Source organism: Mesorhizobium opportunistum WSM2075 (assembly GCF_000176035.2).
Taxonomy (GTDB): domain Bacteria; phylum Pseudomonadota; class Alphaproteobacteria; order Rhizobiales; family Rhizobiaceae; genus Mesorhizobium; species Mesorhizobium opportunistum.
In genome coordinates this window covers 3383747-3606128 of the sequence record NC_015675.1, presented here as the reverse complement: position 1 = coordinate 3606128, position 222382 = coordinate 3383747, and the positions used below count along the sequence as shown (strand labels likewise).

224 protein-coding genes, 1 tRNA gene, 3 pseudogenes and 1 riboswitch (1 of these 229 only partly in view) are annotated in these 222382 nt (G+C 63.7%); of the genes and pseudogenes, 84 read left to right on the top strand and 144 right to left on the bottom strand.

What is annotated here, in order from left to right:
• Window positions 1-221: 221 nt before the first annotated feature.
• The 3 genes from tam to MESOP_RS17300 all read right to left on the bottom strand — a co-directional run bounded on the left by tam (window position 222) and on the right by MESOP_RS17300 (window position 3918).
• Entirely contained in the window at window positions 222-992 is a 771-nt protein-coding gene (gene tam, locus MESOP_RS17310) for a trans-aconitate 2-methyltransferase (protein ID WP_013894630.1), read from the bottom strand.
• A 47-nt stretch (window positions 993-1039) separates the two neighbouring features.
• A complete protein-coding gene (gene ettA / locus MESOP_RS17305) occupies window positions 1040-2689 on the bottom strand; it encodes an energy-dependent translational throttle protein EttA (protein WP_013894629.1) in 1650 nt (549 codons plus the stop codon).
• Window positions 2690-2910: 221 nt separating this feature from the next.
• Window positions 2911-3918, bottom strand: a complete 1008-nt coding sequence (locus MESOP_RS17300) for a ribonuclease T2 family protein (RefSeq protein ID WP_013894628.1) — start codon at window positions 3916-3918, stop codon at window positions 2911-2913.
• Window positions 3919-4105: 187 nt separating this feature from the next.
• Here MESOP_RS17300 and MESOP_RS17295 point away from each other — a divergent pair, with 187 nt between their 5' ends.
• The 3 genes from MESOP_RS17295 to MESOP_RS17285 all read left to right on the top strand — a co-directional run bounded on the left by MESOP_RS17295 (window position 4106) and on the right by MESOP_RS17285 (window position 7942).
• Window positions 4106-5038: an alpha/beta fold hydrolase gene (locus MESOP_RS17295; RefSeq protein ID WP_013894627.1), complete on the top strand. Its 933-nt coding sequence runs from the start codon at window positions 4106-4108 to the stop codon at window positions 5036-5038.
• 82 nt (window positions 5039-5120) lie between these two features.
• The gene (locus tag MESOP_RS17290) at window positions 5121-6296 is read left to right on the top strand and encodes a CaiB/BaiF CoA transferase family protein (RefSeq protein WP_013894626.1); all 1176 of its coding nucleotides are present in this window, start codon (window positions 5121-5123) and stop codon (window positions 6294-6296) included.
• Window positions 6293-7942, top strand: a complete 1650-nt coding sequence (locus MESOP_RS17285) for a thiamine pyrophosphate-binding protein (RefSeq protein ID WP_013894625.1) — start codon at window positions 6293-6295, stop codon at window positions 7940-7942. Before MESOP_RS17290 ends, MESOP_RS17285 begins: the two co-directional genes overlap by 4 nt.
• 35 nt (window positions 7943-7977) lie before the next feature.
• On the opposite strand, the gene MESOP_RS17280 is transcribed toward MESOP_RS17285, so the two are convergent.
• The 5 genes from MESOP_RS17280 to MESOP_RS17255 form a co-directional block, all read right to left on the bottom strand.
• Window positions 7978-8418: a CHRD domain-containing protein gene (locus MESOP_RS17280; protein ID WP_013894624.1), complete on the bottom strand. Its 441-nt coding sequence runs from the start codon at window positions 8416-8418 to the stop codon at window positions 7978-7980.
• A 175-nt stretch (window positions 8419-8593) separates the two neighbouring features.
• Window positions 8594-9565 carry an ABC transporter substrate-binding protein gene (locus MESOP_RS17275; protein ID WP_013894623.1) on the bottom strand — a complete coding sequence of 324 codons (972 nt, stop codon included), beginning with the start codon at window positions 9563-9565 and terminating at the stop codon, window positions 8594-8596.
• 40 nt (window positions 9566-9605) lie between these two features.
• Window positions 9606-10760: an ABC transporter permease gene (locus MESOP_RS17270; RefSeq protein WP_013894622.1), complete on the bottom strand. Its 1155-nt coding sequence runs from the start codon at window positions 10758-10760 to the stop codon at window positions 9606-9608.
• A complete protein-coding gene (locus MESOP_RS17265; protein ID WP_013894621.1) occupies window positions 10757-11635 on the bottom strand; it encodes an ABC transporter permease in 879 nt (292 codons plus the stop codon). Before MESOP_RS17265 ends, MESOP_RS17270 begins: the two co-directional genes overlap by 4 nt.
• 325 nt (window positions 11636-11960) lie before the next feature.
• Complete coding sequence (locus tag MESOP_RS17255) at window positions 11961-12752, bottom strand: ABC transporter ATP-binding protein (protein ID WP_013894619.1); 792 nt, start codon at window positions 12750-12752, stop codon at window positions 11961-11963.
• Window positions 12753-12882: 130 nt separating this feature from the next.
• Here MESOP_RS17255 and MESOP_RS17250 point away from each other — a divergent pair, with 130 nt between their 5' ends.
• Entirely contained in the window at window positions 12883-13287 is a 405-nt protein-coding gene (locus tag MESOP_RS17250) for a cupin domain-containing protein (protein ID WP_013894618.1), read from the top strand.
• Window positions 13288-13304: 17 nt separating this feature from the next.
• Here MESOP_RS17250 and MESOP_RS17245 read toward each other — a convergent pair whose 3' ends face one another.
• The 6 genes from MESOP_RS17245 to aptA form a co-directional block, all read right to left on the bottom strand.
• On the bottom strand, window positions 13305-13682 hold the full coding sequence (locus MESOP_RS17245) for a hypothetical protein (RefSeq protein WP_013894617.1): 378 nt from the start codon (window positions 13680-13682) through the stop codon (window positions 13305-13307).
• A 23-nt stretch (window positions 13683-13705) separates the two neighbouring features.
• Window positions 13706-14077, bottom strand: a complete 372-nt coding sequence (locus MESOP_RS17240) for a hypothetical protein (protein ID WP_013894616.1) — start codon at window positions 14075-14077, stop codon at window positions 13706-13708.
• 2 nt (window positions 14078-14079) lie between these two features.
• Window positions 14080-15531 (bottom strand): dihydropyrimidinase, encoded by a 1452-nt coding sequence (hydA, locus tag MESOP_RS17235; RefSeq protein ID WP_013894615.1) that lies wholly within the window; start codon window positions 15529-15531, stop codon window positions 14080-14082.
• A gap of 66 nt (window positions 15532-15597) precedes the next feature.
• Window positions 15598-16848, bottom strand: a complete 1251-nt coding sequence (locus MESOP_RS17230) for a Zn-dependent hydrolase (protein WP_013894614.1) — start codon at window positions 16846-16848, stop codon at window positions 15598-15600.
• Between the two features lie 3 nt (window positions 16849-16851).
• Window positions 16852-17298: an endonuclease domain-containing protein gene (locus MESOP_RS17225; protein WP_013894613.1), complete on the bottom strand. Its 447-nt coding sequence runs from the start codon at window positions 17296-17298 to the stop codon at window positions 16852-16854.
• A 112-nt stretch (window positions 17299-17410) separates the two neighbouring features.
• Window positions 17411-18739 (bottom strand): omega-aminotransferase AptA, encoded by a 1329-nt coding sequence (gene aptA, locus MESOP_RS17220; RefSeq protein WP_013894612.1) that lies wholly within the window; start codon window positions 18737-18739, stop codon window positions 17411-17413.
• 227 nt (window positions 18740-18966) lie between these two features.
• Here aptA and MESOP_RS17215 point away from each other — a divergent pair, with 227 nt between their 5' ends.
• The gene (locus MESOP_RS17215) at window positions 18967-19602 is read left to right on the top strand and encodes a TetR family transcriptional regulator C-terminal domain-containing protein (protein WP_013894611.1); all 636 of its coding nucleotides are present in this window, start codon (window positions 18967-18969) and stop codon (window positions 19600-19602) included.
• Between the two features lie 21 nt (window positions 19603-19623).
• On the opposite strand, the gene MESOP_RS17210 is transcribed toward MESOP_RS17215, so the two are convergent.
• Window positions 19624-20496 carry a helix-turn-helix transcriptional regulator gene (locus MESOP_RS17210; protein WP_013894610.1) on the bottom strand — a complete coding sequence of 291 codons (873 nt, stop codon included), beginning with the start codon at window positions 20494-20496 and terminating at the stop codon, window positions 19624-19626.
• A 118-nt stretch (window positions 20497-20614) separates the two neighbouring features.
• On the opposite strand from MESOP_RS17210, the gene MESOP_RS17205 reads away from it, so the two are divergent.
• Window positions 20615-21454: an SDR family oxidoreductase gene (locus tag MESOP_RS17205; protein ID WP_041164767.1), complete on the top strand. Its 840-nt coding sequence runs from the start codon at window positions 20615-20617 to the stop codon at window positions 21452-21454.
• Window positions 21451-22173: an SDR family oxidoreductase gene (locus tag MESOP_RS17200; protein WP_013894608.1), complete on the top strand. Its 723-nt coding sequence runs from the start codon at window positions 21451-21453 to the stop codon at window positions 22171-22173. Before MESOP_RS17205 ends, MESOP_RS17200 begins: the two co-directional genes overlap by 4 nt.
• 9 nt (window positions 22174-22182) lie before the next feature.
• Here MESOP_RS17200 and MESOP_RS17195 read toward each other — a convergent pair whose 3' ends face one another.
• The 7 genes from MESOP_RS17195 to MESOP_RS17165 all read right to left on the bottom strand — a co-directional run bounded on the left by MESOP_RS17195 (window position 22183) and on the right by MESOP_RS17165 (window position 28482).
• Window positions 22183-22560, bottom strand: coding sequence for a DoxX family protein (locus MESOP_RS17195; protein ID WP_013894607.1), 378 nt, complete (start codon window positions 22558-22560; stop codon window positions 22183-22185).
• 68 nt (window positions 22561-22628) lie between these two features.
• On the bottom strand, window positions 22629-23087 hold the full coding sequence (locus tag MESOP_RS17190; protein ID WP_013894606.1) for a carboxymuconolactone decarboxylase family protein: 459 nt from the start codon (window positions 23085-23087) through the stop codon (window positions 22629-22631).
• A gap of 28 nt (window positions 23088-23115) precedes the next feature.
• On the bottom strand, window positions 23116-23634 hold the full coding sequence (locus MESOP_RS17185; RefSeq protein WP_013894605.1) for an RrF2 family transcriptional regulator: 519 nt from the start codon (window positions 23632-23634) through the stop codon (window positions 23116-23118).
• A gap of 458 nt (window positions 23635-24092) precedes the next feature.
• Entirely contained in the window at window positions 24093-25406 is a 1314-nt protein-coding gene (preA, locus tag MESOP_RS17180; protein ID WP_013894604.1) for an NAD-dependent dihydropyrimidine dehydrogenase subunit PreA, read from the bottom strand.
• A gap of 12 nt (window positions 25407-25418) precedes the next feature.
• Complete coding sequence (locus MESOP_RS17175; RefSeq protein WP_013894603.1) at window positions 25419-26261, bottom strand: class I SAM-dependent methyltransferase; 843 nt, start codon at window positions 26259-26261, stop codon at window positions 25419-25421.
• A 5-nt stretch (window positions 26262-26266) separates the two neighbouring features.
• Window positions 26267-27622 (bottom strand): NAD(P)-dependent oxidoreductase, encoded by a 1356-nt coding sequence (locus MESOP_RS17170; protein WP_013894602.1) that lies wholly within the window; start codon window positions 27620-27622, stop codon window positions 26267-26269.
• Between the two features lie 116 nt (window positions 27623-27738).
• Complete coding sequence (locus MESOP_RS17165) at window positions 27739-28482, bottom strand: gamma-glutamylcyclotransferase (protein ID WP_013894601.1); 744 nt, start codon at window positions 28480-28482, stop codon at window positions 27739-27741.
• 170 nt (window positions 28483-28652) lie between these two features.
• Here MESOP_RS17165 and MESOP_RS17160 point away from each other — a divergent pair, with 170 nt between their 5' ends.
• The gene (locus tag MESOP_RS17160) at window positions 28653-29429 is read left to right on the top strand and encodes a VOC family protein (RefSeq protein ID WP_013894600.1); all 777 of its coding nucleotides are present in this window, start codon (window positions 28653-28655) and stop codon (window positions 29427-29429) included.
• Window positions 29430-29551: 122 nt separating this feature from the next.
• Here the strand turns inward: MESOP_RS17160 and MESOP_RS17155 are convergent, their stop codons facing one another.
• Entirely contained in the window at window positions 29552-30040 is a 489-nt protein-coding gene (locus MESOP_RS17155) for a hypothetical protein (protein WP_013894599.1), read from the bottom strand.
• Between the two features lie 199 nt (window positions 30041-30239).
• On the opposite strand from MESOP_RS17155, the gene MESOP_RS17150 reads away from it, so the two are divergent.
• Window positions 30240-30632, top strand: a complete 393-nt coding sequence (locus tag MESOP_RS17150; protein ID WP_013894598.1) for a DoxX family protein — start codon at window positions 30240-30242, stop codon at window positions 30630-30632.
• 21 nt (window positions 30633-30653) lie between these two features.
• On the opposite strand, the gene MESOP_RS17145 is transcribed toward MESOP_RS17150, so the two are convergent.
• Together MESOP_RS17145 and MESOP_RS17140 are read right to left on the bottom strand one after the other, a co-directional pair.
• Window positions 30654-33080: a GcvT family protein gene (locus tag MESOP_RS17145; RefSeq protein ID WP_013894597.1), complete on the bottom strand. Its 2427-nt coding sequence runs from the start codon at window positions 33078-33080 to the stop codon at window positions 30654-30656.
• Between the two features lie 93 nt (window positions 33081-33173).
• Complete coding sequence (locus MESOP_RS17140) at window positions 33174-34712, bottom strand: trimethylamine methyltransferase family protein (protein ID WP_013894596.1); 1539 nt, start codon at window positions 34710-34712, stop codon at window positions 33174-33176.
• Between the two features lie 216 nt (window positions 34713-34928).
• On the opposite strand from MESOP_RS17140, the gene MESOP_RS17135 reads away from it, so the two are divergent.
• Window positions 34929-35519 carry a transglycosylase SLT domain-containing protein gene (locus tag MESOP_RS17135; RefSeq protein WP_013894595.1) on the top strand — a complete coding sequence of 197 codons (591 nt, stop codon included), beginning with the start codon at window positions 34929-34931 and terminating at the stop codon, window positions 35517-35519.
• Window positions 35520-35605: 86 nt separating this feature from the next.
• Here the strand turns inward: MESOP_RS17135 and MESOP_RS17130 are convergent, their stop codons facing one another.
• The 7 genes from MESOP_RS17130 to MESOP_RS17100 form a co-directional block, all read right to left on the bottom strand.
• Complete coding sequence (locus MESOP_RS17130) at window positions 35606-35869, bottom strand: ribbon-helix-helix domain-containing protein (RefSeq protein ID WP_013894594.1); 264 nt, start codon at window positions 35867-35869, stop codon at window positions 35606-35608.
• Between the two features lie 140 nt (window positions 35870-36009).
• The gene (locus tag MESOP_RS17125; RefSeq protein ID WP_013894593.1) at window positions 36010-38214 is read right to left on the bottom strand and encodes a dipeptide ABC transporter ATP-binding protein; all 2205 of its coding nucleotides are present in this window, start codon (window positions 38212-38214) and stop codon (window positions 36010-36012) included.
• 50 nt (window positions 38215-38264) lie between these two features.
• A complete protein-coding gene (locus tag MESOP_RS17120; RefSeq protein ID WP_013894592.1) occupies window positions 38265-39422 on the bottom strand; it encodes an ABC transporter permease in 1158 nt (385 codons plus the stop codon).
• Between the two features lie 11 nt (window positions 39423-39433).
• Window positions 39434-40468 (bottom strand): ABC transporter permease, encoded by a 1035-nt coding sequence (locus MESOP_RS17115; protein WP_013894591.1) that lies wholly within the window; start codon window positions 40466-40468, stop codon window positions 39434-39436.
• 150 nt (window positions 40469-40618) lie between these two features.
• Window positions 40619-42277 (bottom strand): ABC transporter substrate-binding protein, encoded by a 1659-nt coding sequence (locus MESOP_RS17110; RefSeq protein ID WP_013894590.1) that lies wholly within the window; start codon window positions 42275-42277, stop codon window positions 40619-40621.
• 253 nt (window positions 42278-42530) lie between these two features.
• Complete coding sequence (locus MESOP_RS17105) at window positions 42531-48587, bottom strand: translocation/assembly module TamB domain-containing protein (protein WP_013894589.1); 6057 nt, start codon at window positions 48585-48587, stop codon at window positions 42531-42533.
• A gap of 2 nt (window positions 48588-48589) precedes the next feature.
• Entirely contained in the window at window positions 48590-50518 is a 1929-nt protein-coding gene (locus tag MESOP_RS17100; RefSeq protein ID WP_013894588.1) for an autotransporter assembly complex protein TamA, read from the bottom strand.
• A gap of 280 nt (window positions 50519-50798) precedes the next feature.
• Between MESOP_RS17100 and MESOP_RS17095 the strand changes: the two genes are divergently transcribed.
• From MESOP_RS17095 to MESOP_RS17065, 7 genes are all read left to right on the top strand, one after another.
• Complete coding sequence (locus MESOP_RS17095) at window positions 50799-56279, top strand: alpha-2-macroglobulin family protein (RefSeq protein WP_013894587.1); 5481 nt, start codon at window positions 50799-50801, stop codon at window positions 56277-56279.
• Between the two features lie 165 nt (window positions 56280-56444).
• Entirely contained in the window at window positions 56445-58550 is a 2106-nt protein-coding gene (gene pbpC, locus MESOP_RS17090; protein ID WP_041164765.1) for a penicillin-binding protein 1C, read from the top strand.
• A gap of 268 nt (window positions 58551-58818) precedes the next feature.
• The gene (locus MESOP_RS17085) at window positions 58819-59517 is read left to right on the top strand and encodes a M15 family metallopeptidase (RefSeq protein WP_013894585.1); all 699 of its coding nucleotides are present in this window, start codon (window positions 58819-58821) and stop codon (window positions 59515-59517) included.
• 222 nt (window positions 59518-59739) lie between these two features.
• Window positions 59740-60768, top strand: coding sequence for a sulfate ABC transporter substrate-binding protein (locus MESOP_RS17080; RefSeq protein WP_013894584.1), 1029 nt, complete (start codon window positions 59740-59742; stop codon window positions 60766-60768).
• An 81-nt stretch (window positions 60769-60849) separates the two neighbouring features.
• Window positions 60850-61701, top strand: a complete 852-nt coding sequence (gene cysT, locus MESOP_RS17075; RefSeq protein ID WP_013894583.1) for a sulfate ABC transporter permease subunit CysT — start codon at window positions 60850-60852, stop codon at window positions 61699-61701.
• On the top strand, window positions 61694-62578 hold the full coding sequence (gene cysW, locus MESOP_RS17070; RefSeq protein ID WP_013893320.1) for a sulfate ABC transporter permease subunit CysW: 885 nt from the start codon (window positions 61694-61696) through the stop codon (window positions 62576-62578). Before cysT ends, cysW begins: the two co-directional genes overlap by 8 nt.
• Window positions 62579-62590: 12 nt before the next feature.
• Entirely contained in the window at window positions 62591-63631 is a 1041-nt protein-coding gene (locus MESOP_RS17065) for a sulfate/molybdate ABC transporter ATP-binding protein (protein ID WP_013894582.1), read from the top strand.
• A gap of 9 nt (window positions 63632-63640) precedes the next feature.
• Here the strand turns inward: MESOP_RS17065 and MESOP_RS36770 are convergent, their stop codons facing one another.
• A complete protein-coding gene (locus MESOP_RS36770) occupies window positions 63641-64063 on the bottom strand; it encodes an antitoxin (protein ID WP_425339690.1) in 423 nt (140 codons plus the stop codon).
• 54 nt (window positions 64064-64117) lie between these two features.
• On the opposite strand from MESOP_RS36770, the gene MESOP_RS17055 reads away from it, so the two are divergent.
• From MESOP_RS17055 to MESOP_RS17045, 3 genes are all read left to right on the top strand, one after another.
• On the top strand, window positions 64118-65104 hold the full coding sequence (locus MESOP_RS17055) for a sulfate ABC transporter substrate-binding protein (RefSeq protein ID WP_013894580.1): 987 nt from the start codon (window positions 64118-64120) through the stop codon (window positions 65102-65104).
• Between the two features lie 254 nt (window positions 65105-65358).
• On the top strand, window positions 65359-65808 hold the full coding sequence (locus tag MESOP_RS17050; RefSeq protein WP_006202816.1) for an RrF2 family transcriptional regulator: 450 nt from the start codon (window positions 65359-65361) through the stop codon (window positions 65806-65808).
• A gap of 87 nt (window positions 65809-65895) precedes the next feature.
• Window positions 65896-67026 (top strand): hypothetical protein, encoded by a 1131-nt coding sequence (locus MESOP_RS17045; RefSeq protein ID WP_013894579.1) that lies wholly within the window; start codon window positions 65896-65898, stop codon window positions 67024-67026.
• Here the strand turns inward: MESOP_RS17045 and MESOP_RS17040 are convergent.
• The 7 genes from MESOP_RS17040 to MESOP_RS17010 all read right to left on the bottom strand — a co-directional run bounded on the left by MESOP_RS17040 (window position 67021) and on the right by MESOP_RS17010 (window position 75010).
• Complete coding sequence (locus tag MESOP_RS17040) at window positions 67021-67569, bottom strand: gluconokinase (RefSeq protein ID WP_013894578.1); 549 nt, start codon at window positions 67567-67569, stop codon at window positions 67021-67023. The genes MESOP_RS17045 and MESOP_RS17040 overlap by 6 nt on opposite strands.
• A 2-nt stretch (window positions 67570-67571) precedes the next feature.
• Window positions 67572-68558: an ABC transporter permease gene (locus MESOP_RS17035; protein WP_013894577.1), complete on the bottom strand. Its 987-nt coding sequence runs from the start codon at window positions 68556-68558 to the stop codon at window positions 67572-67574.
• Window positions 68555-69535, bottom strand: coding sequence for an ABC transporter permease (locus MESOP_RS17030; protein WP_013894576.1), 981 nt, complete (start codon window positions 69533-69535; stop codon window positions 68555-68557). Before MESOP_RS17030 ends, MESOP_RS17035 begins: the two co-directional genes overlap by 4 nt.
• Window positions 69532-71079, bottom strand: coding sequence for a sugar ABC transporter ATP-binding protein (locus MESOP_RS17025; RefSeq protein WP_013894575.1), 1548 nt, complete (start codon window positions 71077-71079; stop codon window positions 69532-69534). The genes MESOP_RS17030 and MESOP_RS17025 overlap by 4 nt, the downstream gene beginning before the upstream one ends.
• Before the next feature lie 80 nt (window positions 71080-71159).
• The gene (locus MESOP_RS17020) at window positions 71160-72287 is read right to left on the bottom strand and encodes a sugar ABC transporter substrate-binding protein (protein ID WP_013894574.1); all 1128 of its coding nucleotides are present in this window, start codon (window positions 72285-72287) and stop codon (window positions 71160-71162) included.
• A 302-nt stretch (window positions 72288-72589) separates the two neighbouring features.
• On the bottom strand, window positions 72590-73624 hold the full coding sequence (gene gntR / locus MESOP_RS17015) for an HTH-type transcriptional regulator GntR (RefSeq protein ID WP_013894573.1): 1035 nt from the start codon (window positions 73622-73624) through the stop codon (window positions 72590-72592).
• A gap of 156 nt (window positions 73625-73780) precedes the next feature.
• Entirely contained in the window at window positions 73781-75010 is a 1230-nt protein-coding gene (locus tag MESOP_RS17010) for an MFS transporter (protein WP_013894572.1), read from the bottom strand.
• A 179-nt stretch (window positions 75011-75189) separates the two neighbouring features.
• Between MESOP_RS17010 and MESOP_RS17005 the strand changes: the two genes are divergently transcribed.
• Window positions 75190-75480 (top strand): DUF3175 domain-containing protein, encoded by a 291-nt coding sequence (locus MESOP_RS17005; RefSeq protein ID WP_023768265.1) that lies wholly within the window; start codon window positions 75190-75192, stop codon window positions 75478-75480.
• 9 nt (window positions 75481-75489) lie between these two features.
• Here the strand turns inward: MESOP_RS17005 and MESOP_RS17000 are convergent, their stop codons facing one another.
• Together MESOP_RS17000 and MESOP_RS16995 are read right to left on the bottom strand one after the other, a co-directional pair.
• Window positions 75490-76266: a FadR/GntR family transcriptional regulator gene (locus tag MESOP_RS17000; RefSeq protein WP_013894570.1), complete on the bottom strand. Its 777-nt coding sequence runs from the start codon at window positions 76264-76266 to the stop codon at window positions 75490-75492.
• Between the two features lie 154 nt (window positions 76267-76420).
• Complete coding sequence (locus tag MESOP_RS16995; protein WP_013894569.1) at window positions 76421-77317, bottom strand: NAD-dependent epimerase/dehydratase family protein; 897 nt, start codon at window positions 77315-77317, stop codon at window positions 76421-76423.
• Between the two features lie 119 nt (window positions 77318-77436).
• On the opposite strand from MESOP_RS16995, the gene MESOP_RS16990 reads away from it, so the two are divergent.
• Window positions 77437-78375: an NAD(P)-dependent oxidoreductase gene (locus MESOP_RS16990; RefSeq protein WP_013894568.1), complete on the top strand. Its 939-nt coding sequence runs from the start codon at window positions 77437-77439 to the stop codon at window positions 78373-78375.
• A gap of 84 nt (window positions 78376-78459) precedes the next feature.
• On the opposite strand, the gene MESOP_RS16985 is transcribed toward MESOP_RS16990, so the two are convergent.
• Both MESOP_RS16985 and MESOP_RS16980 read right to left on the bottom strand, forming a co-directional pair.
• Window positions 78460-79239: a FadR/GntR family transcriptional regulator gene (locus MESOP_RS16985; RefSeq protein WP_013894567.1), complete on the bottom strand. Its 780-nt coding sequence runs from the start codon at window positions 79237-79239 to the stop codon at window positions 78460-78462.
• A gap of 181 nt (window positions 79240-79420) precedes the next feature.
• The gene (locus MESOP_RS16980) at window positions 79421-80410 is read right to left on the bottom strand and encodes a sugar-binding protein (RefSeq protein WP_013894566.1); all 990 of its coding nucleotides are present in this window, start codon (window positions 80408-80410) and stop codon (window positions 79421-79423) included.
• Between the two features lie 459 nt (window positions 80411-80869).
• Between MESOP_RS16980 and MESOP_RS16975 the strand changes: the two genes are divergently transcribed.
• The 11 genes from MESOP_RS16975 to MESOP_RS16925 all read left to right on the top strand — a co-directional run bounded on the left by MESOP_RS16975 (window position 80870) and on the right by MESOP_RS16925 (window position 91241).
• A complete protein-coding gene (locus MESOP_RS16975; protein WP_013894565.1) occupies window positions 80870-81613 on the top strand; it encodes an ATP-binding cassette domain-containing protein in 744 nt (247 codons plus the stop codon).
• Between the two features lie 55 nt (window positions 81614-81668).
• On the top strand, window positions 81669-82667 hold the full coding sequence (locus MESOP_RS16970; protein ID WP_013894564.1) for an ABC transporter permease: 999 nt from the start codon (window positions 81669-81671) through the stop codon (window positions 82665-82667).
• A gap of 225 nt (window positions 82668-82892) precedes the next feature.
• Entirely contained in the window at window positions 82893-83720 is an 828-nt protein-coding gene (locus MESOP_RS16965; protein WP_013894563.1) for a helix-turn-helix domain-containing protein, read from the top strand.
• Window positions 83721-83834: 114 nt separating this feature from the next.
• Window positions 83835-84278, top strand: a complete 444-nt coding sequence (locus tag MESOP_RS16960) for an SRPBCC family protein (RefSeq protein WP_013894562.1) — start codon at window positions 83835-83837, stop codon at window positions 84276-84278.
• Between the two features lie 11 nt (window positions 84279-84289).
• Entirely contained in the window at window positions 84290-85084 is a 795-nt protein-coding gene (locus tag MESOP_RS16955) for an FAD binding domain-containing protein (protein ID WP_013894561.1), read from the top strand.
• A gap of 59 nt (window positions 85085-85143) precedes the next feature.
• Window positions 85144-85626 (top strand): (2Fe-2S)-binding protein, encoded by a 483-nt coding sequence (locus MESOP_RS16950; RefSeq protein ID WP_013894560.1) that lies wholly within the window; start codon window positions 85144-85146, stop codon window positions 85624-85626.
• Window positions 85627-85753: 127 nt separating this feature from the next.
• On the top strand, window positions 85754-87121 hold the full coding sequence (locus MESOP_RS36575; RefSeq protein ID WP_013894559.1) for a xanthine dehydrogenase family protein molybdopterin-binding subunit: 1368 nt from the start codon (window positions 85754-85756) through the stop codon (window positions 87119-87121).
• A gap of 1 nt (window position 87122) precedes the next feature.
• Complete coding sequence (locus MESOP_RS36570) at window positions 87123-88127, top strand: xanthine dehydrogenase family protein molybdopterin-binding subunit (RefSeq protein WP_013894558.1); 1005 nt, start codon at window positions 87123-87125, stop codon at window positions 88125-88127.
• A gap of 8 nt (window positions 88128-88135) precedes the next feature.
• Window positions 88136-89017 (top strand): AAA family ATPase, encoded by an 882-nt coding sequence (locus tag MESOP_RS16935; RefSeq protein WP_013894557.1) that lies wholly within the window; start codon window positions 88136-88138, stop codon window positions 89015-89017.
• A 200-nt stretch (window positions 89018-89217) separates the two neighbouring features.
• The gene (locus MESOP_RS16930) at window positions 89218-90354 is read left to right on the top strand and encodes a vWA domain-containing protein (RefSeq protein ID WP_013894556.1); all 1137 of its coding nucleotides are present in this window, start codon (window positions 89218-89220) and stop codon (window positions 90352-90354) included.
• The gene (locus MESOP_RS16925) at window positions 90354-91241 is read left to right on the top strand and encodes an amidohydrolase family protein (RefSeq protein WP_013894555.1); all 888 of its coding nucleotides are present in this window, start codon (window positions 90354-90356) and stop codon (window positions 91239-91241) included. The genes MESOP_RS16930 and MESOP_RS16925 overlap by 1 nt, the downstream gene beginning before the upstream one ends.
• Window positions 91242-91255: 14 nt before the next feature.
• Here the strand turns inward: MESOP_RS16925 and MESOP_RS16920 are convergent, their stop codons facing one another.
• From MESOP_RS16920 to MESOP_RS16890, 7 genes and pseudogenes are all read right to left on the bottom strand, one after another.
• Window positions 91256-91663 (bottom strand): carboxymuconolactone decarboxylase family protein, encoded by a 408-nt coding sequence (locus tag MESOP_RS16920; RefSeq protein ID WP_013894554.1) that lies wholly within the window; start codon window positions 91661-91663, stop codon window positions 91256-91258.
• Between the two features lie 372 nt (window positions 91664-92035).
• Entirely contained in the window at window positions 92036-93532 is a 1497-nt protein-coding gene (locus MESOP_RS16915) for a sugar ABC transporter ATP-binding protein (protein WP_013894553.1), read from the bottom strand.
• Window positions 93532-94581 (bottom strand): NHL repeat-containing protein, encoded by a 1050-nt coding sequence (locus MESOP_RS16910; RefSeq protein ID WP_013894552.1) that lies wholly within the window; start codon window positions 94579-94581, stop codon window positions 93532-93534. The genes MESOP_RS16915 and MESOP_RS16910 overlap by 1 nt, the downstream gene beginning before the upstream one ends.
• Window positions 94578-96701: an ABC transporter permease gene (locus MESOP_RS16905; RefSeq protein WP_013894551.1), complete on the bottom strand. Its 2124-nt coding sequence runs from the start codon at window positions 96699-96701 to the stop codon at window positions 94578-94580. The genes MESOP_RS16910 and MESOP_RS16905 overlap by 4 nt, the downstream gene beginning before the upstream one ends.
• Window positions 96702-96776: 75 nt before the next feature.
• Window positions 96777-97802: a sugar ABC transporter substrate-binding protein gene (locus MESOP_RS16900; RefSeq protein ID WP_013894550.1), complete on the bottom strand. Its 1026-nt coding sequence runs from the start codon at window positions 97800-97802 to the stop codon at window positions 96777-96779.
• Between the two features lie 60 nt (window positions 97803-97862).
• Window positions 97863-98849 carry an ABC transporter permease gene (locus MESOP_RS16895; protein ID WP_013894549.1) on the bottom strand — a complete coding sequence of 329 codons (987 nt, stop codon included), beginning with the start codon at window positions 98847-98849 and terminating at the stop codon, window positions 97863-97865.
• Between the two features lie 271 nt (window positions 98850-99120).
• Window positions 99121-100546: pseudogene (locus MESOP_RS16890) on the bottom strand (DHA2 family efflux MFS transporter permease subunit).
• Between the two features lie 121 nt (window positions 100547-100667).
• Between MESOP_RS16890 and MESOP_RS16885 the strand changes: the two are divergent.
• A complete protein-coding gene (locus MESOP_RS16885) occupies window positions 100668-101669 on the top strand; it encodes an ornithine cyclodeaminase family protein (RefSeq protein WP_013894547.1) in 1002 nt (333 codons plus the stop codon).
• Window positions 101666-103177 carry an HAL/PAL/TAL family ammonia-lyase gene (locus tag MESOP_RS16880; RefSeq protein WP_013894546.1) on the top strand — a complete coding sequence of 504 codons (1512 nt, stop codon included), beginning with the start codon at window positions 101666-101668 and terminating at the stop codon, window positions 103175-103177. Before MESOP_RS16885 ends, MESOP_RS16880 begins: the two co-directional genes overlap by 4 nt.
• On the opposite strand, the gene MESOP_RS16875 is transcribed toward MESOP_RS16880, so the two are convergent.
• From MESOP_RS16875 to MESOP_RS16810, 14 genes are all read right to left on the bottom strand, one after another.
• A complete protein-coding gene (locus MESOP_RS16875) occupies window positions 103142-103942 on the bottom strand; it encodes a 3-methyl-2-oxobutanoate hydroxymethyltransferase (protein ID WP_013894545.1) in 801 nt (266 codons plus the stop codon). The two genes, MESOP_RS16880 and MESOP_RS16875, sit on opposite strands and share 36 nt — an antisense overlap.
• A 30-nt stretch (window positions 103943-103972) precedes the next feature.
• Window positions 103973-104284 (bottom strand): MocE family 2Fe-2S type ferredoxin, encoded by a 312-nt coding sequence (locus MESOP_RS16870; RefSeq protein WP_013894544.1) that lies wholly within the window; start codon window positions 104282-104284, stop codon window positions 103973-103975.
• A 14-nt stretch (window positions 104285-104298) separates the two neighbouring features.
• On the bottom strand, window positions 104299-105381 hold the full coding sequence (locus MESOP_RS16865) for a fatty acid desaturase family protein (RefSeq protein ID WP_013894543.1): 1083 nt from the start codon (window positions 105379-105381) through the stop codon (window positions 104299-104301).
• Window positions 105382-105430: 49 nt separating this feature from the next.
• Window positions 105431-106606 carry an aldose 1-epimerase family protein gene (locus MESOP_RS16860; protein WP_013894542.1) on the bottom strand — a complete coding sequence of 392 codons (1176 nt, stop codon included), beginning with the start codon at window positions 106604-106606 and terminating at the stop codon, window positions 105431-105433.
• Window positions 106607-106616: 10 nt separating this feature from the next.
• The gene (locus tag MESOP_RS16855; RefSeq protein WP_167313598.1) at window positions 106617-107399 is read right to left on the bottom strand and encodes an ATP-binding cassette domain-containing protein; all 783 of its coding nucleotides are present in this window, start codon (window positions 107397-107399) and stop codon (window positions 106617-106619) included.
• Window positions 107396-108400 carry an ABC transporter permease gene (locus MESOP_RS16850; RefSeq protein WP_049802373.1) on the bottom strand — a complete coding sequence of 335 codons (1005 nt, stop codon included), beginning with the start codon at window positions 108398-108400 and terminating at the stop codon, window positions 107396-107398. Before MESOP_RS16850 ends, MESOP_RS16855 begins: the two co-directional genes overlap by 4 nt.
• Before the next feature lie 59 nt (window positions 108401-108459).
• A complete protein-coding gene (locus MESOP_RS16845) occupies window positions 108460-109404 on the bottom strand; it encodes a sugar ABC transporter substrate-binding protein (protein WP_013894539.1) in 945 nt (314 codons plus the stop codon).
• A 56-nt stretch (window positions 109405-109460) separates the two neighbouring features.
• Window positions 109461-110375, bottom strand: a complete 915-nt coding sequence (locus MESOP_RS16840) for a sugar phosphate isomerase/epimerase family protein (protein WP_013894538.1) — start codon at window positions 110373-110375, stop codon at window positions 109461-109463.
• Between the two features lie 55 nt (window positions 110376-110430).
• Window positions 110431-111516, bottom strand: coding sequence for a Gfo/Idh/MocA family protein (locus tag MESOP_RS16835; protein WP_013894537.1), 1086 nt, complete (start codon window positions 111514-111516; stop codon window positions 110431-110433).
• A gap of 35 nt (window positions 111517-111551) precedes the next feature.
• Window positions 111552-112613 carry an ABC transporter ATP-binding protein gene (locus tag MESOP_RS16830; protein WP_013894536.1) on the bottom strand — a complete coding sequence of 354 codons (1062 nt, stop codon included), beginning with the start codon at window positions 112611-112613 and terminating at the stop codon, window positions 111552-111554.
• A gap of 3 nt (window positions 112614-112616) precedes the next feature.
• Window positions 112617-113708: an ABC transporter ATP-binding protein gene (locus MESOP_RS16825; protein WP_013894535.1), complete on the bottom strand. Its 1092-nt coding sequence runs from the start codon at window positions 113706-113708 to the stop codon at window positions 112617-112619.
• Complete coding sequence (locus tag MESOP_RS16820) at window positions 113705-114664, bottom strand: carbohydrate ABC transporter permease (RefSeq protein WP_041164168.1); 960 nt, start codon at window positions 114662-114664, stop codon at window positions 113705-113707. Before MESOP_RS16820 ends, MESOP_RS16825 begins: the two co-directional genes overlap by 4 nt.
• Window positions 114661-115521 (bottom strand): carbohydrate ABC transporter permease, encoded by an 861-nt coding sequence (locus MESOP_RS16815; protein ID WP_013894533.1) that lies wholly within the window; start codon window positions 115519-115521, stop codon window positions 114661-114663. Before MESOP_RS16815 ends, MESOP_RS16820 begins: the two co-directional genes overlap by 4 nt.
• An 81-nt stretch (window positions 115522-115602) precedes the next feature.
• Window positions 115603-117216 (bottom strand): extracellular solute-binding protein, encoded by a 1614-nt coding sequence (locus tag MESOP_RS16810; protein WP_013894532.1) that lies wholly within the window; start codon window positions 117214-117216, stop codon window positions 115603-115605.
• 357 nt (window positions 117217-117573) lie between these two features.
• Here MESOP_RS16810 and MESOP_RS16805 point away from each other — a divergent pair, with 357 nt between their 5' ends.
• On the top strand, window positions 117574-118602 hold the full coding sequence (locus MESOP_RS16805; RefSeq protein ID WP_013894531.1) for a LacI family DNA-binding transcriptional regulator: 1029 nt from the start codon (window positions 117574-117576) through the stop codon (window positions 118600-118602).
• Here the strand turns inward: MESOP_RS16805 and MESOP_RS16800 are convergent.
• The 11 genes from MESOP_RS16800 to MESOP_RS16755 all read right to left on the bottom strand — a co-directional run bounded on the left by MESOP_RS16800 (window position 118577) and on the right by MESOP_RS16755 (window position 128789).
• The gene (locus MESOP_RS16800; protein ID WP_013894530.1) at window positions 118577-119050 is read right to left on the bottom strand and encodes an aconitase X swivel domain-containing protein; all 474 of its coding nucleotides are present in this window, start codon (window positions 119048-119050) and stop codon (window positions 118577-118579) included. The two genes, MESOP_RS16805 and MESOP_RS16800, sit on opposite strands and share 26 nt — an antisense overlap.
• The gene (locus MESOP_RS16795) at window positions 119047-120297 is read right to left on the bottom strand and encodes an aconitase X (RefSeq protein ID WP_013894529.1); all 1251 of its coding nucleotides are present in this window, start codon (window positions 120295-120297) and stop codon (window positions 119047-119049) included. The genes MESOP_RS16800 and MESOP_RS16795 overlap by 4 nt, the downstream gene beginning before the upstream one ends.
• A 238-nt stretch (window positions 120298-120535) precedes the next feature.
• Window positions 120536-121600: an ABC transporter ATP-binding protein gene (locus MESOP_RS16790; protein ID WP_013894528.1), complete on the bottom strand. Its 1065-nt coding sequence runs from the start codon at window positions 121598-121600 to the stop codon at window positions 120536-120538.
• Entirely contained in the window at window positions 121600-122388 is a 789-nt protein-coding gene (locus MESOP_RS16785; RefSeq protein ID WP_041164756.1) for an ABC transporter permease, read from the bottom strand. Before MESOP_RS16785 ends, MESOP_RS16790 begins: the two co-directional genes overlap by 1 nt.
• A 2-nt stretch (window positions 122389-122390) precedes the next feature.
• The gene (locus MESOP_RS16780; protein WP_041164755.1) at window positions 122391-123251 is read right to left on the bottom strand and encodes an ABC transporter permease; all 861 of its coding nucleotides are present in this window, start codon (window positions 123249-123251) and stop codon (window positions 122391-122393) included.
• Between the two features lie 68 nt (window positions 123252-123319).
• Complete coding sequence (locus MESOP_RS16775; protein WP_013894525.1) at window positions 123320-124381, bottom strand: ABC transporter substrate-binding protein; 1062 nt, start codon at window positions 124379-124381, stop codon at window positions 123320-123322.
• 48 nt (window positions 124382-124429) lie between these two features.
• Window positions 124430-125407 (bottom strand): PfkB family carbohydrate kinase, encoded by a 978-nt coding sequence (locus MESOP_RS16770; protein WP_013894524.1) that lies wholly within the window; start codon window positions 125405-125407, stop codon window positions 124430-124432.
• Window positions 125404-126453 (bottom strand): ADP-ribosylglycohydrolase family protein, encoded by a 1050-nt coding sequence (locus tag MESOP_RS16765; RefSeq protein ID WP_013894523.1) that lies wholly within the window; start codon window positions 126451-126453, stop codon window positions 125404-125406. The genes MESOP_RS16770 and MESOP_RS16765 overlap by 4 nt, the downstream gene beginning before the upstream one ends.
• Window positions 126454-126456: 3 nt before the next feature.
• A complete protein-coding gene (locus MESOP_RS16760) occupies window positions 126457-127182 on the bottom strand; it encodes a GntR family transcriptional regulator (RefSeq protein WP_013894522.1) in 726 nt (241 codons plus the stop codon).
• A gap of 393 nt (window positions 127183-127575) precedes the next feature.
• A complete protein-coding gene (locus tag MESOP_RS33745; protein WP_013894521.1) occupies window positions 127576-127740 on the bottom strand; it encodes a DUF3309 family protein in 165 nt (54 codons plus the stop codon).
• 353 nt (window positions 127741-128093) lie between these two features.
• Window positions 128094-128789 (bottom strand): methyltransferase family protein, encoded by a 696-nt coding sequence (locus MESOP_RS16755; RefSeq protein WP_013894520.1) that lies wholly within the window; start codon window positions 128787-128789, stop codon window positions 128094-128096.
• A gap of 224 nt (window positions 128790-129013) precedes the next feature.
• Between MESOP_RS16755 and MESOP_RS16750 the strand changes: the two genes are divergently transcribed.
• Window positions 129014-133132: a tetratricopeptide repeat protein gene (locus tag MESOP_RS16750; protein WP_013894519.1), complete on the top strand. Its 4119-nt coding sequence runs from the start codon at window positions 129014-129016 to the stop codon at window positions 133130-133132.
• Between the two features lie 45 nt (window positions 133133-133177).
• Entirely contained in the window at window positions 133178-133933 is a 756-nt protein-coding gene (locus MESOP_RS16745) for a hypothetical protein (protein WP_245264897.1), read from the top strand.
• Between the two features lie 63 nt (window positions 133934-133996).
• Here MESOP_RS16745 and MESOP_RS35670 read toward each other — a convergent pair whose 3' ends face one another.
• From MESOP_RS35670 to MESOP_RS16725, 4 genes and pseudogenes are all read right to left on the bottom strand, one after another.
• The gene (locus tag MESOP_RS35670) at window positions 133997-135013 is read right to left on the bottom strand and encodes an ABC transporter substrate-binding protein (RefSeq protein WP_041164751.1); all 1017 of its coding nucleotides are present in this window, start codon (window positions 135011-135013) and stop codon (window positions 133997-133999) included.
• A 6-nt stretch (window positions 135014-135019) separates the two neighbouring features.
• A pseudogene (locus MESOP_RS35665) lies at window positions 135020-135772 on the bottom strand (ABC transporter ATP-binding protein); the annotation flags it as partial.
• Window positions 135769-136617, bottom strand: coding sequence for an ABC transporter permease (locus MESOP_RS16730; RefSeq protein ID WP_425339689.1), 849 nt, complete (start codon window positions 136615-136617; stop codon window positions 135769-135771). The gene MESOP_RS16730 and the pseudogene MESOP_RS35665, both read right to left, overlap by 4 nt.
• 13 nt (window positions 136618-136630) lie before the next feature.
• Window positions 136631-137239, bottom strand: a complete 609-nt coding sequence (locus MESOP_RS16725; RefSeq protein ID WP_013894515.1) for a YkoF family thiamine/hydroxymethylpyrimidine-binding protein — start codon at window positions 137237-137239, stop codon at window positions 136631-136633.
• Window positions 137230-137343: riboswitch (TPP riboswitch) on the bottom strand. Its footprint overlaps the gene before it by 10 nt.
• Window positions 137344-137527: 184 nt before the next feature.
• Here MESOP_RS16725 and MESOP_RS16720 point away from each other — a divergent pair.
• Complete coding sequence (locus MESOP_RS16720) at window positions 137528-137842, top strand: hypothetical protein (RefSeq protein WP_013894514.1); 315 nt, start codon at window positions 137528-137530, stop codon at window positions 137840-137842.
• A 69-nt stretch (window positions 137843-137911) separates the two neighbouring features.
• Here the strand turns inward: MESOP_RS16720 and msrA are convergent, their stop codons facing one another.
• The 3 genes from msrA to MESOP_RS16710 are packed head-to-tail and all read right to left on the bottom strand — an operon-like array spanning window position 137912 to window position 140048.
• A complete protein-coding gene (msrA, locus tag MESOP_RS16715; protein ID WP_013894513.1) occupies window positions 137912-138430 on the bottom strand; it encodes a peptide-methionine (S)-S-oxide reductase MsrA in 519 nt (172 codons plus the stop codon).
• A 22-nt stretch (window positions 138431-138452) separates the two neighbouring features.
• Window positions 138453-138578 carry a hypothetical protein gene (locus tag MESOP_RS36565; RefSeq protein WP_263497206.1) on the bottom strand — a complete coding sequence of 42 codons (126 nt, stop codon included), beginning with the start codon at window positions 138576-138578 and terminating at the stop codon, window positions 138453-138455.
• Between the two features lie 42 nt (window positions 138579-138620).
• Window positions 138621-140048 carry a glycosyltransferase family 39 protein gene (locus tag MESOP_RS16710; protein ID WP_224731485.1) on the bottom strand — a complete coding sequence of 476 codons (1428 nt, stop codon included), beginning with the start codon at window positions 140046-140048 and terminating at the stop codon, window positions 138621-138623.
• A gap of 311 nt (window positions 140049-140359) precedes the next feature.
• On the opposite strand from MESOP_RS16710, the gene MESOP_RS16705 reads away from it, so the two are divergent.
• Window positions 140360-141067 (top strand): hypothetical protein, encoded by a 708-nt coding sequence (locus MESOP_RS16705; protein ID WP_013894511.1) that lies wholly within the window; start codon window positions 140360-140362, stop codon window positions 141065-141067.
• Window positions 141068-141174: 107 nt separating this feature from the next.
• On the opposite strand, the gene MESOP_RS16700 is transcribed toward MESOP_RS16705, so the two are convergent.
• The 7 genes from MESOP_RS16700 to MESOP_RS16680 form a co-directional block, all read right to left on the bottom strand.
• A complete protein-coding gene (locus MESOP_RS16700; protein ID WP_013894510.1) occupies window positions 141175-141645 on the bottom strand; it encodes a GNAT family N-acetyltransferase in 471 nt (156 codons plus the stop codon).
• Between the two features lie 174 nt (window positions 141646-141819).
• On the bottom strand, window positions 141820-142137 hold the full coding sequence (locus MESOP_RS16695; RefSeq protein ID WP_041164749.1) for a hypothetical protein: 318 nt from the start codon (window positions 142135-142137) through the stop codon (window positions 141820-141822).
• Window positions 142138-142240: 103 nt separating this feature from the next.
• Complete coding sequence (locus tag MESOP_RS16690; protein WP_013894508.1) at window positions 142241-142435, bottom strand: hypothetical protein; 195 nt, start codon at window positions 142433-142435, stop codon at window positions 142241-142243.
• On the bottom strand, window positions 142420-142659 hold the full coding sequence (locus MESOP_RS16685; RefSeq protein ID WP_013894507.1) for a hypothetical protein: 240 nt from the start codon (window positions 142657-142659) through the stop codon (window positions 142420-142422). Before MESOP_RS16685 ends, MESOP_RS16690 begins: the two co-directional genes overlap by 16 nt.
• Window positions 142656-142778 (bottom strand): hypothetical protein, encoded by a 123-nt coding sequence (locus tag MESOP_RS36560; RefSeq protein WP_013894506.1) that lies wholly within the window; start codon window positions 142776-142778, stop codon window positions 142656-142658. Before MESOP_RS36560 ends, MESOP_RS16685 begins: the two co-directional genes overlap by 4 nt.
• A gap of 1 nt (window position 142779) precedes the next feature.
• Window positions 142780-142947, bottom strand: coding sequence for a hypothetical protein (locus tag MESOP_RS35660; RefSeq protein ID WP_013894505.1), 168 nt, complete (start codon window positions 142945-142947; stop codon window positions 142780-142782).
• A gap of 2 nt (window positions 142948-142949) precedes the next feature.
• Entirely contained in the window at window positions 142950-143660 is a 711-nt protein-coding gene (locus MESOP_RS16680; protein WP_013894504.1) for a glycoside hydrolase family 108 protein, read from the bottom strand.
• Between the two features lie 65 nt (window positions 143661-143725).
• Between MESOP_RS16680 and MESOP_RS35120 the strand changes: the two genes are divergently transcribed.
• A complete protein-coding gene (locus MESOP_RS35120; RefSeq protein ID WP_150111206.1) occupies window positions 143726-143926 on the top strand; it encodes a hypothetical protein in 201 nt (66 codons plus the stop codon).
• 203 nt (window positions 143927-144129) lie between these two features.
• A complete protein-coding gene (locus tag MESOP_RS16675; protein ID WP_167313560.1) occupies window positions 144130-144903 on the top strand; it encodes a glycosyltransferase family 25 protein in 774 nt (257 codons plus the stop codon).
• Window positions 144904-144954: 51 nt separating this feature from the next.
• On the opposite strand, the gene MESOP_RS16670 is transcribed toward MESOP_RS16675, so the two are convergent.
• The 9 genes from MESOP_RS16670 to MESOP_RS16635 form a co-directional block, all read right to left on the bottom strand.
• Window positions 144955-145191 carry a hypothetical protein gene (locus MESOP_RS16670; RefSeq protein ID WP_013894501.1) on the bottom strand — a complete coding sequence of 79 codons (237 nt, stop codon included), beginning with the start codon at window positions 145189-145191 and terminating at the stop codon, window positions 144955-144957.
• The gene (locus MESOP_RS35655; RefSeq protein ID WP_167313559.1) at window positions 145191-147002 is read right to left on the bottom strand and encodes a phage tail protein; all 1812 of its coding nucleotides are present in this window, start codon (window positions 147000-147002) and stop codon (window positions 145191-145193) included. Before MESOP_RS35655 ends, MESOP_RS16670 begins: the two co-directional genes overlap by 1 nt.
• Entirely contained in the window at window positions 146912-147307 is a 396-nt protein-coding gene (locus MESOP_RS16660; protein WP_041164165.1) for a terminase large subunit domain-containing protein, read from the bottom strand. The genes MESOP_RS35655 and MESOP_RS16660 overlap by 91 nt, the downstream gene beginning before the upstream one ends.
• Before the next feature lie 270 nt (window positions 147308-147577).
• Window positions 147578-148150: a hypothetical protein gene (locus tag MESOP_RS35115; protein ID WP_013894499.1), complete on the bottom strand. Its 573-nt coding sequence runs from the start codon at window positions 148148-148150 to the stop codon at window positions 147578-147580.
• Complete coding sequence (locus MESOP_RS35110) at window positions 148140-148721, bottom strand: hypothetical protein (protein WP_013894498.1); 582 nt, start codon at window positions 148719-148721, stop codon at window positions 148140-148142. The genes MESOP_RS35115 and MESOP_RS35110 overlap by 11 nt, the downstream gene beginning before the upstream one ends.
• Window positions 148721-149539, bottom strand: a complete 819-nt coding sequence (locus tag MESOP_RS16650) for a hypothetical protein (RefSeq protein WP_013894497.1) — start codon at window positions 149537-149539, stop codon at window positions 148721-148723. The genes MESOP_RS35110 and MESOP_RS16650 overlap by 1 nt, the downstream gene beginning before the upstream one ends.
• 200 nt (window positions 149540-149739) lie before the next feature.
• Window positions 149740-150504, bottom strand: coding sequence for a terminase large subunit domain-containing protein (locus MESOP_RS16645; protein WP_013894496.1), 765 nt, complete (start codon window positions 150502-150504; stop codon window positions 149740-149742).
• Window positions 150392-150787 carry a hypothetical protein gene (locus MESOP_RS16640; protein WP_041164162.1) on the bottom strand — a complete coding sequence of 132 codons (396 nt, stop codon included), beginning with the start codon at window positions 150785-150787 and terminating at the stop codon, window positions 150392-150394. The genes MESOP_RS16645 and MESOP_RS16640 overlap by 113 nt, the downstream gene beginning before the upstream one ends.
• Window positions 150780-151190: a hypothetical protein gene (locus tag MESOP_RS16635; RefSeq protein ID WP_013894495.1), complete on the bottom strand. Its 411-nt coding sequence runs from the start codon at window positions 151188-151190 to the stop codon at window positions 150780-150782. The genes MESOP_RS16640 and MESOP_RS16635 overlap by 8 nt, the downstream gene beginning before the upstream one ends.
• A gap of 540 nt (window positions 151191-151730) precedes the next feature.
• On the opposite strand from MESOP_RS16635, the gene MESOP_RS16630 reads away from it, so the two are divergent.
• The 3 genes from MESOP_RS16630 (at window position 151731) to MESOP_RS16620 (ending at window position 153621) form a co-directional block, all read left to right on the top strand.
• Window positions 151731-152546, top strand: a complete 816-nt coding sequence (locus tag MESOP_RS16630; protein ID WP_013894494.1) for a class I SAM-dependent methyltransferase — start codon at window positions 151731-151733, stop codon at window positions 152544-152546.
• 431 nt (window positions 152547-152977) lie between these two features.
• The gene (locus MESOP_RS16625; protein ID WP_013894493.1) at window positions 152978-153232 is read left to right on the top strand and encodes a hypothetical protein; all 255 of its coding nucleotides are present in this window, start codon (window positions 152978-152980) and stop codon (window positions 153230-153232) included.
• Window positions 153233-153315: 83 nt separating this feature from the next.
• Complete coding sequence (locus tag MESOP_RS16620; protein ID WP_013894492.1) at window positions 153316-153621, top strand: hypothetical protein; 306 nt, start codon at window positions 153316-153318, stop codon at window positions 153619-153621.
• Window positions 153622-153645: 24 nt separating this feature from the next.
• Here MESOP_RS16620 and MESOP_RS16615 read toward each other — a convergent pair whose 3' ends face one another.
• Entirely contained in the window at window positions 153646-154074 is a 429-nt protein-coding gene (locus MESOP_RS16615) for a DoxX family protein (protein WP_013894491.1), read from the bottom strand.
• A 745-nt stretch (window positions 154075-154819) separates the two neighbouring features.
• Here MESOP_RS16615 and MESOP_RS16610 point away from each other — a divergent pair.
• The 3 genes from MESOP_RS16610 to MESOP_RS16600 all read left to right on the top strand — a co-directional run bounded on the left by MESOP_RS16610 (window position 154820) and on the right by MESOP_RS16600 (window position 155854).
• Window positions 154820-154999, top strand: coding sequence for a DUF3606 domain-containing protein (locus tag MESOP_RS16610; RefSeq protein WP_013894490.1), 180 nt, complete (start codon window positions 154820-154822; stop codon window positions 154997-154999).
• 82 nt (window positions 155000-155081) lie between these two features.
• Window positions 155082-155525, top strand: a complete 444-nt coding sequence (locus MESOP_RS16605) for a GFA family protein (protein ID WP_013894489.1) — start codon at window positions 155082-155084, stop codon at window positions 155523-155525.
• 92 nt (window positions 155526-155617) lie between these two features.
• A complete protein-coding gene (locus MESOP_RS16600; RefSeq protein ID WP_013894488.1) occupies window positions 155618-155854 on the top strand; it encodes a DUF982 domain-containing protein in 237 nt (78 codons plus the stop codon).
• 119 nt (window positions 155855-155973) lie between these two features.
• Here the strand turns inward: MESOP_RS16600 and MESOP_RS36555 are convergent, their stop codons facing one another.
• Together MESOP_RS36555 and MESOP_RS16595 are read right to left on the bottom strand one after the other, a co-directional pair.
• On the bottom strand, window positions 155974-156108 hold the full coding sequence (locus MESOP_RS36555; RefSeq protein WP_013894487.1) for a hypothetical protein: 135 nt from the start codon (window positions 156106-156108) through the stop codon (window positions 155974-155976).
• An 88-nt stretch (window positions 156109-156196) separates the two neighbouring features.
• Window positions 156197-156490, bottom strand: coding sequence for a hypothetical protein (locus MESOP_RS16595; RefSeq protein WP_013894486.1), 294 nt, complete (start codon window positions 156488-156490; stop codon window positions 156197-156199).
• A 150-nt stretch (window positions 156491-156640) separates the two neighbouring features.
• Between MESOP_RS16595 and MESOP_RS16590 the strand changes: the two genes are divergently transcribed.
• The 5 genes from MESOP_RS16590 (at window position 156641) to MESOP_RS16570 (ending at window position 159054) form a co-directional block, all read left to right on the top strand.
• Window positions 156641-157528, top strand: coding sequence for an alpha/beta fold hydrolase (locus MESOP_RS16590; protein WP_013894485.1), 888 nt, complete (start codon window positions 156641-156643; stop codon window positions 157526-157528).
• Window positions 157529-157985: 457 nt separating this feature from the next.
• The gene (locus tag MESOP_RS16585) at window positions 157986-158276 is read left to right on the top strand and encodes a hypothetical protein (RefSeq protein WP_013894484.1); all 291 of its coding nucleotides are present in this window, start codon (window positions 157986-157988) and stop codon (window positions 158274-158276) included.
• A 36-nt stretch (window positions 158277-158312) separates the two neighbouring features.
• Window positions 158313-158386: transfer RNA gene (locus tag MESOP_RS16580), tRNA-Gln, on the top strand.
• 99 nt (window positions 158387-158485) lie between these two features.
• Window positions 158486-158692 (top strand): hypothetical protein, encoded by a 207-nt coding sequence (locus MESOP_RS16575; RefSeq protein WP_013894483.1) that lies wholly within the window; start codon window positions 158486-158488, stop codon window positions 158690-158692.
• Between the two features lie 116 nt (window positions 158693-158808).
• Window positions 158809-159054, top strand: a complete 246-nt coding sequence (locus MESOP_RS16570) for a DUF982 domain-containing protein (protein WP_013894482.1) — start codon at window positions 158809-158811, stop codon at window positions 159052-159054.
• A 20-nt stretch (window positions 159055-159074) separates the two neighbouring features.
• Here the strand turns inward: MESOP_RS16570 and MESOP_RS16565 are convergent, their stop codons facing one another.
• The 5 genes from MESOP_RS16565 to MESOP_RS36205 form a co-directional block, all read right to left on the bottom strand.
• Entirely contained in the window at window positions 159075-160148 is a 1074-nt protein-coding gene (locus MESOP_RS16565) for a sensor histidine kinase (RefSeq protein ID WP_013894481.1), read from the bottom strand.
• 86 nt (window positions 160149-160234) lie between these two features.
• The gene (locus MESOP_RS16560; protein ID WP_013894480.1) at window positions 160235-160477 is read right to left on the bottom strand and encodes a hypothetical protein; all 243 of its coding nucleotides are present in this window, start codon (window positions 160475-160477) and stop codon (window positions 160235-160237) included.
• A 312-nt stretch (window positions 160478-160789) separates the two neighbouring features.
• On the bottom strand, window positions 160790-161026 hold the full coding sequence (locus tag MESOP_RS35650) for a hypothetical protein (protein WP_167313558.1): 237 nt from the start codon (window positions 161024-161026) through the stop codon (window positions 160790-160792).
• Window positions 161027-161084: 58 nt separating this feature from the next.
• Window positions 161085-161324 (bottom strand): N-acetyltransferase, encoded by a 240-nt coding sequence (locus MESOP_RS36210; RefSeq protein ID WP_245265130.1) that lies wholly within the window; start codon window positions 161322-161324, stop codon window positions 161085-161087.
• Between the two features lie 35 nt (window positions 161325-161359).
• Complete coding sequence (locus tag MESOP_RS36205; RefSeq protein WP_013894477.1) at window positions 161360-161584, bottom strand: hypothetical protein; 225 nt, start codon at window positions 161582-161584, stop codon at window positions 161360-161362.
• A 263-nt stretch (window positions 161585-161847) separates the two neighbouring features.
• Between MESOP_RS36205 and MESOP_RS35105 the strand changes: the two genes are divergently transcribed.
• Entirely contained in the window at window positions 161848-163947 is a 2100-nt protein-coding gene (locus MESOP_RS35105) for a hypothetical protein (RefSeq protein WP_013894476.1), read from the top strand.
• 262 nt (window positions 163948-164209) lie between these two features.
• Here the strand turns inward: MESOP_RS35105 and MESOP_RS16540 are convergent, their stop codons facing one another.
• The 6 genes from MESOP_RS16540 to MESOP_RS16515 all read right to left on the bottom strand — a co-directional run bounded on the left by MESOP_RS16540 (window position 164210) and on the right by MESOP_RS16515 (window position 169110).
• On the bottom strand, window positions 164210-165316 hold the full coding sequence (locus tag MESOP_RS16540; RefSeq protein ID WP_013894475.1) for a D-alanine--D-alanine ligase family protein: 1107 nt from the start codon (window positions 165314-165316) through the stop codon (window positions 164210-164212).
• Window positions 165317-165333: 17 nt separating this feature from the next.
• The gene (locus tag MESOP_RS16535) at window positions 165334-165951 is read right to left on the bottom strand and encodes a C39 family peptidase (protein WP_013894474.1); all 618 of its coding nucleotides are present in this window, start codon (window positions 165949-165951) and stop codon (window positions 165334-165336) included.
• A gap of 101 nt (window positions 165952-166052) precedes the next feature.
• On the bottom strand, window positions 166053-166568 hold the full coding sequence (locus MESOP_RS16530; RefSeq protein WP_013894473.1) for a hypothetical protein: 516 nt from the start codon (window positions 166566-166568) through the stop codon (window positions 166053-166055).
• 217 nt (window positions 166569-166785) lie between these two features.
• Window positions 166786-167214 (bottom strand): VOC family protein, encoded by a 429-nt coding sequence (locus tag MESOP_RS16525; RefSeq protein WP_013894472.1) that lies wholly within the window; start codon window positions 167212-167214, stop codon window positions 166786-166788.
• A gap of 70 nt (window positions 167215-167284) precedes the next feature.
• Window positions 167285-168484, bottom strand: coding sequence for an aminotransferase-like domain-containing protein (locus MESOP_RS16520; protein WP_041164159.1), 1200 nt, complete (start codon window positions 168482-168484; stop codon window positions 167285-167287).
• Window positions 168485-168615: 131 nt separating this feature from the next.
• On the bottom strand, window positions 168616-169110 hold the full coding sequence (locus MESOP_RS16515; RefSeq protein WP_245265111.1) for a hypothetical protein: 495 nt from the start codon (window positions 169108-169110) through the stop codon (window positions 168616-168618).
• A gap of 146 nt (window positions 169111-169256) precedes the next feature.
• Between MESOP_RS16515 and MESOP_RS16510 the strand changes: the two genes are divergently transcribed.
• Window positions 169257-169823, top strand: a complete 567-nt coding sequence (locus tag MESOP_RS16510) for a DUF922 domain-containing Zn-dependent protease (RefSeq protein ID WP_049802371.1) — start codon at window positions 169257-169259, stop codon at window positions 169821-169823.
• A 12-nt stretch (window positions 169824-169835) separates the two neighbouring features.
• On the opposite strand, the gene MESOP_RS16505 is transcribed toward MESOP_RS16510, so the two are convergent.
• Window positions 169836-170369: an RBBP9/YdeN family alpha/beta hydrolase gene (locus MESOP_RS16505; RefSeq protein ID WP_013894468.1), complete on the bottom strand. Its 534-nt coding sequence runs from the start codon at window positions 170367-170369 to the stop codon at window positions 169836-169838.
• A gap of 108 nt (window positions 170370-170477) precedes the next feature.
• Between MESOP_RS16505 and MESOP_RS16500 the strand changes: the two genes are divergently transcribed.
• Window positions 170478-170957 (top strand): Lrp/AsnC family transcriptional regulator, encoded by a 480-nt coding sequence (locus MESOP_RS16500; RefSeq protein WP_013894467.1) that lies wholly within the window; start codon window positions 170478-170480, stop codon window positions 170955-170957.
• A gap of 33 nt (window positions 170958-170990) precedes the next feature.
• Here the strand turns inward: MESOP_RS16500 and add are convergent, their stop codons facing one another.
• The 3 genes from add to MESOP_RS16485 form a co-directional block, all read right to left on the bottom strand.
• Window positions 170991-171983 carry an adenosine deaminase gene (gene add, locus MESOP_RS16495; protein ID WP_013894466.1) on the bottom strand — a complete coding sequence of 331 codons (993 nt, stop codon included), beginning with the start codon at window positions 171981-171983 and terminating at the stop codon, window positions 170991-170993.
• 123 nt (window positions 171984-172106) lie between these two features.
• Window positions 172107-173165 carry a Gfo/Idh/MocA family protein gene (locus tag MESOP_RS16490; protein WP_013894465.1) on the bottom strand — a complete coding sequence of 353 codons (1059 nt, stop codon included), beginning with the start codon at window positions 173163-173165 and terminating at the stop codon, window positions 172107-172109.
• A gap of 150 nt (window positions 173166-173315) precedes the next feature.
• Window positions 173316-173933, bottom strand: coding sequence for a helix-turn-helix domain-containing protein (locus MESOP_RS16485; RefSeq protein ID WP_013894464.1), 618 nt, complete (start codon window positions 173931-173933; stop codon window positions 173316-173318).
• Between the two features lie 136 nt (window positions 173934-174069).
• On the opposite strand from MESOP_RS16485, the gene MESOP_RS16480 reads away from it, so the two are divergent.
• From MESOP_RS16480 to MESOP_RS16470, 3 genes are all read left to right on the top strand, one after another.
• Window positions 174070-175203 carry an NAD(P)/FAD-dependent oxidoreductase gene (locus MESOP_RS16480; protein ID WP_013894463.1) on the top strand — a complete coding sequence of 378 codons (1134 nt, stop codon included), beginning with the start codon at window positions 174070-174072 and terminating at the stop codon, window positions 175201-175203.
• A 42-nt stretch (window positions 175204-175245) separates the two neighbouring features.
• Window positions 175246-176862, top strand: a complete 1617-nt coding sequence (locus MESOP_RS16475) for an ABC transporter substrate-binding protein (RefSeq protein ID WP_013894462.1) — start codon at window positions 175246-175248, stop codon at window positions 176860-176862.
• Window positions 176863-177041: 179 nt separating this feature from the next.
• A complete protein-coding gene (locus MESOP_RS16470) occupies window positions 177042-178142 on the top strand; it encodes a serine hydrolase domain-containing protein (RefSeq protein WP_013894461.1) in 1101 nt (366 codons plus the stop codon).
• 2 nt (window positions 178143-178144) lie between these two features.
• Here MESOP_RS16470 and MESOP_RS16465 read toward each other — a convergent pair whose 3' ends face one another.
• The gene (locus MESOP_RS16465) at window positions 178145-178873 is read right to left on the bottom strand and encodes a 3-keto-5-aminohexanoate cleavage protein (RefSeq protein WP_013894460.1); all 729 of its coding nucleotides are present in this window, start codon (window positions 178871-178873) and stop codon (window positions 178145-178147) included.
• 203 nt (window positions 178874-179076) lie between these two features.
• On the opposite strand from MESOP_RS16465, the gene MESOP_RS33720 reads away from it, so the two are divergent.
• Window positions 179077-179271, top strand: a complete 195-nt coding sequence (locus tag MESOP_RS33720) for a hypothetical protein (RefSeq protein ID WP_167313557.1) — start codon at window positions 179077-179079, stop codon at window positions 179269-179271.
• Between the two features lie 130 nt (window positions 179272-179401).
• Here MESOP_RS33720 and MESOP_RS16460 read toward each other — a convergent pair whose 3' ends face one another.
• Entirely contained in the window at window positions 179402-181495 is a 2094-nt protein-coding gene (locus MESOP_RS16460; protein ID WP_013894458.1) for an EAL domain-containing protein, read from the bottom strand.
• Window positions 181496-181724: 229 nt separating this feature from the next.
• On the opposite strand from MESOP_RS16460, the gene MESOP_RS16455 reads away from it, so the two are divergent.
• Window positions 181725-182174 carry an ester cyclase gene (locus tag MESOP_RS16455; RefSeq protein WP_013894457.1) on the top strand — a complete coding sequence of 150 codons (450 nt, stop codon included), beginning with the start codon at window positions 181725-181727 and terminating at the stop codon, window positions 182172-182174.
• A 92-nt stretch (window positions 182175-182266) separates the two neighbouring features.
• On the opposite strand, the gene MESOP_RS16450 is transcribed toward MESOP_RS16455, so the two are convergent.
• Both MESOP_RS16450 and MESOP_RS16445 read right to left on the bottom strand, forming a co-directional pair.
• Window positions 182267-182803: a hypothetical protein gene (locus MESOP_RS16450; protein ID WP_174324777.1), complete on the bottom strand. Its 537-nt coding sequence runs from the start codon at window positions 182801-182803 to the stop codon at window positions 182267-182269.
• Window positions 182804-182918: 115 nt separating this feature from the next.
• A complete protein-coding gene (locus MESOP_RS16445) occupies window positions 182919-183245 on the bottom strand; it encodes a DUF1330 domain-containing protein (protein ID WP_013894455.1) in 327 nt (108 codons plus the stop codon).
• A gap of 178 nt (window positions 183246-183423) precedes the next feature.
• Between MESOP_RS16445 and MESOP_RS16440 the strand changes: the two genes are divergently transcribed.
• Complete coding sequence (locus MESOP_RS16440) at window positions 183424-184116, top strand: winged helix-turn-helix transcriptional regulator (RefSeq protein WP_013894454.1); 693 nt, start codon at window positions 183424-183426, stop codon at window positions 184114-184116.
• Window positions 184117-184173: 57 nt separating this feature from the next.
• On the opposite strand, the gene MESOP_RS16435 is transcribed toward MESOP_RS16440, so the two are convergent.
• Window positions 184174-184395, bottom strand: a complete 222-nt coding sequence (locus MESOP_RS16435) for a helix-turn-helix domain-containing protein (protein ID WP_013894453.1) — start codon at window positions 184393-184395, stop codon at window positions 184174-184176.
• A gap of 153 nt (window positions 184396-184548) precedes the next feature.
• Between MESOP_RS16435 and ada the strand changes: the two genes are divergently transcribed.
• The 4 genes from ada to MESOP_RS16415 all read left to right on the top strand — a co-directional run bounded on the left by ada (window position 184549) and on the right by MESOP_RS16415 (window position 187515).
• Window positions 184549-185673: a bifunctional DNA-binding transcriptional regulator/O6-methylguanine-DNA methyltransferase Ada gene (gene ada / locus MESOP_RS16430; protein ID WP_041164740.1), complete on the top strand. Its 1125-nt coding sequence runs from the start codon at window positions 184549-184551 to the stop codon at window positions 185671-185673.
• An 11-nt stretch (window positions 185674-185684) separates the two neighbouring features.
• Window positions 185685-185909, top strand: a complete 225-nt coding sequence (locus MESOP_RS16425) for a hypothetical protein (protein WP_013894451.1) — start codon at window positions 185685-185687, stop codon at window positions 185907-185909.
• A gap of 308 nt (window positions 185910-186217) precedes the next feature.
• A complete protein-coding gene (locus tag MESOP_RS16420) occupies window positions 186218-186775 on the top strand; it encodes a methylated-DNA--[protein]-cysteine S-methyltransferase (RefSeq protein ID WP_013894450.1) in 558 nt (185 codons plus the stop codon).
• Window positions 186772-187515 (top strand): 2OG-Fe(II) oxygenase, encoded by a 744-nt coding sequence (locus MESOP_RS16415; RefSeq protein ID WP_013894449.1) that lies wholly within the window; start codon window positions 186772-186774, stop codon window positions 187513-187515. Before MESOP_RS16420 ends, MESOP_RS16415 begins: the two co-directional genes overlap by 4 nt.
• On the opposite strand, the gene MESOP_RS16410 is transcribed toward MESOP_RS16415, so the two are convergent.
• From MESOP_RS16410 to MESOP_RS16385, 6 genes are all read right to left on the bottom strand, one after another.
• The gene (locus MESOP_RS16410; protein WP_245265110.1) at window positions 187500-188414 is read right to left on the bottom strand and encodes a sigma-70 family RNA polymerase sigma factor; all 915 of its coding nucleotides are present in this window, start codon (window positions 188412-188414) and stop codon (window positions 187500-187502) included. The genes MESOP_RS16415 and MESOP_RS16410 overlap by 16 nt on opposite strands.
• Window positions 188415-188452: 38 nt before the next feature.
• Window positions 188453-188983 (bottom strand): dihydrofolate reductase family protein, encoded by a 531-nt coding sequence (locus MESOP_RS16405; RefSeq protein WP_013894447.1) that lies wholly within the window; start codon window positions 188981-188983, stop codon window positions 188453-188455.
• Between the two features lie 2 nt (window positions 188984-188985).
• Window positions 188986-189927, bottom strand: coding sequence for an alpha/beta hydrolase (locus MESOP_RS16400; RefSeq protein ID WP_013894446.1), 942 nt, complete (start codon window positions 189925-189927; stop codon window positions 188986-188988).
• Window positions 189928-190034: 107 nt separating this feature from the next.
• On the bottom strand, window positions 190035-190916 hold the full coding sequence (locus tag MESOP_RS16395; RefSeq protein ID WP_013894445.1) for an SDR family oxidoreductase: 882 nt from the start codon (window positions 190914-190916) through the stop codon (window positions 190035-190037).
• 111 nt (window positions 190917-191027) lie between these two features.
• Window positions 191028-191615, bottom strand: coding sequence for a dihydrofolate reductase family protein (locus tag MESOP_RS16390; RefSeq protein WP_013894444.1), 588 nt, complete (start codon window positions 191613-191615; stop codon window positions 191028-191030).
• Between the two features lie 37 nt (window positions 191616-191652).
• On the bottom strand, window positions 191653-192528 hold the full coding sequence (locus tag MESOP_RS16385; protein ID WP_013894443.1) for an NmrA family NAD(P)-binding protein: 876 nt from the start codon (window positions 192526-192528) through the stop codon (window positions 191653-191655).
• Window positions 192529-192645: 117 nt separating this feature from the next.
• Here MESOP_RS16385 and MESOP_RS16380 point away from each other — a divergent pair, with 117 nt between their 5' ends.
• Window positions 192646-193062, top strand: a complete 417-nt coding sequence (locus tag MESOP_RS16380) for a winged helix-turn-helix transcriptional regulator (RefSeq protein ID WP_013894442.1) — start codon at window positions 192646-192648, stop codon at window positions 193060-193062.
• A gap of 148 nt (window positions 193063-193210) precedes the next feature.
• Window positions 193211-194458 (top strand): DNA polymerase IV, encoded by a 1248-nt coding sequence (gene dinB / locus MESOP_RS16375; RefSeq protein ID WP_013894441.1) that lies wholly within the window; start codon window positions 193211-193213, stop codon window positions 194456-194458.
• Here the strand turns inward: dinB and MESOP_RS32995 are convergent.
• Window positions 194430-194792 (bottom strand): excalibur calcium-binding domain-containing protein, encoded by a 363-nt coding sequence (locus MESOP_RS32995; protein WP_013894440.1) that lies wholly within the window; start codon window positions 194790-194792, stop codon window positions 194430-194432. The genes dinB and MESOP_RS32995 overlap by 29 nt on opposite strands.
• 117 nt (window positions 194793-194909) lie before the next feature.
• The gene (locus tag MESOP_RS16365) at window positions 194910-195443 is read right to left on the bottom strand and encodes a sterol desaturase family protein (protein WP_013894439.1); all 534 of its coding nucleotides are present in this window, start codon (window positions 195441-195443) and stop codon (window positions 194910-194912) included.
• Window positions 195444-195625: 182 nt separating this feature from the next.
• Here MESOP_RS16365 and MESOP_RS16360 point away from each other — a divergent pair, with 182 nt between their 5' ends.
• Window positions 195626-196096: an NUDIX hydrolase gene (locus MESOP_RS16360; RefSeq protein WP_041164736.1), complete on the top strand. Its 471-nt coding sequence runs from the start codon at window positions 195626-195628 to the stop codon at window positions 196094-196096.
• A 29-nt stretch (window positions 196097-196125) separates the two neighbouring features.
• Here the strand turns inward: MESOP_RS16360 and MESOP_RS16355 are convergent, their stop codons facing one another.
• Window positions 196126-197313 (bottom strand): Gfo/Idh/MocA family protein, encoded by a 1188-nt coding sequence (locus MESOP_RS16355; RefSeq protein ID WP_013894437.1) that lies wholly within the window; start codon window positions 197311-197313, stop codon window positions 196126-196128.
• Window positions 197314-197653: 340 nt separating this feature from the next.
• On the opposite strand from MESOP_RS16355, the gene MESOP_RS16350 reads away from it, so the two are divergent.
• The 8 genes from MESOP_RS16350 to MESOP_RS16315 all read left to right on the top strand — a co-directional run bounded on the left by MESOP_RS16350 (window position 197654) and on the right by MESOP_RS16315 (window position 206932).
• Window positions 197654-198541 (top strand): MurR/RpiR family transcriptional regulator, encoded by an 888-nt coding sequence (locus MESOP_RS16350; RefSeq protein WP_013894436.1) that lies wholly within the window; start codon window positions 197654-197656, stop codon window positions 198539-198541.
• 78 nt (window positions 198542-198619) lie between these two features.
• The gene (locus tag MESOP_RS16345) at window positions 198620-199402 is read left to right on the top strand and encodes an SDR family oxidoreductase (RefSeq protein ID WP_013894435.1); all 783 of its coding nucleotides are present in this window, start codon (window positions 198620-198622) and stop codon (window positions 199400-199402) included.
• Window positions 199399-200934: a mannitol dehydrogenase family protein gene (locus tag MESOP_RS16340; protein ID WP_013894434.1), complete on the top strand. Its 1536-nt coding sequence runs from the start codon at window positions 199399-199401 to the stop codon at window positions 200932-200934. The genes MESOP_RS16345 and MESOP_RS16340 overlap by 4 nt, the downstream gene beginning before the upstream one ends.
• Before the next feature lie 14 nt (window positions 200935-200948).
• Window positions 200949-201863 (top strand): sugar phosphate isomerase/epimerase family protein, encoded by a 915-nt coding sequence (locus tag MESOP_RS16335; RefSeq protein ID WP_013894433.1) that lies wholly within the window; start codon window positions 200949-200951, stop codon window positions 201861-201863.
• An 88-nt stretch (window positions 201864-201951) separates the two neighbouring features.
• A complete protein-coding gene (locus MESOP_RS16330) occupies window positions 201952-202986 on the top strand; it encodes an ABC transporter substrate-binding protein (RefSeq protein WP_013894432.1) in 1035 nt (344 codons plus the stop codon).
• A gap of 229 nt (window positions 202987-203215) precedes the next feature.
• The gene (locus tag MESOP_RS16325) at window positions 203216-204766 is read left to right on the top strand and encodes a sugar ABC transporter ATP-binding protein (protein WP_013894431.1); all 1551 of its coding nucleotides are present in this window, start codon (window positions 203216-203218) and stop codon (window positions 204764-204766) included.
• The gene (locus tag MESOP_RS16320; RefSeq protein ID WP_013894430.1) at window positions 204763-205734 is read left to right on the top strand and encodes an ABC transporter permease; all 972 of its coding nucleotides are present in this window, start codon (window positions 204763-204765) and stop codon (window positions 205732-205734) included. The genes MESOP_RS16325 and MESOP_RS16320 overlap by 4 nt, the downstream gene beginning before the upstream one ends.
• Window positions 205735-205951: 217 nt before the next feature.
• Window positions 205952-206932: an ABC transporter permease gene (locus MESOP_RS16315; protein ID WP_041164157.1), complete on the top strand. Its 981-nt coding sequence runs from the start codon at window positions 205952-205954 to the stop codon at window positions 206930-206932.
• A gap of 32 nt (window positions 206933-206964) precedes the next feature.
• Here the strand turns inward: MESOP_RS16315 and MESOP_RS16310 are convergent, their stop codons facing one another.
• The 5 genes from MESOP_RS16310 to MESOP_RS16290 all read right to left on the bottom strand — a co-directional run bounded on the left by MESOP_RS16310 (window position 206965) and on the right by MESOP_RS16290 (window position 210741).
• Complete coding sequence (locus MESOP_RS16310; protein WP_013894428.1) at window positions 206965-207567, bottom strand: cupin domain-containing protein; 603 nt, start codon at window positions 207565-207567, stop codon at window positions 206965-206967.
• 118 nt (window positions 207568-207685) lie between these two features.
• Entirely contained in the window at window positions 207686-208198 is a 513-nt protein-coding gene (locus tag MESOP_RS36200) for a DUF982 domain-containing protein (protein ID WP_245265109.1), read from the bottom strand.
• A gap of 255 nt (window positions 208199-208453) precedes the next feature.
• Window positions 208454-208669 (bottom strand): hypothetical protein, encoded by a 216-nt coding sequence (locus MESOP_RS16300; protein ID WP_013894426.1) that lies wholly within the window; start codon window positions 208667-208669, stop codon window positions 208454-208456.
• A 68-nt stretch (window positions 208670-208737) separates the two neighbouring features.
• Window positions 208738-210369, bottom strand: coding sequence for a chaperonin GroEL (gene groL / locus MESOP_RS16295; RefSeq protein WP_013894425.1), 1632 nt, complete (start codon window positions 210367-210369; stop codon window positions 208738-208740).
• Between the two features lie 57 nt (window positions 210370-210426).
• Entirely contained in the window at window positions 210427-210741 is a 315-nt protein-coding gene (locus tag MESOP_RS16290) for a co-chaperone GroES (protein WP_023768249.1), read from the bottom strand.
• 328 nt (window positions 210742-211069) lie between these two features.
• Here MESOP_RS16290 and MESOP_RS35645 point away from each other — a divergent pair, with 328 nt between their 5' ends.
• Window positions 211070-211225 carry a hypothetical protein gene (locus MESOP_RS35645; protein WP_013894423.1) on the top strand — a complete coding sequence of 52 codons (156 nt, stop codon included), beginning with the start codon at window positions 211070-211072 and terminating at the stop codon, window positions 211223-211225.
• A 16-nt stretch (window positions 211226-211241) separates the two neighbouring features.
• On the top strand, window positions 211242-211520 hold the full coding sequence (locus MESOP_RS16285) for an usg protein (protein WP_013894422.1): 279 nt from the start codon (window positions 211242-211244) through the stop codon (window positions 211518-211520).
• A 25-nt stretch (window positions 211521-211545) separates the two neighbouring features.
• Here the strand turns inward: MESOP_RS16285 and MESOP_RS16280 are convergent, their stop codons facing one another.
• A complete protein-coding gene (locus MESOP_RS16280; protein WP_013894421.1) occupies window positions 211546-213048 on the bottom strand; it encodes a helicase HerA domain-containing protein in 1503 nt (500 codons plus the stop codon).
• 278 nt (window positions 213049-213326) lie between these two features.
• Complete coding sequence (locus MESOP_RS16275) at window positions 213327-213983, bottom strand: glutathione S-transferase family protein (RefSeq protein ID WP_041164731.1); 657 nt, start codon at window positions 213981-213983, stop codon at window positions 213327-213329.
• A 171-nt stretch (window positions 213984-214154) separates the two neighbouring features.
• Between MESOP_RS16275 and MESOP_RS16270 the strand changes: the two genes are divergently transcribed.
• Both MESOP_RS16270 and MESOP_RS36195 read left to right on the top strand, forming a co-directional pair.
• Entirely contained in the window at window positions 214155-214463 is a 309-nt protein-coding gene (locus MESOP_RS16270; RefSeq protein ID WP_013894419.1) for a hypothetical protein, read from the top strand.
• An 82-nt stretch (window positions 214464-214545) separates the two neighbouring features.
• A pseudogene (locus MESOP_RS36195) lies at window positions 214546-214665 on the top strand (DUF559 domain-containing protein); the annotation flags it as partial.
• Window positions 214666-214768: 103 nt separating this feature from the next.
• Here MESOP_RS36195 and MESOP_RS16265 read toward each other — a convergent pair.
• The 3 genes from MESOP_RS16265 to MESOP_RS16255 all read right to left on the bottom strand — a co-directional run bounded on the left by MESOP_RS16265 (window position 214769) and on the right by MESOP_RS16255 (window position 217630).
• On the bottom strand, window positions 214769-215599 hold the full coding sequence (locus MESOP_RS16265; protein ID WP_013894418.1) for an aldo/keto reductase: 831 nt from the start codon (window positions 215597-215599) through the stop codon (window positions 214769-214771).
• 144 nt (window positions 215600-215743) lie between these two features.
• Window positions 215744-216376: a Vgb family protein gene (locus tag MESOP_RS16260; protein WP_041164729.1), complete on the bottom strand. Its 633-nt coding sequence runs from the start codon at window positions 216374-216376 to the stop codon at window positions 215744-215746.
• Between the two features lie 33 nt (window positions 216377-216409).
• Window positions 216410-217630 (bottom strand): helix-turn-helix domain-containing protein, encoded by a 1221-nt coding sequence (locus tag MESOP_RS16255; protein WP_013894416.1) that lies wholly within the window; start codon window positions 217628-217630, stop codon window positions 216410-216412.
• 382 nt (window positions 217631-218012) lie between these two features.
• Between MESOP_RS16255 and MESOP_RS16250 the strand changes: the two genes are divergently transcribed.
• The 3 genes from MESOP_RS16250 (at window position 218013) to MESOP_RS33705 (ending at window position 219370) form a co-directional block, all read left to right on the top strand.
• Window positions 218013-218765 carry a DUF899 domain-containing protein gene (locus MESOP_RS16250; protein ID WP_013894415.1) on the top strand — a complete coding sequence of 251 codons (753 nt, stop codon included), beginning with the start codon at window positions 218013-218015 and terminating at the stop codon, window positions 218763-218765.
• Window positions 218766-218856: 91 nt separating this feature from the next.
• Complete coding sequence (locus MESOP_RS16245; protein ID WP_013894414.1) at window positions 218857-219144, top strand: hypothetical protein; 288 nt, start codon at window positions 218857-218859, stop codon at window positions 219142-219144.
• A 52-nt stretch (window positions 219145-219196) separates the two neighbouring features.
• Window positions 219197-219370, top strand: coding sequence for a hypothetical protein (locus MESOP_RS33705; RefSeq protein ID WP_013894413.1), 174 nt, complete (start codon window positions 219197-219199; stop codon window positions 219368-219370).
• A gap of 11 nt (window positions 219371-219381) precedes the next feature.
• Here the strand turns inward: MESOP_RS33705 and MESOP_RS16240 are convergent, their stop codons facing one another.
• From MESOP_RS16240 to MESOP_RS16230, 3 genes are all read right to left on the bottom strand, one after another.
• Window positions 219382-220380: a bestrophin family protein gene (locus MESOP_RS16240; RefSeq protein WP_013894412.1), complete on the bottom strand. Its 999-nt coding sequence runs from the start codon at window positions 220378-220380 to the stop codon at window positions 219382-219384.
• 128 nt (window positions 220381-220508) lie between these two features.
• Complete coding sequence (locus tag MESOP_RS16235; RefSeq protein WP_013894411.1) at window positions 220509-221666, bottom strand: substrate-binding domain-containing protein; 1158 nt, start codon at window positions 221664-221666, stop codon at window positions 220509-220511.
• A gap of 77 nt (window positions 221667-221743) precedes the next feature.
• Window positions 221744-222382, bottom strand: partial view of an ABC transporter permease gene (locus MESOP_RS16230; protein ID WP_013894410.1) — the 3' portion only. 363 nt of this gene lie beyond the right edge of the window; 639 of the gene's 1002 nt are visible here — the last part of the coding sequence; the start codon falls outside the window, past its right edge; it ends in the stop codon at window positions 221744-221746.

Genomic DNA, 222382 nt, shown 5'->3' with positions numbered 1-222382 from the left:
TTTTGATCCAACGCGTTGAATTGCGCATGGCGGCGAAACCGGGTCAATCGGCTGCGACTGAAGTGGGTAATTCTTTCCCAGGGCGTGTCGAGATTCAGGTCAGGCCGAGCCGAAAATGGTGGTTTCCGAGAACCGGAGCGGAGCGTACTTTTCGTACGCGAGCACCGGAAGCGCAGGAAGCCGCCGTTTGCAGGCCGGCATCACCTGAATATCAACACGCCCTAGCCGGCCCGCTTGGCGACGATGAATATACGCGGGAAGCGCAGCAGCACTTTGCCGTTCGCGGTCTTTGGATAGGCCTTGGCGATCTTGGCCGTGTAACTGTCGAGGAACACCTTGCGCTCGTCCGCCTCAAGTGGATCGAGGAACGGCTTCAGCCCGGTCGACTTCACCCATTCGACGATCGCCTCGGCATCGGCCAGCGGATGGTTGTAGACGGTATGCCAGATATCGAGCCGATCGGAGTGCGGCGATAAAAGGTCGTAATAGAACGACACCGGCGGCAGTGGCGCACGCGCCGCGTTTTCTATCTTTGCCGCAAAACGCACTTCAGCGGCTGTTTCCCGCATCAGCCGATGTGATTCCTCGGCCATATTGTCGGGCATCTGCACAGCCAGCGCGCCGCCGGGCGCCAGAAAGCCCATCAGTCTTTGGAACACCGCCGGATGCGTCGGCAGCCACTGGAACACCGCATTGGCGAAGATGACGTTGACCGGCTCGGCCGGCTTCCATGTCGCGGCATCGGCCAGATCGAAGGTCACGTTGGGCACGCGCGCCCTCGCCTTTTCGATCATGTCGGGAGAGGTGTCGAAGCCGCGCACCTCGGCATCCGGCCAGCGCTCGACCAGCAATTCGGTCGAGTTGCCCGGCCCGCAGCCGATATCGATGATCCGGCGTGGGAAATCGACCGGCACTTGCGCAACCAGATCCCGCGCGGGCCGCGTGCGCTCATCCTCGAATTTCAGATATTGGGCGGCGGACCAGTCAGCCATTCGAGCTCCTCATGTCGTGCTGAGAAATCGCCGCCCCTACGATCCCCTTACCGCGTCAGCCTCTTATACGTCATACGGTGTGGGTTGACGGCTTCGGGGCCGAGCCGGCGGATCTTGTCCTGCTCGTAATCCTCGAAATTGCCCTCGAACCATTCGACATGGCTGTCGCCCTCGAAGGCGAGGATGTGCGTCGCCAGACGGTCCAGGAACATGCGATCGTGCGAGATGATGACCGCGCAGCCGCCGAAATTTTCCAGCGCGTCTTCGAGCGCCGCCAGCGTTTCCGTATCGAGATCGTTGGTCGGTTCGTCGAGCAGCAGCACATTGCCGCCTGTTTTCAGCATCTTGGCCAGGTGCACGCGGTTGCGCTGGCCGCCGGAGAGGTTGCCGACCTTCTGCTGCTGGTCGCCGCCACGGAAGTTGAACGACGCGCAATAGGCGCGGGTGTTGGCCTCGAACTTGCCGAGCTTGACCACTTCGGCGCCACCCGAAATTTCTTCCCAGACGGTCTTCGACGGATCGAGAGCGTCGCGGCTCTGGTCGACATAGCCGAGCTTGACCGTCTCGCCGACGCGGATCGTGCCGGCATCGGGCTTTTCCTGGCCGGTGATCATGCGGAACAGGGTCGTCTTGCCGGCGCCGTTCGGGCCGATGACACCGACGATGCCGCCTGGCGGCAGCTTGAATTCCAGTCCGTCGATCAGCAGCGTGTCGCCAAAGCCCTTGGACAGGCCGTCGACCTCGATCACCACATTGCCGAGCCGCTCACCGTGCGGGATGACGATCTGGGTATCGCTCGGTCGCCGCTTGTCGGCTGCATCCAACAGGTCCTGGAAGGCCTGGATACGCGCCTTGGACTTGGTCTGGCGGGCCTTCGGGCTCGACTGGATCCACTCGCGCTCGCGGCCGATGGCGCGCTGGCGGGCGTCGTCCTCGCGGCCTTCCTGCTTGAGGCGCTTGGCCTTGGCTTCGAGATATTTGGTGTAATTGCCCTCATAGGGAATGCCGCGGCCGCGATCGAGTTCGAGGATCCAGCCGGTGACATTGTCGAGGAAGTAGCGATCGTGGGTGATGATCATCACGGCGCCCGGATAGGCGCGCAGATGCTTTTCCAGCCACGCCGTGGTTTCGGCGTCGAGATGGTTGGTCGGTTCGTCGAGCAGCAGAAGGTCGGGCTGGCGCAGCAGCAACTGGCAGAGCGCGACGCGGCGGCGCTCGCCGCCCGAAAGCTTGGTGACTTCCGAATCCTTGGGCGGGCAGCCCAGCGCTTCCATGGCCATCTCGACCTGCTGTTCGAGATCCCACAGGTTCAGCCGGTCCATCTCGTCCTGGAGCTTGGCCGACTCGTCGGCCGTCTCGTCGGAATAGTTCATCATCAATTCGTTGTAGCGTTCGATGATGGCGGTCTTGGCGGCGACGCCTTCCATGATGTTCTCGAACACCGTCTTCTTCGGGTCGAGCGCCGGCTCCTGCGCCAGGTAACCGACGGTGGCGCCTTCGGCGAGCCACGCCTCGCCGCTCCACTCCTTGTCGATGCCGGCCATGATCTTGAGGATCGTCGACTTGCCGGCGCCGTTGGGGCCCAGAATGCCGATCTTGGCGTCGGGATAGAAGGACAGATGGACATTCTCGAGCACCTTCTTGGTGCCGTAGGCCTTGTTGAGGCCGGCCATGTGATAGATGAACTGGCGTGCCACGCGCGCTTTCCCTGAAAATTGACTGGCCCAGAAAAACTGACTGGATTTGTCGAATTGAATGGAGGTTGGCCGCTATGTAGGCGATGCGGCGGCGAACGGCAATCGCTTTTGCCAGATCAAGCCGGCAACACGGACAATGTGTGCCGGCCGTTAAGTCTTCCACCGGTCGTCGGCGTGCGGAAATCTCCGGTTAACCCTTCCACTGGCGCGGCGACAGCCCGTCACTGGAACCCGATCGCGTCGACGGTGCCGGTCGGGCAACCGGCCTTGTTGGTCGGCACCGAGGCCAGCAGCAAATCCTTGAGCGAGCTGTTCGGGCCGATCGGGCCGGCAAGGCCGAGCGTCAGTTCGCCGATCAGCCGCCTGCCGCTCGACGGATCGATGACGCAGGAGACGCGCACGCGGTCCCCCGCCCCAGCGCCGAACGCGGTGTCGAAAGCGCCGCGGATCTGGTCCGCCGTCAGCTTGCCGCCGATGCTCTTGGCGAAGAGATCACGCACCGGAGAGCCGTTCACCTGTCGCATCAGGCCGAGCGCGTCGGAAAAATACTCCTGCTGGGTCTTGCCGTAGCAGGTGCCGTGCTTGATCCATTCATGCCGCTCGAGCTGGGAAGCCGTGCCCGGCATGACCTTGTTGAGCTCCGCGCGCGTGCCCGCGTCCAGATTGACAGGCGGAAGATCCTTCCAGTGACCGGGATTGTCATTGGCCTTGTCGCTCGCCGGCACCTGGCAATAGAAATTGCCGTTGGGCTGCGGCCACAGGCCGTGCAGGGTGAAATTGGTGGCGTCGAATTCGCTCGGGCTCTGCGCCCTGCATTCGGTCTTGTTCGACTTGGTCTCGCAAAACGCCGGCTGCCAGCTCAAAGCGAAGACATATTCGGGCTTTCCGGAAGCGGCAGGCTTGCCTTGCCCGCCCGGTGCTGCCGGCGTTGTTGCGGCACTGCTGCCCGAGAGGTGACCGCAGGAAACCTTCACCCACCGGCGCTCCGGATCGGCGCCCGGCACCTGGATGAGGTAGTGCGTTGGCGTGTCCTTGTTGCCGGCAAGCAACTGGTAGCTCTTTCCGGCATCGGTCGACACGTTGCCGGGGTTCTTGCCGTTCTTGATGGCCTGTGTCGCCGGACAGGAGGCATCGGCGACGAAGGTGCCGCTCATCTTGACGTCGGCACGCGCGGCACCAGTCAGTGATGCCGCCAGCAAGGCCAATCCGAAAACGACACCAATGCGCATGAGAAATCCCCGGCTGAAGAAGTGGGCGACAGACTGAAGCTGTCTCCATGTCAGAATTGCGATATTTTGCTGGCCAAACGCAAGAAACATCGTCGTGTGAAAGCAGGCAAGGCGGATTGACGCAAAACCGGCACCGGCGCAAACAAGGTGCTGTAACAGACAGGACACGGGTGGGGACCGGGCGGCCATGCCATTCAGCCAGCAGCGCTTGGTTCGTTCGCCGACCGGCGCCGACCTCAATCTCCTGGTCAGGCACGCCGACGGCCCGCCAAGGGCAGTCATCCACATCAACCACGGGCTGGCCGAGCATGCCGCGCGCTATGCCCGTTTCGCCGACTTCCTCGCCGAGCGTGGTTTCCACATCTATGTCCACGACCATCGTGGCCATGGCGCGACCAAGGCGCCCGATGCGCCGCTCGGCAAATTCGCAGACAAGAACGGACCGTCCAAGGTGATCGCCGATGTCGACGCCATCCACGATCTCATCGCCAGCGAATGCCCAAACCTTCCGGTCATCCTCTTCGGTCACTCGATGGGCGCGTCCGTGGCGCTGAACTACCTTTTGGCCCATTCGCCCCGCGTCCATGCCGCCGCGATCTGGAACGGCAATTTTTCACAAGGGCTGCTTGGGCAGGCAGCACTCGGCATCCTCGCATGGGAACGGATGCGGCTGGGCTCCGACGTCCCGTCGCGCCTGCTGCCGAAACTCACCTTCCGGGCCTGGGGCAAGGCGGTGCCCAACCACCGGACGCTGTTCGACTGGCTGTCGCGTGACGAGGCCGAGGTGGCCAAATACATCGCCGATCCGCTGTGTGGCTGGGACGCCTCTATCTCGATGTGGCGCGATGTGGTCTCGATGGCGCTGAATGGCGGCAAGGACGCCGGCTTTGCCGGTATCCGGCGCGACCTGCCCGTCGCCATTGTCGGCGGCGAGAAGGACTCGGCTTCCGACTATGGCAAGGGCATCACCAATCTCGCCAACCGCATGCGCAAGATGGACTTTTCGAATCTCGTTTCAAAGGTTTACGCCGACACCCGCCATGAAAGCCTGAACGAGGTCAACCGCGACATCATCATGGACGACTTCGCCGCCTGGGCCGACGGCGTGCTGAAGGGTTGAAAGGGTTTGGCCCATCGCAAGGGCCGTGACAGCGGCACAAGGTGTTGATAGAGGCTGCGGTTCCGACCAATTCTGGTGATTTATGGCCGAACCACCCCTGAAAGGCGTCCGCGTCGTCGAACTCGCCCGCATCCTTGCCGGGCCCTGGGCCGGGCAGCTGCTTGCCGATCTCGGCGCCGATGTCATCAAGGTCGAAAGCCCCGATGGCGGCGACGACACCCGCAAATGGGGACCGCCCTTCGTCATGAGCCATGACGGCGAAAACCTGTCGGCTGCCTATTACCATTCCTGCAATCGCGGCAAGCGTTCGATCGCCGTCGACTTCTCGACACCGGAAGGTGCCGAGACAGTGCGCCGGCTGGTCGCCACCTCTGACGTGCTGATCGAGAACTTCAAGGTCGGCGGGCTCAGGAAATACGGGCTCGACTATGACAGCCTGCGCAAGACAAACCCGCGCCTCGTCTATTGCTCGATCACCGGCTTTGGCCAGGATGGGCCCTATGCGCCACGCGCCGGCTACGACTTCATCATTCAGGCCATGGCCGGCATGATGTCGATCACCGGTGAGGCCGGCCGCGAACCGCAAAAGGCCGGCGTCGCCATCTCCGATATCTTCACCGGCCTTTATTCCGTCATCGCCATCCAGGCAGCCCTGCGCCATGCTGAGCAAACCGGCGAAGGCCAGCACATCGACATGGCGCTGTTCGACACCCAGATCTCGGCGCTCGGCAACCAGAACCTCAACTATCTCGTCTCCGGCAAGTCGCCGGTGCAGATGGGCAACGCGCATATGAACATCGCCCCCTACGAGGTGGTGCCGGTCCGGGACGGCCACATCATCCTGGCGGTCGGCAATGACGGCCAGTTCGCCAAATTCTGTGCCGCCATCGGGTTGAACGAATTGCCGGCAAATCCGGATTTCGCCACCAATCCGGCGCGGGTCGCCAACCGGGTCAAGCTGCGCGAGCACATGATCGAGGCGCTGAAAAGCTGGGATCGAGACCCGCTGCTGGCCAAGCTGGAAGCGGCGAGCGTGCCGGCGAGCCCGATCAACACGATCGGCCAGATGTTCGCCGACCCGCAGACCATTGCGCGCGGCATGCGGCTCGACCTCGACGACGGCCACGGCAACCGCCTGCCTTCGGTGCGCGCGCCGATGGTGATGTCCGGCACACCGCTCGTCTATGAGCGCCCCTCGCCGCGCCTCGGCGAGCACACGCAAGAAATCCTTGCCGAACTGGAGAGGTCTGGGAAATGAAGACCGGCGGACAACTGATCGTCGACGCGCTCGAAGTCAACGGCACCGACCGCATCTATTGCGTGCCCGGCGAATCCTATCTCGCGGTGCTCGACGCGCTGCATGATTCCAAGATCCGCACCATCGTTTGCCGCCAGGAAGGCGGTGCGGCGATGATGGCCGACTGCCATGGCCGGTTGACTGGTAAGCCAGGCATCTGCTTCGTCACCCGCGGCCCCGGCGCCACCAATGCGTCGGCCGGCATCCACATCGCCATGCAGGATTCGATACCCCTCATCCTGTTCATCGGCCAGGTCGCCAGCCACGCCAAGGAGCGCGAGGCTTTTCAGGAGGTGGACTACAAGAGGTTCTTCGGCGATATCGCCAAATGGGTGGTCGAGATCGACGATGCCTCGCGCATCCCCGAATTCGTCACCCGCGCCTTCGCCGTGGCGACATCGGGCCGCCCCGGTCCCGTGGTCATCTCGCTGCCCGAGGACATGCTGACCAGCGTCGTCGAAGCGCCCATCGCCTTGCCGCACACGCCCGTTGAAACCCGGCCGGGGGAAGTCGAACTCGGTGCACTGGAAACACTGCTGGGCAAAGCCAAGCGTCCCTTCGTCATTCTCGGCGGAACGCGCTGGGACGCGGAGGCCGTGGCACGGATACGCGCGATCGCCGAAGCGTGGTCGCTGCCGGTCGGCTGCTCCTTCCGCCGCCAGATGCTGTTCGATCACCTGCATCCGAACTATGCCGGCGATGTCGGCATCGGCATCAACCCGAAACTGGCCACCGCCATCAAGCAAGCCGACCTCGTGCTGTTGATCGGCGGTCGCATGGGCGAGATGCCATCCTCCGACTACACGCTGCTGAAAAGCCCTTACCCCGACCAGACGCTGGTGCATGTCCATGCCGATGCCGGCGAACTCGGCCGCGTCTACCGGCCGACATTGGCGATCAACGCTTCGCCTTCTGCCTTCGTCGAAGCCTTTGCCAAGCGCAAGCCGGCTGCGGCGCCGAGCTGGGCCGATGAGACCGCCAAACTGCACGCCGCCTATCTCGACTGGTCGACACCGCCGGAGAGCGGCCCCGGCCCGGTCCAGATGGGGCCGATCATGAATTATCTGGAGAAGATGCTTCCCGACGACGCCATCCTCACCAATGGCGCCGGCAATTACGCGACCTGGGTGCATCGCTTCCACCGCTTCCGCCGCTTCGCCACTCAAGGTGCGCCGACATCGGGCTCGATGGGCTATGGCACGCCGGCCGCGGTCGCCGCCAAGGATCTGTTCCCGGACCGCACCGTCGTGGCCTTCGCCGGTGACGGCTGCTTCCTGATGAACGGGCAGGAATTCGCCACCGCGGTCCAGTACGACCTGCCGATCGTCGTCGTGGTCGTCAACAACGGCATCTACGGCACCATCCGCATGCATCAGGAGCGCGAATATCCCGGCCGGGTGGTCGCCACCGATCTCAAGAACCCCGACTTCGCAGCCTTGGCCCGCGCCTATGGCGGCCATGGCGAGACGGTGGAGAGGACGGCGGATTTTGCAGCCGCCTTCGAGCGTGCCCGCGCCAGCGGCAAGCCGGCCATCGTCGAAATCCGGCTCGATCCGGAGGCGATCACGCCGACCCGGACAATGACGCAGATCCGCGACAAGGGCTAAGGCGAAAGGCAGCCTGCTGCCTCTCGCCGACTACCCTACATCGCCTTTTCGATCTGGCCGCGGATCTCGCCGTCCGGGTTAGCCTTGGTGTGGACATTGACGTAATATTTGCCGGCCTCCAGATCGGCTGCCTGCGCATCGGTGAGCGTCGCCGACCCCTTGATCGGGCTCTTCAGCTTTTTGAATGGGATGACGGGGTCCGCATTCGCGCCCATCGCTGCCGGGCCATGAATGTGCGCGGCCGAAGCCGGTCCGCTGAGGCCGGAATATTTGACGTTCCAGCTAAGCTTTTTCTTGGTGGTGTCGAAGGTGAGGGTGGCGGTGCCTTTGCCCTTGGTGGTGACGGGCGGGCTCTGCTGGCTGCCGTCGAGCGTCGCCTTGTATTTCACCGTCTCGGCGAGAGCCGGGGACACGAACAGGAAAGCAGTCGAAACGGCCAGCGCCGAAAGCACTGGCAATAGGGAGTGTGTGCGCATGAAAAACCTCCGATGGGCTGTCGCATCCGTCGCGTCCCCCCGACGCGCGCATGCCGCAACTTGAACGGCTGGGCGGCGCAATGTATCCACGCACACGGTTTTGTGACCGCTCGCCACGAAAAAGGGGCGGTCGCCCGCCCCTTCTCAAACATGTGCAAGAGGCAGCTCGTGCCGCTTACTTGACCGCCTTGTCGGTGATCGCGGTCGTGTAGGCGCCGGTCGGCTCCTTGGTGATGATCTTCTGGTCGAGCAGCGCCTTGGCGGTGCGCTCGTAGGTCGCCGGATCGAGCTTGCCGTCGGCGTTATCGATCAGCTTGGCGACTTCGCTCATCATGCGCTTCTGGTGGTTCTCGTCCTGGCCGCCGCCGTCCATGACGATGCCTGCGGCTTCGTCATTGTTGTCGATGGCGTATTTCCAGCCCTTCATCGAGGCGCGCACGAAACGCACCATCTTGTCCTCGAAGGCAGGATCCTTGAGCTTGTCTTCCGAGGCATAGAGCCCGTCCTCGAGCAGGTCGTTGCCCATCGCCGAGTAGTTGAAGACGGTCAGCTGTTCCGGCTTGTAGCCGGCATCGATCAACTGCCAGTACTCGTTATAGGTCATGACTGAGATGCAGTCCGCCTGCTTCTGGATCAGCGGCTGGACGTCGAAACTCTGCTTGAGAACGGTGACGCCGTCGGGGCCGCCATCGGTCTTGAGGCCGAGCTTGTTCATCCAGGCGTAGAACGGATATTCGTTACCGAAGAACCAGACACCGAGCGTGTGGCCCTTGAAGTCGGCTTCGGTCTTGATCGGACCGTCCTTCGGGCAGACCAGCTCCATGCCTGCCTTCTTGAACGGCTGGGCGATGTTGACCAGCGGCACGCCCTTTTCGCGGGCGGCGAGCGCACCGCCCATCCAGTCGACGATGACGTCGGCGCCACCGCCGGCGATCACCTGCTCGGGAGCGATGTCGGGACCGCCTGGCTTGATGTCGACGTCGAGACCCTCGGCCTCATAGAAACCCTTGGCCTTGGCGACATAGTAGCCGGCAAACTGGGCCTGCGTGACCCATTTCAGCTGCAACGTCACCTTGTCGGCGGCCATTGCCTGGAACGCGGCGAGCGACATCGCGCCGGCCAGAACAGGAATAATCAGTCTTTTCATTTTTTTACCCTCTGAAGTTAGTGCCCTAAACCCACCGCCCCTATCCACCACGGACAGAGGGATGCCAAAACGTGACGGCTCTTTCGACAAGAGCGACCACGCCATAAAAGACCGAACCCGCAAGTGCTGCAACTGCGATTTCGGCCCAGACCATGTCGATGTTCATCCGCCCGACCTCGGTCGAGATGCGGAAGCCCATGCCGACGACAGGCGTGCCGAAGAACTCGGCGACGATGGCGCCGATCAGCGCCAGCGTCGAGTTGATCTTCAGCGCGTTGAAGATGAAAGGTGCTGCGGCCGGCAGCCTTAACTTGATGAGCGTCGGCCAATAGCCCGACGCATAGGTGCGCATCAGGTCGCGCTCCATATGGCCGGAAGCGGCAAGGCCGGCGACCGTGTTCACCAGCATCGGGAAGAAGGTCATGATGATGACGACAGCCGCCTTGGACTGCCAGTCGAAGCCGAACCACATCACCATGATGGGCGCCACGCCGATGATCGGCAGTGCCGACACCATGTTGCCGATCGGCAGCAGCCCGCGCCGCAGGAACGGCACCCGGTCGGCCAGGATCGCGGTGATGAAGCCGGCGCCGCTGCCGACGACGTAGCCGAAGATTACCGCCTTGAAGATGGTCTGCCGGACATCGGCGCCGAGTGTCGGCAGCGAGCCGGCGATGCGCGCGCCGATGGCGCTCGGCGGCGGCAACAGGATGAAGGGAATGCCGGCGCCACGCGTTACCGCTTCCCAGATGATCAGGATCCAGGCACCGAAGATGGCCGGAATGATCAGGCGGAGCGCGGTGCGGGCCCAATTTGCCATCGGGCGAAGCCCCGACAGCACCGCCACGCAACGCCAGCCAAGCAGCCAGGCTGCCGTGAGCAGCAGAAAGTACGGTGCCAGTGCCGAGCCTTCAAAACCTGCAATGCCTGAGATCAGCAACCAGGCGACGAGATGGGCACCGGCAAACAGGACGACGGCTTCCGCAAGCGACGGAATCCTGATCATCGAGATCAGCGCCGCCACTATGGCCAAGCCGAGCATCAAGCTCTTCGTTCCGAGGTAGGGATAATTGATGCTTGCGGTCGGGTCCGCAAGCGCTGCCGCTTCCGGCTTCGACATCGCGCCGAGCGCCACTGCGATCACGCACAGCACGATCGCCAGCACCGCTTGCCAGGATGGCTTCAGCCAGTTCATGCCGGCCTCCCGCCCATGGCGCGATCGACGAGGCGTCCGGCAATGCCGACCACCATGACCAGAAGTGCCGCCACGATCGAACCGGCAACCAGCGCCGACCAGATGTCGATCGACTGGCTGTAATAGGCGCCGGCGAGCAGCTTGGCGCCGATGCCCGCGACCGCACCGGTCGGCAGTTCGCCGACGATTGCGCCGACCAGGCTTGCCGCCACCGCCACCTTCATCGAGGTGAACAGGAACGGCACCGAGGCCGGCACGCGCAGTTTCCAGAAGGTCTGCGAGGCACTGGCATTGTAGGTGTGCATGAGGTCGAGATGCATGATCTCGGGCGAGCGCAGTCCCTTCACCATGCCCACCGTCACCGGGAAGAAGGACAGATAGGTCGAGATCATCGCCTTCGGGATTAGTCCGGTGATGCCGACCGCCGCCAGAACGACGATGATCATCGGCGCCACCGCCAGGATCGGAATCGTTTGCGAGGCGATGATCCACGGCATCAGGCTGCGGTCGAGCGTCGCCATATGCACGATGCCGACGGCGATGATGATGCCGAGCGCGGTGCCGAAGGCAAAGCCGAGCAGCGTCGAGGACAGCGTCACCCAGGCATTATAGACGAGGCTGCGGTTCGACGTGATGGGCCGCAGAAAAGTGTTTTCGAAGAAATTCACCGCCACCTGATGCGGCGCCGGCAGCGTCGGCTTCGGCTGCGCCAGCGTCTTGCCGATGAATTCGACGGTGCCGGGGGTTTGGTTGGCACGGCTATCGAGATCGCGCTGGAACGGCGCATTGAGGATGACGGCAAAGACGTACCAGAGCACGACCACGCCCAAGAGGATCGAGGTCACGGGGATGAGCTTGTCGCGGAAGGTGTCCATCTAGCGCTCCCCTTCTCCTCTCCCCGCCGGGGAGAGAGTGGCCGGAGCGAAGCGAAGGCCGGGCGCCTTTCTCTTCGTCATCCTAGGGCGAAGCAAGGAGCGAAGCGACGCGGCGCAGACCCTAGGATCCATGCCGCTACCTCTCCGCTCGGCGGCGGTGCGGAACATGGCCACCTGCGCCTCGCTCTGTTTGGCGAGTATTCTGAGCCGTTTGCACTTTTCGGCTAATGTCGCGGCACGGATCCTAGGGTCTGCGCAAGCCGCTTCGCGCTTGCTTCGCCCTAGGATGACGAAGGCGCGCTGGGCCGCTCGCTCTTCGGAGCCCTCAATCATCATAGCTGTGCCCTGCCCTCAAGCCATCGCGGACGCGCGCGGCAATCGCCAGGAATTCCGGCGTCTCGCGGATGTCGAGCGGCCGCTCCTTCGGCAGCGTCGATTCGATGATGTCGCTGACCCGGCCCGGTCGCGGCGACATGACGACGATCCGTGTCGACAGGTAGACGGCTTCAGGAATGGAGTGGGTGACGAAGCAGATGGTCTTGTCGGTGCGCGCCCATAGCTCCAGCAATTGCTCGTTGAGGTGGTCGCGCACGATCTCGTCCAGCGCGCCGAACGGCTCGTCCATCAAGAGCAGGTCGGCGTCGAAGGCCAGCGCGCGGGCGATCGAGGCGCGCTGCTGCATGCCGCCGGACAGCTGCCAGGGATATTTCTTCTCGAAACCCGCGAGGTTGACGAGGTCGAGCGTGCGCTTGATCCGTTCGCCCTGCTCGGCCTTGGACAGACCCATGATCTCGAGCGGCAGCGCGACGTTGCGCTCGATGGTGCGCCAGGGAAACAGGGCGGCGGCCTGGAAGACGTAGCCATAGGCGCGTTTCTCGCGCGCCTGTTCTGCTGTCATGCCGTTGACCGAGATCGTTCCCGAGGTCGGCTTCTCCAGGTCCGCGATGACGCGCAGCAAGGTGGTCTTGCCGCAGCCCGACGGCCCGATGAAGGAGACGAACTCGCCCTTGCCGATGGTCAGGTCGACATTGGACAGCGCCTGGACTGGTCCGTCATTGGTCTGGAACGTGAGGCCAAGTTTGCTTGCCGCGACGACGGCTGGCGAAATCCCTGTCATCGGCCGCGGCCTGCCTGTTCCCGCCACAGGGGCGCCGGCCGGATTCCGATTGCTTTTATCGCGATGTTGTTTTCCACTCGCCCTGTCCCATTGGCCCTGTTTCGCTCAATCGACGCCCGGAGTTTCCCCGATGTCGCCCAAACCCACTTGTCATCTTATCCGCCCTGAAAGCACTTATGAAGGCAAGCAGGGTTTGACCTATTTCGCCGGTATTGCAACGGAGTCGGTAGGCTCCTCCGGCATCTGCATGCATGTGCTCACCATGCCGCCCGGCGCTCGCGCCAAGGCCCATCTGCACGAGAACCATGAAACGGCGATCTACGTGCTCTCCGGCGAGGTCCATACCTGGTACGGCGACAGGCTCGAACATCACATCGTCGCCAAGGCCGGCGACCTCTTCTACATCCCGCCCGGCGTGCCGCATCTTCCGGCCAATCTGAGCAACGCGCCGTCTTCGGCGGTCATTGCCCGCACCGATCCCAATGAACAGGAAAGCGTCGTCCTGCTGCCGGAACTGGATGCGCTGGTCGCCTGAGGTCGACGGGATCGCCGTCATTTGCACCGCGCGACTTCCCCCATCAAATTGCCGTCCTCATCGGCGACCGTCAGCTTCTTGGCGTTCTTGGCGCTGCGCTTGATGGTGAATTTGGTCGGCTCCTGCCCCTCTTCGCCTTCCGCCTCACATGTCGCGGTCACCACGAGCGATCCGTCAGCCAGCGTTTGCGTCTTCGTGAACGTGCAGGCGCTGGCGGCGGTGATCAATTCCTTGTCGGTCAAAAGCAGCATCTGATCGGCGGCGACTTCCTGGCCGTTGCGGTTGATGCAGCCATATTTGTCGCCATAGGGTTTCGACAGGTCGATGCCTGCCGCGAAAGCCTGGCCAGCAGCCAGAACGGCAATCACTGCAACAGACAGACCAGAACCACGCATGCCCGTTCCCCCATTGCCCAAAGTTAAGAACATGATTGCAGCGGCCCCAGTTCCTCAAGGCCAGGGATGGTGACGAAGAAGCCAGCCTCTCCCTTGTTGGTGACCAGGATTGTTTCGACCGTCGTCCCCGCCTCACCCTCGGCGGAACAGGTCGAACGCAACGATTGCGTGCCGAGCGCCGACGTCAATTGCTGGTCGAACCGGCAACCACTGCCATAGGTCTCGATGCCTTCCGCGGTCAGCAGGATATAGATATCGCTGTCCTGGTAGCCGGCCTTTACGCCGGCACAGCCGACATCGTTGCCCCAGGAGCCAGGCAGCACGCCGGCCGCGCTTGCCGGACCACCGGCAACAGCCGCCAAGACCACCGAGATCAGCGCGGCCGAACGCGCCAAGCTCAGACCCCCGTCGCCGGGATGCCTGACCGTTCCACCTTGCGCGGCGCGGTGATGTCCTTCCACGTCGACAGCGCGCGGTTGACCGCCGCGTTGGGCTCACGGCCGACGAATTGGCCATGGCCGGGCTTGGCCTTGACCTCGGCCTCCTCGATCGACAGTTCGCCGCGCGAGAACACGAAGCGCGGCAGGCCGGTCGCCTCGACGCCTTCGAACACGTTGTAGTCGATGACGGACTGCTGCTTCTTCGAGGAAATCGTCTTTTTGCGCTTCGGATCCCAGACGACGATGTCGGCATCCGCGCCTTCGACGATGGCGCCCTTCCTCGGGTACATGTTGAGGATCTTGGCGATGTTGGTCGAGGTCACCGCGACGAACTCGTTCATCGTCAGCCGCCCGGTGTTGACGCCCTTGGTCCACAGCACCGGCATGCGATCCTCGAGGCCGCCGGTGCCGTTCGGAATCTTGGTGAAATCGCCGACGCCGTTGCGTTTCTGCTTGGTGGTGAAAGCGCAATGGTCGGTCGCCACCACTTGCAGTGAGCCTGCCTGCAGGCCGGCCCACAGCGAATCCTGGTGCAGTTTGTTGCGGAAGGGCGGGCTCATCACGCGGCGCGCCGCATGGTCCCAGTCCTTGTTGAAATACTCGCTCTCGTCCAGCGTCAGGTGCTGGATCAGCGGTTCGCCGAACACCCGCATGCCCTTCTGGCGCGCCCGGCGGATGGCCTCGTGGCTCTGCTCGCACGAGACATGCACGACGTAAAGCGGCACGCCGGCCATGTCGGCGATCATGATGGCACGGTTGGTCGCCTCGCCTTCCACTTCCGGCGGACGCGAATAGGCGTGACCCTCGGGGCCATTGTTGCCGGCAGCCAGCAGCTTCTGCGAAAGGGCCGCGACCACATCGCCATTCTCGGCGTGCACCAGCGGCAGCGCGCCGAGGTCGGCGCAACGCTGGAACGACGCGTACATCTCATCGTCATCCACCATCAGCGCGCCCTTGTAGGCCATGAAGTGCTTGAACGAGGTGATGCCCTTGTCGACGACGGTTGCCATTTCGTCGAACACCTGCTTGCTCCACCAGGTGACCGCCATGTGGAAGGAGTAGTCGCAGGACGCTTTCGAGGTCTTGTTGTCCCACATCTGCAGGGCTTCGAGCAGCGATTGCTGCGGCGCCGGCAGGCAGAAATCGACCACCATGGTGGTCCCGCCGGCAAGGGCGGCCCGCGTGCCGGATTCGAAATCGTCGGCCGAATAGGTGCCCATGAACGGCATTTCGAGATGGGTGTGCGGATCGATGCCGCCCGGCATGATGTAGCAGCCGGTGGCGTCATACTCGTGGTCGCCATGCAGATCCGAGCCGATGGCGACGATCTTGCCGTGGCTGAACAGCACGTCGGCCTTCCAGGTGCGGTCGGCGGTGACGACGGTGCCGTTCTTGATGACTTTGGTCATTTTCTTGTTCCCTTGTTCTCTTCGCGCTTCTTTGCGAGCGGCGTTTGGAAGGTAAATCTCTAAAGCTCACTCCACGATGACAGCCGTCTCCACCACCGCATGGAACAGCACGTCGGCACCCGCCGAGGCCCATTCCTTGGTGATCTCCTCGGCCTCGTTGTGGCTCAACCCATCAACGCAGGGGCACATCACCATGGCGGTCGGAGCGACGCGGTTGATCCAGCAGGCGTCGTGGCCGGCGCCGGAGACGATGTTGCGGTGCGTATAGCCGAGCCGGTCGGCGGCATCGCGGATTGCCTTGACGCAGCCGGCATCGAAGGTCACCGGATCGAAATGGCCGACCTGCTCGATCTTGTACTGGATGTCGAGCGCATCGCAGATCGTCTCGATGCCTTCGCGGATACGGCCATCCATGGCGTCGAGCACTTCCTTCTCCGGCGAGCGGACATCGATGGTGAAAACGGTGCGTCCGGCGATGATGTTGCGCGAATTGGGATAGACTTCCATATGGCCGACCGCGCCGACGGCGTCGGGCTGGTAGTCCATGGCGATCTCGTGCACCAGTTCGATCACCCGGGCCATGCCGAGCCCGGCATTGCGGCGCTTGGGCATCGGCGTCGAGCCGGTATGCGCCTCCTTGCCGGTCAGCGTCACCTGCAGCCATTTCAGCCCCTGACCGTGGGTGACGACGCCGATGTCGATATCCTCGTCTTCGAGGATCGGGCCTTGCTCGATATGCAATTCGAAAAAGGCGTGGATCTTGCGATCGCCAACCTTCTCCGAACCCTTCCAGCCGATGCGCTCCAGCTCCTCGCCGAATTTCTTGCCGTTCTTGTCCGTGTGCTCGTAGACGTCGGCCTGGTCGAGCACGCCGGCGAACACGCCGGATGCCATCATCGCCGGCGCGAAGCGAGCGCCTTCCTCGTTGGTCCAGTTGGTGACGACGATCGGATGTTTGGTCTTGATGCCGAGATCGTTGAGCGAACGCACGATCTCCAGGCCGCCGAGCACGCCGAGCACGCCGTCATACTTGCCACCGGTCGGCTGCGTGTCGAGATGGCTGCCGACATAGACCGGCGGCAGGCTGGGGTCGGTGCCTTCGCGGCGGGCAAACATCGTGCCCATCTCGTCGACGCCCATGTCGAGCCCGGCCGCATCGCACCAGCGCTTGAACAGGTGCCGGCCCTCGCCGTCCTCGTCGGTCACGGTCTGGCGATTATTGCCGCCGGCAATGCCGGGACCGATCTTCGCCATCTCCATGATCGAATCCCACAAACGGTCTGAATTGATTCGCAGATTCTCGCCGGGTGCGGCCATGCTCTAAAACCCTATCGATTGCGGGGCGCCAACGTCCCCCTCCCCCTCGAGGGGAGGGTGGCCGCGAAGCGGTCGGGTGGGGTCGCCTGACATAGACTCGACCTTCCCCTTGACCACCTGCGCGACATGCCACGCGCTATTTATGACATCGGGCTCGTCAACACGGAAGACATCAAAGCCGAGCGAACGCAGAGACGCATCACGAACGGCATCGTGGCGTTTGCCCTTCTCATGCTCGTGCATATCACCGTCGACCTCCACGATCAGCTTTACCCCGAGGCAAGCAAAGTCGACGATATAGGGGCCGATCGGGCACTGGCGGCGAAACTTGATGCCAGCCGCTTTCAGCTCGCGCAGCTCGTACCACAACAGCGATTCGCCCTTGGTCGCGTGAACTCGAAGCGCACGCGCTTTCTGGCGCATTTCGAAGCTCACGCGGGTACGGGGCATCAGAGGCAGCCTCGCGGCAAAAGATCAGGTCGGCGCCCGGTCGCACGGACCCCACCCGACCGCTTCGCGGCCACCCCACCCTCGAGGGGGAGGGATATCCGCGCCCAGATCTTCAATCTATCGACCTCAGCACTTCGCGCACATGGTCGATCAGTTCGTTGATCTGGCCCTTGGTGATGATCAGCGGCGGCGACAGTGCGATGATATCGCCGGTGGTGCGGATCAGCGCGCCGCGCTCGAACGCCTTGACGAAGGCCGAGAAGGCCCGCTTGGTCGGGCTGCCGGCGATGGGCGCCAATTCGATCGCGCCGATCAGGCCGATATTCCTGATGTCGATGACATGCGGCTCGCCCTTCAGCGAATGCAGCGCATCTTCCCAATAGGGTGCCAGTTCCTCGCCGCGGGTCAGCAGCCCCTCTTCCTTGTAGGTGTCGAGCGTGCCGAGTGCGGCGGCGCAGGCGACCGGATTGCCCGAATAGGTGTAGCCGTGGAAGAACTCGATCATGTGCTCCGGGCCGGTCATGAAGGCGTCGTGGATTTCCTTCTTCACGAACACCGCGCCCATCGGGATGACGCCGTTGGAGACGCCCTTGGCAGTGGTCATGATGTCGGGCGTGACGCCGAAATAATCGGCGGCGAACGGCGCGCCGAGACGGCCGAAACCGGTGATGACCTCGTCGAAGATCAACAGGATGCCGTGCTTGGTGCAGATTTCGCGAAGCTTCTCGAGGTAGCCCTTGGGCGGCAGGATGACGCCGGTGGAACCGGCAACCGGCTCGACGATGACGGCGGCGATGGTCGAAGCGTCATGCAGCGTAACGATGCGCTCCAGTTCGTTGGCGAGCTCCGCGCCATATTCCGGCACACCCTTCGAGAAGGCGTTCTTCTCCGGCAAATGGGTGTGCGGCATGTGGTCGACGCCACCGAGCAGCGTGCCGAACATCTTGCGGTTGGTGACGATCCCGCCGACCGAAATGCCGCCGAAATTGACGCCGTGATAGCCGCGTTCGCGGCCGATCAGGCGGGTGCGCGAGCCCTCGCCCTTCACCCGGTGATAGGCGATCGCCATTTTCAGCGCGGTCTCGACCGATTCCGAACCGGAATTGGTGAAGAACACATGATCCATGCCCTTGGGCGCGATGTCGACGAGCCGGTTGGCCAGTTCGAACACGATCGGATGGCCCATCTGGAAGGCCGGCGCATAATCGAGCTCGGCGGCCTGATGCTGGATCGCCTCGGTGATCTTCGGCCGGCAGTGGCCGGCATTGACGCACCAGAGGCCCGCGGTGCCGTCCAGCACCTTGCGGCCATCGCTGGTCGTATAGTGCATGTCCTTGGCGGACACGAACATGCGTGGCGCCTGCTTGAACTGCCGGTTTGCCGTGAACGGCATCCAGAATGCGCTGAGATCGTTCGGCGTGACTTTCAGCCGGTTGGACATGACCAAGACTTCCCCTTGTAACCTGTTTCGGTGCGTCCAACGCTTGGTCTTTGCCGCGCTTTCGTGCTACGCAAATTTTTGACCGATTGGACAAACGTTAGCACCGCCCTGTCGGCGGTCAAGGGATTACTAGCGGAAATGCGGCTCCTGAAGTGCGTTCCACAGCCTAGGGAAAAACTGGTCCAGAGAATTGGTCCAGATGACCCTGAACACGAGGTGTTGCAACGGTGAACACCGGCACGGAAGCCCCTCGCCGCACCCGCATACAGCAGGAAAAGCGCGAACTTATCCTCGAGGCAGCCCTCGAGGTGTTCTCCACCAACGGTTTCCGTGGCTCGACCATCGACCAGATCGCTGAAGCCGCGGGCATGTCGAAGCCCAACCTGCTCTATTATTTCCGCCGCAAGGAAGACATTCACGAGACGCTGATGCAGCGCCTGCTCGACACATGGCTGGCGCCGCTCAGGGAACTCGACGACATCGGCGATCCGATGACGGAACTCAGGAGCTACATCAGGCGCAAACTGGAGATGGCGCGCGATTTTCCGCGCGAGAGCCGGCTATTCGCCAACGAGATCCTGCAAGGCGCGCCGCGCATCATGCCGCTGCTGGCCGGCGAGCTGAAGACGCTGGTCGACGAGAAGGCCGCCGTCATCAAGGGCTGGATGCGCGCCGGCAAGATCGCCAGGACCGATCCCTGGCACCTGATTTTCTCGATCTGGGCAACCACGCAGCACTACGCCGATTTCGACGTCCAGGTCCGTGCCGTGCTCGGCCCGAACCGTGGCGGCGACGGCCGCTTCGAGGATGCGGCGAGGTTCCTGGAGCAATTGTTTCTCGAAGGACTGAAGCCGAAGGGCTGACCTCGGCCTCGCCGCGACCGCTCAGGCGCTGCGCCGCTCCGCCGGCAGCGCGTCCAGCAATGTCTGCAGCTTGGCGACCGAGTTCTGCTCGGCGAGCGGCGTGTAGACGACCAGCCGCATGTCGGAACCATCGTCGATCGACAGGCTCATATGCTCGAAGGCCATCGCGCCGGCCGTGGGGTGCCGGACGTGCTTCAGGCCGGTCAGCCTTCGCGCCACGTCCCGCCGAGGCCACCAGTCGCGGAACTCCGGGCTCGATCGCATCATCAGCGCGATCAGCCGATCGAAGTCCGGGTCGCCGACATATTTGGCGCTTTCGGCGCGAAACGATGCGAGCACCACGCGGGCAAGCTCCTCCCAGTCGACCAGCAAGCGGCGGTGGTGTGGATTTGTGAACACCATATGGACGATGTTGCGGGCATCTCCCTCGAGCAGACCATAATCGCCGAATACCGCGACCGCCGCCGGGTTCCAGGCAAGCACGTCCCAGCGCCGGCCGACGACATAGGCGGGTTGCAGGACAAGGCTCTGCAGCATGTGCAGCAAGGCGGCATCGACCTTTTCCGGTGCGGCCACGCGGCGCTCCGGCTGTTGGCGGCCGGCAAGGATGAACAGATGGCGCTTCTCGATGGCGTCGAGGCGCAACGCCTCGCTCAGCGCGGTCAGCACCTCGACCGAGGGCCTGACGTCCCTGCCCTGTTCCAGCCAGGTGTACCAGGTCGTGCCGACGCCGGCGATCATCGCCACCTCCTCGCGACGCAGGCCCGGCGTGCGACGCCTGAGGCCCGTGGCGATGCCCGTTGCCGACGGCGTCAGCCTTTCTCGGCGCGAACGCAGGAAGGCGCCAAGCTCGCGCCGGCGGCTGTCTTCAGCGGAATGTAAGGGAGCATCCATGCACTTATTATAGCAGTATTGATACCAGGATAAAGTTTGAACTGTTTGAGATCCGCCCGATGTCCCATCTTGCGACGGGAGCAGCAGACAGGAGGCTCCAAACATGGACCTGCCAAACATGGATCTGAAAGATAAGACTATCCTCATCACCGGCTCGACCGACGGCGTCGGCCGCGTCGTCGCGCAAAGGCTGGGCGGGGCCGGCGCCCGCATACTGGTGCACGGCCGCGATGCTGGGCGTGGCAAGGCAACGGTCGCCGACATCGAAGCCGCTGGCGGCAAGGCCGAGTTTTTCGCCGCCGACCTCGCCTCGCTGGCGCAGGTTCGCCGCCTCGCCGAGGCCGTGCGTGCCCGAACAGACCGGCTCGACATCCTCATCAACAATGCCGGCGTCGGTACGGCCGGCGCCAAACGGCAGATCAGCGCCGACGGCCATGAACTGCGTTTCGCGGTCAATTATCTCGCCGGCTTCCTGCTGACCTCGGAGCTTCTGCCACTGCTGAAGGCGAGTGCTCCAGCGCGCATCGTCAATGTCGCCTCCGCCGGCCAACAGGCGATCGACTTCGGCGATGTCATGCTGACCCATGGCTATAGCGGCGTGCGCGCCTATTGCCAGAGCAAACTGGCGCAGATCCTGTTCACCGTCGATCTGGCCGAGCAGTTGAAGGGCACCGGGGTTACCGTCAACGCCCTGCATCCGGCGAGCTACATGAACACCACCATGGTCCGGCAGGCAGGGGTCACACCATGGAGCTCGGTCGAGACCGGCGCCGACGCCATCGTCAATCTCGCCACCTCGCCAGCACTCGAAGGCCGCAGCGGCCTCTATTTCGATGGCCTGCGAGAAGCGCGCGCCGACGCCCAGGCCTACGACGCCGGAGCACGACAACAATTGCGAAGCCTCAGCCTCGACCTTGTCGGCCAGGCTTCCACAAAATCGAAGGAACAGCATTCATGAGCGACAGAACTGAACACACAGTCATTATCGGCGGCTCATCCGGCATCGGCCTGGCAACGGCGCGAAAACTGCTTGGCCCGGGCATGAAGGTGACCATCACCGGGCGCAACCAGGATAAGCTCAACGGCGCCTGGAAGAGCCTTGGCGGCGCCGCCGACAAGGCAGCATTCGATGCCTCAAAGCCGGACGAGGTCCGCCAATTCTTCGAGCGCCTCGGCCCGTTCGACCACCTCGTTCTGGCGGCGAGCGGCGGCAAAGGCCTTGGCCCGTTCCACGCCCTCGACCTTGCCGACATCGGCAGCGGCGTCGAGGAGAAGGTGCGGCCGCAATTGTCCTGCCTGCAGGCCGCCTTGCCGACGCTGAACAAATCGGGCTCCGTCACCTTCATCTCTGCGGTCTCGGCCCAGCTCGCCACGCCTGGTGTCGCTGGCATCGGCGCCATCAATGGCATGCTGTTGACCGTAGCACCCATCCTGGCCGTCGAGCTGAAGCCGCTGCGCGTCAATGTCGTGGCGCCGGGCGTCATCGACACGCCCTGGTGGGATTTTCTGCCGGACGAGCAGCGGCAGGCGGTCTTTGCCGAATATGCCGGCAAGACGCCGGTCGGCAGGATCGGCCGTGCCGACGACGTTGCCTCGGCGATAGCCTTCCTCGTCTCCAACGGCTTCATGACCGGCCAGGTGCTGACCTGCGACGGCGGGCTGCGGTTCGCGGCCTAGCTTTGGCCTTCAGAGCGACTGCGCGATCAGAGTCAGAAAACCGCCGCCCAGCGCGACATTGCCGACGAAGCCGTTGATGCGCGCCGCGCGGTCCGGACCCTGGTGATCCCAGAAATTGTGGAACATCGGCGTGGCGGCGACCAGGAACAGCAAGAGCACCGCGCAGGCAAGCGCGGTCCACAGACCCGCCATCACCAGCGCGCCGGCGATGATCTGCAGGACGATGCCGGCCCACAGCGCCAACCGCGCCCGCGGCACACCGCGCGCGGCCATGAGCCCTGTGAGGAAGGCTGCGTTCTGGATGTTGCGCAGGCCGGCGAGGACAAAAGCGCCGCCGAGCAACAGGCGGCCGAGGAACAACAAGGTCGAAGGCAAATCGGCAGGCATGAAACGCTCCCTTTGAAATCAATCGGGAGCGTCACCTCCCTGCGGCGCTCCCCAACACAATCGGATGATCAGGCAGCCTTGGCGGCGGGCATCGGATGAATGGCGTGGAACGGGATGCACAACCGGTTCCAGGTGTTGATCATGCCGAGCGCGACAGAGAGCTTCACCAGTTCCTCTTCCGAGAAATGCTCGAGCGTGCGGGCATAGAGCTCATCCGAAACACCGTCATTGGCGATCAGCGTGACCGCCTCGGTCCAGGCCAGGGCGGCGCGTTCGCGCTCGGAGAACAGCGGCGATTCCTTCCAGGCCGCGACCAGATAGAGCCGCTGCTCGGTCTCGCCGTCGCGCCGCGCCTCGCGGCTGTGCATCTCGACGCAGTAGGAGCAACCGTTGATCTGCGAGGCTCTGAGCTTGATCAGGTGCAGCAGGCTCACCTCGAGCCCGCATTCGTCGACCGCCTTGTTGAGCGCCGACACCGCCTTCATGATCTCGGGCGCCTTGGCGAAAAATTGCAGCCTCTGTTTCATCGTCTTTCCTTTCACAGCTTCGGGGGTTTTAGGTTTGCGTTGTCGAACCGGGTTTCTGCGGCCGCTGGTGGCGCTCCACGAAAGCGCAGCTCGCGGCAAGCGATCTCGGATCGCCTTCCGCCTGGTAAGTGGCCACGATGTCGGACAGCCTGGTTTCGGCGAGTGCGGCGCGATAGGCGCGCTCGGCCTTCAGCATCGCCGCGTTGATGCCGCAGGGTTTGACATAGGCGGAGGCATCGAGCTTGACCGGGCCGTTGCGACGGATCTCGCCACACCGAAACGCCGGCTCGCGTCCTTCGACGGCCAGCACGATGTCGAGCAGCGTGATGCGCTCTGCAGGCTTTGCCAGCCTGTAGCCGCCAGCCGGTCCCGGCACCGATTCCAGGATGCGCGCGGCGGTCAGCATGTTGAGATGCTTCAGGAGATAGCTCGGCGACAGGCCGAACGACTCGGCCAGCGCGGCGCCCGGCATGGTGCTGTTGCCCTCGACGCTGGCCAGCGTGGCCGCGCAGTGGATGGCCGCTTCAACGCCCTCGCCCAGCTTCATGATGCCGATCTCCTATTCATGGATACATTATATCGTGGATAAAATTTATCTGCAATAGGGAAGTGCGAGTTTCATATCGTCACGAAGCTTCACAGGACTTGCGTTCCTCGCACCCCGCTTTGCACTACGGCATGCACACATTTCCGGGCAGCTGATCTTTGGCGATAACGTGCTGAGCTGGTCGACCCCCACTCCGTCTCGGCTTCGCCGAGCCACCTCTCCCCCGATCGACGGGGTAGAGGAAAGGCGCCAAAGCTTTTTGCCGTCAACGCTCGTCCGGAACCGCTCCCTTCCTTTCCCTCCGGAGGGGGGAAAGGTGGCGCTGCGAAGCAGCGACGGATTGGGGGAACCACGTGGCAACCCAAGCCTCCGGCCGATCAATCACGCCAGTCACAGAAGATGTGTGCATGACGTAGACGTCGATCGGGGCGAGGGACCCAAATTCTGCGAAGGCAGCCCTACTCTGCCGCCACCTTGGCCATCGGATTGTTCGGGTGCGTCGTCCAGTTGGCGTAGATCGGCGACACCGGCCTGCCGGTACGCTCATCCAGAGCGCCGGCGGCCAGCGGTTCCATGGTGATGCAATTCTCGACGGGGCAGACATTGACGCACAGATTGCAGCCGACGCATTCGGCCTCGATCACTTCAAAGTGCCTGACGCCGTCGACCATGCTGGTGATCGCCTGGTGCGAGGTGTCCTCGCAGGCGATGTGGCAGCGGCCGCATTTGATGCAGGCGTCCTGGTCGATACGCGCCTTGGCGACATAGTTGAGGTTGAGATACTGCCAGTCGGTGACGTTGGGGGTGGCACGGCCGACGATGTCGTCGAGCGAGGCATGGCCTTTCTCGTCCATCCAATTTTCGAGACCGGCGATCATCTCCTGCACGATCTTGAAGCCGTAGGTCATCGCCGCCGTGCAGACCTGCACATTGCCGGCGCCGAGCGCCATGAATTCCGCCGCATCGCGCCAGGTGGTGATGCCGCCAATGCCTGAGATCGGCAGGCCGCGGGTTTCGGTATCGCGCGCGATTTCGGCCACCATGTTCATGGCGATCGGCTTCACCGCCGGGCCGCAATAGCCGCCATGCGAACCCTTGCCGTCGATGATCGGCTGCGGCGCGAAACTGTCGAGATCGACACCGGTGATCGAATTGATGGTGTTGATCAGCGACACCGCGTCGGTGCCGCCGGCAAGCGCGGCCCTCGCCGGCTTGCGCACATCGGTGATGTTGGGCGTCAGCTTGGTGATGACCGGCATGCGCGTGTTCTGCTTGCACCAGCGCACAACCATTTCGATATATTCCGGCACCTGGCCGACGGCCGCGCCCATGCCGCGTTCCGACATGCCGTGCGGACAGCCGAAATTGAGCTCGATGCCGTCGGCTTCCGTCTCCTCGACCACCGGCAGGATCGCCTTCCAGCTCTCCTCGACGCAGGGCACCATCAGCGAGACGACGATGGCGCGGTCGGGCCAGTCCTTCTTGACCTGCTTGATCTCGCGCAGATTGACCTGCAGGTCGCGGTCGGTGATCAGTTCGATGTTGTTGAGGCCGAGCAGGCGGCGGTCGGCACCCCAGATCGCGCCATAGCGCGGGCCATTGACGTTGACGACCGGGGGGCCTTCCTCGCCCAGCGTCTTCCACACCACGCCGCCCCAGCCGGCCTTGAAGGCGCGGATGACGTTGTAGGCCTTGTCGGTCGGCGGCGCCGAGGCCAGCCAGAACGGATTGGGCGATTTGATGCCGACGAAATTGTTGCGGATGTCAGCCATGACAGGTCCCTTTCAACCGAGACGAAGGAGCATTTCCACGGGTGCAAGAATGCCGCCTTCAAGCGCGGCGGTGATATTGGAGATCTTGGTGCGGGCATCCCCGCCCATGATCAGGCCAACGCCAGGCGGCGGCTTTCTGCCGTCAGCCTGGGCGGCAGCCACCCGTGCGCGCATCGTGGCAAAGAATTCGACGGCAAAGGCGCCGCGTGGCCGTTCCGTCGTCACCGAGAAACCCGCGGCGGTGGCGGCCGATCGATAGTCGTCCGGCGTGGCGACAAAGGACATGGTTTCGTCCGATGCCCATGGCAGCGGAAAGGTCAGCGCGCCGGCCTTGAGCCGCATTACATCGTAGACGGCAAAGACACCGCCCGGCCGCAGCACGCGCGCGGCCTCGCTCATCAGCTTCGCCTTGTCGGGAAGGTTCATGCCGACATGCAGGATCATTGCCGCATCGAAGCTGGCGTTGCCGAACGGCATGTCCAATGCGCTGCCCTGGACGAAGTGCGTCCTGTCCGCCATTCCCGTGCGCTTCGACAGGCTGGTCGCGACGTCGACATAGCTCTGCGTCAGGTCGATGCCGGTGACATCGGCGTCGGCACTGTTGGCGACAAAGCGGGCCGGACCACCTATACCCGATCCGATGTCAAGCAGCCTGCCAGCCGGCTTCAAACCCATCTGATCGACGAGTTCCCTGGTGGCTGCCACACCACCAATGTGGAATTCGTCGACCGCTTCGAGATCGCTGACCCTCAGATGGGCAACGTCCACGCCTATATCGGCGAGGCCGGCAAGGATCCGCTGCTCCAGGCCTGATATCTCGTAGTGACGGGCGATGCCCGGTTCCACCGTGGCCATGATCCCTATCCCTGCGTCAGGCTCCTGTTGATGCTTTCCGCCGCATCGCGGCCTTGCGCCACGGCTGAGACAGTCAGGTCGTCGCCGCCAAAAATGCAGTCGCCGCCGGCCCAGACCTTGGCCAGCGAGGTCCGCCCTTCCGCATCGACCTTGATGCGGCCGGCTTCGAGCTCGATCGATGCACCGCTGCCGTTGAGAGCGGTCGGGACAAAGCTCTGGCCGATCGCCTTGAATACCTGGTCGGCAACGAGCGTCAGCGTCTCGCCGGTGCCGGCAAGCCTGTCGCCGTTCATGGCCGTGTATTCGAGTTCGATGGCACTGACCTTGCCCGCCTCGGCAACCACCCGCTTCGGCTGCAGCCAGTGGCGGATGGTGACGCCGTTGGCGGCGGCCAGATCCTGCTCGAACTCGGAGGCATTCATGTGCTCCTGGCCGCGCCGGTAGCAGATCGTCACCTCCTCGGCGCCGAGCAGCTTCGACTGCACGGCGGCATCGATCGCCGTCATGCCGCCGCCGATGACGACCACGCGCCGGCCGACCGGCAGGCTCGAGAGATCGCTGGCCTGGCGCAGTTCGGAGATGAATTCCACCGCATTGGTGACGCCGTCGGCATCCTCGCCATCGGCGCGCAGCGCATTGACGCCGCCCAACCCCATGCCGAGGAACACGGCGTCGTAGTTGCGGATCAGGTCGGAGAGCTGATAGTCGCGGCCGAGCGCCTTGCCATTCTGGATGTCGATGCCGCCGATCGAAGTGACATAGTCGACCTCGGCCTGGGCGAAATTGTCGACGCTCTTGTAGGCGGCGATGCCGTATTCGTTGAGGCCGCCGGCCTTCGGCCGCGCCTCCAGGATGGTCACGTCATGGCCGTGACGGGCGAGCCGGTGCGCGGCGGCGAGGCCAGCAGGCCCGGCGCCGACCACGGCGATCGTCTTGCCCGTCGGCGTGGGGCGCGGATAGAACTGCTTGTTCTCGGCCATCGCGACATCGGTGGCGTAGCGCTGCAGGCGGCCGATCTGCACCGGCTTGCCTTCCGCCACCTCGCGCACGCAGACCTCTTCGCACAGCGTCTCGGTCGGGCAGACGCGGGCGCACATGCCGCCCAAAATGTTCTGATCGAAGATGGTCTTGGCCGAGCCGATCGGATTGCCGGTCGATATCTGACGGATGAACAGCGGGATGTCGATCGAGGTCGGACACGCGTTCATGCACGGCGCGTCGTAGCAGAAATAGCAGCGGTCGGATTCGACCAGCGCCTCGTGGTGATCGAGCGGTGGATGCAGGTCGGAAAAATTGTCCGCATACTGGTCGGCCTGAAGCCGGCCGCCGGCAATACCCTCTTTGAACTGGCCTTCTGGCATCGTCAGTTCCCCATATTTTCGTTTTGGGGAAGGCTAGCACGTTTTATTTTTTTATCAATTGGTCAATTTTCGGCGCAAGACACTGAAAAGACTGGGTAGTAATATGATTACTTTACTCATGTTATGACTTTGAGCAATTGCTCTTGCGGGATGGCCGAGTGAACTGGATCGAGAGCCCGAGCATGGATGGTCCGGATCTCGTCCGCGACCAGTTTCTGCAATCGCCACAGATTGCGGTCATGAATGCCGAACGCTTCGAGATGGCTGACGGTATTGTAGAGATATTCGGCCCCGGAGCCGATATGCCCGCAGGCCCTGGCCAGCACGCTTGCCACCCTGTCCAGCGGCTGGCCCAGCGACGTACCCCTGCCCTTCACGCCGACCCAGAAGCCGAGCGCCCGCAGCGCACCTTGCGCCGTATGCACGGGCAGCCACCTGACAGAGCTGACACTCTCATGATCATTGATCTCGCGCCGCAGCAGTCTTTCGATCTGAGCCGGTTTCTCGCCTTCCGGCAAGCGGCAGATCACGCCGTTGCAGCGTCCGCCCCGTTCGAGCGCCATCATCAATCCCGGTTGCGCGGCGCTGCCGCGCCAACGCACCATGTCGAGACAGAACGAGCGGTGCCAGCCATAGGCCGTGGCGAGCCGTTGTTCGACGGATTCGAATTCCGGTTTCCAGATCAGCGACCCATAGGCGAACACCCACAGCGGTCCCTCGTCCGCCTCGTCGGAGAGCCGCAAGGCAAGGGTCCGGAAGTCACCGTCGTTCATCTCGGTCCAGCTCGGATCGGGACCCGGATCGGCCTCTTCCCGATGGCACAGCGCGACAAGCTCGGGCGTAAGCGACATAAGGCGCATGGACGACAACTCCCTCGTCACCGCAGAGAAATCGAAAACCGCCGGATGCGCAACGGGGGAACGCCTGGCATCTAAAGACATTGTTGTTCGGGCGGGTGTCGGATTTCCGTCGTGAAGATCGTCCTAGGATGGATCGGACGACGATCGATGCAAAGGTGAGGAGACCCAAAATGCCCAAATCCCCGATGCCCTTCTTCTGGTACGAGTTGATGACATCAGACCTCGATGCAGCCGAGGCCTTCTACACCAAGGTTGTCGGCTGGACGGCGCAGCCCTTCGACGTGGCTCCCGGCATGCCGCGCTACATCGTCATGAATGTCGGCGAGCGTGGCGTCGGCGGCCTGATGACGCTGCCCGAGGATGCGGCCAAGATGGGCATGCCGCCGGCCTGGCTCGGCTATATCCATACCAAGGATGTCGATGCCTCCACGGCATCGCTGGAGAAAGCGGGCGGCTCCGTTCATCGCCAGCCCGCCGACATTCCAGGCGTTGGCCGCTTTGCCGTCGTTGCCGATCCGCAGGGCGCGACCTTCATGTTCTTGCAGCCGAACGGCCCCGACCAGCCTGTCGTGCCGGCCAGCACGCCGGGCCATATCGGCTGGCACGAGCTCTACACCAGCGACTGGAAGGCCGCGTTCGATTTCTATTCCGACCAGTTCGGCTGGGCCAATGCCGGCGACTTCGACATGGGTCCGATGGGCACCTACCAGACCTTCACGGCCGGCTCCGAATCCGGCGGCGGTATCATGAACAAGCCGCAGCAGATCCCGGTGCCGGTCTGGCAGTTCTATTTCAACGTCACCGGCATCGACGCGGCGGCCAAACGCGTCACCGACAACGGCGGCAAGCTCCTGATGGGGCCGATGGAGGTCCCCGGCGGCAGCTGGATCGTGCAATGCCAGGATCCGCAAGGCGCGCATTTCGCACTGATGGCGCCGGTGCGGTAAGCGCTGCACACGGAAGCTTGCCAACTTCTGAAGGCTAGCACCGTTGTTGCCCCCTCTGTCCAGCAGGACAGAGGGGGCACGTCCCGCAGACTCCTGCTATTTTTGAACGAAGTTTCGTAAGGCTACTCCGGCGTCAGAACCGCGACCTTCAGCTCAGCCTTCTTCGCGCCGCTGAACTGCACGGTGGCCGGGCCGGGCGTAAGCTTGAAGCGCACGCTCTTGCGGATGGCGGGGCAGGTTTTCACCCCGCTATAGCCAGCCGACTTGATGGCGTGGCCGTCCTGAATGACATCGACCCAGGCCTCGCCCGACAGACTTATCTGTATGACCCCGTCCGGCGGCACCTCCACGCTGGCGACAGCGCCGAACGTGCCCTGTGCCGGGGCACGTTCGGGCGGCAGCGCAAAGCCGGCCTTGTCGACCGGCACCAGCGCCAGGTCCGCCGCGGCGCCAACCGCCAGGGGCGCGCCTGAGGGTGTTGCAGGCGGCGCGGCAAACAGCGCCTGTTCCCGCGTCACCGGCCATTTGAAAGCCTCGCAGCCGGCGTCCTCGGCCATGGCGAAGCTGGTTCCTGCGAGGAGAGCGAAGAGGCTGACGACGACTTTTTTCATGGCAAAGGGAACCCTCATTTTTAGACTGTTCATGCTAATACAACCATGACGATAGGAATGCAACCCTTGCGGGAACAATATGAAGGACCAAACTGGGGAACATTACCAGTCACCCATTGTTGATGGCGTGCCATGGGAAGTGAATGGTTCATCGCCGGCTGATAATCTATGGCCGGGCGGACTGAAAAATGGAGTCATCATGAAGCTTTTCGAAAGCCTCTCCAGATACCAGCCGCAGGCGCTCGGCGTGTTGCGCATCATGACCGCCCTGCAGTTCATCGAGCATGGCAGCCAGAAACTGTTCAACTTCCCAGTCAGCGCCGACCCCCACGCCCTCTCCGGGCTGACCACGACCGCCGCCATCCTCGAATTCGCCGGCGGCATCCTGCTGGCACTCGGCCTGTTCACTCGGCCCGTTGCCTTCCTCCTGGCCGGCGAAATGGCGATCGCCTATTTCATGGCGCACATGCCGCGCGATTTCTTCCCGGTCAACAATGGCGGCGATGCGGCGATCTCTTTCTGCTTCATCTTCCTTTATCTGTTCTTTGCCGGCCCCGGCGCGTTCGCGTTGGACAACCGCCGCAACGCTTGATGCGCGACAAGGGGGTGGACTTCACCCCCGCATCCGCTCGAAATTCGCATCGAACAGCGGCGTGGCCTGCATGCGCGCAGCGTGGCGCTTGCCCAACAGCTCGATCTCGAAGCCGTCACTCTCCTCGGCGATCTCCTTCGGCACATAGCCGACGGCGACCGACTTTTTCGAGTGATGCGCATAGCCGCCCGATGTCACCCAGCCGCGCACGGCACCGCCGAACCAGATCGGCTCGTCGCCGATGACATCGGCGTCGTCGGCATCGACGATGAAGGCGCGCAGCCGCAACTTGCCGCCTTGCTTGCGCTCGGCCAGCGCCGCCGCCTTGCCGATGAAGTCCGCCTCCTTGCCGTAGGCGACGAAGCGGTCGAGCCCGGCTTCCAGCGGTCCGTAGATCGGCCGGTATTCGCGCCCCCATGAGCCGTAATTCTTCTCCAGCCGCAGGGCGTTCAGCGCCCGCGAGCCGAACAGGCCGATACCGAATTCCTCGCCGGCCGCCATCAACGCGTTGAACGCGGCACGCTGGTATTCCGGCGCCACCCAGATCTCGTAGCCGAGATCGCCGGTGTAGCTGACGCGGCCGACCAGGCACGGCGCCATGCCGATATCCATTTTTGCGACGGCCATGAAGGGAAACGCGGTGTTGGACACGTCGGCGCGGCTGACCTTGGCCAGCACATCCCTCGCCTTCGGCCCGGCGATCGCAAGGCCGGTGAGTTTCGCTCCCTGCGCCTCGATGCGAACCGAACCATCGCCGGGCAGATGCGCCTCGAACCAGCGCATGTGATACTGCTCTGCAATGCCGGAGCCGGCGAGGAACCAGCCTTCGGAACCGAGATTGGCCAGCGTGAAATCGCCGATCAGCCTGCCGTCTTCCTTCAGCATCGGCGCCAGCGTCATGCGGCTGGGTTTAGGCAGTTTGCAGGCAAGCATGCGGTCGAGCCATGCGGCCGCCCCCTCGCCAGTCACCGTGTATTTGGCGAAGCTCGAAATCTCCGACAGGCCAACGCCGTCGCGAACCGCGGCGACTTCGCCGGCAACATGGGTAAAATCGCTGGAACGCCGCCAGGAGAACTCGTCCTTGACGCCTTCAGGCGCATACCACAGCGGCACCTCCAGCCCGTAGGCGGCGCCAAACTGCGCGCCCTTGGCCGACAGAAGGTCGTAGACCGGCGTCGTCTTCAGCGGCCGCCCGGCCGGCAATTCCTCATTGGGAAAGCGGATCGAGAAGCGCCTGGAATAATTTTCGCGCACCTTGGCGTTGGTGTAGGCCATCGCCGCCCAGTCGCCGTAGCGCGCGACATCCATCGCCCAGATATCGGCGCCGGGGTCGCCCTCGATCATCCAGTTCGACAGCGCCAGGCCGACGCCGCCACCCTGTGAGAAGCCGGCCATGACACCGCAGGCGACCCAGAAACCCGGCAGGCCGCGCACCGGCCCGACCAGCGGGTTGCCGTCCGGCGCGAAGGTGAAGGGGCCGTTGATGATCTGCTTGATGCCAGTGTTCTGGAAGGCCGGGAAATGCCGGAAGCCGACTTCCAGCGACGGCGCGATGCGATCGATATCCGGTTCCAACAGCTCGTGGCCGAAGTTCCACGGCGTCTGGTGTTCGGACCATGGCTTGTTGGCCTTCTCGTAGGTGCCCATCAGCATGCCGCCGCGCTCCTGGCGCAGATAGAGCTCGCCGTCGAAGTCCACTGCATGGATGATTTCCGTGCCGGTTTTCTGGTTCCATGCGGCGACCTCCGGCATGTCCTCGGTGATCAGGTACATGTGCTCCATGGCCAGCACCGGCAGCTCCAGCCCAACCATGCGGCCAACCTCGCGCGCCCACAGGCCACCGGCATTGACGACATGCTCGGTCACCACCTCGCCCTTGTTGGTGATGACGCGCCACATCCCGTCGGGCCGCCGCACGATGTCCTCGACCTTGGTGAAGCGCTCGACCTCGGCGCCGAGCTTGCGCGCGGCCTTGGCATAGGCATGGGTGACGCCCGAGGGGTCGAGATGGCCGTCCTCCTTGTTGCGGACGGCGCCGACGAACTGCTTGGGGTCGAGCAGCGGCATCAGTTCGGCCGCCTCTTTCGGCGAGATCTCCTCGAGATCGATGCCGAGATAGCGACCCTTGGCAACGACGCCGCGCAGCCAGTCGAGCCGCGCCTCGGTCGCCGCCAGAAGCACACCGCCGGTCAGGTGCACGCCGGTCGCCTGGCCGGAAAGTTCCTCGATCTCCTTGTAGAGGTTGATCGTGTATTTCTGCAGCTTGGCGACGTTGGGATCGCCATTGATGGTGTGCATGCCGCCCGCCGCATGCCAGGTCGAGCCCGAAGTCAGTTCGTCGCGCTCAAGCAGCACGACATCGGTCCAGCCGTGGCGGGCCAGATGGAACAACACCGAGCAGCCGACGACGCCACCGCCAATGACCACGACCTTTGCATGCGATTTCATGGATTTCTTCTCTGTTATCAACGAGTTGGATGGGTGAAATGAATCAAGACGGGAGGAGCCAAGCGGGGGTCCACGCACGCAAACCTGTGACTATCACGGCTCGCCCTGCCCGATCGCTTCCTTGCGCCTGGCCACATAGGCCTCCAGCGCCTCGCGCACGGCGATATCCATCGCCGGCTCGACATAATCCTCCAGCGCCTTCTTCCACAGCCGCGTGGCGCGCGCGGTGGCGTCGAGCCCGCCGGCCTCCTGCCAGGCTTCAAAATTCTGCCAGTTGGACAGCATCGGCTGGTAGAAGGCCGTCGCATAGCGCTCCAGCGTGTGCGGCTCGCCGAAGAAATGGCCGCCGGTCGGCACCGCGCCCAGCGCCTCGATGGCAAGCTCGGCCTCGTCGACCACGATCGGGCGCAGGAACTCCATCATGTGCTGGATCATCTCGATATCGATGATGAACTTTTCGAACGACGCCGTCAGCCCGCCCTCCTGCCAGCCAGCGGCGTGGTAGACGAGATTGCCGTGGCCGAGCACCGCGCCCCACAGCGCCATCAGCGTCTCGTAGGCGCCTTGCGCGTCGGCGGCGTTGGAGGCTGAGCCCGGTGTGGTGCGGTAGGGCAGCCCATAGCGCCGCGCCAACTGTCCCGAGGCGATGTTGGCCTTGGTATTCTCCGGCGTGCCGAAGGCCGGCGCACCCGACTTCATGTCGACATTGGAAGTAAAGGCACCATACATGACCGGCGCGCCGGGACGCACGAGCTGCGTCAGGGCGACACCGAACAGCGCCTCGGCATTCTGCTGCGCCAGCGCGCCGGCCAGCGTCACCGGGCTCATCGCCCCCATCAGCGTGAACGGCGTCACCGCCACCGACTGGCCGAACTCGGCCATCGTCATCAGCCCCTCGGCCATCATCTCGTCGAAGCGCCGCGGCGAGTTGACCGAGATGATGGTGGCGATGCCCGGGTCGTCAGCCATCTGGTCCAGCGTCAGCCCGCGCGCGATCGCCATCATCTCGATGCCGTCCAGCGCCCTGCCCCGGCCGATCGCCGAGACATGAAAACTCTTGTCGGTCAGCGTCAGATTGGTGAAATAAGTGTCGAGATGACGCGAATTCGCCGGCAGATCGACCGGCGCGCAGACCTGGTTGCCGAGCATGTGGACACAGTTGAAATGCTGCGCCAGCCGCGTGAGATCCGCATAGTCGCGAAGATTGCCCGCCCGGCGGCCACGCTCCATGTCATGCACATTGGGCGGCCCCGCGACGAGTGTGAAATTGATGGTGTTGCCGCCAAGATGGATGGTGTTGGCAGGATTGCGCGGTGTCAGTGTGTAGTTGGACCGCGTCGTCTTCAGCGCCTCATCGACCATGCCGCGATCGATGCGGACATTGGCCGAGGCGTGGTCGACCCTGGCGCCCGCCTTCTCGAACAGCGCCAGCGCCCGCGGGCTCATCACCTCGATGCCGAAATTCTCCAGTATGTGCATCGAGGCTTGGTGGATCGCCTCGATCTGGTCTGGAGACAGCAAGGCCATCGGCGGATAGGGATTGACGACACGCCTGAGCGGCAACTGTGGAATGGGCGCCGGCCCCCGGTTGCTGGTGCGCTCGGCGCCGCGTTTGCGTCTTGGTTCGTTCATGCCGGCATCAAAGCCTCGGCAAACCGGCCAAGCTGTCAGAAATACGCCGTTTGCGGGCGTGATTTTAGCCAAGGCGGCATTTCCGCAGTAGGAATCTAGAAAAAGCGACAGAACAAGTCGGATTTTCAATATGGCATTTTCTGAAGCGCTCGCGCCGGCGAGCGGTTAACGCGGGCAGCAAGATTCCCTTTATGATTTCGGCCTATTGGTCTGCCGATGTGTAGGTCGAGTTTTAGTAAAATTGTAGCGATTGGCGTGCTGCTGGCACTTTCGGCCTGCGCGACGGCGCCCAGCCACATCAACAATGTCTGCGCCGTCTTCGACCAGAATGACGGCTGGTTCGACAATTGGCAGTCGGCGGCCGAGCGCACGCAGCAGAAATACGGCGTACCCGTGCCCGTGCTGATGGCGACGGTGCGCAAGGAATCCGGCTTCAAGAGCAACGCCCGGCCGCCGCGCACCAAGCTGCTCGGCTTCATCCCGTGGAAGCACGTCTCGTCCGCCACCGGCTTCTCGCAGGCGCTGGACGGCACCTGGTCGCAATATCAGAGCGAAACCGGCAACTGGGCGGCACGGCGGACGAAATTCGCCGACGCCGTCGATTTCGTCGGCTGGTACCATTCCAAGACCGCCGATACATTCGGCGTCGCCCGCAACGACACCTACAATCTCTACCTCGCCTATTATCTCGGCTGGACCGCCTATGGCCGCGGCAACCGTGGCGACGCCGGCGTCCAGGGCTATGCCCGGGCCACGGAGAAAATGGCCCGCGATTACGCCGTTCAGTTGCAGCAATGCGGCAATTGACTTTGCCGGGGCATTTCACGGCCAAGTGAAATCAGCTGCCGCTACGGAAAAGCGATATTGCGCAGATGGAGGGCTGGGAGCCTTCCCTACATGTCGACATCGACATCGAGCAGGGAGAGTCGCGGCAACGCGTCGCGAAGCGCATTGATCATTTCAAGATCGACCAACGGGGGGTCGTCGGGTCGCGCTGAAAGTAACGGAATGCCGTTGCGTTCTCCGCCAGCCTGCGGCCTGCGCAGTGACTGGCGAGCCAGATCGGAAATGACCTCGCCAATGCTGCGATCCTGCTGCCGCGCCATGGCCTTCGCGGCAAGGAGGACATCGTCATCGATTGCAAGCGTCGTTCTCACAATACGTCTCCTTGCTGCACGTCAAACCACGAAGCACTGGATGGAGATCAAGGGAACGTCGCCTGTCGTCCCTTGACAAATATGAGATATGACGAAGCTGCGGAGCAATGCACCAGCAAGCGATATTGCCCCTGTGCTGGTCAGCTCGGCTTCTTGCCGCGCGGACGCTTCGGCGGCGTGCCGGCAAATCCTGGACCCTCGCCATGCGGCGCGTCGTCCGGCACGCCTTCGTGGGCGGCATGCTCCTTGTCGAACTTGATCACCGGTTCCATCATCGCCAGCACCTCGTCGGAGAGCCAGCACAGGCTCATATGGCCATCGCCCAGATTCTTGACCGGCGGTACCTTGGTCTCGCACAGATTGTCCGGCACCAGCTTCTTGTACCCGCAGCGTGTCTGGAACGGGCAGCCGGATGGCGGGTTCATCGCCGACGGGATGTCGCCTTCGAGCACGATGTGCTTCTTGATCACGCTTGTGTCGGCGATCGGGATCGCCGACAGCAGCGCCTCGGTATAGGGGTGATAGGGCGGCGCGAAGATCTGGTCGGTCGTACCTTGCTCGACAATATAGCCCAGATACATGACGACGACGCGGTCGGCGATGTAGCGCACCACGGAAAGATCGTGGCTGATGAACAGCATCGTTGTCTTGTTCTTGCGCTGGATGTCCATCAAGAGTTCGGTCACAGCTGCCTGCACCGATACGTCGAGCGCCGACACCGGCTCGTCCGCCACCACCACCTTGGCGTCGCCGGCAAAGGCACGCGCCACGCCGATGCGCTGCTTCTGGCCGCCTGAAAGCTGGCGCGGCTTGCGCGTCTCGAAGGCACGCGGCAGCTTGACCAGGTCGAGCAGTTCCAGCATGCGCTTGCGCCGGTCGGCGACCGTCTTGCCGACATTGAATTTTTCCAGCGTGCGGATGATCTGCGAACCGACCGAATGGCTGGGGTTCAGCGTATCGAAGGGGTTCTGGAACACCATCTGGATCGACGACACGGTGTCGACGCTGCGGCTCTCGATGCCGGTCGACTGGATTTCCTTGTTGCCCAGCGTCACGCTGCCGGAACTCGCTGTCTCCAGCCCGAGCAGCACCTTGGCCAGTGTCGACTTTCCGCAGCCGGATTCGCCGACGATGGCGACGGTTTCGGATTCGCGCGCCATGAACGAGATCGTCTCGTTGGCCTTGACGACACGGCCCTCGCTCGAGCCGAACACCTCGCTGCCGCCAACCTTGTAGTATTTCCTGAGATCCTCGATCTTGAGCACCGGCGCGCCGGGCACGACGCGCTCGTTGACCTTCTTGGCGCCGGGCGGCAGGGCTTCCCAGTCGATCTCGTTGAAGCGCACGCAGCGCGAGAAATGGCCTTCGTGGCCCGCGACCTCGACCATCGGGATTTCAGCCGCGTTGCAGACGCCCTCGACGAAATGGTGGCAGCGCGGGCCGAAATTGCAGCCCTTCGGCCGCTCATGCGGCAGCGGCAATTGCCCGGGGATCGAAATCAGCGGCCGCGAATTCTTGTCCGCGCCCGGCAGCGGGATCGAGCGGAACAGCCCTTGCGTATAGGGATGGCGCATCCGGTCGAACACATCCTTGATCTTGCCGGTCTCAACCGCCTCGCCCGAATACATCACAGTGATGCGGTCGCAGGTTTCCAGGATCAGGCCAAGATTGTGCGACACGAAGATCATCGAGGTGCCGAACTTCTCGCCCAGCCCCTTGACCAGATCGACGATGCCCGCTTCCACCGTCACGTCGAGCGCCGTGGTCGGCTCGTCGAGCAAAAGCAGCGCCGGCTTCGACAGCAGCGCCATGGCGATGACGATGCGCTGCTGCTGGCCGCCCGAGAGCTGGTGCGGATAGGAGCGCATCATGCGCTCGGGATCGGGAAGCTTGACCGAGCGCACCATTTCCAGCGCGCGTTTATAGGCCTCTTCCTTCGACACCTTGTCGTGGATCAGCGGCACTTCCATCAGCTGCTGGCCGACCTTCATCGCCGGATTGAGGCTCGCCATCGGCTCCTGGTAGATCATGGCGATCTTGTTGCCGCGGATGGCGCGCAGCTCCTCATCGGAGAGCTCGCCCATGTCCTTGCCCTGGAACTTGATCTTGCCGCCGACGATCTTCCCGATGTTGGAAAGGTCGCGCATGATGCCGAGTGACACCGTCGACTTGCCGCAGCCGGATTCACCGACGATGCCCATCGCCTCGCCGGGCATGACCGTGCAGGAAAAATCCATGACGGCCGGTATCTCGCCCTTGCGGGTGAAAAAGGAGATCGACAGGTTCTCGATCTCGATGATCGGCCCGTTGGTCGGATTAGCCGGATTTCGAACTGCCTCGTTCATGGGTCGCTCCAATCCTAGTTCTTAGCCAAGTGGGATCTGGGATCCCACCGTCAATCCTTCATCGATTGCTCGCGCAGGGAATCGGCGAGCAGGTTGAGCCCCAGCACGAAGCTCATCAGCGCGATCGTCGGCGGCAGCGCCGGGTGGATAAAGGAGCGCAGCAGCCGGCTGGCATCCTTGATCGCCGTGCCCCAGTCCGGGCTCTCGGGTGCAAGACCGAGGCCAAAATACCCCAGCGTGCCGAGCAGGATCGTGGTGTAGCCGATGCGCAGGCAGGCATCGACGATCAGTGGTCCGCGCGCATTGGGCAGGATTTCCCACAGCATGATGTACCAGGGCGATTCACCGCGCGTCTGCGCCGCCGCCACATAGTCGCGCGTCTTGATGTCCATCACCAGGCCGCGCACGATACGGAACACGCCTGGACTGGAGGCGAACACCACAGCCACGAAGATGTTGAGCTGGTTGGGATCGATGTGGACGATCTTCAGCGGGTCCCGGTCGAAGACAAGGCCGACATAGATCCAGCCGCCTATGATGAGCGTCAGGCCGAGCAGGATGTAGATCCGGTCCGGCCGGTTTTTGTAGCGTGTCCAGAACAGCACGCTGAAGAAGATGATCGGAAACAGGAAGAAGACACCTGCCAGACCGTAGGGGATCGGCGTGTCCATGATACCTGGCGTCACCAGGAGGTAGAACAGCAGGATCACTGGGAAAGCCAGCACGAGGTTGGCCAGGAACGACAGGATGGAATCGATCTTGCCACCATAATAGCCGGCCGGCAGGCCGAGCGTGATGCCGACCATGAGCGCGAAACCGGTCGCCGCGGGTGCGATGATCAGCACGATCTGGCTGCCATAGACCATGCGCGAAAACACGTCGCGCGCCAGCTTGTCGCCGCCGAACAGATAGACGAGCCCCGACTGCGGTTCGATGGCGCCGGGCAGCGTGTCCTTCATGATCGGGATCTGGCCGAGCGGATCGAAAGGCGAGACGGTCGAGGCGAAGATCGCGGTGAACAGCCAGAACAGGCAGATGAAGACACCCGCGATGCCGACGCCGCTGTCGAACAGCTGGCCGTAAAGGGCCAGCTTCTTCTTGTAGAGGAAGCTCGCACCCATGACGATGGCGAGCGCGACCCAGACCGGCCAGAAGCGCCAGAGCACTTCGAGGATGATGGTGGAGGCGCCGATATATTGAGCTTGCATGCGCCTTCTCCCTACTGAACCCGGATGCGCGGATTGAGGAACGCGTAGCCGACATCGGAAATGAGCTGCGTGATCAGGACGATGAACACCGAGACCAGCGAACAGCCGAGCAAAAGGTCGATGTCGTTGTTGCCGGCGGCCTCGACCAGCGTGTAGCCGAAGCCCTGGTAGCGGAACATCACCTCGACGATGACGACGCCGGTGAGCAGCCAGGGAAACTGCAGCATGATGACGGTGAAGGGCGCGATCAGCGCGTTGCGCAGCGCATGCTTGACCACCACGTTGCCAAACGACAGGCCCTTGAGCCGGGCGGTGCGGATATATTGCTGCGTCATCACCTCGACCATGGAGGCGCGCGTCATGCGCGCGATGTAGCCGATGCCATAGATCGCCAGTGTGATCACCGGCAGCGTGAAATTGTAGAAGGTAATGCCCTGGCTCGCCGATGCCGCCGAACCGTTCAGCCAGCCGAGCCACGAGGCGAAGATGACGGTGAAGATGACGCCCGACACATATTCAGGCGTTGCCGTCGAGGCGATCGAGGCGACCGAGAGCACACGATCGGTGCGCGAACCCTCGCGCATGCCGGCGAGAATCCCGATCAGCAGCGAGACCGGCACCATCACGACCAGGACCCAGAACATCAGGATGCCGGTGGCCCCGAGCGCTGGAAACAACTTGGCCGCGACCGTGGTCTTGAACTTGGTCGAGCAGCCGAAATCGCCCTCGATCACGCCCGAGAATGTCGGCACGGCCGGGTCGTTGCAGAAGGAGAAACGCTGCGTCGTCTTGCCGGTCGCCGGGTCCGTGATCGGCTGCTTGGGCAGCACGCCCAGCCACTGGCCGTAGCGGACGAAGAAGTTCTGGCGATAACCATGATTGACCAGCCAGCTTTCGAGTTGCTCGGCCGATGTGTGCATTTCGGTCTGGCTGATCGCCAGCTTCTTCAGATTGGGTTCGAGATTGACGAGAAAGAAGACGACCAGCGTCAGGCACAGCATCGTGAGCAGAATCGTACCGACGCGTCTGATGATGAATGAGAACATTGTGCCCCCCTGCCGGCCGGGTTGGGGTCAGATATGGTCAACCCTGTTTCGAAAACCTTGTGACGTCACGCCGCCGCTGCATTCAATACAACGGCGGCGATCCCGCGAATGCGAGGGGCGGTGCGCCCTTCGCATTCATCAAGCTGTGGGTTACGCCTGATCGAGCCAGACCTTGCCGAAGTCGTGCTCGTAGGTGGGGTGCATCGAGTGGTTCTTCACCTCGGGCTTGATGTTGATGTAGAGCTTGCGCCAGTAAGGCTGGATGATGATGCCGGATTCCTGCAGCATCGTCTCGATGTCCTTCATCACCACCTTGCGCTTCTCCGCATCGGCGATCCCGAGCGCCTCGTTGACCTTCTTGTCGAAGTCCGGATTGGCATAGGCCGTCTCGTTCCAGGCTTCGCCCGAGCGGTAGGCGATGGCGATGACCTGGATGCCAAGCGGACGCATGTTCCAGTTGGTTTCCGAGAACGGATATTTCGTCCAGTCGTTCCAGAAGGTCGAGCTCGGCAGCACGGTGCGCTTCACCTTGATGCCGGCTTCGCGCAGCTGGGCCGCGATCGCGTCCGTGGTGTTCTTGTGGTAGTCCTCGTCATTGCTGATCAGTTCGTGCTCGAAATCGATCACGCCGGCTTCGGTCAGCATCTGCTTGGCCTTGGCGATGTCGCGCGGGATCTTGGGCAGTTCGACATATTCCGGATGGATCGGTGCGACATGGTGGTTTTCTGCCGGCGTGCCAGCATTGCCGTAGCCGAGCTGGAGCACCACCGAATTGTCGACGGCCAGGCACATCGCCTGACGCACCTTCTGGTCGCCGTAGGGCTTGGCATTGACGTTGAAGCGCGAGACCACGGTCGCTGCGGTCACCACTTCCGAAGCCGGCGCGCCGACGTCCGAGATAATCTTGACGTAGTCGGCGGTCGTCTCATGGTTGGTCTGCACTTCGCCCGACTCGAACGCCGAAACCGTAGCAGCCGGATCCGTGCCGTAGTCGATGAACTCGACGCCGTCGAGGAAGGCCTCGCCCTGCCACCACTTGCCGGTCGTGCGGCGCTTGTAGACGACCTTCTGGCCGACATCGTAGGAAACGAGTTCGAACGGGCCGGTGCCGATCGGGCAGTTCTTGAAGTTCGCGCCCTTCTCGTCGAAGCTCTTGTGCACGACGAGGCCGGGATAATCGCACAGGTTCGGGATGATGGCGATATCGGGCTTGTTCAGCTTGAGCTTGACCGTCATGTCATCGACCTTGACGACCGAACCTTCGCGCAGCTTCTTGGTCGTGTCATCGACGAGGCTGCCAAGGCGTCCCGGCATCGAGTTGCCTTCCGCCGACTTGTCGGCCCAGCGGGTGAAATTGTAGATCACGTCGTCGGCGGTGAACTTGTCGCCGTTGTTCCATTCGACACCAGGCCGCACATGCAGCGTGTATTCGGTGGCGTCGTCATTGATGTCCCAGCTCGCCAGCAGATACGGCGCGAAGGTGTATTCCTTCGTGTATTTCACCAGCGGCTCGAGCGCCTGGCGTTCTGCGTTGGAAATTTCCGACCAGTCGGCCGTGCGCGGATCCTTGGGATCCTTGACCGACATGGCGACTTTCAGCACGCCGCCCTTCTTGCCCTGCACGTCCTCGGCCTTGGCCGGGGTCGGAGCGGCAAGGCCGAGCAGGCCGTAAGCCATGGCCGTCGACGCGCCGAAGACGCTGGCAAGCGCCAGGAATTCGCGGCGATCCACCGTTCCTGCCTTGGCTTCCTTGGCCATGGCCAGGATGTGATCCGGAACGCTGTCGCCATTACTCTTATAGATTGTCATGACTAACTCCCATTGTTGGCTTTCCGCCGATTAACATTCCGCATCCAGGCCATGATGTCAAAGACGGCTTGGATTGGGAACATGTTAGCGAATGTGCAACTTTGAAAAGAGAGCGGTACGCGCGATAGCGACAGTCTTGACGCAAAATTGCTAGTGCGCCCAGATTCCGCCAAAATCTCTTCGGGCGATTAGACTGAGACATTTGCACTGGTTACGACAGCGCCAGTCCTGGCCACGGTGAAGGGCCAGACCCTCAATATTCCTTCTCGTAGAAGATGCCGCCCTTGGCTTCGCCGGCGTCCGTCGCCTCGCCGCGCAATTTGATGCCGCGCCCGACATTGAGGTCGATGGTCGCCTTGCCCGAACCCGGCTTGTCGCCCTTCTGGATCGTCACATAGGTGCGGTCGTTCAGGTACTTGCCGGCGGAGACAGCGGTGCCGCCCTTGTCGTCGGTGGTGACGTCGAGATCATCGACGCCGATGGCGCTGCGCAGGTTTTCAAGCAGCGACGTCGAGCCGCCGACGCCGGCCAGTTGCCCCGCCGCTTCAGCCAGTTGCGCGATCTGCAGCGGCGACAGGTTCGACATCGAGCGACCGAAGATCAGTTGCGCCAGCACCTCGTCCTCGGGCAGCGCCGGCACCGAGGAGAAGGTGAATTTCGGATTGGTCGCCTCGCCCGATACCACGATGGTGACGGTCGCACTGGTCGTGGTCGTGGTCGCGGTCAGGTTGAGATAGGGCACCAGCGAGCCGGAAAAGCCGACCGTGCCTTCGGTGAAGGTCAGCCGTTTGCCGAGGATCGAAAGCCGCCCACGCTGCAAGGTGAAGGTGCCGATCGCTTGCGGCGACGAGGCCGGGCCGGTGAGCTTGAGGGAGCCGCCGAATTCAGCGTCGACGCCCCTGCCCTGGATGAAGATCTGGTTCGGTGCGTTGACGGTGACGTTCAGCGCGAGACCGCCGCCGCCGCTCTTTCCGCTGGCCGTCGCCGGGCGCAGCGCCTTGTCCTGCGCCCGCACCGCGCCGGGCGCGTTCTTGTGCTTGACGTCGAGCGCGGCGAGCGAGCCCGGCAATTTGTCGGGAACGGTGATAACGGTCTTGGCGAGGTTGACGGTGCCGGCAATCGCCGGAGCGGAAACGAGCGGCCCCTTGATCGTCAGGTCGCCGCCCAGATTGGCGGTCACCACGCGCCCGTCCGTATAGCGGCCGTCGGTGAGTTTGATCGACAGGTCGGCCGGGAAGCCTTGCGCCGGGTTGATGCCGACCGTGCCGCTGGCCGAAAGGCTGCCACGCGTCGACAGCGTTCCGGTCAGCCGGTTGATCCTGGCGACGCCGCCGCCGATCGAGACGTCGGCGGCGATATCGTTGACGGCAAGGCCCGAGCGCGCATCGACCAGCCGCGCGCCGGAGGTGCTGACGCTGCCGCCGATCACAGGCGACGTCGCCGGGCCGCGCACCTGGACTTTGACATTGGCCGTTCCCGTCAGCGACAGGCCTTGCGCGGCAAGCTTCTGGCTGAGGATGCCGAACGGCACGCCGCCATTGAAGTCGAGCGCCAGCGCCGGCGTGCCCGCCGTCGTCACCGTGCCGCCGCCCTTGAGGCCAAGGCCGGCTCCATCGCTGACATTGGCGTTGAAGGTCAGTTTGTTGCCGGCAAAGGTGCCTGACGAAGAAACACTGACCGCACCAACACCCGCGCCGCGGGTCTGCGATGTCTGCACGCCGGCTGCGTCGATGTTGAAGGCGACAGCCGGGCTGGCTGGGGCACCAGTCACCTTGACCGTGCCCGAAATCGACCCGGCGGCATCGAGCCCGGGCGAGAAACTGTTGGCGAGCGACATCGGCACCCGGGCCAGCGTCGCGTTGATGTCGAGCGCCTGCCCAACCTTGCCGGTCACCGTCGCCGTGCCACCGCCGAGATTGAGCACCAGCCGGTCCAGCGTCGTCGTGCCATTGGCGATGCTGACCGTCGAGGCCTGGGCGATGGCCGCCTTGATGCCTTGGACGGTCGCCTGGCCGGAAGCGAGCTCGATGGTCGTCGTGCCATTCGCCACTTTCACCCGGCCGGCGGCCTTGGCCGGAATGCCCTTGACCGTGGCGCCGCCGGAAAAGCCGGTCCAGTCGCCGTCACGCTTCAGGTCGACATCGATGCCGCTGATCACGGTGCCGCCCGAGGTGACGGTGTCGGCGCGGATCTTGCCCGAGATCACCGGAGCGGCGAGATAGTTGGCGATCAGCGCATCGATGGAAACGGCTTTCGCCTGGAGATCGCCGCGCGTGATCGAGGCGGTCGTCGCCTTGACGGCGACCTGGGGCGCTGCGCCGTTCTTCGAGAAGGCGATGGTGCCGCGCACGTCGCCTTCGGCCTTCTCCAGCGCGAGCGCGGCGAGCGGTCCGATATCGGGCAGGTCGAGCGAGATGGTGCCTTCAGGCACGAACTTGTCGTCCAGCGCCAGATCGCCTGAAATCCTGTTCTTGCCCAGCGACAGGAGCAGGCCGTTGATGGCGCTCTTGCCGTCCGCCGTCGCCAGCACCGCACTGCCTTGCAGGGCCTGACCCGCGACATTGCCGGTCAACTGCACGTTCGCCGCCGGATTGGCGGCATCCGCCTTGCCGGTGGCCGTGAGCCTCAGCCCGGTGATCTCGCGCGCAGCCACCGACAGCCTGTCGCTATCGACGGTCAGCGACAGGTCGGGTGCGGTGGCCGGCCCCTGGGCGCTCAGCCCGAAAGCGATGGCGCCCCTGGCATCCTTCGACAGCAGCGAGATGTCGCTCAGCGCGCCCTTGATGTCGGCCGCCACTTTGTTGTCGGCAAGGCTCGCCTGCCCGCCGGCGGTGAGCGCGCCAGAGGTCAGCTTCAAGGCATCGATGTTTATGCTGCCGTTGGGGTCGCGTTTCAGCGTGGCGCTGATTTGCGCACGTTCGCCAAGCATGCCGCGCGCCGCAGCGGGCAAGGCCGATGACGGGGCATCCGCATTCAGCTTGAGGTCGATGGCGCCGTCACGCAGCGATACCTGGCCGGCGACCTGGCTGTTGAGTGCATCGCTCTTGAGCGAACCGCTGTCGATGGCGACGGCATCCGATGTCAGCCGGGCACTGAGGGCGGCCGTGATCTTGCCGGCGATCAGCGGTGCGATCATGGGATTGTCGAGCCCGACCTTGTCCACCGACACCGTGCCGGAAACCGGCCCGGCGCGGTTCTTGAGATCGAAAGCGTCCGAGTGCAGCGCCAGCACAAGACCGTCCACCTTCGCCGGGCTGGTGGCGATCGAAGGAACGATCGCGGACAGGTCGAGGCGGGCTTTCGTGCTTTCCCCCGCCACTTTCGCCGACAAGGACCGGACCTCGACCCTGACCGGGCTTTCGGTGCTGCCGACCGTCAGCGGCAGGCTGGGGCCGGATGAAGTGAGATCAAGCGCAAAATCGCTGGCGCCGTTCGGATTGATGGTGCCGGAAGCCGTGCCGGAAATCTTGTCGCCGGAAAGCATGGCATGATCGAGGGCGACGCCGCCGGCCATGGTGTAGGCGCCCGCGGCATCGACAGCGAGCGGCCCGAGCCCGGCCTGGCGGGTCTGGCTGGTCTCGACGCCGGTAAGCTGCGCGTCGAAGTGGACCTCCGGAGCAGCCGGCGTTCCGGTCACCTGCGCTGTACCGCCGAGCGTACCCACGGCATCGAGCCCGGACGCAAAATCATTGGCAAGGGCGGCAGGCAGCGCGGAGACTTTTGCTGCGAGATCGAGCGTCTGGCCGGCGCTGCCCGACAGCGTCACCGAGCCGCCACCGATATCGAGCGCCAGCCTGTCGATGCTGGCCGTGCCATTGGCGATGGTCAGCGCAGAGGCCTGGGCGATCGCCGCCTTGATGCCACGCACCGTGGCCTCGCCCGAGGCGACCTCGACGGTCGTGGTACCCTCGGCGATCTTGACCCGTCCTGCCGCGGTCGCCGGGATGCCTGCTATCGTCGCGCCGCCAGTGAAATTGGTCCAGTCGCCGTCGCGCTTCAGGTCGACGCCGATGCCACTGATTTCGGTGGTGCCCGAAGTCACCGCGTCGGCCTTGATCGTACCCGAGATCGCCGGCGCCTTGAGATAGTTGGCGACCAGCGCGTTGACGGTGATCGCCTTGGCCGTCACCTCGCCTCGCGCGATCGACGTGCTCTTCGCGTCGATCGCGACGGACGGCACGTCGCCCGCCTTGGCGAAGTCGATGGTGCCGTTGATGTCGCCGGTCACCGCTTGCCCGGCGAGTGCCGCCAGTTGGTCGATTGCCGGCGCGGCGAGCGTCAGCGTGCCCAGGGGCATGAACTTGTCATCGAGCGCCAGGTCGCCCGAGACCTTGTTGTCGCCTAGCGAAACCAGGAAGCCGTTGATCGAACGCTTGCCCTCGCTCGTTACCAGCGACGCCTTGACGTCGAGCGGCTGATCGTTGACGGCACCGGTCAGCGAGATATCGGCGGAGGGGTTTGCGATGTCGGCCTTGCCGCTCGCCGTCAGCTTGATCGTCTTCACAGTGCGGCCCGAGGCCGTCAGGCTGTCGCTGTCGGCGGAGACGGTGAAATCGGGCGCGGTCAGGGCGCCGCTTGCCGACAGCGCGAAACCAACGCCGCCAGCGACCGGGATGCCGACCGTCGGCGACAGCACCGAAACGTCGCCCAGTTTGCCTTTGATATCGGCCTGGATGTCGGTGCCTTGCATGCTGGCGGTGCCGCTGGCGCTGAGCGAGCCGGACGTGAGCGAGATCGAATTGGCGGCGAACGCCCCTTGCGGATCGCGCGTCGCGGCGGCCGAGAACTTCACGCGTCCACCGAGCACCGAGGCGATCTGGGGCGGGAAGGCTGTCGCCACCGCATCGGCATTCATCTTGAGCTGCATCGACAGATCGGCGAGCGTTACCGTGGCCGTCAGCGACGCGTTGACAGCATCGGAGCGCAATGTGCCTTGATCGATGGTAATGGCGTCCTTGCTGACCGACCCGGCCAGGTCGACATTGACCTTGCCGGTGATCAACGGCGCCAAGGTCGCGACGTCGGTTTTCAAGCCGCCCGCCTCCAGCTTGACGGTGACCGGCCCGGCGCGGTTCTGGATGTCGAAGCCGTCGGAATGTAGCTGCGCCGCCAGATCGTCCAGCCGCGTGCCGCCGACGACGATCGAAACGAAGGAGGCGCCGATGTCGACGATCGGCGCCTTGCCGTCGCCAAACGCCCTGGCGGTGGCATTCTTGATCGCCAGTGTAATCGGTTGCGCCTTGCTGCCGACGCTGACCACCACGGGCGGCCCCTTGGCGGCGAGTTCGACCGCGAGATCGCTGGCCCCGGCGGGATCGACGATGCCGGTCGCGGTGCCGTGCACGGCGTCGCTCTCGATATTGGCCCGGTCGACACTGAGACCGCCGGCCGAAGTGGCGGTGCCCGCCACGTCGAAGCTGGTCTTGCCGGCAAACAGCGGCTTCAGGTTTTCCGGCAGGAAGGAAGCGAAGTCGCCGTCACCCTTGGCTTCGAGGTGGTGGCCCTTGTCGGTCAGCTGATGGCGGCCGGTGAGTTGGGTGACGATCCGATGATCGACGAGGAAGGTGCCGACACCGCTCCAGTTGGCCAGCGGTCCCGTGCCCGAAACGACGATATCGACCGGCGGCGCGTCCGGCAGGTTGAGCAGGTTGGCGATGATGCCGCCCGCCGGCTCCGATGCCTTGAGGTCGAGGTCGAGCTTGTTGTCGGCCGGAGCGAAATGGACTTTGGCATCGACATTGCCTTGCTTGCCGTCATGGCGAGTGACGTTGAGCACCGTCTCGACCGCCAGCGGCGCGTCATCGGCCTTGACCGATCCCTTGGCCGCAAGCTCAGCGATGCCGCTGCCGGCCAGTTGTTCGCCGAGCGCGATTTCCGGCAGGTCGATCTGCTTGATGTCGATGGACACCGGCAGCGTCGTCGTGCCGCTCGGCGCCGGCTGTTGTTGCGTGCCGGCCACCGGCAGACGCGCCAGTTCGATGCGCTCGGCCGCGATGCGCTCGGCGCTGAAGCTTTTCGACAAAAGTGCCGTCGGCGACCAGTCGACGGCCACCTTGCGCGCCACCAGCCAGGCGCCTTCGCGGTCCTCCAGCACGACATGGTCGACGCTGAAATTGCCCGACCAGATGCCGTCGATGCCGCTGACGGTGACCTTGCGCTCGTCGCTCGAGGCGAGCCGCGAGATGATGCCGGCGAGATTGTCGCGGCCGCGCTCGGTCTTGGTCAGCACGACGAGCGCACCGATTGCGCCCGCGACCACGATCAGCAGCGTGTAGAGGACTATGCGAAGGATGCGCCAGACCGTCTTCATGTCTAGAACGCCTGGCCAATGCCGGCATAGATGCCGAAACGCGGATCGCCGGGGTCACGGTTGAGCGGCACGGCCGCGTCGATGCGCAGCGGTCCGAACGGTGTCACATAGCGCAGGCCGACGCCGGCGCCGACCTTGACGTTGGAAAAGTCGGGAACCGACTTCTCCGACACGGTGCCGGCATCGACGAACGGCACGATGCCGATCGTGTCGGTAATGGCGATGCGCATCTCCACCGAGGTCTCGAAGAAGGACAGGCCGCCGATCGGCTGGCCGGTGAAGTCCTTGGGGCCGATGCCCTGATAGGCATAACCGCGCACCGAGCCGCCACCGCCGGAATAGAAGCGCCGGTCGGCCGGGACGTTCTGCAGGCTGGTGCCGACGATCGAGCCGATCGCGACGCGTTCGGCCAAAACGAATTTCGAAGCCGTATCCAGCGACTGATAGGCCGACCCCTCGCCCTTGAGCTTGAGGAAGGCGGCACCGCTCAGAATATCGTAGCTCGGCTCGGCATAGGCCAGCACCCGGAAGCCCTTGGTCGGGTTCAGCCGATTGTCCCTGTTGTCATAGACATATTGCAGCGGGATGCTGGCGATCAGGTATTTGTGTTTGCCGAAGGCATCGTGGATGCGTGAGTAGTCGAGCGCGAACTCGGCCGACACCGTCTGCTGCTTGGTCAGTTCGTAGGACAGGCCGGTGCTGCCCTTGATCGAGAAATGGTCGTAGGCGTCGGGATGTTCGAGCACCGTCTTGATGCCGGCGAAGAATTTCGACGCCGGGCCGATTACGCCGGGTTTCTCGAACATGATGCCTGCATTGTAGTTCAACTCGGACAGATCGTTGCTGCCGATGCCGCTGATGGCACCGTCGATGCGCAGCTTCTCGGCGTGACCAAACAGGTTGCGATGCCCCCAATAACCTTCCAGGCCCAGCCCCTCGGTGTTGGAAAAGGTGCCGCCGAGACCGAAATAACGCGGTTTGCGCTCGCTGACCTGGACGCCGATCGGAATGTTGCCGTCGGCGTCGAGTTTGTCGGCTTCCTTGAACGTCACGCTGTTGAAAACCTCGAGCGCAAGCAGCCTGTCGCGCGCGTCGCTGATCTCCTGCGGCGAGTACTGCTTGCCGCGCTTCAGCCCGGTCATGTATTCGGTGAAGTCGCGGTCGACCTTCTCGGTGCCTTCAACCGTGGTGGCGCCATAGCCGGCGACCGGTCCTGCGGCGACCGTCAGCGTCACGTCGAGCGTCGAGGTGGCATGGTCGGCGACGATCTGCCGGTCTGTCACCTTGGCCAGCGGCCTGCCTTGTTCTTTCAGCGTCCGCACGATCAGCGCCTCGGCCTTCAGCACCGCACCGGACCCTGCGTCGCCGCCCGCGATCAGGCCGTAGTCGGCGCTCATCAGCCCCGCCGCGTCGCCTTCCAGCCTGATCGTGCCGAGGGTGAATTTGGGGCCGGCGGCGATGTTGACGACCACCGGAATGGGCTGCGGGCCCTTGAATTCGGCGTCCGGCGGCAAATCGTCGAGCGGCTTGCCGTCGATGGTGATGGTGACCACGCCTTCGTAGCGGGCATCGGCATAAAGCGCGGCGACAAGCTGTTCGCGGTCGCTGCGCGCCTTGGCCATCAGCCCGAGCGAGCCCGAGACCGGCCGATCCTCGTCGCTTTTCAGTGCCGAGGCGTTTTCGAGCTTCTTGACGAGATCCTTGTCGGCATCGGGGGCGGAGATGGTCACGGCGTAGCGCAGCGGATCGACGATATCGGCGTCCTCGTCATTGGAGGAACCCCACAGTTTGATGCCGAAAAGCTCGAACGCAGCCGCGGATCTTGATTCGGCGACCAGCGCGGCCGAGCACACCATGGCAAAAAGCAGGACGCGCGGAAGCACGCGCCCTGGCGCGATCCGTCCTGACATCTGCCTTTCATGCGCCGGCATTAAAACACCCTAGTTCACAAAACTAAAATTGGAATGAAGTTCTGAAGCGCTCGTAAAGGGGCCACAATCCAATTGTCTGAAATAGGACGGGCTTGGAATTCACACCTTCTGCGTTTCCGCAAGAATGCGTGATCCCCTGTCCTATGGAGGTTACTGTCCGCATACCGGTCCTTGGCCGGAAAATAAACCGTTGGCAGGCGGAACCTGCCGCGTCTGCGCGTTGACAAGCCTGACTGGAGCTTGAACATGCCCGGACGTCTGCAATTGTCTGGAGGGTGTTATGGCAATGCGCGCGGCTCGTGGTCTGTCGATTCTTCTCCTTCTCTTCTTTGCCTGGGGCACCGTCGCGCAAGCGGCCGAAGCGCGAAGAATCGCAACGACCGACAATTCCGATTATTTCGGTTTCGACCTCAGGTCCGACCAGAACGTCACCCTCGACCAATGCAAGACGACGTGCCTTGGCGATCCGGCCTGCCGCGCCTTTACCTACAACACCAAGGCCAAATGGTGCTTTCTCAAATCCGACTACAACCAGATGAAGCCGTTCAGCGGCGCGGTCGCTGGCAAGGTCGTCAACATCGATGGCGACCCCGATATCGGCGCGCCGCCGGAACTCGCCTTCTTCCCCAACTGGATGGCCGACCAGGCCCAGCAATACCGCAACAGGCTGCTCGGCCCGGCCTATGACAAGCCGACCGAGGGCATGGCGGCACTGACGAAGGCCGCCGAACAGGCCGTACAGACCGGCGACCATCGCTCGGCCATGCAGAAATACGAGGCCGCCGTCTCGGTGATGCCCGACGATGGCCAGCTCTGGCTCAACCTGGCGCGCGAAACACTGGCCGTGCAGCCCACGGCCAGCACCGCGGAAGTATCCACCTTGCCTATGAACGGCACTTCGGCTGCTTTCAACGCCTATAAGCTCTTGCGCACCACCAAGACGCGCGCCGACGTGCTGGCGCTGCTCGGCAACGGCCTCGACAAACGCGATCTCTACCGGCCGGCCCTGCAGGCCTATGAGGCCAGTCTTGCGCTGGTCACCTCGCCGGCGGTCCAGGCGGAGTATGCCGACCTCAAGGCCCGCAAGGGTTTCCGCGTCATCGACCACAGTGTCGATGCCGACACCAGCGCGCCGCGCATCTGCGCGCAGTTTTCCGAGGATCTGGTCAAGACCGGCGTCGACTACGCGCAGTTCGTCACCGTCGACAACGCCCCGCCAAAGGGCGTCGAGGCCAAGGACAAGCAGATCTGCGTCGAAGGCCTGGAACACGGCCAGCACTACGATGTCACCTTCCGCGCCGGCCTGCCGGCGGCGATAGGCGAAGTAACCGCCGCCCCCGTGGTGCTGTCGATCTATGTGCAGGACCGCGCTCCGTCCGCCCGCTTCACCGGCGATAGCTTCGTGCTGCCGGCCGGCGCGCGCCGCGGCATCCCGGTGGTCACCGTCAACATGAACGCCGCCGAGATGAAGCTCTATCGCATCGGCGACCGGTCGCTGGCGCAGCTTCTGTCGGGCTACCAGTTCCTGCACCAGCTCGACGGCTACGACATCTCCAATATTTCCGAGCAGATGGGCGCGCCGGTCTGGCAGGGCCAGCTCGACATCGCCAACGACCTCAACAAGGAGGTCACCACTTCCTTCCCGGTCGACGAGGCGCTGCCGCAGCGCAAGCCCGGCGTCTATGTGCTGACCGCCCAGGCCGTCAACGACAAGAGCGACGACTATGGTTCGATGGCCACGCAGTGGTTCGTCGTCTCCGACATCGGCCTGTCGACCTATACCGGCCAGGACGGTCTCAATGTCTTTACCCGCTCGCTGGGCAGCGCCAAGCCGATAGCAGGCGCCGAACTGACGCTGGTTGCCCGCAACAACGAGGTTCTCGGCACCGCGACATCGGATGCCGACGGCCATGCCGTCTTCAACCCCGGCCTGACCCGCGGCGACGGCGGCATGGTGCCGGCGGTGCTGATGGCCAAGCAGGGCGACAATGACTTCGTCTTCCTCGACATGTCCAAGGCCGGTTTCGACCTGTCGGATCGCGGCGTCACCGGGCGCGCCGCGCCCGGCGCGCTCGACGTCTATGCCTGGACCGAACGCGGCATCTACCGCGCCGGCGAGGATGTCCATGTCGCCGCGCTTGCCCGCGACGGCGCTGCCAAGGCGGTCGAAAACCTGCCGCTGACCTTCATCTTCTCACGACCCGACGGGGTCGAGGACCGCCGCATCGTCAGCGACGGCGCGTCGGCCGGCGGCCATGCCGTCGACCTGCCGCTCGAGCCCAACGCCATGCGCGGTACCTGGTCGGTGTCGATCTACACCGATCCGAAGCAGCCGGCGGTTGCCAGCCAGATGTTCCTGGTCGAGGATTTCGTGCCGGATCGCATCGAATTCGACATGAAGGCCGACAAGCAGGAGATCGCACAGGGCGAAACCGCCAACATCGACATTGACGGTCGCTTCCTCTATGGCGCGCCGGCGGCGGGCCTGGCGCTGGAAGGCGAACTGACGCTGTCGACGTCGCGCGACTGGGACCGCTTCCCCAATTTTGCCTTCGGCCTCGCCGACGAGCAGTCGGCCGAGCCCACGGTCACGCCGCTGACCGGTCTGCCGGTGGTTGGCGATGACGGCAAGGCGACCTTCCCGGTCTCCGTCGACCAATTGCCCTCGACCACCAAGCTGGTCGACGGCAAGGTGACGGTGCGCATGCGCGAAACCGGCGGCCGCGCCATCGAGCGCTCGCTCAACATCGGCATCCGCCCGCAAGGCCATATGATCGGCATCCGGCCGGACTTCGCCGATGGTGAAGTGCCGCAGGGCGGCACGGCCAAGTTCAGCCTGATTGCCGTCGATCCGGACGGCAAGCGCGAGGCGCTGAAGGGCGCGCAGTGGACGCTGGTCAAGGTCGAACGCAATTACCAGTGGTACCGCTCCAACAATTCATGGAACTACGAGCCGGTCACCTTCACCAAGTCGATCGCCAACGGCCAGGTCGACCTCGACGCCGATGGCGACGCCACGGTCTCCGTGCCCGTCGATTGGGGCCAGTACAGGCTCGAAGTCGAGACCTCGGACCCCGAGGGACCGGCAACCAGCTACGAGTTCGACGCCGGCTGGTATGTCGCCTCGACCACCACCGAGACCCCCGACGGCCTGGAGATTGCCCTCGACAAGGACAATTATGCCGCGGGCGAAGTGGCCAAGCTGAAAATCTCGCCACATTTTGCCGGCGAACTCCTGATCAACATCGGTTCCGACAAGCTCTTGAAGACCATCACGGCCACCGTGCCGGCCGGCGGCAGCACCGTCGACATCCCGGTCGGTGACGACTGGGGTGCCGGCGCCTATGTCACGGCAACCCTGTTCCGGCCGGGCGATGCGCAGGAAACGCGCATGCCGGCCCGCGCCATCGGCGTGAAATGGCTGAAGGTCGATCCGGGCTCGAAGAAGCTCGCCATCACCTTGACGCCGCCGGACAAGACCATGCCGCGCCAGCAACTGTCGATCCCGGTTTCCGTGGCCGGCGTGCAGCCGGGCAGCAATGCCTATGTCATGGTTGCCGCCGTCGATGTCGGCATCCTCAACCTGACCAACTACAAGGCGCCGGACCCGGAGAACTGGTTCTTCGGCCAGCGCATGCTGGGCATGGAAATCCGTGACATCTACGGCCGCCTGATCGACGGCTCGCTGGGCACCACCGGCAAGCTCAGGACCGGCGGTGACGGCGCCAACATGCAGGCGCAAGGCAGTCCGCCAACCGAAAAGCTGGTTGCCTTCTTCTCCGGCCCGGTCGAGCTCGACGCCGACAGCAAGGCACGGATCGACTTCGACATCCCGCAGTTCAACGGCACCGTGCGCGTCATGGCCGTCGCCTGGACCAAGGATGCTGTCGGTCATGCCCAGTCGGATGTGATCGTGCGCGATCCCATAGTCATCACCGCCGGCCTGCCGCGCTTCCTGGCGCCTGGCGACGACGCCGTCATGCGACTCGACGTGGCCGATACCGACGGCCCGGCCGGCGACTACGCGCTGTCGATCGACACGACGGGCGACTTGTCGACCGGCGACAAGCCCCTGCCCCAGAAGCTGACGCTCGCCCAGGGCAAGCGCCAGACGCTGACCGTGCCGCTGATCGCAAAGACGGCGGGCAATGCCTCGCTCACCATCAAGCTCGCCCATGCCGACGGCACCAAGGTCGAGCAGACGCTCTATGTGCCGGTGCGTCCGGCGCAATTGCCGGTCACCACGCGCCTCGTGGTCGACCTCAAGGGCAATGGCGGAGCGTTGCGTGTCGACAAGGAGCTGTTGGCGGCAAGCCTGCTGGACGGCGCTTCCGTCAGTGTCGGCGTTTCGCAGGCGGCAGCCTTTGACGTGCCGTCGCTCTTGATGACGCTCGACCGCTACCCCTACGGTTGCGCCGAGCAGACGACGAGCCGGGCCATGCCGCTTCTCTATGTCAATGACATGGCATCGGGCATCGGCATGGAAAGCGACCCCGATCTGCATGGCCGCATCCAGGACGCCATCTACAAAGTGCTGAGCTACCAGTCCTCGAGCGGCAGCTTTGGGCTTTGGGGTCCGGGCTCCGGCGATCTGTGGCTCGACGCCTATGTCAGCGAGTTCCTGACCAGGGCGCGCGAGCAGAAATATGACGTGCCGGCGCTGGCCATGAACCAGGCGCTGAGCAATCTGCAGAACTCGCTCGGCTACGACCAGAGCGTACAGGACCGCGGCAGCGAGATCGCCTACGCCCTCTACGTGCTGGCCCGCAACAAGAAGGCCTCGATCGGCGACCTGCGCTACTACGCGGACACCCAGCTCGAAGCCTTCTCGAGCCCGATGGCCGTTGCCCAGCTGGCGGCGAGCCTGGCGCTTTACGGCGACACCCAGCGCTCCGAAGCGACGTTCAAGACCGCGCTGCAGCTCGCCAAGTCGAGCACGGACTACGACTATTACCGCTCCGACTACGGCTCGCGGCTGCGTGACGGCGCGGCGATACTGGCGCTGGCGGCGGAATCGAAGCCGGTGTCGACGATCGTGCCCGAGCTGATCAGGCTGGTGACTAGGGAACGCGCCGAAGCCCGCTGGACCAGCACCCAGGACGATTCCTGGATGCTGCTGGCGGCCCGCGCGCTGAAGGAGGGCAACGATTCGATCACGCTGACCGTCAATGGCGCGCCGCATTCCGGCGGCTACTCCAACCAGGTCAACGGCTCCGAGCTGGCCGACAGCCCGCTCGAAATCGCCAACACCGGCACGACCCCGCTGCAGGCCGTCGTCACCACCGTGGCGTCGCCGATCGAGCCTCTGCCCGCCGGCGGCGACGGCTTCACCATCAGCCGCACCTACTACAAGCTCGATGGCACCGAAGCCAATGTCACCGAGGCAACCCAGAACGAACGCTATGTCGTCGTGCTCAAGGTCACCGAGCAGAACAGCTGGCCGTCGCGCCTGCTGGTCACCGACCTTCTGCCGGCCGGCTTCGAGATCGACAATCCCGGCCTGGTCTCCAGCGCCCAATTGACGAACTTCTCCTGGCTGGCACAGACCGACGCCGCCCACCTCGAATTCCGCGACGACCGTTTCGTCGCGGCGTTCAATCCGGCCGACGGCGACCACGACCACAATCTGACGCTCGCCTATGTCGTGCGCGCCGTGACGCCGGGCACCTATGCGCACCCGGCGGCAACGGTGGAGGACATGTATCGTCCGCAATATTCGGCCCGCACCGCCACCGGCATGATGGAGATCAAGGCGCCGTAAGGCGCCGATGGTGGCGATCATGAAAATGGCGATTGCGCTCATGACAGCTTCCTTCTCCCCGTCTCTATACGGGGAGGTGAGCCGTGGTCCGCGCAGCGGACGAAAAGCCAATTGCTTGGCTTTTCGAACGGCGAACGCCCGAAGGGCCGTCGTGCCGGCAGGCGGATGAGGGGCAGCGCCGTGCTCTCGAGAAAATTCGTCCGCCGCGCCGCCATCGCCGCAGCTTCCTGCGCCGGCGTCCTCGCTCTCGCCGCAGCCACCCTCTGGGAACTCGACCGCGCCTTCCCGCCCCCGCTCCCGGCGGAACTCACGGTCTCCACCGAGGTCCAGGACCGCGACGGCCAGCTGTTGCGCGCCTTCGCCACGCCGGACGGCTATTGGCGGCTCGAAACCCGGCTCGACCAGGTCGACGAGCAGTTCGTCGATATGCTGGTGACCTATGAGGATAAGCGTTTCTGGGACCATGAAGGCGTCGACGTGCTGGCGCTGGCGCGTGCCGCCGGCCAGTTCGCCAGCAGCGGCCACATCGTCTCCGGCGGCTCGACGCTGTCGATGCAGCTTGCCCGGCTGATCGAGCCCCGCGAAAGCCGTAGCCTCGGCTCCAAGATCAAGCAGATGCTGCGTGCCGTCCAGATCGAGCGGCGGCTGTCCAAGCGCGAGATTCTCGAACGCTATCTCACGCTGGCACCTTATGGCGGCAACCTCGAAGGCGTGCGCGCCGCCGCGCTCGCCTATTTCGGCAAGGAACCGAAGCGGCTGACCGTTTCCGAGGCCGCCCTGCTCGTCGCCCTGCCCCAATTGCCGGAAAAGCGCCGCCCCGACCGCAACCTGGGGATTGCCCACGCCGCCCGCGACCGGGTGCTGACCCGCATGGTCTCGTCGGGGCTGCTCGGCGAACGCGAGGCCGCGCGCGCCGCTTTGGACGATGTGTCGGGCCTGCGCCGAACCTTGCCGGCGCTCGCCGCGCACGCCGCCTATGCACTGCTGCCCAAGGCGGTTCCCGGCCAACCGCTGAAACTGACGATCCGCAAAAGCGTCCAGCAAGGCCTGGAACAGGTGGCCAGGGATGCCGCCACCAGGCTCGGCCCGCGTCTCTCCGTCGCCATGGTGCTTGCCGATGCCCGCACCGGCGACATTTTGGGCGAAGTCGGCTCGGCCAATTTCTTCGACGCCAGCCGCTCCGGCTGGATCGACATGACCAAGGTCGTGCGCTCGCCCGGTTCGACGCTGAAGCCATTCATCTATGGCCTTGCTTTCGAGCAGGGGCTGGTGGCGCAGGAAACGCTGATCGAGGACAGCCCGGTCGATTTCGGCGGCTACCGGCCGAAGAATTTCGACATGGGCTACCAGGGCGATGTCAGCATCCGCCAGGCGCTGCAACTGTCGCTCAACGTGCCGGCGATCCGGGTGCTCGATGCTGTCGGGCCGGCGCGGCTGACGGCGCGCTTCCGCCAGGCCGGCGTGAACCCAATCCTGCCGGTCAACCAGGCGCCGGGCCTGGCCATCGGTCTCGGCGGCGTCGGCGTCACGCTGCGCGATCTGGTCCAGCTCTATACGGGGCTCGCCAATGGCGGCAAGACGCACACATTGCGTGACGGCACCGAGCCGGCCAATGCCGAAAGCGCGACCACCACCATCCTCAACGACCAGGCGAACTGGCAGATCATCGACATCTTGTCCGGCGTCAAGCCGCCCGAGGGCGCCTTGCAGCGCGGCATCGCCTACAAGACCGGCACCTCGTACGGCTACCGCGACGCCTGGTCGGTTGGCTTCGATGGCCGCTATGTGCTGGGCGTCTGGGTCGGCCGGCCCGATGCCGGCGCGGTGCCGGGCCTCTCCGGCTACGTCTCGGCGGCCCCCATCCTGTTCGAAGGCTTTGTCCGCTCGGGCCTTGCCACGGTGCCGTTGCCGGGCAAGCCGCCGGGCGTTTTCAGCCCCAAGCGCGAGGATCTGCCGGTGACGCTCGCCCGCTTCGGCGCCGGCGCGGACGGGCTGGTGCAGGCGGCACCGACCGAACCCGCGCCGACCATCATCTTTCCGCCGAATGGCGCGCGCGTCGATCTCGGTACCAACTCGGCCGATGCCTCGCCGCTGGTGCTGAAACTGCAGGGCGGCCGCGCGCCGTTCCGTTGGCTGGCCAACGGCAAACCGCTGGTGGGCATCGACCGCCGCCGCACCGCGACCTGGCAACCGGACGGCGCTGGTTACTCGACGCTGACCGTGATCGACGCGGCAGGGCGAGCGGCGAGTGTGAAGGTATTCGTTGAATAAACGGCTGGAAGGGATTCATCGAATTGGCTTTCCACAAGGTCGGTGGATAGCAGGATACTTGCCCATCCCGGTTCCAAGGCACCCCCCTCTGGCCTGCCGGCCATCTCCCCCGCAAGGGGGGAGATTGGCAGATTCAGCGCTCCGCTCATTCCTGCAACGATGGAGATTGGTGCAAGCGGACGAGCGCTCAATCTCCCCCCTTGCGGGGGAGATGCCCGGCAGGGCAGAGGGGGGTGTCTCGCGCAAACCTCGACGATCTGTGGCCTCAATGCTGGCAACAATCCTCGTCGCGACAATCCCTCTCCCCGCACACGCCGGTCCCCTCCCCGCCGGTTTCGTCCGGCTCGCCGATGTCGACCCCACCATCCGCCAGGACATTCGCTACGCCGGCCTCGAGAACTTCCTTCACCGCAAGGCGAGCGGCTATGAAGCGCCGGTCTGCATCCTGACCGAACAGACAGCAAACGCACTCTCCGGCGTCCAGAAGGCAATTGCCGCCAAGGGCCTGACGCTGGTCGTGTTCGACTGCTACCGCCCGGCGCAGGCCGTCACAGACATGGGCAAATGGACCAGAGAGGGCGGACCACCAGACCCGCAATGGTATCCGAAGGTCAAGCGTAGCGACCTCATCGCCAAGGGCTATGTCGGTGAACTGTCCAGCCATTCGCGTGGTTCGACGCTCGATGTCGCCATCGCGCGAGCCGACGGTCCGTCCGCGCCGAAACCGGCCTGCGGCGCCATCGATGCGGTTACACTCGATTTCGGCACCGGCTTCGATTGTTTCGATCCGTCGAGCGAGACGGCGCACCGCCCGCTCGGCCGCGAAGCGGCGGCAAACCGCAAATTGCTTGTCGATGCCATGCGCGCCGGCGGCTTCAAGAACTATGCCCGCGAATGGTGGCACTTTACGCTGGCCAATGAACCGTTCCGGATCCGCCGCTTCGATTTTCCGGTCAGCGCCAGGTAACTTGCCGAGCCAAACCCAAAGCGGTCTTGCCTAGCCACCATGTATCTCTAGATAGGCCGGATGGCGGACATCAGAGTCAGCCTTGAGCGTCGAGAGGAAGAAATTTCTCCGCAGCACGAAATCTCATCTAATATTTTCTCCAGAAGGACGAAAAAGGCAACATTCAATGCATCTAATTTCTATGAATTCGGTAGATTTGGCGCGGGTTCAACGGAGGCAGAAATGACCAAACCTCATTTCAAGAAACTGCTCGGCGTACTGGTCGCCGCATCTGTCCAGTTCGGCACGCTCGGTTTCGCGTTTGCCGACACCACCATTCTCAACGTGTCCTACGATCCGACGCGCGAGCTCTACAAGGCCTATGACGAGGCCTTCGTCGCGCACTGGAAGGCCGAGACCGGCGAGACGGTCACCATCCAGCAGTCGCATGGCGGATCGGGCGCCCAGGCGCGCGCCGTGATCGACGGCCTCGAGGCCGATGTGGTGACGCTGGCGCTCGAAGGCGACATCAACGCCATCGTCTCGAAGTCGAAGAAGATCAATCCCGACTGGCGCAAGAAATTCGAAAACAATTCGGCGCCCTACACCTCGACCATCATCTTCCTGGTCCGCAAGGGCAATCCCAAGGGCATCCATGACTGGAACGACCTCGTCAAGGACGGCACCCAGGTGATCACGCCCAACCCCAAGACCTCCGGCGGCGCCCGCTGGAACTATCTGGCGGCCTGGGCTTACGCCAACGCCAACGATGGCGGCGACGAAGCCAAGACCAAGGCATTCGTCGGCAAGCTCTATGCCAATGCCCCGGTGCTCGACACCGGCGCGCGCGGCTCGACCGTGACCTTCGCGCAAAAGGGCATCGGCGACGTGCTGATCGGCTGGGAAAACGACGCCTATCTGGCGCTCGATGAATTCGGCGCCGACAATTTCGAGATCGTCTATCCGCCGACATCGATCCTGGCCGAGCCGCCGGTGGCGATCGTCGACGCCAATGTCGATGCCAAGGGCACGCGCAAGGTCGCCGAAGCCTATCTGGGCTGGCTCTATTCCAAGGAAGGCCAGACCATCATCGCCAAGAACCACTATCGCCCGGCCAAGCCCGAACTGCTGGCGCCGGCGGATCTGCCCAAGACCCCCGATATCAAGCTGATCTCCATCGACGATCCGCTTTTCGGCGGCTGGAAGAAGGCACAGCCTTACCATTTCGGCGACGGTGGTATATTCGACCAGATCTACAAGCCGGCCCAGTGAGGTTCGGTAGTGCCGAAGAAGCCCGCGAATGGGCTTCTTCGACGAAGTCTGGCTGAGTAAGAAGGGACAATCCAGAACTCCATGACCACAGCACCCGCGCAGGCGGGGTGGCGGTTCAGGCAGCCGAGTGTCATTCCGGGTTTCGGATTGACGCTCGGCTTGTCGCTTGCCTACCTCACCCTCATCATCCTTATCCCGCTGTCCGGGCTGATCTGGCGCTCGGCCGCGCTTGGCTGGACCGATTTCTGGGCGATCGCCACCGACCGCCGCACCATCAATGCGCTGGAAATCAGCTTCGGCACCGCCTTTGTCGCGGCGATCGTCAATGTCGTGTTCGGCACGCTGGTCGCCTGGGTGCTGGTGCGCTACCGCTTTCCCGGCCGCCGCATCGTCGATGCCATGGTCGACCTGCCCTTCGCGCTGCCGACCGCGGTCGCCGGCATCGCGCTGACCACGCTCTATGCGCCGAATGGCTGGATCGGCAAGCTCCTGATGCCGCTCGGCCTCAAGGTCGCCTACACGCCGCTCGGCATCGTCATCGCCCTGGTCTTCATCGGCCTGCCCTTCGTCGTGCGCACCGTGCAGCCGATCATGGAAGAGATCGACAAGGAGGTCGAGGAAGCCGCCGCCACGCTCGGCGCCAGCCGCTTCCAGATCATCACCCGCGTGCTGTTCCCGGGCCTGGCGCCGGCCATCATCACCGGCTTTTCGCTGGCCTTTGCCCGCGGCGTCGGCGAATACGGCTCGGTCATCTTCATCGCCGGCAATTTGCCCTACAAATCCGAGATCGCGCCGCTTTTGATCGTCATCCGGCTCGAGGAATACAATTATCCGGCGGCGACCGCGATCGCGGCGATCATGCTCGCTCTGTCGTTCGTCATGCTTCTGGTCGTCAATCTGGTGCAGACATGGAGCCGCAAGCGCTATGGCTGATCCCGAAATCAAATCCTGGGAACCCTACCATGAGAGCCGCTCGGCGGCGGTGACCGAAAGCCGTCCGGCGCAGGCCGTGCTGATGGCGATCGCCTTTGCCTTCCTCGGCGTCTTCCTGCTCTTGCCGCTGATCATCGTCTTCCATGAGGCGCTGGCGAAAGGCGTCGGTGCCTATACGCAGGCCCTGGGCGAAGCGGATGCGCGCTCGGCCATCCACCTGACATTGCTCGTCGCCGCGATCTCGGTGCCGCTCAATGTCGTCTTCGGCATCTCCGCCGCCTGGGCCATCGCCAAGTTCGAATTCAAGGGCAAGGCGTTCTTGACCACGCTGATCGACCTGCCCTTCTCGGTCTCGCCGGTGATCTCGGGCCTGGTCTATGTGCTTTTGTTCGGCGCGCAAGGATTGCTCGGCGATTGGCTGAAGGGACATGGCATCCAGATCCTGTTCGCCGTGCCGGGCATTGTGCTGGCCACCGTCTTCGTCACCTTCCCGTTCGTCGCCCGCGAGCTGATCCCGCTGATGCAGGAACAGGGCAATGGCGATGAGGAGGCGGCGCTTTCGCTCGGCGCCAATGGCTGGCAGACCTTCTGGTTCGTCACCTTGCCCAACGTCAAATGGGGGCTGCTCTACGGCGTGCTGTTGTGCAATGCGCGCGCCATGGGTGAATTCGGCGCGGTGTCGGTGGTGTCGGGCCATATACGCGGCCTGACCAACACCATGCCGCTGCATGTCGAAATCCTCTACAACGAGTACAACGCCGTCGGCGCCTTCGCCGTCGCCTCGTTGCTGGCCGGGCTGGCGCTGGTCACACTGGTCTTGAAAACACTGCTCGAGATGCGCTACGGCGCCGAACTCGCCGCGACGCGCGGGCATTAGAAGGTTCTTTAAATGGAAGTTCGCGTTGCCAATGTGCGCAAGGAATTCGAGCGGTTTCCCGCGCTCCACGACGTGTCGCTCGACATCAAGTCGGGCGAGTTGATCGCGTTGCTGGGGCCGTCCGGCTCCGGCAAGACGACGCTGCTCAGGCTGATCGCCGGGCTGGAGCGGCCGACGCGGGGAAAAATCTTCTTCGGCGACGAGGACGCCTCGCAGAGATCGATCCAGGAGCGCAATGTCGGCTTCGTCTTCCAGCACTATGCGCTGTTCCGGCACATGACGGTGGCCGACAATATCGGCTTCGGCCTCAAGGTCCGGCACGGGCCATCACGGCCGCCGGCGCAGGAAATCCGCCGCCGCGCCTCCGAGCTTCTCGACCTCGTCCAGCTCTCGGGCCTGGAAAAGCGCTATCCGGCACAACTCTCCGGCGGCCAGCGCCAGCGCGTGGCGTTGGCACGCGCCATGGCGATCGAGCCCAAGGTGCTCTTGCTCGACGAGCCGTTCGGCGCGCTCGATGCGCAGGTGCGGCGTGAATTGCGCCGCTGGCTGCGCGAAATCCATGATGCCACCGGCCACACCACCGTCTTCGTCACCCACGACCAGGAAGAGGCGCTGGAGCTTGCCGACCGCGTCGTGGTGATGAGCCAGGGCCGCATCGAGCAGGTCGGCACCGCCGACGACATCTACGACACGCCGAACTCGCCCTTCGTCTACGGCTTCATCGGCGAATCGAGCTCGCTCCCCGTCAAGGTCGAGAACGGCGAGATCTGGCTCGCCGACCGTCCGATCGGGCTGTCGGCGCCGCACGCGCCAAAAGGCGATGCGACGCTCTATTTCCGCCCGCACGATGTCGAACTGCTGGACGGCTGCAGCGGCTGCATCGCCGGCACGGTGGCCGCCAGCCGCCGTGTCGCCGGCACGCGGCGCGTCGAGCTCGAGATCGGCGGCGAACGCCGGCGGGTCGAGATCGAACTGCCGGTCGATCACCCGGCGGCGCAGAAGAGCCGGGTGGCTTTCCGCCCGGGACGTTGGAAACTGTTTCCGACTACCTGATCCTCAGGGTCAGGCGCTATTGCGCACAGGCGGATCGTTAATCGCGGGAAAGTCGTCTTCAGGGCCGAGCGGTGGCTCTTTCGCCCATTGGGCGAGCAGCGCGGTAAGCCCGGCTTTGACAAGGCGGTTGCCTTCGCGACTGACCAGAACCTTACCGCCGGGCAGCCCGAACTCGACAGGAATGCGCACCGCCTGGCCGCGGTTGTGGCGGGACAGTTTCGCCTCCTTCGGTGGCGTTGTTGAATGACGATGCTGGGGCATGATTGCCTCCTTGTATGCCATTTGTAAATGCTGCCCGACGCTGCAATGCAAGAAGGTAAAAACCGAAGGCAAGAGGGGGCTGACTGGAACAGAATTCCAATGAAAGGCGTTTCTGACGATGTATTTTCGCACAGCAATGCCATGGATCGCCTCGCATGCCTCGCCGCGCACCGTGCGTCGCGGCTATGGTCGGGCTATAAGCGCATTGCATCGGAGCCTGTTTTCATGAAGCGATTTTTCCTTGGCGTTGCCACCGTCGCCGGCCTGTTCCTCGCATCCTCCCAAGCGTGGTCGGCCGACAAGCTGCTCAACGCCTCCTATGATGTTGGCCGCGAACTGTTCGCCCAGGTCAACAAGGCCTTCGTCGAGAAACATCCGGGCGTCGCCATCGACCAGTCGCATGCCGGCACCTCGGCGCAGGCGCGCGCCATCGCCGAAGGCCTCGGCGCCGATGTCGTCACCTTCAATCAGGTCACCGACGTCGATTTCCTGGTCAAGAAGAACCTTGTCTCGGCCGACTGGCAGAAAGACTTTCCCGACAACGCCTCGCCCTTCTATTCGCTGCCTTCGTTTCTCGTCCGCGCGGGCAACCCCAAGCACATCAAGGACTGGAACGATCTGGTGCGCGACGACGTGCAGGTGATCTTCCCCAACCCGAAGACGTCGGGCAATGCGCGCTACACCTATCTGGCGGCAACCGCCTACGCCAAGGAAGCCTTCAAGGGCGACGACGCCAAGGTGAAGCAGTTCATCGCCAAGCTGTTCAACAACGTGCCGATCTTCGACACTGGCGGCCGCGCCGCGACCACCACCTTCGTGCAGCGCGAGATCGGCGACGTGCTGATCACCTTCGAGTCCGAAACGCGCGGCATCCGCAAGGAGTATGGCGACGACAAGTTCGAGCAGGTCACGCCTTCGGTCAGCCTGCTTGCCGAATTCCCGGTTGCGATTGTCGACAAGGTCGCCGACGAGCACGGCACGCGCGATCTGGCCAAGACCTATCTCGACTTCCTCTACACGCCTGAAGGCCAGGATATCGCCGCCCGCAACGGCCTGCGGACCCGCGATGCGGCCGTGACCGCGAAATACAAGGCCGATTTCCCCGAGATCCGCCTACTGACAGTGGAAGACGTGTTCGGCGGCTGGGACAAGATCCAGAAAGAACACTTCGCCGCCGGCGGTCTGCTCGACCAGGCCTATGGCAGCCGCTGACGGTTGCAGGATTTGAACAGGATGGGAAAGCCGGCGCCTTGCCGGCTTTTTCGTTTATGCGCCGGCAGGCCGGTTTCCGGCGCAATATCGGCGGCCTTCGTGCAAAACGTTACAAAGAATCAACGCGTTTGTGCCTAACGTGCCATTTGGCGTCTTGTTGTCGCGAAATACCGTCGCGCGGCGATGCCGTCATTATTTGCACACAAACAGCCGCCAGATGCGGGTGGTTGGGGCTTCAATGGGTTGATCAGGGCATGCTGACAAAAAAAGGCAAATACGGCCTCAAGGCCCTCGTGCATCTTTCCGGTCTTCCGGTCGGCCAATTGGCCTTCGTCAACGACATCGCGGTCGCCAACAACATCCCGAAGAAATTCCTCGATGCCATCCTGGGCGAATTGCGCAATGCCGGCTTCGTCCAGAGCCGCAAGGGCAAGGAAGGCGGCTACCGCCTCGCCCGTCCGGCCTCCGAGATCAAGATCGGCCATGTCGTGCGCGTCCTCGACGGGCCGCTGGCGCCGATACCCTGCGCCAGCCGTACGCAGTACCAGCGTTGCGAGGATTGCGACGAGGCGACCTGCCAGGTCCGGCACATGATGCTGGAGGTGCGCCAGGCGATCGCCGAGGTGCTGGACAACCGCAGCCTCGCTGCCATGCGCGATGCAGACAACGATGATTTCCCGGTCGAGTTGACGTCGCAAATCTAGGCCACGGCCGGAGGCGCGGCATTCGCCATTGCGGTTGCGCGGCCCATATCGACGCAGTAAAGCGGTCTTGAACAACAGGCTGGACCGATGAGGCTGTCGTGGTTCGCAAAGTCCCGCAACCGCAAGCCGCCGTCCGCGGCCGCCTTCCGCACTGAAATCATCGCCGACGTTCGCGTTCCGGAGCGGGCGGAGGATGTGCGCTTTTTCAGCCGCAAGCTGATCCGCCCCGGCAGGCCGCGCCGTTTCTCCAACAGGGACCCTCGCGAAAGCCTGCTCGCCGTCCTGTATCTCGTGGTCGCGGCGGCTTTGCCCGTACGCTGGTGGGCGCCGGTCTGCCAGCGCGTGTCCAGACTTGGCCTGAAGCGGCATCTGAGCAAGGAGTTCTCACCCTACGCCGAAGCCGTCCACGCAGTGCTTGGCGATGATATCGATGCGCGCAGCCTGTTCGAGGCCTTGCTCGCGGCCCGCCATCGCCGCCGCCTGCAGCTTGCCGCGCATCTGGTCGCCAGACACTGGTCGCCAACCACCCGGCTGGAAGGGCTCGAGGGGCTGCGGGCCGCCTTGCAACGTGGCCACGGCGCCATGATCTGGTGCGATCAGTTCACCTCGCAGACCATCTTCGGCAAGCGCGCCCTGCACGAGGCCGGCATCGGGGCCTATCAGGTGAGCGTCAACGCGCATGGAGTTTCCGAGTCTTCGTTTGGCCTGCGCTTCCTGAACCCGCCGCTGGTCAATGTCGAGAACCGGTTCCTGAAGGGCCGCCTCGTCTTCGACCGCGACGATGTCTATCAACTCACCATCCGCATCCAGAAGGTCTTGAAGGAGAATGGCGTGGTGCTGATGACCAACAACATTCACGCCGGCTCGACCTTCACCGAGGTCGCTCTGGGCGAGAGCGGCTGGACGCATCTTGCGTCGGCTCCGGCGAATTTCGCCGCCAGGGGCAAGGCGGCTCTGTTTGCCATGTCGACCTTCGAAGAGGTTCCCTTCAGCCAATACCGGGCCGTCCTGAGCCCCGAGTTGGTGCCCGCGAGCCCGCCAACGGGTATATCCAGGGATGGAGCCAAGAACACGGTCCTGCAGGCAAGCTACATCCTGCTCAAGCGTGATTGTCTGCTGCAGGCACTCAAGCATTGCCCCGAGCAGATGATGTCGTGGTCCCGTCGCCAACGCCTGACAGAGGGTCGACACAGCATCGGTGCCGATGACGGCTCATGATCGGCGCAGCAAACGGGTCGCATCCGTGACGAGTTCGGCGACCGGGCGCGTCGCATCGAGCGTCAACGCCTGCTCATCCATTCCGGGCGGCTCGAGGATGGCGAACTGGCTGTCGACCAGGCTTGCCGGCATGAAATGGCCCTTGCGGCCGGCGACCCGCTCACTCGCCGTCGCCGGATCGATCTCAAGGTAAAGGAAGACGATGTCGCGGCGGAAGCCGCGCAGCCGTTCGCGGTAGCTGCGCTTCAGCGCCGAGCAGGCAGCGACCACACCCTGCCCTTGGCCGACCGACGCAACGATACGTTCGCCGATCGCGTCGAGCCAGCCTTCGCGCAGCTGGTCGGTAAGCGGCTCGCCGCTTGCCATGCGGGCGACATTTTCCGGCGGATGCAGCTTGTCGCCCTCGATGAAGATCGCGCCCAGCGCCTCCGCCAGCGCGGTTCCGACGGCCGACTTCCCGCAGCCGGCGACGCCCATCACCACGATCGCGGGGGGCGCCGAACCGGAGACGCCCGACGGCGCCTGCGCTGCCTTGTCGTCCACGGTCAGCGGCTTGCCGGCGCGCGGCCGTAGAGCAACAGCATGGCGACGATGACCACGCCATAGATGATCTGCCGCCCCGCTTCCGGCATCTGCATGACCGACAGGATGGATTGCAGGAGCGTGATCAGGATGACGCCGGCAACGGTGCCGAGATAGGAGCCGCGCCCGCCCAGGATCGAGGTGCCACCCAGCACCACGGCAGCGATCGACGGCAGGAGGTAGGCGTCGCCCATCGACTGCGCCGCCTTGGAGGCATAGCCGGCCAGAAGCACGCCGCCAAAGGCGGAGAGCCCGCCGGAGACGGCGAAGGCGATCATCACCACGCGTCTTGTGTCGATGCCCGAGAGATAGGCGGCGCGCTCGCGGTTGCCGATGCCGTAGACGGTGCGGCCAAAGGCGGTGCGGGTCAGCACGAACACCATCGCGGCGCCGATCAGCGCCCAGATGATCACCGCATTGGGCACCGCCGGAATGGCAAAGCCCGTGGCCAGGTATCGCATGGCGCCGGTGGCCGAATCCTGAGGCGAGAAGCCGCCGGTGTAAACCACCATCAGCCCTTGCGCGACGGCGTTGGTGGCAAGCGTGATGATCATCGAGGGGATGCGCAGATAGGCGACGCCAATGCCGTTGACGATGCCGATCAGCACGCCGCAGAAGATGCCGAACGGAATGGCCAGCGCCACCCCGACCGGACCGTAGGCGGCCGCCGCGCAGGCCATCATCGCGCCTGCCGCCACCGACCATGGTACCGACAGGTCGATCTGGCCGAGCAGGACGACCAGCATCATGCCGGTGGCGATGACGCCGAGAAACGATGCCACTTTCAGCTGCTGCAGCAGATATTCAGGCGACAGGAAGCTGCGCGAATAGAGGCTGCCCAGCAACAGCAGCATCACGATGCAGGCAAAAGCCGTCAGCACCGCCGGATCGGCGCGGCGGATGAATTTCGGCATGCGGCCGGCAATGCCGCCCAAGGTCGTCTCGCTCACAGGAACCACTCCAGCCGGTTGCGGACCCGAAACAGGGCGAAGGCGCCGAGGCTGACGGCGACCAGCAGGATAACGCCCTGGAACAAGGGCTGCCAGAGCGGATCGAAATCAAACACGAACAACAGGTCGCCGATGGTGCGAAAGGCAAGCGCGCCGAAGATCGCGCCGATGGCGCTGCCCTTGCCGCCGAACAGCGAGACGCCGCCCAGCACCACCGCGGCGATCGAAAACAGCGTGTAGGCGTTGCCGCTGGCATAGGCCGCCTCGCCCGTATAGGTGAAGAAGGTCAGGAACAGGCCGCCAATCGCGGCCAGCAGCCCGGCCAGCGCGTAGGCAGCGAACTTGCCGCGCCTTATCGGCACGCCGGACATGTAGGCGGCCGTCTCCGAGGATCCGGCCGCGTAAGCCGCCCTGCCGAGCACCGAGCGGCTGAACGGCACCCAAACCACCAGCACGACGGCCAGCAGCACGACAAGGCTCGCCGGCACCACGCCGAAAACGCGGCCGGTCAGCGCATCGGCCAAATCCTCATTGACCGAACCACCCGGAAAGGGCCGCAGCAGAAGGCCGATGCCGTAATAGACAGCGCCCGTCGCAATGGTGGCGACGATCGGCTGCAGCCGCCCGTAGATCACGATGGCGCCATTGATGGCGCCGCACAACAGCCCGACCGCCAGCACGGCGACGACGCCGAGCGCCGTCTGCATCGGCGTCCCCACCACCAGCCAGGAGGCGAGACAATTGGTAAGCAGGAAGATCATGCCGACGGACAGGTCGATGCCGGCGGTGATCACCACCAGCGTTTGCGCCATGGCGACGAAGGCGAGCAGCACGCCTTTGTTCGCCGCCGTCTGCACGACATTGGCGCTGAAGCCGGCCGGATGGTTCGCGCTGTAGATGGCGAACATGACGATGAAGATGCCGAGCGCCAGCAGCGTTCCGCGCTGCTCGGCCAGCCAGTAGCGCCAATCCTTCACGCACTTGCTCCCAGGCTCACCGGGCTCTCCTTGCCATCAATGTTGAGCGCGCTCGATATCAGCGCCCGCTCGGTGATCTCGGCGCCGACCAGCTCGCGCTTGACCGCCCCGTCATAGAGCACCAGCACCCGGTCGCAGCAGCCGATCAGCTCGTCATAGTCGGTCGAATAGAACAGGATCGCCGCACCCGCATCCGCCAGCTTGCGCATCAGCTGATAGAGCTCCTGCTTGGTGCCGACATCGATGCCGCGCGTCGGATCGTTGAGCAGGATGATGCGCGGCTGGCGCATCAGCCATTTGGCGATGACCACCTTCTGCTGGTTGCCGCCCGACAGCGCGCCGACCGGAATGTCGAGCCCCGCCGTCTTGATCGCCAGAAGACCGACCATGTCGTCGATCAGCCGCTGCTCGGCCGTGCGGTCGATGATGCCGCCCCTGGACAGCCGGTCGAGCGCGGCGAAGGACAGGTTCTCGCGCACCGTCATCGGCAGCATCAACCCTTCCGTCTTGCGGTCTTCGGGAATGAGCGCCATGCCGATGCCGTCATCGCGGGCGGCCGATGGACTGGCGATCGCCACCGGTTTGCCGTCGATCAGGATTTGACCGGACAGCCCGCGCAGCACGCCGAAGAAGGCGAGCAGCAATTCGCGCTGGCCTTGGCCATCGAGGCCGCCGAGACCGACCACCTCGCCGGCCCTGACGGTCAGCGAGATGTTGTCCAGCCGGTCGGCCCAGGAAAGCTTGCGGGCCTCGAGCCTGGGGGCGGCGGTGGCAGGCACCGCCGTCGGCTTGGGCGGAAAGATGTGGCTGTATTCGCGGCCGATCATCAGTTCGACCACCTCATTGTCGCTCTTCGAGCCGGCCTTGTAGCTGGCGACATTGCGGCCGTTGCGAAACACCGTGCACTGGTCGGCCAATTCGGCGATCTCATTCATGCGGTGCGAGATATAGAGCAGCGCCAGCCCTTCCGAGCGCAGCCGCTTGAGCACCTCGAAAATCCTCGAGACATCCGCCGCCGTCAGCGCCGAGGTCGCCTCGTCGAGGATGAGGATGCGTGGCTTGCGCGCCAAGGCCTTGGCGATCTCGACCATTTGCCGGCGCGACAGCGGCAGGTCCTTCACCAACGCCAGCGGGTGGATATCGGCTGCCCCCGCGCGCGCCAGCGCATCTTCCGCGATGCGGCGCTGCGCCTTGCGGTCGATCATGCCGAAGCGTTTGGGCGGATCGGAAATGACGATGTTGTCGGCGACGCTGAGTTCGGGGATCAGCGACAATTCCTGGAAGATGCAGACGATGCCGGCCTTGTTCGCCGCACCCGGCGAAGCGAAGGTCACCTCGCGCCCGTCCAGCATCATGCGGCCCTCGTCGGGCGCCACGACACCGGCCATGACCTTGATCAATGTGGATTTGCCGGCGCCGTTTTCACCGAGGATGGCGTGGATGCTGCCGGCAGAAACCGACAGATCAGCCTTCTCCAGCGCCCGTACGCCGCCATAGCGCTTGGATATGCCTTCCATGCGCAAGAGCGGAACCGCGCCGTCCATCAGCCCTCCCCAAGGGTAATTTGCGATTGGAACAAGCGGCCGGTGCCGCGGGATTTCTCCCGCGGCATCGGCCGGTCGGATTATTTGTTTTCCTTGGTCTGGCCCATGATCTCCTGGGCCGTGAAATTGATGCCGCAGGTCGGGAAGGAATTGCCGACGAAGAAATTGTCGGACTGGTCGGGGAAGAAATCCTGGCCTGCCTTGAAGTTGGGATCCTCGACGATTGCCAACGGCAGCTTGACCGACTGCGGCACGACATTGCCTTCGAGGGCTGCTATCGCCGTCTTGATGGCGACCGCCACCTGGGCAGGACCAGTGCCGGCCGATGAGCATTTGAGCCCATCCGCCGCATGCGCCGAGCAGAATTTGCGAAAGCCATTCTCCGTTTCGCCGCCGAACGGAACAAACGGATGCTTGGCGTCCATCATCGCCTGCACGATGCCGGTATCGCCGCCCTGCCCGGTGATGCCGTCGAAAGGTCCATTGGTGGCGATCGCGTCGGCAGTCGCTTTCTGGGCCACGCCATCGTCCCACTTGCCGACCACCTCGGTGACGGCCCACTTCTTGCCGGAACCGTCGAGGACCTCATGGATGCCGGCATGGCGGTCGGTGTCGACCGAGGTGCCGGCAACGCCGCGCACTTCGAGCACCTTGCCGCCGTTCGGCACGTGCGAGACCAGCCACTTGCCCCACAATGCGCCAAGCCCCTTCTGGTCGACATTGACGTTGATGGCATCCTTGGTGTCGAGGATGTTGTCGAAGGCGACGAGCACCACACCGGCTTCCTTGGCACGCTTGATGACCGGTCCGAAGGCGGTCGGATTCTGCGCGTTGACGACGATCGCGTCAAAGCCGGAATCGATGAAGTTGTTGATCGCGGATATCTGCGCCGGAACGTCCTCGCCGGTCGAGACGACCTTGAATTCCTTCAGCTTCTTGGCGACATCCGGCTGTGCGGCATAGGCCTTGGCGGTCTGCACCATCTGGATGCGCCAGGTGTTGGCGATATAGCCGTTGGCGAGCGCAATGCGGTATGGACCGTCCTTCTTGGGGAATTTGAAGAATTGGGTATCGGCGGCCCAGGGCGCAAAACAGTCCGGCTCGGCGGCCGGCCCCTTGACGACTTCGGGCCCCGCGGCCATCGCCGCCGAACTCAACATGACGAATGCAGTGGCGGCAACGATGCCACCAACGAGTGACTTGATCATCGATATTCCTCCCATTTGCAGTTCTGATTTATCTGTTGGCTGCAGTACAATTGACGCGCTTGCTCAAGCACCTCCTGCCTTGGCCCGCCGCTGTTTCAGGCGGTCAACGCCGACCTGATCCTCTCCCTTGTCGCTCCCTCAAGCGGCTACGAAAACTATCATATTATCCATAATAAACAAGAAACATTCTGTCGCTTATGTATAATAAACAGAGTTGTTCCTCTTGTGAGTTTTCGCGAGCGCGGAATGGTAGCGCTACCAAGAAAGGCTGTAAAGTCTCATTTCAGCGGACTCTAAGATACTCAGCGGGCAGTGCTCTCGCGGCGCTTGAGCTCGAAGCCGAGATCGACGACCCGCTGCTGCGGCCTGTCGCCGCCGATCGCCGCCAGCGCCATGGCGACGGCACGCCGGCCGATTTCATAGCGATGGGTGCGGATGCTGGTGACCGAGGGAAACGCCACCTGCATCATGTCGAGATCGTTGAAGCCGACGATGCCGATGGTCTTTGGCACGTCGATCGCTGCGCGGTGGCATTCGAACAGCACGCCGAGCGCGATGTCGTCATTGTTGCAGAACACACCGTCGAGCGTCGGAACCTTGGCGAGGGCATCCCGGAACAGTTCGCGGCCGAGCGACACGCTGGACGGCACCGGCGTGGTGGTGACCAGGCGCGGATCGAACAGGCCAGCTTTTTCCATGGCGATCCGGTAGCCGGCAAGGCGGCGCTGCGAGCGCGGATCCATGCGGGCGCCGATGAAGCCGACACGACGATACCCCATCTCGATCAGGTGCTCGGTCGCCGTTCTGCCGCCGTCGAGATGCGAAAAACCGACCATCATGTCGACGGGATCGGGGCCGATCTCCATCACCTGCACCACCGGGCAACCGGCATTCTCCAGCAGTCTTCGTGAACTCGGCGTCTGATCGATGCCGGCCACGATCAGCGCTGCAGGCCGCTGCGAGCCGAACAGCTGCAATAGCCGCTCCTCCTCCAGCCCGGAATAGTGCGTGTTGCCAAGCTGGATGCGGAACGGACTGGCCGACAGGCTGTCATAGATGCCGCGCACCACTTCGGCGAAAACGTTGTTGGTGAGCGAAGGCACCAGCACGCCGAACACCTCGGCGCGCGCCGAGGCCAGCGCCCTTGCATTGGGGTCCGGCACATAGCCGAGTTCGTCGACGGCGGCCTGGATCTGGCGACGCAAATCCTGGCTGACGCGCTCCGGCTCGCGCAGCGCGCGCGACACGGTGATGGCGCCGACGCCGGCCTTGCGCGCGACATCGGATATGGTCGGGCGGCCGCCGCCCCGGCGCGAGCGCGGCTTGATCAAGGCCATGGCCCGTGCGCATGTCCGCCGAAGCGGACCCGCAATACGATCATCTGATCTGTCGCCATGTCACCGGCCCGTTGCCGCACCCTTCGGCCTTTGGCGTCGCGCAGTGCCTGTCCGTTGTCAAGCCGAGGCACTCCGCAGCGCACCGCGCCCTTTAACTCAGATGACTGCGACGGCCCTGTGCTTCGCCTTCCACATGAACAGGCCGATGGCCAGTATGTTCAACAAATTCCAGGCGATGCCGTTGAGGAATGCTGCGGCGTAGGAGCCAGTCAGATCGTAGATCCAGCCCGACATCCAGCCGCCGATCGCCATGCCGAAAATCGTCGCCATCATGACGATGCCGATACGCTGGCCGGCCTCCTTGGCAGGCAAATATTCGCGCACGATGATCGCATAGCACGGCACGATGCCGCCCTGCGACAGGCCAAACACCAGCGACACGACATAGAGCGAGGCGAGCCCGTCGAACGGGATGTAGAACAGCAGCGACAGGCATTGCAGTACCGAACCGATAAGCAAGGTTTTCGCGCCGCCGATGCGGTCGGCAATAAAGCCGGAGGCAAGCCGGCTGACGACTCCCGCCGCCATCATGATCGACAGCATGTCGGCGCCATGCGCCACCCCGTAGCCGAGATCCATGCAGTAGGCCACGATATGCACTTGCGGCATCGACATGGCCACGCAGCAGCCGAGACCGGCGACGACCAGCAGCGCCTGCAACGCCGCCGGCGACATTGGCATCGGCTGCACCGGCCGGCTTCCCGGCGAGCCGGCGGCCGCGGCCTCCGGAGCGCCGCGCCGCAGCATCAACACCAGCGGCACCATCGTAACCAGGCAAAAGATGCCGATGGCGGCATAGGTGAAGCGCCAGCCTTCCGCTTTCATCACTGTCGGCATGATGGTCGGCCAGATCGCTCCGGCAAGGTAGTTGCCTGCCGCCGCGGCTGTCACCGCGACGCCGCGCCGGCGGTTGAACCAGTGCGAGATGTCGGCGATCAGCGGCCCGAAGATCACCGAGGTGCCGACACCGATCAGTACCCCCTGGGCAAGAGTGAATTGCAGGATAGAGGTCGACAGCGCGGCCAACAGGAGGCCTGCGGATAGCGCCACGGAAGAGATCAGCGCCGGGATCCAGTAGCCCATGCGGTCGATGGCGCGGCCGACCAGCACATTACCGGCGGCGAAGCCCACCATGGTTGCGGTGTAGGGCATCGATGCCGCGGCGCGGTCGACGCCGAACTCGGCCTGCACGGCGGGCAACACCACGACAACGGCCCACATGCCCACGGCGCCGATCGTCGCCAGCAGCATCGAAATGGCAAGCCGCATCCAGGCGTAGGAACTGTCGATGCCGGGGCTCGGTCCGCTCAAGTCTGTTCGGGTCAAGGCGTTTCCTGTCGGCGATCTCGAAATCGGCTGCCGTTCGCTCCCACTATCGCCGCATTCTCGGACCGCAGCAGCGCCACGACAGGCAAATCCGTGGCTCCAGAGCGGACAAGAAATGCGGGAACCGAGGCCAATGTGTGGAGTTTTCGGGTCAGCAACCCCGCAAAGGAGTCCCAGCCATGACCGCTGCCAAGGAAAAATGGTCGGCCGAGGTGACCGAGCACAGCAACGCGATGGATCTCGAGGATCATGTCTTCGAATCCGACGATGCCAAGAAGATCGCTGCCTCGCTCAAGCGATCGGCCGAACACAGCCACAGGCGCAAGGCCGAGCCGTTTCAGTCCGCCATGTCGATGCTGAATTTCTACATCAACCGGGCCGGCAAAAACCTGCCCGCTACGCGCAAAAAGGTGCTCGAGAACGCCAAGGACGAACTGCGGGTGGCCTTCGGCCGCGAGAAAGAAGGCTAGCGCCCGGGCCTAACGCGACTTGATCACGTGATCGGTGTTGGCCAGCAATTTGCGCACCGCGTTGCGTGCTGCGTCCGGCCGCTGCAGGCGGATGTTCTTCTCGATCGCCTCATGCAGCTTTTGCGCATGGTTGAGATCGTCGACGGCCCGCGTCGTATAGGTGAAGAGATGATCGAAGGCGGATTCGATCAGGACGCCGAGCGGAACCAGCAGATCGTTGCCCGAGGCGCGCAGGATGGCAAGATGGAAGTGCGTGTCGGCGCGCGTGCGCTCCTGCAGGCTCGCCGCCTCCCCCATCTCGCGGCAGGCCTGGCTGATCTCGGCCATCTGCTCGTCGGTCCGCCGCATGGCGGCAAAGGCGGTCGCTTCCGGCTCGATGATATGACGGAACTCCTGCACCGTCTTCAGGAACACCTCGCGGTCCGGCGACGTCGCGTACCAGGCGAGCACGTCTCGGTCGAGCAGGTTCCAGCGCTCCTTGGGCTCGACCCAGCTGCCGATCTTGGGGCGTGAGGCCAAAAGGCTCTTGGCCATCAGCATCTTGATCGCCTCGCGGACCGCCGAACGGCTGACGCTGAAGGTCTCCGACCATTTGGCTTCATTGGGCAGGATGGTGCCGGGCGGATAATCGCCGCGCACGATCCGCAGACCAATCTCGCTGGCCAGTGATGTGTGGACGCTGGAGCCGGGAATGCGCGCCGCGTCGGACCGCCGAACACCGGCCGGGCGCTCAGCGGCTTTAGCCTTTTTCGGCGATTTTTCCTTGTTCGGCTTTGCGTCCCGCATGGACTTCAGAAAGGCCGGTTTGCGGAAGCTGTCAAGCACTGTCGGGCCGTTGGGCCGCAAAGCCCGCCGCTATGCACAGCCCAGCCCGTTCCGCTGCTCGATGGCGCATGTTGAGGTTCAGGTCAGGCCGGCATCACCTGAACCTCGACCTGCCTCAGGCGGTTTTGACGTATTTGCGCCAGCTATGCTCCGGTCGGAAACCCAGCATGTCGCGCGCTTTGCGGTTCGATAGCAGCGTCTCGTATTCGCCGAGTTCCGCCTTGACCGGCACATCTGGATAGAAACGCTTCAAAAGCTCCGCCGTCGGCAGATCCGACGACGTGTCGTCATTGGCGGCGTTGAACACCTGGTAGCCGAGCCCGTCCTTCTCGATAGCGCGCAGCGTGATCTGGCCGAGATCGCGCGCGTCGACATAGCTCCAGGCGATGCGCTTGCGGAAGCCCGGATCGGCGAACCATTTCGGGAACAGCGAATACTCATGCGGCTCGATGACGTTGCCGATGCGCAAGGCGTAGATGTCGGTGCCATTGCGCTGCGCGAAGGCCCGCGCCGTCTTCTCGTTGACGATCTTGGACAAAGCGTAGCTGTCCATCGGATCGACATCATACTCCTCGTCGAGCGGGAAATATTTGGGGTCCCGCGGCTCGTTGGCGAAGACGAGGCCGTAGGTCGTCTCGCTGGATGCGACGATCACCTTGCGGATGCCAAGCTTCACCGCGGCCTCGATGACATTGTAGGTGCCCATCGCATTGATGCGGAACACCTCATTGTCGGGCGTGATCATGATGCGCGGGATGGCGGCAAAATGCACCACCGCATCCACCGGCTGCGGGCGCAGCGACGGGTCGAATTCGTGCAGGCCCATATAGCTCGACAACGCGTTGAACACCTGCCCGCTGTCGGTGATATCCGTGATCAGCGTGCGCACCTTGGGATTGTCGAGCGGCTTGGTGTCGATGTTGAGCACCTGGCAGCCCTGCTCGACAAGATACTGCACGACATGACGCCCAGCCTTGCCGCTGCCGCCGGTGAACATGATCCGCTTCGTCATTGTGGTCTCCATGACAGGCTCTGGAATTCCCGTGTATTGTCAGACAATATTGCTTTCTGCAACCGCGTAGGGCTAAAACGGCGGCGCTATTATCAATAATCTGGGATAGGACTGATAACATGAACACGACTGCCGCGCGCGAGACGATCGGCTTCATCGGCCTTGGTCTGATGGGACACGGGATCGCCAAGAACATCGTCGACAAGGGCTATCCCCTGACGTTCCTCGGCCGCAAGAACCGCAAACCGGCGGAAGATCTTCTGGGCCGTGGCGCCAAGGAAGCCTCGACCTCGCGCGATGTCGCCGCGGCATCGACGATCGTCTTCATCTGCGTCACCGGTTCGCGGGAAGTCGAGGCCATCATCCGCGGCCCGGGCGGCCTCAAGGAGGGGTTGAGAAAAGGCTCGGTCGTCGTCGATTGCTCGACCTCCGATCCGGTCTCGACCGTGGCACTGGCGACCGAACTCAAGGCGCTGGGCATCGACTATGTCGACGCACCGCTGAGCCGCACGCCGAAGGAAGCCTGGGAAGGCACGCTCGACGCGATGGTCGGCGGGCCCGACGCTCTCTTTGCCCGGGTGAAGCCAGTGATCGAAACCTGGGCCGGCCGCATCGTCCACATCGGCGACACAGGTGACGGCCACCGCATGAAGCTGCTCAACAATTTCATCTCGCTGGGCTATGCCGCGATCTATTCCGAAGCGCTGGCCCTGGCGCAAAAGGTCGGCATCTCGCCGCCGCGTTTCGACAGCGTCATCCGCAACGGCCGCATGGATTGCGGCTTTTACCAGACCTTCATGCGCTGGACGCTGGAAGGCGATCGCGACGCGCACAAGTTCACCATCGCCAACGCCTTCAAGGATCTGACCTATCTGGAATCGATGGCGGGTGCCGCCGGCATTGCCAACCCGCTCGGCAACGCCACCAAGAACTCCTTCGCCGGCGCCCATGCCACAGGCCCGGCCGAGCAGTTCGTGCCGATGCTGGCCACCCATATCGGCAAGGTCAACGGCGTCGACCTGATGCCCATGAAGGACGGCAAGAAGCAGACGATTTGAAAGAGCAGTTTTCCCGGGGAAAGTGCGTAGCGCTTTCCCCAGGGAAATTGCGTCAAAACAAGGAGCTGGGGCAGCTAGGCGGCCTTACCGCCGGCCCCTTCCGATCCCTTCATCGGTGTCCGCAAGCAGCTTGTGCACCGCATTGCGCGCCGCCGCCGGGCGCTGCAGGCGAATGCTTTTCTCGATCGCTTCGTGCAATTTCTGCGCTCGCGGCTGGTCGCCGACCTGCCGCGTCGTGAACACGAAGAGATGGTCGAGCGCGGACTCGATCAACACGCCGAGCGGCACCAGCAGGTCGTTGCCCGAGGCGCGCAGGATGGCGAGGTGGAAGCGTGTATCGGCGCGGATGCGTTCCGGCAGGTTCGCCGCCTCGCCCATCTCGCGGCAGGCCTGGCTGATCTCGGCCATCTGCTCGTCGTTGCGCCTTATGGCGGCAAAGGCGGATGCTTCCGGTTCGATGATGTGACGGAACTCCTGCACGGTGCGCAGGAACGCTTCGCGGTCGGGTGCGGTCGCGTACCAGGCAAGCACGTCGCGGTCGAGCAGGTTCCAGCGCTCCTTCGGCTCGACCCAGCTGCCGATCTTGGGGCGTGATGCCAAAAGGCTCTTGGCCATCAGCATCTTGATCGCCTCGCGCACCGCCGAGCGGCTGACGTTGAAGGTCTCGGCCCATTTGGCTTCGTTGGGCAGGATGCTGCCGGGCGGATAATCGCCGCGCACGATCCTGAGGCCGATCTCGCTGGCCAGCGAGGCATGGACGCTAGACCCCGAAAAGTGCGCGGCATCCACTCTGCGCGCCGCCGGATCGCGGTTGGCTTGCACCTTGGCCCGGCTGGCTTGTTTCTTTGCCTTTTCGTCCGGCATTCACGTTCCAATAGGTTCGGCCGTCTGTCGCCCGGATCGATCCGGATCTGCGCGGCGCCGATCCCGTTGCCGAATTCAAACTCTGGACGCGTCAAAGCTGGAGCCAATTGCCCCGGCTACCGCGTCTTCTGAAGGTTCGATGGAACGGGGCGCCCGTCGCCGGGCGCCCCGAAGTTGCAGCCTATTTCTGGATGCAGGTGTCGACCGTGTCCTTGGTGCATTCGTCGAGGCCGGTGAAGACCGGATCGTCGACCTTCTTGCCCTCGATGAGGTCGATCATCACCGACGGCGCCTTGTAGCCCATCTCGAACGGCCGCTGACCGACCAGCGCGGTGACAAGGCCGTCTCTGGCGATCGCCACCTCGTCGCCGATCGTGTCGGCGGCGCCGATGACGAAGTCGTTCTTGGCCAGCCGGTCCTTGAGCGGGCCGACCAGGTCGCGATAGGGCTGCGGCGCGCCGAACAGCGGCCAGCCGCCCATGATGCCGAACGCATCGAGCTTGGGGTTGGCGGCGAGGATGTCGGTCATCGCCTGAACGCCCTTGGCGCCGTCGTCATTGGTGAACACCGGACAGCCTGCGACTTCGGTCCAGCCACCTTCGCCGGCAAGCGCCGAGAGCCCTTCCTTGCCCGTCAGTGCGTCGCGCATGCCTTGCGCGCGGCGCAGGATGTTGTCGGCCGCCGGATTGCCCTCGATGGTGCAGATCGTGCCGCCATTCGGCTTGGCCTTCTTGATGTATTCGCCGATCTTCTTGCCCATCAGGTAGTTGTCGGTACCGAGATAGGTCTTGCGAAGCGCGGCGTCGTCCTTGGAAAGGTCGGCGTCGACGGTCATGATCGGGATCGTCGGATTGGCGGACTTGATCGTCTGCGCGATCAGCGGCGCGTTGGACGGCGAGATCGCCATCGCGACCGTGTCGGCCTTGCTCAGCATGTCCTGGACGATCTGTGCTTCGCCGGCTTCGTCGGAAGTCGACGCCGGGCCGGTGTAGAAGCATTCATATTCCGAGCTGGCGTTTTCCTTGTTCCACTTCTCGCAGCCTTGGTGGATGGCCTCGAAGAACGGATTGTCGAGACCTTTCACCACGATGACGAGTTGCTTCTTGGCCAATGCCGGCCCGGCGCCCAACGCCATGGCGGCGACGGCGGCGAGCAAAAGTGTTTTCCTCATGTCAGTCCTCCCTTGGAAACAGACGGACACGGCGTGCCCGCCACACAAACCAGCCCGGATGCAAGATGACGAAGGCGCGAGCGCTCGTGCCATCAAGTCAGGCCGATGAGCATTTTCAGATACGACCGGGCCGGCATTCGCCGGCACGATCGATAATAACCTCCAGCCGCTCCCGTCGCCGATGATGGCGTCAAGGGAACCAGCGTATCTTCCTCCGGCTCCCAGCTAATAACGGCGGACGGCCAACGTCAATTGCAATTTGTCCTACAAAACTGATTTTTCAAAACAGCACGAAACTATTCGTCTGACAATTGGATTTTCTTGTGCATGCGACAATTGACGCCCGCGCGGCCATTCGCGTAAATGCCGGTCATCGCTGGTTCCGGGAGGATCTGGGAGCGCGACGTGAAGGCAGCACCCTAGCTTGGGTATGCGGCAAACATGGGAGGCAATAGGCTGGTGGCGGTTCTCGAACTCACCAATATCTCGAAGCATTTCGGCGCCATCCAGGCGGTCAACGACGTGTCGCTGTCGATCGAGCCCGGCCAGGTCGTCGGCCTGATGGGCGACAATGGCGCGGGCAAATCGACATTGGTCAAGATGATCGCCGGCAATTTCCACGCGAGCCATGGCATCATGCGCATGGACGGCAAGGAATTGATCCTGAACAAGCCGGCGGAAGCCCGCCAGCACGGCATCGAGATCGTCCACCAGGACCTTGCGCTCTGCAACAATCTGACAGCCGCCGCCAATGTCTATCTCGGCCGCGAACTGCGGCGCGGCGTCGGCCCATTCCGCATCCTCGACTATGCCGCCATGTACAAACGCGCCGGCCAGCTCTTCGCCGAGTTGAAATCCGAGACCCGCCCGCGCGATCTCGTCAAGCAGATGTCGGGCGGCCAGCGCCAGGCGGTGGCGATTGCCCGCACCATGCTGTCGCAAGCCAAGATCGTGCTGATGGACGAACCGACGGCGGCGATCTCGGTCAGGCAGGTCGCCGAAGTGCTCAACCTGATCCGCCATCTGCGCGACCAGGGCATCGCCGTGGTGCTGATCAGCCACCGCATGCCCGACGTGTTCGACGTCGCCGACCGCGTCATCGTCATGCGGCGCGGACGCAAGGTCGCCGACAAGGCAATCGCATCGAGTTCGCCCGAGGAAGTCACCGGGCTCATCACTGGCGCCATCGAGCAGGTCTCGTGAGCGCGGCTAATTTCACCAGGCTGGCGCGTATCGCAGCCGGCAGGAAAGGTCGATAATGGCAGCCACCCTTGACCAGACGATCGCACAGAAGCAGCACAGTTTCCTGTCGCGGCTGTTCTCCACCCAGACCTTCTGGGTGGTGATCGCCGTCATCCTGGCCTGCATTTTCCTGTCGTTCGCAACCGACGCCTTCGCCACATCGAAAAACCTCTACAACATCACCCGCAACATCACCTTTGTCGCCATCATCGCGCTCGGCATGACCTTCGTCATCATCACCGGGGGCATCGACCTGTCGGTCGGCTCGGTGCTGTGCCTGTCGTCGATGGTGCTAGCCGTCACCATGCATGCCGGCTACTCGATCGAGGTCGGCATCCTGGCTTCGATCGCCACCGCGCTCGCCATCGGCGCCTTCAACGGCATTTTGATCGCCTATCTCGGCTTTCCGCCGTTCGTGGTGACGCTCGGCATGCTATCGATTGCCCGCAGCCTGGCCATGGTCGCCTCCAACAACACCGTCGTCTTCCAATTCGGCCCGGACCACGACAAGCTTCTGGCGCTCGGCGGCGGCGCCTGGGTGTTCGGCATCGCCAATCCGGTGCTCTACATGATCCTGCTGGGGCTGATCACCGGCTTCATCCTGCGCTGGACCAAATTCGGCCGCCACATCTTCGCCATCGGTGGCAACGAGCATGCGGCGACGCTGACCGGCGTCCCGGTGAAGCAGATCAAGGTCGCCGTCTACATGATCTCGGCGCTTTCAGCCGGCATTGCCGGCATCATCCAGACCGGGTGGCTGGGCGCCGTCACCACCAATCTCGGCACCGGCATGGAGCTTCAGGTGATCGCCGCCACCGTCATCGGCGGCGCCAATCTGGCCGGCGGCGTCGGCACCGCCTTCGGCGCCATCGTCGGTGCGGCCCTCATCGAGGTGATCCGCAACAGCCTTGGCCTGCTCGGCATCAATGCCTTCTGGCAGGGCGTGTTCATCGGCGGCGCCATTCTGATGGCCGTGCTGTTCGACCGCATCCGCAATTTCAGACGCAGCGACTGAAGCTCAAGCGCCTGTCCTTCTCCCACAAGGGACCCCGTCCTTCTCCCACAGTGAGAAGGGCGAAGCGTTATTCGTTCTGGTTCCTATCGTTCAGTCTGAAAATCGGCTGAAGCGGCCTGTCATGGCTATCGGCTAACAGCCGATAGCTTGACGGAAGCGGACAACCGGCCGCACAATCCTGGATGCAGGCGAAGGGAGGCCAGTCGCCTGCGGGAGGATATACCCATGACGGAAGCGATCAGGCTCTACTGGGGCCGGTTCGGACATGTTTCTGTCCTGAATGTCGCGAGCGACTTCGTCACCCATGCCCATGTCGAGGCACATCTGATCATCTGGCTTGAAGGCACCGCCGGCGAGATGACCATCGGCCGAGAGACCGTCCGGCTCGGACCATGCACCGCCGCTGGCATCAATTCCTTCCAGCCGCACAGCCATGTCCTGTCGCAGAACGGGACGCCCGGTCTGTTTCTCGCCTTCTATATCGATCCCGACTGGGCACGCCGCCGCCGCGACCTGCCCTCTTCCGCACCGCTGTTTTCGCAGGCGGCAATCACGCTGGAACCTTGGTTGCACCAGGCTGCCGCCAGCCTGCTCGACCATCTGACCGACAATGAAAGCATCGACGACGTCGCCAATTACGAGATCGAGCGCTTCATCGACAGTGTGCTCGATGCCGCCGACGCCTCGGCGCCGCAGGAGGCGCGCGCCCGCATCAGCACCATGCAGGATTTCCGCGTCCGCAAGGCGATCCAGCTGATGAAGGCCAATGTCTGCGAGCGCATCTCCTTCGACGACGTGGCGCGCAGCGTCGGCCTGTCGCGGCCGCATTTCTTCGCTTTGTTCAAGGAACAGACCAATTTGACGCCCAATGTCTACTGGAACACGCTGCGCATGGAGGAAGCGGTGCGGCAGCTGCAGTGGTCGCAGGAGCCGCTGATTTCGGTCGCCTGCAACCTCGGCTTCACCACGCAAGGCAATTTCTCGCGCTTCTTCCGCGACCATGTCGGCGTGCCGCCGACGCTCTACCGCGAGGCCGCGCGCGCAACTGCCTGAGCCCCGACGCCTGTTTTTCAGACTCCTTGATACGCGCCCAAGACGCATTGATAAGCGCCCTTGAAATGGCCGCCCTACCCTTGCCCGACTGTCGCATTCGCAAGGGAACATCATATGCCGAAAGTCACCATCTCAAGCGTCATCGACGCGCCGGTCGAAAAGGTCTGGGCGCGCATACGCGACTTCAACGGCCTGCCGGGCTGGCATCCGCGCATGGTCGAGAGCCATATCGAGGACGGCAAGGACGCCTCGACGATTGGCTGCGTGCGCAACTTCCAGCTCGCCAGCGGCGCGCGCCTGCGCGAAAAACTGCTCGATTTCTCCGATGACAATTTCCTCGTCAGCTATTCCATCCTGGAAACGCCGCAACCGCTGACCAACCACAAGGCAACGCTGCAGCTCAGGCGCGTCACCGACGGCGACCGCACCTATGCCGAATGGACAGCCAGCTTCGACGCCGCGCCCGAGGACGCCGACAAGCTGGCCGAGGGCATGGGCACGAATGTCTTCCAGGGCGGCTTCAACGCCCTGAAAAGCCATTTCGCCGGCCAGAGCTGAAGGAGCGGGCCATGGCGCTGGCACTGCAGACTTTTGCAACGGTAAAGGATGCGAACGCGGCGCTGAAGGCGGCCGGCACCCGCTATCTCGGCGGCGGCACGCTGGTTATCCGCGCGGCCAATGAAGGCGACGTCTCGGTTTCCGGCCTTGTCAGGTCGACCGACCCGGCCCTGTCGGCCATTGCGGTCGCCGGCGGCAAGGCCCGCATCGGCGCTTCCGTGACCATGGCGGCGATCGCCCGCCATTCTGAACTGGGCCCGCTCGCCAAGGCCGCGCGCGCCGTCGGTGGTCCGGCGGTCCGCAACATGGCAACCGTCGGCGGCAATCTGTTTGCGCCCTCACCCTATGGCGATTTCGCGGTTGCCTTGCTGGCGCTCGATGCCACGGTCGGCACCGATGACGGCGAATTGCCCATCGAAGGCTTCCTGGCCGGGCGGAACAACAGCCGCGTCATAGTCACCTCGGTAAGCTTTTCACTTCCAAGTGCCGACAGCTTCCGCTTCCTGAAAGTGTCGCGGATCAAGCCCAAGGGTGTCTCCGTGCTCAGCATCGCCGCCGTTCTGGAGCGGGCTGCCGACGGCACAGTCTCCTCGGCGCGGATCGCGCTCGGTTGCATGGCCGATCGCCCGATGCGCGCCAGGGCGGCGGAAAAGGCGCTGCTCGGCCGAAGCCTGACCAAGGACGGCATCGCCCCAGCGCTGGCTGCCGCAAGCGAAGGCATCTCGCCGATCACCGATCCGATCGCCAGTGCCTGGTATCGCGCTGAAGTCCTGCCGGTCCATCTCGGCCGGCTATTGCTTGGTTAAACATCCGTCGGGGGGCGCGCGTCTGTCCGATTGCTCGGGCAGGCGCGCAAGGAGGAAACATGGCGAAAGTCCCGGTTCAATTCACGCTCAACGGCTCTGAAAAAACCGAATTCATCGAAGGCGGCACAACGCTGCTCAACGCCCTGCGCGACAAGATCGGCGATACCTCGCCGAAGGGCGGCTGCCATCAGGGCACTTGCGGCGCCTGCACCGTCATCGTCGACGGCGAGCTCCGGCTCTCCTGCCTGACGCTGGCCGAGACCTGCGATGGCGCCGCCATCACCACCACGTCCGGCCTCGCCGAGGGCGGCGTGCTGCATCCGCTGCAGCGCGCATTCCTCGACACATTCGCCACGCAATGCGGCTTCTGCACGCCAGGCATGATCATGGCCGCCAAGGTGCTGCTCGATCACACCCCCAACCCCAGCCGCGACGAGGTGATCGAGGCGCTGTCGGGCAACATCTGCCGCTGCACCGGCTACGAGCCGATCATCCAGGCGGTGCTTACCGCCGCGCGCGCCAATTCGCAGAACGCCGCCTAGAGCCGGATGATTTCAGGTCGAATCGACCTGAAACCTGAATCCGATTCTAAATCAAAGAGATAGAGCATGATGTCGTCCGAAAACCGCTTCACACTTTTCGGCATCATGGTCTGAGGGGACCAAGAGCATGGAACTGCGCAAGAGCTACTTCGCCGATGTCCGCAAGGACGACCTACACGAGATCGGCCAGCCCAGGCCACGCTCGGATTCGCCCGGCCACGTCACCGGCAAGACCGCCTACTTCGCCGACCGTAATTTTCCCGGCATGCTGCACCTGAAGATGGTGCGCAGCCCGCACCACCACGCCCGCATCCGCTCGATCGACATTTCGGAGGCCGAAAAGCATCCGGGCGTGGTCAAGGTGCTGACCGCCAAGGACGTGCCCCACAACGTCTACACCATCCTGATACTGATCCAGATCGGGCCCGAGGACGAGACGGTCCTGGCCGACGGCAAGGTGCGCTGGAAGGGCGAGGCCGTGGTAGCGGTGCTGGCCGAGACCGAGCGCGCCGCGCAAGAGGCCGCCGCCAAGGTCAAGGTCGACTACGAGGTGCTGCCGGCCGTCTTCGACATGGAGGAAGCGCTGAAGCCCGGCGCGCCCATCGTCAACGAATATCACGGCCAGAACTATTATCTCTACGACAGCGGCGAGTGCCGCAAGGTGCGTTTCGGCGATGTCGAGGCCGGCTTTGCCGGCGCCGACCACATACTGGAGCAAAGCTACCAGTCTTCGCCGATCGAGCATGCGCCGACAGAGACGACGGGCTGCGTGGTGGCGCCGGAGGGCAACGACCGCTTCACCTGCTACACCAACACGCAGGCGATGTTCTTCACCCTCGACAACACCTCGATCATCCTGCAGATGCCAGGCAGCAAGCTGCACTTCGTCGGCGGCACGGTCGGCGGCGGTTTTGGCGGCAAGGTCGACGTCATCGTCGAGCCGATCGCCATCCTCGGCGCGAAATTAACCGGTCGACCAGTCTGTTTTATCTACAGCCGCGAGGAGGAGATGCAGATCTCCTCGCCCCGCGCCGCCGAAAAGGTCGTCATCAAGGACGGCGTCATGAAGGACGGCCGTATCGTCGCGCGCAAAGTCACCGGCTACACCGATGCCGGCGCCTATTCGCGCCACTCCCCCTATGGCGCCCAGAAGGGCGCGGGGCACTATCCCGGCCCCTATACCATCCCCAATGTGTGGATCGACACTTACTGCGTCTACACCAACCGCACGCCGTCCTCGGCCATGCGCGGCTTCGGCGTCACCATCGGCGACTTCGCGCTGGAAGTGCAGATGGACAAGCTGGCGCGGCTGATCGGCATGGACCCACTCGAATTCCGCTTCATCAACGCCTATCGCGACGGCGACATGAAGGCGCATCGACAGCCGACCGAGGGGGCTGCCCTGATCGAATGCATGCAGGAGGCCTCGCGCGCCGCCAACTGGCCCGTGGCGGAGAAATACATGGCGATGTCCTCCTACGCGAAGGGAGCTTGAGATGACGATCAGGCGCGGACGCGGCGTTGCCGCCATCAACTATCCGACCGGCATGAACCTTGGCGGCGACCCGACCCAGGCGCTGGTCCATTCGACACCCACCGGCAATTTCATGGTGACTTTGTCATCAGTCGATCTCGGCCAGGGTATGAAGCAGATCATGGCGCAGATCTGCGCCGAGACCATCGGCGTGCCGACGGACCGTGTCGTCGTCGACACCGCCGACACCGACACCGGCCCGCATTGCATGGGCACCTTCGCCTCGCGCGGCACCCACCGCGCCGGCAATGCCGTCATCCAGGCAGCCAAGGAAGCCCGCCAGGTGATGCTGGAAGTGGCGGCGGAAGAGCTGGAAGTCAATGCGTCGGACCTCGAGACCGACGGCCAGGGCAACATACTGGTCAAGGGAGCGCCGCAGAAATCGATCTCGATCTTCGATGTCGCGCTGTCGGCGCATTTCAAGCGCGGCCGCTCGATCTCGGGCCGCGGCATGTTCCTGATCCCGCGCTCCTATCCGGAGAAAGAGACCGGGGCCATGAAACCATCGACCTGCTATGCGCACGCCTGCACGGTGGCCGAGGTCGAGGTCGACGACGAAACCGGCGAAGTGACCGTGCTGACGGTGAAGAACGTGTTCGAGATCGGCCGCGCGCTGAACCCCAAAATGGTCGAGCAGCAACTCGTCGGCGGTTCATGGATGGGCATCAGCCACGCGCTCTACGAGACGACCGAGCCTTACTATCCCAACCGCGACCATGGCGGCACCGACTTCAACCAGTATCTGATGCCGGGCCCGGGCGACCTTGCCGAGACCGAGATCATCGTGCTGGAACGGCCCTCGGCCGACGGGCCTTACGGTGCCAAGGGGCCTGGCGAAATGTGCGCCAACCCGCAGATACCGGCGGTCGCCAATGCCGTTTTCGACGCCGTCGGCGTACGCATCGACACGCTGCCGATCACGCCTGAGCGCATCTTGCGCGCGCTCAAGGCGCAAGCGGCGAACTGAGGCCCGAAATGTCCGGGACAAACGCCGAAACGGTCGCGACCTCGCCGGAGGCGGTGGGCGAGCATCTCGCCGCCTCGCGCTATCTGGCCGACGACAGCCTGGCGACCGCGATCTTCCTGGCGATCCGCCTGGGCAAACCGCTGCTGCTCGAAGGCGCGCCGGGCGTCGGCAAGACGGAAGCCGCGAAGGCGATCGCCGAGCTGCTCGGTCGCGATCTGGTGCGGCTGCAATGCTATGAGGGGATCGACGCCGCGCACGCGCTCTACGAGTGGAACTACCAGCGCCAGCTGCTCGCCATCCGCCATGCCGGGGAGCATGAGATCGACATCTACGACGATCGCTTCCTGATCGCGCGGCCGCTGCTGCAGGTGCTGAAGGCGCCAGAGCAGCGCGTGCTGCTGGTCGACGAAATCGACCGTTCCGACCACGAATTCGAAGCGCTGCTGCTGGAATTCCTCTCCGACTTCCAGATCAGCATTCCCGAGCGCGGCACCATTCGCGCCGCGGCTCAGCCGATCGTTATCCTGACGTCCAACCGCACCCGCGAATTGGCGGAAGCGCTGCGCCGGCGCTGCGTCTACCACTGGATCGGCTATCCCGACGCCGAGCGCGAAGCCGGCATCATCATGCTGCGTGCCGGCAATGTCGCTGAAGGCACCGCGCGCGCCGTGGCGACCGCCGTGCAGACCATCCGTGCCCGGCCGCTGGCCAAGCCGCCGGGCATCGCCGAAGCGGTCGAATGGGCCAATGCCGCCACCATCCTCGAAAAAGGCGGCAGCCCATGGCCGGAAGCCTTCCGCCGCGCCATCGGCGTGCTGATCAAGGACGAGGAGGATTTGTCCTATATCGCGCCGGAGCTCGGCCGCATCGTCGAGGAGGCGCTGGCGTGAGCCGGGACCTCATTCCGCAACGCTGGCGGGACAGCGCCCCCCTCTGTCCTGCCGGACATCTCCCCCTCCAGGGGGGAGATCAGCCGCCATCGCGGCTTTCGCCAATCTCCAGCATCGCAAAGCTGAGCGAAGCATCAAAGCTGCCAATCTCCCCCCCTTGAGGGGGAGATGTCCGGCAGGACAGAGGGGGGCGACACAGAATGATGCGGGCAACAAGCCTGCCCCGCGCCGCCGTGCCCCTCTTCGGCTTCGCCCGCCTGCTGCGCCGCTACGGCTTTGCCATCGCGCCCGAGCAAGTCTCCAGCTTCATGCAGGCGGTGACACTGCTCGGCCCACGCTCGATGGCCGACATACGCGAGGCCGCCCTTGCCACGCTGGCGCCACCGCCCGACCGCCGTGACGAATTCGAGGCGCATTTCCAGAGCCATTTCTATGGCAACGCATCCGCCGTGGTCGAAGCCGACGCCGACGAGGAAACCCGCATCAAGGATGATGGCGGCGCCGACGACGAGCGGATCGAAGCCGAGCAGCAACAAGAGGTCGGCGAGCTGTCTTCGGCGCTCGAGCAATTGAGCATGCGCGATTTCCAACGCGACGACGACAGGCTGACCGCCTTTCGCCGAAGACTGTCGGCCGCCCTGCCCGCCCGCCGCTCCTTCCGCACCGTGCGCACCCATTCGCGCGGCAAGCTAGATTTGCGCCGCTCGCTCAGGGAAATCGTCAGTGCCGATGGCGATGTCCCCTCGCCGCTGCTGCGTCGGCGGCAGACCGTGCCACGCAAGCTGCTGCTGCTGATCGATGTCTCCGGCTCGATGAAGCTGCACACAGCGGACTATCTCAAGCTGGCGCACGCCGCCGTGCAGGGCGCTGACCGCGCCGAAATCTTCACCTTCGGCACACGGCTGACCCGCATCACCGCGGCATTGCGCATCCGCGATCGGGATCAGGCGCTGGCCCGTGCGGCAGCCCAGGTCGACGACTGGGACGGCGGCACCCGCATGGGGCCGACGCTGCTCGCCTTCCTCTCGGTGCCGCGCTTCTCATCCTTCGCGCGCGGTGCCGCGATCGTCATCCTCTCCGACGCGCTGGAGCGCGGCGACCATGCCGAACTGGAAACAGCCATGCGCCGGCTGAGCGCCCGCGCCTTCCGGCTGTCGCTCGCCACACCTTTGGCCGGTGACCCGCGCTTCCGGCCGGAAACGACGGCGCTCCGCGCCATCCTGCCGGTTCTCGACGATCTGGTCGACGGCTCCTCGCTCGCCGGCCTCACCGATTTCATCCTGTCACTCGCCCGCCCCGCCCCGGCGGCCGAGACCATCTGGAAAAGGGTATCGTGATGCAGAAAGCCATCGACGCGCATTTCCACATCTGGCGCCAGCAGGATCAGCCCTGGCTGGTCGGTCCAATGGTGCCGCGCATCTTCGGCCCCTACGAGCCGATCCGCCGCGACTATCCGATCACGGAGTTTTTGGAGGACCAGAAGGGTTCGGGCGTTGAAAAGGCCGTCTATGTCCAGACCAACTGGGCCAAGGAAGATTTCGAGAAGGAAGTCGCCTTCCTGCAGAAGACATCGGACGAGACCGGCTGGCCGCATGCCATTGTCGGCTATGCCGACATGACGGTGGACGATGTGCGTCATCAGATCGACCGGCTGATGAAATACAAGTTGCTGCGCGGCGTGCGCATGCAACTGCACTGGCACGAGACGCCGGCCTTCCGCTTCGCCACCTCGGCCGACCAGGTCATCGATCCCAAGGTGCGCGCCAACGTGGCGCGGCTCAAGGACTACGGCCTGTCCTTCGACCTGCAGCTTTTTCCCGCCCAGATGAAGGATGGGCTGACATTGGTCGGCGAAAACCCGCAAACCAATTTCATCCTCACCCATGCCGGCATGCTGACGGACATGGAGCCGGAAACCACCGAAGCCTGGAAGGCCGGCCTGAGGACGCTCTCGGCCGCGCCCAATTTCTACGCCAAGCTGTCCGGCCTCGGCACATTCGTCCACCGCAACGATCCCCTGCTGATCGCCTACATCGTCGACAACGCAATCGAGATTTTGGGCGCCGACCACCTGATGTTCGGCTCGAATTTCCCGATCGAGAAGCTCTGGACCAGCCACGCCGAGCTGATCAAGGCGCACCGCGATGCGGTGGCCAGGCATGGTCCGGCCGCCGAGGCCGATATCTTCTGGAATACGGCGGAGAAGGTGTACCGGCCGGTGTAGCGCGGGTCTTCCCCTCACTTCACCTCGAATTGCGGATCGACCGGGATCTGCATCGCCGTCACCAGATGGTTGGTCTGGCCGGCCAGTCCGATGATCGACACCAGCTCGCCATGTTGCGCATCGGTCATTCCCTTGGCGCGCGCCGCCGCCGTATGCGAGTGGACGCAGTAGGAACAGCCATTGGCGGTCGACACCGCGATGTAGATCATCTCCTTGGTCAGCGGATCGATGGCGCTGTCGGCCACCATCACCACTTTCAGCTGCTCCCAGATGCGCTTCAGCGCCGGGGGATCATTGGCCAATCCGCGCCAGAAATTGTTGACGAAATCCGATTTGCGTGTCGCGCGGATATCGTCGAATACCGCCTTCACATCAGGGATTTTTTCGACCTCGGCATCGCTCAGGAGTCTAGTGGTGGCCATGGCGTTTCCTTTCGTGTGAATTGAATCAGGTCATGAGCAAAGATGGCTAGTCGGCTCTTCTGATTCAGTTTTCGTGCGTATCGAAACACGATCTTGACGATTGGCCGAAGCTTTTCACCTTCCTTATCCTAGGGCCAAGCAGGAGCGAAGCTCCGTCGCGGAGACCCGAGGATCCATTCCGTGACGTCTATCGAAGTGTGCAGCGGAGCAGAATTCCGCACCGTGGCAGCGCTTCCGAGTCCCGGCATGGATCCTCGGGTCTGCGCTGCGTCGCCACGCTCCTTGCTCCGCCCGTGGATGACGAAATGACGGATGCCTCGGCTAATTTCCGGTGTTCGATCCAACGGTGCGATCATCCGCCTTGCCCGCCACCTAATGCACCGCCGCATACATGATCTTCTCCTCCGTCGCTTCCGCCGGAGAAAACTCCTCGACGATCCGACCTTGCCGGCATACGAGAATCCGGTCCGACAGGTTCATGATCTCCGGCAGGTAGGACGAGATGACGACGACGGCGAGGCCCTCGTCGGCCAGCCGGTTGATGATCTGGTGAATCTCGGCGATGGCGCCGACATCGACGCCGCGCGTCGGCTCGTCGAAGATGACGATGCGCGGCTGCTGCACCAGCCCCTTGCCGATCACCACCTTCTGCTGGTTGCCGCCGGAAAGCTCGACGACGCGCGCATTGTCGTTGATCGTCTTGATGTTCAGCGTCTTCGTCCATTCGGCCGAAAGCTGCCGCATTTCCTGCTGGTTGATCACCCATGCCTTTTCGCGGCCGGCCGCCAGCAGGCCGCCAAACAGGTTCTCGGCGATGCCCATCGTCTCGAAGATGCCTTCGCTCTTGCGGTCCTCGGTGACGTAGACAATGCCGTCGGCCACGGCTTCGCTCGGCACGAGATAACGAACCGGCCTGTCGTCCAGTTCGATCGCGCCGCCGCGCAAGAAATCGCGCTTGTAGATGCCCGACACGATCTTGAACGTCTCCGTGCGGCCGGAGCCGATCAGCCCGAATACGCCGGTTATCTGGCCCTCGAAGATCGAGAAGGAATTGTTGCGCACGACATTGCTCATCGAGATGTCCTGCACCGACAGCACCTTCTTGCCGGCCTTGCGCAGCTTGGTCTCGTCGCGCTGGCGATAGATCTGTCCCGACAAGGTGCGGCCGACCATGGCGGCGACAATTCGGTCGCGATCGAAGGCGGATGTGTCGTCGGTGATGACCAGTTCGCCGTCGCGCAAAATGGTGATGCGGTCGGCAATGGCAAGCGCCTCCTCCAGCGCATGGCTGATGAAGACGATCGACACGCCACTCGCTTTCAGCCGCCGGATCAGCGCAAAGAAGTGGCGCTTTTCTTCCGGCGTCAGCGTCGCCGTCGGCTCGTCGAAGATGATGATCTCGGCATTGTGGTGCACCGCGCGCGCGATCTCGACCATCTGCCGCTTGGCGGCACCCAGCGTCGCCACCATGGCGTTCGGATCGACCGGAAAATTCAGCGACTGCAGGAATTGCTGTGCTGAAATATACGTGCCGCGCAGCCGGTTGAGGAATTTTTCAGTACCGAGATAAAGGTTCTGCGCCACCGTCATCGACGGCACCAGGCTGGTCTCCTGGAACACCATGGCAATGCCGGCTTCAAGTGCGGCATGCGGCGACGCGTAGGCGATCTCCCGACCCTTGTGGAACATCTTGCCCGAAGTGGCATCGACGACGCCGGCGATGATCTTGGTCAGTGTCGATTTGCCGGCGCCGTTCTCGCCAAGCAGCGCGTGGATCTCGCCCTTGCGCAGTTCGAAGCTGACTTGCCTGACCGCCGGCACGCCGCGATAATTCTTGGTGACGTTCTCCAGGCGAACGATCGGTTCCATCAGAAACCTCCCGCGTCGACGGAAAGGATGCAGTCGCCACCCCTGGAGGCGATAAGCAACTCGCCCCCCTTTTCCGCAACGCTGCAGATGCCATGGCGTGTGCCGTTGGCGCGGCTGTGCAGGCTGAATTGCGGTTGCATCCTCTGGTCGAGCCTGACCACCAGCCCGTAGGAGCGGCTCGGCGACCACGGTTTGTGGATGCCCATGGTGCGGATGCCGCCGCATTGCAGCGGCTCGAGGAAGCTGCGGCTGGAGGCCAGCGCCGGCGCGATCCAGTATGCCGGCGGCACCTGGTCGATCATGTCCTGCCGGTAGTGCCTTTCCTGCAGCACGAACTCGATCAGCCGATTGCGTGGCGCAAACAGTGTCAGCCACGCCCCGCCATCCGCGGATGGCGACAGGCGAGCAGGATAACCAGGCAGATGCGTCAGTACCGTCGCGCGGCTGCCGGTCGCGCCGTCAAGGCGGATGAGCTGATGGCGCCAGCTTTCGCTGACCAGAATGTCACGGCCGACGGGATGGAGACCGTAAGGGAAAGCGAGATCGCCGACCACTTTGCGGAAGTCCCCACCGGCCGGGTCCCGCTTCCACAGCGAACCGGACGCGCCCTTCTTCATCAGATCGGCGGCCCATTGCGACGGCGTATCGTCGGTCGAGCCGTTGGCCAGCCACAGCGTGCCGTCCTCGGCATAAGCAAGCGCGGTGATGCAGCGGACAGCAGCCGGCAGCGAAATCTCCTGGCCGCCAATCAGCAGCTTGCCGTTTTCCAACCCGACGGTCAGTTCACCCGATGGCGACAGAGCCAACGCCGTGATGGGGGACGAAAAGGTCTCGACCACCTTGGGCTCGGTTTCGGCGGCAAGCGAATAGATGGCGTTGCCGCTGGAAGCCAGCAGCCGGTCACCGGGGACCAGCAGATTATCCGGCTCGGTTAGCTCCGCAAAAGCCGGCGCATCGTCCAGCCGCGTGTTGGGCCGAAACGCACCATCCAGCGGTGGGATGGTCACCGCCTTGCCGCGAAACATATCCAGGATCGGATCGAGGATCATGATTTTGCTCCCCAATAGGAAGCCGGGCTGGTCCAGTTCGGGTCGGCGCCTGAAATCTTGTAGCGGCCGATGCGGTTGTTGAGGATACCGCCGACGAACAGATAGCCCTTGTGCTCGCGCATCGAGGTGACCATCGGATGCGCGCCGCCGGTGAGGTCGCCCATCGCCTCGACGATGCTGCCCTTCTCCGTGAATTTCACCACGCCGCCGGTGTTGATGTTGGGAAACAGCCATTCGTCCTGCGGCAGCCGGCGCGTCATGCGCTTGCGCATGTCGGGATGGCGCAGCGACAGGTCGAAGCTCGGCGTGCGCATGCCGAGCCACGCCATCCAGTAATTGCCATCCGAGGCCCGGTTGATGTTGTCGGGATATCCAGGCATGTCGCGAATGACGCATTCGGCGGTACCGGCCTTCGGCCCCTCCAGCCAGTAGCGATGCACGCGGCAGGCCCAGCTTTCGGCAAAAAACAGCGACTTGCCGTCATGCGCCATGCACACACCGTTGGTGTAGCGATAGCCGTCGAGCAGCGTCTTGGTCGACCCGTCCTTCGGGTCATAGACCAGCAATCGCCCCGTGGCGCGGTTCTCGATCGAGTCCAGCGCCCAGTCATGGGCGTCGTAGCGCTTGGTGGAGTCGGTGAAGTAGATGCGGCCGTCAGGTGCGATATCGCAATCGTTGGGGTCACGCAGCCGCGCGTCGTCGACGATCGAGGTCCAGGACCGCGATGTCTCGGCCGACAGGCGTTTCACCTCGCGGTCCGGCGAGACGGAATAGAGCCCCATTGCGCCGACGCAACTGATCAAATTGCCCGATTTGTCGAAGGCGAGGCCGAGCGGAAAGCCGCCGATATGGGCAAACACTTCCGACTTGACGTAATCGGGCGCGAAAAAGCGGACGATCTCGCCATGACGCGTGCCGCAGTAGAGATTGTCGTCGCGGTCGAGAATGACATCCTCCGGCCCTTCCAGTTCGCCAAGCCCGATATGGTCGGCCGCCGACAGCCGGTTGTCGAGTTCATATGGCGTGCCGGAGCCCGGCGCGGCGGACTGCGTCTCGCCCATCTTGAGATAGACCGGCGCGACATAGACCTCGTTCAGCACCTTGTGACGGTTCTTCAGCCAGCGGATGTCGATGGTCACCGCCACCGCCAGCATGATGCCCAGCACCATCTGGTTGGTGCCGGTGCCGTAGCCCAGCCGGATCAGACCGTTGGTCATCGTCAAGACGATAATCGCGCCCATCAGACCCTTGATCACCGAGCCACGGCCGCCGCCAAGGCTGACGCCCCCGACCACCGCCGCCGTCAGCGCCATGATCTCGAGGTTGAGGCCGGTGCCCGGCCCTGCCCCGCTCAGCCGGCAGGCGATGAGGAAACCGCCGATCGAGGCACAGAAACCGGAGAAGACATAGGTCATGAACACGGTGCGGCGCACGCGGATGCCGGCATTGTGCGCCGAGCGCCTGCTACCGCCGACCGCCAGCACGTGCCAGCCCGGCCGCGAGCGCGTCAGCGCGACATGGGTGACGATGGCCAGGATGATGGCCAGCCACACCGACACGGAGAGTCCCCAGAAGGTGCTGTCGCCGATGAAATCCAGCACATCCGAGGTCGCCGTCGAAAGCTGGACGTCGGCGGCGTAAGTGGTGACCAGGATGTCGAACAGCGCCCGGCCAAAAATGAAGGTCACCAGCGTGGTCAGGAAGGCGCGCAGACGCAGATAGCCGACGAGATAACCGTTGATGGCGCCGAAGACGAGACCGGCGGCAAGCGATGCGGCCAGCGCCAGCCAGATTGACTGTTCCAAGATGAAGAAGACATAGACGGCGGAAAAGCACGACAGCGCGAAGATCGAGCCGACCGACAGATCGATGCCGCCGCCCAGCATGACCACCGTCATGCCGGTGACGACCATCGAGAACTCGCCGAGCTGGCGGGTCGATTCCTGCAGCGAGGTCAGCTTGAAGAACCCCGGAATGATCGAGCCGAAGGTCGCCAATGTCACCACCAGCGCCAGGAAGGGAATAGCGTTGTCGGTCCAGCGTTTGGTCAGGATCTCGCCGACCAGATGGTCAGGCACGAGATTGTAGCGCCAGGACTGGAGGCGTTCGCGAAAGGACATCGGCTCACTACGGCAAGAGAAAGAGGTGGCCAGGCAATCCGGCCACCTCATTGACTGGTGTTTGTAAGGATCGGCTTACTTGGCCGCCGCTTCGGCCTGCAGCGCCTTCAGGTCCCAGCAGCTGTCGGGCTTCAGGTCGGCCTTGGTCGTCGCCTTCTCCAGCGTGTAGATGTAGGTGTGAGAGGTGCCGGCCGGCTGGCCGCTCTGCAGCAGGAACTTGATGATGGCGTTCATGTCGCCCGATTGCCGGGCAAGGTCGGTCATCACCACGGCACCATAGGTGCCGTCGGCCAGCTTGTCGCAGTCGGCCGCCTTCTCGCCGCCGCCGGTGGTGACCAAAAACACCTTGCCGTCGAGCTTGGCGTCGCGGATCGCGGCGGAAGCGCCGGTGGCGTCACCATCCCAGAAATCGATGATCGAGCAGATGTCCGGGTTCTGCTGCAGCATCGTCGTCGTCACATTGCGCGAGGTCGTTGCATCCCAGTTGGAGTCGGGCTTGGCCACCACCTTGAAGTCGGGATGCTTGTCCAGCACCTTCATGATGCCGGCATATTGGTAGAGGCTGGAGGAGTTCGCCTGGTCGCCCTGTACCAGTCCGATCTTCTTGGAAGAATTTTCGCCGCAGCCCTTGATCGCCGCTTCGGCCTCGAGCTGGCCAAGCCGGTCCCAGTCGCTGCCGACAAAGGCGTCAGCCGGAAAGTTGGCGGGATTGTCGACCAGAAGTACATAGGTGCCGGCGGCCTGCGCCTTCTTCATCAGCTTGGAGTAGGAGTTGAGGTCGGGCGCATGGATGATCAGCACATCGGGCCTGGTGTCCGACGAGATCGCGTCGGTGATCGCTTGCGCGCCGGCGTCGACCACCCAGTTCGGATCGCGCGTTTCGAACACGCCGCCCCAGGCCTCGACTTCGGTCTTCAGATAGTGCGACCAGCCTTGCGCCAGGTCGAAGCCCATCGCCAACGGCACCAGCATGACGCGCTTGCCCTTGAGCGCCTGCGCATAGGCAGCCGGACCCGGATCGTCTGCGGCAAAGGTCGGCGCCACGAAGGCGGTAACGGCGAGCGCCGTTGCCGCGGCCATCAAAGTCTTGATCAGTTTCATGTCACATCCTCTGGTTTGGTCGTTGTTGTTAGCGGCCGGCCCCAACCGTCCGCTTCCGGTCTAAATGTCGCCCTGCTGGGCAGTCTGCTCGTCACGTGGATTGATGATGCCGTCGACGATGATGGCGCCGAGCAGGATCGCTGCCTTGATCAGGTTCTGGTAGAGCAGCGGAATGTCGATGATGGTCATGGCGTTCAAGAGAATGCCGATCAGCGCCGCACCGACCAGCACGTTGCGCACCCCGCCCCGCCCGCCCGACAGGCCGATGCCGCCGATCACCGCCACCAGCACGATGTCGTAGAGCAGCGTGGAATTGACGATGCGGGTGTTGATCGAATGCAGGCTGGCCGCCGTCAAAAGGCCGGCGACCAGCGCCACGAAAGCGGAGAGCACGTAGCGCAGCACCAGCATTGGCCGCACCGGAATGCCGATGTTGCGCGCGGCCACCGGATTGTCGCCGGCGAAATAGATGTAGCGGCCCCATTTTGTGTAGCGCAGGAACAGGAAGAACAGGAAGGCCAGCCCCGCGAAGACGAACACCTCGATCGGAATGTCGAGGAAGCGCAGGCCGCCCAGCAATTCGACCCAATGGCCCTGCGGCACCGGCACGGCATCCTGCGTGATCAGCTGCGAGCGCACATAGCCGAAGACGAAGGAGCCGGTCGCCAGCGTGACGAAGATCGCCGGCACATCGGCATAGGCAACGAGAAAGCCATTGAGCAAGCCGATGGCGAGCACGCCGGCCAGCACATAGGCGAAGGCCAGCCCGTCCGGGGTGCCGGTGTTGAGCAATTGCAGGTACCAGGCGACCGACATCGCCATGATCGCCACGGCGGAGAGGTCGATACCGCGACCGATGATGACGACCGCCATGCCGAGCGCGAGGATCCCCAGCACCGATACCGAGCGGACGATGGCGACGAGATTGTTGGGGTCGATGAAGCCCGGCAGGCCGATCGCCGCGGCAACGAACAGCACCACCGCTATGGCAAAGACAATGCCTTCCTGATTCAGGCTCCTGAAGTTCGGCCAGCCGGTCGCGTTCATGTCTGTATTCGCCCCGATGGCAGCGCTGCCATCCCGAAAACAAAAGCTAATCGGCTCAGCGCCAGTTCGTCAAATGAATCCGCGTCCGGAACGAGGCCTGATGTCGATATTCGCAGAGTGGACGCATCGATAGCCTAAGCTGGCGCAATGCGTGGAAAAGCCTGCATTTTTGGCAATTGATTGCGCCATGTCAGCTGTGCGCGAAAGTGCTGGATCAAGGCGAAAGGACAAGGCGGAATTTATCTCCGCGCCAGGCGGAAAAATTCGATTTTCAATTCCCCGGCGTGTGGCCGGAAACCTCGGCGCCGGCGCCGGGCGGCAGCACTAGAAATCGCAGCGCGGCCACCAGCCCGATGACGCCGATCGCCAGGAAGGCGATTCGGAAATCGGTGAGGTCGAGCGCCGGCTGGGCCCTCACGATCTGCGACAGATTGAGGATCGCGGCCGCCACCGCGACGCCGAACAGCATCGCCACCTGCTGCAGCATCGACGACAGCGTCGCCGCCGAACTGCGCTGTGCCGCTTCGATATCGGCGAAGGCCAGCGTGTTGAGCGCCGTGAACTGCATCGAGCGCGACAGGCCGGCGACCAGCATCAGCGCCACCACCAATGCCTGTGGTGTCTGGGGCGAAATCGCCCCGCAGGCCATGATCGAGGCCGAGGCGATCAGGCCGTTGACGACCATCACCGAGCGGAAGCCGAAACGCCGCAAGGTCGGCGTCGTCCATGCCTAGATTGCCGAGGAAATAGGCCAGGATCATCATGCCGGCATCGACGGGGCTGAGGCCGAAGCCGACCTGGAACAAAAGCGGCAGCAGGAACGGCGTGGCGTTGATTGCCACCCGGAAGATGGTGCCGGCGGCGAGCGTCGAGATGGCGAAAGTCAGTACCTTGAACGAGGAAAGATCGAGCAGCGGATGCGGCGCGCGCCGGAGATGCCGCGCCGCCAGCCAGGAGACGATGATACCGGCAACGATCAGCAGTACTGTCGGCAAGACGCCGTCTTCCGGATGCGCGATGCGCTCGAGACCGTAGAGCAGCAGCGCGAGCCCCGCCGATGTCAGGAAAAACCCCGGCCAGTCCAAAGGCTTCGGGTCGGCCTCGCGGTCGCCGGGAATGAAGCGCGCAACCAGCGCCAGCCCGATCGCGCCCAGCGGTATGTTGATGAAGAAATTCCAGTGCCATGAGAGATAGGTGGTGATGAAGCCGCCGAGCACCGGCCCGACCACTGGCGCGAACAGCGCCGGCCAGGTGATCAGCGCCGTGGCATTGAGCAGCTCGGATTTCGAGGCGTTGCGCAGGACGAGAATGCGCCCGACCGGCGTCATCAGCGCGCTGCCCAGCCCCTGCACTGCGCGCGCGGCAACGAACTCGGTCAAGTTTTGCGAGAAGCCGCAGGCGAGCGAGGCCAAAGTGAACAGCGCGATCGCCACTAGGAAGATGTTGCGCGCGCCGAAGCGGTCGGCGAGCCAGCCCGACAATGGCACGAACACTGCCATGGTCAGCATGTAGATGGTGATGCCGATGCTCATCGCCACCGCCGGCACGCCGAAGGAGGCGCCCATCTGCGGCAGCGACGTCGAGATGATCGTCGAATCCAGCAGTTGCATGAAGAAGGCGATGGCGACGATCAGCGCCACGCGCCGCGCATTCGTGGCCGTTTCGGACGAGGCTTCAGTCTCGGGAATGGCAGTCATGACGGATCGGTTTGAACAGCATTTGGGAGGCAGCGTCCATAGATAGCGCAACAAACTTTCGTGTCGCGCCGTGGCCTGCTATGGGATGAGCGGGGCAACCGAGGAAAGTGCACGCATTGACATGAAGGCGATCTATATCGACTACCTCAATGCCCTCGACATCGATGCCCTTGCCATGACCGATGGCGAAATCATTGCCGCCGTCGAGGCTGGCCTTCTCGCCCAGGGCAAGGGCCAGACGGTGATCGAACCACGTGTCCATCTCGAACCGGATCCATCCTTCCACGGCCATTTCAACGTGCTGCGCGGCTATGTGGCGCCACTCGATACAGCGGGTGTGAAAATCGTCGGCGACTACGTCGACAACTACCTGCACGGCCTGCCCTCGGAATTCGGCATCCTCAATTTGTTCGATCCGCGCACCGGTATGCCGCGCGCCATTCTCGACGCCACCGTCATCACCGACATGCGCACGGGCGCCGTCACCGCCATCGGCGCCAAACATCTGGCGCGCAAGAATTCCAAGGTGCTGGCCCATATCGGCGCACGCGGCACCGCCTACTGGAACGTACGCCTGCTCGATCATCTCTTCGACTTTGACGAAATCCGCGTCCATTCGCGCCGCCCGGAGAGCCGCGACGGCTTTGCCGCCAAGCTCTCCGCCGATCTCGGCAAGAAGGTCACGGCCGTGGCCGACTGGAAGAGCTGCGTCGAAGGCGCCGACATCGTCGTCGAGGCTTCGCGCCTGCCGGAGCCGCAACCGCTGCTCAAGACCGAATGGATCAAGCCTGGCGCGCTGGTCGTGCCCTACGGCACGATGAGCGCGGTCGAGCTATCGCTGACCGACATCATGCAGAAGACGGTCGTCGACGACTGGGGCCAGTGCAAGGGCGGCAAGTTCGGCTCGCTGCGCGCCCATGTCGAGACCGGCCGGCTGAGCGAAAAGACGCTGCATGCCGAACTCGGCCAGATCGCCGCCGGCCTCAAGCCCGGACGCCAGAGCGATGACGAAACCATCCTGTTCTGGCATCGCGGCCTGTCGCTGTCCGACATTGCGCTGGGCAAGGCAATGCTGGCCAAGGCAGGAGAAAAAGGCATCGGCCAGAGGCTGCGCTTCGCATGAGCGCGCTCGTCCTCACCGGAACCGGCGTCAGCACAAGCGATGTCGCCACCGTCGCTCGCGAGGCGCGCAAGGTAGAGATCGGACCCGATGTCATCGGCAGGCTGGAGAAGGCGCGAAAGGTGCTCGACCAGGCCGCCGCCTCCGGCCAGCAGATCTACGGCCTGAACACCGGGCTCGGCGCCAATCTCGGCACGACGGTCGAGGGCGACGCCAGTGCCTTCCAGCGCCAGTTGCTGGAAGGGCGCAGCGCCGCGGTCGGCGAAGTGCTGCCGGTGGAAGCCGTGCGGGCAACCATGGTCGCCCGCGCGGCGATGCTGTCCACCGGCGGCTCCGGCCTGTCGCCTGCCGTGTTTGTCGCCCTGGTCGACGCACTCAATGCCGGCGTCCATCCGGTGATGCCATCGCTCGGCTCGATCGGTGCCGGCGACCTGGTGCTGATGACGGCACTAGCCCGTCTCTTGATCGGCGAAGGCGAGGCCGACTATCAGGGCCGTCGCATGCCGGCCGCCAAGGCGCTGATGATGGCCCGCCTCGCTCCGATCGGCCTGGCGCCCAAGGACGGACTGTCGCTGATCAACGCCTCGGCGGTCTCAGCCGGCAGTGGCGCGCTTGCGGTGACCGATGCGCTGTCGGCGCTGGCCCAGCAGCAGCACGCAGGCGCGCTGACCATGGAAGGGTTTGGCGCCAATCGCACCATCCTCGATCCACGCCTGCACATGGCCCGCCCCGCAGCCGGTCAACAGGAAGCCGCCAAGGCGCTGCATGATCTGCTCGCCCGCGAAGAGGCGCCCGCGCCGACTACCATACAGGACCCGCTGTCGATCCGCTGCATGCCATCGATCCATGGCGCGCTGATCGAGGCAATCGGTCAGGCAAAGCATGCCGTCGAGATCGAACTCAACGCCGCCGCCGACAACCCGCTGGTGCTCGGTGACGACGAACTGGTGTTGTCGACCGGCAATTTCCACACGGCCGCGCTTTCGCTCGCCTTCGAGTCGCTTGGCCTGGCAATCGCGCAATGCGCCGCCGCAAGCGTCGCCCGCTTCATCCAGCTCACTGGTTCGGGCCGCAACGGCCTGCCCAAATATCTGTCGCCGGTCGGCGGGGCCTCTGCTGGTTTCGTGCCGCTGCAGAAGACGGCGACATCGATCCTGGCCAGCATCCGCCACAAGGCCAATCCTGTGATGCTCGATTTCCTGCCCGTGTCGGAAGGCGTCGAAGACCACGCAACGCAGACGCCGCTGGCCGTTTCGAAATGCGCTGCCATGATCGCGCTCTGGCGGCGGCTGATCGCCTTCGAGCTGATGGCGGCGGCGCAGGCGGTGGATCTGCGTGAAGGGTTGACGCTGGCGCCACACACTGGCGCGATCCATGCGGCGGCGCGCGCGCTTGTCCCTGCCCTCAAGGAAGACCGGCCGCTCGGTGTCGAGGCCGAAGCGCTCCATGCGGCGCTTGCCGGCGGGAATTGGACCTTAACCCCGGCCGACCTTGTCGAGAAACAGGCGTAGCTCGGCCGGATCCATGTGCACGACGTGCCTGTCCTCGGGATAGGCGCCGCTGTTGACGTCGGCGACATATTCGGAAAATGCCGCCACCCGCTCCGCCCGCAGCCGGTCATATTCGGCGGCGAAGTTGCGATAGACCTTGGAATGGCGGGGCATGTGGCCCCGGTTCTGGCCAAGGATATCGTCGGCGAACAGATATTGCGCGTCGCAGCCGGTGCCCGCCCCCATCGACAGCATGATCAGCGAGGTGCGCTCGGAAATCGCCTTGGCCACCTCGACCGGCACCACTTCGATCTCGGCGCCGATGGCGCCGGCCGCCTCCAGTTGCTTCACCGCCTCGAACACCTGAATGGCGGCATCGGCGGTCTTGCCGACCGCCTTGAAGCCGCCGGTCCAGGTCGCGCGGGACGGGATCAGCCCGACATGGCCGATGACGGGAATGGCGTCATCAGCCATCCGCTTGATCGTGGCATAGCCGGCGCTGCAATAGACCGCGTCGGCGCTTGCTTTGTAGAGCCGGAACGCCCAGCGGACGAAATCATCCGCCGTACCGATCTCGAAGAAATTCTCGCCCGGCATGGTGAACAGGCTGGGTGCTGCATCGCGGTATTGCGGGTTGAGCACCAGTTCGGGCGGCACCGAGACGATGTCGACCCCCGCCCGCTCGGCGGCCTCCGCCTCGTCCAGGTTGAGCACGCGCAGCATGGTCAGCTGGCGCTTGCCCTTCATCGCGCGCAGATCGGCGACGGTCGGTCTCTTTCGGCTCATTTAGATGTCCCCTGGATCGGTTGCCACACGTCAAATCTCGATCATCACCTTACCGGCCTCGATCTTCACCGGATAGGTCGCGAGATTGACGCAGACCGGCGCGCCCTTGGCCTGGCCGGTCTTGTAATTGAAGCGGCCATTGTGCTTGGGGCATTCGATGATGTCGTCCATCACCAGCCCGTCGGCCAGATGCGCCTTCTCATGCGTGCAAAAGCCGTCAGTGGCGAAGAACTCGTCATCCGGCGAGCGATAGATCGCAAAGGTGCGGCCGCCATGATCGAAGCGGATGACATCCTCTTCCTCGATGTCATCAACCGCGCATGCTTCAACCCAGTCGGCCATCTCTGTCTCCTCAGCTATTCGGCCGCCGCCGACATATCGACCTCGTGGAATTCGCCGCGATAGGGTCTCGCCGTCGGCGGCAATTCGCGCTTGAGGTAATAATCCTCATATTTCAGCTGCCTGAGCAGGACCGGCCAGACCTCGCGATAGGCATGCCACATGGAAGGGTTCGGCTCGGGCAGGTCGTGCTTGATCAGTTCGTGCAGCCTGGGCAGCGCGTGATAGGGCACCATCGGGAACATGTGATGCTCCACGTGGTAGTTCATGTTCCAGTAGATGAACCGGCTGATCGGGTTCATGTAGACCGTGCGGGTGTTGAGCCGGTGGTCGACGACATTGTCGGCAAGGCCGATATGCTGCAGCAGGCCGGTCGTCACCATGTGCCAGGTGCCATAGAGGCGCGGCAGGCCGATCAGCACCAGCGGCAGCCATGATCCCAGCGCGATCGCAAGCGCGATGGTCGCGACATAGATGGCGAGGTGCCAGCGAGCGACGACCACCGCCTTGTGCTGCTCCATCTCGGGGATGTAGCTCTTCTCCTCCTCCGACAGCGTGCCAAAGGCCTGGCGCACCAGGGTCGGCAGCGAATAACGGAAATCGAGAATCCCGGTGAACGCCAGCGCCGCCTTCAGCAGGTCCGGCGGGCGCATGACGGCGATCTCGGCGTCACGGCCGACAATGATGGTGTCGGTGTGATGGCGGGCATGGCTCCAGCGCCATTGCACCGGATTGCGCATCAGCATGAAGGAAGCGATGTGGTAGACGACATCGTTCATCCAGCGCGTGCGGAAGGCCGTGCCGTGGCCGCATTCGTGCCAGCGGGAGTCGCTCGACGAGCCGTAGAGCACGCCGTAGACGAACAGGAACGGCACCACCCACCACGAGCCCCAGAACCAGACGATGCCGGCGGCGGAGCCCAGTATGACGGCGAGCCAGATCACCGTGTCGCGGATCGCCGGACCGTCGGAGCGTTGCATCAGCTCCTTCATCGCCTTGCGCGGCACGTCGGTGTGGTACCACTCGGCCGAGGCCAGGCCGGTCTCGACCGCAAGCCGCGTGCTTTCGCCGACCAGACTGTAGTCGCGTTTTTTGCCCATCACACCGGCCTCCGCTTTCCGGCCCGCCAGCCGGAGCATTCCTGTCGCATCATGCCCTCAATCTCGCAAAATTTCCCGACGGTTGCGGATAATCCTGCCGCGGCTGCCTGGCGATAGAGGTAATCCTGCTTTCGGCCGCGGCAATCTCGCCGGCGCCATCGAGGACGCGAAACACCGCATCGTAGCCCCGGCTTTCGCCATGCTCCAGCCAGATCATCTCGCCGCGTTCGCGCGCGGCGAGATCGCCGAGCACATGATGGGTCGAAGGCTCAATGCCCAGCGCATACTGCCCGGCCTGGAAGTTCTGCCATTGATAGGCGCAAGGCAATTGGTCCTTGCGCGTCACCACTTCGAAGCCGAGACCGAGCCGGTCGTTGACCACCGCCACCGGTACCTCGCCATTGGCGTCGGCCGCCATCTCATGCTGCCAGACCTGTTCGCTGAAACCGAGCTGCGGCCCCGGCACCGTGCGGTAGCCGACCTTCTGCGCCTCGTAGCGCTCGCCGGCATGGCCGGCCCAGACAATTTCGCGGATCGGCGCCAGATAACGCGACCCTTCGTCGAGCAAGGGATGGCTGACATTGACGTGGTAGAAACACATATGCGGCGTGCGGTTGAAGCCGTGATTGACGACACGGTCGGACAGCCGGATCTCGCTGCCGCCGACATCGGTCTCGATGCGACGGATCAGATGCAAATCCTCGCCGAACACCGCCGATTGCTGGACGACACCTTCGGCCCACAGCACGCAGCGGTCACCCTCCCAGCGCTCGCCATAACCGGTCAGCCGCGCCGGGATCGTGCCGACACGGCCATGCAGCGAATGGACCGCGGTCTTCTTGCCGGGGTAGTTGTAGGTGTCAACAGGCACTTCTTCCCGGCCCAGTATGTGGTCGAGCCCGCAGGTGACGAGCAGGCCGGAAAAGGAGCGCGCCCAGGCGAGCCCGCCCTCCCCCTCATACTCGTGCAAGCCCGGATGGCGAAAACCGCTCGGCGAATGCCAGCCGATCGCCTGGCCCCTATAGTCGCAGTCGGCGATGTCGAGCGCGCGATCGACCAGCGCGGTGAAGCGCAGGCCCGAACCGGTACGGAACTCAAGCATGCGGATGCCGCGCTCCACCCCGTCGCCAAGCGTCATCAGCCGCACCCCGGCGAATTGCGACAGCATGCCGGACCGCTCGGCGACTTGCCTTCGCGACAGCGTCTTGCCGTAAAGCTCTACCATGCGACGTCCTTCACTTTGCCCTCGCCTCCTTGAGCAAGGCCGACATGTCGGCGCCGGTGATGATGCTTTCCACGGTCAAGAGATCGGTGTCGGCGACCGTCTGTTCGGCGACGATCTCGCCACGCCGCATGACGATGATGCGATCGGCGACCTGGAACACGTGGTGGATGTTGTGGGTGATGAGCAGCACCGAATGGCCGGCGTCGCGCACCTCCTTGACGAAGCGCAGCACGCCATGGGTTTCCTCGACACCGAGATTGTTGGTCGGCTCGTCCAGGATGATCACCTTGGCGGCGAACTGCATGGCGCGCGAAATGGCGATCGACTGCCGTTCGCCGCCCGACAACGTCGAGACCAGCGCATCGGCGTCCAGCTTCTTCGAAATGCCGACGCGCTTGAGCAGTTCGGAAGCGGCCTTGCGCAACTTTGCGAGATCGAGCGGCGCGAACACGCCGAGCCAGCCAAAACTGACCGGCTCGCGGCCAAGGAAAAGATTGCGCGCGATGCTGAGATCCGGCGCCAGCGAGGTGTCCTGGTGGATGGTTTCGATGCCGAGGTCCATCGCATCGCGGGTCGAGCGGATCGAGACCTTCTCGCCGCGCACGAAGATGTCGCCACGGTCGACGGGGAACACGCCCGAGATCGCCTTGATCAGCGTCGACTTGCCGGCGCCATTGTCGCCGAGCAGCGCCACCACCTCGCCCTCCCTCAGCGTCAGCGAGGCATTCTTCAGCGCGCGCACGCTGCCGAAGGATTTTTGCAGATTCTGCAGCCGAAGCACTTCCATCGTCAGCCCCTTGCGGCGTTCTTCTGCAGCAGAGCGTGCAGGATAAGCATGGCGAGGATGATGAGGCCGACGAAAATATTGTAGGCAAGCCCCGGTACGCCGATCAGCACGATGCCGTTGCGGATGGCGCGCAGCATCAGCGCGCCGACGATGGTGCCCAGGATGGTGCCGCGCCCGCCGGTCAGCGCCGTGCCGCCGACCACCACCATGGCGATCACTTCCAGCTCGTAGCCGGTGCCGGCCACCGGTGAGGCGGCGGAGATGCGGAAGGCGCTGATCATGCCGGCAAGCCCGGCCAGCACCGAGGTCGCGATGAACAGCCAGATCTTGACGGCGTCCGCCGGCACACCGCGCGCCACCGCCGCGTTGCGGTTCGAACCGATGGCGCTGATCCAGTTGCCGAGCTTGGCGTAGCGCAGGATGTAGATGGCAAACAGCGACAGGCCGATGAACCACCACAGCGAGGTGTAGAAGCGGAACGAGCCGATGTTGAAGCTGCCGGCGAGCAGCGTCACGAAGAAGCCGGGCTGGTCCCAGGATTTCAGCGGAAATCCCTGCGTGATGTAGAGCGCCGCCCCGCGCACGACGAGCAGCATCGACAGCGTCACCAGGAAGGACGAGATGCCGATCTTGGTGACGATCAGCCCGTTGATCGCGCCGATCGCGATGCACAGGAGAAGCCCGGCCAGAAGGGCGACGCCGATATCCACCCCGCCATTCTGCACCAGAAGCATGACCACGACCGGCGCCAGCCCGAACACCGCGCCGACGGAAAGGTCGAACTCGCCTGCCGTCAGGAGCAGCGTCATGCCGAGCGCGATAATGCCGAGCTCGGGCAGGAACGCCATCATGTTGGAGATGTTGAGCGGCGACAGGAAATTGGCGTCCGCGATGGCGAACGCCACCAGCAGGACGACGAGGATGACGAAGGAGGAGAATTGCGGCGAGCGCAGCAGGCTCGATCTGCCCTTCGCTCCCGGCGCGTTATCTTCTGCGGCGATTGTCATGACTGCTTGGACCATGCTTTGGAAAACGCCCGCCGCTTTTTCCGGCGGGCGCCGGTTTCTCACTTCTTGTCGTAGAGCTTCAGGATCGGGTCGACGCTGGAGGCGTCGTAGAGACCGAAGGTGTGGATGTCGTAGCCGATCGGCTCACCCGCGGCGGCGAGCCCGAGCAGCGCCACCGGCATGAAGCCCTGCGCCGACGGGTACTGCCAGGCGGCGGCGTTGACGAAGCCGTCCTTGACCGCCTGCCCCGTCTCCTTGGAATTGCCCCAGCCGACGACCGGGATCTTGCCGGCCGGCACACCCGCGCCGTCGAACACCCGCTTAACGCTGGCCGCCACGGAATCGCCGAGCGCGATGATCGCCGGCGGATTGTTGGCCACCATGTAGTCGGTCATCTTGGCGATAATGCCGGCCGGATCGGTGCCGCAATCGACCACATCGTATTTGATCCCCAGCGGATCGAACACGCTGGCGATGCCCTCGGTTTCAAGCTGCTGGTAGCTGGCGCCGGGAACCTCGACCGGCAGGAACACCTTGTCGCCCTGCTTCACCATCTTGTGGTCGACGAGATATTTGGCCCAGATCGCGCCTGCTTCCTTGAGGTCGGCCCCGACATAGGCCTGACGCCCCGTCGCCGGATCATCGGTGTTGAAGAACACGATCGGGATGCCTGCCGCCTTGGCCGCCTTGACCTCCTCGGTCCACAGGCCCGGCTGCGCCGAGGTCGTGGCGATGCCGTCAGGCTTGGCGGCGAGCGCCGAGTTGAAGGCCTCCTTCTGCGCCGCCATGTCGCCGCCGCTGAAGGAGATCTTGCAGGTCACCTTGAGCTGGTCGCAGGCCTTGGTCGCGCCGGCGTTCCAGTCGATCCAGAACGCGTCAGACGGGCCGCCATGCGACAGGAGATAGAAGGTCTTCTGGCCATCTTGCGCCTGCGCCGTCGATCCGAACGCGACGCCGGCAAGCACTGTCGCGGCGGCCGCCAATTTCAATGCAAATTTCAACATTCTTTCCTCCCTTGTTTGGAACCGCGCCGCCGCGAACCGGCAGCGCGGAGTGATCATCAGAGGCCGTTGGCGCGGAACTTCCCGTCGAGGAATGTCTTGGCGCGCGGCACGTCGTCTTCCGACAGATGCTCGATGATCACCGGGATGTTCGGGTGCTTTTCCGCCAGCCGCTTGAGATAGAGGTCGTAGTTCAGCGAGCCGAGGCCCGGCGCCGGCAGCTCGATCTCGCCGACGCCGCGGAACGTATGGCTTTCCATCGCGTCGGCGTCGCCGATATCGGCGTGCTTCTCCGACTTGTCGTCGCCAGAACGCTTGACGTCCTTGGCGTGCGCAATCTTGATCTTGTCGGTCAGCGTGTCGAACACCTGGTTCAGGATCTGATCCATGCGGTCGATGTTGTGCGTCTCGAAATAGTTGGTCGGGTCCATCAGCAGTCCAAGGCCGGGATGGTCGACCTGCGCGAACATCCTGACCGTCTCCTCGACCGAGCCGACGACGTTGTTGACGTAGGTTTCGAGCAGGAAGACCGCGCCGTGGTCATAGGCTGTCTGCGCGAGGTCCGCGATCACCTTGCGGCATTCCTCGAAACCTTCCTCCGTCTTGTTCTTGGGGTGATGCACCCAGTCGGATTCGGTGTTGTAGGTCCCGGTCTCCGAGATCACGTAAGGCGAGCCGAAATGGCGGGCATTGCGGATGATCTCCTTGAGGTAGCCGACGCGCTTGTCGCGCTCGGCCTTGTCGGGATGGATGATGTTGGTATAGCCCGACACGCAGCAGACAGGCAGATTGTGGTCGCGGAACACGTCGCGCACCTTTTTCGCCTTGTCCTTGGTGATCTGGCCGGCCGACAGGTCGACATCCCTGAAGTGCAGGTCGAGCTGCACCGTGTTGAAACCGAGCCCGCGGATCTTCTTCGCCGTCTCTTCGAGACCGTACGGGAAATAGCCCGTGAAAATACCTGCCTGCATCATGACGTGAATTCCTCCCTGTAAGCGATTCAGTTGTCTGGTGTTTCAGTTGCGGTGATCAGGTAGCGATCTCGGACAGCTTGACCGTGCGGCCCTCGTCGATCGAGCGGTAGCCCGCCTCGACCAGCGCCATGGTCTTGACGTTGTCGGCGACCGACAGCGCCGGCGGCGTGCCTGTCTTCACCGCGTGCTGCAGCTGCTCCATCACCCCGATAAAGGCATGGGGGAACCACATTGTGTCCCAGCTTGGGCTCACCCATTCGCCGCCGGTGGTCTCGGTCGAGGCGTAGGTCAGGGTCGAGGCAGCGCCCGTCGGCCAGCCGATCGTACCCTTGGCCACGCCCTTGGTGCCGTCGACGCGCCAGTTGATATGCTGGTCGTCCTTGTAGCCTTCCTGGCGCGGGCCGGACCACACATCCTCCAGCGACACGGCGAGCACGCCGGATGGGAAGCGCAGTGTCGACACGGTGATGCCGTCGGAGTGATCGAACTTCGTGCGCGGATCCTTGCGCGTCAGCGTGGTGATTTCCTCGGGATCGCCGAACAGGAAACGCAGCACATCGAGATGATGCACGCTCATATTGGCGAGCGTCAGCCGGTCGTAATCCTCGAGGAAGGTCTGCCAGTGCGGGATGGCGTGCATGTCGATCTGCGCGAACACGATGTCGCCGAGCGCGCCGCTGTCCATGATCTGCTTCAGCACGCGCATCGACTGGTCGTAGCGCATGTTCTGGTTGACCGAGAGGATCTTGCCGGCCGTCGCCGCTTCGTCGCGCAGCTTGACCGCCTCCTCGACCGACAGCGCCAACGGCTTCTGCGCCAGGATCGCCTTGATGTGCTTCTGCTTCAGCGCATGGCGGATCAGCGCCGGCTGCTGGTCCGGCGGAAAGGCAAGGTCGATGATCTCGACATCAGTGTCCTCCATCAGCTGTTCCGGTGTATCGTGGACGATCGGGATGCCCCAGCGTGTCGCCACCTTCTGGGCGCTTGCCTTGGTGCGCGAAGCGATCGCCACCACCGGAAACCCGGCCTCCTTGTAGGCAGCCAGATGGCACTCGGCCATGATCATGCCGGCGCCGACGCAGCCGATCCTGTATTCTTTCGTGCGGACCTTCACGTCCGGCTCGAAACCTTTGCCTGTCATGTCTTCCTCCCGAAACTCTGTCCTCGCGGCCGCAATCATCTCGCCAACGCGCCTCCGCTCTGCCCGAAATAATGCACGCGGGCCGGCTCGCAGGATATCGCCACCATCGCATCGGGCCTGATGTCGGGCTGGCCGCGCAACAGTGCCTTCAGCCGCGCCTGCCCGGCGGCGAGCGTCACCACGGTATAGCCGCCGAGCGGCTCGACCTCGAACACCCGCGCCGGGTGGCCCGGCCCTCCATCGCCCCACGGTCTAACCTTGATGTCTTCCGGTCTCAGCCCAATCTCGACAGCATCAACGGGGGCAGCCTTGTCGGCAATCTGGATCGTGCCTTCAGCCGCCTCGACGCCGCCCTCGCCGCGCGCCGATTTCAGGATGTTCATGACAGGCGAACCGAGCAGCCGCGCCACATAGGTGCTGGCCGGTCGGTCGTAGATCTCGGCCGGCGCACCGATCTGCCTGATCGTGCCAGTGTCCAGTATGGCGATGCGGTCGGCGATCGACATCGCCTCTTCCTGGTCGTGGGTGACATAGATAAGCGTCTTGCCGAGCTCGCGCTGGATGCGCTTCAGCTCGACCCGCGTTTCCTCGCGCAGCCTGGCATCGAGCGCCGAGATCGGATCGTCCATCAGATAGGCATTGGGGTCGCGCACCAGCGCCCGCGCGATCGCCACGCGCTGCCGCTCGCCGCCCGAAAGCTGCGCCGGCGGCTTGTGCAGGATGTGACCGATATGCAGCTTGGCGGCGACATCGGCGACGCGCTTTTCGATCTGGGTCTCGGCGACCCGGCGCTCGACCAGCGGGAAACGCACATTGTCCAGCGCGCTCATATGCGGGAACAGCGCCAGGTTCTGGAACACCATCGCCACATTGCGCTCGGCCGGCGATACCGTATTGACCGGCTTGCCGCCGATCAGGATTTCGCCGGCATCCGGCGTCTCAAGCCCGAGCACCAGGCGCAGGATCGTCGACTTGCCCGACAGCGGCGGCCCGAAGAAGCAGAAGAACTCGTTGTCGTTGATGGTGAACGAGGCGTCATCGAGGGCAAGCGTTGCGCCATAGCGTTTCGTGACATTGCGGAAGATGATGTCGGCCATGGCTCAGCCCACCCTCATCGCAAGGCCGCTGGCGGCGTCGAAGACACGCACCGACGAAGCCGCGGGCGCGACGACAGCCATCTGCCCGATCGACAGCCCGACATCATTGTCGAACACCGCCTTCACGGCGCCCTCGCCTTCGCCGAGATGGACGATGGTGCGCGCACCGATCCGCTCGACGAAGGTGACAGGCATGGCGAGCCCGCGCGCGCCCTGCGCCAAAGCTACCTGTTCGGGCCTGAAGCCGTAGAGTACGTCGCCGCGTGCACCGCGCACGGTGGCTGCCAGATCGTCCGGCAATGGCGGCGTCACACCCAGCGGCCCGAGATCGATGACCAGCCCGCGGTCGCTCTCCGCCGGCCTGCCCTTGAGCAGGTTCATGCCCGGGGCGCCGATGAAGCGGGCGACGAAGACATTGGCTGGGTTGTTGTAGACCTCGAGCGGGGTGCCGACCTGCTGCAGCACGCCATGATCCATCACGGCAATGCGGTCGGCCATGGTCATGGCCTCGAGCTGGTCGTGAGTGACGTAGACCATGGTCTGCCTGAACTGGCGCTGTAGCTGCTTCAGCTCGGTGCGCATCACAGCCCGGAAGGCGGCATCGACATTGGACAGCGGCTCGTCGAGCAGGAAGATCGCAGGCTCCATGATGGCCGAGCGGCCGATCGCCACGCGCTGCAATATGTTGACCGAGAGCCGGTCGGCCTTGCGGTCGAGCAGCGGCGCCAGTTGCAGCAGCTCGGCAATGGCGCCGACGCGGCGGTCGATCTCGGCTTTGTCCGCGCCGCGCATCCTCGGGCCATAGGCAAGGTTCTGGCGCACCGTCATGTGGGTGAAGATGGCGTAGTTCTGGAACACGAAGCCGACGCCGCGCCGGCCCATCGGCACGCCGGCCATGTCGCGCTCGCCAAACAGGATCTTGCCGCTGGTCGGTTCTTCCATGCCGGCGATCATGTTCATCGTCGTCGACTTGCCGCAGCCCGAGGGTCCGAGCAGCGCCATGAACTCGCCATCGGATATTTCGAGGTCCATGGTCTTCAGCGCGGTGAAATCGCCGAATGTTTTGGTGAGGTTACGCAGCTGGATCGTGCTCATGCCGGCACCTGCCTTGCTCGCGCCATCCGCTTCATGGCGAACACGGCAACGATGGAAAGCACGATCAGGATGGCGAGCGCGATAGCCGCGACATAGCCCCAGATCAGATCCTGCGTGGTGACCTTGTAGATGTAGACCGAGATCGTTTCCGTGGCGACGCCGGGGCCGCCGCCGGTCATGATGTAGAGCGTGTCGAAGATCTTGAAGTTCTCGATCACCCGGATCGCCAGCGCGATGATGATGATCGTCTTCATCTTCGGCAGCACGATGGTGACGAAACGCTGCCACGGATTGGCGCCGAGCAGTGTCGCCGCCTTGATCTGGTCCTCCGGCACGCCGACCAGGCCGGCGAGCAGGATGAGGAACATCAGTGGCGTCCACTGCCAGATATCGGCGATCATCACCGCGATCAGCGCCAGCGTCGGGTCCGAAAGCCAGGCAATGGTGACGCGTGTACCCGTGATGGTGGACAGGATGTCGTTCACCGGGCCGCCTGACTGGAACAGCATGAAGAACATGTAGCCGGCCACCGCCGGCACCACCATCATCGGCATCAGCAAGATCGAATAGAAGATGCGCTTGCCCGGAAAATCGTCGGCGAACAGCGTCGCCAATGCGAGACCCAACAGGAATTCGGCCGGCACGCAGACGACCATGACGATCGCCGTGCGCCTCAGCGCGCTCCAGAAACGGGCATCGGCGGCAAGGTCGGTGTAGTTGGCAAAACTGTTCCACATCTCCCAGGCGTTCCACCAGCCGATGCCCGAGAGCGGCGACCAGTCGGTGACGCTGATGTAGAGCTGCATCAAGAGCGGAAAGACGGAGATGAACAGCACCAGGATCTGCGCCGGCAGGGTCAGCCGGAATCCCAGCCGCGCGCCCTCGTCCCGCAGGGCCGGCTTCGCACGCGCGGCACCCATTTCGTCCTCCGAAACAGTCACGGTCACCGCGCTCATTGCTTGAGCGCCCCAAAAATCAGCCCACGCACCAGATGACGCTGGATGGCGATTCCCATGATGACGGGCGGCACGGCGGCGATGAGGCCAAGCGCTGCCTTGGCGCCATAGAGCTGGCCGGTCATCGAGGACGACAGCGAGGCCATGTAGACGGGGATCGTCACCCATTCGCGCGTCGTCAGAAGCAGCGCGATCAGATAGTCAGACCAGTTGAGGATGAAGACGAAGAGTGCGGCACTGGCGAGCGGCGCGCGCATCATCGGCAGCGTGATGCGGGTGAAGACACGCAGCCGCGAACAGCCCTCGACCAGGGCGGCTTCCTCGATCTCGCGCGGCATGTCGTCGAAGAAGGTCTTCATCAGCCAGAAGGCGAACGGCAAGGTGACGATGCCGTAGATCAGCGCCAGGCCCCACCAGCTGTCGGTGAAATTCAGGAACGCCCACATGATCATCACCGGGATCATCACCGCCATCGGCGGAAACAGCCTGAGCTGGATCAGCGCCAGCGGCAGGTTCTGTCCCGAGCCGAAGCGCGACAGCCCATAGGCCGCCGCCGTGCCCGCCGACATGGCGATCGCGGTGCCGAACACAGCCGACAGCAGCGACGACAGGATCGGCTTCAGCGCGGTGCGGTCGAGCGCCACGATGAGGCTGTTGGTGGACTCGCCGAACACGAACTGGAAATTGCTGAGCGTCGGGTTCTTCGGCCACCATGTCAGGTCGGCGCCCGTCGCCGACCATTCGGCGATCGGCTTGAAGGCCATCGACACCATCCACAGGATCGGCACCAGCGTCACCGCCATCGCCGCGAGGATCGCGGCGTAGCGGAATATCTCGAATGGAACGGAACGCTTCATCTGGCTGCTTTTGCTGGTGGCGTTGACTGCGGAGGGGAAGAGCTTTCGCCCTTCCCCTCCGGTCTGATCCAGGGAGACGGATCAGCTGATGGGATCGAGAACGGTCGGCCAGGCCTCCTTGTTGGTTCTGATGGCTTCCAGCAGCTTGTCCTCGCCGATGCGCCGGGCGATCTTCTTCCACTCGGCTTCGGTATCGGCCATCGCCTGCTCCGCGGTCTTGGCCTTGGTCAGCGAGGCCATGAGGTTTTCGTCCAGTGCGTTGTGGAAGGCGGTGGCGCCGGGATAGTTGATGGTCGGGACGGTGCGGGCGACCGTCTCGCGCACCACGTCCATGTGGTAGGCATGGTAGGTCTGGCGCACCAGCGGATCGGAGAAATCCGAAAGCCGGAACGGATCGAGATAGCCGCCGGGATTGGCGCTCATCCAGGCATAGATGCGGGCCGAGCCCAGCCATTGCAGCAGGAGATAGGCGACTTCCTGGTTCTTCGACTGCGACGAGACCATGCCGGTCAGCGAGAACCACAGCACGGAGCGGCTGATCAGCTTGCCGTCGATCTCGCGGCCGGGCGGCAGCATCGAGCCGATCTTGCCGGTGACGGCCGAATCCTTGTTGCCGGCATTGTCGAGGAATTTCGGCAGGTTGGAGAAGGCGCAGGTCATCGCCGCACCGCCCTTGGCGAAATTGCCATACTGCTCCGGCCAGCCCCACGAGATCGCATCCGGCGAGTGATGGACGAGCGATTCGACATATTCGTTGGCGGCGGCGATGCCGTGCTCGGAATTGATCAGCGGCTTGCCGTCGTCACCGAACAGGAACTGGTTGGGCGAGGCCATCGAGACATAGCGCTGGTACCAATTGGTGTAGCCCCAGCCCTGGTTGCGCAGGTCGGTCGAGCCGAACAGGCCCTTGTCCGGACGCTGGAAGAAGGCTGCGATATCGCCGTGCTGCTTCCAGGTTTTCGGCGGCGCCAGATCGTAGCCGTATTTGTCCTTGAACGCCTTCTGCTCGGCGGCGTCGCCGAACAGGTCGGTGCGATAGACCCAGGTCTGGAAGTCGCCGTCCAGCGACACGCCATAGTTCGAGCCACGGTATTTGTTGAGCAGCGACACGCCCTTGGTGCCGTCGACATAGCCGGTCTTGGGGTCGTCCCACTCAGGCTTGTACTGCGCGACGAAGTCGTCGAGCTTGGCGATGCCGCCGGTCTCGGCGAGATCGCCGAGGCGGTTCCATTCGGTCGAATAGATGTCATAGGCCCCACCCTTGGTGGAGATGTCCTGCATCGTCTTGGTGAATTCCTGGCCGTTCGGCAGGCCGACGATCTCGATCGGAATGCCGGTTTCCTTTTCCCACAGTTCCTTGATCGACGGCGCGCCAGCCGGGAAAGGCTGCGTGAGCTGGCCGATCGAGCCGTCCGACAGGCCGAGCACGATCTTGGCCGGCGCCTTGCCGGCGCCCTTCAGCGCCTTGGCCGCCTCGATAGCGCGGCCTTCCGGCGTGTCGGCGCCATACTGGTAGCGCTCGGCGCCCTCGAAACCGGTCGGGCCGCCGATCATGCCCGGCGCCAGCGCGTCCGCCGCATAGGCACGGCCGGGACGGATGAATTGGGGTGCGATACCTGCCGCGGCTACGAACACCGCCGCCTTTCCTCCGGACGCCAACAATCGGCGTCGCGACATGCGGATCAGATCAGACATTGGAATTCCTCCCTCAGGGCCAATGTTTCCTCCACGAGCCCATGAGGGATATTGACGGCAGGATCGGAAGGCTGTCAACATCATAAATAATCAAAATACCTCACAACATCGCAATGAGGCGAGGAAATGCGTCATACCAAGGCCCATACAGCGCTTCCTGTGCCTCGATTTGATGGGAAATGTATCTTCCCGCCCCGGTGTCGTCGTGCCGGGCGACTTGATTTAGCCCGACGGCTTGCGCATCGGCCAAGGCCGGATACATCATTTCCCATCAGAATCGCGGATAGCGAGGAGCCGTTGCCATCAGGCCGGCCGCGGACAATGTGTGATCCTGATGCGTCGAGGAGATGAAAGACGGTGCGTTCCACCCTGACTGACATAGCCCGGGAAGCCGGCGTCTCCGCCGCCACCGTCGACCGCGTGCTCAACAATCGGCCCGGCGTGCGGGCGCGCACCCGCGAGGTCGTGCTCGAAATGGCGCAGCGCCTCGGCTACATCGCCGACAGCCCGAACGGAGCGCCTCCACGGCCTTCGCCCAGCGAGGTCATCCGGCTCGACTTCGCACTGCCGGCCGGCACCAATTCCTTCATCAAGATGCTGCACCGCCACATCGAGGCGCAGGCCCTGGCGCGACCCGATCTCGACGTCCACATCGCCACCATAGAGGGCTTCAATCCCGACCGGCTCGCCCGCCTGCTGCAGGATCTGCGGGGACAGACGCAAGGCGTCGGCGTCATCGCGCTCGACCATCCGACGGTGCGCGAGGCGATCCGCTCGCTGTCGGCCAACGACGTCAAGGTGGTGACCATCGCCTCCGACATCCTGCATGTGCCCAGGGTCGCCTATATCGGCATCGACAACCGCGCCGCCGGCCGGCTGGCCGGCTATCTGCTCAACCGCTTCATGGGGTCGGAACGTCCCGGCAAGGTGGCGCTGTTCGCCGGCTCGCTCTCCTATCGCGGCCATGAGGAACGCGAGATGGGGTTCCGGCACATATTGACCGAGGAATCGCCCAATCTCGAGATCGTCGAAATGCGCGAAATGCTGGACGACCGCGAAAAGGCCTATTCGGAAGCATCGGCGCTTTTGGAACGGCATCCCGACCTTGCCGCGATCTACAATGTCGGCGCCGGCAACACCGGCATTGCGCGTGCGCTCAAGGAGCACGGCCGCGCGCAATCCATGGTCTTCCTCGGCCATGAGGTGACGGACGGCACCAAGGACCTGCTGCTCGACGGCACGCTCGACGCGGTCATCGACCAAAACCCGCGCGTCGAGGCCCGCGAGGCGCTCAACACCTTGACCCATGCGGTCCGGGGACTGGCCTACGAATTGCACCAGCCGAGGCTGCAGGTGATCTTCAAGGAGAACATCCCGGAGATCTGAGCGGCTGCCTTTCTGTTTGAACCCTGGTGGTCGCGCGGCCATTCTCGCCTGAGCCGATCGCGATCCTGTCACCAGTCTCAATGCCGGCAATGTCACACACCACCAACGGCATGCGTATCCCATAGAGAAACTCGGCGACGATGGCGCCCACCGCCAGGATCGGGTCCGGCCGCTCCAGAAGAACGCCGGCCGGCGCCGTGCCCTTGCGGATCGCCTCGGCCAGCACCGAGGAGGAAGATGACGAGCCGCGCCCGCTCGGCATGACCAGGATCTTGCCGGCGACATTCTGGCCTAGCCCCGGATGCGAATGGTCGACGATGTCTCCGGTCTCCGCATCGATCCCGCCCCAGAAACTGAGCGGCTGCGAAAACGCCAGCGCCCGACCTTCGGCCTCGCCGGCCAGCTGAAAGATGCCTGCTCTTTCAAACGCTTCCGCCAGTTGTGTCATGTGCCGCTCCGCACGACATGGCCGACCGCGGCGGAACGGATGCAATCCTTCATGTCGGCGAAGGCGACCGTCACGCCGATATTGCCCGGCGCGTAATGCGCCCATTTGCCGGAATTGGTCATCACCACGCCGTCAAGCCGTTCCATGATCGAGGTGACATAGGTGCAGGTGTCGGCAACCGGAACCAGGCCGAACGCCTCCATCCCAGCCAGGGCGCCCTCTTGCTGCAGCCGTGTCAGTGTCGCGCGGCCTGTGTTGACATAGATCGGGATGCCCCTGCCCGGCGCTGCCTCGCGCAGCAGCGGCAACAGGCGCATCCATTCCTCATGGGAGAAATGCGGTGTGCCCAACGAGACCGCCGCGAGCCGCGAGCCATCCGGCACCGTCGATAGCCTGGCCAGCGCACGGTCGACATCGGAACGGCCGATGCGGATCGTCTCCTCCGGCGCCTCGCCATGAAACGCCTCGCCGAGCGTTCCGGCTTCCGGCGTGATGCCGACCGCATGGAACAGCGCCACAGCACCCGTCGTTGCCGCCGCAGCACCGAGTGCCTTCAACTGGTCCTCGTCGCGCGGCTGCGGCAGGCCGGCAATCACCGGAATTCGATCGCCGCTGGCTTGTCCGATGATCAGCCCAACGCCGACGAACAGGCTGTCGCTCGGCTCCGGATCAGGAACGTCCAATTCGAACAGGATGCGGCCGCGCCGGTTTTCGCTCAGATGCAGGCCCCAAGCCGGCGCGCGTCCAGTCATGGCGCAGCACAGGTCGATGAAATCGCCATAGCGGTTGGTGCGCGCCCCGATCACCGAATTGGCGAACACGATGGCGTTGGATTCGCCCCAGGCGATCTGCTGACCGAATTCGGGCCGGAACCGTGTCTGGTAGGGCGCGCAGGTGAACGTCGCCTGGCAGCCAAGTTCCATATGCGCCTTCATCAGCCGCCGCGCCGGCACCTCCTCCGCTGCCGGCATCTTCACCATGCCCGGATGGATGAGGTCGAACGAGCCGACATTGAGCGTCGTCGGCACCTTGACACGCCCGCCGCCCTCGGCGAGCCGTTCGACGAAATCGAGGCCGGCCTTGCCGTGGTAGAGGCATCCATCGATGTGGGCGCTGGTAATGTCGAGCAGGCCGTCCGCCCCGACGGCGTTGGAGAAGGCGACGAGAATCTTCATGGCGGCAGCCGCGGATGGGCCTTGCTCGCCGTCGAGCATGGATCGGTCGCGCGCGCTCAGTTCCAGGGTCATTGTAGCTCCGGGCTCGCAATCAGAAAGGACGGAGGGACAGCACCCCCCTCTGCCTTGCCAGGCATCTCCCCCGCAAGGGGGGAGATTGGCAGGCCTCACCGCTTTCGCAAATTTTCGACGTTGGAGAAAGGGCAGCGACGCTGGAACCGCCAATCTCCCCCCTTGCGGGGGAGATGTCCGGCAGGACAGAGGGGGGTGCGAAGGAACGCCAACAGTCCCAGTTATCGAACCGCGCGGCCTACCCCGCCGCGATCAGCACCGTACTCTCCGGCGACCAGCGCAGCACCACATCCTGCCCTTCCGCCAGCCTGTCCGCGCCGGTGTTCTGCACGATGACCTTCAGCGTCTGGCCGGCCCGCTCGACGAAGTAGGTGCTGTTGTTGCCGGCGAAGATGCGCTTGGAGACCTGACCCTTCAGGCTATTGGCATCGCCGTCCGAAATGCCTGCATCCGTGGCAATCCGAATGCGCTCGGGCCGAACGGCGCAACTGGCCTTCGCGCCGGCCGCAAGCGTCGCGCCCACGCCGGCGGCGATCGCCGTGCCGTCCGGCAGCCGGATGCCGTTGCCGGTCGAATCGCCGCGAAAGATGTTGGCGTCGCCGAGGAAGGTTGCTGCGAATTCGCTTTTCGGCCGGTCGTAGATCTCCTCCGGCGGCCCTTCCTGCACCAGCCTGCCGTCGCGCAGTATGCCGATGCGGTCGCTCATCGTCAGCGCTTCTTCCTGATCGTGGGTGACGAAGATGGTGGTGATGCCGATCTCGCGCTGGATGCGCTTCAGTTCGATCTGCATGTCGACGCGCAGCGCCTTGTCGAGCGCGCCGAGCGGCTCGTCGAGCAAAAGCACGCGCGGCTTGGTGACGATGGCCCGCGCCAGCGCCACGCGTTGGCGTTGGCCGCCGGAGAGCTGATGCGGCCGGCGGCCGCCGAGCTTGCCCAATTGCACGAGATCGAGCGCGCGCTGCACTTCGGTGGCAATCACCGCCTTGGCCTCGCCACGCACCGACAGGCCGAAGGCGACATTGTCGGCGACGCTCATATTGGGAAACAGCGCGTAGTTCTGGAACACCATGCCGATGCGGCGCTTCTCAACCGGCACCCGTTCGACGCTCTCGCCACCAATGGCGATGCGGCCGGAGTCGGGAAAATCGAAGCCGGCGATCTGGCGCAGCAGCGTGGTCTTGCCGCTGCCCGACGGCCCGAGCAACGCATAGAAACCGCCATCGGCGAAATCGATGGAGACATCGTCCAGCGCCTTGTGCGCGCCAAAGCTGCGCGAGATGTTCGATACCTGCACGCCGGCCATTATTTCTCTCCGCCGAATTTGAAGAAGCGCGCCGTCAGCAGCATCAGCGCCATCGACACCACGATGATGATTGTCGAGACCGCGTTGATCTCGGGCGTAAAACCCTTGCGGATTGCGGCGTAGATTTCGACCGGCAGCGTCGTCTGGCCAGGCGTCGCCAGAAAATAGGAGACGACGAACTGGTCGAACGACACCGCGAAGGCAAACAGCCCGCCGGCGATGACGCCAGGCATGATCCAGGGCAGCGTGACGCGGTTGGTCACCTGCCACTGGTTGGCGCCGAGCGAACGCGCCGCCTCTTCCAGTTCGGGCGCGAAGGTCTGCAGCCGTGCCGAGACGACGACGATGACATAGGGCAGCGCAAGCGCGACATGGCCGAGCAGGATGGCGAACAGGCCGCGCCCGATGCCGACGCCGAAGAAGAAGATCAGCATCGCCGTGCCGGTGATCAGCCAGGGAATGGCGATCGGCGGAAACAGCAGCGCCTGCAGCACTTTCTTGCCACGGAATTCATAGCGGTAGAGCGCCAGCGACGCGGCAGAGCCCAGCACCACGCTGATGATGGTGGTGATGACGGCGATCTCAAGGCTGTTCCAGGTGGCCGCGATCAGCTGGTCGTTCTGCCACAGCGAGGCATACCACTCGGTCGTCCATTCGAACGGCAATTGGTAGAAGGGCGAGACGTTGAACGACATCAGCGCCATGATGATGATCGGCAGATAGAGGAAGGCGAGCAGCAGCCCGACATAGAGGCGGCCGAACCATTCCAGGATGCGGGTCGTCATCATCATCAGGCCCTCCGCAACACCGGAGAGGCAACCGCCAGGATAACCAGCACGACGGCCAGCAGGATGAAGGAGAGTGCCGCGCCCAGCGGCCAGTTGAACACGGCGACGAACTGGTCCTCGATCACCGTGCCGTAGAAGGTTCCGGTGCGGCCGCCCAGAATGCGCGGCTCCATGAACGAGCCGACAACCGGCACGAAGATGAGCGCCGCGCCCGCCACCAGTCCCGGCATCGACAGCGGGATGATCACCCGCTTCAGCACCTGCAGCCGTGAGGCGCCGAGCGAGCGCCCGGCCTCGATCAGCGAGTCGTCGATGGCCTGCAGAGTGAGATAGCAGGTCAGCACCATGTAGGGCACGTAGGAGTGCACCAGCCCGATGATGACGGCTGGATAGGAATACATCAGATCGATGTTGATCTTGAACGGCAGCACCGCGTTGAGCGCCGTATCGAGGATGCCGCCCTCGCGCAGCACCATCGCCCAGGAGAAGATCCGCACCAGCCCATTAGACCAGAACGGCAGGATGACGAGGAGAAAAATCGCCTCGCGGCTGCGGCCCTTCAGCACCTTGGCCAGCACATAGGCCGCGGGATAGCCGATGACGATGCACCACAGCGTCACCTCGAGGCCGAGGCGCAGCGACGCCAGCAGCAGCGTCAAATAGAGGCTTTGCGAGAAGAAGGCGGCATAGTTGCCAAGAGTGAAGGCCCACGGCTTTCCCGACAGCGGCAGGTCGGTCATGAAGGAGAAGAAGACCATGGCCGAGAGCGGCAGGAAGATCGCCACGGTCAGCCAGAGATAGGCTGGCGCCAGTAGCGGCAGCGCCGATTTCAGCCCGCTGCGCGACGCGGCCGCACCTGCCATCATGCACTCCTCCCCAGGGCTGAAGAACCAGCCGGCGAAGATCGCCGGCCGGCCCTGACGTCTGCTATTTACTTCACGTCGACCTTGAGCTGCTGCCACAGCGCCAGATAGGCTTCGCGCTGTTTGTCGGTGATCGGCGCCTGGAATTGGATGCGCTTGGCGACCTCGGGATCGCCCATCACCTTGCGGTTGAAGGCATCCTCGGGCAGCGCGTCCACCGCCTTGGTGTTGGCCGACACGGGCGCGCCGACCTTGGTGACCCATTCGACATAGAATTTCGGGTCGATCATGTAGTTGATGAAAGCCTCCGCGCCCGCGACATTCTTGGAACCGACCGGAATGGAAAACGCATCGAGCCAGGCGACGGCGCCTTCCTGCGGAATGACCAGCGAGACCGGCAGCTTGAAGTGCGTCTTGGCGCGGTCGGCCGAGCCGCTCCAGTAGGTGCCGATGTCGATCTGGTTGGAGGCGACCATCTGGTTCCAGTCGTTTTCCGAACTCCAGAAAGTCTTGATCTGCGGCATCAGCGAGGTGAGCTTCGTCTTGACCGCGTCCATGTCCTTGATGTCGTTGATGTTCTGGCCGGTGGCGATGGCGCCGAACTGCACCGCCTCGACGGCGTCGTCGCGGATGACGACACGGCCCTTGTGTGCGGGATCCCACATTTCGGCGATGCTGGTCGGCGGCTTGTCGAAGGATTTTTCATTGATGGCGAGCGCCGTCAGGCCCCACACCCACGGCACACCATAGACCTTGCCGTCATGGTCGAGCATTGGCGAACCGGCCTTGTCCTTGCTGATGTCGGCATAGTTCGGCAGCTTCGAGGTGTCGATCGGCTGGATCAGCTTTTCCGCCATCGCCTGGTCGTTGAAAGCGGCGTTGATCATGACCACGTCATAGAGACCGGGATTGGTCCGGATCTTGGTCAGCATTTCCTGTTCGGAATTGAAGAAATCGTTGACGACCTTGTTGCCGGTCGCCTTTTCGAAGGCCTCGACGGCCCACGGCTCGTCAGCGCCATAGCCCTTCCAGTTGAGCACATGCACTTCGGCGGCACTGGCGGCCAGCGTGAGCGCGGTGGTGAAGACGGCGGTCGCCGTCAAGAGAGCAGTCAGTCTTGGCATGCGCATGTTGGTTCCTCTCTTTGGTTTGCCCGCTTCCCGGGCTTGTCAGGCTGTTCAGGCTGTCTGATGGGCCTTCTGGTTCTGGCCCGGCGTGCCGGTCGCGGCGGCCTGGCTCAGGAAAGTCTGGATTTCCGCATCGTTTGGCGCCGACGAGCCGCCATGGCGGGTAACCGAAATGGCGGCCGCCGCATTGGCGTAGCGCGCTGCCTCAAAGCAGTGCACGCCGCGCGACAGCGCACTGACGAAAGCGCCGATATGGGTGTCGCCGGCGCCGTTGGTGTCGACCGCCGCCACCTTGAAACCTGGAATGGTTTGGGCCGAACCCGTTGCCAACCTGATATGGCAGCCCTTGGCGGCGCTGCGGATGACGACACCATCGGCCCGAGGACAATGATCGGCAAGCAGCCGAGTCGCGAGGCTCTCGACATCGCCCTGACCGGCAATCTCGACCGCTTCCGTCATGTTGCAGCTCAGCCATGTCGTGCGGGCAAGCACCCGCGACAGGATGGGGCGTGGAATGTCTGAGACGATCGGTGTCGGATCAAAGACAAAAGGCGTTTGCGCCGGCAGCGCCTCGATCCAGTCGGTGAGTGCGTCGCGGCTGTTGGGATAGCTCAGCGTATAGCCTGACGTGAACACCCAATCCCCCGGTGCCACCGACACCGGCGTCATCATGTCGAGGCTGAGAGTGCTCTCCGCCCCCGGCCACGACACGAACGTGCGTTCGGCGTCGCTCGAGATCATGGCGACGCAATTGCCGCTGTCCATGACCGGCGATGGCGGTGTCAGGGTCTCGATCCCCTCCGTGGCAAAGGCCGCGCACAGGAAGTCGCCATTCGGTCCGCTGCCGAGCTGCCCGCCGAACACCACCTTCATGCCTGTGCGGCTGGCCGCGACCATCATGTTGAAACCGCCGCCGGCGACCTGCGCGTAGCTCGACGCGGTCTTCTCGGTGCCTGGCGTCGGCAAGGCATCGATGCGGTAGACATGATCGACCACCGCGCTGCCGACATGGACGAGACGCCCGCTCATGCCGCGGCGTCCTTGCCGGAGCCCGTTTTCTGCGCACCGCTCCTTGCCACCCTTGCCGCGACGAGATCGGCTGCCAGTGCGCGAACGTCCGCCATGTCGAAGCCCTTGAGATCAGCGACACGCTGCCGTGGCAATCGCGAGAAGCCGGCACAGGCACCCGCCATGCCGGCGGCGATGGCGCCGATCGTGTCGGTATCGCCGCCGAGATTGGCACTGATGACCGCCGCCCGCCAGGGATCACCGCCCGCGACTTCCAGAACAGCGAAGGCTGCCGGAACCGATTCCTGGCTGGCGACGCCGGTGCCGACCAGATCGATGATCATCCGGATCGCATCCCTTTTCGTCTTGCCGCGCACGATATCCTGCGCCCAGACAATGCGAGCTGCGATGTCGCCACCGGTCACCCAATGGCCGAGCGTTGCCCCTCGCCTCGCCGCCGCGACGGCGCTGTCGGATGCGGCGCGCCAGTCGCCACCGGCGATGCCACGGCTGACGGCCGCCGCAACGGCAGCGGCCGAGGCGATGGCGATCGACGTGTTGTGCGTTGCGCGGCAGGTTTCGGCTACCTTGGCGACGAACGCGTCCAGCGGTTCCAGCGGCATCATGATGCCGACCGGGGCGATGCGCATGGCCGCGCCATTGGTATCGCCACTGCGCCCCGCCTCTTCCGCCGGCACGCCATTGTTGATGGCGTCGATGGCGCGCTTGGTCGACGGCCCCAAGAGATCGTAGCTGCCGCGTACCTTGACCTCGCGCTCCCAGTCGAGCAGCGCGTTGACCCAACGCGCATGGTCGAAGCGCTCGCCCGATTCGACGAGGATGCGGCCGAGCAGCAGCGCCTGTTCGGTATCGTCGGTAATGGTTCCGGCCAGAAGTCCCTTCGACACCGGATGGTCGGCGAAAGGCGCGATGAAATCCTCGACATGGCCGTGGAGTTCGGCAATCCGGGCCGGTGACAGAAGCTGCGTCGGCATGCCGAGCGCGTCGCCCAGCGCTCCGCCGACAAACGCGCCCATCGCCCGATCGAGTGTCGTGCTATCCGGCATCGCTCAGAACCTCATATGCAGCGCGAAATGCGCCGGGTTGAGCAGGCTGGTGACATATTCGATCGGCCGGTCATCGGCGGCGCGGGTCAATCGGCGGCCGCGCAGGAAAGGCGTACCTTGCGGGCAGCCGAGGATGGCGGCGTCCTCCGCATTGAGCATCTCGATGCCCACCCATTCCTCGCCATGGTCGGGAATGAGGCCGGCGGCGCGCAGCGTCTGGTGCAGCGAGCCTTCGCGCAGGCCGCGAAGCGGCACGTCTTCCAGCTCGGGCGATAACGGCAGGCGGCTGCGCTCGATGGAGATTGCATGGCCGTCGCTGGCATTGGTGCGCACCCGGTCGACGGCAATGAAGAACGGGCTTTCGATCTCCAGCATGGCAGCCAGATCGGCGTCCTCGATAACCTCCAGCCGCAGCGTCCGCGTCTCGGCATTGGCGCCGGCATTGGCCAGCGCCCGCGACCAGCCGATGGCATCGTCGACCGGCTTGCCATCGAAAGTGACGAAGGAACCGATGCCGACCTTTGTGGTGATCAGCCCGCGGCTGGACAGCTCCTCGAGCCCCTTGCGGACCGTGTTGCGGCTGACGGAGAAGCGCTGGACGAGCTCGTTCTCGCTTTGCAGCCGGTCGCCGAAGCCGAGCACGCCGGAACGGATTTCATGTTCGAGAACGGTGGCGATCTGCTCGGGCTTTCCCGTGCCGGGAGACAATTGAACCGCGCGCCGCTTCATATGCGTACCTGTTCAGTAAACCTGTATAGTCCTGTTCAATATCTCGATGCGGCAATTGTGTCAACGATTGGCAGGTGGATGTTTCTCGACGATACGGACCGCCATGAAGGAAGGCCTCGTAGCGCTCTGCCAGAAAGTGTCCGCGATCGCGGACGACACACCGCTAGGCGAAAAAAGAAAGCCCGCTCCGGGATGCCGGGGCGGGCCTTGGAGGAGGACAAGGGGTGGGACCCTCTCCTCTTGTTTCCACGGGGGGTGTGGACCGAAATCACCATACCTCAGTCGCACGAAATGCCGGATCACAAGCCGGCCTGCTTTCATCACAATGCGGTGCGCGGCCCTGCCGATGGGGTCACGAGAATGCGAGCGACTGACGACGGCGGAACCGCACCGCTAGATACGCCCGAGCAGAACAAGGATGATGATGATCAGCAGCACAAGGCCGAGCCCGCCGCCACCATAATAACCGGTTCCGTAGAACGGTCCGCCGCCGAGCCCGCTGAAGCCGCCAAGCAGCGCAATGACAAGAATGATGATGAGTATGGTGCCTAAGCTCATGGTTCCCGCTCCCTGTGCGCCTGCGTGCCGATCTCACGTCACGCTTGGCGATGTTGCCTGGAGATGAACGCCTCTGGGGCATTTGCGTTCCGCCGGATGGCTTGATGCCACGGCAACAACCGGCATCGAGAAACGCAGAGAGCCCGCCTGGGCGGCGGGCTTTCCAACCGGCGGGCCAGGATCCCGGCACTCTGGCCTCAGCGGTGTGCGATCAGCAGGCAGAGCTGACGCGGGCGCCATGTCCTTAGGCACCGCAAGCGCGGAAAACGCTTTCCAATGCCGGCCAGGGCAAAAGATTCCAAACGGCCTCAGTCAGTCCGAAGCAGTTTGGCTTCCGTCTGGGACGGGAACTATCAGGCGATCCCGTAGAACAGCCTGTAGCGCACGCGGCTCATGTAGTCGCGGTATTCCGGCAACGCCGCCAGCAGGGCCTCTTCACGCAGGATTCGGTAAAGCTGAAGATAGGTTATCACGGCGTAGACAGCGAGATTGTAGAAGGAGAAGGCCGACAGCAGGAACAGGATATGGCCGGCAAGGTAGCCGGCATAGATTGGATGCCGTACCAGGCGGTAGGCACCGCCGGTCATCACGCCGCGATTGCCGGGCAGCAAGGCAAACGAACGCCCCAGCGATGCTTTCCCCCAAATGACAAACGACACCGCCAGTATCTGCAGCGGGGCTGCGACATACACCGGAATGATGGCCGCTCCCGGTTCCAGCGTGATGAAGCCGGCGCCAAAACTGGCAATCATGGTGACAATCACGGTGAGCGGGTTCCAGTCGCGTGTCACCGGGCGCCGCGACAGCATCAGCCATGTGAAGGTGAGCACCTCGGAGATTGCCAGCAACGCAATGTTGAGTCGGGTCGGATCCTCGATGAGATGGGATACGCCGCGGTAGACGAACATGCCAGCAAAGGCCAACGCACACACACGAAAGAAGCCTTCGCGCAGGTCGATCAGGATTTCACGCTTTCGGGCCGCGGACAGAATCCCGCTCTCATTGGCGCTCGAAAGGGTTTCACTTTTAGACATGAGCAAGCCAAGCACCCCAATGATCCCTCCGGGTGACCTTTGCACGCAACCATTGCCGGGCCGTTAACCGAGAAGCTCAGATCGGCACTAAATAGGGCCTCCGAAAGGGGTGCGAGCACCAGGAAGTGCCGATCGTCTCAGCTGTATTGCAATTTATGCTTGCATTTTTGGAACAAATAAAGAACAATAAGTCGATTGTCATTGAAACGGATCAAAGGTTTTCGGGGGAGGACCGGCGAATGGTGAGCTGGAAGGCTGCGGGACTGGTCGCCGCCGCGATCGGATCGTGCTTGCTGGCGAGAGCTTTGCGCCGAGGGTGGCCGGCAGGCCTTGCCGCTTTTCTCGCACTGAACACGGCCGCGCTCGGCGCCGGCAAGGACTACGCCGTCTGCTTCAGCGACGGCAAGGTCGATGCCGACCAACTCATTGCCGCCTGCACGCCGATTGCCGAGGACAAGACGGAGTCGTCGCGGAACCGCGTTATCGCCTATTTCAACCGCGGGACTGCCTGGTACAACAAGGGGGAAAACGACCGCGCCATTGCTGACTTCAACGTCACCATCAGTCTCGAGCCGGACTCGAGTGATCCCTACTACAGCCGTGGCCTGGCCTTCTTCCGCAAAGGCAAGACCGACGCGGCCATTATCGATTTCGAACAGGCGATCGCGGCCGATCCGAACAATGGCAAAGCGCACAACAATCTTGGCGTGGTCTGGCAGCAAAAGGGCGACCATGACCGGGCGATCACCGAATATGGCGAGGCGATCCGGAGCGATCCGCGGGATGTCCAGGCGTATGTCAACCGCGGCATAGCCCGCGCTTCCAGGGGCGACTTCGACCTTGCCATCGCCGATTTCGACGCGGCCACGGGCTTCGATCCCGAGAGCGTGGATGCCTATGCCAGTCGCAGCGCCGCCTGGATCGCCAAGAGCGACTGGGCTCGTGCCTTTGCAGACGCCGATCGGGCGGTCGGGCTCGATTCCACCAGCATCGACGGCTATTACAACAGAGCCGTTGCCTTGACCAACAGCGGCGACGACGACCGCGCCATCGCCGATTTCGACAAGGTGATCGCCCTCAAACCGACGGACGCCGACGCCTATTTCGGCCGTTCGCTCACGCGCGCTCGCAGCGGCAACACCGTCGGTGCAGTCGCCGATTGCCGCAAGGCCATCGAGCTCGATCCGAAGAAGGCAGGTCTTTGTGACCCAGGACCGGTCGGCACAAAGGCGCCGGCTGTGTCGCAATCGCTCAATCCTGGCGCATCCCCGGTGTACGAACCGCTACAACTATACCCCAAAGAGGATCACTCCGAACGCGTTGCCTGGAACCTCAAACGGGGGCTGGAGCAGCAGATGCAAGGCGACGTCGCGGGCGCGATAGACTCATTCAGCTTCGCGATCCAGCTGGATCCTTACAATGCCGAAGCCTTTTACGACCGGGCGTTCGCCGAGGCATCGCAAGGAAACCACGCCATTGCCGCCACAGACTGTCGGCGCGCCGTCGAACTCGACCCGAAGCGCGCAGGCTCTTGCAGCCAACGCGCTCCTGGCGAAACAGCTTCGCCGGCTGTCACGGAGACAAGAAACCCGGCAGCCGCAAAAGCCTTGCTTGAGCGCGCCGAGACGCGGCTTGCAAAGTATGGTGTCGAAGGCGCGCTTCTCGATTTCGACAAGGCGATCAGCCTTGATCCGGAGAGCGCTGAAGCCTATTTCAGCCGGGCCGGCGCCAGGGCACTGAAGGGCGATACGGCCGGTGCTGCGGCGGATTGCCGTCGCGCCGCCGAACTCGATCCAAAGCGGGCGGCAAGCTGCAGTGAACGGGTTGCGGGCAATGAGAGCAAGTCGGCTCCACCGCCAGACACACAACGGCCGAAGCTTCGAGCCGTCGTTCCGAATATTACGGCCATACAAGACACGCTGGCCGCGAGGGCCATGGAGGCGACCGATCCGCAAACCCTGGAAGCGGTCCTTGGCGGCGATGCCTTCCTGGACATGGGCAAGTACGATCAGGCGATCGGCGCCTACAACCAGGCGATCTCGCTCGATGCGAACGACCGGTTTGCCTATTTCGGCCGCGGCAAGGCCTGGGCTGCCAAACGCGCTTACAAGCAGGCGATCGCAGACTACGACAAGGTCATCGAACTCGCCCCCAATTTTGCCGCGGCGCATTTTCGCCGGGGTCTCGCCAAGGTTACGTCAGGCGATGCCGAGGGCGCGCTTGCCGATTGCAGCCGGGCTGCAACACTCGATGCAAAGGCGCGTGACGCATACTTCTGCAAGGGCATGGCATGGCAAGCGAAGGGCGACGCTGCCCGCGCGGTTGCCGCTTATTCGGTGGCGCTCGAGATCGATCCGAAGGATGACGCGAGCTATTACGGGCGCGGCATGGCTAGGGCCGGCAGGAAAGACTATGACGGCGCCATTGCCGATTTCGACAAGGCGATCGGGCTTGATCCAGGCAATGCGGACTATCTCGCCAGCCGCAGGGCAGCGGTGGCGACGAAAGCCGAGCTGCAACCCGGCGCCGAACCTGCGGTCCTGCAGGACGTCGACAATGATAGCCAGCCCGAGGCCAGGCTTTCGACCGCTGAGATGGCGAAGCTCATTCAGGCGACTGACCCGCGCGTTCTGGCCGCGGTACGGCAGGGCGACAGCCTGTCGGATGCCGGCAAGTATGACCAGGCAATCAGCGCGTATGGCAAGGCGATCGCGCTCGACCCCGACAGCCCCCTCGCCTATTTCGGCCGCGCCAACGCCTGGGACGACAAGCGCGCCTATGATCGGGCGATTGACGACTATGACCGCGTGATCGAGCTCCTGCCAAATATGGTCTCTGCTTATGTTCGCCGAGGCATGGCCAAGGCCACCACCGAGGATGCCGAAGGTGCCCTCGCCGATTGCGGTCGGGCCGCCGCGTTCGATCCGAAGCTGGTGGATGCCTATTTCTGCATGGGCATGGCATGGCACGTGAATGGCGATTCCCAGCGAGCGATCACAGCCTATTCGGCGGCGATCGAGATCGATGCCAAGGATGCCCCCAGCTACTACGGGCGCGGCATAGAACGGGCCGATAGCAAGGATTACAGCGGCGCGATTGCCGATTTCGACCAGGCGATAAGACTCTATCCGGGCAATCCGGACTACGCGGTCGCCCGCAAGGCGGCCGTGGCCGCCTTGAAGAAAGGCGGCGCCGCGCCGCTCGCCGTCGGTTCGGATCCCAGGAACCTCCAAGCCTTCATGGATCGTGGCAATGCGTTCTACGGGAAGCGCAAATACGATCGTGCCATCGCCGAGTACAGCCGCGCGATCGCCCTCGATCCAAGGAAAGCCTCGGCCTATGTCGGCCGCGGTACGTCGCTTGTCGCGAAAGGCAAATATGACGCAGCCATCACGGACTATGGCAAGGTTATTGAACTCTATCCCGCTTATGTCGACGCTTACATCGGCCGCGCCGTCGCCTGGAGCAAAAAGAACGAACTGGATCGTGCCATCGCGGACTACAGTCGCGTGATCGAACTCGACCCGCAATATGCTCCGGTTTATTTCGGGCGCGGCAGCGTCTGGTTCACCAAGGGCGAGTACGACCAGGCCATTGCCGACTACGATCAAGCGCTGAGGCTCGATCCAAAGCTTGCCCTCGCCCGCAAGGGCCGCCAGATCGCCATGGCGGCGAAAGCGAACGCCTCGAAGATGCCAGGCAAAGCCGTTGGCGAGGCGCCGGCCAAGCCAAGCAGCGCTTCGCCAGCCGCGCAGGCGTTCAGCAAGGGCTGGACGCTGCATGAGAAGAACGACTATGACGGCGCCATAGCCCTGTACGGCAAAGCGATTGCATTCTTTCCGGCGTTCCACGACGCCTATCTGGCCCGAGCAATGGCCTGGGAGGCCAAGCGGGACTACGCTCATGCCGTCGCTGACTACAGCCAGGCGATCGCGCTCAATCCGAATCTTGCCGAGACCTACTACGACCGCGGCCAGAACCTCGGTTTCCAGGGAGACTACGACGGTGCGCTTGCGGACTACGACAAGGCCATCAGTCTCAATACCAGGGACGCAAAGGTCTATGCCGATCGGGGCCTCATATGGATGGGTAGACATGAGGACGCCGCAGCGCTGCGCGATTTCGAAAAGGCGCTCGGCCTCGACCGCAAGAACCCTTTCGCCTATTTGGGCCGGGGCGTGATCCGGATCAGCAAGGCGGACTATGACGGGGCCATCGCCGATCTCAGCCAGACGATAAAGCTCAAACCAGATTTCGCCACCGCCTACAAAGTGCGCAGCAAGGCGTGGGACGCCAAGGGCAACCACAAGCGTGCCGAGGCCGACCGCAAGAAAGCGCTGAGCCTCGGCGGGAAATAGACAGTTTAGGGAGGGTCGGCGATGGCGCGTTGGAGAAGCTTGGGCGTGGCGGCGGTCGCCGCTTTGTCTTTCGTTGCGGTAAAGATATTGCCTTGGGCGCTCGGCTTTGCCGGCGGCAAATATCTCTACCAGACAGTGGCGGGCTCGCCCGATCCGCAGACCCTGACCACAGCTCAGGTGAGCGAACAGATTCAGAGCCAGGGAAGCCAGATATTCATGGCAATCCAGCAGGAGTTTCCAGACGACTATGACGCCGTCGTGGAAAAGATCACTGCCGTGGCCAGACTTGGAAGCGTGGAGCAAGTGCGAAACACGAGCAGGATGGCGGTCGCCGGCCTCAGGCGAAGATACGCATCCCTGCTGTCTTCGTCCCCAGACAGCAATGCCGCCGAGGCGCTGCGTGCACAATTGGCCATGCTCAACCATATCATGGCGCGGGAAGCCCCAGTCACTTGCAACAACTACCTTCGCAACGGGCCGGACGCGCTCAGCATGCCGGATCGGGATTTCCTGACCGACATGGACAAGATCGGAGCCACCCTGTTCCACGCCTTCGGCGCAGCGAAGAAGAGCGGTCTGGCTGCCGCTTCAGCCAGCGATGAGGACTGGTCACTGCTGGCCGACGCCTTCATCAACGCTGGCGGCACTCCCACCGAGATGAATGCAATTGCCAATGTCAGCCCGGAATTCGAAGGTCTCTGCCCGGCAGTCGCGAAACTATATACATCCGCTCTTTCACTGCAGGGCGAGCCCGGGCGGCACGTCAAAACAACTTTGCTCTATGAGATCGCCCGGAATTAGCCGAGGTCTGCGCATCCGCGCGATTGATGAGGACCCATCAGTTCCGAGAGCCGGATTGCCCCCTTAGCCCAGAGTTGAATTGCTGAAATACTTCGTGAAATCAGGGCGTTGCGTCAGAACCTTGCCATCGGCGTCATGCAGAATGCCCGCTGTGAAGAGATAGTCGCCGATCGCGTCCATCTTGGCCGGATCCATCGTGCCGATGGCGCCGTTTTCCGCGCGCAGATAGTGCCCGTCGATCAGCGCCTTCAGCGAGGCCTTGATCAGCGCCGGATTGGTCAGCGCATCCTTGTTGGCGGTGATGAGCAGCGCGGCCGCTTCATCGGGATGCTCGACGGCGAACCGGTAGCCGCGCTGCGTCGCCTGGATGAAGGCCTCCGCAAGCTTAGGGTTCGCTGACAGATACGCCTCGCTCGACGAGATCAGCGTCGTGTGCTCGTCGGGCACGCCATAGTCGGCATAGACGAAGCTGCGCTGATGGACGCCTTTGAGTTCCGCCTCGACGCCCTCCCAGGTCAAAACCTCCAGCGTGAAGTCGACGGTGCCGTTGGCAAGGGCTTCGTAGGCGGAGGTGCCGAGCGTCACCGTTTCGAAATTGCCCTTGCCGCCATCGTGGCGGATGATGGTCGAGATCAGCGCGTTTTCCCAGGCGCTGCCAAAACCGCCATAGGTCAGGCCGTCAAGGTCCTTCGGGCTCTTGATGTCGCTGCGCGCGGCATTGAACACCAGCCGGCCGGTTTCGGATTGCACCACGGCGTAGACGGCTTTCAAGTCCGCTCCGGCGGTTTTCTGGGTGAACAGGCTGATGGTGCCGTTGATGCCGAAATCGGCGACACGGTTGGCGACCAGCGTGCCGGCGCCGGTATCGCTGTAGGGCAGAATGTCGACCTCGAGGCCGGCGTCGGAATAAAACCCCTTGTCGCGGGCGACGAACAGCCCGATGTGGTTGGTGTTGACCGTCCAGTCCAAAGCGACGGTGATTTTCTGCATCGCCGCGAAAGAGCGGCCCGGTCCGGCGATCAGCGGAAGACCGCTGGCGAGGGTAAGCAGCAAGGCCTGCCGGCGCGTCAGATCAGTCATGGTCATGTCCTTTGGAGGTTGAGGGTTGAGCAAAATGTCGAGGATCTCGGCCTCGAGTGCGATGGCCTGGCGCGCGGCGGCACCGGTCGGGTCGCGCGGACGCGGCAACGGCACCCTGATCTCACGCAGCACACGGGCCGGGCGCGCCGACAGCACATAGATGCGGTCGGACAGGTATACGGCTTCGCGCACATCGTGGGTGATCAGCAGTGCCGTCCAGCGATGGTGCCGCCACATCTGCTCGAGCCAACGCTGCATGGCGGCGCGGGTCAGTGCGTCGAGCGCGCCGAAAGGCTCGTCGAGCAAAAGCATGTCGCGCTCCTGCACAACCGTGCGCAACAGCGCCGCGCGCTGGCGCATGCCGCCCGAAAGCTGCGCCGGAAAATGCCGCTCGAAGCCGACAAGTCCGAATTCGGCGAACAGCGGCGCGACCCGCGCCCGTGCTGCCTTGCGCTTGATGCCTTGCACTTCGAGCCCGAGTGTCGCGTTGTCGAGGATGCGCCGCCACGGCATCAACGCATCGCGCTGCGGCATGAAGGCAAAATGCCGGCCGTGATCGTCGAGCGGCACGCCGTCGAACAACATCTCGCCTTCGCCATGTTCGGCGCCGGTCAGAAGCTGGAACAGCGTCGACTTGCCGGCGCCCGACGGTCCGAGGATCGAGACGAATTCGCCGGCACCGACGTTGAGCGAAATGTCGGCAAGAACGTCGAGCCCGCCAAACGCCTTGCGCACATGTCGCAATTCGAGCCGGCTCATCTCCGCGCCGCCTTTGCCGCGGCTTGCTTGCCCGCGGCCCGTTCCCAGGGCATGGCCAAGCGCTGCAGCAGCACCGTCAATCCGAACAGGATGAGAGTAAGCGCGGCGCTGACGCCGACGGCGGCCAGCACCAGGTCGGGGCGAAAATTGTTCTTGGCGTTGAGCATGTAGATGCCCAGCCCCTTGGCGGCACCCGCATATTCGGCGAAGATGGCGCCGACGACGGCATAGGTGATGGAGATCCGCAGGCCAGCGAAGAAATATGGCAGCGCCGAAGGCAGCCGCGCCAGCACGAAGACGCGCCAGCGCCCCGCCCCCATGGCGCGTAGCATCTGGCCGATCTCGGGCTCGGTTGCCTCATAGCCCTCGACCAGCGCCACCAGCATCGGGAAGAAGGTAACCAGCGCCACCAGCATGATCTTCGGCGCCAGCCCGAAGCCGAACCACAGCACCACCAGCGGCGCGATCGCAACCAGCGGCAAGGTCTGGCTGATGATGAAGACGGGAAAAAGCGCGCGCCGCAGCGGCTGGAAGAAGTCGACCAGCATCGACAGCGCGAAAGCGGCGCTGAGCGAAAAGGCAAAACCGATGAGCGTGGCGCGGATGGTGGGAATGGCGTTGTCGACCAGCGCGTCACGATTGAGCATCGCCTGCTCAAAGACACGCGAGGGCGCCGGCAGCGTCGTCGGCTTGATGCCGGAATAGGTAGCATAGAGTTCCCAGGCCACGAGCAGCAACCCAACCGACATTACGGCCGGTACTGCCTTGGCGAGGATGCCCGCGAGGTGACGCGGGCGGCTGAATGACGATGAGACCACGAGAGGACAACCTTGACGGTCGCGCATCGGCGCGAGCGGTTCAGACAGCAGTGGGGCTGTTGGCGGAAACCGTGACGTCGAGGGTTACGTGGCCGGCACCCGGCCCGAAGCGGCAGAAAGCTTCGTTGAGCGCCGAAAAGATCGCGCCCGTATCACCGCGCAGTTTGGTGCAGAAATTCTTGGAGCGATCGTAGACGCCGGACTGTTTCAAGAAATCGATGCAGCCATAGATCTCGTCCATGTGGTCGCCAGTACCCATCACATAAAGCGAGAATTGCGCCGCCGCCGGCTGGCCGGTGGCGACCGCGCCATGCACGGCTGCGATGGCGGCTTCCTTGCGCGGGCAGAGCGGCCCGACAGGTCCGCCGAAGGCCTCGGAGCGGCAGATCGGATCGTCCGGCTCGCCTGGGCAGCCACGCGAAATGGCGGCTGACAAAACGCAATGCTTGCCGCTGTGCGCGGCCGCCACGAACAGGTCGCGCAGAGCCGGGAACAGCACTTCGGGCGGCCCGACCAGCAAGGTCGAGATGTCGTCGGTCTCGATCCTGAGCCGGTCACGATAGGGATCGAGCGCACCGAGCGCGCCCAAAATGACGCCGACGAAATCGTCGGCCATGGGATATAGGGAAATCTGTGCGCCTGAAAACATAGCCCGCCTCGCTCCGCTGGTATTACCCAGATCAGCTTCTAGGGTCTGTGGGCTTGCCGCCCCCGTCTCAGCCCCGACCGTACGGAGCACCCCTGTGGATGGGCGCGTTAAAGCACCATTCGATCGATTGGGGAAGCCGTTTTTTTCAGCGAACTGCGCCAAAAGCATTGCGCCAGAGTGGGAGCGATTGGCTCTGGCGGCGCGAGAATTTATCGGGAACCTTCATCGGACCGAGAGGTTGTCCCACCAGTCGCTACGCGACGAGTTCACAGAAAATGGAGACAAACCATGTTCATGAAAATCCTCGCAGCTTCGACGCTCACCATCGGCCTGGCCGCATCGGCCATGGCGCAGAGCAATGACACAAGCGGCACCAACGGAGCCGGTAGCGGCAGGTCGGTCACGGTCGATCCGAATACGCCAGCTTCGCCCAACACCGTCGACCCGTCGGTGACCAACAGCACGACTGGCACGCTGGATGATATGAACTCCAACGCGGATCGGAATTGTCCTGCCCATCCGCAGGGCGCGCAGCCCGATGCCAATGGCATGTCGCCGGGTACCACCGCGCCGACGGTTAACGACAAGCATTGCGGCAAGTAGGATTTGCAATGAGAAGAAACCGCGGAGCGAGCGCTCCGCGGCTTCTCAAATCCTGTCGTATGACTGAATCTACGGTACCGCTTTTTCTCGAACCGGCAGCTTCCAGCCTGGCCTGACGAAATGGCAGGTGTAGCCGTTGGGATATTTCTCCAGATAATCCTGATGCTCCGGCTCGGCCTCCCAGAAAGCACCGACCGGCGCGACTTCGGTGACGACCTTGCCGGGCCACAGGCCCGAGGCATCGACATCGGCGATGGTGTCTTCGGCGACGTTCTTTTGCTCGTCGCTGGTGTAGTAGATCGCCGAACGGTAGCTCATTCCGACATCGTTGCCCTGTCGGTTGCGTGTCGTCGGATCGTGGATTTGGAAAAAGCGCTCCAGCAGCGTGCGATAGCTGATCACGGCCGGATCGAAATTGATCTCGATCGCCTCGGCGTGCGTGCCATGATTGCGATAGGTGGCGTTTGGCACATCGCCGCCCGAGTAGCCGACACGGGTCGAGATGACGCCGGGATAGCGCCGTATCAAATCCTGCATGCCCCAGAAACAGCCGCCGGCAAGTACTGCGCGTTCGGTCGAAGTCGCCATGTCACCTCTCCTCAAAAGCAATTCACGGAAAACGGACCGCGATTTCCGTCTTGAATTGCACGACAACAAATTGGATTTCCCATAAATGGGCACTGTCGGCGACTTCGTCCAGTCGCCCGAGCGCGGCGCCGGCGGTGCGTGCGGCCATGCCCCGACGAAATGGCACGACGCGGAACCGGATCCGTGGACTTCAGCTGTGCGGTTGTCCAGCCGGGCTGTCGACAGCAAGCGGCAGGCGCGTGCCGGGCGGGATGGCGGCAAAACTGATCGCCACCGGCGGCGCCTCTTGCGACCAGTTGAAAAGAACGGTCTTGACCGGAATGTTGTCCAGCCATGAGTGCAACTGCGGTGGCACGCCATGGCCCAGCCAAACCATCAGCATGCCGTGGTCGTGCAACCGCTGCAGTGTGATCCAGGGCGCGAACCGCATATCGAGGTCGGTGAAAATCGACGGCTTGTCATAGGCATTGAGACCCGCCAGCATCGCCAGATTGGTGTCGCCGCCGACGATGTCGAGTCGGCCGGGCACAGCCGCGTGCCAGACTGCCTCGGCCTCGTCCGAGATCGGTCGTGCCGGCCAGCAAACGGCGTCCATGCGCCCGCGCACATTGCAGTCCGTCCAGCGGATGGCCGCATAGGCGCCTGACATGCCGACGATGCAGATGAATGCGCAGATCGTCAGTTTTCGCATCTCTGTGGCGCCGAGCCGATGGCCCAAGAACGCCAGCGCGACGACGCCGACAAGATTGTACATCGGCGCGCCCCAGGCTTCGCCTGTGCCGGTAAACAGCGAGGCGACCATGACCAGCGCCGCGGGCCCAAGGCCCATCCACATGAGATAAACACGCGAGCCGCGCTCGACGGGCTCTTGCGGAGCCGGCGAGCGCCGCAGCAGCCCTGATATCGCCAGCACCAGAAAAAAGCCGGAGAGCCCGGCCATCTGGACACCGGCATAATAAAGGCGCGCTCGGTGTTCAGTCACCCATTCGTCACGGCCGGCGAAATAGGTCAGCGGCAGGAAATCGATACGGTAGAGCTCGACGGCCAACGGCGTGGCGACGGCGAGAAAGACGGCAAGGCCAAGCCACGGCCAAGGTGTCGCCAGCCGGCTGCGCGCGCGCGCATCGGACAACAGCCACAGAGCGCCGAAGGCGAGCAGCAGGCCGGTGGAGAATTTGGCATAGAGCCCGACGCCCGAGACCAGCCCGAGCGCGAGCCACCAGCCCGGCCCGCCACCACGGCCGGCGCGCCAAAGCAGCCAGCAGATCGCCGCCCAGAACGGCATCTGCGCATAGTCGTGATTGAATTGCGGGGTGGGCCAGCCAAAGAAATAGACCGATGGCATCAAAAGCACGGCAGCCAGCGCCCGGCTATGACCCAGCATGTCGCGGGCCAGCAGATAGACCAGGATGAAGGTCGCGGAGATGGTCAGCTGGGCGAGCAGATATTGCGGCCAGCGGAACGATCCGGTCAAAAGATGGCTGGTCTCGAGCAGCCAACCAGGGAGCTGCGGGTGCTTGTAGGTCAAAAGCACCCATTCGCGGCCCCACATGAAGCCCTCCACGACATCGCCGGGCGGCGCGGGATCGACGAGCGCTGGCACCACCGTCCAGCACAAGATCTGCGCCAGACACAGAAGCGCCAGCAAATACCGGGGTTGGCGAAGCAGGCCGGACCAGACAGATGACGAACTCAAGCCCGGGGCAGGCAGCCCCGCCGGCACCCAGCGATCCAAGGAGTCATCGATCCCCACCATGCGGCGCTTAAATCACATCGTCCGGTTCGCCGAACAGCCCAAACGCCAAAGCTTACAAAAAAGTATACTTGCGTGCCATTGCAACACCAAGATTGAACCGGAATTTCAACGCTCCGCGGCCCGCCTTCCCCAGGCACACGGCCTGAAGCCCTGTCTGAACATCCGGATTCCAGATGCGCCATCAACATGCCGTCATTCACTACCGCGCGCTCGACTTCTGGCTGGCGCGCGCAGCCGTTCTCGTCATCATCTGCCTGCAGCTTCTGGTCATCAACAATCTCTCATTCGGTCCGCGCTGGCTGGCACCGGGACTGGAAGCGGCCCTGCTCGTGCCGCTGTCCGTGGCGACGGCATGGACGCAGGTCGCCACCAGAAAAGCGGTCGAGGACCACGAATGGCATGCCATCGGCCAGTTTCGCGCCATGATCCGCCGAACCGCCCTGACGATGACCGCCGTCATCAGCGTCATGAATTGCGGCTCGCTGGTCTTGCTGGTGCATGCCTTGCTGGAGGGACACGCCGGCAACAGCGGCACGACACTGCTGATCGACGCACTCAACATCTGGGTGACAAACGTCATCGTCTTCGCCTTGTGGTTCTGGAGCACCGACCGTGGCGGGCCGCCGACCTGCGGACTGGTGAAGCTCGCGCAGGCCGATTTCCTGTTTGCACAGATGACCCTGAACGACCGCGAGCTGGCCCAATGGCTGCCCGGCTTCGTCGACTATTTCTTCCTCGCCTTCACCAATGCGACGGCGTTTTCGCCGACCGACACCTTGCCGCTCTCCCAGCGCGCCAAGCTGCTGATGATGGCGGAAGCCATGATCTCACTGCTGACGATTGCGCTGGTCGCGGCGCGAGCCGTCAACATTCTGGCCTAGGGTAAAAGCGCGAAATAGCCCGCTCCGGCGAACCGAAGCGGGCTATTTCGTTGACTTCGATGGTCGCGATGCCGCGCTTGCTGAGCTTGTAGCTGTTGCCGCTGTGCTCAATCCGCGCCGAGGTCGCGTTCGAAGACCACCTGGTCGCGCAGCGGAATGCCATTCACGAGCAAGCCTTCGGGATAACCGGTCGATGGCCCGAACGCATCCTGCACGATGCGACACATCCGAAAGCCCTGTCTCTGATAAAACCTGAGATTGCCGATATCGGCCGTAGCGGTCGAGACGATCAGGCGCCGGCCGTTGCACTCACGGCAGCGGATGATTGCCGCCGCGACAAGGGCACGCCCCAACCCTTCGCTCTGCCTTGCAGGACGGACCGCGAGGCTCTTGAGTTCGAAGACACCGCCCTCGCCCGTCTCGATGATCTGCACATGGCCGACGATCCGGCCGCCCTCGCGAGCGACCATCACCTCGCCCCGACCGATATAGCCGGAAATCTGCATGGAGGAATCGTCTGCCAGGGCAAACAGAGGCCGTAAAGCCTCGCGGTTTCCATCGTATCGTTCAATAAGCATTCATAAGTCCGGACTGGATCAACGCCACCGCGAGTTCGGCATTCCTGCGCTGGGATATAGCAGCGGCTGGCCATGAGCCACAAATGCAAAAAGCCCGCCCCGGCGCGAGCCGAGGCGGGCGTTGGTTCAATCGAGCCGTCGGACGCAGATTCTCGATACCGGCAAAGCCGGGAGTTATTTCTCCGTTGACAGCTTGAATTTGCGCACGATTACCTCGAACAAAAAATCCGAAATCCACATGGCGCAGATGCCGATGAGAAAGGCCGCCGCGAGCGTCGTCGTGTCGTCATTGGCCAGCGGCAGGCCGGTGGCGCGGGAATATTGGACCACGGGCAGTGTGAGATAGGCAGCGGCAAGCGCGCCACAGATTGGTGACGCCACCATTTCGCGCAGTTTGTAGCGGTGGCGCGACAGCGCGCGCAGGACACCACCGGCAAGACCGGCGGCGACGACAGGTCCCTTGATGCCCAGCAGGTCGAAGAGATCGTGCATCATGTCACCACCCTTGCGGCGAGGAAAACGAAGATCGACCCGGCGCCGAAAGTGACCAACTCGCCGAGCAGCAGGGCCGAGCCCAACGGAAGCAAGACAACCGTCAAGGCTTCCACCCGCACAGTTTTTCGCCTTTGCGGTTGTGCGCCAAAAGCGCCTTGACCTCGGTGTCCGACAGCGCGTCCACGGCGGCCGTCGACAGGCGCAGCGGGCTGGACACCGCACAGAACCCACCCTTGACGGTTGTGCATCCGGCCATTGCGGCCAGGACCGACACCAGCATCAATCCCTTGCCCATGATTTGAGCTCCTTCCGGGCGGCGGCGGCCGGCAGCGCGCCGATATCGTTCTGGACCTGGTCGGCGACGTCGCGCGCCGCGGCCTCTGCGGCGGCCTGCCTGGCGCGCTCGCTGCGTCCGCCGGCAAACCGCTGGCGAAGCCCCCAGCCGAGTGTCGCGAGGATGGCGGCACCGATGCCCAGGATGGTTGGATTGCCGAGCAGTAAGGCGAGAAGCGCGCTCATCGCGGCATGCCCTTTGCATAGAGCGACAGCACCCATACCCCCAGGCCGCCGAAACCAATGACGCCGACGCTGACGGCGGAGGCAATCAGGACATCGCCGATGGTGATAGCATGGTCCATCTCATGCCCTCCGGTTTGGGACTTGATAGACGCCGCCGGCCACGAGAGCCCCGACGATCAGATCGCGCACGATATCGGCAAGGCCGGGGATTTCCACGCCAGCGTGTTGCAGGCCAATAAGCGTGCCGATGCCGACAAGGGCAACGATGAATTTCGCATAGCGTGCCATGGTCAGTTCCTCTTGAAGATGGCTTTGGCGATTGCGTTGAGCAGCCGCCACAGCCATCTGGTTTCGACGGTTGCAGGCGCTCCGGTCGGGGTTGGAGCAGGATGGATGATCTCCGGCGCGGCCGGAGGCTCGGGAGCAGCGGGAACCGGCGTGGACGCCTGCGGAACCGTGGCTGGCTGGGCTGGCGTCGGCGGGGCTGGGTGTGCCGTCATCTTGAGCGCATCGGCGCGAACCGACCTGACCCGGTCGCTCCACCCCCTGCCAAACGTGGCCCATGTCGGCAGGCGCTTGAGAAACGCCAGCCGCGCGTCGCAAAGCTGATCGATGACGACGCCCGCCGGTTTTGCCCTGGCTTCGCCGAGCGTGGCCGGCCCGATGCGACCGTCCTGCACGGCGCCCACCGCGGCCTGCAGATATTTGGCCGCCCTGCCCGGGCCGCTGTTCACGGCGAAATCGAACACGGCGTAATCGATGCCATCGGGCAGTTCGGCACCGAGCACCGCGTCCCAATAGAACCGCCGATAGACGGTCGCGACCTGGTCATCGCTGATTTTGCGCAGATCGGCCTTGATGGCATCCGCTCTGACATAGCGGCGGAAATTCGCCAGCGTCACCCCCTTCATGGTGGCGCCGCCCGGATCGGCCGCGTTGTCCGACCAGCCCCCCTCCGATTTCAAGACAAGCGCAAGCGCCAGCGCGAAGTTGCGGTCCATGGGGAGTTTCTTTCGGAGGAATTTGGATAGTGATCGGCCAGGGCGTGAGCCGAAGGGGTTTTACGATGAGGGATGATCATCAAAATGGCGACTGGTTGACGCTGCCCAAGCCGTGGTCGGACTACATCGCGGGTTGTGCGAGGAAGTCGCCAGCAACGCTGGCGAAATCCACGCCTATGATGGCGGGCAGCTTGTGCGCATCGATGGCAAGCGGCGCCAACCATGATGCCGACCTCATTATGAACGCGCTGCGCAAGCCGAACTGATCGCCACATTAATCACAAGCATTCGAAGCTTGGCCCAACAGCCCACGATCACTTACGCTCGCAGAAAGTTGACTGCCAAAGGGCGCCCGTATAGAGCTGAAAGTGGCGGCAAAAACTACCTGTGAACTTCACGGCCATGTGGGGGCGAAGTAGAAATCGCTGATTTGCTTTCATGCAGTGCGGGGCGACAAGTGAAGTGTTACGTGATCAATCTTGATCGGGCAATCGATCGCCTTGCGGCTGTCACGGTGGAATTTTCGCGGATCGGAGTTGCTTTTGAGCGCGTTGCCGGTGTCGATGCACGCGCCGGGGCTCCGTTCGCGGCGCTCCCTCTGACAGAGGCGGAAGTCTGTTGTTTTCTCAGTCATCGGCGCTGCTGGGAAATCATCGCCGACGGGCCTGATCAGTATGGTGTAGTGTTTGAAGACGATGTCGTTTTCAGCCACGACGCCGGATCCATGCTTGTCGATGACAGTTGGGTTCCGCTAGACGCAGATTTGGTCAAGATCGAAACATTCTATAATCGCGTGAGAGTTGGTAGTCGGCACACACCGGCCAAGAATGGATACTCCGTAACGCGACTGTTCGGGCAGCATCTAGGCTCATGCGGATATCTGATTTCAAAAGGGGCTGCCCGAAGACTGCTCAAGAGCACTATGCGTCTTAAGGCACCGGTTGACGTCGCACTCTTCAGTCCGGGACAAATGACGAGCGCGCGCAACAACATCTACCAGCTGATGCCAGCGCTCTGCGTCCAGGCTCTTTTCATTTCCGGGAATACCGCTTCTCCGACCCAGATCCAATTCACACCGCCACTCCACAGAAACAAGCGGGCAATCGACAGAATCCGGGTCGAGGCCACCCGTGCCTTTGGGTATCTTCGAAACTGGAACTTTTTCGCGACCGCGGCGGTTGATGCCGTGCCGATACGCTTTGATGAGGCAGCAGCCGAAGCTGCCAAGCCTCCCGTCGTTTAGGGCGCGCGAAGTAGATCGGGTTTGCTGTCAAAGCTGTATAGGCGGCGCCCATCATGCCGGCGTCGATGATGCGTGCCTGGACAACGGATTCGCCACCTGCTGGCGGGCCGGCGGGGGCGGCACATAAGCTGCAACCGAGGAGTCCTTGGTAATCTCTTCATAAAGCTCCCTGCCGAGCGGCTCCGGATCATCCGGCGACGCGGTGAAGGGTATCCACCCGAAATCAGCGTGATCGATCTCCACGTCAATGGTGCCGGCCTGGTTGTAAGTAGCGTTGCGGTATTCCATCACGAGACCCTCAAGAATACTGCCACGCCGGCAGCACCACCAGTAGAACTAGTCGCGCTCATACACTGCCAACTTCCAGGTGGAGATGTAGTGCCGCTAGGGTTGCCGGCGGCATGTGAATATTTAAGCGTGCTTCCCGCAACCACCTGACCGGTGCCCAGGGATGCAGCCGGACTGGTCGCGCAGAGGCTGTAAGTACCGATACCGCCTGCCACCAAGGCGGCATTGCCCGTGCTATAGTTGATACTGGACGCCACAAAAGCCGTGGTCGCTAGTTGCGTGGTGTTGGTGCCTGGCGCGGCGGTGGGAGCAGCGGGCGCCCCGGTGAATGTCGGACTGGCGATCGGGGCCAGTAGACCGAGTGCCGCCGCAATCTCCGCCAGCGTGTCAAACGTCGTTGACACCCCACCCAGCACGACATCGATCGCCGCCTTGACAAACCCCGTCGTCGCAAGCTGCGTCGTGTTCGTGCCGGGCGCGGCTGTCGGAGCGGCTGGAACACCCGTAAACGTCGGGCTGGCTTTTGGCGCCAGGCTCGACACCGCCACGCCGCTGTCTTTGGCGATCTTGCCTGTGGTGCCATTGAACGTGGCGATGTTGTCGGCAACGGCCGACGCAGGCCCGGCGATCAGGTCGCTCGCCTTGATGCCGCTGTCTTTGCCCGCCTTGCCCGATGTGCCGTTGAAGGTGACGATGTTGTCGCTCACCGAGGAAGCCGGCCCTGTGAAATCACCGGCCCCAAGCCCATCCGCCCCCTTGTCCCCTGTCCGGTCGAACATCAGCCAGATGCCGCCTGCCGTTGTCGGCAAGGCGCCGGAGCCGCTGACATAGGCGAGCGTCAGCTTGCGGTAGCCGCTGCCGTCCACCACCGTGCCGGTGACGTTGTAGACATAGGAGATGGCGGCTGATGCCTTGGAGCGCAGCATCAGCTGGCCCTTGATGGTGTTGGTGCTGTCGTCGAACGTGTCGAGAATGCCGTTCACCGTGGCGCCGCCGGCGTCGAGATTGTCGACATAGGCCGCCGTCGCGGAGGCGGCCGAGGCGTTGTTCAGCCGCAAGGCGCCGTTGCCCGGGTCGGCATCGGCGGTTGTCGTGGAGAAGGTGTAGCTCAGCGCCGCCACCGAATTTGCCGCCGCCGTAGCCGATGTCGCGGCGTTGGTGGCGGAGGTTGCGGCGTTGGTCGCCGAGGTCGACGCCGCCGTGGCCGAGCCCGAGGCCGCACTTGCCGAGCCGGCCGCTGCGGTGGCCGAATTGCCGGCGTTGGTGGCGCTGGTCGCGGCACCCGAGGCGGAGCCCGATGCGGCACTTGCCGAAGTGCCGGCATTGGTGGCCGAAGTCGCCGCCGTGGAGGCGGAGCCTGCAGCCGCCGTGGCGGATCCGGACGCGGCCGTCGCCGAGGTGCCGGCGTTGGTGGCGCTGGTGGCCGCCGCGTTCTTGGAGGTAAGCGCCGCCGCCGCGCTGCTGGCGGCGGCCGTCGCGGCCGCCGTGGCATCGCCCAGCGTGTCTTCGGAGAGGAAGAAGGCGAGCGTGATGGCATCGGTGCCGATCACCGGATTCAGTGTTTCGAAGGCATAGACAAAGTCGGACGAGACGGCGCCCTGCTGCACATGCACCGTCGTGCCTTTCTGCATTGTGCGCGCGGTGCGCGCGTCGGCGGCGCGGAACCACTGGCCCTCGCTGGCTGTATAGATGCCGTTCTCGCTTGCGTCGGCTTGGTTCTTCACCAGCACACGGTCGCCGACTTCGGTGGCGACACCATCGATGGTTTGCAGCCCTGAGAGGGCAATGTTGGCCGTGGTCGCCAGGCGCACGGGTTCGCGTTGGTGACATAGACGACATCGGCCTCCGTATCCCAGGCGAGCTCGACCGCGGCCGAGGGATGGTCCCAGCCGAAATCGAGCGCGCCGAGGCGCGGCCAGTAGCGCGGCAGCCGGAACGGTTCGCAGGCGATCAGCGCCTCGGCCACCGGAAAGATGCGGCCCGAACCCAGCACCGGAATGCCGCGCGCGCGGGCCTCGCGCTCATGCGCGGGATAGGCGGCAACGATCGCCGCGCGCTCGTCGGGCGAATAGTGCGCGGCATCGTCGATGGTCATGAAGGTGACGTGTCGGGACATGGTGGAGCCTGAATCAGCTTGGGAGACCAGGGCGATGTCGTGTTGTTAAGACGCGATCTTTCTTGGCCGAGTGCGGCAGCTCTCCCTTCCCCCTTGTGGGAGAAGGTGGATCGACGCGCAGCGCCGAGACGATTGAGGGGTGCGTGACGGATCGCCGTCTTTGCCAAGCTGGAACACCCCTCACCCCCGTGCTTGCTCACTCTAGCCATTCCCTCGCCTGTTTGGCCGACGGGAACAGCAGCATCGCACCCCACATTCAAGCAAAGACACTTAGCCGACGTCCATCCGAGGCGTCAGAACCAAGCGGACGTCCCCAAACGAGTCCGCTAGGTCGGCATCGCACTGACAGATATGACCTTCCGGCTCATAAAGTGACAGCCTTAGATGAGCAATTATGCTTGTCCGTTCAGCACTGACTTCAATCCTGCGTGCTTCAAGCGCGTTACGACGCATAACGATATTGCAATGCTCATCCAAGTTCGGAACCGGCTGATGGACGACAGTCAAGTCCAGATACTTTTGTGGCGCATTAAGCACCGACAACACGTCAAGTTTGAATGATCCGATATAATGAACAGTCTCTTCTGGACGAGCCAAGGGCGCCTTTTTTACTCTTTCACGTTCGGCGTTAGCTTCTACTGCTGTTCGGCAGCCATAATCATGAGCTTGAGCCCAGGTTGGCAGAAGGTTCCCGCGACCAACTGAGATGGTATAGATGCGGGTTCCATCTGCGTCATCCTCGCTTGTGAAATCGGCGACGGCTCTTTCTGGCGCAACAACCCCGGATGTTACCATCCGGGGATACAACGCGGAACGGTAAACTACCTCAGCATCACTCAGCATTCGACGTAGCTTTGAGTGGCGAACTCAGCGACTCCAATAATCCCGAAATCTCCGGTGCGTCCAGGGGTACAATTTGGTACGGACATTGCATCTTGGTCAATTTATTTACTACCAGAAAGGCCGCATCGCCATCACTGATAGTCACATATCTGCTGATGAATTCTTTGTCCCAAGTGAAGACGACCGCATCTCCGCCATGTGCAAATATCTTAGGTGCATCTGCGCCAGAAGATTCAATAAATGCTAAGACCCGCTCGGCGTCCAGCGCAGTGTTTTTATCAACGCCGTCCGAAAAGCCCTCTGGCAGCGCCAACATCGCATCGATGGCAGAAAACAATGCGGAAAAGTTTTTGGAATCTGACCTTGAGAATTCAGAACTACCACCGGCAACCCTCATGTTCAACCACTTATGATGCAGCCAGTTTCGATGCGTCGCCCACTTAGTGACGGCAGTGGTCGTCGAGCTAGCTTCCGGCTGGAGGTCTGGATCAATTCCAGCAGATGCTAGTTCATTGTCGTCTACCGTCAGATAGTAGACGCCATGATAATTTGTTGCAGAAGCGCTACGCATTACCAAAGCCCATCCAGCTTTCCGATGTTCCGAATCCGCAATGTTTCACTCGCGAGTTTCTCCCAAATATCAGACTGCAAATCCGCTTGTATAGGCTGAAAGTGGGGTACGATATTGACGTCTATCGCCAAGCTCGCGTTGTATACCTGCGCTTCTTGCGGAGAAACAATCTGGCCTCCAAGGTCGAGTGTCACAGTGTGAAATGACATAACGCCAAATTTCAAAAATCTGTTGACCGCTATGCCTGATGGTCCGTCCAGAGGAACGCGAGCGTTCACTTGAAACGCAAAGTCAGTCACGTCGTATCGGGGAAGCTGCATTCCGATCAATTCAGCAACAATCTCGTTAGCCTGGACGTGCGTATCGGCCGGTTTACAAAGGGTCGTGACGAGCGCCAGCCGGTTGATCGATGAAAGTTGCGAACCGATCAGATGGGCACGCGGGAGAAATATCCCAGAAATTATACCTTCCGGACTCTCGATAAGCGTCGGTTGGTCCGACGTATCTTCGGCTCGTCCCTGCACGACCAGATCAACCCGACTCGTCTGCACAGAAATGTTGAAACTGACACCGTCGACTGTTCCGGCAGCTGCCGAAAGTATTGGGACAGGGGCCCCTGGCGCTTTATTCGATTGGTATGAATCGGGCTCGGCACCGGTAAAGGCGGTAAAGAGCTGGCCTGCATTTGACCTGCGTGCATCGCCCGAAAACCATACCATCTGTATGGTCAAGGCGTCCCAATTACTCATGGAATCCACGCAAACCTGCCCCCGTTGAGGAGGAAAATGACTCATTGAACAATGCTTTGCAATCCTCATGCATGGGCTCATATATGAGGAATGCGGTTAACATATTAAACCCCATTGAGGCCAGATAGGGAAAGCAGCCTGAAAACGTTGTTTCTCATCCGTGTCCACATCGGGTGCAAACCCTTATGGCATAAAGTGAAGCAAGGAATCGAACCGCCTGTTTCAGCTTGGGAAGCTGATCGTCGGAACGGCCGCCACCGAAAGGCAAGTCACCCCTTCGACATTCCCTCCACCTGCCCCGCCGACAGGAACAGCAGCACCACATCGCTCATCCCGAGCAGCGGTGTGAAGGTGACGATGGTAATCCCACCCGTCGCATTGGTGCGGGTCAGGCCTTCTGAATAGATGTCTAGCGGCGGTTCCTCGTCGAACCAGACGCCGTGCAGCGTCTCGCCCTGCCATTTCTCGCGGCCCTTCTCGAAGCTCTTGAACGACAGCACGCTCTCGCCGGCCTGCACGTCGCCGCCGCCGCCATGGCGCACCACGACGCTGTCGAGCGCGCCGGGTGCGCCGCGGCCCATTGTGGTCTGCAGAATAGCATCGGCCGGGATCATGCCGGTGCCCCAGGCCGCCTGCTGCTGCGGCGGGCCGATCAGCACGCGCTGCGGATTGTCGCGCGTGCCCTCGCCGGTGACGCCGGCGGCCCACAGCCGCACGGGCGTATCGAAAACCTTGCCTTGCCACCAATCGGGATAGCGGCCGGTGAGGTGCATCGCCCATTCCGCGCCGCCGGCCCTGGTCTTGCCGAGCTGGTTGCCGGCCATGAACAGGCGTTCGCGGTTTATCGCACCCGCGGCATGGAATTCCGCCTGCCTTGGATAAGGCTTGTACGCCGCCAACTGGTTGGTGCGGCGCCGGCGGTCAAGCTCCGCCAGCAGCGCCAGATATTCGGTTCTGGCCGAGATCAGCGGGCTCTTCGAGGAACGGCCTGAGGGCGGTTTCGAGGGCGCGGATGCGGCTGCGGATTTCCTCATCGCTCAGCCCGTCCAGTTGGTTGATGGAGACATCGAAATCCTTGGGCAGCACCGAAAGCACGATCTTCAGATATTGGTCCGGCTTGTCGGCCCGCACCTCGGCGATGACGCCGGCGCCATGCGTCCGGAAATCGGCGCGCACGGCGGCGAGAAAGTCGTCTCCCAGCGTCTTCTTCGCCTGCTTCGGGCGGGGCTTTTGGTCAATCGCCGGGCTGACGACAGGTCTACGCCTTGCCGGCCTCGCCTTGCGCCGCGCCGGCACGGCATCGGCCTGGTCAGCCATCGGCTTGCCCCGCGGTGTTGGCGTCGCCGGAGGACACCGCCGCCTTCGGCAGCGCCGGTCTGGCCCGCCTCGCCGGCTTTTTCGAGCGGGTGATTTTCTTCCTGGCCTTCCTGGCGCGCTTCGGCCTTGCGGCCTCGGCAGGCTTCGCCGACCGGGCCGGTTTTGCAACACCGGCCTGTGCCTTGAGCCTCGCCATGGCGAGCCCGACAGCGCGGCCATCGACGCCAGCTTGCGGCAAACAAAAGCCACCGGCCGCATCCCGCACCATGCCGATCAGCACGCCGGGCGCGACCTGCTCGACCCGGCCCAGGCGCACCTGCGGCGCCGCACCCTCGAATTCGCCGATGGCGCTGACAACCTCGCGGCCGTCATCGCCGGTGATGATGGTGGCGTAGCGTGGCATGGTTCGTCTCTTGCGGAAGGCGTGTGTGGTTCGAGATGTTTGATGAGAGAACTCGCGTTCCTTCGCACCCCCCTCTGTCCTGCCGGACATCTCCCCCGCAAGGGGGGAGATCGGCCGCAATCAAAGGTTTCGCCAATCTCCAATGTTAGCATCTCGCCAGTTTCTTGGCCGAGATGTTCTCTGGCAACGAAGGAAGAAGAGCGCCGCCAACGAAGCTGCCAATCTCTCTCCTTGCGGGGGAGATGTCCGGTAGGACAGAGGGGGGTGCTGTCCCGCCAACGTTTCAATCTCGAAACAAGGGCTGCTTTCGCTTGACGGAGAGCCAGAATCAAAAACCCGCCTCGCGGCGGGTCGTTGGCGCAAATCAGCACCATGGACAAATATGTAGCATAGCTGCCCTCACCGGTCAACGACTTTCTGGGAAAAAATTCCTATTTCGTTTTTTCCCGGCAATGTTGCCCTCAAGGCCCCTCCGGTCGTCCGCCCGTTGCCTAATGCATCCATTGATGGGAAGCTGCGCGTGAGGATGGAGGAGGCGCCGTGAGCAACGTCACCACGCACTACGGCAGCGACGGCATCGTCGAGCGCATATTGGCCGCCATCCCCGATGCCAAAATCGACGCTCTCGATGCCAGGCAACTCTACCCGTTCGACCAGCTTCATGGCCGCGAACTGATAGCCACGCAGGACCATGCCGCCCGTCTGGCGCCTTCATCTTCCGACCACATCCTGGATATCGGCAGCGGCATCGGCGGTCCGGCGCGGTTCCTGGCCTCCACCTATGGCTGCGCCGTCGACGGCGTAGATCTGACAAAGGCTTTTGTCGACGCGTCCGCCCAACTGACCAAGCTCAGCGGGTTGAGCGAGAAGGTCCGCTTCCACGAGGCGGACGCGACCAGACTGCCTTTCGCCGACGACACGTTCGATGCGGCGATCTGCTTTTATGTCGGCATGAACATCGCCGACAAGCCCGCGGTCATCGGCCAGGCTTTTCGCGTGCTCAAGCCAGGAGGCAAGTTGATCTGGACCGAAGCGGTGCTTACTGGCGGAGAGCCGTATTATCCCTTGCCCTGGGCGGTCTCACCGGCGACGAGCCACCTCGTCGACCGCAGTGCCCTGAAAACCCTGTTCGTGGACGCTGGATTCCGGATCGACGAAATCATCGACGAAACTGGCGAACACATCGAACTGGCGCTCAAAAGGGCCAATTCCGGCATCTTGCCCTCGCCCGCCCAGCAGCAGGCCAATGAGATCGTGCTCGGCGCCGAATTCGTGCAGCGGCGCAAGAACTACATTCGCAGCCTGAGTGAGGGCAAGCTCGCATCGCTGGCCGTGATCGTTTCGAAGACTGGCTGACCGGAACCGATCCGCCGGGGGCCCCAGAAGGTCGTCTCCAGAATCAAAAACCCGCCTCGGCGGCGGGTCGTTGGCGCAAATCAGCACCATGGACAAATATGTAGCATGGCTGCCCTCAGCCGGTCAACGACTTTCTGAGAAAAAATTCCTATTTCGTTTCCCTCGGCTCAGCGCCGAGGAGTGAACGGCATCGCTTGAGGAGGCTGGAAAAACACAAAACCCGCCAAGGCGGCGGGTCTTCGGCGCAAATCAGCACCATGGCCAGATCATAGCATAACTGCCCTCACCCGACAAACAGGCCAAGCGGCCACCGATGCCCGCCTTTGCCAGCCGGCTTTTCATCGGTCCGCACCTGTGGGATCATCAGCTGAAGCTCATGGAATGATTCGCGTCTCGGCCTTTGTGGGAGAGGACGTTTGGACAGGCCAGCCATGGCATCCGTCTTCAGGATGCGGCATGCTCCGGCAACGGTTTCCGGTGTGCGCAGCACCGGCCAGGGCCAGGCCGACCCGGTGATCCGGGTGCACTCGCTTGGCGAAGCGATCCGCTTCGTCGCCCATGCTTTTGCCAACTACGACATCAGCGCCGTCGCCATCACCTGCGGCGATCCCTCGATCCCGCGCCTCGGCAGCCTGGAGGTCAAGGCGCTGTGGCGCGAATATGGCGAGCGCCTGACGCAGGAATAGCCCCTACCCGGCGCCGACCCGCCCTTCGGATCGGAAATGCCGCTGGTGCGTTTCAACTGCGGTCAATGGAGGGAAAAAGCGCCATGAACGTCGCCAATCTGCAACTCGAGGGCCTGCTGATGGCCGTCGCATCGATCAACCACGTGCTGGTTCGAAAGGGCGTGCTGACGTCGGAGGAGATCGACATCGCCTTGCGCAAGGCCGAGGCCGGCGAGACCGGTGAGGAACGGTCCGGCGGCATGTCGGCGTCGAGCCGCGACGCCGTCAACTTTCCGATTCGGCTGCTGGAACTCGCCAATCAATGCCAGCCGGAGGCGGACATGCCGTCCTTTTCCAAACTGGCCCGCATGGTCGGCCAGATGAAGGAGCCCTACAACGACCAGATGTGAGGCCACGACCGAAGTCCGGTTGGCTCACGCCCTGCCCGGCCATCCCAGGTTCAGTGCCAGCGCCGTTCCCGGTCCATGCACCGCGGCGAACAGCAGCCCGGCCACGAAGGAAAAATGGTCGACGAAGAAACCGAACTCGGCCTGGTTGCCGGCCCAGTGGCTCGGCCCGTGGAAGGCGAAGGCCAGGAACAGCACATAGGCGGCGGCGACAAGGGCCGCCTGCGTGAAGAAGGCGCCACTCAGGAAACACAGCACCAGCGCGACCTCCAGTATCGCCGCGCACCAGGCGAGGAAGAGCGGGAACGGAAAGCCGGCGGCGGCGATGTAGCCGGCCGTGGCCTCCATGCCCATGAATTTGAAGGTCACCGCCATCAGGAAGACGGCGGCGAAGATCAGTCGGGCGACGAGAAGGGCCGCTGTCTGCCAGGGCGATTGGGTGATTTGCGAGGGCATGGGTTGGTCTCCAGTTTCATTCGCCCCAAAGGACGTGCCGCCTGGCGCGGATCCGACATATCGGGTGAAGTTTTTTCCAAAGCCTGCCATCGGATGTCGCAAACCCGCATAAACCGATTTCGGTCCATCGCTGCCAACACGCTCGCTCCAAGCCGCTGAAACTGGCCTGGAGCAGCTCGCCCAGGGCCTCCTCCTGATATCCCATAAGTGATTGATCTCAAAAAATAAATTTTGCGCCGCCTCGCAGCGGAATCGTGAAACTTGTTCGTAACCATGATCGTGCTAATATTAAGCTGGGGCTAATGCACTGGTGTCCAGTGCAGGATTTCGGGTGGGTTCAAAGTGGGCGTGGGTATCAAGTTAGGGGCAAAATCTTATCTGGTCCGGTCACCGGTTCTGGAGTGTATAGGCTGCGGCGGCACCGGGCAGGTTTTCCAATGCCCCCGCTGGACGAGTTCCAACGGCCTTTGCTGCCCGGCCGGCACGCACCAGCGTGGCTGTCCTGGCGCCAGCACGCGTTGCGCCGAATGTGGCGACCCCGGCAGCCACGACGCCGGACCGGTCCATCCCTCGGCCTGAACCGGCGGCCTGCGCTCCGCGCCGGGCGGGCCTTGTGCACGCGTCCGTCGCATGTCATGGAACCAGCAGCGCCGATCGCTGTTATGTCTGACCGCGGCATCGCTTGCCGAACCACGGTGGTTCGATGTCCGCGCGACCATGCGGCTGACAGAAAGTGAGGCCCGGCATGCCCGACGATAAATCCAAGACCAAGCAGGACCGCAAGCTGGTTTCCAGCGAAGACACCTATGAGGTTGCCGCCTTCGCGCGCAAATACGGGATCCCGCAGAGCGAGGCCCAGACCATCATCAAACGCTATGGCCCATCGAGGAAGAAGCTCGACAACCACATGGCCGCGCGCGGATAGGCCTCGGCGGTACGGTGAACTGCCAAACTGACGAGGCCAGGCAGGCCGCGAAGCCGGACTGGCGAGAACGGAGGCTGCAACCATGTCCCACACCATACGCAGGACCGGCAGCTGCCTGTGCGGCGGCGTGCATTTCGTCGTCAGCGGCCAGCCGTCACGGATTGGCCTTTGCCACTGCAAGGATTGCCGCAAGGCGGGCGGCTCGGTCTATTCGGCCTTTGCCATCTGGCCGCGCGACGCCTTCGAGACATCGGGCGTCGTCGCCACTTACGGCACCCGCAGTTTCTGCCCGACCTGTGGCAGCCGGGTCGCGTGGGTCAACGACGACGAGGCCGAGGTGATGCTCGGCAGCCTGGATGTCGCGCCGACCGACCTCGCGCCCGAATATGAATTGTGGATCGGCCGGCGCGAAACCTGGCTGCATGCTTTGCCCGGCACCGAGCAGTTCGACCATGACAGGCCGCAGGCGCAGGACGCCGATCTGCCGCCGCCGAGGCCTCTGTCGGACGCCGTCGCGCGCGATTGAAAATTAATCTATCGGGCTTGGAACCCTCCCTTGTCGGCGACGTTATCCGGCGCCCCTTTCGTGGCGGCATGCACCAGTCACGGAGACGACCGTTGAACGACAAGATCTTTCCCCGACCCGTCCACCTCAAATTTGCCCCCGAGCGGGTGCGCGTGGTGCGCAGCGCCTGGGAGGGCCTCGAATGCCTCGGCGACTGGCCGTTCGGCCACGGCCGGCGATACCGGGCGGCATTGCGCAGCTGTCGAGATGCCCTGGATGGCTGGGCGCCGCCGGCAAAGGCAATGCGGGCGATGATCGACGCGGCACGCGAAGCGCATATCCTCCAATAGCCCCAACATCGCGAACCGATGCAGGTGCGCGCCTTAGATCTTTTGTTTTATGCGTTCTATCAAAGCCAAAGCCACTTCTGGGCGACATGTATCGCACTGTTTGTGCGGCAAAGTCGTGATTACCGGGCCTGCGGATCGCCATTCACAATCGGGTGGGAAGCCTCGAACCCAAAGCTCTTCGGCGCCATCAGCATCAGGGCGATGACAATGGCGATCGAGGCAATAATCATGGCAGTGCTGGCGACATCTTTCACGAGCATCTCCTAAGATTAGAAGTTGCGAAAGAAACGTTTCGCCAACAGTCGAGTTCCGCCGCGCACCAGAATACCGGCTTTCGCCGCATCATTTTGCCGGTGGCTGGGCCGGCACCTCGCCCGGCTTGATCACCGGGGTCTTGCCCTCGTCCGGAGCCGGTGCGGCCATTCCTTGGTCGCCGGTGGCCGGTGGCTTCAGCACCCCGCCGCAGTCGTCGAGCTTCTCCGTCAAATTGCCGTTGCCGGCCTGCTTCTTGGCGCCCGGATCCGTCTGGGCCCGACATTTGTCTGTCTGCTGGGCCGGGTCCTGCTGCTGATTTGTCTGTGCTGCCGCCGGCACGGCCAGCATCAGGGCGCATGATGCGATGACGAGAGATTTCATCTCGGTCTCCTTCTCTTACGGGCCGCGTTGCCGCGGCCTTCCCTTCGCAGGGACAACGCCTTTCAGCGAAAAAGGTTGGCAGCCAAAAGAGCTGGCATGGCCCCGCAACCAAATCAGGCTTCCGCCGTTGCGCGTGGCGGAGGCACCGCCATGTTCGATGATTTTCAAAGCACCAAGGTCGAGGTCGGCGAAGCCAGCCTGTTTGTCCGGCATGCCGGCAGTGGCGCGGCGGTTTTGCTCCTGCACGGCTTTCCGCAAACACAATTGATGTGGCGCGACGTGGCGCCAGGGCTGACCGACCGCTTCACCGTCGTCTGCGCTGATCTGCGTGGCTACGGCGCCAGTTCCTGCCCCGTCTCGGACGCGGACCACGCCCCCTATGCCAAGCGCGCCATGGCCGCCGACATGGTGGCAATGATGGGGAAGCTCGGATTTGCCAGCTTCATGGTCGCCGGCCATGATCGCGGCGGGCGCGTCGCCTACCGCATGGCGCTCGATCATCCCGACAGCGTCGACAAGCTGACCGTGCTTGACATCGTCCCCACGGCCGACGCCTGGGACCGGGCCGACGCCCGGCTGGCGCTCGGCTATTGGCCCTGGTCCCTGCTGGCGCAGCCCGAGCCTTTGCCGGAAAAGATCCTCGCGGCAGCCGCCGAAGCGATCGTCGACAACGCACTGGGCGGCTGGGGCTCCTCGCCTGCGGTATTTCCGGCCGATGTTCGCCAGGCCTATGTCGATGCCTTGCGCGACCCCGCCCACCTCCACGCGATCTGCGAGGAATACCGGGCAGCAGCCACGCTCGACCGCAAGCACGATCACGCCGACAAGGCTGCGGGCCGAACGATCCGTTGTCCTGTGCTGGCGTTGTGGAGCGAACAAGGGGCACTCGCCGAGTGGTATTCCGATGAGGGCGGCCCGCTGGCCCTTTGGCGGGGCTGGGCCGACGACGTGCGTGGCCAGGCAATGCCCGGCGGCCATTTCTTTCCCGAAGAGGCACCGGCGCAAACCGCGCAGGCATTGGCAGCCTTCTTCGGCTGACAGGATCCAGGCTTCCTAGCTCATCCGCACCGCTTGGCGGGGGGCGCTGTCCGGCCGAATCGCCTTGTCCTGCTTGCCCGCCTTGTCCTGCTTGCCTCCCCCTGTCATGATTTAAAGTAGGTTGACCCTCAGTGAGGTTTTCCCTCATCGTCGTTGGGCCGCTCGGAAGCCTGATCGGTCCTTTGCGGGCAATCCTCATAGCGGTGGTCGCGGCCGCCGCAGAAGGAACAGCACATGGCTTCGCGGCCCTCGTTTCCGGGCCACCATTGCGGCGTCTCGTAGGGCTTCCTGTTTTGCATTCCCAGCAATGCGCGGCGCATCATTTGGTTGCGCAAGCCTGCGCCCCGCCTCAAAGAAGAAACTGTCGCGGAACCGCCGGACAGGATAGTGGTTTTGTGGGAACATGCGTGCCTGCCGGATGAAGACGCCAAATCGCGTCAAACAAAGAGAAGCCCTCATGTCTATTCGTATCGTGTTGATGGCTGTGGCGACGCTGCTCGCGACGACCGCTCTCGCCGATGCCCGCCCCGACAGCCGCCGCATGAACTGCGACGAGATCCGCGCCATGATCCAGAGCCATCGCGCCGTGGTTCTGACCACCGGCCCGAACACCTATGACCGCTATGTCAGGCAGTTCGGCAACGAGTGCGACTGGCCGGAAGTGCCGATGTCGGCCTATATCCCGTCCCGCGACGGTCACTGCCCGGTCTATCGCTGCGAAGATCCGCCAGACGATATCCCGAATTGACGACCCACCATACCGGCGTCATAACGGTCCGACTTCTCCCGCTTCGTCTAATGGTAGGATAGCGCCCTTTGAAGGCGTGAATCGTGGTTCGAGCCCATGAGCGGGAACCAGCCCTTCAGCCAGGCAGCGTCATGTTTTCAAACCGTCCCTCCTGAAACCATTCGATCGACCCTGCGTTGACGCCATGGCCAGACACGAGGAGACATCCCATGACCGTCAACTGCCGCATATCCATCGACAACCGGCCGGACGCCACGGACGTTGTTTTCCAAGCCGTGCCGCGGATCGGGGAGAGCGTTTCCCTGTCGGTTGACGGAAGCGCACAGGATCTGCGGGTCTCGCGCGTCGTGCATGTCCCGGATGGCACATTGGAGGGCGCCGCGATCATCGTCGAGGTGACGACCAATATCCTCTAGCCCTGCATGATCGCCTCGCCGCGCCCGCGCCCGCGGCCTCACGCGACAGTGATCGGTCGCGATGAAACCTCGTGCCGCCGCAGGCGTTTAATGCCTGCAGGATTGTCGAGGTTTCAATGCAGACTGCGTGGTTTTCCAAGCCCGTGGTGGTTTCGGTCGGCGTCACAGGCGCCACCCGCAACCTGTCCAACACCCAGCAGGCCATCGAATTGCTGACGACACATTGGCGCGACGCCGGCAGCCTGAAACATCAGTCGGCGCTGCGCGCCTGCCGCCGGGCGGCGAGCGGCGACGTGCCTTCCGATATCGCCAGGGAGGCGTTTGTCGAGGCCGCGCGCGAGGCGCATATTCTGGTCGAATAAGCTGGCTGGATAAGCAGTGCCTAAATGCCGAGGCCCGTATCGTTGTCCGTCTCGGTACCGGCCTGCGGCACGATGATCGATGCCAGTGGCGCGGACAAGCTCCAGCTGAGATGACCCGGAGACCGCTCCAGGGTGGCGGAACCGCCCAGCGACTGCGGTGCAACGCGCTGCAGGACGACCGTCCCGAACCCCTTGCGTGTCGTCTCCTCGCGCCTGTCGCCGGCATAAGGCGGCGATGTCTCGTTCCAGAGCAGCTGGAATTCTCGCTCGCCCAAGGCATCGGGGCCCGAAGCGCCGGAAGCTATGGTCCAGGTGATCTCGATCCGGCCAGCCTCGCTGGCCAGTGCGCCATATTTGGACGAGTTCGTGCCAAGCTCGTGGAACGCCATGCCGAGATTCTGGACCGCGTTCGACTGCAGCGTCAGAACCGGTCCGGAGAGCAGGATCTGCTCCTCGCGGCCGAAGGGCTTGAGATGTTCCTGGATCAGGTCGAACAGGCTCGCTCCCGCCCATTCCGAGATGACGAGCAGATCGTGCGAACGTGACAGCGCCATGATGCGGGCGCGGATCATCTCTTCGAACTCGTGCGGATCGCTCGAGCGCTTGCTGGTCTCCCGGACCATCGACAGGATGACCGCGAACTGGTTCTTGACGCGATGGTTGACCTCCCGCATCAGCAGCCTGATGCGGCGCTCGCTCTCCTTGGCGGCGGAAATATCGCGGGCGATCTTCGAAGCGCCGATGATCTCGCCATGGCTGTTCCTGATCGGCGACACCGTCAGCGACACGGCAATCAGCGTGCCGTCCTTCCGCCTTCGCGTCGTCTCATAGCTTGCCACCCGGTCGCCGCTGCGAACCTTGGTGATGATCTCTGTCTCCTCGCTCTTGAGGTGATCGGGAATGAGCATGAGGATCGACTGGCCGATAGCCTCCTCGGCGCTGTAACCGAACATGCGTTCCGCCGCCTGGTTCCAGCTTTGGATGACGCTGCTCAGATCCTTGCTGATAATGGCGTCGAATGAGGAATCGACGATTGCCGCGAGGCGCGCATCGGCGGTTGCCCCCTGTTTATCACCGCCTAGGACGTCGATCATCACCGCTCGCAATGCAGTTTCCCCCAATCAGATAAGGCGCAAGCGGACCAAGGCAATCGCCGGTGCGAGGATTGCGGCACCGACTTTCACTCGGCTTGTTCAGGTGATTCCTTGGCGTCTCCGTTAGGTTTGATCACCCCGAACTCCTGCGATTTGGCCCCAAGTTCCGCCGTCAGGAAGCCATCCGAGGCAAGACCGCGGCGCAACAGTTCCCGCACCGCGGCCGAGCGGCTGGGCATGCGCTTGTCGAAACGCCAGTTTTCCAGCGCCGCGAGTTCATCATGGGTGAGCATGATCTGCAGTCGTTCCGGACGTTCCAGTTCAGCCATGTCCGCCTCCTTGCGCAGGACCAAAATGCGCTGAGTTAGTATCTGCCTCACTCATCTCATAGTTAGGATTGCTCTTATAATGCGTCAAGGTCCGCCAAGGCATGGACATCGCATCATGCATATTATGAGGAACAACCACGGCAGCGCATTTGTGTAACTATTCTAACTTGCTGATTTATTTGATTATTTTTGAATTTTTACTTGCCATGGCGCGCCATCGGGCGCATGCTCCGGCGTGAACGGACAACAGATCCTCTTCGGGAGGTTTCGATGCGGTATGACTTTTCGGCGCGCCTGCGCGATGACGTGAATTCAGCAGTCCGTACGACCTTCAGGCAGGCAGGCATCGTCAATGTCCCAGCGGTGGCGGAGCGGGTCAGGGTTCGGAATCTGGCCGAGAACGTCGCACTCGAAGACATTGAACCGCTGGTCCTGCGGGCGGCTCAGATGCTTGGTGCGGCAATTGAATTCGACACCTTTGCCAATGGGCTGGCTTGGCCTGGATTTGCCCTTGTCGAGGACGGTGGCGCCGCGCTCGATCTTCATCATTCGGCCTCGCTGCAGTAACAGGGCTGAGCGCGCTTGGTAACGCCTCGGTTCGGTCCAGCTATCGAAAGCCGAGATGCTTTTGGTAGGCGTGGGTTTCCACGGTAAATCCGCCATTGACATTTTCCGCGACATTTTCCGGCGGCCACCGTGCATCTTGGAACGTGCGGCCCAGGCGCCACCCTTCGCGGGCATAGAATTTCTGCGCACGCAGATTTCCCGCCGTGCAGAAAAGCTCCGCCTTGGCCACGCCGTCTTCAAACAAAAGCCGCTCCGCATGTGCCAGCAGATCGTGGGCAATTCCGCGACCCCGTGCTTGCCGGCTTGCATAGAGCTTTACAGTTCCGCCCCGTTTATGGAAACGAAGCCGAGCGGTTCATCATCTGCCGCCACATGAAATGCGTCGCTGGACTGCTTCAGCCACAACGAAAAATGTGCGGGCGTCCGGTATGCCAGGATTTCGGTTGGAACCAGATGGGCATGGGCATCGTGCCAGCCTTCATGCCAGAGGCGCTCGATAGCCGGCTGATCGGCCTCTCGCACCGGGCGAATTTCGAGCATTCTTCATCTCCTGCAAAGTCAGGAAGCGCAAGCCTAGTCGGAATGTTTGCCTGGTCGGAATGTTTGGCCACGCAGGCGCGTCCATTCAGCTTAAGCGCTCTGCTGTCATCATCTGAGCATTACGGGTCTACGAGAAGACGGAAAAAGATATTCAAGAGAGCTTCTCGGAATATCCGGCCGACTAGAGTTTTCTCCCTTGGTAATTCCGGCTTGTTGAAGGCGCATTTTGGATTATACTGGGAACCCCTGCGAGGGCGGTTAAAATGAGGGAAATAATAGATATAATTTATATAAGGATAAGGCAATTTTTTGCATTTATCGGCTTTGCAGTCGTAATATTTATAGCCGTATTCTTATTGAAGTTGGACTATTTTGGGAGGGCAGTCGCGGATCGCCTGTTGGCCAATGCAGCCATTCCGACACGAGGAGAGATGCCGGTAACCAGTGGGCAAGTACCCTTTTCATCCGCGGATATTCAAATAGTCGGTGGTCGAGGCGAAGGTTTGAGCTGCAGCTTGCCACCCGACATTTCGAAACTCGCATTTCCAATCGCAGCTGGCCGTTCTGAAATCGGGCTTGAGATGCGCCAGGCGTGTGCGATGCATGATTTCTGTTACCGGCATGGCGCCGCGACATATGGATATACTCAAGCCGACTGTGACTTCACTCTGCAAGAGCAAGCCTTTCAACTGTGCTACTTCATTGAGCGAGCCAGAGACGAGGGAAGGATAAACGACAATAGGAGTAAATGCATACGCGATGCACGTCTCGTAACGCTGGGTGTTCGCATCGGCGGAAGCGACTCCTTCAGGTCAGTGAGCCAGAATGTCGAGGCCCTATCGGCGGGATTGGACGATGAAATCGGAGTAGACGGCCGGGCATCAACCTACTTTGAATATGATCCTTACCCTATTCGATCTCAGTCCTATACCGCCTACAGAATCGCCGACGCTCCCAATTCCGATGGAAAGCTCGGGCAACGGAAGAGGGTCTACGAATTCTCGGTGCGCCCCTCGGGTGTGTTTGTCTCGGTGGCCCCGAACTCTGCCCAGCTATGGCAAAAGTCCATACTTCCAGGCAACCCGGCATACATCGTTGGCGCGCCCATTGTGGCTGAGGCGAGGCATAATGGGCAGACAGAAGATTGGTTCGTCTGGTGGCAGCGACGAAGCCTCGGCGAAACCGGCGGCCGCCTAATCGGCATTGCACCCGGACGCGCCACGACAGTCGATTGGAGGTGCCTGTATTTTTCCGGGATGTCCGGAAGCATGCGAGATGCGAGCACCTCCTGCCGATCCGCGGATATGGCTTTTTTTGCCGCGGAACTGGGCAATGGACGCAACTCCGGTGATGCCTACTTTTCTGAAATACTACCTTCGCATCTAGGTAGAATAACAGATGATATATTGTGGTTATCCGCACTTCAGACACACAATTGCAGAAGAGACGGATCAAACGGATTATGCTTCCTTGATATGGCTGTTAGCATTACAAGCGGCGAATCCAGGCAACCGCAATGGCCGATACGTGTATTTGATGAAATTTCACCGATATATCTGGGCAAGCCGCAGTACGAAGACACACCATATCGCAACTTTGTCAGTCATCCACAAATCCTGAACCCTTCGTCGAAGAATGATCCTACCCTTGTCTGGTCGCGCAGGGACGAGCGCTTCGAGTCGATCTCTCTGGTTCGACGACTGGGCATTCGTCGCCACAAGGACAGGCCTGAATACAGTGCAGCCGTCCCGCGAGGATCTATGGTGCTTGATGACGATTATGAGACGGACGATCCAAGTTTCGTTATCGGCCGCAACAGCAAAAGCCCCCTTATGGTAGGCTTCCAACGCATTGGTGGCTCCGAGAATCCAGATCAACTCCGCTTGGCCGAGTGGCATGTGCCCGTGATGGAGAATAAAGCCGAACGGTCACGCCTTGCCGAAATTCCCGTCGATTTTTCGAAATGCTCGGTCCATCTCGATAAGACTTGGTTGGCAAGACCACCGATCGTCTCTTCGATTTCTGAAGAAAACTCCGCTGTCATCCTGTCACGGGCAAATAGCATTCGGAAAGGAGATGCACCGCGCACCCTTGAAATAGGTCTTTTGATCATAGCAACCGACGGCTCTTGCTCTGACTTCAAGACTCTAGCCGGCATTCCTTTGGATCACTTTATCCTGGCCGGCAGTCCCGAAAACCAAAACGAACAGCGTGTTGAAATTTTACGCAAGACGCCAATTCTTGCTGGGGATTTAGATGGTGATGGTCAGATTGAAATTTTATTTCCGGCAGTTGGCGGGAGCAACAATACTATTGATCTGGCCAGAATCAGTCATGACTTTCGCCTCCTGTCGCTGCTATGATTTCTTGGCGAGCGTTAGATCAGTCTAGAGCAATTCCAGGAAAAATGTGACACGGTTTTTCCGGGAAAAACGCGTAGCGTTTTCCCTTGGGAATTGCGTAAAAACAAAGAGATAGAGCAGTTCGCTGTTTCCGTGAAACGGTGAACTGCTCTAGTCGGAAGGCGTTGAAATGGCCTCCTGGCTGAGGGAGAAGATGGGTGGCACCGCTACTCACTTTGCGACATGGCTGTGGGCGAACGTTCTCCCCATGCGATACCGATGACTATGAAACCCGCCTGTCTGCAAAGCAGGAACCCCCGCCATGCCTGGCCAGCGCGTGCTCGATCAGCACGTCGATGACCTGACTATAGCCTATACCGATCGCGGCGAGCGCCTTGGCGTACATCGAGATATCGGTGAAGCCGGGCAGCGTGTTGACCTCGTTGACCAGCAGCGAACCGTCGGCGCGCAGGAAGAAATCGACGCGCGCCATCGCCTCGCAGCCGAGCGCACGAAAAGCCTGAGCGGCCATTTCCTTCGCCTTGCCGGCGACACCTGCCGGGACATCGGCTGGTACTTTCACCACCGCGCCGTCGGCATCGAAATATTTGGCCTCGTAGGTGTAGAAGCCATGCTTGCCGGCCGGGATGATTTCGCCAGGCAGCGACACCGTCAGCGAGCCGTCGGCCCGCTGCAGCACCGAGCACTCGATCTCCCGGCCTTCGACGAACTCCTCGATCAGCACCTTGCTGTCATAGCGCAAAGCCGTCTCGACGGCCTGCTCGAAGCCATCCCTGTCCTTCACCTTGCTCACCCCGAAGGACGAGCCCTGGCGCGCCGGCTTGGCGAAGAAAGGCAGCCCGAGCGCGCCGGCAATCTCCTGGAAGGAACAGACATCGCCCCTAAGCACGGTGACCGAGCGGGCAACGGCAAGCCCGGCCTCGCGCATCAGCCGCTTGGCGACATCCTTGTCCATGGCGGCCGCCGAGGCGAGGATGCCGCAGCCGACATAGGCGACATCGGCGACTTCCGCATAGCCCTGCACCGAGCCGTCCTCGCCGAACGGCCCATGCAGCACGGGAAAGACGACATCGACCGGCGACAAGTCAGGCCGCACGCCAGCTTGGGGTACGGCCACCAGCCGGCCCTTGCCGCCGGGCAGCAGGGCAACCTCCACGCCGTCCCCAGACACCGGAGCGCCTGCTCCGTCGACGCCGGCTTCGGACGATGGCTGCAGCAGCCATCTGCCATCCCTGGAAATGGCGATCGGGACCACCTCGTAGCGCGTCCGGTCGATCGCCTTCAGCACATTGGCAGCCGACAGCCGCGACACGTCATGTTCGGCCGAGCGCCCGCCATAGAGGATGGCAACCCTGATCTTGTCCTTCATTGAAAATCCCCTGGAGATCAAAAGCTGACGGCAATGCCGCGATTGGCAAAGAAGCGGTCGAAATCGGACGGCGCCAACACTGCGTTTGCCTGTGTGGCGCTGGTATGGCCGGATGGATTGTGAAAGCGGAAAAGCTGATCCGACGCGGACGTGACCAGCACAAGATGCCCGCCCTTCGACGACGGCTCGCGCTCGGGCCAGCGGATCGAACTGCTGACCGAAGCGATGAAGAAGCTCGACCGCGCCAGGATCGCCGGAACATCCACCGTCGCGACATTGGTCATCACCTGCGCCTCCAGGCCGAAAGCCTCCTTCACGAAGGTGACGAAGGGCGCGTAGATCAGTCCCTTGATCGATCCTTCGTTGACGACATAGCCGCCATAGCCGGTGCAGCGTCTTGCCAGCTCGATCGTCGGCACGATCCGGCCGCGGGTCGCCAGGATCATCTTGAGACATGCCATGCCGCAGATGTTGGCGGCCCAGACCGCGTATTCGTCGAGTGTTGCCGCGCCCGAGCCCTGCCACAGCGGATCGCGCCTGAGCGCTGCCTCGGCGCCATCGGCGAGCACGGCCAGCGTCATGTCAGGCGTTTCCCATTGGCTGAAAAACGGCACGGTTTCAGGCAGCGGACTCATGCGGACTCCTCGGGCAGCTGACCCATCTCGTATACGAGGATACGAGATGGGTCAAAAGCTGCTTGGAGCCCGTCTCGAAAATCCAGCAGGTCCGGCGCCGCCTATTCAACCTTCGTCCAGCCGAAAACCAGCCAGGCGTATTTCGATTTTTCGTCGGGCTCGGCAGTGTAGGTCATCTGTATGTCGCCGTCCTTGGCGTAGATATCGAGCCTGGGCGCCGTGTCGAGCTTGAGCCACAGCGAACTCTTGCTGAAGGACCAGGTTCCGCACCAGACGCAAGGCCCCGATGTCGGGTCGCCGGGCTGATGAAAATTGTAGCGGCCGTCCGCCATGATCTCCAGATAGTCGAACGCGGTGTAAAAATTGGTCACCGTCTGCTGGAACTCATTGGCCGCCGCCTCCTGCTCCGGCGTGGGCGCATCCGTCATGTCGCGCGGCGGCCGGGTGGTTGCGCCGCTGAGTTTCCATTTGCCGACAAAGTCCTTCTGGGTCGGAAGATATTCCTCCTGGGCTTGCGCCGACGAAATATGAGCAACGAATAATGTACCGGCCAGACCCATGGTCGCGACTGCAAGTAGAAGTGCTGCGGAACAGATGGACTTGGTCGCGTTTTGCATAAAATTATTCCTCGATGGCGGGGTAAGGGATATCAGTTTGGGCGTTTTATTGAAAAATCCGCAGCGGGCGTTGCATCGATGCTGATTCCCGCCCGCCATCGGCACGGCTAGCATCGGGGCTGGCAATCTGGCAACGCGGGGGATGCCGTGCAAGACCTCGGGTCAGGGCACGGAAAACGCCACCGGAGTAGGATCTCCCTAGCGGGACGGTCTTCTCCTAGAAGGTGATCCTCACCGAAGCGGCGCTGCGCGTGTGCGGCCCGTGATGGACGGCCTCGATGTTGTTGCCGTCCGGATCGAGCAGGAAGGCGGCGTAATAGCCGGGATGATAGGGCCGCTCGCCCGGCGCGCCATTGTCCTTGCCGCCCGCCGCCAGTCCGGCCTTGTGGAAGGCATCGACCATGGCGTGATCCCTGGCCTGGAAGGCCAGATGATGACGGCCGGTGAGCATTCCCAGTGCGGCGCGGCTGTCGGCGCTGGAGACGAACAGTTCATCGGCCCAGAAATAGTCCTCTGCGCTGCCGCCGATCGGCACGCCGAGCACACCGAAGAGCGCCTCGTAGAAGCGCCGGCTGGCTGGCAGATCCCTGACCACCAGCTGGATATGGTCGATGAGCCGGCCGCGATGCAGTTCCTGGGTTTCCATGCAAACTCCTCCTCGCAAGACCTCGAATTTAGGCCCGGCGGGAGCGCGGTCAATGCACGCAGACCAGGCCTTACCCCTTGAGCAAGGCCGCCAGCCGGGGAATGCCTTCGCTCACCGCACGGCGGTCGGCCAGCGTGAAGGATAGCCGCAGCGTGTTGCGCCCGGTGCCGTCGGCATGGAACGCGTTGCCGGGCACGAAGGCGACGCGCGCCTCCTTCACCGACCGCGCCAGCAATTCGGTGGCGTCGGAGCCTTCCGGCAGCGTCGCCCAGACGAACATGCCGCCTTCCGGGCGGCTCCAGCTCACGCCCTTTGGCATGTTGGCCTCGAGTGCCGCGAGCAAGCCGTCGCGGCGCTCGCGATAGGCGCCGATCAGCTTTTCCACCTGGGCGTCGAAGACGGCTTCGGCGACGCGGTGCATGACGAGCTGGTTGATCGACGGGCTGTGCAGGTCGGAAGCCTGCTTCATCAGCACCAGTTTCTCCACCACGTGGCGCGGCGCGCACACCCAACCGACGCGCATGCCCGGCGACAGGATTTTCGAGAACGAGCCACAATAGAGCGTGCGAGCCTTGTCGATGCCGCCGGAGCGCGCGCAGTCCAAAGCCAGGATCGGCGGCACGCCCTCGCCGTCATAGCGCAGCGCCCGGTAGGCGGCGTCCTCGATGACGGCGATGTCGAGCTCGCCGGCAAGATCGAGCACCGCTTCGCGCTGCTTTTGGTCCAGCGTGTTGCCGGTCGGGTTGGCGAAGTCCGGCACCAGATAGGCGAATTTCACCCGGCCGCCATTCGCTGCGGCGGCGGTGTGATAGGCCGCCGGCGTCATGTTGCCGCCTTCCGGCCGCAGCCGGTCGTAGCGCGGCTCGTACGCGTTGAAGGCCTGCAGCGCGCCGAGATAGGTCGGCCATGTCACCAGCGCGGTATCGCCGGGCGACAGGAACAGCTTGCCCAGGTAATCCAGCGCCTGCTGCGAGCCGGAGGTGATGAAGACGTTGCCCTCGTCGCAGGCGATGCCGAGCTTGCCCATCTGCCCGGCGATCCAGCGCCGCAGCGGCAGGTAGCCTTCCGAGACCTGGTACTGTAGTGCTGCCCCCGCCTCCGCACCGCCGAGCACGTCGGCATAGGCGTCGCGGATCGCCTCGGCCGGGAACAGCGACGGATCGGGAATGCCGCCGGCGAACGAGATGATGTCCGGCTGGTCGAGCAGCTTCAGCAGCTCGCGGATTTCGGAGGCCTTCATGCGCGACGAGCGCGAAGCCAAAAGGTTCATAAGGGTCAAGTCACGCCTCCCCGGACGTTTCGAATATAGGTCAACTTGACTGACCTATATCCGCTTTGTCAGGCAATTTGAATAGTGCCTGAATGCCTTCCGCTATGCGCCAGGGAGCGAAGCGACGCGGTTCAATCCCCATCCGCGGGCTTGGCCTTGCCGCATTGCGCCAGCACTTTGCCGATGGCTCCGCTGGAGCCCTTCAGCGGAAAACTAGTCGCGCCATATTTGGTTGAACCGACCGATACCTCGCCCTTGGAGCGCAGCAGGTCCAGCAGCGGATCGGCCTTGGTCAGGTCGACCACGAAATAATTGTACATCTCCTCCAGTTGCAGCGTCTTGGTCACTGTCTTGCCGTCGGCCTTGAAATCGAACGAGCCGCTGATGCCCGGTTCAAGCTGCTGGCCGGAGGCGCCGAGGTCTAAGCTCAGCACCGGCTTTTCAAAACAGATCAGCATCAGCTGCGCGTCGCCCTTCGGCCCGCCGCAGACCGAGGCGGTCAGCACGCTGCCGCCCTCGTCTTCCTCCATCTTCGCACTCCAGTTCCTGCACGACGCGGCAAAAGCCGGCTGCGCGGCCTGCAGCGCGGCCAAGGCACCGGCAACAGCGAGATATCCAGCTCTCATGACTTTCCCCCAATTGGCTCCTCTGGAGCATTTGCAGCACCCGCCGGCAGCATATAGGAAAAGCCATCCGGTGGCATTGGCTGTTCAGCGCCGGCCTGGTTTTGCGGAGAGCGGTGTTGAGAGCCTGTGTTCGTCTGTGCCTTTTCATGGCCGCCCTGGTGGCCATGCCGCTCACCGCCCATGCGCAGTGGAAGCCGGTCGAGAAGGTCGAGACCTATGCCATCTCGGGCCAGTCCGGACCGGAACTCTATCGCTCGATCGGCGAGAACGGGCCGAATGTCGGCGTTGCCCGGGCCATCGCCCACACCAATTTCAAGCTGACCTGGACCCGGGACTATCAGGCGCGGGCCGGTGCCTGCGTGCTGGCCTCGGCCAAGCCGAAGCTCATCATCACCTACACCTTGCCCAGCCCCTCCTCGCCGCTGCCGTCAGCCGTCCAGAAGAACTGGGAGGTTTTCCTCGCCGGCGTCAGCGCCCACGAAAAGGTCCATGGCGCGACCATCGTTGACATGGTGCGCAAGATCGAGACGGCGACCGTTGGCCTGACGGTCGCCGATGATCCCAAATGCAGCAAGATCCGAACCGAGATGACCAAGCGCCTGTCGGCGCTCTCGCTGGCGCAGCGCCAGGCAAGCCGCGATTTCGACCGCATCGAACTGGGCCAGGGCGGCAATCTGCAGAAGCTGATCCTCGCCCTGGTCACTGGCGGCTGAGCGCTCTCACCTTCAAGCCTCGGACATGAGGCTGTCGAGCAGTTCGAGGCCCTCGGGCCAGTCGCCCAGGCCGCTGTCGGCATTGATGTGGCCGAACGGCCCGATGACGGTGATGCGGCTGCCCCATTGCTTCGCCCGCGCCTGGGCATATTCCTGCGAGCCATAGGGATCGTCGGTGCTGGCCACCACCAGCGAGGGGAAACGCAGCCGGCCCTCGGGAATTTTGGCGAAAGCCATGCCATATTCGGGAAAGACCGCCGACGCCGGGTCGGGAACGCCGACCAGCAACGCCGCCTCGACCGGCCTTAGCGAACTTTTCTGCCAATGCGCGACCAGCAGGCAGGACAGGCTGTGCGCGACCAGCACCGGCGGCCCGGGCGCCGCGACCACCGCAGCCTCCAGCGCCGCCAGCCAGTCGGTGAAATCAGGCAGGTCCCAGCTTGACGGCTGGAAGCGCTGCATCGCGTGATTGGCGCTTTCCCAGCGCGATTGCCAGTGCTCCGGGCCGGAACCGCCACTTCCCGGCAGGATGATGAAATACGTCATGTCGCCTTGCTCCAATCGATTGTTCGGGCATGATGACGTCTTGCGGTGGCGTCGGGAATGGGAAACCATCGGGTAAACCGTTCTCTCGCCGATGGATTCAAGGTGACCATGAAGATCAGTGATGAGCGCGCGCCGCTCGACCCGACCGACATCGCCATTGTCGAGGCCATGCAGGAGAACGGCCGCATCGCCATTTCGGAGCTCGGCCGCCGGGTCGGCCTGTCGCAGCCGGCCACCTCCGAGCGGGTCAAGCGGCTGGAAGAGCGCGGCGTCATCGCCGGCTACACCGCGGTGATAAATCCGGCCGCCCTCGGTCTTGGCATGATGGCGATCATTCGCGTGCGCACCACGCATGAGCACATCCGGCCCTGCCTGAAGCAGTTCGCCGAAATGCCCGAGATCACCGAGGTGCACCGGCTGACCGGCGAGGATTGCTTCATCCTGAAAGTGGTCGTGCCCTCGCCCGTCCACCTTGAAACCATCGTCGACGCCGTGGCGCGCCACGGTGCGGTCACCACGGCATTGGTGCTGCGCAGCGAGACGCCGAAGCCGATCGGCCGCGAGCTGATCCGGAGGTCGGCCGGTTAGACCAAGGCTTTTTCGCCGCGCAATGCGGGGGCTTTAAGCCCGCCAGGCTTGCAGATCGGCCAGGATCCGCGCCTTCAGCGCAGGGTCGGCGTAGCTCGCATGCACCGATGTCGCGGCGAGATGCCGGACGGTCTCGCCGTCCCAGGCGAAGGCTTCGGCGCAGGCGGCATAGGATGCTTCGAGCGTGGTGTCGAGCAGCGACGGGTCGTCGGTGTTGATCGAGACCGGGACACCAGCCTTGCGCAGGGCATCGAGCGGATGCCCGGCAAGCGAAGGATAGACACCGAGCGCCACATTGGAGATCGGACATGTGCCCAGCGGAATCTGCCTTCGCGCCAGCAACTCCACCAGTTCAGGGTCTTCGATCGCCCGCACGCCGTGGTCGATGCGGTCGGCGCCAAGCAGTTCGATCGCGTCACGCACTCCTTCCGGGCCGCTCGACTCGCCCGCATGAACGGTGCGCCGCAAACCCGCGGCGCCGGCGCGGCGGAACGCCTCGGCGAAACGTGGTCCGGTGCGGCCGGCAGCCGCTTCATTTCCATCGATGGATAACGCAACAACGCGCTTGTGCCTGATCGTGCTCAGCAGTTCCACCAGTTCGATCGCTTCCGCCGCCGACTGGGTGCGGAGCAGACTGACGCAAAGCCCGACCGGCGGGTGTCCGTCCTGCTCGGCGGCCGCGAAACCCCCGTCGAACGCGTCGATCATCCCGGCGATGTTGCTGTGCCAATGTGGCCAGTGCGTGGGGTTGAAGATGACGTCGGCATAACGCACGCCGCTTCGGCTCATGCGCTGCGCGAATTTGTAGGCAGTGGTTGCGAGTTGCTCGCGCGTCCGGAATGTCCCGCACAGCCAGTCGAGCATCTCGAGGAAGCTCTTCAAATCATGCGCCTCGAAGAGCCTGTCGCGCGGCGCGCGCAGCGGAATGTCGGCTTCCTCGCAATTGCTGATCACATCGTCGGCCTCGAAGCAGCCTTCGATGTGGATGTGCACTTCGGCTTTCGGCAACCCGATGAAGTCGGTCAATGACGCCTCCCATGTTCTCCGGCGCCATCAGACCATGAAATGGCCAGCCTCCATTTCAAGAAATGATTGAAAGAATTGCGCGTCTGGGACCGAGAGATTGGCGGCGCCTCACGGAACCCGGGCCTACCGCGTGTCCGCGTGCGCCGTCAACTCTGCCCGCCTCTCGTCCGACACCACCGCCAGATCCAGCACCTTCTGCAATTCGGCGGCGTGGCGGAACGATGGTTCGCTCTGCACGCCGCTTTGCACCGCATCGGCGAAACGCTGGTAGTTGGTTGGCACGGTGCCGGCGTCGAGCTCTTCCCATTTGCCATCGTCGACATTGTCGCCGACGCAGGCCCTCAGCACCGAGCCGTCGAGATTGTGCACCACCTCGATGCCGCCTCTGTCGCCATAGATGCGCAGCCGAAGCTCGTTGAGATGGCCGGTCGCCCAGCGGCTGGCATGCACCACGCCGAAGGCGCCGTTGGAAAAATCCAGCGTCATGGCGAAGCTGTCATTGGCGTCGAGCCCATAGTCGCCGATGCGGTTGCCGGGCGCCTTGTCGAAGGTGCGCAGCCGGCAGAACACATGGTCGATGTCGAGCGCAGCACCATAGCTGGCGAAATCGAGGATGTGGATGCCGACATCGCCGAGCACGCCGTTCGAGCCGTGGCCGCGCGACAGGCGCCACAGCCATTTCGGATCGGTGCGCCAGTCGCCCCAGAATTTCGACACCAGCCAGCTTTGCAGATAGGACGCCTCGACATGCCGGACGGTGCCGATCTCGCCTGCCTGCACCATCTGGCGCGCCTTCTGGAGTGCCGCGACATTGCGGTAGGTGAGGTTCACCATATTGATGATGCCGGCGGCTTCCGCGGCGTCGGCCATCTCGGTCGCCTTGCCCAAATTTTCGGCCAGCGGCTTCTCGCACAGCACCGGCTTGCCGGCGGCGATCAGCGCCATGGTGGTCGGATGATGGATGCGGTCCGGCGTCACATTGGCGACCGCGTCGAAGGCGCCCCATTGCAGCGCTTCCTCCAGCGAGGTGAAGCGGTTTGGGATATTGAAGCCGTCGGCGAATTCGCCGACGCGCGCCGGATCGACATCGGCGGCGCCGACGATGTCGACACCCTCGACGGCGCTGAAGCGCCTTGCATGTTCCTGCGCCATCCAGCCGGTGCCGAGTATCAAAAGCCGCATTTTTTCTCCCGTCGTCTCAGGGTGCTGCCGGCGACTGTGGAGATACCCCTCTCCTCCCGGCCCTCTCTCGTCCCAGCCAGCGCCTCAGATAGCGCGGAAAATGCCGCCGTCGACACGAATGTTCTGTCCGTAGCCGGCGAGGCGCCGCCCTTACCCCTCCACCGTCTCCAGCACGCTCAGCAGCGTGCCTTCCATGTCGGGCTCCTCGCCGGAGCAGACGCACAGTACCTCGGCGTCGCCCTCGCCCACCGACAGATAGGCGTGACCCATGGTGGAATCGATGTAGACGCTTTCGCCCTCTTTAAGCCGCACCGGCGCGTATTGGTCGGTGTGCAGTTCGATCTCGCCCTTGAGCACGATCAGGAATTCCTCGCCGGCATGTTTCGTCAGCGGGCCGAATTCCTCCGGCGTACGGGCGCGAGCATAGGCATGGATCGGCACCATGCGCTTGCGCACCAGATCGGTGGCGAGATAGCGGTAGTCGTAGTTGCGGGTCAGTTGGCGCAGCGTGTTGGACTGCGAGGTCACCGAGCGGCGGGTGCGCGCCGAAGGCTGCTTGCGGTCGCCGCTGAGCAGTTCCGTTACATGGATGCCGAGCCCCTCGCAGATCTGTAAGAGCTTGTCGTAGCTCAGCGACATCTGGTCGTTCTCGACCTTGGACAGCGTCGACACAGCGACGCCGGTAAGCGTGCTGACCTCCTGCAGGGTCCAGCCATGCGTTCTTCTCAGGGCGCGAAGACAGTCACCGAGGTTCGGTTGCTCCGACATTGTCAGCTCCGTTGCGCGGCCATCGAGCCGCTTGCCTACCCTAGGTAGTCGAACTCCCCGTCACCATCAACAACATCAACAATTTTCTTATACGCTAAATATTGACTGGATATGAAATTATTTTTACGACTGGTGGATGCGGTCGAACTCCTCCCAGAAAATCGTTGTCATCGGCGGTGGCATTGCCGGCCTGTCACTGGCTGCCGCCGTGCGGGATTGGGCCGAGGTGACTGTCATCGAGCGCGAGCCGCATCTCGGCTACCACGCCAGCGGCCGCTCCGCCGCTTTGTTCACCGAGACCTATGGCAACCGGCTGGTGCGAGCGCTGACGCTGGCGAGCCGCCAGGCCATCGTCGAGGGCGGCTACGTCGCGCATCGGCGCGGCGCGCTGCATGTCGGCTGGAAAGGCGACGACGCGGCGATCGACAGGCTGGCCGGTGAATTGCAGGCGCTGGTGCCCAGCGTGCGCCGCCTGTCGGCCGCCGAACTCCACGCGCTGGTCCCGGTCATTGCCGTTGGCGCCACCTGCGGCGGGGTCTATGAGCCGGACGCTGTGGATGTCGACACCGGCAAGATGCTGGCAGCCTGTGCCTCGGCGCTGAAGGCCAGTGGCGGCACCATCCGCACCGGCGAGGAGGTCCGCGCCATCTCGGCCCTCGGCGGCGGCCTGCGGGTGGAAACCAGCGCCGGCGCCTATACGGCCGACATCGTCGTCAACGCCGCCGGCGCCTGGGTCGATGTTGTCGCCGGCATGGCGGGGCTCCCCGGCCTCGGCTTCCAGCCGAAACGGCGCACTGCCTTCCTGTTCGATCCGCCCACCGGCGCCGATATTGCCGGCTGGCCCCTGGTCGTCGACCTGCACGAACAATTCTACTTCAAGCCCGATGCCGGCAGGCTGATCGGCTCGCTCGCCGACGAAACCGATTCAGAGCCGTGCGACGCGTATCCCGAAGACATCGACGTCGCCATCGCCGTCGATCGCATCGAGCAGGCGACATCGATGCGCATCGGCCGTCCGTCGACGCCGTGGGCGGGCCTGCGCACCTTCGCGCCGGACCGCACGCCGGTCGCCGGCTTCGACCCGCGCCTGCCCGGCTTCTTCTGGCTCGGCGGCCAGGGCGGTTACGGCTTCCAGGTGTCGCTGACTTTGGCCAGGCTGAGCTCAGCGCTGATGCGCGGCCAACCCGTGCCCGAAGATGTCGCCGCACTCGGCGTCACCGCCGCCGCGCTGGCGCCAGATCGTTTCCTCACCCAGGCGGCGACGCCATGAGTTTCATACCCACCCCGTAAAGTGTCATCAGGAGCGTTTGCGATGAAATCCACCGTTCTGCGCGCAGTCCTAACCAGATCCCTTCTGGCCTCGTCCGTCCTGGCCGCATCGATGCTTGTCGGCCAAGCCAATGCCAAAACCCTTGTCTATTGTTCGGAAGCCAATCCCGAGACCTTCAACCCGGCGATCGGCATTGCAGATTCCACCATGGACGCCGCCGCCAAGACGATCTTCAACCGGCTGGTCGAGTTCAAGCCGGGCACGACCGAGGTCGGACCGGCGCTGGCCGAAAGCTGGGAGGTCTCTCCGGATGGCAAGACCTATACCTTCCACCTCAGGCACGGCGTGAAATTCCAGTCGAACGAGCATTTTGCGCCGACGCGCGACTTCGACGCCGACGACGTGCTCTACACCTTCAACCGCCAGCGCGACGCCAATAATCCCTATCACAAGCTCGGCGGCGGCGCTTACGAGTATTTCAATGCGCTGGGCATGGGCACGCTGATCGACAAGATAGACAAGGTCGACGATTACACCGTGCGCTTCACGCTCACCGCTGCCAACGTCACCTTCCTCGCCGGGCTCGCGCTCGACTATCTCTCGATCCTGTCGCTGGAGCAGACCGAGAAGATGGTGGCCGCCGGCACCCCGGAGCTGATCGACAGCCAGCCGGTCGGCACTGGGCCGTTCGTGCTTCAAGCCTATGTGCCCGACAGCCAGGTCCGCTACGCCGCCAACAAGGATTACTGGCGCGGCGCGCCGAAGATCGACACGCTGGTCTTCGCCATCACGCCCGAGCCGACCACCCGCGTCGAGCGCATCAAGGCCAATGAGTGCCAGGTCGCCGCCCCGCCGCCGCCAAGTGCGGTCGCCGACCTGCGCGCCGATCCCGAGATCACGGTGCTCGACCTCAAGGGTCAGAATATCGGCATCCTCGGCTTCAATGTCGAACACCAGCCGCTGGGCGATGTGCGCGTGCGCACAGCGCTGGCCAAGGCGATCGACCGCAAGGCGATCGTCGAGGCGGTCTATGCGGGTGCGGGCACGGTCGCCGGCAGCGTCGTGCCGCCGGCGCAGCTCGGCGCCGTCACCGATGCCGGCATCGACTACGATCCCGACGGCGCCAAGAAACTGCTGAAAGAAGCCGGCCACGAAAGCGGCCTCAAGATCAGCCTGTGGGCTATGCCGGTGTCGCGCCCCTACAACCCCAACGCCAAGCGTATGGCCGAGATGATCCAGGCCGACTGGGCCAAGGTCGGCGTCCACACAGAAATCGTCAGCTTCGAATGGGGCGAATATCTCAAGCGCACCGCCGCGGGCGAACAGGATGCCTTCCTGCTCGGCGGCAGCAGCGACAATGGCGATCCCGACAACATGCTGAGCTATCTCTTGTCCTGCGATGGCGTGAAGGGCGGCTCCAACCGCTCGCGCTGGTGCGACAAGGATTTCGAGAAGCTGCTCGACGAAGGCCGCGTCGCCGCCGACCAGAAAGAGCGCGCCGCCATCTACGGCAAGGCGCAGGCCATCCTGAAGGCCGAGGTGCCGGTGGCGCCGATCGCCCATTCGATGGTGGCGATCCCGATCCGCAAGAGCGTTCTCAACTACGTGCTCGACCCCTTCGGCCGGCAGAATTTCGCCGCCGTCGATATGGCGGAGTGAGGGCTGGCGCCTTCCCTTCTCCCCTTGCGGGAGAAGGTGTCGCCGAAGGCGACGGATGAGGGGGCTCCAGGGAACGCCAACGTCTCACTCCGCTGGAACACCCCTCATCCGTCTCGGCGCCAGCGCGCCGATCCACCTTCTCCCGCAAGGGGAGAAGGGAAAAAGAAAGCGAGACATCCATGCCAAAAGACCTGACCGCCCTCCTCGACACCTACCTCGCCGATGGTGCGGTAGGCGCCTCGCTCGCCTATTCGACAGGCGTCACACCAACCGCCCTCACCGCTGGCCTCTCCGACCGGCGGCACGTCACCCCTGTCACTCCGGACCAGCTGTTCAAGATCGGCAGTTGCACCAAGACCTTCGTTGCCGCGGCCCTGGTCAAGCTCGCCGAGACAGGCAAGCTCGATCTCGGTGCGCCGATCTCCCTCTGGTTTCCCGACCTGCCGGGTGCCAAAGACATTTCGGTGCGCCAGCTGATCAACCACCGCAGCGGCCTGCCGGAATTCGAATATTACATTCCGATGGACCCGAGCCGGCAGTGGACGCCCCGGCAGCTGGTCGATATCGCCTTCGCCTCCGACAAGCAGAAGGCGCCGGGCGGTCCCGCCGTCTACAACAACACTGGCTATGTGCTGGCCGGCTTGGTGATCGAGGCCGTCACCGGCCAGTCGCTGGGCGCCTACGTCAGAAGCGCGATCCTCGAGCCGCTTGGCCTGGAAAACACCTGGTCGCCGGCGACCGAAGCCTTTCCGGAAAAGGCGATGGTGCGCGGCTATTACCACCGGCCGCCGCCGGCGCCGAATGCGCCCACCGACATCGCCTCGGGCGGCGAGATGTGGCGCATGGACGGCGTGCTGCCCTACGCCGACGACCTGCAGGACTCTTCCAATTCCTTCCCGTTCGGTGCCGCCTATGGCTGCGGCGACATGGTGTCGACGCCATCCGACATGGTCGCTTTCATGCGCGGCCTGTTCTCCGGCAAATTGTTGTCGCCGCCCTTCTTCGCCGAGATGTTCGAACACCGCGTGCCGGCGAGTTTTCCAGGCACCCGCATGCGCGAGACCGGTGCCGGCATGTTCCAAAGCGCCTACGCCGACCGCGCCTTCTACGGCCATCAGGGCAGCATTCCGGGCTACGTCGCCGTCATGCTGCACGATCCACAGTCGAACCTGACCATAGCCATGACCAGCAACGTCGGCTCCGGCAACCGCCTGTCCTTCCAGGCCAGCGGCTTGCATCCGGTGGTCGACCAGGCGATCCGGATTATCCTGGGAGACTGACTTTATCCACTCAAGGGCGCTGGCCGGAAGACAGCGACGGCCGCCGCGACAATCTCGGCATTGTCTTTTGCCGTCCTGCCATCGGCGAGCGTCCTGCCATCCTCCAGCCCGACCCGCGTCGACCAGCGCTTCCGATGCGCAAGCTCCACGAACGGCCACACCGTGGCATCGACGCCATGCAGCAGGATCGGTCGCCGTAACTCGGCGCGTTCGAGCACGGCGGCGATGCCATGCGCCTCGTCGAGTGCTGCATTCAGGTCCTGGATGTCGATCTCGATCAGGATGCGGAGCACCCGGTCGCGATCGGCAAACGTCACGAGGCGCTCGGCATCTTCCGTCGTGGCAAGCCCGGCCTCGATACCGACGCCGCGTTGGCGCAACAATCCCATCACGGCGGGCGCATCGGCCTCCGACAGGTTGACCGAGGCATAGTCGGGCAACTCGCGCCAGCCGGCAATCGCCGCGCGCGTCCGCTCGACATCGTTCTCGATCCAGGCGCCGGTCGACACGCCGACGAATGTGCCCGGACAGGCCTTGCGTACCGCAAACACCGTTTCATCGACGGCGGCCAGGCTCTCGCGCCCGTCCGCGCCGCGCGGATGGATATGCAGTTCGGCCGCACCCGCTGCGACGCAGGCCGCCGCATCACTCGCCATCGCCTGCACCGTCAGCGGCAATTCCGGGTGGAAATCGCGTGGCCGCGCGCCATTGATGCACGCCTGTACGATCATGATCTCGCCTCGGACAAGGGAGATACCACTCTATTCGCTCGGCCGCGAAGTTGCCAATCTCCCCCGGTGGAGATTGGCAGTCTCAAGGGTCGCGCCTTCTCTGGCCCATCCGGCGGCATTTGAATAAAAAGCGCCTGTGGATATTTACCTCGCGTTCCGCCAGGCCGGCCAAGATAAATTAGGGCGGGATCATGGAGGGACCATTGACCAGCGATTTTTCAGCCGCCCGCGTCCACCTCGAACGTGCCTATCACTATCTGCGTGGCAATGACGAGACGAGCCGTACGGCGTGTGACGCCCTCGATCTGTTGATCGAAACGGTGGCGGAGGCACAACACAGGCGACCCGAAGTTGGGGTAGTGGAGTTTCCACGATCGACGGCGCGGCAAAACCGTTAGAGAGCAATTCCAGGAAAAGTGTGAAACGGTTTTCCCGGGAAAAGCGCGTAGCGCCTTCCCATGAATTGCGTCAAAACGTAGTGTCGAGTTTCAGGTAAGGTCATCCTCACCTGAAACTCGACACCCCGGTTCACGATGCCTTGCGGGCCGGCACCTCGCTCGCACGTGCGACGATCTGCTCCAGCGGCTCCGGCCGGTGCAGCAGGAAGCCTTGGCCGAAGGCGACGCCCATGTCGCCGAGCATGGCCAGCGTGTCCTGGCGCTCGATTTTCTCGCCCACCACGTCGCAGCCGAGGCTGCGGGCAATGCTGGTGATGGCCAGTACGATCTCGCGGTCGAAGCGGCTTTCCGTGATGTGTTCGATGAAGGAACCGTCGATCTTGATCGTGTCGACGGGGAAACGCCTGAGATATTCGAACGAACTCATGCCGGCGCCGAAATCGTCGAGGCTGACCCGGCAGCGCCGCTCGCGCGCCTTGCGCACGAACTGTTCGGCGGCGTCGAAATTGGTGACGGCTGCGGTCTCGGTGATCTCGAAACCGATGCCCGAATGCGGCACTCCGGTCTCGTCGATGACGCTGTCGACGAACGCCCACAGTTGCGGATCGCTCAGCGTCTGTGCCGACAGGTTGAAGCCGAGCGTCAGCGAGCCCGAGCGCAAGGCGGCGCCGTGCCGCGACAGCGCGGTGCGGATGATCCAGCGGTCGAGCCTTGAAGCGATGCCGAACCGCTCGGCCACCGGAATGAATTCGCCCGGCGGCACCAGCCGGCCGTTGCGCCCGGCGAGCCTCGCCAGCACTTCGACATGACGGCTTTCCTGCCAGGGCTTGCCGAGCAGGTGGATCTCCTGGCCGAACAGTTTCAGCCGTCCCTCTTCCATGGCGTCGACCGTATCGGCGGCGACGCGCGCGGCATTGAGCCCGCCCGACCCCGATTCGACCATCGTGGAGAACACCGCGAAACGATTGCGCCCGGCAGCCTTGGCCGCGTAGCAGGCGTCGTCGGCGCAAGCCAGCGCATCGGCCACCGTGGTGCTGGCGTCGTCGATGAAGGCGATGCCGATCGAGGCCGCCAGTTTGCGTGACGACGCGGCCGTGCCGAGATCGGCCTCGCGCACCGCGCCGAGCACGGCAGTGGCGATCCGCTCGGCCTGCGAGGCATTGCAATGCGGCACCAGCAGCGCGAATTCGTCACCACCCAGCCGCGCCGCGTGCGCCGCCTGCGGCAGGCAGCCACGGATGCCGGCGGAAACGCTCTTCAGCGCCAGGTCGCCGGCGGCGTGGCCGGCAAAGTCGTTGAGCGCCTTGAAGTAGTCGAGATCGACATAGAACACCGCCAGCGGCACACCCGCGGCGATGTGGTCGGCGAGCAGCCTGTCGAAGGCGGCGCGGTTGCACAGGCCGGTCAGCGCGTCGTGGCGGGCCGCGTAGGCAAGCTCCTGCTGGCGCAGCTTTTCCTCGGTGATGTCGCGCACCGTGCCGAGGATCTGGCCGGCAGCGCCCGCCGCGGCGACGAAGCGCACCAGCGACTCGACATGGCGGATCTCGCCGTCACGCCTGATGATGCGGTATTGCGAGGCCGTGACGCCGTCAGAGCCGGGTGGCGGCAGATGCGCCCGCTCGGTGGCTTCCTTGTCGTCGGGGTGCAGATAGCTGTGCCAGAGGTCGGCTGTCACCTCATCGGTGTCGGCGACCAAGCCGAATATGTCCCTGGTGCGAGCATCCCAATAGCTCTTGTTGGTGGCGATGTCGTAGTGCCAGATGCCGGTGCCGCTGGCGGCGAGCGCCAGGCGGAAGCGCACATTGACCTGTTCAAGCTCGGCCTCGGCGGCCTTCTGCTTGGAAATGTCGGTTTGCACGCCCATCAGCCTGGTGGGCTTTCCGGACGTGTCGCGCTCGACGATGCCGCCGCGATCCAGCACCCACACCCAATGGCCCAGCTTGTGCTTGAGCCTGAGTTCGGTCTCGATGGCATCGGTCAATCCGGCAATATGGCGGTCGCCGCTGGCCAACGCATGCTCGCGGTCGTCGGGATGGGTGAGTTGCAGCCACAGGTCGCTGGTGGCGGCAAGCTCATCCTCGTCATAGCCCAGCATATGCGCCCAGGTCGCCGAGTAGAAGCAGTCGCCGGTCCGAATATCCCAGTCCCAGACGCCAAGATGGGCGCGTTCCAGCGCTTTCGCCCAGAACGTTTTATCGCGACTTTTTTTGTCCTGACGCGCCATCGTCTGTTTCGCCTGCCCCACCCGCGGGCAATCTGCGACAGAACCAGAGAAGAAAGCGTTACTTCTGCCGAAGGGAAGCCGCTCAGCCTGACAGTCGTTCGTTTGTGAACGCGCCTTTCGATTGGCGGGCAAGAACCGGAGTTTTACTGCCCCCAATTCGTCCTACTGCTTGTCCCAGGCCACCGGCCCATCCGGTGAGCCCAAAGGCAAGGACAAGAGGATCCTCCCAATGACCAAGCAAGAAGACAACAAGGCCGTCGTCGTCAGATGGTTCACCGACTTCTGGGGTGAGACCTGCGACCTGTCGGTGGTCGACGCGGTTGCGGCGCCTGACATGCTGCTGAAATATTCGCTGCATGAGCCGCGCCGCGGCCGCGACGATATCAAGGCTTTCATGACCGATTTCCGAACCGCATTCCCGGATCTCAATTTCTGGGCCACAGCCGACCTCATTGCCGAGGGCGACTATGTCGTCGGCCAGTGGGAAGGTGGCGGCACGCATACCGGCCCGGCCTTCGGTGATTTCCTGGCCGGCTCACTGCCCGCCGCCACCGGCCGCACGATGCGCTTCACCGGCACCACGGTGCTCAAGGTGATCGACGGCAGGATCGTCGAGGAGATCGGTCTCGACGACGGCGTTACCGCCCTCACCCAACTCGGCCTGATGAAAGCCGCTTGAGGCAGCACACGGGAACCATCGTATCGGCCAGGCGGCGTCGATGCCGCCTGGCCTCATCGATTGCTGGCCCCGTTGCTTACTGGCTCCGTTGCTTATTGACTTGGCGCCATCGCATGCTCGCACGACACTTTCGGGTTCATGTCGGCGAAAGTGCCGGTTGGATTGCCCTTCCAGGCCCAGACATGCAGTTCGTAGAACTCACCCAGGCCGTAGCGGTTCGGGGCGCTGTTGAAGTTGAACAATTGGCCGTCCAGGGATGCCGGCCCCTTCGAGGTGATATATTCGACCGCCACCAGCTTCAGCGTGCCGTCGGCCATCGGCTCGTACATCACCGCTTCGGGACGGGCGATGTCGATCTTGTCGTCCTTCAGATACTGGCCGTTGACGTAGTGGATGCCCATGGCGCCGCCGGTGATGCCGCTGGCACAGGGAATGGGCGCATAGCCCTCGGCCGTCGCTGCCTTGACGTCGAGAAAGCGGCTGTTCGCGGACCGCACCTTGTCGGCCAGCGGATTGGGACCGGACGCGGCGTCGGACGCCTCCTGATGCGCCTGTGCGAAGGTGGCGCAGGCGGCAAGCATGGCCCCCGCCATGGCGAGCCTGTTGCGAAAATTTGAAGTCATATCCATTCCATTCTTCTTGAAAAAGCACGGCTCGCCGGCCGCCGGAAATACGGAGGCCCGGCAGGCAAGCGCCGTGGCTGTTGTTGCTTGGCGATCCCGAATTCGATGTGTCGTGGAAGGATCATCCCTTCGGCAGATACGGTATCGTTCCGGCGAGATCGGTGTCGTCGATGAGCTGGAAACGGCTGTCGCTGCCGCCCTGACGCGCCGAGACGAAAGGCGCGTAGGCCGGATCGTTGGTGAAGGCGCGCGCCGCGGCTTCCGACGGGAATGCCATCAGGGCGATCAGCGTGGTGTCGAGCGGCTTGCCCTCGAGTGTCTTCACATTGCCGCTGCGCGACAGATATTTGCCGCCATGCTTGTGGACGAGGTCGTGCACCGAGGCGGCATAGTCCGGCACCCATTTCGGGTCCTTCATCTTGATGTCCGCGATAAGGTAAGCAGTCATGGTCGTATCCTTGGTTGCGGCGCACAGGGATATCCCGTGCGACCGGCCAAAGGGCTCGCATGGCAAGGCCTCTGCCAACCAGTCCGCGATCTGTACCGGCCCGGTACAGTTTCTGTACTCGCCGCTTCAATCATGAAGGGCTAATGTTCGGCTCAGGTTCGAGGGAGAGGCACCGATCATGGCCCAGCACGGATACAAGCAGTTCTGCCCGCTATCGATGGCCGCCGAGGTGCTGTGCACCCGTTGGACGATGGTGCTGATGCGCGAACTGGTGGCAGGTTCGACCCGCTTCAACGACCTCCGCCGCGGCGTCCCCAAAATGTCGCCGACCCTTTTGTCGCAACGGCTGAAGGAGCTCGAGCTGGCCGGCATCGTCGAGCGCAAGGCGGTCCAGGGCGAGAAGGGGATTTTCGACTATCAACTGACCGAGGCAGGCCGAGATCTGCGCCCCGTCGTCGAGGCGATGGGGTTCTGGGGGCAGAAGTGGGTGGAGTCCCGGCTGTCGCTCAAGAACCTCGATCCGTCGCTGTTGATGTGGGACATGCGGCGCAATCTGAACCCCTCGCCGCTGCCCGATGGGCGCACCGTGATACAATTCCTGTACCAGGAGCTCCCGGTCTCCAAACGGTCGTGGTGGCTGATCGTGGAAAAGCACGGCGAGGTCGACCTGTGCTGGTACGATCCGGGCTTCGAGGTCGACCTCTACGTCTCGACCGACCTGCACACGATGACGGCGATCTGGATGGGTCTGCTCACCGTCGAAAAGGCCGGCGCCAAGGTCGCCCTGACCGGCGACCAGGCCATCGGCAGGAAGATGCAGACCTGGCTCGGCCTCAGCCCGTTCGCGGTGGAGCCCAAGCGTGCGGCGTAGGAGAGCCTACCGCCAAACGCTTATCAACCCTGGGCTACATGCAACGAGAACAATGACTTACATGGAACCTTTGAATCCGATTGGATGCGACCCGTCAATGGGATCGGGTGATTCAATCGGGTAGTACTTGTCTTCATAAGCCTCGATCAGGCACGCAAGAGCATCGAAGCGGTCGCCGTCAGGAGAGCCGACCTCCGGCCCATTCTCGAAATATCTGCTGATTTCGGCGATCGCCCAATCGTAGTCAGCTTCGGTCCTAATGGGTCGAATGTTTTCCATCACACCTTCTCCAGATCAACCTTGTCATAATCTTGCCCGATGGAAAATTGTAGAGCTCAGGTTTAGTTTCTCGAACATCGATAAAGTCCGCCCCTCCTGACAGTTGTCAGGAAACGGGTGGCGAGGCCGGCGTTTGGCGGCTTCAATGCGGCCATGTTCATCACCCTGACCAAAGATCTGAAATCCGTCCCGCTGCCGGTCGCCGACGATCCGCGCTGGGCGCGTATCGTCGCGCGCGACAAATCGGCGGACGGCGAATTCTGGTATTCGGTGGCGACGACCGGCGTCTACTGCCGCCCCTCCTGCCCGTCGCGGCAGGCCAACCCGAAAAACGTGCAGTTGCACGACACGCTGGATCAGGCCAGGGCGACCGGCTTTCGCCCCTGCCGGCGCTGCAATCCGGATGGTCCCTCGCTTGAAGCCGGCAACGCCGCGATGGTCGCCGATGCCTGCCGCAGGATAGAGCATAGCGAGGAGGAACCCTCGCTCGCCGAACTGGCTGGTGCAGCCGGCCGCAGCGCCGGCTATTTCCATCGTGTCTTCAAGGCCATCACCGGGTTGACCCCGAAGGACTACGCCACCGCACGCCGGGCCGCCCGGGTCCGCCAGGGCCTCGAAGACGGTGCCAGCGTGACGGCCGCGATCTATGACGCCGGCTTCAATTCGAGCGGGCGTTTCTACGAAAAATCGACCGGCATGCTCGGCATGACGCCGACCCGCTACCGTGCCGGCGGCGCCAACGAGGACATCCGCTTCGCCGTCGGCGAGGCCTCGCTCGGCAGCATTCTGGTCGCGTCGAGCCAGAAGGGCGTCGCCTCGATCCTGCTCGGCGACGATCCCGACGCGCTGGTGCACGACCTGCAAGACCGTTTTCCCAAGGCGCGGCTGATCGGCGGCGACCGCGATTACGAGGCGCTGGTCGCCCGCGTCGTCGGTTTCGTCGAGGCGCCGGCGCTCGGCCTCGACCTGCCGCTCGACGTGCGCGGCACGGCGTTCCAGCAGCGCGTCTGGCAGGCATTGCAGGAGATCCCTGTCGGCAAGACGGTGTCCTATGCCGAGATGGCGCGGCGCATCGGTACGCCGAACGCCACGCGCGCCGTCGCCGCCGCCTGCGCGGCCAACGCGCATGCGGTGGCCATCCCCTGCCACCGCGTGATCCGCAAGGACGGCGCGCTGTCCGGCTATGCCTGGGGCGCCGAGCGCAAGCGCGCGCTGCTCGACCGCGAGGCGGGTGGATCGAATGCATCCGACAGCGCTTACCGATCTGCACGGAGCTGACGGGCACCAGCATGCGCGCGATGGCAAGGTCTTCCACCTCCGGCGCGAACGTCCCGTCATCAGGCAGCGTTGCGCAGCAGGAGGACGCGAAGTCACAGGTGTTGGCCGCCATTGGCGAACTGGTCAATGAAGGTAAAGCTGAGTGGAGCCGCGGCGAGAGCGGCGAGATCGAGCTGCGGCTGGTGTCAGGCGAAGTGTTCGTGCTGGGCGAGGTCGCCGTCACCCGTGTTGGGTGAGCATGTTTGGGCAGTGTGGTCCAAGTCAGCACTCTACGGCGCCCCCCTCTGTCCTGCCGGACATCTCCCCCACTTGTGGGGAGATTGGCTGTCATCGCGGCCTTCGCCAATCTCCGACGTTGCAGGAATGAGTGGGGCGACGAAGCCGCCAATCTCCCTCCTTGTGGGGGAGATGTCCGGCAGGACAGAGGGGGCGCCGTAGGGCGCTTACCTTTGCACTGTTCCAGAGATTTGAATTTGAAAGCAAGCATCGGAGTGAGGGGCCGAACGCAGGGAACTAGGGTTCAGGCACAGAAGGAGTGAAGGCAATGAACCTTATGCAAATCATCAACCCGGCGACAGCCTCCAACGCAGCCGCAGCCCTCGACACAATAACCTACGCCATCGGCCAATCCGCGATCGGCAACATCCTGGCGGCGCGCAGCCGGATCGGCGTCTGCGCCATTCTGATCGGCTCTAGTGCCGAAACATTGGAGCAGGATATCGCCAACCGCTTCCCTGGCAAGATTCTGATTGAAGACGAGCCCGGACTGAGCGACGACCTTGCCGCGATCGCGCGCTTCGTCGAAACGCCCTCCGCCGGCCTCGACCTGCCGCTCGACGTCAGCCACGGCACGCCGTTCCAGCAGCGTGTATGGGACGTGCTGCGCACCATCCCCCGCGGCGCCACCATCACCTACACCGCGCTTGCCCAACGCCTTGGCCAGTCCAACGGCGCCCGCGCCGTGGCAACGGCCTGTGCGGCCAACGCCATCGCGCTCGGCATTCCCTGCCACCGCGTTGTCCGTGCCGACGGCACGTTGGCGGGCTACCGCTGGGGCATCGAGCGCAAGCATGCCTTGCTCGACAGGGAGGCCCGGATATGAACGCCCACGCCAAGGTAGCCGCATCCGCGGTGGAAGCCGCAGAGACACGCGTCGGAACCTACGACTGGCCGGCATTGACCGCCGAGCTCGACGGCTTCGGCTGCGCGGTGCTCGAAAAGCTGCTCTCGCGTGAGGAGTGCCGGCAGATCGCCGGCCTCTATCCCCAGGAGCAGCATTTCCGCAGCCACATCCACATGGCCAGGCACGGTTTCGGCAAGGGCGAATACCGCTATTTCCGCTATCCGTTGCCCGATCTCATCGGCGGAATGCGCAGCGCGCTCTATCCCCGGCTGGCCGAGGTCGCCAACCGCTGGAACGAGCGCATGGGACAAGCGATGCGCTATCCCGCGACGCATGCCGAGTTTCTCGACCAGTGCCATGACGCCGACCAGACGCGGGCGACGCCGCTCTTGCTGCAATATGTGCCCGGCGACTTCAACTGCCTGCACCAGGATCTCTACGGCGACCTCGCCTTCCCGCTGCAGGTTGCGATCCTGCTTTCCGAACCGGGCAAGGATTTCACCGGCGGTGAATTCGCGTTGACCGAGCAGCGGCCGCGTATGCAGAGCCGGGTCGAGGTGGTGCCGCTGCGCCAGGGCGACGCCGTTGTCTTCGCCGTCCACAACCGGCCGGTGCAGGGAACGAAAGGTAATTACCGCGTCAATTTGCGCCACGGCGTCAGCCGTCTGCGCTCAGGCATGCGCCACACCGTCGGCATCATCTTTCATGATGCGAAGTGATGGCGCGGGTCCGCATCAGCCGACACCATCTCCAGGATCCAGGGACACGCATAGTAATCGGCGATGCGGTCGATCACTCCGCCGGCGGCATGGATCCGCACCAGATGGGCAGGCCGCCAGACATCGCCATACAGCCTGTCGACGACCAGCACGATCTCGGCGCCGATCGCACCCTGCCGCATGCGCCAGGGAAGTTCCGCGCGCTCATACTCGACGAAATAGGGCGAGGCGGCGAGCAGGCCGTTGTAGCAATCCGAGACCCGCAGGCGCGCATCGGCGCTGGTCAGCGCCCGCACCCCGTCCCAGTCCCTGGCATTAAAGAGTTCGACATAGCGGCCGAGCAGCCGCGCCAGGTCGGGATCATGTGCGGGCGCCGCGACCGGTTGCGCCGGCAAGGCGGCGAGCTTGGCGCGGCCGCGGTTGAGCGCCGACTTGACGCCGCCTGTCGTCGAGCCGACGAGCTCGGCGATCTCCTCCAGCGAATGATCGAAGACATCCTTGAGCAGCACGCAGGCGCGCTCCTTCGGCGGCAGGTGCATCACCAGCCGCTCGATAGCGCGGCCGGCACCCCGCCCGGCAGGCTCGACCGGCAGCACGATATCGTCGCCGGCGTAGCCGGCCTCGGCCAGCATTCGCGTGCGGCGGCCCCTGATGAAATCGATGCACCTGTTATGGGCGATGCGGAACAGCCAGGGCCGCAACGCCAGCGTGTCGTCGAGCAACTCGATCTTGCGATAGGCCTCGAACAGAGCCTCTTGCATGACGTCCTCGCCGTCGAGCGCCGAGCCGGTCATGCGGGCGCAATAACGATGCAGCCGGACCCGCAGATGCGAGACCGTCTCCAGGAACGCCTTGTAGCGCAGGTCGAACAGGCCTTCGGGATCCAGCCTGGGCCTCATCCCCTGCGCGGTATCACGAGATCTGCGGATCTGCTGGTTCATCGCGGCACATAGGTCAGGGTCACCACGCCATTGTCGAAACGGTGCGTACCGACGAGATCGAGGTCGATGGAACCGACATCGTCGAAGGCGCGCTTGCCGTGCCCGACGCGGGTCGGCACGATCGACAGATGATACTCATCGACCAGCCCGGCGGAGACCAGCGTTTTGTCGAGCTGCGACACCCCATATTTCAGGATGTCGCCGCCCGGTTGCCGCTTGAGCGCGGCGAGCGCCTGCGCGACGTCGCCCTCAAGCAGCGTGGCATTCCATCCCACCGTCTTGAGCGTCTTCGACGCGACCAGCTTCTTCAAGCCGTTGATGCGGTCCATATATGGACCCTTGAGATCGGGCCAGCGCGCCGAAAACATCTCGTAGGTGACGCGGCCGAGCAGGAAGAACTCGACGCCGGACAACGCCTGCAAGGCATGCGCCTGGTTCTGCTCGTCGAAGAAGGGCGAGGCCCACCCCATCGGCCCTTCGATGACACCGTCCAGCGAGACGAAGCTGGACACGATCAGCCGGCGCATGATCAGGCCGCCTTCGCGCCGGCGGCAACATCAACGGCATCCGGCAGCCCAAGCTTCGGCCGCACCCAGGCGGCGAGGCGGGCGATCGCGTCATCGGCTTCGGGCGCTCGGCCCGCCATCATCTGGAAGGAGTGCAGCATGTCGTCAAAGACATCGAGCCGCGTCTCGACGCTGGCTTGGCCGGCGCGTTCGGCGAACATCCGGCTTTCGTCGACCAGCGTCTCGTCGGCGCCGGCCTGGAGGTAGACAGGCGGAAAGCCGGAGAGATCGGCATAGAGCGGGCTGACCTCGGGATCGCGCCGGTCGGCATCGCCGATGAAATTGGCCACCAGCCAGTCGACGCCGGCCTTGGCGAAGGCGGGGTCCTTGTCGCGGTTGGTCTCGTAGCTGGCGGCGGTCAGCGCCATGTCGAACCAGCCGGAGATGATCAGGGTGGCGACGGGCAGCGGCCTCCCCTGCGCACGCAGCCGCTGCAGGACGCCATAGCTCAGCACAGCGCCGCAGGAATCGCCGGCGATCACGATCCGGCCCGGGTCGAAGCCCTGGTCGGCAAGCCAGTTCCAGGCGGTCATCGCCGCTTCGAGCTGGCCCGGATGCTTTGCCTGGTGCGCCAGTGGATAGTCATAGACCAGCGCTCGGCAACCGATCGCCTTGGCGAGATGGCCGACCAGCTTGCGGTGCGTGTAGATCGAGCCGCCGACGAAGCCGCCGCCATGCGCGTAAAACAGCGCCCGCTCCGCGTCGGCGCCCTTCGGCACGATCCATAGCGCCGGCACGCCGCCGGCATCCACCTCGATATAGTCGACGCCGCCCGGTTCGCCGGTCAGCGCCGTCCAGTGAGTGTCGTTGAAGTCGATGATCGCCTGCGGGCTGGTCAGCTTGCCGGCATTGGCGACGAACGCCGCGTAATGGTTCCTGTTTGCCTCACTCTCAGTGCTCGCCATGATAGCCTCCGGGGTTATGGATCGCGGGTCCCGCGATCTTCCAAAGCCAAGGACGGACGAGCGGCCAAAAAGGATACGTCGCAGCGCTCGCTCTTTTGGGAGCGCGCTCAGGCCACGCCGCCAAACGCCGCCGCATGGCGCCGGGCGAACTCGACGAACGGCGTCGGCTGGACGCCGAACATTTCATGCGTCACCAGATGCACCCGCGATTTCGGCCGCCGCCGCCGCTCAGCCAGTTGCTCGTCCAGCGCATCGGCGAAACCGGCCGGAATGCCGGCGGCCAGCAGGTTGCGCCGCCGCTGTTCCGGACTGATGTCGACATAGCGGACTGGCCTGCCGATCGCCTGCGATATTCGCGCGGCGATCTCGGTCATCGTCAGCGCCTCGGGGCCGGTCATGTCGAGGCTCTCGCCTGCATGGCCGCCATCGCGCAGCAGCCGGAAGGCCACTTTGGCGATGTCCTCGACATCGACCGGCGACAGCTCGGTGTCGCCGAGCGCGAGATAGAAGGCGCCCTCGGCGGCGATGGTCGGCGCGTCGCGCAGATAGACCTGCATGAACTGACTGGGGCGCAGATGCGTCCACGCCATGCCGGCCGCTTCCAGATAGCGCTCGACCTCCTCATGCATGCGCGTGAACCGGAACTTCGTCGCGTCGTAGCCGATGTTGGACTCCCTGCCGGAGAACTTCACCACATGCCCGACGCCGGCCGTTCTGCAGGCATCGATGAAACAACACTGCGTCTCGGTCATGTCGTCGCCCGCGGTCGAAATCATCAGCACGCGATCGACGCCGTCGAGCGCAGCGCCAAGCGTTTCCGCCCGGCGCATGTCGCCCTCGACCAGGTCGACGCCGGCCAGATCGCCCAGTCCTGCAGCAAATGCCCGGTTCCGATCGCGGACCAGCGCCCGCACCGCATGCTTCTGCCGCGCGAACTCGCGCACGATCGCTTTTCCGTTCAAGCCCGTGGCACCCGTCACCAGGATCATCAGCTTTTCTCCGTCTTGATTGCCGCGGCTGCCATGCCGGCGACCGCAGCTTGAAGACGAAGAGACCAGGGCAAAGGATTCTGCCCAAACGTCTTTTTATCGATGCGAGGCTCAGCCGCCCGGCGCATAGCGGTTGACCACCATGCCGCATGCATAGGCCTTCGAACCGAGCAGCCGAAGCTTCCGGAAGCCGCCCTGGTCGAAGATGCGGCGGCCGGCGCCCAGCACCGCCGGGTTGACGAACAGCTGGAACTCGTCGACCAGTCCCGCCGCGATCAGCGCGGAGGCGAAGCCGGCGCCGCCGAAGACGGCGATGTCGCCGCCCTCGCCCACCTTCAGTGCCTTGACTTCGCGCGGCAGGTCGCCGCTCACCACCGTCGTGCGTTCCCACCGCGAGGTTTTCAGCCTGTCGCTCGGCACCACCTTGCGTGCTTCGACGATACGCTGGGCGAAGGCGTAGAACGGATCGGCCGGATATTTCTTCGCCGCATTGCCCCAGTGGGTCAGGTACCCCTCCTCGGCCATCTTGCGGCTGAGCAGGATGGTGTCGATGCCGGCGAAGACGATGTTGAAGTCGCGCTTCAGCTCCTCATCCCAGCCATTGTCGTCGCCCCACTCCCAAAGCTGCCATCGATGATCCTCATTGGCGCCGACATAGCCGTCGACCGACATCTGCATCTGAAGGATCAGCTTTTTCATGGCGTTCGCCTCGTTTCCGGATTCTGGATGGGAAGGATCAGGCAGCGCTTTGCGAGCGGGCGAAAGCGTGCGCCCAGCTCTCGAAAGTGGTCGGCGTGGTGTTGCTGACCGACGGTGCCTCCAGCGCCCAGCGATCGCCCTTGTTGAAGCTCGCCGCCGTTTCGCCGAGCGCATCGGCAAAGCTCGCCGACAGGCCGTTGGCGACCATGCCTTCGCGGGCATCGGCGAAGGGCACGGCATGATAGGTGACTTGCCTGCCGATCGCCTTGCCGAGGATCGCGGTGGCTTGTTCAAAAGTATAGTGGCCGCCGCCATGCAGTTCGACGACCCGCTCGGCCGGGAACCGGCCAGCGCCCAGCAAGGCGGCGGCGCGCTGCCCGACATCGCGGGCGGCAATGAGCGGCATTGGCAGGTCGCCGCGGAACGGCGTGGCGAAGACGCCGGAAGCGGCTTGCTGGACAAAGCCCAGGCCCTTGGCAAAATTCTCCATGAAGAACGAGGCGCGCAGGAACACCAGCTCGTCGAGGCCGAGCGCTTCGAGCCGCTCCTCCATCATCGCGGCACCCAGCGAAGTTCCCTTTTTGAGATGAGCATTGAGGCCGCTGAGCAGCACGACACGGCGCATGCCTGAATGCGTGATCGCCGCTGCCAGCCGCTCGCCGACCTCATCCTCGAAGCGATGCAGATCCGGCGCGGTGACGTCGAAGGGGATCATCACATAGGCGCTGTCGGCACCGGAGAAGGCGGATGCCAGAGCGTCGGCGTCGTCAAGCGCAACGCCCAGGCTGCGCGCCACGCCGCGCACTTTGTGCCCCTGCGCGGCCAGCACGGAAGCGACCTCCTTGCCGACCTCACTGGTGGCGCCGACAACCACGACGGTCCTTGGTGCGACGTTGCTCTCGATTGCTTGCATGTCGTCCTCCTCTGCGAAAACGAGCCACTATGGCAACAGAATGATTTACTTTTGGAACCATTTGACGCATGCACAGAATGATGTCAATAGTAAAGTGATTTAAAAACGGAACCATAGATGTCGACCCGTGAAAAATCCGGCTGCCCGATCAACCTGTCGCTGGAACTGCTCGGCGACCGCTGGACCCTGCTCATCGTCCGCGATCTGATCTTCGCTGGGAAAAAGCACTTTCGCGAGTTCCTGCAATCCGACGAAGGCATCTCCTCACGCACGCTGGCCGAGCGGCTGCAGACGCTCCAGGAAGAAGGCATCCTCACCCGCAGCGATGACCCGACCCATGGGCTGAAGGCGATCTACCGGCTGACCGAGGCCGGCGTCGACCTGTTGCCGGTGCTGGCCACGCTCGGCGCCTGGGGCAGCAGGCACCGCAAGGCCGACGATCATCTCGCCCGCATCGCCGACGAGTTGGCGGCCGGCGGCGAGCCGGCGCTGGAACGGATGAAGGCGGCGCTACGGGTGGAGCATATCGTTTAGGCGGATACCCAGTCTTCCCATGGGAAATGAGTTGCCAGCCTCGGCTGCGGCCAGGGAGGTAGATTAAGCTACGCCGCGGCTTGACAGCCGTACATGATTTGTTCTCTATGTGTTCGCATCTATCAGCAACTGTGGATGAGCGGTCGGGATGGAAACGACAGCCACCATCCTGCATGCCGATCTCGATGCGTTCTATGCCTCGGTCGAGCAGTTGCTCGACCCGTCGCTGCGCGGCAAGCCGATCGCGGTCGGCGGCGGCGTCGTGCTCGCCGCCTCCTATGAGGCGCGTGCCTTCGGCGTGCGCGGCGGCATGCCCGGGCGCAAGGCGCGCGAGCTCTGCCCGCAACTGATCTTCGTCGGCGGCAATTTCAGCCACTACCAGCGGCTTGGCGACGCGGCGATCAAGGTGCTCGACGATTTCACGCCGCTGGTCGAGCGCATTTCCATCGACGAGGCCTTCGCCGATGTCGCCGGCTGCACGCACCTGTTCGGGCAACCGCAAGAGATCGCCGCGACCATCCGCCGCCGTGTGCGGGCCGAACTCGGCCTGCCGATCTCGATCGGCGTCGCACGCACCAAGCATCTGGCCAAGATCGCCTCGCAGGTCGCCAAGCCCGATGGGCTGGTGGTGGTCGATCCCGGCACCGAGCTTGCCTTCCTGCACGATTTGCCGGTCGGCCTGATGTGGGGCGTCGGCCTGGCGACCAGGGCGCGGCTGGCCGAAATCGGCGTCGAGACCATAGGCCAGCTGGCCAGGACGCACAGCGGCGCGCTGACGCGGCTACTCGGTCCCGCCGCCGGCGAAAAGCTCTCGGCCTTGTCGTGGAACCGCGACCCGAGAAAGCTGGAGACGAAGCGCCGCGCGCACTCGGCCGGCGCGCAGTCGGCACTTGGCCGCAAGCCAGCCGTGGCGCAGGTCATCGTGCCCACTTTGCTGCACCTTGCCGACCGCGTCGCCAGCCGGCTGCGCGCCAAGGCGCGGCCCGGCCGCACGGTGACCGTGCGTGTGCGCTTTGCCGATCTCAGCGCCGTCACCCGCTCGATCACGCTCGACCAGCCGATCTCGGCGACCACGATGCTGGCCGAAATCGCAGGCGATCTGGTGCGCGGCGTGCTCGCCGACAATCCGCACGAAAGAACGATCTCGCTGCTGGCGATCTCGGTCTCGCACCTCTGGGAAAGTTCCGAGCTGCAGCTCGAACTGCCGCTCGGCCTTGCCGACGAAAAGCATCGGCCGGGTACTGCGAAAGGCCTGGCGCGCTTCGGCGCCGACCGCGCCATCGACAAAATCCGCGAGCGCTTCGGCAAACAGGCCGTCGGCTACGGCACGGTGGCGCTCGAAGCGGCGCGCTCGGTGCCCGACGAATTCAGGGAGCTGGCGGAAAAGGAACTGTGAGAACTACCTGCCGCTGCCAATAGCGATGCACCTTGACGCCGCTGGCGCTTTCCCCGTGCCAAGGCTCGCAAGCGATGCCGTCTTTGTCGGCATCGTGCGTCGGCCAATAGCCGGGCTGCCCCTTGCGCGCGGGGGCAAGACCGACGGCGCGAGCCGCTGCACAGTTCGGGAACGCGGCAAAGTGCCTGAGGGCGGTGAGCGGTGAGTCGAGCTGGATGCCGACAAAGCCATAGGCGATGTAGCCGGACAACAGGATGAACGGCGCGAAAAGAGCAACCCATTTCAGCCTGCCAAGGCGATGATATGCAGGCCAATACAAGAATGGCAGAAGCATTCCCGGCACGCCCCCGGTCCCAGCACATCAATGCAGGCTATCTCGGGGCAGGCTATCTCGGGCCGGCCGCCATGACAATGACGCCGGACCTGCCGGGATCGAGATACGCCCCGGCCCTCAGAGCTGCGCCGTACCGAAAACCCGATCCCAGAATATCGACGTCACGCCGAAATTGGCGGTATCGTCGATGTGATGATGCACTGCGTGGCGGCGCTTGAGCGTGTAGAGATAACTGGGATGTCTGGGATGCCAGTGATGGATCATGTGGTGGATGCTGATGTACCAGAGATAGCCCAGCATCAGGCCGCAACTGACCGCGCTCGCGGTCGCGAAACCGAAGGCCATCCACACCGGCAGGAAGGCGACCAGCGCATGCACACCCAGACTGAGCCAGGTTGGCGTACCCACCGAACTGCGCTCCTCGACATGATGACGGTCGTGCAGGTCCCTGATGTAGGGGATGTGATGAAGGACAAAGCGGTGCAGGACGTATTCGACCAGCGTCCACAGGCCGAGACAGAAGATGACCGTACCGATCCACTCCGGCGCACTCTCCTCGCCGGCCTCGATCAACCCGGCTATTCCCAATATGGCGATCACCAGCGGATAGACCACGAAGTCGCTGTAGTAGCCGATCAGACCCAGTTGCATTCGGACGCCTTACCTGACCTTCGACGCCGCCCCAAAGTGATACTTCAGATTGCCGGACTCGCACATGAGGTGCAATGCGGGCGTGTTTGACATAGCGTCGCAATTTGCCGATGCAAGGGTCGGCACCCATGATCGGCTGGCAATTGGCCACCTCGTACCGGCGCCACGAATGGACACGCAAAATGGCAAAACGCAGTGCCGGCCTGCTGATCTATCGTCGAAGCGATGGCGATGTCCGCGTGCTGCTGGTTCATCCCGGCGGCCCGTTCTGGGCGAAGAAGGACGATGGCGCCTGGTCGATCCCGAAAGGCCTTGTCGACGAGAATGAGGACGAGCTTGTGGCGGCACAACGCGAAACCGAGGAAGAAATCGGCATCAAGGTCGACGGCCTTTTCACGCGCCTCGGCGATTACAAGCAACCGGGCGGCAAGATCGTCAGCGCCTGGTCGGTGGAGGCCAGGGCGGAGATCGACGTGGCGGCGATCAAGAGCAACAGCTTCACCATGGAATGGCCGCCGCGGTCGGGATCGATGAAGGAATTCCCGGAGGTCGACAGAGCGGGCTGGTTCAGCCTGCCTGAGGCCGAGGTAAAGATGCTTGTCGGGCAGCGTCCGATGCTATCGGATCTGGCGAAGCAGCTGCGAATCCAGTGATCTCCCCCCTCAAGGGGGGAGATCGACTGTCATTCCTCGAACCGCGCCGCCGTCCACGCTCCACCCGCCGCGTTCGATTCCACCGCCGCGGCGACGAATTTCACCCCGCGCGCGCCATCGACCACGTCAGGCACCTGCGCCGCGCGTGCCGCATCGACCACCCCACCCGAGCGGTGGGCGCGGATGATGTCGGCTGCATCGCGGTAGAAATTGGCGAAGGCCTCGATATAGCCTTCCGGATGCGCCGCCGGCATGCGCGACACGCGCCGGCTTTCCTCGGTCGAGCCATGGCCGCCGCGCACCAGCGTGCGGGTTTCCTCGCCATATCTGGAGAAGCGCAATTCCTCCGGCCGGCTTCCAGACCATTCGAGCCCGGCTCTGTCGCCATAGATGCGCACGGAGAGGTCATTGTAGTGGCCGGGTGACGTCTGGCTGGCCAGGATCGTGCCGCGCGCCCCGCCGGTCCAGCGCACCAGCACATGCGCATTGTCGTCGAGCCGGCGCCCCGGCACGGCGGTGAACAGATCGGCCGACACCGTCTCGGCCTCGCAACCCGAGGTATAGCTCGCCAGATTGAAGGCATGCACGCCGATGTCCGCCAGCACCGCCGACTGCCCTGCCCGCGCCGGATCGGTGCGCCATTCCGCCTGCTTCTGGCCCTCGGCGTCGATCGGCTTCGTCAGCCAGTCCTGGATATAGGCGCCGTGCACCGACACGATCCGGCCAAGCTCGCCCGCCGCCACCATCTCGCGCGCCTGGCGCACCATGGCGTAGCCGGTGTTGTTCAGCGTGACGACGAAGCGGCGCTTCTTCGCCTTCGCCAAGGCCACCAGCGCCTCGGCGTCATCTAGCGTCGTCGATAGCGGCTTGTCGCAGATCACGTCGATGCCGGCTTCGAGGAAGGCAGCGGCGATCGGCGCGTGCAGATGGTTGGGCGTGACGATGACGACGGCCTCTATGCCATCCGGCCGCGCCGCCTCGGCCTTGGCCATGGCATGGTAGTCCGCATAGCTGCGCTCCGGCGCGATGCCGATCTCGGCGGCAGAGGCGGCGGCGTTCTCCGGATCGGACGACAGCGCGCCGGCGACCAGCGCGATCTGGTCGTCAAGGCGCATGGCGAGCCGGTGCACCGCGCCGATGAAGGCATTGCGGCCGCCGCCGACCATGCCAACCCGCAGGCGCTTGCCCGCCGACCCGTCCGATGTTGCGTAGACCATGTTTGTCTCCTCCGAGCAGACTGATTCAAGGGCTGAGGCCCGATATCGCGCCAGCACCCACCGTCGAGTTCTATGGCGCCCCCCTCTGTCCTGCCGGACATCTCCCCTCCAGGGGGGAGATTGTCAGCGTCGACTGCGGCGCCTTTCTTGCAACGCTGGCGACTGGCGAAAGCAGAGATGACGTCCAATCTCCCCACTTGAGGGGGAGATGTCCGGCAGGACAGAGGGGGGCGCCGTAGAGCGCCACCTTTGACCGCTAGCATCACTCTCCAGACTCACCGTCGAACGCCATTTCCAATTTCCATATTGTAAAACGATCGTATCGCGCTAGCCTGAAAACATGAGCGGGGCACGCAAACAATCCGGAAGATCCAGTACCGACGAGGCGGCGACGCGCAAGCGCGGGCGCTCGCTGGCAGCACTGGGCTACATCCAGCCGCGGACCTATGAGGAACTGCGCGCGGTGCTGTCGTCGGGCACGGTGCATTTTCCCAAACGGCTGCGCCAGGTGGCGATCTTCCTGTGGCAGCATCCGAGCGACGTCGCGCTCGGCACCATCGCGCAGGTGGCCGCCCAGGCAGGCGTGCAGCCCTCGACGCTGGTGCGCTTTGCCCAGATCTTCGGTTACTCCGGTTTTTCCGATTTCCAGGGCCTGTTCAAGGACCACGTCAAGGGATCATGGCCGGAAGGGCGTGGCCAGGAAAAGACGGAGGCCAATGCCAATCTGCATTTCCTGCATGGCATGGTTGGCGCCTCGCAGGCCTCGCTTGGCCGCGTCGAGGCCGGCTTCGACGTCGAGAGTTTCGAAAAGATGGTGGCGCTGCTGGCTGGCGCCGACCTCATCTACGTCATCGGCTCCAAGCGCGCCTTCCCTGTCACCACCTATCTATCGCTGACCTTGTCGCAGCAGGGCGTGCGCAATGTGCTGGTCGACAATGTCGGCTCCTTGGCACTCGACCAGGTCGGCTGCATCGGCGCGCGCGACGCGGTGCTGGCCGTCTCGTTCAGCCCCTACAATTCCATCACCCCGGACCTCGTCGCGGTGGCGCATGAGCGCAAGGCCCGCATCGTCACCATCACCGACAGCACCTTCAGCCCGTTGATCCGGCTGTCGGACAGCTGGCTGGAAGTGGTGGAATCCGACTTCGCCGGCTTTCGCTCGCTGGCGGCCTCATTGGCGGTCGGCATGGCACTGGTCCAAGGGGTCGCCGCGCGCCGCGGCCCATGAGGCCCCGCTGGCACATTTGACTATCGGGAATTGCCGTTCCATATTTCAGAAAATAGAAACTTTGTTCCGGGAGGAGGAATGGAGCTTCATCTTCAAGGTAAGGTCGTGCTGGCCACCGGCGCGACGCAAGGCATCGGCCGCGCGATCGCGCAGACGCTGGCGCGCGCCGGCGCCGGCGGGCTGCTGATCACCGGGCGCGATGGCAAACGCGGCGACGCCGTGGCGGCGGAACTGTCGGCCATCGGCACGCCGACCATTTTCGTCGCCGCAGACCTCGGAGACCCGGCAACCCCCGCCCTTCTGGCGCAAGCCTGTATCGAGCGCTTCGGCCGTATCGATGGCCTGGTCAACGCCGCCGGCCTGACCGACCGTGCCTCCTTCCTCGATGCCAGCCTTGACGACTGGGCCTCGCTGTTCGCCGTCAACGCGCGGGCACCATTCTTCCTGATGCAGGCTGCCATCGCCGACATGAAGAAGCGCGGCCAGGGTGGCTCGATCGTCAACATTCTGTCGATCAACGCCCATTGCGGCTCGCCCGAACTCGCGGTCTATTCCGCCACCAAGGGTGCGCTGGCGACGCTGACCAAGAACGCCGCCAACGCCCACCGTTTCGACCGCATCCGCGTCAACGGCATCAATGTCGGCTGGACCGACACGCCGGCCGAACGCGTCATGCAATCCGAAATTTTGGGCAACGGCCCGGGCTGGCTCGACACCGCAAACGCCGCGCAGCCTTTCGGCAGGCTGTTGACGCCGAACGACATCGCCAACCTCGCCGTCTTCCTGCTGTCCGACGCGGCCGGACCGATGACCGGCGCCGTGATCGACCAGGAACAGTCCGTGATCGGGGCGAACCGGTGAACGCTTCACCCGAAACATTGGGGCCGGCGCTGCTCGATCGCTTGCCTGTGTCGGTCCAGACACCGGCCTATGACCGCGCGGCCCTCGCCCCGGGCATGGCGCATCTCGGTGTCGGTGCGTTCCACCGCTGCCACCAGGCCGAATACACCGATGACCTGCTGTCACTGCAGTTCGACCGCTGGGGCGTGGTCGGCATCAACATCCGTCCGCCCAGCCTTGCCGGCACGCTCGGCCGGCAGAGCGGCCTCTACACAAGGCTGATCCGCGAGAATAGCCATGTCGAGGCGCGCGTCATCGGCAGCATCGTCAAGGTGGTCGACAGCCAGGAAAGCGCCAAACCGGCGCTCGACGTGCTCGCCTCGCCCGACATCGATCTGGTAACGATGACGGTGACCGAAAAAGGCTATTGCCACATTCCGTCGAGCGGCGAACTCGATCTCGGCCATCCCGACATCGTCCATGACCTCACCAATTCCCAGGCACCGCGCAGTGTGCCGGGCATCCTCGCGCAAGCGCTGGAGCAGCGCAGGGCCACGCATGGCCAACCGATGACGCTGCTCTCCTGCGACAACATCCCGACCAACGGCGTCATCCTCGAAAAGGTCGTGCGGACTTTCGCCGAGCGGCGCGACAAAGGGCTGGCCGACTGGATAGCGGCCAACGCCGCCTTCCCCTGCGCCATGGTCGACCGCATCGCGCCGGCGGTGACGCGCGATGACCTCGACAGCGTCGAGCAATGGTTCGGCTACCGCGACGACGCGGTCGCCGTCGGCGAGCCATTTCGGCAATGGGTAATCGAACAGAAATTCGCCGGCCGCGTGCCGCGCTGGGATCTGGTCGGCGCCACCTTCGTCGACGATGTCACGCCTTTCGAGCATCTCAAGATGCGGGTGCTGAACGGCGCTCAGACAACCCTTGCCACGCTGGGCGTGCTGGCCGGGCTGGAACACACTTTCGATGCCGTCGCCGACCCGCTGCTGTTGGCCTTTGTGCGACGCATGCTGATACAAGAAACGCTGCCGACGTTGACGCCGGTGCCCGGGGTCCTGCCCCTCGCTTATGTCGAGCAAAGTCTCGGCCGGCTGCAGAACACGGCGATCCGCCACCGCAACCACCAGATCGCCACCGATGGCTCGCAGAAGATCGTCCAGCGCCTGCTCAACCCGATCCGCGACCGCTTGCGCCAGGGTGCCAGCATCGGCCTGCTGTCGGTGCCGGTCGCCGGCTGGATGGCTTATCTGATCCAGGCCTCGGCCCGGTTCGGCAAACGCTGGCCGGTGTCGGACCCCTATGCCGGCAAGGTCGCTGGGATCGCCGACACGGTCGGCCGAGATGCACCAGCGCTGGCTTCAGGGATTCTCGCCATCGACGGGATATTCGACCCCGGCCTTGCCGCGAACGAGACGTTTCGCGCGGCCGTTACGTCAGCGCTTGATGATCTGCTTTCGGACGATCCGATGGCCGCTGTCAGGCACAGTCTTGAACAAGATGAGGTCGCAAGGTTGAAGCGATCCAAACAATCGGCATTATAGGGTTGGGAGGCACTATGAAACTTGGACTGCTCACCGCACCGTTTGCGCAGACGCCGCTCGGCGAGGTCGCCGGCTGGGCAAATCAGGCCGGCTTCGAGGCGCTGGAAATCGCCTGCTGGCCGAAAACGTCCGCCGCGACCCGCCGCTATGCCGGCACCAGCCATATCGACGCGGCTTCCACCTCGCCCGCGCAGGCCAAGGAGATCGTCGCCTCGCTGGCGGAAAAGAACCTCATCGTCTCCGGCCTCGGCTACTATCCGAACCCACTGGATCCGGATGCCGCCCACCGCGAGGCGGTCATCGGTCATCTCAAGAAGGTGATCGTGCTGGCCGCCAATATGGGCGTTCCCGTGGTCAACACCTTCTGCGGCGGCGATGCCTCGAAGACCGTCGACGTCAACTGGCAGGATGCGCTGAAAGTCTGGCCCGAAATCGTCGCGTTTGCGCGCGGCCACGGCGTCAAGCTTGCCTTCGAGAACTGCCCGATGATCTTCAGCTATGACGAGTGGCCGGGCGGGCACAACATCGCCTATTCGCCACAGGTCTGGCGCCGCATCCTGGAAGCCTGGGGCGGCGAGGTCGGCATGAATTTCGACCCCTCGCATCTGGTCTGGCAGATGATCGACCAGGCCCGCTTCATCAGGGAATTCGGCCCCTATATGCTGCATGTCCACGCCAAGGACCTGATGATTGATCGTGATGGTTTGTACGAGCGCGGAATTCTCTCCGCCGGCATAGGCTGGCAGGTGCCGCGCATGCCGGGGTTGGGCGATGTCGACTGGAACGGCTTCTTCTCCGGCCTTTACCGCGCCGGCTATGACGGGTCCGTCATCATCGAACATGAGGACAGGCGATTTGAAGGCAGCGACGATCAGGTGAAGCGGGGCTTTCTGCTCGCCCGCGACGTGCTGCGTCCTTTCGTCAAGTGAATTGGAGCACACCGTCTGACTCACTTTGTCAGCGGCGTGCTTCAACGGGTTGAACTGGAACTGAAAAACAATGTGGAGGAAGTCTGAAATGAAAAAAATCCTGACCATGGTCCCGCTCCTTGCGGGTGCCGCCTTGCTGGCCTCGGTGGGCGTCTCTGCCGCCGCCGGCAAATACACGATCGGCATCTCCAACACCGTGCAGGGCAATGGCTGGCGCGAGGAGATGGTCTGCGCCATGAAGGCGCAGGCGCTGGCATCCGGCGAGGTCGCCAAGCTCAACATCGCCCACCGCAACACCGATGCCGCCGGCCAGTTGGAAGATATCCGCAACCTGATCAGCGCCAAGGTCGACGCCATCGTCGTCAACCCCGCCGATCCGGCCGGCATCAAGGCGGGCCTCGAGGAAGCCACCAAGGCCGGCATCGTCGTCGTCGCCGTCGACCAGGCGGTCACCGAGCCGTCGGCCTACATTATCTCCAACAACCAGGAACAATACGCCTATCTCGGCGCCAAGTGGCTGTTCCAGCAGATGGGCGGCAAGGGCGAGGTGTTCTACATGCGCGGCGCCGCCGGCGCTTCGGCCGATTCCGATCGCGACAAGGGCTTCAAGAAGGCGCTGGCCGAATTCCCCGATGTGAAGGTCGCACAGGAGGTCTTCACCGGCTGGCAGCAGGATCAGGCCAAGCAGCAGATGCTGTCGTTCCTCGCCACCGGCACCCCGTTCAACGGCGTGTGGACGTCCGGCATCGACAACGTCATCGTCGACGCGCTGGTCGAATCGCAGGCGCCGCTGGTGCCGGTGGTCGGCGCCGACAATGCCGGCTTCGTCGGCCAGTTGAGCTCGGTCAAGGGCCTCGTCGGCGCTGCCGTCACCAACCCTGGCTCGATCGGCGGTGCTGGTGTCACGCTGGCGCTGCAGATCCTCGACGGCAAGAAGCCGGCACAGCAGACGGTGCTGGTCGACCCGCAACTGTGGGACAACGCGACCGACGAAGGCAAGGCCAAGCTGAAGGCCGCCGCCGACCCGTCGCTCAGCCCCGAATGGCCGGTCTCGATCTCGATCCCGGACTGGACGACGTACACGAAGGAGCAGATCGTGGCCTGCAAGGGCCCGGGAGAGTAAGCACCCGCGCTTCTGCCTTCTCCCCTTGCGGGAGAAGGTGGATCGGCGCGCAGCGCCGAGACGGATGAGGGGTGTTCCAGCGGAGTGAGACGTTGGTATTCCCTGGAGCACCCCTCATCCGACCTCGCTTCGCGAGGCCACCTTCTCCCGCAAGGGGAGAAGGGAAGGTCACCGTTGCGGCCAGTCGGTTCCACAAATACCTGAACAGCTTGACCCGAGACCCAACCATTTGACCACCAGCCCTCTCCTCGACGCCACCGGCGTCGCCAAGAATTACGGCGCGGTTGCCGCCCTTCGCAACGCGTCCCTGTCCGTGCTGCCGGGCGAGGTGCATGCGTTGATGGGCGCCAATGGCGCCGGCAAGTCGACGCTGGTGAAGATCCTGACCGGGGCCATCCAAGCCAATGCCGGCCGCATCCTGATCCGCGGCGAGGCGCGCGACATCCGTTCGCCGGCCGCCGGACGCCGCGCCGGCCTGTTGCCGGTCTACCAGGAACCGTCGCTGATCCCCGATCTCGACGTGCTTTCCAACCTGCGGCTGACCGGCACGCCGGTCGAGCCGTTCCGCGCCTGGGTGCGCGAACTCGGCATTCCCGACCTCGACCTGCGCGACACCGCGCGCGACATCCCGCTGGCCGTGCTGCGCGTGCTCGACCTGGCGCGGGCACTGGCCGTCGAGCCCGACGTGCTGCTGCTCGACGAAATGACGGCGGCGCTGCCCGCCAACCTAGCCGAGAAAGTGCTGGAAGTGGTGCGCCGCCAGGGCGACAGCGGCCGCGCCGTCATCTTCATCTCGCATCGCTTCGTCGAAATCTCCGCACTGTGCGACCGCGCCACCGTGCTGCGCGATGGCGAGACCGTCGGCGTTGTCGATATCGTGCCGGGCGTCGAGGAAAAGATCGTCGAGCTGATGCTCGGCACCCGCATCGTCAAGACCCACGTCGCCGCCCGCAGCGCTGCCGAAAAGGCGGCGCCCATCACCTCCCGGCCGCGCATAAGCGTGCGCAACCTGCGCGTCGGCACCAAGCTCAGCGATGTCTCCTTCGATCTTGGAGATGGCGAAGTCGTCGGCGTCGTCGCGCTCGAAGGCCAGGGCCAGGACGAGTTGTTTTCCGCCCTGGCCGGCTCGATCCGCCCATCCGGCGGCACCATCGAGGTCGACGGCCAGCCGGCAAAGTTCTCGCACCCGATCGACGCCATCCGTGCCGGCATCGCCTATGTGCCAGGCGACCGCGCCGAGGCGCTCGCCATGCAGCGCTCGGTGCGCGAGAACATCGCGCTACCCTTCAGTGCTGCGTTCCGCAACTGGGGGCCGATCAACATGCGCCGCGAGCGCGCGAAGGTGGCCAGCGCCATCGAGCTGCTGCAGATCGACACCCGCGCGCAGGGCGAGGTGCAGCGCCTGTCCGGCGGCAACCAGCAGAAGGTGACCATCGCCCGCTGGATCGCTGCCGATGCCCGCACCATCCTGTGCTTCGACCCGACGCGCGGCATCGATGTCGGCACCAAGCAGGAGATCTATAAATTGCTGCGCCAGCTCGCCGGCAACGGCAAGTCGGTGCTGTTCTACACCTCGGAACTCGAAGAGGTGCAACGCGTCTGCGACCGCGTCATCGTCATCTTCGGCGGCCGCTTGGTCGACATCTTCCCGGTCGAGGAAGCCGACGAACCGGCGCTGATGCGCGCCGCCTACGGCCTGCCGCGCGGCGTCAAGGCCGATGTCGGCATTTTGGCCGACCCCACCGCGAACACTTCCGATGCGCCGGAGGCGGCGCCATGAGCCATTTCCTGCGCCGCCAGGGCTGGGTCGCCGGCCTGTTCGCTCTCCTCATCGTGCTGTTCATCGTCACCAAGCTGATCCAGCCGGGCTATGGCAGCGGCGACTTCGGCTCGCTGGCACGGGCCGTTCTGCCCTATGCCTTCGCTGTCGCCGCGCAGACGGTGGTCGTCATCGCCGGCGGCATCGATCTGTCGGTCGCCGCCATGATGGCGTTGACCAGCGTCACCGCCGCCTCGATGATGGCTGGCGCGAGCGAGGAATACGCGCTGTTCGTGGTGCCCTTCGTGCTCGCCCTGGGCCTCGTGCTCGGCGCGCTGAACGGACTGCTGATCGTCGTCACCCGCGTGCCCGACATCGTCGTCACGCTGGCCATGCTGTTCGTGCTGCAAGGTGCCGCCCTTTTGGTGCTCGGCGCGCCGGGCGGAAGTGCCGCCGAATGGCTGAAGGCGCTGATCTCGGGCACCGTGCCGATACCGGGCCTGCCCGACGCCATCGACGCCTGGCTGCCCAAGGCGCTGCTGGTGCTCATCGTCTGCCTCTGCATCGTCTGGATACCGCTCAGGCGCTCGCGTCTCGGCCTCTCCATCTACGCCATCGGCTCGAGCGAACTGGCGGCGTTCCGCTCAGGCGTGCCGGTCGCGCGTACCCGCATTGTCGCCTATGCGCTTTCGGGCCTGTTCGCAGCCATGGGCGGGCTGGCGCTGACCATGAGCACCGGCATCGGCGCTCCCATTCCCGGCCCCTATCTCTTGGCCAGCGTCGCCGCCGTGGTGCTGGGTGGCGTGGCACTCGGCGGCGGCAAGGGCGGCCTGCTCGGCCCCATCGTCGCCGTCTTCGTGCTGCGCCTGGTGCGCACGGACTTGACGCTGCTCGCCATCGACCCCAACGTCACCGCCATCATCGAAGGTGCCATCATGGTCGCCGTGGTGATGTTCGGCGCGTTTATCACCATGCGGGGGCGGCAATGATGAGAGAGTATCGGCATGGGCTTCTTCCTTCCCCCCTTGTGGGGGAAGGTGGATTGCCGCGCAGCGGCAAGACGGATGAGGGGTATTCCAGGGAACGCCAACGTCTCACTCCGCTGGAGCACCCCTCATCCGTCTCGGCGCTATCGCGCCGATCCACCTTCTCCCACAAGGGGAGAAGGGAAAGATGCATCGCGCCAACTCTATCGCGAGCCACCCCATGAGCACCACCGCGATCACCCCCGTCCCCTTCGGCCGCCGCCTAAAACGCTTCATGGCCGACCGGCCGCTGATCCCGCTGATCATCCTGCTCGTCATCCTGGTGGTGATCCTGCAGATCCTGCGCCCGGGCATCGTCAACGAACGCTGGATCGGCAACACCATCAAATTCGCCATCCCGCTGGCGATCCTCGCCGGCTGCCAGACCATGACCATGCTGACCGGCGGCATCGACCTCTCGGTCGGCACGGTGGCGACGATGAGCGCCTTCATCATGGCAACGCAAGTCGTCAACCAGGATCCGGCGGTCGCCTTTCTGCTGGCGATGATGCCGGCGGTGCTGATCGGCCTCGTCAACGGCATCGGCGTCGGCGTCTTTCGCGTCCACCCGCTGATCATGACGCTCGGCACCAGCCTGATCGGCACCGGTTGCCTGCAGGTCTACCAGCGTACGGTGATCGCATCCGGCGCCAAAATCCCCGACTTCCTCGCCTGGCTCGGCACCGGCGTCACCTCGGGCTTTCCCAACGCCCTGCTGTTGTTCGTGCCGCTCGCCGCGCTGATCGTCTTCACGCTCGCCCGCACCGGCTTCGGCCGCCTGCTCTACGCCGTCGGCGACAATGAGCGCGCAACGCGGCTGTCGGGCGTGCAATACTGGCAGGTCATCACCGCCCTCTACATCACCTCCAGCGTGCTCGCCGGCATCACCGGCCTGCTCTACATCGGCCTTATCAAGGCTCCGTCGCTCTCCCTCGCCGAACCCCTGGTGCTGCCCTCGGTCGCCGCCGCCGTCATCGGCGGCACCTCCATCTTCGGCGGCCGCGGCGGCTATACCGGCACCATCATCGGCGCGCTCATCCTGACCGTGTTGACGACGCTGCTGACCATCCTGCAGATGCCGGAGGGGGCGAGACGGATCTTGTTCGGGCTGATCGTGCTGTTCGTGACGGCGGCTTATTTGCGGATAGTGGAGGAGCGGTAGTTCCCGACCGCCTGGCCTTCGCTGGAACCGCCTCAGTCTTTCTTCCAGGCCGTCAGCAACGGCCCCTCGCTTCCATAGACAGGGTCCTTTCGCGGACGGCCTACCCTGGGGATCGTCACGATCGCCTTGGCGTGGTCGGCGGTGGTCGTGCATATGTCGTAGGTGCCGGATGCGGGATAGGCGCCAACCACGAGGAAGTCGCCGGACGCCGAGATCCGCTGGTGTCCGGTGCCGGCCGGGAGAACCGCGACATCGCCCGCCTTCAGCGCCAGCGTTCGTCCCTTATCGCCGCCAAACTGAACTTTGGCCGTGCCGCGCGCGACGCCGAGCACTTCGTGGATGCGCGAATGGTAATGAACGTAGCTGTAGATGCCGTCGCGCCAGCTGTCGCCCCAGCCATTGGCGCCGAAAAGCTCCTCCATGACCGCTGCGGGATCGAATTCTTGCGGCAGCCGCACGGCGCCGCGATAGACGACAAGCGGCCAGGATGGATGGTTGGGCACCAGACCATCGTCCCTGAACCTGAATTCATTCGGTTTTCGCGGCCTTACGAGATCGGCGGCCTGTCGCCTGTCTGGTCTTGCAACGCCGGTAACCTGTTCGGCTGCTTTCTTCATGCTTTGCAGGATGCTCATGACATGGCCTCGCATCAGGGAACCGACGCCGGCTAGACTAAACCTGTGTGCCCGTCGCTTGGTTCCATCAAGGCTGTGCCCGCCGCCTGGCGCGAAAGCCGGGCGGCGGGCCCTATGGTCAACCCGCGAGTTCGCCCGCACGCGGCGCATCGCCCAGCGCTACGGCCGGCGCAACCATGTCCTGCACCAATATGTCATTGCGTCGTGCAAAGCTGACCAGCGTTGCCCGCACGGTTTCGGGGTCGATCTCGCCGGCAATGCCGGCCTTGCAGGCGTTGAGCGCAATGGCGTGCGCGCCGTTGCGGCCGGCGGCCGGCCAATCCTGCAACAGGGCGTAGGCTTCCATCACATTCTCGATCCCAACCGGAAAGCCCATTCCGACCAGAACGGTGACCGGTTCTTCAAACTGCCCGCGATTCATGGCTTTTGCCTCCTCTCGATTATGCGGCACCTGCGGCGGACCTGACACAGGAGAGCGCGGCCCGCCGCCGACACGGTGCATGGATGTCTTGTATGGAAGATTGAGCCGCCGGTTGGGCACCGCCGATCGCGCCCGGCTCGACCTGGGCAGTTCGATCCTGGCCGGCCCGATGTTGGCCGGCCCGATGTTAGCTGAGTCCAGCGCCGGCATGCCCCTGCCTGGCGCCGGCAACATCCTGTGTGCCTTCACCAGCGCCTCGAGCCAGGCGGCGACGGCAAATGGAGATCGGCTGCGGCCGTCAAGCCAGGCCGCAATCTCTCCTTGCGGACGGCCGAGTTCGGCGGCGAGATCGGCCGCCTCCCATCTCAGTATTCTCAGGCATTCACGCAACCGGCCCGCGATCACGTCTCCACCTCCAAACAACAACGCCCTTCATCTTCTGTGCGGCGAACATCGCTCGCCGGTTCAACCGCCGGCAGCCGCCGCCGACACCTGCTGCGCCGCCAGGAACATCAGCGCCGAGGCGGCGGTGCGCCGGCTCCAGCCGGCGGCTTCGGCCATGTCGAGCAGCCCTGCCAGTCGCGGCTGCAGCACGCTGCGGCATTCTTTTTCGTAGGCCAGGAACTCCTTTGCCTCATGTGTCGGCGCCGGCAGGGGTCCAAGGCCAGCCATCGCATCCATGTTTACCTCCGCTCGATTTCATCCTGATGCCCGCTCCCCAGCCGGGGAGCGGGCGGTCATGCATGGGCTCAGAAATCCATGCCGGCACCGGCGGGCATCGCCGGGCTGGCGGCTTCCTTCTTCGGTTTCTCGGCCACCATCGCCTCGGTGGTCACCAGCAGGCCGGCGACGGAGGCTGCGTCCTGCAGCGCCGTGCGCACCACCTTGGCCGGGTCGATCACGCCCTGGCCATAGAGATCGCCGAACTCGTTGGTCTGCGCATTCCAGCCCCAGCCGAACTCGCTCTTCTCGCGCAGCTTGCCGACGATGATCGAGCCTTCGGCGCCGGCATTCTCGGCGATCTGGCGCACCGGCGTTTCGATCGCGCGGCGCACGATCTCGACACCGGTCTTCTGGTCGGGATTGTCGGTCTGGACGGCATCAAGCGCCCTGGCGGCTCGAAGCAGCGCGACACCGCCGCCGGGCAGCACGCCTTCCTCGACGGCCGCGCGCGTGGCATGGAGCGCATCGTCGACGCGGTCCTTGCGCTCCTTGACCTCGACCTCGGTCGAGCCGCCGACGCGGATCACCGCGACGCCGCCGGCAAGCTTGGCCAGCCGCTCCTGCAGCTTCTCGCGGTCGTAGTCCGAGGTGGTCTCCTCGATCTGCGCCTTGATCTGCGCGACGCGGCCCTGAATCTCTTCCTTGCGGCCGACACCGTCGACGATGGTGGTGTTCTCCTTCTCGACCACCACCTTCTTGGCGCGGCCCAGCATCTCCAGCGTCACATTCTCCAGTTTGATGCCGAGATCTTCCGAGATCGCCGTGCCGCCGGTGAGGATGGCGATGTCCTCCAGCATGGCCTTGCGGCGGTCGCCGAAGCCGGGCGCCTTGACGGCAGCAACCTTGAGGCCACCGCGCAGCTTGTTGACCACCAGCGTGGCGAGCGCCTCGCCCTCGACATCCTCGGCGATGATCAGCAGCGGCTTGCCCGACTGCACCACCGCCTCCAGCGCCGGAAGCAGCGCCTGCAGGTTGGAGAGCTTCTTCTCGTGGATCAACACATAGGGCTCGTCGAGTTCGACGCGCATCTTGTCCTGATTGGTAATGAAATAAGGGCTGAGATAGCCGCGGTCGAACTGCATGCCCTCAACGACTTCGAGCTCGGTCTCGGCGGTCTTGGCCTCCTCGACGGTGATCACCCCTTCATTGCCGACCTTCTCCATCGCCTCGGCGAGGAAGCGGCCGATCTCGGCATCGCCGTTGGCCGAGATGGTGCCGACCTGCGCGATCTCGTCGTTCCTTGTCACATTGCGGGCATTGGCCTTCAACTCGGCCACCACCGCCTCCACGGCCTTGTCGATGCCGCGCTTCAGGTCCATCGGGTTCATGCCCGAGGCAACCGCCTTGGCGCCTTCCTTGACGATGGCCTGGGCAAGAACGGTCGCGGTCGTCGTGCCGTCGCCGGCGATGTCGTTGGTCTTGGACGCCACTTCGCGCACCATCTGCGCGCCCATGTTCTCGAACTTGTCCTCAAGCTCGATCTCCTTGGCAACGGTGACGCCGTCCTTGGTGATGCGCGGGGCGCCGAACGATTTGTCGATCACCACGTTGCGGCCCTTGGGGCCGAGCGTCACCTTCACCGCATTGGCGAGAATATCGACGCCGCGCAGCATCTTCTCGCGCGCTTCGGTATGGAATTTAACCTCTTTGGCAGCCATTGGATCACTCCTTCATCTAGGCAGCATTCGTTGACTGGTTGAATTTCCAAGAAGCCATCAGGCGGCCTTCTTGATCTGCGCGGCCTCTTCGATCACGCCCATCACGTCACTTTCCTTCATGACGAGCAGATCCTGGCCGTCGAGCCGGATTTCGGTGCCGGACCACTTGCCGAACAGGATGCGGTCGCCGACCTTGACGTCGAGCTCGACCAGCTTGCCGCCGTCGTCGCGCGCGCCGGGACCGACAGCGAGTACCTCGCCTTCCTGCGGCTTCTCCTTGGCGGTGTCGGGAATGATGATGCCGCCCGCGGTCTTTTCCTCGGCGTCGATGCGGCGGACCAGGATACGGTCATGCAATGGACGGAACGCCATTTCGTTCTCCTTCTGGACAAACATGTTTTTCGCGGTTCCTCCGCAACCGGACCGGCAAAATCGGCCGGCGCGGAACGCAGCGACCCTTGCTCAGGCATCGCGCGCGCATATCGAGCTAGTTTTGCCGTTTTTCGGTTTCAAGAGCCCCGCCAAAAAATTTTGGCACTCATGCGCCACGAGTGCCAAGAGCCTGTTATCGCGACCTTATCCAGGTCGGACGCCGGGCTTGAATCTTCGATCCTTGTTCAACAGATTATAGGCGGCCGGCGCATCCCGGGCGCCGGAACCGCGATCCGCTCAAGGAGTTGTTTGCAGACGGAGCACATCGATGGACCAACAGATTTTTTCACCGCTCAAATCCACCCCTGCCGCCGAAAGCTCCAACCGCGCGCTTGACCGCCTGCTCCAGGCTACCGTCTCGGCACTACGCCAGCCGAGCGGCGATTCCATCACCCTTTTGACAGGCTGGATGCCTAATACCTGACAGGAAGGAGAAACGAATGATCGCAAGCGTCAGCAAGGAATTCCGTCTCCAGATGGAAGGCTACGGCCTGACCACGGCGGAGATTCACTATCACCTGCCCGATCATCCGAGCCTGCTCCAGCTCTATGTCTGGCAGGACTACGACCTTGCGCCCGAGTTCCCCGAACTTCACGGGTTCCTATCCTATTGGGAGCGCGAACTCGAAGGCCCGCTGCACTCGGTCCGCGTCGCCCACCACCGGCTGATCCAGCCTTCGGAATGGCGGGCCATCGACGGCATCATCGCTATCCAGTAGCGCAGTTGGCCAAGTCATGGCCCCCTCACAGCGCCAGGCTCCCTTGCTCCGCCTCCTCGGCGTTGGGGTCGCCGGGCGCCGTTGCCCAGGCGAGTTCGACCAGAGTCACGGTGCGCTTTCCCGTGCCGTCGAGCTGGCAAACGATGAGCCCCTGCTCCTCGATATAGGTCAGGAGGCGCCGGGCACGGCGCAGCGAGTGCGAGCCATAGGCGCGCGCGATCGCGGCATCGCTCGGGCACGGCCAGCCCTCCTTCGCCGCGCGAGCGATCATCATGAACACGCCCTGCATGTCGTCGGGCAGCAGCGAGGCGCGGACGGAAACGTCCCTCCATGCGTCATCCTGCGTCGTCTCGGAGCCGAGGCCGGCGCGAGCTCGCGTCAGCATGCGGCGGAACGCGGGCAGGTCCGGCACGACCGAGGCGAGGCCCTCGATGCGGCAGCGAACCACGAACTCCTGATAGAGCACGCCGATGACGCGGAACCCCGCATCGGGCTCGGCCAGCACGGCGCGCAGCACGCGGTCGACACGCTCGCGCCGCTCCGCCAGATCCTCCGCGCTGATCAGCGGCTCGGCTGGTTCGGGGCGGATTTCCAGGGCCGCCGACTTCGCCGCCATCAGTTGGTCGAGCAGGTCCGGCGATGCCGTCCGGCGCGGCGCCCGCGCCGTTTCGGGCGGCGGGGCGGCCAGGATGACGGCGCGGGCATCCTCGAGCGCGGATTCCGGCAGCGGCATCAACCGTGGCGTGCCGTTGCGGGGGCTGGTATCGGTCGGGCCGATGCGCAGGCCGAGCGGCCGGCGCGACAGTGCCGGACCCAGCGCCATGAACTGCCCGCGTTCCAGGTCGCGGAAAGCCTCGGCCTGCCGCCGCTCCATGCCCAGAAGATCGGCGGCGCGCGCCATGTCGATGTCGAGGAAGGTGCGGCCCATGAGGAAATTGGAGGCTTCCGCCGCGACGTTCTTGGCGAGCTTGGCCAGCCGCTGCGTGGCGATGATGCCGGCCAGCCCGCGCTTGCGGCCACGGCACATCAGGTTGGTCATGGCGCCGAGCGACAGTTTGCGCGCTTCGTCCGAAACCTCGCCGGCCACGGCCGGCGCGAACAACTGCGCCTCGTCCACCACCACCAGCATCGGATACCAGTGGTCGCGGGCGACCTCGAACAGCCCGCCGAGGAAGGCGGCGGCGCGCCGCATCTGGTTCTCGGCATCGAGCCCTTCGAGATTGAGCACGGTCGAGACGCGGTGGATGCGCGCCCGCTCCCCGGCGGCCTGCAAGCCGCGCTCGGTATGCTCCTCGGCATCGATCACCAGATGGCCGTAGCGGTCGCCCAGCGACACGAAGTCGCCTTCCGGGTCGACGATGGTCTGCTGCACCCAGGGCGCGCTCTGCTCCAGCAGCCGGCGCAGCAGATGCGACTTGCCGGAGCCCGAATTGCCCTGCACCAGAAGCCGGGTCGCCAGCAGCTCCTCGAGATCGAGCGTCGCCGGGGCGCCCGCCGTCGTGTTTCCCATCTCGATCGCAACGGTCATGCCAGACTCATCAGCTCCTTCGCAGACGGGCTTATCAACCGGAGCATGGCCCGTCGAGCACCGATGGCCGGCAGGCCGACGTTGCGCACAGCCGCGAGAGATGCCGTTTGCCGGATGGAGCCTGTGGATAGTAACCGGTTGTTCACCATGGGCCGGCGTTCGAATTGAAGATGCCGGACATCCGCGTAGCCTGACTTTGCATCGCGCCCCAACGTGGTGCGTCCCAACCCCCGCCCGGCGACCGGCGTTTTCAAAGTCCTTTGTGTATACGCCGGTCGTCAGCTCCACCCATCGCCCTGCCGCGGCACCGGCGGCAAGGGCGGTGCATCTAGCCCATTGAACGGGTCACGCCAGGCCTCGATCGCTTCGAGCCGGCGATACCAGCCGGCAAGCACGGGATAATCACCGAGCGGCAGGCCGCCGACATCGTTGAACGGCAGGAACGTCGCCATGCGGAAATCGGCGTAGGAGACCCGATCCCCGACCAGCCATTGCCGTCCTGCCAGCGCCGCCTCCAGGATCGCCGCCATCGTGTGAAACAACTTCAGCCCCTCCTCGACCAGTTGGCGATCGATTGGGCCCAAATGATAGCGCTGCTTGGTGCCACGCTCGAAATGCACCATGTCGCAGGCCCGCACGAAATTCTCCTTGCCCCAGCTTAACCAGCGGATCATCTCGGGCTCGTCATTGCCGGTGCGCCAGAAATCCGATCCGACGTCGCGCGACAGCCGGCAAGCGATGGCGTCCGCCTCCCACAGGCTGCCGCCCGGCCACACCAGTATCGGCAGCGAAAGATTGGGATTGAGCGGCCGAAATCGCTCCGCTTGCCCTGGCGCGAAGGGTGAGGCGAATTCGAAGGTCACATCAGCCTTGAGGTAACGCGCAACCGCGGCCGCCAGGCGCGGATTGGGATTGCGGCTGAAGTAGAGTTTCATTTCGCCTCCGGCCGGCATCGGCCCGATCTTGTCACTCATATGCTCTCCTTGTCCTGGCGAGTATCGCCAGACCCAGGACGGCTGTGGCCGGTACAATCCTACAAAGTTTGGGTTGACCGCCTCCGATGGCGAGGCGACACTTCATCTCGTACCAAGGCAGGAGGAAATGCGATGGACGAGCCCGAACGGTGGCGCCACATGTCGACGGCGCCCAAGGACGGCAGCCGGATCCTGGTCACGGTCCGCCCGTCCGAACAGGGGCCGGCTGAAGTCGACCTCGCCTACTGGGCACGCGGCGACCAGTTCGCCGGCGAAGGCTGGCGCGCATCGGATTCCTCGCCGGGCCGCGTCGTCGAATACGCCGAGCCGGAACTGAAATGCTGGATGCCCCTGCCCTCCGCCAATCTCAGCCGTGGCGGCTCGATGCCGGCGCCCTGGGAAGGCGAAGACGCGCAGCAATTGGATGGGTCCGGGATTTAGCACAAAGGGCGAAGCTGCCAATCTCCCTCCTCGTGGGGGAGATGTCCGGCAGGACAGAGGGGGGCGCCGTAGGGCGCAAACTTCAAGGTCCATGCGTCTGGAACAGGACGGCTGGAGCGTGCTGCGGTTCTGCAACGATGATGTGATTCGCGACATCGACAATGTCTGCCAACATATTGTCATCGCTGCTGGTTTGGGCGGCACAACTGATATGCCGGCGGGACAGCGCCCTCTGCCCTGCCGGGCATCTCCCCCACTTGGGGGGAGATTGGCCGCTTCGCCGCCGGCTCCTTCAGGTCAAACTTTTAAAACAAAAACGCCGCCGTGGCGGGGTTCGGTCCGTTGCGGCCGTCAGCCGAATCCATGCCCCGGATCGTCTCCAGGTCCTGCGCGTCCAGCTCGAAATCGAAGACATCGAAATTCGCCGCGACGCGGTCCTGGTGGATAGACTTCGGGATCACGATCAGCCCTTCCTGAAGGTGCCAGCGGATCATCGTCTGCGCGGCGGATTTGCCGTGCTTTTTGGCGATGCCCGCGATGGTCGGATCGCTGAGCAGACGGCCGCTGCCCAGCGGGCTCCAACTTTCGGTGTGGATGTTGTGCCCGGCATGGAAATCCCTGAGCGCGCGCTGCTGGAAACGCGGATGCAATTCGATCTGGTTGACGACGGGCGTCACGCCCGTTTCGCCGATGATGCGCTCCAGATGGTCCTGGTTGAAATTCGAAACGCCGATCGACTTGATGCGGCCGGCCTTTTTGAGTTCGATGAGGGTCTTCCACGCCTCGACATATTTGTCCTGGCTGGGAACCGGCCAGTGGATCAGGAACAGGTCGAGCTGCTCGATGCCGAGCTTCTTCATCGTGTCGTCGAAGGCCGTGAGAGCCGCGTCGCGCTGGTGGGCGCCGTTGCGCAGCTTCGAGGTGATGAACAGCTCGCTTCTCGCCACATCGGAAGCGCGGATCGCCTCGCCGACCCCTTCCTCGTTCTGGTAGCCCTCGGCGGTGTCGATCAGCCGGTAACCCGCCTTGATTGCCCAGCCCACTACTTGCGCGGTGATGCCGGCGTCGACCTGCCAGACGCCAAGGCCAAGCTGTGGAATGGCGGCACCATCGTTCAATGTGATCTGTTCGGGCATGGTCAGGTCCTTTGCGAAGAAATGTCCGGGCGGTCGCCCAACGCAGCCTATCTAGGGACCTCCCTGGACAACGGCCAGTCGTCGGCGGACAAAATTCCCGGCACGGACCTGAAGGTGCCGATTGTCTCCGTCAGAACACCCGGCTCATCTCGGCCGGCGCACCGCCCGCACCACCCCGGTGGATGTACTGCCGCAGAACAGGCGGTCGCCACCATCGGATTCCAGCCCCGAGACACCCATGCCGGCCGGCATGTCGAGCGTTTCCAGAACGTTGCCGGTTTGCGGGTCGACACGGCGCAAATCGCTCTCGTCGCCTTCCCAGGTGGCGTGCCACAATTCGCCATCCACCCAGGTTACCCCCGTGACGAAGCGGTTGGACTCGATGGTGCGCAGGATCGTCCCGGTCTCCGGGTCGATCTGGTGGATCTTGCGCTCGCGGTACTGCCCCACCCAAAGCGTGCCTTCGGCCCAGGTCAGCCCGGAGTCGCGCCCGCCGCCGGGTGCGGGAATGGTGGCCAGAATCGCCCCGGTATCCGGGTCGATCTTATGGATGCGATCATTGGCGAGCTGGAAGAAGTGCTTGCCGTCATAGGCAGTGCCGGCATGCGCCGCGACATCGATCGAACGCAACGCCTCCCCGCTCTGCGGATCGAAGGCATTCAGCTTGTCGCCCGAGGCAAACCAGACATTGTTGCCGTCAAAACTCACGCCATGCACGCTGTTCACCCCCGGAAAGGGTCCGTATTCGCGCAGGATTTCGGCCGCTGAATGTTTCATGTCTTTGTCCTCGATGGTGGTCGTCATCCCTTCCTACCCTTGCGGGAGCGGTGCCGGGAGTAACAAGGTGGTCGTGAAACCCGCGACCGGCGGCGTCATCCAGCGGCGCGCCCTGCCGTGGCCGAAAGACTGCACCTTGCCGGTCTCGGCGAGCGGCTCCAGCGCCCGCTGCACGCTGCGCTGGCCGGTTCCGAGCGCCAGCGCCAGGGCCGAGCTAGACCAGGCCTCACCGTCGGCGAGCAAAGCCAGCACGGCCGCGTGCCGCTCCTCGATCGGCCGCGCCAGAACCATCACCGCACGCGCCTGGCGCGGCGCCAGCGTGAAGCCGCGCTTGGTGGCGCTGATCTCCGCCAGCCCGCGCAACTCGGCCCGCAGCCGCCCCACCTCGACGCGCAGGCGCGCCCGGTGCGATTCGTCCGCATGCTTGCCACCAAAGGCCCGCGCCACCAGCTCCTCGCGCGACACGTCGCCGGGCCAGGCCTCGGCGAGCGCACGCACCAGTGCGAACAGCACCGGCCGGCTCGCCAGCGTAACCGTGGCATCCCCGGCACGCACGACATAACGAAAGGCGTCGACGACCAGCGCCGGCGATCCTTGCAGCGCCTCGACCTCTTCGAGCATCAGCGGCCGCTCCGTGCCCTGCGCGATCAGCCGCGCGGCCGGTGTTTCCAGCGCCAGGGACGCGCTGTCGACCTCAGCCATAAGGCCTGGAATGCCAGCCCGCTGGGCAGCGTGGCGTGCCCATTCCAGCGCCGCGCGCGCCGGCCTGGTCCGCAGGCGCCGCATGGCGATGCCGGCAACGGCAAGCTCATGCGCGGCTCTTGCCGCCGGCGGGAGCGGCGTCGGGTCGAGCCCGGCCAACACATGCTCGGCCTCGTCGAGGCGGCCGATCAAGAGCAGCCGCCGCACCTTGAGGTGGCCGGCATGCGCCGCGTTAAGCCGGTCACCGTGCTTCTCCAGCGTCGTGCGCGCCGCATCGAGCGCCTTGGCCGGCCAGCCGAGGTCGCGCGAGACCAGCGCGATCTCGGCCTCGGCGACAACGCATCTGGCGCGCGCCACGGCCTCTCTCGGGCCGAAGGCGCGCGCGGCCCGCCGCAGCAGCAGCTTGGCGCGTTCGAAGTCGCCGAGCTGCGCCATGGCGATGCCGCGTAGCGCCAGCGCGGGCGCGTCCTCGCGCAAGGCGACGCGGTCCAGCGCGCCCAGGGGATTGCCGACGGCCAGGGCCAGTCCTGCCGCCGTGATCAGCGAGTCCATTCAAATCCCGTCACACTTGTAACTCCCACCCCCACGCCACGCCGCCCTAACTTAAATCACCACCGCCGGTCAGCAAGCCGCATCGACCAAACCTGGCCACATGGCTGAGGGCATCACGGCCACCGTTGATGTCAATACCGGCGTCGCCAACCTGAGCATCTCAGGTACGAACAATAAGCATCTTAATAGGGAAATTGAAAATGCCTGCAACCGACGACCTCGAGCACACCGCGCGGCCCCGCCACCCCTGCTGCGCCGGGCCGGACGATTCAGATCCCGCCACTTTTGTAACTCCCAGCGCTCCGCTTCACCGTTCTACGCCGGTTCCGGATCCCCAGACGACAACACGCCGCGATGGCGCCACTGGCAAAGGAGAAGACCAATGACCAAGCACATGACGATGAAGACCCCACCGATCGTTTCAAGACAGGAATGGGATGCCGCGTACGAAAAGATGCTGGTCAAGGAAAAGGCCACCATGCGTGCCAAGGACGCGCTGTCCGCCGAGCGTCGCCGCATGCCTTGGCTGGAAGTCGACAAGGCCTATGTGTTCGAGGGCCCGAATGGCAAGGCCAGCCTGCTCGACCTGTTCGAAGGCCGCCGCCAGTTGATCGTCTACCGCGCCTTCTTCGAGCCTGGCGTCTATGGCTGGCCCGACCACGCCTGCCGCGGCTGCTCGCTCGGCGCCGATCAGGTCGGCCACCTCGCCCATCTCAACGCCCGCGACACCACGCTTGCCTACATCTCGCGCGCGCCGCAGCCCGACATCGTCAGGCTGAAGCAGCGGATGGAGTGGAAGATGCCCTGGTATACGATCACCGATAGCTTCGACAAGGATTTCGGCGTCGACGAATGGCACGGCCACAACGTGTTCATCCATGATGGCGACCGCGTCTTCCGAACCTATTTCATCAACACCCGCGGCGACGAGGCCTTGGGCACGGTGTGGAGCTATCTCGACGCCACCCCTCTCGGCCGCCAGGAGATCTGGGAAGATTCGCCCGAAGGCTATCCCCAGACCCCGCTCTACAGCTGGTGGAACTGGCACGACAATTACGAAGCCGGGGTCGACAAGAAGTGGGCCGAGGTGTCGGCGGCCGGCGAAGCCGCCTTCCGCGAAAAGAGCGATCAGTAGCGTCTGGCCGGAAAGGCCGAAAGTTTCCTCTCCCGCACGAAATGGGGAGAGGAAACCAAACCCTGCAGGCCAGGACACTAAGGAAAAGACCATGAACGACATCCATTCTGGCATCGGCAGCGCGACTTCCGAACACATCGCCGCCCCTGGCATCGCCGACTGGCTGTGCCTCGCGGCAGCACCCACCTTCGCCGTGATGGCCCTGCTCTCCTGCGTTCAGGGCGGCGAAGCGGCCATGCTGTGCATGGGCAGCTCGCCGCTGACCGGCCCGTCTTTAACCAGCGCGTCTTTAACCGGGATGCCGGCCATGTATCTGTTGATGAGCGCCTTCCATCTGGCGCCCTGGTTGCGCGTGATTTCCGGCCGGCAGGCCCGGTAGATCCGGGCTCGCCGCCGCCATATCAAAATATCCCACACGTCGGAGAAAGACCATGCGGCTGGTCAGGCTGAGAGCGCCCGGCGGCTTGGACAGGCTCGACCTGGTCGAGGAAGATCCGCCCCGGCCGGGCCGGGTGACGTGCTGGTCAGGAGACGATTTCGCGGTGTGCGGCAAGACCCGATGGCTGACGGCCGCCTTCCGCTCTCCGACGGCGCCGGAGAGGTGATTGCCAGCACTTCAAGTCGCGATATCATTCACCGGCAACAATGGCTTGGGCAGATCGACCTCGCCAAGTCCCGCGCGCAGTTCGATCTCGATGTCGCGGCAGATCTGCGAGATCGGAACGTCGTTGGCATTGCCCTCGAACGGGTTGGCGCTGCTCTCGCCGACCTGGTCGAGAGACATATAGGCCCAGCCCAGCAGCGTGCTGAACGGGATCGTCAGCCAGATGCCGACCGTGCTCAGCACGCCGCCAAGCTTGCCCATCTCCGCGAAGACTGGAACGACGCCGAACGGCAGCAGCGTGCAGAAGATCATGACGAACATGGAACTGACGATGGCGTATTGGCGCGGATAGGGGTTGTTCTTGATGCGGTCGCAGCGCGCCTGCTGGTCGTGGAGGTCGCGGATCAGCTTCGTCAGTTCGACGTAAATCTGCGGGGGAAGCTTGGCGTCCTTGAACAGCGCGTTGACCTGGACCGATTGCATCTCGAGCAGGGCCAAGGCCGGCTGCGACGATTTCAGCACCTTGTCGGCCTGTTCGGCCAGCAACGGGCGCAACTCTTCGGCGATGGAGCCCTTGTCCTCCCGGATGCGGTAGCGCCGCATGTACTCGATGTTGGCCGCCTTCCCCATGGATTCCCACGGCATCGGCCGCCGCAGGGAAAAGCGCAGCGCCGTCATCCAGGCGATGTGGCGGTAGATGAGTTGCTTCGCCGTCGGTGCATCGAGGAAGTCGCGGCAGAAATTAGACCACACCCGGCTGCTGGCGGTGATTTGCGTGAACGCCTGCAGCGCCTCGCCGCTGCGGGTGAAGACCTGCGAATTCTTGAAGCCGGCGACGAGCGACACCGTGGTGCCGAGCACGAGCACCACCGACCATGGGACCGAGAAGCCCGCGATACCGGGAAGGCGGTAGGCCGCGACGGCCAAGCCGCTCACCACCACCATGTAGATCACGCTACGCCGCGACCACAGCGCGAAATCGATCAGTTTGTAGGAACGGCCTACATACATCGCATGCCCTCGAAAGCGTGGATAACAGACAAATCAAGCTGTTGTGACGCCTAGCATACCGCGTGCCCGCGATGAATGGCCGTTCTGGCCCATGGGCGCGGGATTTCTCCCGCGCCCATGGCGCTACCTCAGTTGCATTTCGGCTTGGCGCTGTTGCAGGCGTCGACCAGTTCGGCCGGCGGATCCTTGTGGAAGACGGTTTTGAAGGATTCCAGAACGTTGGACTGCACCACCGGCAGCGACTGCACACCGACCCAGGCGGGTGTGGGCTGCCCGATCAGCGCCTTCATCATGGCCAGCGCCTCGGCGACGCCCTGGTCATAAGGGCGCTGCGAGCCGGTCGCCTTGAGCGGCCCGCCCTTGGCGATCTCGATCGCCGACTGCAGGCCGAGATCGACCGTGGTGATCGGAATGTCGATGCCTTGCGCACGCATCGAGGAAAGCGTGTCGAGCGCCGGCTGGTCCCACACCGCGTACAGGCCCTTCACATCGGGATTGCCGGTGAGGAAGTCGCCGGCGATCTGCGATACTTTCGAGGGATCGGTGAAGTCGACCTGCTTCATGACGATGTCGGGACGGTTCTTCTTCATCCACTCGCTGACGCCCTTTGTGCGCTCGTTGGTGCTGAAATAGTCGACGCCGAAATTCACCAGTCCGATCGTGCCGCCCTTGGGCATGCAGGACGCCAGGATCGTTGCCGCGATTTGGCCATTGCCCTGGCTGTCGGCCGAGATCATCGAGGCAAAATCCTTCGGAGATTCGAGGCCGACCGGAATGCTGTCCATGAACACCAGCTTGATACCGGCCTCGCCCACCTTCTTGTAGGTCGGCGCCGTCGCGGTGAAATCGACGGGGATGGAAATGATGCCGTCCGGATGCTGCTGGATGGTGTTTTCGATATCGGCGATCTGCTTGTCGACCTGATATTCGGCCGATGCCACGCCGGTGACAGTGACGCCATATTTGGCAAGCGTTTCACTGATGCCTTGCACCTGCAACTGCGACCAGTCGAGGTTCACCGTCTGCATGGAAATGCCGACCTTGAACTTGCCGGCCTTGACCTTGGCGGCTTCGTCGTCGGTCAATTTCAGCTCGTCGGGCGAGGCTGCCTTTTCGCCGTGCGGGCCCTGCCCCACAATACCCTTGGGGCCGAGCGTGGCCATGTCGACACCGGTGACGCAAGTCTCCGGCGTCTGCGCCAGTCCAAGCGACGTCGACAGCGCGAAGGCGCTGGCGGCGAGGCTCAATGTACAGAAAAGCGAGTGGATTCGTGCCTGTTGTTTCATGACTTTCCTCCGTTGATCGTTGACGTTCCTGTCGCCGTTTGGAGCCGGCGATTTTCTGCTGGTGAGCGGGACGCGCCTTACCTCCTCGTGAACGCGACCGCGGCGACGATGATTGCTCCCTTGATGACGAGTTGCAGCGACGAACTGACGCCGAGCAGCACCAGCCCATTGTTGAGTGTGCCGATGATCAGACTGCCGAGCAGCGTACCGAGCACGAAGCCGCGGCCGCCGAACAGGCTGCAGCCGCCAAGGATGACCGAAGCGATGACATCGAGCTCCATGCCTTGCACGACATCTGGCCGCGCCGCGTGCGAGCGCGCCGACAGGATCAGCGATGCCAGTCCGGCGAGCGTTCCGGTCAGCACGAAGGCCAGCGTGGTGACTTGCTTGATGTGGACCCCGGAATAGAGTGCGGCCGTCGGATTGCCGCCCGCCGCGTAGACGCGCCGTCCGTAGACGCTGTAGTGCAAGAGCAGGATGCCGGCCACGGTGACGCCAAGCGTCCACAGGATCGGCGCTGGGATACCAAGCACCGAGCCTTCACCGAAGATCGCGAAATAGTATTCGTTGGTGATGATGACCGGCTTGGTGTTGGTGACCATCAGCGCCAGGCCGCGCGCAGCGCTCAACGTGCCCAATGTCACCAGGAAGGACGGGATTTCGAGGCGGGTGGTCAAGACACCGTTGATCAGCCCGATCAGCGCGCCGGTGCCCAG

Coding starts and splice junctions, on each gene's coding strand:
- tam (WP_013894630.1), bottom strand. CDS start 992: ATGGCTGACTGGTCCGCCGCCCAATATCTGAAATTCGAGGATGAGCGC.
- MESOP_RS17300 (WP_013894628.1), bottom strand. CDS start 3,918: ATGCGCATTGGTGTCGTTTTCGGATTGGCCTTGCTGGCGGCATCACTG.
- MESOP_RS17295 (WP_013894627.1), top strand. CDS start 4,106: ATGCCATTCAGCCAGCAGCGCTTGGTTCGTTCGCCGACCGGCGCCGAC.
- MESOP_RS17290 (WP_013894626.1), top strand. CDS start 5,121: ATGGCCGAACCACCCCTGAAAGGCGTCCGCGTCGTCGAACTCGCCCGC.
- MESOP_RS17285 (WP_013894625.1), top strand. CDS start 6,293: ATGAAGACCGGCGGACAACTGATCGTCGACGCGCTCGAAGTCAACGGC.
- MESOP_RS17280 (WP_013894624.1), bottom strand. CDS start 8,418: ATGCGCACACACTCCCTATTGCCAGTGCTTTCGGCGCTGGCCGTTTCG.
- MESOP_RS17275 (WP_013894623.1), bottom strand. CDS start 9,565: ATGAAAAGACTGATTATTCCTGTTCTGGCCGGCGCGATGTCGCTCGCC.
- MESOP_RS17270 (WP_013894622.1), bottom strand. CDS start 10,760: ATGAACTGGCTGAAGCCATCCTGGCAAGCGGTGCTGGCGATCGTGCTG.
- MESOP_RS17265 (WP_013894621.1), bottom strand. CDS start 11,635: ATGGACACCTTCCGCGACAAGCTCATCCCCGTGACCTCGATCCTCTTG.
- MESOP_RS17255 (WP_013894619.1), bottom strand. CDS start 12,752: ATGACAGGGATTTCGCCAGCCGTCGTCGCGGCAAGCAAACTTGGCCTC.
- MESOP_RS17250 (WP_013894618.1), top strand. CDS start 12,883: ATGTCGCCCAAACCCACTTGTCATCTTATCCGCCCTGAAAGCACTTAT.
- MESOP_RS17245 (WP_013894617.1), bottom strand. CDS start 13,682: ATGCGTGGTTCTGGTCTGTCTGTTGCAGTGATTGCCGTTCTGGCTGCT.
- hydA (WP_013894615.1), bottom strand. CDS start 15,531: ATGACCAAAGTCATCAAGAACGGCACCGTCGTCACCGCCGACCGCACC.
- MESOP_RS17230 (WP_013894614.1), bottom strand. CDS start 16,848: ATGGCCGCACCCGGCGAGAATCTGCGAATCAATTCAGACCGTTTGTGG.
- MESOP_RS17225 (WP_013894613.1), bottom strand. CDS start 17,298: ATGCCCCGTACCCGCGTGAGCTTCGAAATGCGCCAGAAAGCGCGTGCG.
- aptA (WP_013894612.1), bottom strand. CDS start 18,739: ATGTCCAACCGGCTGAAAGTCACGCCGAACGATCTCAGCGCATTCTGG.
- MESOP_RS17210 (WP_013894610.1), bottom strand. CDS start 20,496: ATGGATGCTCCCTTACATTCCGCTGAAGACAGCCGCCGGCGCGAGCTT.
- MESOP_RS17205 (WP_041164767.1), top strand. CDS start 20,615: ATGGATCTGAAAGATAAGACTATCCTCATCACCGGCTCGACCGACGGC.
- MESOP_RS17200 (WP_013894608.1), top strand. CDS start 21,451: ATGAGCGACAGAACTGAACACACAGTCATTATCGGCGGCTCATCCGGC.
- MESOP_RS17195 (WP_013894607.1), bottom strand. CDS start 22,560: ATGCCTGCCGATTTGCCTTCGACCTTGTTGTTCCTCGGCCGCCTGTTG.
- MESOP_RS17190 (WP_013894606.1), bottom strand. CDS start 23,087: ATGAAACAGAGGCTGCAATTTTTCGCCAAGGCGCCCGAGATCATGAAG.
- MESOP_RS17185 (WP_013894605.1), bottom strand. CDS start 23,634: ATGAAGCTGGGCGAGGGCGTTGAAGCGGCCATCCACTGCGCGGCCACG.
- preA (WP_013894604.1), bottom strand. CDS start 25,406: ATGGCTGACATCCGCAACAATTTCGTCGGCATCAAATCGCCCAATCCG.
- MESOP_RS17175 (WP_013894603.1), bottom strand. CDS start 26,261: ATGGCCACGGTGGAACCGGGCATCGCCCGTCACTACGAGATATCAGGC.
- MESOP_RS17170 (WP_013894602.1), bottom strand. CDS start 27,622: ATGCCAGAAGGCCAGTTCAAAGAGGGTATTGCCGGCGGCCGGCTTCAG.
- MESOP_RS17165 (WP_013894601.1), bottom strand. CDS start 28,482: ATGCGCCTTATGTCGCTTACGCCCGAGCTTGTCGCGCTGTGCCATCGG.
- MESOP_RS17160 (WP_013894600.1), top strand. CDS start 28,653: ATGCCCAAATCCCCGATGCCCTTCTTCTGGTACGAGTTGATGACATCA.
- MESOP_RS17155 (WP_013894599.1), bottom strand. CDS start 30,040: ATGAAAAAAGTCGTCGTCAGCCTCTTCGCTCTCCTCGCAGGAACCAGC.
- MESOP_RS17150 (WP_013894598.1), top strand. CDS start 30,240: ATGAAGCTTTTCGAAAGCCTCTCCAGATACCAGCCGCAGGCGCTCGGC.
- MESOP_RS17145 (WP_013894597.1), bottom strand. CDS start 33,080: ATGAAATCGCATGCAAAGGTCGTGGTCATTGGCGGTGGCGTCGTCGGC.
- MESOP_RS17140 (WP_013894596.1), bottom strand. CDS start 34,712: ATGAACGAACCAAGACGCAAACGCGGCGCCGAGCGCACCAGCAACCGG.
- MESOP_RS17135 (WP_013894595.1), top strand. CDS start 34,929: ATGTGTAGGTCGAGTTTTAGTAAAATTGTAGCGATTGGCGTGCTGCTG.
- MESOP_RS17125 (WP_013894593.1), bottom strand. CDS start 38,214: ATGAACGAGGCAGTTCGAAATCCGGCTAATCCGACCAACGGGCCGATC.
- MESOP_RS17120 (WP_013894592.1), bottom strand. CDS start 39,422: ATGCAAGCTCAATATATCGGCGCCTCCACCATCATCCTCGAAGTGCTC.
- MESOP_RS17115 (WP_013894591.1), bottom strand. CDS start 40,468: ATGTTCTCATTCATCATCAGACGCGTCGGTACGATTCTGCTCACGATG.
- MESOP_RS17110 (WP_013894590.1), bottom strand. CDS start 42,277: ATGACAATCTATAAGAGTAATGGCGACAGCGTTCCGGATCACATCCTG.
- MESOP_RS17105 (WP_013894589.1), bottom strand. CDS start 48,587: ATGAAGACGGTCTGGCGCATCCTTCGCATAGTCCTCTACACGCTGCTG.
- MESOP_RS17100 (WP_013894588.1), bottom strand. CDS start 50,518: ATGCCGGCGCATGAAAGGCAGATGTCAGGACGGATCGCGCCAGGGCGC.
- MESOP_RS17095 (WP_013894587.1), top strand. CDS start 50,799: ATGGCAATGCGCGCGGCTCGTGGTCTGTCGATTCTTCTCCTTCTCTTC.
- pbpC (WP_041164765.1), top strand. CDS start 56,445: ATGAGGGGCAGCGCCGTGCTCTCGAGAAAATTCGTCCGCCGCGCCGCC.
- MESOP_RS17085 (WP_013894585.1), top strand. CDS start 58,819: ATGCTGGCAACAATCCTCGTCGCGACAATCCCTCTCCCCGCACACGCC.
- MESOP_RS17080 (WP_013894584.1), top strand. CDS start 59,740: ATGACCAAACCTCATTTCAAGAAACTGCTCGGCGTACTGGTCGCCGCA.
- cysT (WP_013894583.1), top strand. CDS start 60,850: ATGACCACAGCACCCGCGCAGGCGGGGTGGCGGTTCAGGCAGCCGAGT.
- cysW (WP_013893320.1), top strand. CDS start 61,694: ATGGCTGATCCCGAAATCAAATCCTGGGAACCCTACCATGAGAGCCGC.
- MESOP_RS17065 (WP_013894582.1), top strand. CDS start 62,591: ATGGAAGTTCGCGTTGCCAATGTGCGCAAGGAATTCGAGCGGTTTCCC.
- MESOP_RS17055 (WP_013894580.1), top strand. CDS start 64,118: ATGAAGCGATTTTTCCTTGGCGTTGCCACCGTCGCCGGCCTGTTCCTC.
- MESOP_RS17050 (WP_006202816.1), top strand. CDS start 65,359: ATGCTGACAAAAAAAGGCAAATACGGCCTCAAGGCCCTCGTGCATCTT.
- MESOP_RS17045 (WP_013894579.1), top strand. CDS start 65,896: ATGAGGCTGTCGTGGTTCGCAAAGTCCCGCAACCGCAAGCCGCCGTCC.
- MESOP_RS17025 (WP_013894575.1), bottom strand. CDS start 71,079: ATGGACGGCGCGGTTCCGCTCTTGCGCATGGAAGGCATATCCAAGCGC.
- MESOP_RS17020 (WP_013894574.1), bottom strand. CDS start 72,287: ATGATCAAGTCACTCGTTGGTGGCATCGTTGCCGCCACTGCATTCGTC.
- gntR (WP_013894573.1), bottom strand. CDS start 73,624: ATGGCCTTGATCAAGCCGCGCTCGCGCCGGGGCGGCGGCCGCCCGACC.
- MESOP_RS17005 (WP_023768265.1), top strand. CDS start 75,190: ATGACCGCTGCCAAGGAAAAATGGTCGGCCGAGGTGACCGAGCACAGC.
- MESOP_RS17000 (WP_013894570.1), bottom strand. CDS start 76,266: ATGCGGGACGCAAAGCCGAACAAGGAAAAATCGCCGAAAAAGGCTAAA.
- MESOP_RS16995 (WP_013894569.1), bottom strand. CDS start 77,317: ATGACGAAGCGGATCATGTTCACCGGCGGCAGCGGCAAGGCTGGGCGT.
- MESOP_RS16990 (WP_013894568.1), top strand. CDS start 77,437: ATGAACACGACTGCCGCGCGCGAGACGATCGGCTTCATCGGCCTTGGT.
- MESOP_RS16985 (WP_013894567.1), bottom strand. CDS start 79,239: ATGCCGGACGAAAAGGCAAAGAAACAAGCCAGCCGGGCCAAGGTGCAA.
- MESOP_RS16980 (WP_013894566.1), bottom strand. CDS start 80,410: ATGAGGAAAACACTTTTGCTCGCCGCCGTCGCCGCCATGGCGTTGGGC.
- MESOP_RS16970 (WP_013894564.1), top strand. CDS start 81,669: ATGGCAGCCACCCTTGACCAGACGATCGCACAGAAGCAGCACAGTTTC.
- MESOP_RS16965 (WP_013894563.1), top strand. CDS start 82,893: ATGACGGAAGCGATCAGGCTCTACTGGGGCCGGTTCGGACATGTTTCT.
- MESOP_RS16960 (WP_013894562.1), top strand. CDS start 83,835: ATGCCGAAAGTCACCATCTCAAGCGTCATCGACGCGCCGGTCGAAAAG.
- MESOP_RS16955 (WP_013894561.1), top strand. CDS start 84,290: ATGGCGCTGGCACTGCAGACTTTTGCAACGGTAAAGGATGCGAACGCG.
- MESOP_RS16950 (WP_013894560.1), top strand. CDS start 85,144: ATGGCGAAAGTCCCGGTTCAATTCACGCTCAACGGCTCTGAAAAAACC.
- MESOP_RS36575 (WP_013894559.1), top strand. CDS start 85,754: ATGGAACTGCGCAAGAGCTACTTCGCCGATGTCCGCAAGGACGACCTA.
- MESOP_RS36570 (WP_013894558.1), top strand. CDS start 87,123: ATGACGATCAGGCGCGGACGCGGCGTTGCCGCCATCAACTATCCGACC.
- MESOP_RS16935 (WP_013894557.1), top strand. CDS start 88,136: ATGTCCGGGACAAACGCCGAAACGGTCGCGACCTCGCCGGAGGCGGTG.
- MESOP_RS16930 (WP_013894556.1), top strand. CDS start 89,218: ATGATGCGGGCAACAAGCCTGCCCCGCGCCGCCGTGCCCCTCTTCGGC.
- MESOP_RS16925 (WP_013894555.1), top strand. CDS start 90,354: ATGCAGAAAGCCATCGACGCGCATTTCCACATCTGGCGCCAGCAGGAT.
- MESOP_RS16920 (WP_013894554.1), bottom strand. CDS start 91,663: ATGGCCACCACTAGACTCCTGAGCGATGCCGAGGTCGAAAAAATCCCT.
- MESOP_RS16915 (WP_013894553.1), bottom strand. CDS start 93,532: ATGGAACCGATCGTTCGCCTGGAGAACGTCACCAAGAATTATCGCGGC.
- MESOP_RS16910 (WP_013894552.1), bottom strand. CDS start 94,581: ATGATCCTCGATCCGATCCTGGATATGTTTCGCGGCAAGGCGGTGACC.
- MESOP_RS16905 (WP_013894551.1), bottom strand. CDS start 96,701: ATGTCCTTTCGCGAACGCCTCCAGTCCTGGCGCTACAATCTCGTGCCT.
- MESOP_RS16900 (WP_013894550.1), bottom strand. CDS start 97,802: ATGAAACTGATCAAGACTTTGATGGCCGCGGCAACGGCGCTCGCCGTT.
- MESOP_RS16895 (WP_013894549.1), bottom strand. CDS start 98,849: ATGAACGCGACCGGCTGGCCGAACTTCAGGAGCCTGAATCAGGAAGGC.
- MESOP_RS16885 (WP_013894547.1), top strand. CDS start 100,668: ATGAAGGCGATCTATATCGACTACCTCAATGCCCTCGACATCGATGCC.
- MESOP_RS16880 (WP_013894546.1), top strand. CDS start 101,666: ATGAGCGCGCTCGTCCTCACCGGAACCGGCGTCAGCACAAGCGATGTC.
- MESOP_RS16875 (WP_013894545.1), bottom strand. CDS start 103,942: ATGAGCCGAAAGAGACCGACCGTCGCCGATCTGCGCGCGATGAAGGGC.
- MESOP_RS16870 (WP_013894544.1), bottom strand. CDS start 104,284: ATGGCCGACTGGGTTGAAGCATGCGCGGTTGATGACATCGAGGAAGAG.
- MESOP_RS16865 (WP_013894543.1), bottom strand. CDS start 105,381: ATGGGCAAAAAACGCGACTACAGTCTGGTCGGCGAAAGCACGCGGCTT.
- MESOP_RS16860 (WP_013894542.1), bottom strand. CDS start 106,606: ATGGTAGAGCTTTACGGCAAGACGCTGTCGCGAAGGCAAGTCGCCGAG.
- MESOP_RS16850 (WP_049802373.1), bottom strand. CDS start 108,400: ATGACAATCGCCGCAGAAGATAACGCGCCGGGAGCGAAGGGCAGATCG.
- MESOP_RS16845 (WP_013894539.1), bottom strand. CDS start 109,404: ATGTTGAAATTTGCATTGAAATTGGCGGCCGCCGCGACAGTGCTTGCC.
- MESOP_RS16840 (WP_013894538.1), bottom strand. CDS start 110,375: ATGATGCAGGCAGGTATTTTCACGGGCTATTTCCCGTACGGTCTCGAA.
- MESOP_RS16835 (WP_013894537.1), bottom strand. CDS start 111,516: ATGACAGGCAAAGGTTTCGAGCCGGACGTGAAGGTCCGCACGAAAGAA.
- MESOP_RS16830 (WP_013894536.1), bottom strand. CDS start 112,613: ATGGCCGACATCATCTTCCGCAATGTCACGAAACGCTATGGCGCAACG.
- MESOP_RS16825 (WP_013894535.1), bottom strand. CDS start 113,708: ATGAGCACGATCCAGCTGCGTAACCTCACCAAAACATTCGGCGATTTC.
- MESOP_RS16820 (WP_041164168.1), bottom strand. CDS start 114,664: ATGAGCGCGGTGACCGTGACTGTTTCGGAGGACGAAATGGGTGCCGCG.
- MESOP_RS16815 (WP_013894533.1), bottom strand. CDS start 115,521: ATGAAGCGTTCCGTTCCATTCGAGATATTCCGCTACGCCGCGATCCTC.
- MESOP_RS16810 (WP_013894532.1), bottom strand. CDS start 117,216: ATGTCTGATCTGATCCGCATGTCGCGACGCCGATTGTTGGCGTCCGGA.
- MESOP_RS16800 (WP_013894530.1), bottom strand. CDS start 119,050: ATGACACAACTGGCGGAAGCGTTTGAAAGAGCAGGCATCTTTCAGCTG.
- MESOP_RS16795 (WP_013894529.1), bottom strand. CDS start 120,297: ATGACCCTGGAACTGAGCGCGCGCGACCGATCCATGCTCGACGGCGAG.
- MESOP_RS16790 (WP_013894528.1), bottom strand. CDS start 121,600: ATGGCCGGCGTGCAGGTATCGAACATCTCGCGCAGCTTTGGCGCGCAC.
- MESOP_RS16785 (WP_041164756.1), bottom strand. CDS start 122,388: ATGATGACGACCCGCATCCTGGAATGGTTCGGCCGCCTCTATGTCGGG.
- MESOP_RS16780 (WP_041164755.1), bottom strand. CDS start 123,251: ATGGCAGGTGCGGCCGCGTCGCGCAGCGGGCTGAAATCGGCGCTGCCG.
- MESOP_RS16775 (WP_013894525.1), bottom strand. CDS start 124,381: ATGCGCATGCCAAGACTGACTGCTCTCTTGACGGCGACCGCCGTCTTC.
- MESOP_RS16770 (WP_013894524.1), bottom strand. CDS start 125,407: ATGAGCGGGCGTCTCGTCCATGTCGGCAGCGCGGTGGTCGATCATGTC.
- MESOP_RS16765 (WP_013894523.1), bottom strand. CDS start 126,453: ATGCCGGATAGCACGACACTCGATCGGGCGATGGGCGCGTTTGTCGGC.
- MESOP_RS16760 (WP_013894522.1), bottom strand. CDS start 127,182: ATGAAGCGGCGCGCGGTTCAATTGTCTCCCGGCACGGGAAAGCCCGAG.
- MESOP_RS33745 (WP_013894521.1), bottom strand. CDS start 127,740: ATGAGCTTAGGCACCATACTCATCATCATTCTTGTCATTGCGCTGCTT.
- MESOP_RS16750 (WP_013894519.1), top strand. CDS start 129,014: ATGGTGAGCTGGAAGGCTGCGGGACTGGTCGCCGCCGCGATCGGATCG.
- MESOP_RS35670 (WP_041164751.1), bottom strand. CDS start 135,013: ATGACTGATCTGACGCGCCGGCAGGCCTTGCTGCTTACCCTCGCCAGC.
- MESOP_RS16730 (WP_425339689.1), bottom strand. CDS start 136,617: ATGCGCGACCGTCAAGGTTGTCCTCTCGTGGTCTCATCGTCATTCAGC.
- MESOP_RS16725 (WP_013894515.1), bottom strand. CDS start 137,239: ATGTTTTCAGGCGCACAGATTTCCCTATATCCCATGGCCGACGATTTC.
- MESOP_RS16720 (WP_013894514.1), top strand. CDS start 137,528: ATGTTCATGAAAATCCTCGCAGCTTCGACGCTCACCATCGGCCTGGCC.
- msrA (WP_013894513.1), bottom strand. CDS start 138,430: ATGGCGACTTCGACCGAACGCGCAGTACTTGCCGGCGGCTGTTTCTGG.
- MESOP_RS36565 (WP_263497206.1), bottom strand. CDS start 138,578: ATGGCCGCACGCACCGCCGGCGCCGCGCTCGGGCGACTGGACGAAGTC.
- MESOP_RS16705 (WP_013894511.1), top strand. CDS start 140,360: ATGCGCCATCAACATGCCGTCATTCACTACCGCGCGCTCGACTTCTGG.
- MESOP_RS16700 (WP_013894510.1), bottom strand. CDS start 141,645: ATGCTTATTGAACGATACGATGGAAACCGCGAGGCTTTACGGCCTCTG.
- MESOP_RS16695 (WP_041164749.1), bottom strand. CDS start 142,137: ATGCACGATCTCTTCGACCTGCTGGGCATCAAGGGACCTGTCGTCGCC.
- MESOP_RS16690 (WP_013894508.1), bottom strand. CDS start 142,435: ATGGGCAAGGGATTGATGCTGGTGTCGGTCCTGGCCGCAATGGCCGGA.
- MESOP_RS16685 (WP_013894507.1), bottom strand. CDS start 142,659: ATGAGCGCGCTTCTCGCCTTACTGCTCGGCAATCCAACCATCCTGGGC.
- MESOP_RS36560 (WP_013894506.1), bottom strand. CDS start 142,778: ATGGACCATGCTATCACCATCGGCGATGTCCTGATTGCCTCCGCCGTC.
- MESOP_RS35660 (WP_013894505.1), bottom strand. CDS start 142,947: ATGGCACGCTATGCGAAATTCATCGTTGCCCTTGTCGGCATCGGCACG.
- MESOP_RS16680 (WP_013894504.1), bottom strand. CDS start 143,660: ATGGACCGCAACTTCGCGCTGGCGCTTGCGCTTGTCTTGAAATCGGAG.
- MESOP_RS35120 (WP_150111206.1), top strand. CDS start 143,726: ATGAGGGATGATCATCAAAATGGCGACTGGTTGACGCTGCCCAAGCCG.
- MESOP_RS16670 (WP_013894501.1), bottom strand. CDS start 145,191: ATGGAATACCGCAACGCTACTTACAACCAGGCCGGCACCATTGACGTG.
- MESOP_RS16660 (WP_041164165.1), bottom strand. CDS start 147,307: ATGTCCCGACACGTCACCTTCATGACCATCGACGATGCCGCGCACTAT.
- MESOP_RS35115 (WP_013894499.1), bottom strand. CDS start 148,150: ATGCTGAGTGATGCTGAGGTAGTTTACCGTTCCGCGTTGTATCCCCGG.
- MESOP_RS35110 (WP_013894498.1), bottom strand. CDS start 148,721: ATGCGTAGCGCTTCTGCAACAAATTATCATGGCGTCTACTATCTGACG.
- MESOP_RS16650 (WP_013894497.1), bottom strand. CDS start 149,539: ATGAGGATTGCAAAGCATTGTTCAATGAGTCATTTTCCTCCTCAACGG.
- MESOP_RS16645 (WP_013894496.1), bottom strand. CDS start 150,504: ATGAGGAAATCCGCAGCCGCATCCGCGCCCTCGAAACCGCCCTCAGGC.
- MESOP_RS16640 (WP_041164162.1), bottom strand. CDS start 150,787: ATGGCTGACCAGGCCGATGCCGTGCCGGCGCGGCGCAAGGCGAGGCCG.
- MESOP_RS16635 (WP_013894495.1), bottom strand. CDS start 151,190: ATGCCACGCTACGCCACCATCATCACCGGCGATGACGGCCGCGAGGTT.
- MESOP_RS16625 (WP_013894493.1), top strand. CDS start 152,978: ATGGCATCCGTCTTCAGGATGCGGCATGCTCCGGCAACGGTTTCCGGT.
- MESOP_RS16620 (WP_013894492.1), top strand. CDS start 153,316: ATGAACGTCGCCAATCTGCAACTCGAGGGCCTGCTGATGGCCGTCGCA.
- MESOP_RS16615 (WP_013894491.1), bottom strand. CDS start 154,074: ATGCCCTCGCAAATCACCCAATCGCCCTGGCAGACAGCGGCCCTTCTC.
- MESOP_RS16610 (WP_013894490.1), top strand. CDS start 154,820: ATGCCCGACGATAAATCCAAGACCAAGCAGGACCGCAAGCTGGTTTCC.
- MESOP_RS16605 (WP_013894489.1), top strand. CDS start 155,082: ATGTCCCACACCATACGCAGGACCGGCAGCTGCCTGTGCGGCGGCGTG.
- MESOP_RS16595 (WP_013894486.1), bottom strand. CDS start 156,490: ATGAAATCTCTCGTCATCGCATCATGCGCCCTGATGCTGGCCGTGCCG.
- MESOP_RS16590 (WP_013894485.1), top strand. CDS start 156,641: ATGTTCGATGATTTTCAAAGCACCAAGGTCGAGGTCGGCGAAGCCAGC.
- MESOP_RS16585 (WP_013894484.1), top strand. CDS start 157,986: ATGTCTATTCGTATCGTGTTGATGGCTGTGGCGACGCTGCTCGCGACG.
- MESOP_RS16575 (WP_013894483.1), top strand. CDS start 158,486: ATGACCGTCAACTGCCGCATATCCATCGACAACCGGCCGGACGCCACG.
- MESOP_RS16570 (WP_013894482.1), top strand. CDS start 158,809: ATGCAGACTGCGTGGTTTTCCAAGCCCGTGGTGGTTTCGGTCGGCGTC.
- MESOP_RS16565 (WP_013894481.1), bottom strand. CDS start 160,148: ATGATCGACGTCCTAGGCGGTGATAAACAGGGGGCAACCGCCGATGCG.
- MESOP_RS16560 (WP_013894480.1), bottom strand. CDS start 160,477: ATGGCTGAACTGGAACGTCCGGAACGACTGCAGATCATGCTCACCCAT.
- MESOP_RS35650 (WP_167313558.1), bottom strand. CDS start 161,026: ATGATGAAGATCGAGCGCGGCGCCACCGTCCTCGACAAGGGCAAATCC.
- MESOP_RS36205 (WP_013894477.1), bottom strand. CDS start 161,584: ATGCTCGAAATTCGCCCGGTGCGAGAGGCCGATCAGCCGGCTATCGAG.
- MESOP_RS35105 (WP_013894476.1), top strand. CDS start 161,848: ATGAGGGAAATAATAGATATAATTTATATAAGGATAAGGCAATTTTTT.
- MESOP_RS16540 (WP_013894475.1), bottom strand. CDS start 165,316: ATGAAGGACAAGATCAGGGTTGCCATCCTCTATGGCGGGCGCTCGGCC.
- MESOP_RS16535 (WP_013894474.1), bottom strand. CDS start 165,951: ATGAGTCCGCTGCCTGAAACCGTGCCGTTTTTCAGCCAATGGGAAACG.
- MESOP_RS16530 (WP_013894473.1), bottom strand. CDS start 166,568: ATGCAAAACGCGACCAAGTCCATCTGTTCCGCAGCACTTCTACTTGCA.
- MESOP_RS16525 (WP_013894472.1), bottom strand. CDS start 167,214: ATGGAAACCCAGGAACTGCATCGCGGCCGGCTCATCGACCATATCCAG.
- MESOP_RS16520 (WP_041164159.1), bottom strand. CDS start 168,484: ATGAACCTTTTGGCTTCGCGCTCGTCGCGCATGAAGGCCTCCGAAATC.
- MESOP_RS16515 (WP_245265111.1), bottom strand. CDS start 169,110: ATGAGAGCTGGATATCTCGCTGTTGCCGGTGCCTTGGCCGCGCTGCAG.
- MESOP_RS16510 (WP_049802371.1), top strand. CDS start 169,257: ATGGCCGCCCTGGTGGCCATGCCGCTCACCGCCCATGCGCAGTGGAAG.
- MESOP_RS16505 (WP_013894468.1), bottom strand. CDS start 170,369: ATGACGTATTTCATCATCCTGCCGGGAAGTGGCGGTTCCGGCCCGGAG.
- MESOP_RS16500 (WP_013894467.1), top strand. CDS start 170,478: ATGAAGATCAGTGATGAGCGCGCGCCGCTCGACCCGACCGACATCGCC.
- MESOP_RS16490 (WP_013894465.1), bottom strand. CDS start 173,165: ATGCGGCTTTTGATACTCGGCACCGGCTGGATGGCGCAGGAACATGCA.
- MESOP_RS16485 (WP_013894464.1), bottom strand. CDS start 173,933: ATGTCGGAGCAACCGAACCTCGGTGACTGTCTTCGCGCCCTGAGAAGA.
- MESOP_RS16480 (WP_013894463.1), top strand. CDS start 174,070: ATGCGGTCGAACTCCTCCCAGAAAATCGTTGTCATCGGCGGTGGCATT.
- MESOP_RS16475 (WP_013894462.1), top strand. CDS start 175,246: ATGAAATCCACCGTTCTGCGCGCAGTCCTAACCAGATCCCTTCTGGCC.
- MESOP_RS16470 (WP_013894461.1), top strand. CDS start 177,042: ATGCCAAAAGACCTGACCGCCCTCCTCGACACCTACCTCGCCGATGGT.
- MESOP_RS16465 (WP_013894460.1), bottom strand. CDS start 178,873: ATGATCGTACAGGCGTGCATCAATGGCGCGCGGCCACGCGATTTCCAC.
- MESOP_RS16460 (WP_013894458.1), bottom strand. CDS start 181,495: ATGGCGCGTCAGGACAAAAAAAGTCGCGATAAAACGTTCTGGGCGAAA.
- MESOP_RS16455 (WP_013894457.1), top strand. CDS start 181,725: ATGACCAAGCAAGAAGACAACAAGGCCGTCGTCGTCAGATGGTTCACC.
- MESOP_RS16450 (WP_174324777.1), bottom strand. CDS start 182,803: ATGGATATGACTTCAAATTTTCGCAACAGGCTCGCCATGGCGGGGGCC.
- MESOP_RS16445 (WP_013894455.1), bottom strand. CDS start 183,245: ATGACTGCTTACCTTATCGCGGACATCAAGATGAAGGACCCGAAATGG.
- MESOP_RS16440 (WP_013894454.1), top strand. CDS start 183,424: ATGGCCCAGCACGGATACAAGCAGTTCTGCCCGCTATCGATGGCCGCC.
- MESOP_RS16435 (WP_013894453.1), bottom strand. CDS start 184,395: ATGGAAAACATTCGACCCATTAGGACCGAAGCTGACTACGATTGGGCG.
- ada (WP_041164740.1), top strand. CDS start 184,549: ATGTTCATCACCCTGACCAAAGATCTGAAATCCGTCCCGCTGCCGGTC.
- MESOP_RS16425 (WP_013894451.1), top strand. CDS start 185,685: ATGCGCGCGATGGCAAGGTCTTCCACCTCCGGCGCGAACGTCCCGTCA.
- MESOP_RS16420 (WP_013894450.1), top strand. CDS start 186,218: ATGAACCTTATGCAAATCATCAACCCGGCGACAGCCTCCAACGCAGCC.
- MESOP_RS16415 (WP_013894449.1), top strand. CDS start 186,772: ATGAACGCCCACGCCAAGGTAGCCGCATCCGCGGTGGAAGCCGCAGAG.
- MESOP_RS16410 (WP_245265110.1), bottom strand. CDS start 188,414: ATGAGGCCCAGGCTGGATCCCGAAGGCCTGTTCGACCTGCGCTACAAG.
- MESOP_RS16405 (WP_013894447.1), bottom strand. CDS start 188,983: ATGCGCCGGCTGATCGTGTCCAGCTTCGTCTCGCTGGACGGTGTCATC.
- MESOP_RS16400 (WP_013894446.1), bottom strand. CDS start 189,927: ATGGCGAGCACTGAGAGTGAGGCAAACAGGAACCATTACGCGGCGTTC.
- MESOP_RS16395 (WP_013894445.1), bottom strand. CDS start 190,916: ATGATCCTGGTGACGGGTGCCACGGGCTTGAACGGAAAAGCGATCGTG.
- MESOP_RS16390 (WP_013894444.1), bottom strand. CDS start 191,615: ATGAAAAAGCTGATCCTTCAGATGCAGATGTCGGTCGACGGCTATGTC.
- MESOP_RS16385 (WP_013894443.1), bottom strand. CDS start 192,528: ATGCAAGCAATCGAGAGCAACGTCGCACCAAGGACCGTCGTGGTTGTC.
- MESOP_RS16380 (WP_013894442.1), top strand. CDS start 192,646: ATGTCGACCCGTGAAAAATCCGGCTGCCCGATCAACCTGTCGCTGGAA.
- dinB (WP_013894441.1), top strand. CDS start 193,211: ATGGAAACGACAGCCACCATCCTGCATGCCGATCTCGATGCGTTCTAT.
- MESOP_RS32995 (WP_013894440.1), bottom strand. CDS start 194,792: ATGCTTCTGCCATTCTTGTATTGGCCTGCATATCATCGCCTTGGCAGG.
- MESOP_RS16365 (WP_013894439.1), bottom strand. CDS start 195,443: ATGCAACTGGGTCTGATCGGCTACTACAGCGACTTCGTGGTCTATCCG.
- MESOP_RS16360 (WP_041164736.1), top strand. CDS start 195,626: ATGGCAAAACGCAGTGCCGGCCTGCTGATCTATCGTCGAAGCGATGGC.
- MESOP_RS16355 (WP_013894437.1), bottom strand. CDS start 197,313: ATGGTCTACGCAACATCGGACGGGTCGGCGGGCAAGCGCCTGCGGGTT.
- MESOP_RS16350 (WP_013894436.1), top strand. CDS start 197,654: ATGAGCGGGGCACGCAAACAATCCGGAAGATCCAGTACCGACGAGGCG.
- MESOP_RS16345 (WP_013894435.1), top strand. CDS start 198,620: ATGGAGCTTCATCTTCAAGGTAAGGTCGTGCTGGCCACCGGCGCGACG.
- MESOP_RS16335 (WP_013894433.1), top strand. CDS start 200,949: ATGAAACTTGGACTGCTCACCGCACCGTTTGCGCAGACGCCGCTCGGC.
- MESOP_RS16330 (WP_013894432.1), top strand. CDS start 201,952: ATGAAAAAAATCCTGACCATGGTCCCGCTCCTTGCGGGTGCCGCCTTG.
- MESOP_RS16320 (WP_013894430.1), top strand. CDS start 204,763: ATGAGCCATTTCCTGCGCCGCCAGGGCTGGGTCGCCGGCCTGTTCGCT.
- MESOP_RS16315 (WP_041164157.1), top strand. CDS start 205,952: ATGAGCACCACCGCGATCACCCCCGTCCCCTTCGGCCGCCGCCTAAAA.
- MESOP_RS16310 (WP_013894428.1), bottom strand. CDS start 207,567: ATGAGCATCCTGCAAAGCATGAAGAAAGCAGCCGAACAGGTTACCGGC.
- MESOP_RS36200 (WP_245265109.1), bottom strand. CDS start 208,198: ATGCCGGCGCTGGACTCAGCTAACATCGGGCCGGCCAACATCGGGCCG.
- MESOP_RS16300 (WP_013894426.1), bottom strand. CDS start 208,669: ATGGATGCGATGGCTGGCCTTGGACCCCTGCCGGCGCCGACACATGAG.
- groL (WP_013894425.1), bottom strand. CDS start 210,369: ATGGCTGCCAAAGAGGTTAAATTCCATACCGAAGCGCGCGAGAAGATG.
- MESOP_RS16290 (WP_023768249.1), bottom strand. CDS start 210,741: ATGGCGTTCCGTCCATTGCATGACCGTATCCTGGTCCGCCGCATCGAC.
- MESOP_RS35645 (WP_013894423.1), top strand. CDS start 211,070: ATGGACCAACAGATTTTTTCACCGCTCAAATCCACCCCTGCCGCCGAA.
- MESOP_RS16285 (WP_013894422.1), top strand. CDS start 211,242: ATGATCGCAAGCGTCAGCAAGGAATTCCGTCTCCAGATGGAAGGCTAC.
- MESOP_RS16280 (WP_013894421.1), bottom strand. CDS start 213,048: ATGACCGTTGCGATCGAGATGGGAAACACGACGGCGGGCGCCCCGGCG.
- MESOP_RS16275 (WP_041164731.1), bottom strand. CDS start 213,983: ATGAAACTCTACTTCAGCCGCAATCCCAATCCGCGCCTGGCGGCCGCG.
- MESOP_RS16270 (WP_013894419.1), top strand. CDS start 214,155: ATGGACGAGCCCGAACGGTGGCGCCACATGTCGACGGCGCCCAAGGAC.
- MESOP_RS16265 (WP_013894418.1), bottom strand. CDS start 215,599: ATGCCCGAACAGATCACATTGAACGATGGTGCCGCCATTCCACAGCTT.
- MESOP_RS16260 (WP_041164729.1), bottom strand. CDS start 216,376: ATGAAACATTCAGCGGCCGAAATCCTGCGCGAATACGGACCCTTTCCG.
- MESOP_RS16255 (WP_013894416.1), bottom strand. CDS start 217,630: ATGGACTCGCTGATCACGGCGGCAGGACTGGCCCTGGCCGTCGGCAAT.
- MESOP_RS16250 (WP_013894415.1), top strand. CDS start 218,013: ATGACCAAGCACATGACGATGAAGACCCCACCGATCGTTTCAAGACAG.
- MESOP_RS16245 (WP_013894414.1), top strand. CDS start 218,857: ATGAACGACATCCATTCTGGCATCGGCAGCGCGACTTCCGAACACATC.
- MESOP_RS33705 (WP_013894413.1), top strand. CDS start 219,197: ATGCGGCTGGTCAGGCTGAGAGCGCCCGGCGGCTTGGACAGGCTCGAC.
- MESOP_RS16240 (WP_013894412.1), bottom strand. CDS start 220,380: ATGTATGTAGGCCGTTCCTACAAACTGATCGATTTCGCGCTGTGGTCG.
- MESOP_RS16235 (WP_013894411.1), bottom strand. CDS start 221,666: ATGAAACAACAGGCACGAATCCACTCGCTTTTCTGTACATTGAGCCTC.